This window comes from Metabacillus hrfriensis (genome assembly GCF_030127205.1).
Lineage (GTDB): Bacteria > Bacillota > Bacilli > Bacillales > Bacillaceae > Bacillus_P > Bacillus_P dongyingensis.
Map to the genome: position 1 here is coordinate 3,555,297 of NZ_CP126116.1, position 230,686 is coordinate 3,785,982.

The following is a 230,686-nucleotide window of genomic DNA, read 5'->3' on the forward strand; positions in this document are numbered from 1 at the left end:
GCAATTCAGTTACAGCTACAAGCATATGGTTTTCAAGCTCCGGGTATACTCTGCCTAAATCAAAACCGCCAATGATGCCCTTTTGAATAAGCTTTGCATTTATCTCTTTAATCGGTTTGTTTAATTTAATGACGAATTCGTTAAAAATAGCCCCTTCAAATGGAACCTCAATCCCATTTTGTGCAAATGCTTTTTTAGCGTAGTTTGCTTTTTGGATATTTTGAAAGGCCATTTCTTTTACGCCTTTTTTCCCGAGTGCCGTCATGGCAACTGAGGCTGCCAAAGCGTTTAACGCCTGATTTGAACATATATTAGAAGTCGCTTTATCACGTCTTATATGCTGCTCACGCGCCTGCAGGGTTAATACAAACCCGCGTCTGCCCTGTTCATCTGTCGTCTGTCCGACCAATCGTCCCGGTACTTTGCGGAGCAATTTCTGAGTTACAGCAAAGTAACCGCAGTGAGGACCGCCAAAAGCAGTCGGAATACCAAATGGCTGAGCATCGCCTGCCACTATGTCTGCCCCGAATTTCCCAGGAGGTGTTAAAGCTCCAAGAGCAAGCGGATTGGAAGATACGATAAACATGCTCTTACCTGTATGAGCAATTGGTTCAATCTCTTTAAGCGGCTCGACTTGCCCGAAGAAGTTTGGATATTGCACAACGACAGCCGCAACATCGTCTGACATTTCCGCCTTTAAAGCTTCAAGGTCAGTGACGCCATTTTTCACAGGGACTTCTACTACTTCAATGTACTGTCCTTTTGCATATGTTTTCAGCACATCTCTGCTTTCCGGGTGAACGGCTTTTGAAACGATGACTTTTTTCTTTTTTGTTTGACCTGCAGCAAGCATGGCTGCTTCAGCTAAAGAAGTTCCGCCGTCGTACATGGATGAGTTCGCCACGTCCATTCCAGTAAGCTCAGCGATCATTGTTTGAAATTCAAAGATGGCCTGAAGCTCGCCCTGAGAAATTTCCGGCTGATACGGAGTGTATGCTGTATAAAATTCTGAGCGTGAAATAACATGATCTACTATGATCGGCATGTAATGATCGTATACACCTGCACCAAGGAAAGAAGCATTGCTTCTTAAATCCTTGTTTTTAGAAGCTAGCTCACTCAGCTCCTTAACAAGTTCTGTTTCAGATTTTGCTTTCTTGATCTTATATTCCCCCTGAAAACGCACGCTCTCGGGAATGTCTGAGAAAAGCTCATCTATATGAGATACTCCGACAGTATCAAGCATTTCCTGCTGATCTTGTTCTGTCATCGGCAAATAACGATGTTTCATGGATGTGTTCCCCTTTCAAACTAGCTCATTTTTTTGGTCGTTTATAAAAAGGTGTTGAAACTGCAACTGCTTTTAAGCGTTTCTTGCGCACTTGCACAATCACTTCAGTGCCTGGTTCTGCAAATTCCTTTTTCAGCAGAGCCCAGCCGATATTTTTCTTTAATGTAGGAGATTGTGTGCCAGTCGTTACTTCGCCGATTTGTTCGTCTCCATGGTATACTTCATAACCATGTCGGGGTATTCCCTTGTCAATCATCTCAAGACCGACAAGCTTTCTTGCTGTTCCGTTTTCTTTTTGTTCTTTTAAAATATCTTTTCCGATGAAGTCTGCCTCTTTATTCGGTTTTACAGCAAAACCGATTCCCGCCTCAATCGGAGTAATTTCTTTGGTAAGTTCCTGACCATATAAAGGCAGATTTGCTTCAAAGCGCAATGTGTCGCGTGCGCCTAATCCGCACGGAAGAATTCCTTCATTTTTGCCTGCTTCTAAAATTGCTTTCCAAAGGGAAGACGCTTCTGAAGATGGGCAATAGATTTCAAAGCCGTCTTCGCCTGTATAGCCTGTTCTTGAGACAAGAGCTTTTACATCATCGATTACAACGTCATCTTTAAATTTAAAAAACTTGATTTCACTTAAATCTGTTTCTGTTAATTTTTGAAGGATAGATTCAGCTTGTGGCCCCTGAATGGCCAGTTGGGCAACATCTGATGAAATATTATGAAGCTTTGTGTCTCCGAATTTGTGCGAGATGAGCCACTCATAATCTTTTTCAATATTTGAAGCATTCACGACTAATAAAAAGTGAGTATCTGATTTTTTATAAATTAATAAATCGTCTACTGTTCCCCCATCTTCATAGCACATCGCCGTGTACTGGGCTCCGCCGTCTTTCAAAAGGGAAACATCATTCGTCATTGTCTTTTGAAGGAATGCAAGACTGTCTGTACCTGTTACTTCAATTTCACCCATATGCGAAACATCGAATAAGCCAGCTCTTTCCCGAACTGCCTCGTGTTCCTCTTTAATAGAAGAAAATTGAACGGGAAGATCCCAACCGCCAAAATCAATTGTCTTTGCACCAAGTTCTTTATAAACATCAAATAATGGTGTTCGCTTTAAATCTGCCATAATCAAATCGCCTCCCCAAAAAAGTATAAAAAAAGGACAGAGACCCCCCTTTAATGTAAAAAAGGAAGTCTCTGTCCCTGCACCTGAAAGTTTACCTTGCCAAAAATAAGCAAAGCTTTCCCCTTTGGTGGTTTGCTGCTTTCACAAACTCTCTCCAGAGTTGCGTCAAACAAGAGTTCTTTTGCCTGAGAGATTCACAGTTGTTTGCTCCTTCGGCGCTGCTTTTGCGGTTTCATTTAATAGAGCCGCCGGCAGTCTCTCCCCTTGCTCTCATTCGCTCATATTTTCTGTAAAACTGGTCATACTAAGAGATAATATTCTTTGACATTTTGACATTTTTGACAAAAGAAGCATGCTAACTGAAAAGTAAGTATGTTAGCAACTTTCTTACTTATTAACATCCTACCATTATGAACAGCATTCATCAATCTATTTTTACACAAATATTAAACATATATTTTAGTTTAATGTTCGTGTTTAAGCTGATTTATTTGTATTTTATCATAATATGCTACCAATTCACACCTTAAAATGAACGATTCACTATAACAATACCTTTGCTTGAAAGGGCTGTCATTTATGAATGTGAAAATCAACTTTGATTCCTCCTGGCAAGATACTTTTTTTAAAAAATTAGAAAATGATGGGCCTTGGGCAAGTTGGGAAAATTACAAACTCGCCTGTGAAGTACAAAAACATTTAATTGTTCCTTCGTTTGAAGGCTTGCAGGCTCCAAATCATCTGACAGACTTTACTCCCCTGCCGCACCAATTAGAGGTTGCAAGACAGGTAGTTGAGCATATGAACGGCAAAGCGATACTGGCAGATGAAGTGGGCCTTGGAAAAACGATTGAAGCCGGATTGATAATAAAAGAATACATGATCCGCGGCCTTGCCAAAAAGATCTTAATTCTCGTGCCGGCCTCTTTAGTTTCACAATGGGCAAGAGAACTGCATGAAAAATTTTATATACCTGCTGTTGAGCAGAAGAAAAGCTACGTTTGGGAAGCATGTGATGTGGTGGTTTCATCTATCGACACTGCAAAACGAAGCCCGCACAGGGAAATAGTCCTTGCCCAGCAATATGATTTAGTCATTATCGATGAGGCTCATAAACTTAAAAATAATAAAACAAAAAACTATGAATTTGTTCAGAGCCTGAAAAAGAAATACTGCCTTCTTCTGACAGCAACTCCGATCCAAAATCGTGTTGAAGAGATTTTCAATCTTGTCTCTCTTCTCAAACCCGGTCACCTTGGAAACGAAGCTTATTTTTCAGAAGTTTTCTCAGCTAAAAATCGGTCTCTTGAACATCATGAGCATCTGCAGGAGCTTGTCAACAAAGTAATGATCCGAAACCGCCGCGGCGATACTGGAATTGACTGGCCAAAACGCCATGTTGAAACGGTTCCGATTGAACTCTCTCCAACTGAACGAAATCTGTACACAGCTATATCAAGACTTAAATCATTCGGAACTGTTGCTGCAAGCATGTTTTCCATTATGACGCTCCAAAGAGAAGCATGCTCAAGCAGGGAAGCCGTTTATATGACACTAAAAAAAATGATCGATCGGCCTGCAGGTGAGGCCTCCCCTCTGCCTGAACCAATCATCAGGGAATTGATGCAGTGCATTGATGAGGTTGACGGAAACACGAAAGCACAAAAAGCAGTGGAGCTTATTAAAAGAATTGATGATAAAGTCATTATCTTTACTGAATATCGTGCCACTCAATTTTATCTGCAATGGTTTTTGCAGCAGCACGGTATTTCTTCTGTCCCTTTCAGGGGAGGATTTAAACGGGGGAAAAAAGATTGGATGAAAGATTTATTTAAAAACCGTGTTCAAGTACTGATTGCAACAGAAGCTGGGGGCGAAGGCATAAACCTGCAATTTTGCAATCACATCATCAATTATGACCTGCCATGGAACCCGATGCGGCTTGAACAAAGAATCGGCCGGATTCATCGCCTCGGCCAGGAAAAAGACGTTTATATTTACAATATGGCTACAAAAAATACGGTTGAAGAGCATATATTAAAATTGCTTTATGAAAAAATTAATCTATTCGAAAAAGTAATCGGTGAGCTTGATGAAATTTTAACCAGATTGGATATTTCAAATTTTGAAGATCATTTGCAGGATATTCTCTTTCAATCAAAAAGTGAAGGCGAAATGAAAATCAAAATGGAAAACTTAACATCCATCCTTCATTCTGCCGAGCTCGAACACACTGAAAAAAAAGCAGCGAATGGAAAATAAGGATAGGCAAGGAGGCTTCAGAGAAATGCTGCAGCAAGAGATCAGTCAATTTTTAGAAAGTTTTTTTACAGCAAATTCGTGTCAAATCACTGATAAACACCCAGGATATATGACTGTGCAGTTAACAATCGAAATGGATAAAGAGCTGATGAACCGTCCTTTTTACTGGACCTATCTTGAAAAAACCGGCGGTGTTCCAAATCCTATGCAGGTGACATTTCTTACAGATGCCAAACAGGCTCCTGAAGATTTAAAAGGAGAAATTATGCATTTCGGAGCACCAAGACTCCATCAGATTTACCAGACGAGCAAAAAACTTGGAAGTCACATCCGCCTTTATGAAAACTCTCCGAATAAAGGAAGCTCGCAATCACTGCACCCATGGCTCGGAGTAAATGTCATGGTATCTTATCAGAGCGACAAAAAGAAGGACCATTTATATTCAATCGGTCTCCATTTGATCAGCGGAGCAATCCTGGAAAATTTTCAGGATCATTTAGAAAAAATGACCTTAACACCGCGAATTCCTGATCTTTGCTTTACAACATCCCCAATGATTAAGGAACAAAGCGGGTTAAATCGCATTCAGAACTATATCCAATCTATTATTGAGAAGGATGACCACTCATGGGCAGACGATGCAAGACAGCGCTGGAACTCTGATATGATGCTGCTCAGTCATTTTTATGAAGATCTTGATGAGAAACCGGAATCCTACCAATTAGAAAAAGCAGCATTAAAAGAATTATATGATCCGCAAATAAATGTTTCGATTGTAAATGGCGGAATTTTTTATTTGTCGCAAAATGCGTTCTATTAATGTCGAAAAACTGCAAAAACTTATTTTCAAAAGAGAAAATAAGTTTTTGCAGTTTGTTATTTTTCGTAAAATTTTCTGTCGTATCATAAAATCAAAGTCCATCAAAATGCCTACAATAAAGGAAGTTACACCCAATTAATTCTAATATTTTCTAATAATTGAAATTTTTTTTTGCAATCGACACATTTCAGCACAAAAAGTAAAAACCATTTTTTATAATAGTAGTAAATAAGATATATATACCTTAAGGACTAAAGAAACAAATATTTGATTTTGCAGACTCTACTATTGCACATAATCAGACAAAGGCAAACTTGCTGAAAAGCAAGGACGCAAAGTCACAGATCTAAGGTTCGTAATTAACTATGATGGCTGGACTGCCTGAAATACAGAGACGTATTTTAGGAGGAGAAAAAATGGAGATGTTAATGAAGGAAGTAGAAAAGATGGATCAAGAATGGAAAGATTTAATACTGTCAGCTTTGCAAATGGGAATCAGCAAAGAAGAAATAAGAGAATTTTTGAAAACGCAAACACTTAAAAATTGACAAACAGAAATTGTACATATTTTTTTGTAAAAATCGTTCTATATATATAACACCTCCTTCGTTATATGCTATAATGACTCTGGGAAGGTGATCATATGATTGGTGAACGCATCCGTAAATACCGTAAAGAACGAGGACTTTCTCTATCAGAGCTTGCCGATCGCGCTGGTGTTGCTAAATCATATTTAAGTTCAATTGAACGGAATCTGCAGTCTAATCCTTCTGTTCAATTTCTTGAAAAAGTCTCATCCGTACTGGGAGTATCCATGAATACCCTAATATTAGACGAATCAATTTATGAGACAAAAAAAGATAATCTTGATAATGAATGGGCAAACCTTGTTAAAGAAGCGATGGATTCTGGTGTAACGAAGGATCAATTTCGTGAATTTCTTGAATTTAACCGGTGGAAAATGAACCAAGATAAATAGAAAGCTTGTGTACTTTTTTCGTTCTGTAATTTTATTTAGATTAAGATAACTAATCCATACATTAAGTAGGCGTTCTGGCATATTCCCAGAGCGTTTTAATTATGCGTATTTATTAAAATGCGGGGCTAATTTTGTTCCGTTCTTTGATAAATACTTTTCCGGTTTAGGACTCGGCAAATTCAACGCTCGATTTGCTTTTATTTTTGTTAGATCATTTGTGCAGATTGGACAAATCCATCGTTCTGCCGGACAGCTGCTGAATGACGGCTGATAACAGCGATTGCAAAGTTTTTTATACATAAAACTGTCCCCCGCTTTATATGAAAATTAAATGAATCCAATAAACATGCATCGCTAAAATAATCCCATAAGCAAAAGAAGCCGTATAAGCAATGAATTTTACTGCCAATGACGACGGCAAGCACCTGTAATAAATAAATAAATACAGGAAAATGGAAAAAGATAGTTTAAAGCCTGCAAATAGTAAGGGATGTATCTCATAAAACAACTTCATAAATGGATTAGCTTCAGCTATTAAATTGTAGTGAAGGCCAATAACAGTAAGCCCTGCATCTAATGCATTGACAACAGCCAAGAATATGAAAGCCTGTTTCAAGGGAGACATCCCCTTTATAATTTACTGAATAATATTCTTTATTAAGAACATTCCGGCAGTAATTGATTACTAAAAATCTATTACATCATTTACTTTCGAGAAGTATTTTTAAATAGATCATTTAAATTATATGCCGTTAAATGCAAATAATATATTATCAAATACCGTCATTTTTTCGTTTTAAAGAACATATTTCATGGATTATCTGCTATTTCCTCTCTTTTTCTTATTTTTTCATCACTTTATAAAGAACATTTTTTCATATCTCTCCTTTTTTCGTACAAATTAAAAAAAAGAAAGCCGCTCAGTAACGGCCTTACTCCGGTTAATCTCCCCCTCCCCCTCCTCCTCCGCCGTCACTGCCGCCTGAATCTCCTCCGCCTCCCCAGTCAAAAAAGCCAGAGTCCTCGTGATGACGATCATCCGAATCTGATCCTGCAAAAGGAAATATAGCGGAGGAATCAGAGCCTCTCCGTCTTTTTTTACTTCTATACCCGTCTGTAATAATTGCAGCAATAACTAAAATAAAAAAGAAAATAATCACGAATACCATTTTATTGCCCCCTTCAGATAATAAACTCTTTTTGAATACCTGCTCCTGTTTTGGTAAAAATAACTAAAAAGGAAGGTGATACGTTTGAAAAAATCGATTGTTTTATTGCTTCTTCTCTTTATATACGGATTTACTCCCTCAATGGTTTCAATTTCCAGTACTGTTTCTGCCTCACAGCACACAGATTGGAAAGACTTTGCTGTCAAAGAGACGAAAAAGCGTTATCCTTTGTCACAGGTTCTATTTGCACAGAAGATTTGGGATAATACCAAAAAGAATCAAACAGTAAAACAATATAAGGTTACTGTACGTGAAGGAATGAAAGACATTGGTGTTTTTGTAACGATCTCTTATGATGCCAAATCAGAAAAAGTGAAAAAAATACAAGTGCTAGAAGAGGCAGATTAGAGCATACAGGAACGATTTGACCGAACAGTAATAAATGACACGAACATCCTGATAAAAACCAGAAAAGGTACCCAAAGGGCACCTTTTTTGGTTAATCAAGCAGATTTTGTTTTAGCTTCTCTATATGATCCTGATTAATCCAGCAAACCATTCCAGCATAATTTTCAATCGTTCCGTACTTCGTCATACACTTCAAGTAAATATTCCCGTCTCACTTCTAATACAGGCTTTAATTGTTCAGACGACACACGGAACAAGCTAAAGTATCTAATAAAGCGCTCAATCTTTTTCATGCGCGGCCCAATAAACCCGTTTGATAAAAGAAATTGATCGGTTACATCATTAATAGATGCACCTGCCAGAAGCTGAATCAAAGCTAAAACAAAACCTGTTCTGTCTTTTGTGCTGCAAGAATTTCCTGAGTAAAGTCAAACCTTCCACGCATTTCCTTCACTCTATTTTCAGGATCACATAGTCCGTCTTCTAATGTTCATATTTGTATTGTAAGATTGAGCAAACATTTTTGTATCGCCTGCTAAACATTGAATTCAAAAAAAAAGTGCTGTACTGCAAGCACTTTACCTTTTCTTCCTCATGAAAAACATGACAGCAAATGGCAAAATTCCGAACCATCTGTTTGCCAAAGGGCTCCGTTCTGTTTTACGGATTGACTTTTTTGCTTTTCGTTCTTCCTTTGGTGTATCCATGTAACGAACTAATTGCTGAGTCATATATTTCACATAATCATTTGTAGACAAAACAAACACCTCATGTACACTTTTTTATTCAGTATAGCCAGTGTCTTGTCTTTCTAGTCTCTCAATAATTTCTTCAGTAATATCATTAATTGATTTTCCTGTCGTATTTATCATAAATGAACAATCCTCATAAGCTGTTTTGCGGGATAAAAATAATTCAGTAAGCTCATCTTTTGAAGCATGTAAAGCAAGCGGCCGATTTTCATCCTGCTTTAGCCGTTCAAAAATGACATCCAGATCAGTATGCAAAAAAACGACAGTTCCATTCTCCATCATATACTTTCGGTTTTCTGTGCGGACAGGAAGCCCGCCTCCAGTTGTAATAACAACATCCTTCAGAGGGAGCAACTGAATGTATTTTGTTTCCAGATCTCTGAATACTCCCTCTCCCTGTTCTTTAAAGATTGTCTTCACTTGTTTTCCAGTCTTTTCTGCAATGAATTCATCAATATCATAAACAGGTAATTTCAGTTTTTCAGCCAATGCTTTTCCGATTGTGGTTTTTCCAGTTCCCATAAAGCCTGTTAAAAAAATAGCTTTCACAAACACTCACTCCGCATTTTTTTCATAACTTTAACACAGATTTGCTCATAATGGGAGTTGATTTTCAACTATCCTTTAATACACAGTCCAATAAACAATTTCCTCTTGGATTAAACTGTATTTATATTTAGCTGAAGTAAAGTTCTTATTTTCTGTTTCACAGGATAGTTCTACATAAATATGTTCTGAATCATTTTTCGAGACATTATAAACAATTGTCCCGTTTTTTAATTTAATGAGCTGCTGTGCTGCATGATCTTCTTGAGTAATCTGATTTAAGGAGTGCTTAACCCCATACAGCATAAGATTTTCTAATAAAACGGTCTGGCTCCTTTCATGATAGAACTTTTTTTCTGTTAAATATAAAGCGGTATGATGAAAGATAACCATAAGGAAAAATAGAGCCAATATCGATACGGAAGGCAGAATATATCCATTTTCGTTTTTCATTTCATGACCTTCAGTTCATGAAAACTTCTGAGGCTGCTGCGGTATTCATTATCCGTCATGCTGGTAACTGTAAGGGATGCGCCGCCTGCAATTGGCTCAAATTTTATATTTTTGACATTTCTGAGACAGATGATATGGCCAGTTCCATCCACTTGTCTGCGAATAAGATAGCCGTATTTTTCATATTCAATGATTCTTCCTGATTTTGATGTGAAAGAAATTCTTTGAGGCTCAACACTCAAATTCGTTCCTTCCCGCATTTCAATAACTGTCTGCTGCAGAAAAACTTCCCATTCAAGAAGATTCAAATCATTTTTCTTGTCAGATATACCATAAATGTAAGGGATAAGGATGGCCGAAGAGGAAACAATAATTAGGACTATGCTTAAAGAGAACATCATATTAAGAAATGTAAATCCTTTATTCTCTAAAAGAATACATGCATTCCTCCTTCGCAGCCTCATGGCTTTCCCACTTGATGCAAGCTTGATCAATTTCTTCCTCCTTGCTCCATGTTATCTTAAACTCTTGATTTTTAATGAAAAGGTTAACGTTCTCTTTTTCAAGATTTTCAAAATTTGAGAATTCAATGTGCTCTTTCAGGAGAACTAAGGCTTCATGGTAAACCTTGCTTTCTTCCCGCTCTTTTTTTAAATAGACCGATGCAGGAAGCAATATAAGAGAAATCATCGACCAAATGCTGAAGGCCATAAGTGTTTCAGCCATAGTAAAGCCTTTACTGTCCTTCAATTTTCATTCTCCCCATTCCCATATAAAAGATCATCTTGTACTTCTTATTGTGAAAGGTCACACTCATCGATCCACTTGATAATATTCCGCCTTCACTATTAAACTGGACGCGGGCATCCATTGTTAAGGGAGACATTTGAATCCCCGAATCATACTTAACAGTAAATAACCTTTTCGCAGGTATACCTCCCTCTACACCGATGTATTGATTTTTGGCCGTGTCAAATAGAATCATCACACCTATTTTATTTGAGATGGCATACTGCTGAGCATACAGGACATCTCTTTCGAGCGCTTCAAAAAACAAGTCTGCTTTTTTTTGACTTTGAAAGGGCTGAATAAAAAGCATCGTTATCACCATCAGAACAGACATAATGCTCATCACCATAATCGTTTCTAACAATGTATAGCCTGATTCATTCTTCTGTCTTTTCAGCAACCTTGCCATCACCATCAATAATCAGCTCCGTTCCATTCGGGCAAACAGGGGATTCCTCAATATATTTCTCAGTCTTAAGATCCTCTATAGTGGGTACTGCTTTTTGTTCAATTTGATAGGCAGTTGACTGGGCCTGTACTGTATTTTTCAGCCCTTCGCATCCTTTTGCCTGAATATTCGAGTGATGCTTCGTAATGTTTGGAATGGTAATCAAAAGCAGGACAGAAATCACAAGCAATACAATCAGCATTTCTATTAAAGTAAAACCTTTCTCATTTTTAACCATGGCGGTCCCCTCTTTTTGACTGATTTTATAAAGCTTCCATCATATGATACATTGGCAAAATCATTGATAAATACATCATTAAGACCGTCATGCCGACTGCAAAATAAGCTGCGGGCTGTATCAGCACAATGCATTTCATTAATTTGTTTTCAAGCCGTTCTAGAACAAATTGACTGTAAGTATATAACTCCCTCGCTAAATGACCATTTGCTTGTCCATGACCGATTACCTGAGTCAGCTCCTTCTCATAAAATAAGTTTCGTGCAACTAAACCTTCAAAACGTTCTCCTTTCTTTAGATGATCAATAAACCAGGAAGCTTCATCCCTGTAGAATGGGAGCAAGTTTTGATTTTCAAAGACAGTCAGGCTTTCATATATAGATAATCCGCCTTTCAGTAAATTGCTTAACTGCAAAGAAAAGTAATAACTGTTAATGAGGATCACAAATTTCTTCCAGAGCGGAATTTTTATTGCAATTCTCATTTTTTCCTGCGGCAGAAGCTTTTTAAAATAGCTCATGTAAAAAATGCTGCCAAGAACAAAAAGCACGATGATAAAAATGAGGAATAACTTAGTGCCCTGAAAGATCATAAAAAGAATTTCAGTTAGTATACTTGGCTTAATATTCATTGAATAATAGATTTGCTGAAACTGCGGAGCAATAACTGACTGAGAGATATACAGAAGAATACCAATCGTGAAAAAGAGGAAAAGAGGATATTGCAGAACTTTTTTCATTTTTTCGTGCTGCACAAGCTTCCGGTTCAGCATTTCCCCCCCTTCTCTAAGAGCAATTTCAAGATCTCCATGCCTTTCTGCGAAGTACAAATAACTTATCACTTCATTATGGAAGCGCAGCTTTTCAAATGCTGTGCGGACAGGTACTCCTTTAGATAATTCCCTCAAGCAAAAGAAAACAGCTTGTTTCTTTTCCTCATTTAAATCAATTGAAGTGAACTTCATTGCTTCATTCAGCGTATATCCTTTCTCCAAAAGATCGCTGAGTCTGTTTAAGAACATTGCCTGATCTTTGATTAACCACTTTTTTTTAATCTTCATATTGATAAATCCATTTATGCATTGACTGATTGGATAAATAGCCTAAAGCAATTCCTTTTTTAATAACATCTTTTAAGGTTATATAGTCACAATCCACTTCCTCTCCCTGGGCTTCTTTTAAGGCAAGGGTCAGATTTTTTCCATAAAGCATCTCGAAAACTCCAAGACGTCTGGACTTTCTCATCTTTTTGCAGTGAGGAGAGCATTCATTTGAGCAATAAGGGCATTTCATTGCTACAAGCCTTTGTGCCACAATAGCTAAAAATGTTTGTTCAATTTCAGAAAGACTGACATCAAATTCAAGCATTCTGTAAATTGCTCCCTTTGCATCTCTTGTATGCATAGTTGATAACACCAAGTGTCCTGTCAGAGCTGCTCTTATGGCAATTTGCGCAGTTTCCCTGTCCCTGATTTCACCTACCATTATAATGTCCGGATCATGCCTTAGAATGGCTTTTAACCCCACTGCATAAGTAATTCCAGCCTTTTCATTTACCTGTACCTGCAGGACTTCAGAGCTTTTCGTTTCTACAGGATCTTCAAGGGTAATAATACTGCGGTTAAAATTTTTTTTCGCATAATGAATCAATGAATATAAGGTGGTCGTTTTTCCTGAGCCGGTCGGACCGGTAAATACCATCAGACCATGAGAGTGGTTGATAAAGGAGAGAAGCTTATTTGCTGACTGTGGAAACAGGGAGAGGTGCGCAAGTGACGGAATGACTTCGTTTGGAAGTATGCGGATAACAAGACTTTCTTCAAAGATTGTTGGCAGGGTAGACAAGCGAAGCTGAACATCAATTGTTTCATTTGAAAGGGCTAATGCCCCATTTTGCGGCCTCCTTCTTTCTCCGATATCCATTGATGCCAAAAATTTAAAATGTGCGATGATCCGTTCACATACTTCTTTTCTAATGGTTCGATTTTCCACGAGGTCATCATCTATACGATATTGAATGACCGCATCCCGTTCTCTCGGGACAAAATGGATATCTGATGCATTTAATGAACACGCTTCTTCCACAATTCTTTCACTTAGCAGTTCGATTGAATTCATGACATCCTCCTTTCTGATCAGTTATACACAGCGTACTTGAATTTCTTTCAAAACGCACATCCTTAAAATGAAGTTTTATCATCCATTTTAACTGCTTTTCCGCCTGAAAATTTCATTATCTTTTATAGGAAATAAATAATTACGGACCGAACTGCATAATTTTTCATCTTCTGTCAATAATGTATAGAGATTTTCATTGGGCTATAGCCAAGCGGTAAGGCAACGGACTTTGACTCCGTCATGCGCTGGTTCGAATCCAGCTAGCCCAGTTCATTAAATAGAAAAAACCTGCGAAACTTCGCAGGTTTTTTCTATGCTTCTCTTTTGGCGTAATAAATATATGGTTTACGCTTGGATTTGAGTAATGAAGGTTTTATATAATATACCCGGTAACCGCTGTTTAAGATTTCATGATCAATGTATTTCAATTTGTTCTTTTTAGCGAATTCCTTTGATGCTTTCTCAATGCTCATCTCACCGGAAATGTAATTTGGACTTGAATAATCTGTTGCAACGTTTCGATTGCCAATGCCCTCTAAAAAGAATTGAATTTCTGTCATTTTTGCTCCACCTTTTCGTTCTTTATAATGAATTATTTCTATTCACTATACAAATAAAATGGCGGAAAGAAAATTTCTAAAAATGGGTGATTTTCTCATATATATCACCTTTACTTAGTATTTCTGAAGATTACTCTATTTTTCATAGAATTAGGTTTCCTATAAAGAACAAATCGTTCTTAATAAATCATGAAACGGATTTATGAATTTCCTTTTTCTTTGCAAGTTTTGTAAGTGACTGGGGATTATAACCTACAACAAGCTTTTTTCCGTCTGTTATAATCGGTCTTCTTAAAAGCTTCGGTTCTTCAATGATTAATTTTATTACATCTGACAACGGAAGATCATCAATATTTAAATTTAAGTCTTTATACGTTTGGCTGCGGGTAGCTAAGATCTCATCCATGCCATCTGTTGTAAGCTGGAGAATTTTCTGAAGTTCTGTATAAGAAGGAGTTTCACGAAACAAATGCTTTTCACTGAAATCGATGTTATGTGCTTTTAACCAATGCTTCGTTTTTCTGCATGATGTACAGCTTGGATAACTATAAAAAATTAACTCATTCATTGTTCTTCATCTCCCATTTTTGTATAAGGTTTGTTTAAAAATAACTTTCAGATCCCAGCAATTCTTAATATTTAATTTTATTGTACAGCATTTGTTTAACTTTTGTACAGAAATAACCACTCTAAAAACAATCATTTTTTTATAAAAAGTTTACACTTTGTTACATAAATGGCACTTCTAGAATGTAAACGCTATTTACAATGGTATTGGACGTACATTATAATAAAAAAAGTGATGGACTTAGGGACTAAACAAAGGAGGGATTGACATATGGATCGCATGTTCCGAGTATTAGGCTTTTGGACTGGCATCTTTGCTGTCATGTTTTATTTGGGAGATATGAAAACGACTTCATTATTATTCTTCGGACAGACTGGATTTTTTGTGCTTTTATCTTATTTAAAATTATCTGAACGGATGTATATTTACATTTTTGGAGCATATTTAACTGTTTTCTTTGTTGGCTTTACATATTGGACGACGTTTATGATGGTGCCTGGACAGGGCGGGCATTAATAATTAAAAAAGGGTGAGCTGCCAGTGGCAGCTCACCCTTTTTTAATAGATATCTTTTCCATGAAGGTTTGTTCCCTTTTCATGTATATATACTTGAAAAGAAGAACTCATCCCATCAGGCATAATTAAACTTCGAATTGCTCTATTTTGTTTCGCCGCTTCCCCAAAGGGATTGAGTTCTCCATTTTCCTTTAGATAAGAAAGGATTCCTGCATTCACTAAAAAAAGATCCTGTCTCTCTCTCTTCAGCAAAGTCCAGCCTAACTCCTCTGCTTTTTTTTCCAGTGCATCGAAATGGATGTGCGCAGTCAGGTCCATTTCAAATGGGCGTTCCAGCGGAGTCATCATTTTATGCCGGAAGTACCCCCGCAGGCTTCCTTCAAATCTTGCAGGATGCTGCCATTCTTTATTAGAATATCCATAGTCAATTGTAACAATGACTGCCTGCTCAGCTAAAGCATTTATCTCATCTAAATATTCGAGCATCGCTAGTGGAATCTCAAAGCGCTGTCCTTCGCTGAGCTGGATATTCTGCCAATCTAAGTAATTTCTTATTTTATCATTTTTTAAGGGTTCAAGCTTTTCAACAAGTCCACTTTCTTGATTAACAGAAATATACACTTCAAACAATTGGTTATGTCTTTTTTCAATGACTTCCACAGGAAAGGCATCGAACAATTCATTTGAAAATAGAATGCCTCTGTATGGCTTTGGAAGCTCGTGTATGGACGAAACAGATGTATGGCGATGCAGCTTAATGCCGCTTAATTGAAGTTCTCTGTGAAATCCGCTTTTTTCAGCGGAATAGACATTCAGTATTTTAAATGTTTCAGGAGATAAATCCTGCCATTCATGGAGCATGGCTGATAAAAATCTTCCAGTTCCTCCACCCAATTCACAAAAGGCAGGCTCAGCAGCTCCGCTTTTAACCAGCCGTGAAAACAGTTTGGCAAATACTTTTGCAAAGACATCAGAAACATTGCTTGAAGTATAGAAGTCCCCATCTTTGCCGATTTTCCGTTCATGCTTTGAATAATACCCGATCTCCGGATGATAAAGGACAAGATTCATGTATTCTGAGTAGGTAATGGCTCTGCCTTGTTTATGTATATAATCAATAACATTAGAAACCATTTAAATATGGATTGCTTTCCATTTCAGTTTCTATTGTCGTTTCTTGTCCATGTCCAGGCAGAACAATTGTATCCTCCGGCAGAGTAAGCAGCTTTTGATGAATGCTTTTTATTAACTGCCCATGGTCACCCTGCGGCAAATCTGTTCTGCCAATGCTGCCTGCGAATAAAGCATCCCCTGAGACAACAAAGCCGCTTTCCTTAAAATAATAAGAAATGCTGCCTGGTGAATGTCCAGGCGTTTCGTATATTTGACACGAAAAAGAGCCAACCGTGAGCCTGTCTTCCTGGTCAATTAAGTGATCTGCATCACGTGCAGAAATGGACTGTGACATAAAAGCTATCGAACCGTTCATCGCCGGATTTGCAAGCCATTTCTTTTCTTTACGGTGAATGTATACAGGTATATTAAATTGATCGCGTACATCATCGACTGCGCCGATATGATCAAAGTGTGCATGTGTCAGCAGAATAGCGATTGGCTTTAATCCTCTTTTTCTAATATGATGAATTAACTTTCCGCCTTCACTGCCAGGATCAATGACAAGACATTCTTTTATAGAATTCGCAATTAGATAACAATTTGTTTGGAGAGGTCCTAAAGGCATCTGCTCCCATTTCATATGAACACCCCGATTGCATGTTTTTTCTTTCTATTCTACACTAAACTTATCATGAACTAAATGATATGGGAGTGAAAAGTGGGTTGAAGGTGTATTATGGAATCGAATGGCACTCAGACGCGGATGTTAATGACATCATTACCGATTATGAATACTGTGATAAAGATAACAGTATACTGATAACAGATTGTTTCAAGCAGGCAAGCCTCTTAAAAAATAACTTTATCTCCAAAAAGATCTTTGAGGACATGCACCAATTAATTCTTTTGCACCCCACAGAGTTATATGGCTCTTATACAGACTACGGAATCATTGCAGATTCAGGGAATCACTACCTATTCAAGGATATGGTTTGTCATTTTCACCTCAAGTCAACTGACTTCACGCAGATGAAGATGTGTATGCTGCAGCTTGAGGAACATTTAATCGCTGTCAGTGATAAAACATTTTATGCGGACAGAAACGACTCCGAGCTTGTTCGAAAAATTGCTGAATCATATGATGTAACGGCAGAAATCGACCTCGACAAAAAGAATGAAAACGTTTAAAATATTAAAAGGAATATTTTGTTTTTCATTCTCAGTTTACATTTCGACTTAAAAAAAGACTTACATACGTCAGGGGGCTTCAAAATGGGATTAGTTATTATATTCGCTCTAGTTACATTACTGTCTGTATACGGACTTTACCGCTCGTTTAAAGGCAAAAACGTACTTGGCATTGTCTTTGCCGGAGGTACTCTTGCAGTATTTGGATGGTTCACCGTTATGACAATCATCCATCATGGATTTCCTACTGCGCATTAATAAGAAAAGCTCAAGGGGCCTTGTTCAGCTCCGTAAGCGTATAAGAATCAGCCAGAAAGGTCCTGGTTTGACTTTTTTGGCTGATCATTTCTGACCTGGAGTTTGGCGCATTGCTTGAAATGATTGCTCCAAATCTTATACACCTATAACCTAAAATAGGAAAAAGCGGCGAGAGTCTGTCTGCGTAAGCAGAAATAGATTCAGCCGCTTTTTCTTTTTTTGAAATTAACTATTACCTTGAGTGAAGATTTACACTGTTCAATTTGCTTTCCATCGTTGAAGTTTTATCTCTGCGGTCATCGATGCGGATATTTGTGGCCACACGCTTAATCCCCTTCTCAAACGGTGATTCATGAATGGTTTTAATAACGTCAAGCAAGGTTGATAACTCACCCTCAATTATTGTATTCATTGGAGTCAGCTGAAATTTAATTTTGCCCTCGCGTTCATATTCTTTTAGAATTGATTGAACTGCGGCTACATATTCACTTACACTTGCTGTTTCGGTGCCTATCGGGATAATGGTTACGTCTGCAATTGCCATATATTCTTACCGCCTTTTAAGATGTTTTCACTTTACAATACCTTTAATTTTGTAGTCTTTCAAGTTAATCACATTTTCTAAATAGGATCCATATAAGGCAAGTTCCCCATTTGGAGACACTTTAATTTCGCTGTTATCAATATTTTCTAACACGGCTTCCGTTTTTTTGCTTTTAGGATCGACAGCTGTTAAATTGAATTTATTTTCCACAGTTCCAGGAACAAAGGTATAGAATAAACCGCTTCTGCTGGAATAATCAAATTCAGGTACAAGCCATTCCGAGTATAGTGGCAGCAGCTCCACATCAAAAGAATAAATAATATCCTCATAATTTCCATTATAAAAAGTATAAGAACCTATTGATTCTTCTTCATTCTCAACCTGAACAGCAAATGAATAATCTTTAAAATTCGCGTGAGAAATAATATGTTCTTCAATCAAAACTTTCTTCTTACTTACTAATGAATGCTTATATAAAGGAGCTGTTAATTGCGGTTCGGCTTCATTCCATTTTAGATACGTTACTTCCCCATCAGACAGCCACTGTATAAATGGAATTTCCACAGGATTTTTATCTAATGAAAAATCACTCATATTCAATATGAAGGTTTGAAACGTCCAGTTTTCATCAAAAGAGGTCAAAAATAATCGTTCCCCTGTCGGACTCCATGAAAATGTAAGCTCAGAAGAGGGAATTGTCCGTTTCGTTTTCACATTTCCCATTGGATCGATAATCGTAATTTCTGCTTCAAAGCTTGATGGACTGGCGTGAACAAGAATTAAATTTTTTTCAGGATTCAATTCGAGCTGCACGATAGAAGCTGATGATTCAAAAAGTATTTCTTTTTCACCTGTAAAGAGATTATATTTATAAGCCGTTGATTTTTCCGCATTTTCGCTCAAGTAAAGTATATGCTGGTTATCAAGCCAGCCTTCAACTGAAAAGAAATCCTCATCCGATAAAGGAATAAGGTTTTTTTCCTCAAGAAAATCAACAGAGATATACCGTTCTTCTATTCCTGGCTTTCTTAACTCTGCAAGTTCAGAAACACCATGAGGTTGATGAGATTGCTGCGAACAGCCAGTGATTAATATTGCCGTTATGATTGCTAATAGTGTTACTCTGAATCTCATCAACGAATGCTCCCCTCTACTGTCTCACAACTTGTATTACGTTTTATTCAATCAAATTGTTTCATCATTTTAAAGAATATAATGAAGCCCAGAAAATCCCTCTGCTCTTTTCATATATCTCATCAAATTGATTTAGCGGCAGCGGATTGACACCAATGCCAAGTTCTATGGTGAAACCGCATTTTTTCTTTTCATAAATAAACCAATCCCGGAAACCCGCATGACTGTCTAAATTCTTTATAGCTTTATATCCGCTGAGGCGGCTGTATTCAGTCACAATGGACAATGCTTCCTCCGGTTCACAGTTCATGTACCCCCAATAGATCTCCTCACCCTGGGTATGTACAGCCACTATGAGGTCAAATTTTCCAGCATCAGCAAGTTTAGCCATTGCAATAGATTCCGGTTCGGTAAGAGGAGCATCTCCAGGATAATCTCTCGAGGCAGGAAATTTAGGGATCTTTCTTTCCTTTTCTATTTCCCAGAATGCAGGATACTGATTATTCAGATCTACTCCATTAATATTGGCTTTCCATTGCTCAAAATCTAAACTGTTGTTATTAATAAACATAACAGATTGGTAATGGGAATGCTCTGGCGGCAGTCCATTAATCACCAGCTGGACCCCATCAGGATTAACCATTGGAACAAAAGATAAAGTCGTATTTTGATACAGATCCATCGCAGAATGCCCTTCAAATGTACCCCCATCTACTACTGCTTCCAGGTACTCATGAAGCCAGCACATTAATACGGATGTTGTAATCCATTCATTAGCATGAAATGATCCATTCATGTGAACCTTTTTTGTGCCGGTTCCAATCAGAAGTTCAAAAATAGGAAGACCGAGTACACTTTGTCCGATCGGCCGCTTCTCTATAAACGGAAAAGCTTCCGTTACTTTTTCCAGATCTTCAAGAAGAACATTGTAATCATATGCCCGTTTTTTTTGGATAAACTCGGATGTTTTTTGCAGACAGTCATTACTCTCATAAAAGTCTATTATATTCCTAACCGGGGCCTTATTGGAAGTGGACGATATGTGACATTTCAATTTTTCAGTATAAGGAATATTGAATGTTTCACCAGACTTTATGAACGTTGATTTCAAAAGGGGATTTGAATCATAAAGCAGCTGCTCATGAACGTTCAATATATTTGACAGTTCTTTTAGATTTGTGTTTTTTTCTGCTCTGACTTTCATCCTGATTCCTCCCTGATGTTTGGTTATTATTAGCATATGATTCAACTTCCCTATTCTTGTTAAACGCATTAAAACAGTCAGAAAGACTGACAAAAAAAGCTTTGGCCTAAAGGCCAAAGCTTTTGATCATTTATTTATTTGTTTCTTCCTGAGTTTCTTTCTCATCTTTTCCATTTTTCATTTCATCATAGAAACGCAATAAATCTCCATAGATGATTTTATCTGAGTAATTTAATTCCTGCTTCGCTTTTTCCATATACGGCTCACATGCTTTATTATCTTCAGCCGGTTCGCCGGTTGATTTATCGTAGCATGTTCCGCTCGTATATACGAATTTGTCTGTAATGAAGCTTCCATCACGCAGTACGGTAAAAGGCAATTTGTCTTTTGAGAATAAATCTTTGCCGAATTCAATTTCATCATTCGTCTCAATTCCTAATAAATGCATAAGTGTTGGACGAATGTCTATTTGACCTGAGACATCTGAAATTGTTTCAGGATTTTTATCTGTTACACCTGGAATATGAACAACAAACGGAACTCTCTGCAGCTGGATTTCATCAAAAGGCGTTACTTCTTTTCCTAAAAACTGACCCATTGCAGCATTATGGTTTTCTGAAATTCCATAGTGATCACCGTATAAAACAATGATAGAGTTTTCATATAACCCTTCATCTTTAAGCTTTTGAATGAAATTTTTCAAAGCTTCGTCCTGATAACGGACAGTCGGGAAGTAGTTATTCAATGTTTTGCTATTTGAATTAAATTCATCTACCATTTTGTCTTCTTCATTCAGTTCGAATGGGAAGTGATTTGTAAGTGTAATATGCTTGCTGTAAAATGGCTGCGGCAACTCTTTCATATGATCAACAGATTGTTCAAAGAATTCCTTGTCTTTAAGTCCCCAGCCGACAGAATTTTCTGCGTTTACTTCGTAATCATTCACATCAAAGAATCTGTCATATCCTAAAGCCTGATACATGATATCACGATTCCAGAAGCTTTTATTGTTTGCATGGAAGACAGCCGAGTAGTAGCCTTTATTTTTCAATAATTCCGGAGTAGCTACATATTCGTTATTGCTGTTTGTGAAAAAAACTGCACCGCGTCCAAGAGGGTAAAGGGAGTTATCCACGATAAACTCTGAATCCGATGTTTTCCCCTGGCCAGTCTGATGATAGAAATTATCAAAATTGTAGCTTTCTCCAATAAAGTCATTAAGGAATGGTGTAATCTCTTTTCCATTAATTTTTTCATTGATGACAAAGCTCTGTGTAGATTCTAATGAAACCATAATCACATTTCGGCCTTCAGCAATGCCGAACATTTCATCATTAGGCTCTTTTTTATTAGCTTTTACATAGTTTTCAATTTCAGTAAGACTGTTGCTGTCAGCGAGTGCACGCTGAGCAGACGTTTTCGACTGCAGAACCCCGTCGTAAATATGGAAGTTATAAACACTGATATTTTTAACAAGCATTTCTCTATCGAAAGATCGTGTTAATAGCTGCGGACGCTCTGTTTCAGCAAGTCCAAGGTTGAAGAAAAAGACACCAGCTACTAGTAGATAGAAAGCTGTTTTTTCTTTTCTTGTCACAGCTGCCTGAGTTTGGAATCTTGGACGCTTCATAAGCCAAAAAAGAATGACAATATCAACTAAAAGCAATAAATCAATTGGTTCAAACAGTGAAGAAATACTGCTTCCAAGATCCCCCATATTGCTGGTCTGAAATAATACAGGAATTGTTAAGAAATCATTAAAGAATCGGTAGAAAACAATATTGGCAATAAGGACAGCCGTAACAATGATGCTTGCCCCCAAAATGTACCTGTTTCGATTCTTCTCTTTCATAAACAGTCCAAAACCAAAAATGAACAGCAGAAAGCTTAATGGGTTTATGAAGAGGATAAATTCCTGTGTGAAGTTTTCAATTTTAATGTCAAAGCTAGTTTTGTAGACAATGTATGTTTTCACCCACAGTAACAATGTCGCAATTAGTAAAAATGAAATTTTAGAAAGTGATTTAATACGCATTTCATAACCTCCTCATACGTTAGAACCTGCGTAACGATTATATTCCATTTATTTATTTTCCATAAATTAGGCTGATATGAAACAACTAAATCATATCTTAATACTTCTTTAACAAAAAATCAATCGTTTTTAACATTGCCCTTACAATAGGATGATAGAATAATAATGTTCAGCTTATTCCTTTTACCCTATAGTTAGACGTATAAAACCTAAAAAAGTTTCAAATTTGCCGAAATAAAATTATTTAGAATATTCAGGAATAATAAAGGAGCCTTATCTCACAAAGATAAAGCTCCTTTATATTATGACTTATTATATTATTTATATGTGCATCACACTGTTGAAAGCTTTGTTTTCACAAGCCAAGCTCCGCCGATGACTCCTGCATCATTGCCTAAAGTAGCAATTGAAATGGAAGCTCCCTCTGCCACGCGGGGAAAAGCAAAACGCTTAAAATATTTTTCTGTACTTTTTCTTAAATGTTCGCCCGCTTTTGAAACACCTCCGCCAATGACAATCTTCTCCGGGTTTAAACCGTTGGATAAATTGGCAAGAGCAAGTCCCAGTTGTTTTGTAATATACTCAACAACCTCTGAAGCAACTAAATCGCCTTGTTCAGATGCTTCAAAAACATCTCTTGACGAAATAGTTCCATTTTCCTCATATAATTTTCTAAGAGTACTAGGTGAATCGCTCTCATTCAGCTTTTCTACAGCAAGCCTTACAATTCCGGTTGCAGAAGCAATTGTTTCAAGACATCCTTCTTTGCCGCAATTACAAGGGGCCCCTCCCTCTACTACAGAAGTTATATGGCCGATCTCACCGCCAGCTCCATTCACACCATGCACGACAATGCCATTTGAAATGATGCCTCCGCCTACTCCTGTACCTAAAGTTACACATATAACATCTTTCGCTCCGTCGCCGGCACCTTTCCACATTTCTCCGATAGCAGCAATATTTGCATCATTGTCGATCACCGCTTGTAAACCTGTTTCGATTTCAAGATGATGCTTTAGCGGGTAGTTCTTCCAGCCTAAGTTTACTGTTTCATAAACAAGGCCTGTTTCTAAATTCACAGGACCTGGGGCTCCCATGCCGATTCCGGCAAGTTTTGACTTCGTTTGTCCGAGTTCGGCAAGTTTAGCATCGATTGCTTTTGCAATATCTGTTGTTATCGTTTTCCCGCTTTTATCTGTCGGTATTTCCCATTTTTCGAGCATTTCGCCATAATGGCTGATAAACGCCATCTTAATTGTTGTGCCGCCTAAGTCAATTCCTACTAGCCATTTATCTGTCATTGTCTCTGTCATCCTTTGTTTATATTATTCTAAGAAACCGCTTGCACAATTCATTGAACGGTTTGCTTTAACTTTTTTTCCTCACGCGCTGGCCCTCTTGTCTTAAAAGCAGCACAGCCATCTGATAATCCTGAACTTCGATAAGATTTGAGTCAAACAGCTGTCTGACTTCCATTTCCATAAGTTCTAAATCAGCTGAACGATCTCCAATGTATATGATTGTTCCATACTTTTTTAAAAGCTGCTGAATATCATAGATTGTTTTCACTTTCCCACCTACTCATTTGAAACTTAATCTAACTACATTAAAGTATAAAGGAATGTCGTAGTGCGTCAAGAGAATTATCTGTAAAAAAGGAAATATCCGTAATGATAGAAAAAATTAGGAGGTTTATTAATGTGAAAAAGAGCAGTTTCCTGCCCTCCTGAAGTTTTTTAGTATACCTGTCCATTATAGAATCCATAAAAGTAGGCAAAAACCACAAACAGAATGGACAGTAAGGCTCCAATCAGCCTCAGTCCCCATTTGTGCTGTTTTGGCAGCTGAACAATCAGCGCAGCTAAAAAGCCCCCAAACAATCCTCCAAGATGACCTGCATTATCAATATTCGGCACAGCAAATCCAAAAAGAAGATTCAGCACAATTATGAAAATTAAATTTGAGCCAATCGTTCTGAAAAACAGCTTTGGATTACTAATTCCTAAATAAAGCAATGCACCGAAACATCCAAAGATGGCTCCTGAAGCTCCTGCAGATATGGAAGGACTCAGAGCAAAGCTTGCAAGCGTACCTGCTGCACCTGCAAATAAGTAAATGACTAAAAATTTAACAGAACCGTACATTTTCTCAACTGCGCTGCCAATATAAATTAATGCCAGCGTGTTCATCAAGAGATGAAGCATGCCAATGTGGAGAATAATTGGGGTAAAGAAACGCCACCATTCACCGCTAATAATAGAGGGGTTGTATTTAGCGCCAAACTGAATTAAGGTTTGTGTGTTTTGACTTCCGCCTGCTGCTTCTAAAAGCATAAACATAAAGATTTGGACCGCAGTAAACGTGTAGGTGAAAATTGGTTTTCCAAAATTGAAAATTTGTTTTTCTTCCTTTATTCTGCGATTTGAGTGTGAAATGGCTTCACTTTTTAAAATGGCAGTGTGAATTGTATCTGATGTTTTAACAGATAGGCTTACTCCAAGCAGCTTTTCAAGGTAAAAGAGGATCTCCTCTTCATTATCTTTATGAACGACAACTGATTTTAAAGTGGTTTGTCCCTCATGATAAGGTTTTTCAATTCGAAACTCCCAATGATCTACCGGAGGATAAGCAGAAATATACACATTTAATAATTGTATGGGATGCTTCCAGGACTGTTTGCGGATGCGGTCTATGTGCATCGCTATTCTTTCAATATCCTGCTGCAGCTGACTGCCCCAATCAAGGTCCTTTCTAATAAAGCGAACAATTTGAAACTCTTTATTGTTGTATGGACCAAGCAAGACTTCCTGCTCATCATCTGATAAACGGATCATCTGATAATCATGCTTCGTGACAACATCATGGATTAACTTCCAGAAAAGCTCATCCTGCTTAATTCCCATATTCTTCTCTCCGAACTTTTTATCAATAGTATATCAACTAAAATGGATGTTGTTAAAGAATTGTGCTTTTCAAATAAAAAAACACCTGTTTACCAAACAGGTGAGCGTTAACGAAAAGCACGAAACATAAATTTTTCCCTGATAAATGGAATTCTCATAGACAGCTGAATAAAAAAGTGGCGAATATTCGGCTGACTGAGCACAACGTTCATCAGACGGTAGCGATACTGGTAAAAAGCAAGCATTCCGAGCACCATAAGAAGTATAGAATTTAATTTTCGCATCTTCATCCCTCCTAGTGATACTTTTTGCCGGGATCCCTTTTTTTATCCGTATTTTCTTTCAGTATATAAGGACCGCTAACAAAGAAGCCGCAAGAATTGCTGAAAAATTAACTGCATCATTGTTTAATAATCCTTTTATTTTATTGCCCTGTTGCTGACAATGCGAGTATCGTTCTGTTTTTTTCCCGCAGGCAGGACATTGATATTGCACCTGAATAGAAGCCCCAAGCACCGTATCTATCAAATTGCCCATGAATCCAAGCAAAATGATAAGCAGTAAATCCACAGCTTGAATTGAAAGAACCAAATAAGCTGAAACTCCTATCAGGCATGCACCGGAGAGTGCTGATGCAGTTCCAAGAGTACTTACTGCTCCTGATGTTCCTTTCTTTACCTGCTTCAAAGTAAAAATCATTCTTGGCATTTTTTTGCTGAGCGTTCCTATTTCAGATGCCCATGTATCTGCGTTTGCTGCAGCGATAGAAACGCCGTAAACCGTGAAACTCCCGTCAAATGGCATAAAAGCATTTACTATGCTGATGAATGCAGAAACACCTCCATTTGCCAACACTTGGATGGCGTCTCTCTGATCCCCTTTTACAAGTAAATCGTCTACACTCTTTTTTTGATCACGCTTAAACTTGCTCCAAAAACTTGAGCTTCCAAAGAAAATCCCGAGTAAAATCAATCCAGGATAGCCGAAGCCTGCAAAAATAGAAATACCAATAAAGCATGCAGCAACAGCTCCGCTGAATGTTAAAGACTTCATCTTCAGTCCTGCAAATGAAATCAGGAGAATAAAGGATATGGCAAGAAAATGATCACTCACTTGTTATAATCACCTCATTTTCCGTCAAAATTTGATGGACAGGCACATCATGTGCTTCAGCAGGAATACATGAAACCAATTGAGCTTCAAAAGCCAGTGAAACCGTTAAACCGCTGTATTGTGTCAAGTACCTGTCATAATAACCCCCGCCATAGCCAATTCTATAGCCATTTTTGTCATAGCATATCCCAGGAACTAAAAGAAGATCGATTTCATCAGGGGAAACTGGGTCTGTTTTTGAAACAACAGGCTCTTTTAAGCCAAAATAAACAGTTTCAAGCTGCTCGATTGATTGAAACGTCCGAAATTCCATTTTCTTTTGCCCTGGATAGCATTTAGGAATTGCCACTCTCTTATTTTGCTTTAAGGCCTCTTGAATGATCAGGCTCGTGTCCACTTCTTTTCCATTTGAAATGGTAATGGCTATTGTCTTGCTCTGCTGCCAGAAGGATTGCTTAAAAAGTCTTTTATTTATACGTTCGCAATTCTTTTTGTATGTATCGAAGTCTAAAGATTCGAGCTTGCGTTTTACGTCATTTCTAAGTTCTGTTTTCAGCATGCCAATAACTCTCTCCTTGAACAATATTTGTATGTATAAAAAAAACAGCAAGGAAATAAATTCCTGCTGCTTACTTTGTTTCGCGGTGTAATGTAACCTTTTTCTCTCTAGAGCAATATTTTTTAAGCTCCATACGATCCGGGTTATTACGTTTATTCTTTTTAGAAATGTAATTACGTTCGCCGCACTCTGTGCAAGCTAATGTAAGATTAACGCGCATGTTGATTTCCCTCCAAACTAAAAAACTTATACTAAATCAGACTTAACTATAATAGCATTTTTAAAAAAGAAATTCCACATTATTTTATTTTTTTCTTCAATCTATGAAAAGAAGAGAGTTAAGAATCCCTTTTCGTATATTCTCTCCAGGCATTAACCGTCTCATCATTCATATCTGCGAGCGCTGAATGATCCTGAATCTGACAGTGGCCAATCATCCCGCCTAAGCTGCAGGACTTTCCCACATAGCTATTTTCCCATAAAATCGAATGGGTAATTTCCGATTTTTCATGGATAATAGCAGACTCTGAGAGAACCGTCTGCGGACCTACTATAGCGCCTTCATGAATAATCGTGTTCCTGCTTATATAGATCGGTCCTTTTAATGTCACATCATCATGAATGGTCACACCATCCTCCATCCAGATGCCTTTAGCTATCTCTTTGCCCTTAGAAGGAAGATTGACTTTATGATGGAGCATATCAAACTGAGCCTCGCGATATGTTGCTAGTGTCCCAATATCAGACCAATATCCCTCAGCTTCAAAAATACTGATTTTCTCATTATGCTTTAAGATTGCAGGAAACACATCTTTACTGAAGTCATAATGAGTGAAATCTTCGAGATAGGTAAATATCTTTGGGTCAAGAATATAAATCCCCGTATTAATAGAATGTTTAGTGAGGTCGCTCCAGTTTGGCTTTTCGAACATCTTATCCATTTTTTTATCTGCGGACAAAAGCACTCCATATTCGATTGGCAAATCCAGCGGTTTTGTAAAGATTGTCGCTGCTGCAAGCTGGTCCTCATGATGCTGTATTCCTGCACTCAAATCAAAATCAGTCAGAATATCTCCGCTTATAACAAGAAATGATTCCGTCAGCATTTGCTCTGCCAGTTTTACACTTCCTGCTGTACCGAGAGGCATTCCGTCTTCACTGTAAGTAATGGTGACACCCCATTTAGAACCGTCCCCAAAATGGGACCGGATAGAAGATGACAAATAATGCACAGTCATAATAATATCAGTGATTCCATGTCTTTTTAATAACTCAATGCTATATTCCATGACAGGCTTGTTTAATATAGGGACCATTGGTTTTGGACAATGATTTGTAAGAGGTCTAAGCCTGCAGCCTTCTCCGCCTGCGAGGATCACAGCTTTCACATTTTTCAGCTCCTTATCTTTTATGATAAAGCACTTCATACTCTTGAATAATTTTTTTCACGATATGTTCATAGGCAAATCGGCTCAAAATTTCTTTATATCCCTGTTGAGCCAGACGGTCTGCCCGCTCTTTATGTTGGAGTGCCTCTAGGATAGCTGATGCCAAAGCTTTTGAATTTCCCCGCTCAAATAGGAGGCCATTTTCATTGTGCTTGATAATCTCTTTTAACCCGCCGGTATTTGCAGCAATTGTCAGTTTTTTCGCTGCCATGCTCTCCAGTGCAACAATTCCAAATGGTTCATAATAGCTCGGAATGATATTCATCTCACAGTGCGTAAGGAGTATATGTATAAGGTCTTCATCTATAAAACCAAGGAATGTTACATTTTCATGAACGTTCAATTCTTTCGCTTTTTTCTCATATTCGTTGCGATGCGGTCCATCTCCTGCTATTACAATGCGGATTTTAGGAAAACGCTTCAAAATACCCGGTATGGCGGATAACAGCACATCAAAACCTTTTTCTGCGACAAGTCTTCCCATCGAGAAAAGATACGGCTGCCCAGTCAATGATAGATCATTGCGCTTTTGTGAATTTTTAACATACATATTATTTTTTAAAAGATTTATTCCATTAGGGATTACAGTTAGTTTTTCAGAAGGTATGTGAAATTGCTCCTTGACCTCTTTCAACATATAGTCACTGCACACAATCACCTGATCTGCAGCTTGCACCAGCAGGCATTCTTCCCTTTGTATATACTTCTGCAGAGGGGTCACGATCTCGCCGTTCCTTCCCAGTTCTGTCGCATGAATCGTTGCAATCAGCGGCACTTTAAACAGCTTTTGTATAGATCTTCCCGCCCCTGCTGTCAGCCAATCATGAACATGCACTAAATCATATTTGATGTGACTATTCTTTATTAGAAATTGAACAAATGCACTATTGTAATTTATTGCCCACTCAGAGAGCGACTGATGCTTTTGCTGAATAGACTGTATGCGGTATATATGCAGGTTGGGAACTGGATTCTCATATAATGGGAGTTCTTCATCAGAAGCTATTGTAAGAAGCGCAACTTCATAATTTTGTCCAGCAAGTGCATTTGTCAGCTTATCTACATGCCTTCCAAGCCCCCCGACTAGATTTGGGGGATATTCTGTAGACACCATCAGTATTCTTGGCCTGTCAGCAAACGCTTGTAACTCAGATGTGTTTCTTTTCAATGGAAGAAATGTAAATAAATCTGGTTCCGGGTTATAGGTTTCTAATTCTTCATCCGATCGTCCGCTCAGTTCGTAATAATTATTTAGGTGCTTTTTAATACGATAATGTCCATAATCAGCAGAAGTGCCGTTTCCAATCATGAATGTCCAGTCACTGCTTGCGGCAAGCATCCATTCCTTAATTAGGCACCATTTTTTCCTTGTATTCATTTCCCGGGAATTTACAGAAGGGTTGAATAACTGTTTCTCGATTAAATGAAAGTGCTGAAAGTATTCCGCTGTTTTTTCATTCAGCCATATATCACCGTACCCATTTCTTCCCCATGTAGAAAAAGCTAAGCCGTCGTGGCCGCTGACATTATTTTTGTTTCCCAGCCAATCAGAAGGGAGAACAAACGGGTTTTCCTTCTTTAACAGCTCAGAAAGAAAGGCAGGACCCTCAAACCACCAATGGCCGAATAACTCAAAATCAAATGGAAGCACAATAAGCTCTGTTGCAGGACGCAGCCTCTCCAAAAAATTATGTGCATCATTTCCAGCTTGTTCAAATGCCATTTCATCATTATAAATCTTTTTATCCTCTGTCTTTCCAGTTATACTCCAAAGTTTCAGTCCGGTATTGATTCTTGTCTTTTTAAGAAATGCAAACTCTTTAATATCTTCCCAATTCCTAGTCAACCCGACATCCCGGTAATATTCCCGATATACATGATGTGCAGGGTATCCCCTATGCTTATCCCATACAGCGTTAGCTTTTTCTCTGTTCCGTTTAAAAATTGTGAGGCCCTTATAGTTCAAAGCAGGGCCATTTATTTCAGGTGAATCGGCAAACGTGTATGTAATTCCTTGTTGAGTGAGAATCTGCACGGTCTGGTCATTTATCGCCATCTCCGGCAGCCAAAACCCTTTTGGAGCTGTTCCGAAATGGTGTTCAAACACTTTCATTCCTGTTTCCACTTGCATTTTCATGCCTTCATCCGTGCAATGAAAAGGGAGAATTGCATGTGTTGCACATGTAGTGATAGCCTCAATTTTTCTTTTTTTAAATAGATCAATATATCCTTTTAAAATATTGCCCTTAAATTCTTCAAAGGTTTGGATGATCTTATTGTAATGAGATAGATAAAAGTGTAATACTGATCGCTCCTCATTAGTTGCCCTGCTGAATTCTGATCTGATTAACAAAATCATTTTATCCAAGTGACAGCGGTATTTTTCCTGGGTCTTCTTATCGGTCAGCATTTCCATAAGAGTAGGGGAAAAAGAGATAGTGATGGACGGATTGTCCAAACCGTTTAAACTCCAAAGCATTGGAATATAGGATTCTGACAGAGCTTCAAAAAGCCAGAGCTGTTCATATTCTGTATTTGTATAGTCAGTTATGAAAGGCAAGTGGGCATGAAGAATGATCATGCTGTTTTTCACCATGTGCTGATACTCCTTCTATTTGTCATATACCGTATAAGCTGAGAATTGCTTTTCCCAGGATTCAGATTCCTCTTTATAGGCTGTCCAGTCAGCATCTCTGCCATCAGTATCCGTCATTTTCAATTCATTTGACTTCAGAACAGTCAGTTTAACATTTTCAGATGTTTGCAAAATTAATTCAGTATAGTAGCTGGCAGCTGCTCCTATGCCTTTAATAAAAAGATAAGTTTGTTCATCTGTGATATCAAAATCTTTATAGAAAAGAGTGCCATTCTTTTTTTGATAAAGTCTTAACGTTTTTTTTAGAGAAGAAAAAGGCTCCCTGCATAAAATGGAGAGGGCAATTTCAGTTTTAAACCCTACATTCCACTGTAAATACAAAACAGATGGATTTTTCATTATAAGAGTCATTGCATCTCCATGCAGATGGTTTATTTGATCCATTGAGGGCTGATTTATCAAGGGGCTTCATCCCTTTCATCGTTCATTGCTGTTATTATTATGACATAAGTATAATCTATGAGAAAATCGCTTAAATTAAGACATTTTTCGACAATTTACATATTATCCTTTAGAATGTTTCAAATCTATGATATAAAGAAAAAGGGAAAAAATATTAGAAGGTGAATAAATATGGAGATTATGATCATTGCCCTGTTTGTAGTCAGCATTCTTTTAATTGGCATCTCTTTCTTTCAGAGAGATCACTTAAAAGATATTGAACAGGAAGTTGAACACCTGTCGGTTTCTTCTATGCAAGAAATATACAAGCTGAAGAAAAAAGTCAGAGTGCTTGAAGAAGAAATTCTTCAAAATGATCTGGAGCTAACTGATAATGATTCGATTGACCCTCAGACGCTTCAGCGTATCATTTTGAAACATAATCAAGGCTTATCCACTGAAGCAATTGCAAGATCTGAATACTTAAGCGAAGAAGAGATCGGAACCATTCTTAGAAAGAATGAGAGGGTCTTAACATGAGCAAAAAAGGATTACAATCATTCGCAGCCGGAATGATTTTGTCTACTTCTGTTCTTGCAGCTACATATTTCATAAGTAACAGCAATGAAAAAACAGCTGCTCCTGTAAACAATGCAGTTTCCGAGAATGATATTAAAGAATTTTTAATAAAAAGCGGACAGACAGCGATCGATACAAAAGAGTATGACGAGCTTATTGCGTTTAAAGAAACAACGCTTATTGAAAAACAAAAGCAAGCCGAAGCCCCTATTGAAGAAAAGCCTCAAAATGAAAAGTACACGTTAAAAATTGTAGAAGGCATGAATACAGGTGATGTTTCTGACATCCTTGAACAAGAAGGCGTCATTGCCTCTGCAAAGGATTTTAACAAATTTGTCATTAATGGGAATTATCACACAAAGGTGCGCATGGGAACTTTTGAACTTACTAAAGGCATGAGCTTCAGCGAAATTGTCAATGTACTTGTTAAATAATAAAAAAAGCGCAGAAAATTAATACTGTCTTAAAACTTAGAAAAGAGCTTGTCACTCATGGGTGACAAGCTCTTTTCGTTTATGCATTTAAATCATATCTTCTGCCTTTAACTAGATATAATACACTTTCAGAAATATTGGTTGCATGATCTGCCGTACGCTCAATATATCTGCAGACAAACATTAATTGAGTAATCTGCTGCATAAGCTCTTTGCGCTCAGGCATGATTTCGAGAAGCTCTCTGATTGTTTGTCCATAATAATCATCTACTTGATCGTCCATATCAGCAACTCTCTTAGCTAATAGGACATCTTCATCGTTGTATGCCTTAACAGAAAGAGAAAGCATTTCTACAGCAAGCGCATGCATTTTTTTTATTGTTTCAATAGGTTTGAATAAAGGTTCATCACCGATTCGAATCGTTGATTTAGCAATATTAACAGCAAAGTCAGCCATTCTTTCGATATCATTAGAAATTTTAATGGCAACGATAATACGTCTTAAATCAATCGCAACAGGCTGCTGTTTTGCAATAAGAAGAATCGCCAAATCATTGATTTCCTCATCCAAATCATCAATGCGCTCATCGTTTTCAATGATTTCGAGCGCTGCTTCTACGTTTTTTGTTTCTAGGGCCTGGATAGCTTCTGTTAAAGCCTGCTCAGTGAGTTGTGCAATTTCATTTAATTTATCACGCAGTAATTTTAAATCGTATTCAAATTTCTCTCTAACCACCATGTTTAATTCCCTCCAAATTTCCGTCTGTTTTTTTATGAAATATGATTGCTTAACTATATGGGAATAAGTCGTGCAAGTTTTCATTTGCACGACTTATTCCTCTAAATATTATCCGAAACGTCCAGTAATATAGTCTTCTGTTCGTTTATCTGAAGGATTCGAGAATAAACGGTCTGTTTCTGAATACTCAACAACTTCACCATTTAAGAAGAACGCTGTCCGATCAGAAATACGTGCAGCCTGCTGCATATTGTGAGTAACGATCACGATGCTGTACTGTTTTTTCAATTCCTGAACCAGCTCTTCTACTTTTAATGTTGAAATTGGATCAAGAGCAGATGTAGGTTCATCCATTAAAATAACATCCGGCTCAATCGCAAGACAGCGGGCGATGCATAGACGCTGCTGCTGACCGCCTGATAAACCGAAAGCATTTTCTTTAAGGCGATCTTTTACTTCGTCCCAGATGGCAGCTCCTTTTAAACTCTTTTCAACGATTGCATCAAGAGTCTTTTTATCGCGGATCCCATGGATTCTTGGACCGTATGCAACATTGTCATAAATGGATTTTGGAAAAGGATTTGGTTTTTGGAACACCATGCCGACTCTTGTGCGCAGATCTTCCACTCCATAGCCTTTATCAAAGATATTTTTGCCCCGGTAAATGATTTTTCCAGATGTACGGACCGTAGGAATCAGCTCTACCATGCGATTTAACGTTTTAATGTAAGTAGACTTCCCGCAGCCAGACGGTCCTATAATCGCCGTAACTTCATTTTCATAGATATCCAGATCAATATTTTTTAATGCCTGATCGTTTCCGTACCAAAGGTTGAGATTATCTGTTTTGTAAACGATGCTTTTATCTTTTTTTGCATTCGTTTCAAATTCTTCGTTTTCCTCTCGCTCTTTCACAACATTTTTTGTCATTTCCATTTTGTGAAACCTCCTTCATCCATTTCAAAAAATCTTAGTAGCGTTTTTGGAACTTGTTGCGTATTAACACGGCAATTGAGTTCATAACGATCAAGAAAATAAACAATACGATAATTCCTGCAGCAGCAACATTCTGAAAGTCAGCCTGAGGCCTTGAAGCCCAGTTAAATATTTGAATTGGTATGGCTGTAAATGTGCTCATGAAACTTTCCGGAAGGTAATTTACAAATGCAAATGCCCCAACCACAAGCAGAGGTGCAGTTTCGCCAATTGCTCTTGAGAAAGCAAGAATACTCCCTGTTAATATACCTGGTATAGCAGCCGGCAAAACAACTTGACGGATGGTCTGCCACTTAGTAGCCCCCATTCCATAAGATGCTTCGCGCATCTCTTTTGGAACAGCACGGATGGCTTCTTGTGATGCAACAACAATAACTGGAAGAACAAGCAGAGCCATGGTGAATCCACCTGCGAGAATGCTTCTTCCGAGGTCAAAGAAACGCACAAAAACCGTTAGGCCCAATAATCCGAAAACAATGGAAGGCACACCAGCAAGGTTGGCAATGTTAATTTGAAGGAAATTTGTAAATTTATTTTTCTTTGCATACTCTTCCATATATAGTGCCGTCCCTACTCCCAATATTAATCCAGTTGGAATGACGACAGCCATCACCCATAACGACCCTGCTAATGCAGCTTTTATTCCAGATGCATTAGGTCTTCTAGAAGCAAAGTTTTGAAAGAATTCCGGAGTTAAATAACTAAATCCTTGAGTGAATATCCGATATAAAAGAATCGCCAGTACAATTAGAGCAAAGCTTGTCGCTAATAGGAAAATACCTTTATAGATACCATTAACGGCCAATCTGCTCCTCATTTTCTTTGCGACTGTATCTTTATTGATGTAGTTCATTTTAATATTCCTCCCTAAAGCGGCGAGAAATGAACTGCGCCAGTAAATTCATCAGCAATGTAAAGAGGAACAGCGTCATTCCGACAGCGTATATACTATAGTAGATAGTTGTGCCATAACCTGCATCCCCTGAACTTACTTGAACAATATAAGCAGTCATCGTCTGAATGGATTCTGTCGGATCAAATGTCAGCTTAGGTGTAGCTCCGCCTGCAAGAGTAACAATCATTGTTTCACCGATTGCTCTTGAAATAGCTAATACAAATGATGCGACAACACCTGATACAGCAGCTGGAAGAACAACTTTTATCGCTACCTCAAATTTAGTAGAACCCAGTGCTAAGGCACCTTCCCGCATTGATTTAGGGACAGAAGTCATTGCATCTTCAGAAAGAGATGCAATCATTGGAATAATCATGATTCCTACAACAATACCCGGACTAAGCGCATTGAAAAAACCTAAGTCTGGCATCATTGACTGCAGCAATGGCGTCACAAATGTAAGAGCGAAGAAGCCATACACAATCGTCGGAATACCAGCTAATACTTCTAATATCGGTTTAATAATTCTTCTTACTCGATCTGAAGCATATTCACTCAAATATATAGCAGAAGCTAATCCTATCGGTAAAGCCACTACCATAGCTATTACAGCTACAAGAAGGGTTCCTGAAATTAAAGCAATAATTCCATATGACGGATCGCTTGCAAAGAATGGGTACCAATCTTTTTGTGTAATAAAGTCAATAATCGGAACCTGGCTAAAAAAGGTAAATGTTTCAACGATCAGTGTAAAAACGATTCCTACCGTAGTAAGGATGGATATAATGGCTGTCAGCAGTAAAAAAGCAGGAACCATTTTCTCTGTATATCTTATCCAAGATTTTTTCTCTTTTTTTTCTCTGATCAGTTCACTGACAGAGCGGCTAGTTTCAGTTGCCATATTGTGAAAACCCCTTTCCAAAACATGGGAAGATGAGAAGCAGTTATGCTTCTCATCTATTAGATTTTGAAATTATTTTAAACCTTCGATTGTTTTAAGCTGTTCTGTATACTTTTCATCTGGAAGGCTTACATAGCCAACTTCCTCAGCTAATGCGCCAGCGTTTTCCAAGTAGAATTTAACAAACCCGGCAACTTGTGGCTTTTCTTTCATAGATGCGTTATTTACATAGATGTAAAGCGGGCGTGAAAGCGGGTTGTACTCGCCAGACTCAACTGATTCGTTTGTTGGTTCAACAGCTTTGCCTTCTTCGTTCACGATAGGAACTACTTTCAATGTATCTTTATTTTCTAGGTAGTAAGCATAACCAAAGTAACCCATTGCATTTTTATTGCTTTGTACACCTTTAACTAAAACATTGTCATCTTCAGAAAGAGTAGCTGCTTTGGCAACAGGCTCTTCGTTAAGAATTACTTCATCGAAGTAATCATATGTCCCAGAATCTGTACCAGGTGAGAATAATGTAATTTTTTCTTTAGGCCATTCAGGGTTAATGTCAGACCACATTTTTTCTTTGCCGTCTTCAACCCAGATCTTTTTCAAGTCTTCTACAGTTAATTCTTTAATGAAATCATTTTCTTTATTAACTACTACTGATAAACCGTCAAATGCAACTTGTAATTCTGTATATTCAATTCCAGCGTCTTTCGCTGCTTTAGCTTCTTCATCTTTAATCGGACGTGATGCTTGAGAAATATCTGTTTCACCAGCTACGAATTTTTCAAAGCCGCCGCCAGTTCCTGATACGCCGATTGGAGCTTTAACATCTTTATTTTCCATAGCGAATTCTTCAGATACTGCTTCACCGATAGGAGCAACAGTTGATGAGCCGTCAATTCCAACTTCACCTTCTAATTGAGCTGCTTCTTCAGAAGATCCAGTTTCTGAACCGTTGCCTTCTGAACTTTCACCATTTCCACAAGCTGCTGCGAATGCAAGCAATGATGAAATCATAATTGTCATGGCTAAAAATTTGAAGCTTTTCATATTTCTTAATTCCCCCTAAAAAGTGGTGTTTTTGTCCTACAAGTAATAGAATAACGCTAAAGTGTTAACATGGTTTTAATCGAATGTTAAGGTTTTGTAAATGCATGAATAATTGTGTCGCCTTTTGTAGAATGATTTATACATAATAAAAAGCACTCTATTAAGAGTGCTTTTATTATTTTCCTTTGAATGGCTATCTATTCATTTTCTTCTTCTTCAATCACCCTTGCATTCTCCGGCTGTCCTACACCTTCCTGAATGCCTTCTTTGCTTTGTTCGCTTTTCAGCTCATAGTATTTATCCATAACCCTTCTTCCGATCAGATTATTAATAGGATGTGAATTTTTGGCTGAATCATAAGCCCATGGCACTACTACAGCAAATGCAACCTCCGGATTATTGTGGGGGGCATATCCTACAAGTGTTAAGTTGTAGGTAGGAGACAGAAATTTGTCTTTATTGGGCCCATCATAAAAAGCCTGTGCCGTCCCTGTTTTTCCTGCAGGAAAATAATCTGCCCCTGAAAAATAACTGTAGGCTGTGCCATTTTTCTCCTGCGTTACACGCCTGAACCCTTCCTGTACCCTCTCAATGTACTCACTCTTCATATCAAGCCGGTTTAAAATTTCAGGGTTTATTGATTGAATGACAGAACCAAGATTATCTTTAGGCGACGGCTCCCTGATCTCTTTTACAAGCTGAGGTTTCATGCGGTATCCGCCATTTGCTATTGTTGAAACGTATTGTGCCATTTGCAGCGGCGTATACGTATCATATTGTCCAATGGACAAATCAAGCAATAATCCAGGCGTCAGGTCCTGGCCTTTAAAGCCGGTTGCTTCATTAGGAAGGTCTATACCCGTTTTTACCCCTAATCCGAACTGACTATAATAATTACGGAGCACCGAGAAAGCAGACGTATCAAGGGGCAATGATTTGTTTCTTCTGTATTCCCCGTTTGCCATTGCTATCGCAGTTTTAAACATATACACATTGGATGATCGCTGCAGAGCTTCAAGATCATCAATATTCCCCATAGTGCGATACGATTTTTTGGGAGGAGATCCTTTAATATATAAAGGTTCATCAAGCTGGACAGTTCCGGGTTTAATGGCACCGGACTCAAAGCCGGAAAGTACTGTAGCTCCTTTAACTGCAGATCCCATTGTATATGAGCTGGTCATTGCTCCTAATGCATAATCTTCAAGAACCGTTTTTCCGTTTTCATCTTTTTTAATTTGCTTTCCAGCCATTGACAGCATTTCGCCATTCCTGGGATCCATCATTACGACAAATGCGCGGTCAAGTAAAGCTGTACCTGATTTTTTCTTAGCAGCAAGCAGTTCTTCCTCAATAATCTTCTCAACCTCCTGCTGAAGCTGTACATCGATTGTCATGATCAGGTCCTTGCCGCTTTTTCCTTCAGATATAATCTCTGTTTCAAGAATATTGCCGGACTTATCAGTAATATTACGGGCTTTTGCTTTTTGTCCTTGAAGAATATCTTCATATTGATATTCTAAGTAGCTTTTCCCCACCCGGTCATTTCTGCTGTAATCACGGGATGTAAAATAATCCAAACGATCCTCTGGAATGCCTTCTTCTGAAGAGGAGATGCTCCCAATCAGCGTTCTTAAAGTTTTGTCAAAAACGTATTGGCGTTCCCAGTCCGTTGTAATATCCACTCCTGGTAAATCTTCCAGATGCTCGCTTATATAGGCAAATTCCTGTTCTGAAATATTGTCTTTTTTAATAATTTGCGGCGCTAATGCATACCCGCTGTCCATTTCTCTTTTTATCGAAAGTATTTTTAATTCATCGATCGATATCTCCTGTAAATCTTTTTCTGTTATCCGCTCGAGCTGAAGATCGTAGAGGTCATCATCGCTCATGGCTCCATCAAGCACTTTTTGTCTATCCGCTTTTGTAATTTTCTTTTCTGCTTCTTTTGGACGTGTTAAAATCCAATAATCTTTTTTATCTCTGAGAGTGATTTTTTCTAACTCTTGTTTTAGTAGCTCCTGATCTTCTTTAGAGTCCGTTCTGTCCTGGTCAAAAATCTTTGCAAGTCTTGCTGCAACTTCTAAACGTTCTTCTTGTGAAGTAGTATTTGACCTGGTGTATGTAATGGCATTAATAGGTTTATTATCGACAATTGTATTGTAGTTTCGGTCAAAGATTTTCCCTCTCGGAACTGAAGTGCTGATATTCACTTCCTCATTCCGTTCAACTTCCTTGCGGTAATCCTCTCCGTATACAATTTGAACAATTCCAAGCCTTAATATCATTCCTGAAAAAACTAAAAAAACTAGGAAAAACAAAATGTTAAGGCGAAGCGGAACTGTTCTTTTCTTTTTCTTTGACATATAGCACCGCCTTATTTTCATTAAAAAACACAATAGACACCATTTTAAGGTGTCTATTGTTATAGTTTATGAAAAAAACCGACGAATTTCTATCAAATTCGACACTTGTAACATGATTGTCATATGTGATGCTAACTGCTTTCTCCATCTACAAGATTCGGTTCGGGCATATTTTTTTGACCGTTATCATTTATGGGCTCATTAGATTCCAATAAAGTCACTTTTCGGATAAAGAAATAAATAAAGCTGTGTCCAGAGCCAATAACCGCAAGCAGAATGGGAATACTCTGCTTTTCATCAAAGAGAGTGACGGCAAGAATGAATAAAAGAATGGATGAGATTCTGCCCAAGTTTAAAAATATTTCTCTTACGACGATATATTCAATTCTCGCTTCAGCTGCATTCCACGACCGTCCAATCACATCGTAAGTCAGGGAGATATAAGGAACCAGCAGCATGGGATATGCAATCGCAATTGAAATAGCATACATAATCAGCTTTGGATATGTAAGGTCAAACAAAAGCAAAAAGATGGAAGCGTATAATAATATTCCCCCGATTAAAATAGATTTTTTTCTCATTTTCTTTGTAATCAGCCGTGTTGCCAAATAGTAAAAAACAAAGGCTACAGCAGAGTTAATCAGGCCATATTTACCAAGAGCAAACTCGCTTCCGGTAGTAATAAATACAAGGACGCCAATGACGAAAATGAATGTTCCTTCCCTAATACCCTGAAAAAAGTGGGCGTTTGTAATCATTCTCCAATTGACATTCCGTTTTCTTTCCTTCAATACTTCAAGCAGCAAATACCTGCCGTGTGCATGTCTTCTCTTTAAAAAAAGGCTTAATATAACGGCACAAAAAAATAATCCGAGTGAAATAGAAAAGATTGACTTATACCCAATATCACCTGCAAATCTTGAGATCACAAAACCTGCGACAATAGGACCGATCATTCCAGCAGAGGATGACATGATTCCTAAAAATCCGTTAAAAAAATCTCTTGTCTCAGGTTCTGTAATTTCAAATGTAAGCACATTAAAAGACAGCCAGTAAAACCCCGATCCAATCCCAAGCAGCCCTCCAAGCAAGATGATATTATCCGCTGCATCATTCCCTATTAAAAGGACCGATAAATAAAATACAGCTAAAAAAGCAACACCAAGCCTGAAAACTATTACACGATCAATTTTTTTTGCCCATCTTCCTGCAATAACAAACGTGACTGGCTGCATAATTGCAATGGACAAATTATAAATACCCAAATCCAGAAAACTGCCTGACTGTTTCCAAAGATATACATTGACAAAAGCGTTAGAAAGGGCGATTCCCAAAGAATATAATCCTCCAATAATCAGCAAAAGGATTAGTTCCTTATTGACTTCTACATCTCCAAATAATTTTTGCAACTTTGACATACTTTAAAACTCCCCTTTATTAGCTAACCATTAGTCTGTCTTTATGAGGTGGAGTTATGTATCCTAAATTTAACAGAAAAAAGCAGGAGATCTTAATAGATCCCCTGCTTTCATTTACGAAAAAAAATTACTTTGCTTCTTCGTAGCGTCTTGTTACTTCTTCCCAATTGACTACATTCCAGAATGAAGAAATGTAATCAGGTCGGCGGTTTTGGTAATTCAGGTAGTATGCATGCTCCCAAACGTCAAGTCCAAGAATAGGCGTTTTGCCTTCCATTAAAGGAGAATCCTGATTAGGAGTGCTTGTTACTTCTAATTCGCCGTTATTGACAACCAGCCAAGCCCAGCCAGATCCAAAGCGAGTTGCTCCTGCTTTTGCAAATTCTTCTTTGAATGTTTCAAAGCTTCCAAATTTGCTGTTGATTTTATCGGCAAGCTCACCAGACGGAGCTCCTCCTCCATTTGGGGAAAGAATTGTCCAGAAAAGGCTGTGGTTTGCATGTCCGCCGCCATTGTTGCGGACTGCCGTACGTGCTGCTTCAGGAACTGCATCCAAGTTTGATACCAGTTCTTCAACGCTTTTGCTGAGAAGATCATCCTGGCCTTCTAATGCTGCGTTTACGTTTGTGATATACGTGTTATGATGTTTCGTGTGATGAATGTTCATTGTTTCCTTATCAATATGAGGTTCTAATGCATCGTAAGCATAAGGCAATTGCGGTAGTTCGTAAGCCATTTAAATCTCCTCCTTAAATTGTATGTAAATGATGAAGCTTATTTTTTCATAAGCCTTTCACTTTAAGATTACCAAAATTGTCCGATTGTTTCAATTTAAAAGCATTAAATATGTTTTGTTTGCGTTTTATATCTTCTTTATAGAACCACGAATAAAAAATAACCAATCATAATCAGCTGAATGATTGTTTTTGCAAACACACCGGATATAAATCCGATCAGTGATCCAAGACCTATTTTAACTGATTCTTTCATATCCTTTTTATGAACAAGAAGCTCTGCAATAACTGCACCAATGAATGGTCCAATAATAATTCCTGCAACCGGAATAAGAAACGGACCTATCAATAAGCCTATTGTACTTCCCCAGATAGCAGCCTTGCTGCCGCCGACTCGTTTGATCCCCATTAAGTTTGACACATAGTCCGCCGCAAATAAAACCGCAACAAACACGCCTTCAATCAACCAGAATTGGTATCCGTATTCCTGAAAGCCAAAAAATGCACCATAGAGAAGAAATCCTCCAACTATAAAAATGACGCTGGGTATAATTGGATAGATCAATCCGGCAAATGCAATGATAAACATTAAAATAATCAGTGCCCAGTAAATAATCTCCACTGCCATCCACCACCATTCCATGATCTCTTATAAAACTGATGTAAAAAAAGCAAGAGCAAAAGCCCTTGCTTTCATTATAACTGAATCATTCTTTTTTAAACATTATTTACGATAGCCTAAAACTGCCTCTGCAATGTTTACAGAATGATCACCGATTCTTTCAAGATTGCTGATAATATCTACAAACACAATGCCTGCTTGACCAGTACAGCTTCCTTCATTAATGCGGAGTATGTGTTTTTTGCGGAGCATGCGCTCCATTTTATCAATTTGTTCTTCAGACTTCATAACCTTTGCTGCTAAAGATGTGTCTTTGTCATCTAATGCCGATATGGCATCTTTTATTGTTTGAATGGTTAATGCAAACATTTCCTCCAGATCTGCATATGCAGAATCTGTCAGTTTCACTTTATTTGTTAATTGATAATCAACAAGCTCAACGATATTTTCGAAATGATCACCCACGCGCTCAATATCTCTTACAGCATCCATTAATGCAGAGTGTTCTTCAGATTCATATGCTGACATTTCTGCTCTTGAAATGAGTACAAGATAATCTGTAATTTTGCGGTCAAGATTATTGATTGCATCCTCGATTTGATAAGCAGTATCTGAATGTTTTTGCTGTTGGGTTTTTAGATATTGATTTGCTTCTTCAAGTCCTAAAGCTGCGAACTGACCCATTCGCAGAATTTCCTCTTTAGCCTGTCCGAGTGCTATTGATGAAGATTGTTCAATAAAAAGAGGATCTAGATGCTTTGCTTTGTATTCCATCATTGGATCTTCTCCGGGAATCAGCTTTGTAACTATGTATACAAGCCCACCGATAAACGGCAGCTGGATTATAGTATTTGTAATATTGAAAGTTCCATGGGCAAATGCAATGGTCATTTCTGGATTCAATCCTAAATTCATTTTCAGCATTCCTATAAAAGTTGTAAAAGAAGGCAAGATCACTAAAAAGATTGCCGTACCTATTATGTTGAAAAGTACATGTGTTAACGCAGCCCGTCTTGCAGCTACTGTAGCACCAATTGAAGCAAGAACTGCAGTTATAGTTGTACCGATATTATCTCCAAACAGCACAGGCAGTGCAGCGTTAATATCAATCAGCCCCAAGCTATACAATTCCTGCAGAATTCCAATGGTTGCACTGGAACTTTGGACGATTACTGATAATACAGTTCCGATTACTACACCAAGAAGCGGATTATCGCTCATGCTTACTGTCAATTCTTGAAATGCTTCTAAATAACGCAAAGGCTTCATGCCGTCTCCCATAAGTTCCAATCCAAAGAAAAGAGCTCCAAAACCAAATATAATTTGACCAATATTGTGAATTTTTTTATTTTTAAAAAAGAAAAGTAATACAGCCCCTGTAAATAGGACAGGAAGCGCGTACTCAGAAATTTTAATACCGATAATAAATGCCGTGACTGTAGTACCAATGTTTGCTCCCATTATCACACCGATTGCCTGTCTTAAACTCATAAAGCCTGCACTGACGAGACCTATTGTAATAACAGTCGTTCCGCTGCTTGACTGAATGAGGATGGTAACAAATATACCTGCAAGAACACCCATAATTGGATTTGTTGTAAATTTATCTAGAACATCCCGAAGTTGGTCACCTGCTGATTTTTGCAGGCCGTCTCCCATGAATTTAATACCAAATAAGAAAATTCCCAGACCGCCAACAAATTCAAATATCATTTTCTGTATATCTAAATCCAACCTATTTCAACCCCCAGCATCTTTAATCGACAACATAATCCATTTCTAGAACCTCCCCAATTATTATCGAATTGTGGATTACATGTAAAGGTTTTTAGCCATATTTTCTTAAATATTTACAATTTCTTAATATTAATTTAGACACTGTACCTTTAGCCTTGTTTCTTTCTGCTGGGATGTATAAAATGAAAGCTGGATTATAATGAAGGAAGTGTAATAAATGAACATTTTTAAACAGTTTGCTAAAAGTTTATACTCTCCAAAGTCGATTTCCATGTTTAGATTTCAAGGAATAGGCAAAACCATTCTTTATGTGTTTTTACTAACCCTTCTTGCGACTCTCCCCATGGCGGTCTACATGTCTACCGGCATTTCAGGGCTGTTGAAAGGATTGGATTCTACCCTGCAGGAAGACCTTCCTGACTTTAAAATAGAGGAAGGCACCCTAATTGCAGAAACAGCAGAACCGCTTGAATTTAAAAAAGATGATTTATTTATTGTTTTCGATCCAACTGGGGCCTTTACAGCAAGCGAGATTGAAAATAAGCAAAACGGAATTGGCCTTCTAAAAAATGAATTTGTTTATGCAGTTGCGGGCCAAGCTCAAAGCTATGATTATTCCATGCTGAATACTATGACTTTAACAAAAGAAGACTTATCCCAGTACTCCTCTCAATTTGAAAATGTACTTCCAATTGTTTTGAGTGTTGTCATTGTCATGCTGTTCCTATTTACAGCAGCTTCTAAATTTATTGAAATTACTTTTTTAGCTATAGTCAGCATTCTTTTTAAAAATAGTTTGAAGCGAAACGTTAATTTTAAACAACTTTGGGTCATGTCGGCATATGCTGTTACTCTTGCCACTGTTTTCTTTTTTATCATGGAGTTTCTTCAAGTTTCCGTGCCGAGCGGAATTTTCGTTAACTGGTTTGTTAACCTGATCATGCTGTATCTTGCTTTAAAAGAAATTCCTGCAGCCAGAAAAAAATGAAACACTTAAAAAGCGAACCCCTTTATCAAAGGGGTTCGCTTTTTAACTCACTTTGTATTCTTTTGTGGTACTTGAAAGATTTCTGGATAAATCCGTTAATTTTTGCCCTATTTGATGAGTCCTGTTCATCTGAGCAATTTGCTCTTCTGAAGCTGCGAGCATCTGTTCAGCACTCGCAAGGGTTTCCTGAGAAACAGATGCAAAGCTTTCTGCCGATTTTTCCATTAAAGGAAGAGAACCGTTTAGATGCTGAATATGCTTTTTCATGCCGGACAGCCTGCTGTTCACGATATCAATCTCCATCATTAATTCATCAAATGATATTCTGGATTGGGCTGCCACATCAAGATGGGAATGAATGTTAGAGAGCATATGTTCAAATTCCTTTGATGCTTTTGAAGATATATTCTCCATTGATAAGATCGATTTAGTAATGTCTTCTGTCGCCTTTGATGACTGTTCAGCAAGTTTTTTAACTTCACCCGCGACCACGGCGAATCCATTTCCAGCTTCGCCAGCCCGAGCTGCTTCAATCGTTGCATTTAAAGCAAGAAGCTTAGTCTGTTCAGCAATGGTTTGAATAATAATTACTACATTTGCAATAGATAAAGAGTGCTCCTTTACCCCCCTGATTGTATTTGTCATCTTTTCAAATTCCTGTTCGAATGAATTCATTGTCTGAATCATATGAGATATATTTTTTTCACCGCGATATGCTGACTGGTTCATGTCAGCGGCGCTGCTGAATAAAAATTCCATATCCTGAAAAACAACCTTTAGCTCGTCTCTCATTTGGCCAAATGCATGAATGCTGTGATCTGAGCTTGATGCTGTCTGCACAGCTCCAGCTCTTACTATCTTTATCGCCTCAACAAGCTGACTATTATGTACGATCACATCATCAGTGGCTTCTCTGAGCTGCTCCCCCGTTACTGACAAATCCCCTGTAGTATTATTTATGTTTCCTACCATCTTCTGCATTTGCGTCATCATTTGGTTAAAGCTTTTCATAAGTGAATTTATTTCAGGAATCGATGTTTCTACATGGATATGTTTTGTTAAATCTCCCTCTCTTACTTCCCTGATCGTTTTTCTTAACATTGCTAAGGGTTTAGTCAAACTGCGAATCGCGAAAATAAGCACGGCAGTTGTAATAACTGCACTTAAAAGAACTGTCCAAGCAGTAAAAGCGGCAAGTTCTCTTGTTGTTTTCATATATGTTTGTGTAGGAACCGCTATTAAAAACTGTCCTTTTAATTCTTGAACTTGTTTAAATGACAATGTATAGTCTATTCCGTTTATCACTTTGTGAAAAATCCCATTATCTTTTTCCATAATGTCGCTGATCAGCTGATCAGAAAAAGCAACTTTTGAATTTTCACTAACTGAAAATGGGGCTGCCTCATTTTCTTTAACTAAAAAAAAGTCAGCACTCAGTCCATCCTGAATGAGCTCTGAAGATTGATTCGTCAGCACAACTTTGTTAAATCTCTCTAAAAATTCTTCATCTTCCCCAAGATAGGCAAACATTAAATTACCTGCAATTTCACCAGTTGTATTTACCTCCCGCTGCAGGCGGTCTTCAATAATATTCATAGTCGCAGCTTCTGATTTTACGTAAGATGTGTAGCCCACTGCCACAACAGAGGCAATCAATAAGGACAGGACAAGTATCAGCAGTCTCGTCTGCAGACTGATTTTAGAAAGAAGAGGTTCAGTAACTTTTAATTTTATAAATGATAATTTCAATTTGTTTCATCCTTCCCATAGATCTATGAAAATTATCCCAAATAAGTATTAAGCAAATGTAAAGCTGCCATTAATTTAATGAAAAAATACCTATATTATAGAAGGAACTGGGGACTTTTTACCTCTTCCCACTAAAAAAAGGACATATTTGAATGGGACAAGCATAAAAATAACTATCGTGAATTTACTGGGAGATGATTTTGTTGAAGCGTCTTATGATTTTCATTTTATTTATATTTCTGATCTATATCGTCTACTATGATATGAACAGCGGTACGATTGCCATAAACTCTCCTCTTGCGGCAATAGAAGCTCCTGCTGCAGAAACAAAATCCTCAGGTTCCAAGCCATACACCGAAAAAAAGATCAGTCAGGGAGAAACCGTTCTTACAATTGTCGAACAGCTTCATAAGCAATTTCCAGTCCCCATTGATCAAATCAGGAAAGATTTTGAAAAGCTTAATCCAAGTGTAAAAGCTGACACGATTCAAGTAGGAAAAACATATAAATTTCCACTTTATGAAAAAGAAGTTGCTTCATAATTCTTGTCAATATTAAGCATCCACTGTTACAATATGTGAGGGAAAGCACAATTTCTCGCATTGATCGATAAAAATGGTTAACATGATAATATAGAACCATGATTATTAATTTAAGGAGCGATTTACACGTGAGTGAAATCATACATCGTACCAAAACCCGTCCTGTTAAAGTTGGGAATTTAACAATTGGCGGAAACAATGAATTAGTCATCCAAAGTATGACAACAACGAAAACACACGATGTGGAAGCTACGGTCGCTGAAATCCTGCGATTAGAAGAAGCAGGCTGTCAAATTGTTCGTGTCGCCTGTCCGGATGAACGTGCAGCTGATGCTATAGCAGAAATAAAGAAACGCATTAACATTCCACTTGTTGTAGATATTCATTTTGATTATAAGCTTGCGCTTAAAGCAATTGAGGGCGGAGCAGATAAAATCAGAATCAACCCAGGCAACATCGGCAGACGCGAAAAAGTAGAAGCCGTTGTAAAAGCTGCAAAAGAAAAAGGTATTCCAATCCGCATTGGGGTTAATGCCGGTTCATTAGAAAAGCGTATTATTGAGAAATACGGTTATCCGACAGCAGACGGCATGGTTGAAAGTGCCCTTCATCATATTAAAATTCTTGAAGATTTGGATTTTCACGATATTATCGTATCGATGAAAGCATCTGATGTGAACCTTGCGATTGAAGCATATGAAAAAGCTGCAAAAGCTTTCGATTATCCGCTTCACTTAGGCATTACAGAGTCGGGCACCCTTTTTTCAGGCACTGTAAAGAGTGCTGCAGGCCTTGGCGCCATCCTAAGCAAAGGCATCGGAAATACTCTGCGCATCTCGCTTAGCGCTGATCCTGTTGAAGAGGTAAAAGTTGCAAGAGAGTTATTAAAATCCTTTGGACTGTCCTCGAACGCAGCAACACTTATTTCATGTCCTACCTGCGGACGGATTGAAATTGATTTAATCAGCATTGCAAATGAAGTTGAAGAGTATATTTCAACGATTAAGGCCCCAATCAAAGTTGCGGTTTTAGGCTGTGCGGTTAATGGACCTGGAGAAGCACGGGAAGCCGACATTGGAATTGCGGGTGCAAGGAAAGAAGGGCTACTTTTTATGAAAGGGCAAATTGTCCGAAAAGTGCCTGAAGAAACAATGGTTGAAGAATTGAAAAAAGAAATTGATAAAATCGCGGCAGAATATTATGCAAAACAGGAAGCTGAAAAAGCAGCTGCAGAAATTCAATAAAAAAGCTTGGCATTTTATGCCAAGCTTGTTTTATTATTTCCTTAAAAGAAGGGCAGAATAAATATTCCAAGAATTAATGCGACGATACCAATACCGATCGCCCATCCGCCTAACCCTTCTGCTCCTCTGCGGCGTGCAATAAATCCTACAATAATCCCTGCTGCTCCTAAAATAACAGGGAAAATAAATAATGAAATGACTGAGAGGACGATGGCCAAATAGCCCATTCTTCGTCCGTCATCAACTGTCCCGTCCTTTTCATCGCGACGATCATGGTCTGCATCTCTTCTCAATGTTGCAGGTGCTGCAATTTCAGCCGCTGTTTCTTCTTTGTAATCATCGCGCATATCTGGTCTGTTGTAGCCAACTTCATCTTCACGGAGGTCATATTCTTTAATATTTCCGTGATAATCATAATTTTTCTCATCTGCCATGCGTGATCCCTCCATTCATATAGTAAAGGAACATTTATAGTATGAGCCGCACATCCCTTGAGTATAACTGTCAAAGATTACTGTGATTGTAAGCACGGATTATGATACACTAACTAGTATAGTTCAGACAGCAAGGGAGAGAGTACATGATGCTGCAATTAGGGATTGATATCGATGGAACCGTCACTTCGCCTGAAACATTCGTTCCATATTTAAACAAATCATTCGGCATAAACATTACGCTTGATGATATGAAGGAATATGATTTAACTAAATTACTTAACATTTCTGAAGAGGACTTTTGGAAATGGATGGATGAGCAAGAACCGCTGATTTATCAAGAAGCACCTATGGCGCCAGATGCAAAATTAGTGCTGGATGAATGGAAGAAAACCCATAAACTTTTATTTATAAGTGCACGGAGAAGCCATTTGCAGGATGTGACATTTGACTGGTTTAAGCGCAATGAATTATTTTATCATCAGATTGAATTGATTGGCACTCATGATAAACTTGGCGCTGTCAGAAAAAACAATATTGATGTTTTTTTTGAGGACAAGCATGATAATGCCTGCATGATCAGCGAGGAATTTAACATACCCGTTATTTTATTTAATACCCCATATAATCAGGATCCTATCCCAAAAGGAGTTATCCGTGTGAAAAATTGGCTTGAAGCAAGGGATTGGGTCAATGCCTACCAGAAACGTACAGTACTCCGGTAATAGAATAAAAAAGCTTGCGAAACACGTTCGCAAGCTTTTTTTATACAGCTTAAACAATCTGTACATGGCACTCAGGACAAGTGCCATAAATCTCAAATTTATGTCCGCTGATTTCATATCCGCTTAAATTTTCTTTTAATTTTTCCATTGGGCACGAGGCAATTTCTTTCGTCTTGCCGCAATTCAGGCAAATAAAGTGATGATGATGATGTTTCGTCGAACATGTAAATCGAAAATGCTTTTCCCCTGAAAGCTCTGTTGTTTCGAGAATACCCATTTCAGCAAACAAAGAAAGATTGCGGTAAATGGTATCAAAGCTTAATCCCGGATAGTCAGCCTTCATTTTGTCCAAAACATCTCTTGCTGTTAAATATTTATTTGATTGAGCAAATAATTCGAGCATTTCCTCACGTTTACTTGTGTACTTATATCCTTTTTCCTTCATAAGGAGAAGAGCTTCTTGAACATTCATCTTACTGACCCCTTTTTATTTTGGTCCATAGTATCGACAGTATCAGGATGACGACTGAAAGCATAACGATCGTGCCTCCTGGTGCTAGATCTAATTGATAGGCCAGCACTAATCCAATAATAACAGAGATTTCTCCAAAGAGTACAGAAAAGAATATTGCCTGCTTAAACCCTTTGGCAATCCGGATACTTGCTGCAACCGGCAGCGTCATCAGAGAAGATACTAATAAAATGCCGACGATTCTCATGGAAGCAGCTATCACAAGTGCAACCGTTAAAATGAAAATAAAGTGAATCCACTTAGAATGAATGCCTGATGCCGCTGCATGTTCTTCATCAAAGGACAGCAAAAAAAGTTCCTTAAATAAGGCAAAAATAACTATCAGGACAAAAACTGAAATGGCAGCAATCACCCATAGATCTGTTCTCGTTACCGCACTGACACTTCCAAAAAGATAATTAAATAAATCCGTATTAAATCCATCAGCAAGAGAAATAAAAATAACGCTCAGCCCTACTCCTGCCGAAAGAATTATCGGTATTGCGAGCTCCTGAAAATGCTTATAGACAGCTCTCAGCTTTTCTATAAATAACGACCCTGCCACAGAAAATCCCATTCCTAAATAAATCGGATTCAGCCCCGACATGCCAAGTACTTTTTTCTCAAGCAGCAAGCTTGCTGCGATTCCTGCCAAAGTCACATGACTCAGGGCATCAGCTATTAAAGAAAGTCTTCTAACGACTACAAAAACTCCAAGAAGCGGAGCAATCAGGCCGATGAGAATTCCTGCCATGAATGCATTTTGTAAAAATTCATAATTAAGAATACTATTTATCATTTTACCTTCCCCCATGACCATGGTGATCGTGAGTTAATACATGAACAGAATGACCATAAAAGTCAGACATATCAGAGTTTTGCAGGCTTTCAAATTCCTGTGTATTTCCGTGGAAATGCAAATGTTTATTTAAACAGGCTACGTGTGTTACTTTATCTGTAATTGTCCCTACATCATGTGTGACAAGAATTAAAGTAATCCCCATTTCAGTGTTTAAATTTTTCAGCATTTCGTAGAAGCTCTGAACTGTTTGAGCATCAACTCCTACTGTCGGCTCATCAAGTATAAGCAATTTCGGATCACTTACAAGCGCCCTTGCAATAAATGTCCGCTGCTGCTGACCTCCTGATAGTTCACCGATATTTCGTTTTGCCAGCTGATCTAAGCCAACAGCCTTAATAGCAGCTTTTACTTTTTGATGATGCGCCGGTTTCAGCATTTTAAATAAACCCAATTTAGATGTCAGACCGCTTGCAACTACTTCGTACACAGATGCCGGAAAGCCTGTATTAAAGCTATTAGCTTTTTGTGAAACAAAGCCGATTTTATACCACTCTTTAAATTTGCGGATGTCTTCACCGAAAAGCAAAATTTCTCCCTCATCAGGTTTTAATAGACCGAGAAGACATTTCAGCAGTGTTGTCTTCCCTGATCCGTTTGGTCCGACTAATCCCAGAAAGTCGCCCTCTCTTACTTTAAAATGTATATCTTCAAGCACTTTAGTACGGTCATATGTGAATGATAAATGACGGATATCAATAATAGGCTGATTCATTCGTTTCACCTTCTAGTTTAAGAATCGTTCCGATTTAAATTCGTAAAAAAAGATCAGAAACCAATGTCTGATCTTTAACATAGAGATTATACAAGATTGTATAGAAAAGAGCAAGAAACATGTTTAAAGTCTAAAAAAGTTTAATGAATTGCTGACTTGAAATTTGTCCCTTTTGTTTCTTGTGTATTCATTATTGTAATAAATGCATTTGTATCGATTTCATGAACAATTGATTTTAGTTTTGTCACTTCGAGTCTTGTTACAACTACATAGATGACTTCCTTTTCGTCATCTGTATAGCCGCCTTTGCCTTTTAATTTTGTAGTTCCGCGACCAAGTCTTTGAAGGATAGCATCAGATACATCTTCGTAATAATCAGAAACAATGATCACTGCCTTTGTTTCGTCTAATCCCTGAATGACAGTATCAATCGTTTTAAAAGCAATATAGTAGGCCATCACCGAATACATAGCTTGCTCTGCTCCAAATACAAATGCTGCCCAGGCAAAGATGAAAATATTAATAAACATGACAAATTCCCCTACTGAAAACGGCAGTTTTTTTGTAAGCAATATGCCTAAAATTTCTGTTCCGTCCATTGATCCGCCGTTTCGTATGACCAGCCCTACACCCACACCAAGGATCAGCCCTCCAAAAACAGTAGCTAAAATCGGCTCTGCCGTGAACGCTTCAACATGGTGCAGCATGCTTTCTATGATTGCCAGAAAGACTATACCAAAAATCGATGATAACATAAATGTTTTTCCTATCTGTTTATAACCATAATACATAAACGGCAAATTTAAAATGACGACCAGTGTTCCAAAATTGATGAACGAAAGACTGTCAGGTGTGATGTGGTCGACAATCAGCGATATGCCGATTATCCCTCCATCAATAATCTGATTCGGAATAAGGAAGAGTTCAATTGAAACAGCTGCAAGCGCTGCACCGATAATAATCAAAATCAGTCTTGTTAATAATCGTCCTGTACTTTCTTTTTTATGCTGCTTTTTTGTCATTTGAATGATTCCCCTCTCATAAAGAAAAGCGCAGGCGCCTTGTTCAGCTCCGAATAGCTGAACCGTTCTGACCGAGGAGTTTAGGCGCAGGAGCTGAACATCAATGCGCGAAATTTTATACTATTTTATCATTTAAGATGATAAGGATCATACAGAAGTGTCTTGTGCTTCCCCTTGCCATTAAAGCTAAAAAATTTTATCCTATTCAATTACTAAAAAAATAGGCACTTTTCCTAAATCTTCACCATACATTGAATGGTGAAGGAGGTATGTACGTGATTTTATTTCAAAAGATCGTTAACCAGAAACTCAATTCATTGGATACAGATGGATTGCTTCAGCTTGCCAAACAGAACAGCCTTTCAATCAACAGAGCACAGGCTCAGGAAATCGTGAAAATCATCCGCGGCAAAAACATTAATATCTTTAATGATGCAGAGCGCATCAGCCTATTAAAAAAGGTGGCTGCGATTACTTCGCCTGCCACTGCACAGCAAGTGAACCAATTGTTTCAGCAGTTTATAGGCTAAAAAGCTGTCGATTACTCCGACAGCTTTCTTTTTTATGCCTGATTTCGGATTCGTTCCAGCAGATCAGAATTGAATTCTTTCCCCCGCAGCATTTCAATTTCAAAACGGTATGGCGGTTTTTTATCTTTCTTATCTTCACCTACATAAGGAGTTTCAAGAATTTTAGGCACATCTGCAAGCTGCGGATGATGAACGATTTCATTCAATGCCTTAAATCCGATATGGCCAAATCCGATATTCTCATGACGGTCCTTCCGGGCTCCAGAAATATTTTTGCTGTCATTAATATGAAGCACCTTCAATCGATCCAGGCCGATAATGGAATCAAATTGCTGCAGGACTCCATCAAAATCATTGATGATATCATATCCTGCATCATGTGTATGGCACGTATCAAAGCATACTGAAAGATGCTCATTATGAGTGACACCCTCAATGATCTGTGCGAGTTCTTCAAATGAACGGCCGCACTCAGAGCCTTTTCCGGCCATTGTCTCAAGAGCGATTTGAACATTTTCTTCTCTATCAAGAACTTCATTGAGACCTTCGATGATTTTTTTTATGCCTGCTTCTGATCCAGCTCCAACATGAGCACCTGGATGAAGCACAATTTGTTTTGCTCCAAGTGCGTGAGACCGGTCAATTTCAGATCGCAAAAATTGCACGCCTAGTTCAAATGTTGCCGGATTTGTTGTATTGCCGATATTGATGATATAAGGTGCATGAACAACTATATCAATTATCCCATTTTCCCTCATATGAGCCTGTCCGGCTTCAATATTCAGTTCCTCAATCTTTTTACGTCTAGTATTCTGAGGTGCTCCTGTATAGATCATGAACGTATTCGCACCGTAAGATACTGCTTCCTCACTTGCAGCAAGCAGCATTTTCTTTCCGCTCATTGATACATGTGATCCTATTTTCAGCATCTATTCTCCTCCTACTTGCGCTTTTGATTTAATCTTCTTTGACGTTTTTTAATTTCATCCATTTCTCTCGTCATTTTCTTTTTGTATCCAGGTTTTACACCTTTTGGCTTTTTAACCTTGCTTTTCGCCATTTGGTCAACGCCATCTGATGGCCTTACGCGTTTTTGTCTTCGTTTGCGGTCCTCAACTTTTTTCCACTCGCCGTCAACGAGATCCTGATTTTCAAATTCTATCCCTAATTTTTCGAGGGTTATTAACGCATCTTCATTTTCCGGCTCATAGATCGTCGCTGCAATACCTGAATAGTCTGCACGTCCCGTACGTCCAACACGGTGAATGTAAAAGTCGAGATCACTTGGAAGCTCAAAATTGATGACATGGCTTACTCCGTCAATATCAATGCCTCTTGAAGCCAAATCTGTCGCTACGACATACTGATAATCAAGATCATTGATTTGCTTCATCATTTTTTTGCGGTCTCTTGGTGATAAATCGCCGTGAATGCGTCCAACTTTGAGGCCTTTTGCAATCAGTCCGTCCGCTACCTCATCCGCTTTTTTCTTTGTGTTTGTAAAGACAATAGCTAAATAAGGATTGTAGTTTTTCAGCATTTCAAATAAAAGATTTGTTTTATTACGGTGGCGCAGCGGCACCAGCACGTGTTTAATTTTCTTGGCAGTTGCCTGCTTTGGTGCAACGTGAGTAAATTTAGGGTTTTCCATATATTTTTTCAGGAAAGGTTTTAATTTCTCGGGAATCGTTGCAGAAAAAACAAGAATTTGCAGTTTTTCAGGCATATTGCCGCCAATTTTATCAACATCTTCAATGAATCCCATATCAAGCATGAGATCCGCTTCATCAACAACTAATGCTTTTGCCTGATGAACGAAAAGAGCTTTTTCGGCAATTAAATCCTTAATTCTGCCCGGTGTTCCGATGACAAGCTGAGGCTGGCTTTTCAGTTTATCAATTGTCCGCTGCTTGTCTGTACCGCCAATAAAACATTTAGCAGAAATCGTTTCATTTTCCGGTGCAAATTTAAGAACATGCAGAGCATCCTGGTAGATTTGATTGGCTAGTTCTCTTGTAGGGGCAGTAATAACAACTTGTACGTTTTCATTTGAGGGATCAATCCTTTGAATAAGAGGCAATAAATAAGCATGCGTTTTTCCTGTGCCTGTCTGTGATTGTCCTATAGCTGTTTCCCCTTTTAAAAGTGAAGGGAATAAGCGAGCTTGTATTTCAGTCGGTTCATAAAAACCCAGCGCTTTGACAGCATCTATAATAAAAGGCTTAAATGGAAACTGATTGAACTTTGTTTGTTCCATGTTCATCATCTCCTTGATGAGTAAGTTAATAAAAGGCTTCATTTTAAGTTGTTGCTGTTTTCATTTATACACCTTATTAGAAAAGAGCACGGTTTCCTAATAAAGAATGTTCAAATTCATCTTTTTATGAAGAGCAGCAATTCTTGCGATAACAGCCAAAAAATAAGACACGGTTGTCCATCAAAACATTATATACGATTTGAGAGAAAAACTCCAATCGATTCCGCCTATTCTTAAAACCATGCAAACCTTTAAGCAGATTCTGCATATTGTGTAGGTAGTATACACGTTAGTTTAAAGGAGGATCATCATGTTTCAGCAAAGACCTATGCCTCCAATGCCTTCTAGAGGATTCCAGCCTCGAAGAATGCAAATGGGCGGTCAGCCGTTTTCAAACCAGCCTTTTGGAAATCAGCAAGCAAGGGGATTTGGACCAACTCGTTCTTTCCAGCCGTTTGGGCAGCAAATGGGACCTTTTTCATCACAGTTTGGACCGCCTGGATTTGGCGGTCAGCAATTTGGACAGCAGGCAATGGGAAGAGGCGGCGGCATCAAAGGCATTCTCTCAAGATTTTTGCCTGGAGGCGGCCAAGGTGCTGCAAATGCAGCTCAGGGTCTGCAGGGAATAACCAATCCCGCCAATTTATCAAGCATGCTTGGAAACGTACAGAAAGTTCTCGGCATGGCTCAGCAGGTCACCCCTATGGTTCAGCAATATGGCCCGCTTGTCAGAAATCTGCCTGCCATGATTAAAATTTACAGTGAATTAAAAGGCGGAGGGTCAAGCGTTGAAGAAAGCACAGGATCTGATGAATCAAATACCGCGTCCGACGTTTCCGCTTCAGCACAGTCTGATGCAGACACAGCTGTAATTGAATCACCTAAGAAGACAGTAAAAGAAGGAATGGAGAAAGCAGCTCCTGTAAAAGGCGTATCTGCTCCAAAGCTGTATATTTGACATTCTTCTTTGTATTCTACTGCAGTCTCCGCTATAATAATAAGAGATTACGAGAGCCAAAAGCCTTTTTCTTTGGCTTTTTTATATTCTCTCTCGAACTTCTCTCTAGGAGGACCCTTCAATGGAAGTTATTAAGATTGCACCGCGGGGATATTGCTATGGTGTCGTTGATGCCATGGTTATTGCAAAGAATGCCGCATTAGATAAAACTTTGCCAAGGCCTATCTATATATTAGGCATGATTGTTCACAATAAACACGTAACAGACGCTTTTGAAGAAGAAGGCATTATTACTTTGGATGGCAGCAACCGTATGGAAATATTGGAAAAAGTTGAAAACGGCACCGTTATTTTTACAGCTCACGGCGTTTCTCCAGAAGTGAGGAAGATCGCTTCTGAAAAAGGCCTTGTCACTCTTGATGCAACATGCCCTGATGTTACAAAGACCCATGATTTAATCCGGGAAAAGAAAGCTTTGGGCTATCATGTGATCTACATTGGGAAAAAGTCGCATCCAGAACCTGAAGGAGCTGTCGGTGTAGCACCTGATATTGTCCATTTAGTAGAAACAGAAGAAGATGTTGATGCTCTTACTTTCCAAAATGATAAAATTGTCGTCACAAACCAGACAACAATGAGTCAATGGGATGTATATGACATTATGGAGCGTGTGAAAGAAAAGTATCCTCATGTAGAATATCATCAGGAAATCTGCCTGGCTACTCAAGTAAGGCAGGAGGCTGTTGCAGAGCAGGCAAAAGATGCTGACCTGACAATTGTCGTTGGAGATCCGAAGAGCAACAATTCAAACCGTCTTGCACAGGTTTCTGAAGAAATTGCCGGAACAAAAGCATACAGAGTATCAGATATAAGCGAAATAAAACTAACATGGTTTGAAGGTGTTAAAAAAGTCGCGATTACTGCAGGAGCCTCAACTCCTACACCAATTACAAAAGAAGTCATTCAATTCCTTGAAAAGTACGATCCGGAAAATAGTCTGACATGGAACATTGAACATAATGTTCCTCTTCAAAAAATCCTGCCTAAAGTAAAAGCAGTCAAATAAAGAAAAACAAAACCGCTGGGGATCAACACCAGCGGTTTATTAATTAAACAAATGTAAATGGATCTGTATGAATCTCTGAAGGGAAAATACTTACTTCAAATTTCTTTTCCTCACACATAGAAAGAAGCAAATCTGTTACCCCTTTTTTCATGACTTTCTCTACATTGTGTCCTGGATCAATCAGATTTAAGCCCATCATCATGGCATCGTGGGCTACGTGATAATAAAGATCCCCGGTAACATAGACATCAGCCCCCTTACGCTTTGCCTGATGGATGTATTTATTTCCATCACCTCCGAGCACAGCAACTTTCCGTATCTTTGCATCCTTATTTCCTACCATTCTTACACAAGGAACATCGAGCGATTCTTTCACATGCCGGGCAAATTCAGACAATGTCATGTCATGCCCAAGTAAGCCTATGCGTCCCAATCCTAAAGCTTTGCCCTGCCCTTCAACTGGATAAATATCAAATGCAGGTTCCTCATATGGATGAGCTTTTAGCATAGCGGAAACAATCTTTCGCTGCTTACTTCCCGGAATGATCGTTTCAATTCTTTCTTCTTCCACAAACTCAATTTTTCCTGCTTGTCCTATATAAGGATCTGTTCCCTCAAGAGGCAGAAAGCTTCCTGTTCCATTTGATGAAAATGTGCAATGACTGTACATACCAATATGGCCTGCACCTGATTGTCCCAGAACAGCCCTTATTTCGTCCGCATGGTCTTTAGGTACATAGACGACCAGCTTCTTCATTTCCTCCAGATAGGTGTCAGCGAGAACCTCTGTGTCCGTTAATTGAAGTGCCTCTGCAAGTAAATCATTGACTCCACCGGCTGCAACATCTAAGTTGGTATGTGCCGCATATACAGCAATATTATGTTTAATGCATTTTTCAAGCAGTGCTCCGCCTGGCTGATCCGTTGCTAAATTTTTAAGAGGACGGAATATTGGCGGATGATGGGCGATAATTAAATTCGCATTTTTTTCTATTGCTTCATCCACTACTTCATCGAGAACATCGAGGGCGACTAATACACCGTGAACCGGTTTATTCAACGTTCCAATTTGCAGGCCGATCTTATCGCCTTCCATGGCATATTCTTTTTTCGAAAACGATTCAAACAGTTGGATGATTTCGTAGCCGTTAGGTATTTTACTCATTTTCTGGTAACCTCCTCAAGCATTGCAATCAAATCGTGAAGCTCTCTTTTCTTCCCTTCATTCCCGGGGCTCACTGCCGCACTTTCTATACTTGTTAATATCCTTTTGAAATGTTCGATCTCCTGGGTCCATTTTTTTATAAACGGTTTTGTTTTATCTTTCATCAAAAAAGGACCCACAAGTAAACCTTTTTGCAGTGAAGTATGCTGGTAAGGAGCTTTTGGCTCACCCTTTTCAGCAATAAGAACCTCATAAATCTTGCCGTCTTCCTCTAATATTTCTTCATTTACCAGTTCCCATCCATTTTCAAGCAGCCATCTTCTTACATGATGTGCATGAATATTAGGCTGGAGAATCAGACGCTTGACTCCTGCTAATTTTTCCTTTCCGGCTTCAAGTATCTTTTCAATTAATGCCCCGCCCATTCCTGCAATCGTTATGCACGTTGCTTCATTAGGATCAATGACATCGAGCCCGCTTCCTAACCGCACGGATATGACGTCCTCCAGTCCGCTTTTTTGGACTTGCTTCTTTGCAGACTGAAACGGTCCCTGGACTACTTCACCTGCAACAGCAGAAGCTGCCAGTCCGTTTAAGATCGCATAGCAGGGCAAGTAAGCATGATCTGAGCCGATGTCTGCCAGCACAGCGTTTTTAGGTATATAATCAGCTACTGTTTTCAGCCTTTTTGATAAATTAACATCATTCATTTTAAACCACCACATTCTTATGTACTTTTAATTAGATCTCTCTATATAATAAGAAAAGTCCTCCGCAGATGCAAAGGACTTTTCTTTTTCGTTCAAAAGGAACGGATCATTTTAACTCTTTTGTTTAAGAACTATTTGACTTTAGAAACCCATTCTGCCATTTCGTCCAGTTTTTCATCAGGAACTAAACCGGCAGGCATGTTTCCCCGGCCATTTTTAATCGTTTCTTTAATTCCGTCAACGCCGAGCCTGTCCCCAGCTCCTTTAAGAGCTGGACCAGCACCGCCTTCGTAATTCTCGCCATGACAAGAAATACAGCTTTGCTGGTAGATTTCCTCTGGTGAAGCGTTTGCAACTTCTTCCGATTTATCTTCCTCTTTACCTTCTCCAGCCATTTCTTTCATATCGCCGAGCCCTTTAATAGATAAGAAAAACATAAGGCCGATTCCGATTACGGCAACTAAAGCAAATGGAATAAGTGGATTGCGATTCATTATGTAACCTCCCTTATGTAAAAATCTTGAAATGCAGGTAAACGATAGATTTAAACAATCTCTATTTTACTTCAAAATTTGAGGAAGTAAAAGACTTATTGTATAAGTTGGACTATTTTTCAAAAATTAGTCAAAAAAACCTCATCAATAAAGATGAAGTTCCTTTTTTAATCGTCAGCAGCCAATCTGTCTTGCAATAACCATCCGCTGAACTTCACTAGTGCCTTCGCCGATTTCAAGCAATTTAGCATCACGCAAATATCGTTCAACATGATATTCTTTCATATAGCCATAGCCGCCGTGAATTTGAATGGCCTGATTTGTCACTTCTGTACACATCTCGGATGCAAACAGCTTGCAAAAAGAGGCTTCTTTCGTAAATGGCTTTCCCTGATCCTTTAACCAGGCGGCTTTATAAACCATTGTACGTGCCAAATCGATTTTCATTGCCATATCTGCAAGCTTGAATTGAATGGCCTGGAACTCACTTAGTGTTTTTCCGAATTGTTTTCTTTCTTTTGAGTAAGCTAATGCTTTTTCAAAAGCTGCCTGTGCTATTCCGACTGCCATAGCACCAATTCCTATTCTTCCTCCATCTAATGTCATGAGGAACTGCCTGAAGCCATTCCCCTTTTTACCAAGAAGATTCTCTGCTGGAACGACAACATCTTCTAATATCAATTCAGTTGTATTAGATGAATTAAGTCCCATCTTTTCATAATTATCTATTACTTTGAACCCCGGTGCATCAGTTGGGACAATAATGGCGCTTATCTCCTTTTTACCTTCTAAGCGATCCGTGATAGCCGTCAGAGCCAGAAATTTTGCGTAAGATGCATTCGTAATGTAACACTTGTTACCATTTATAGTAAACTGCCCATCCCTCTCAACAGCTTCTGTCAGTGTGCCCCCTGCATCCGACCCTGCATTTGGCTCAGTCAGACCAAAAGCGCCCATTGATTCTCCCGAGCAGATTTTTGAAAGATACTTTCTTTTTTGCTCTTCTGTACCAAACATATTAATCGGAGATCCGCCTAATGAAATGTGTGCTGAATATGTAATGCCGGTTGAACCGCATGCCTTGCTTAGTTCTTCCGTTACAATCGCGAAACTGATCGTATCTGCGCCGCTTCCGCCGTATTCTTCCGAAAATGGCAGACCAAGCATTCCCATTTCACCAAGCTGCTGAAAAATTTCTGCTGGAAATTGCTTTGTTTTATCTCTTTCATAAGCTCCTGGTTCAACTACTTCTTCTGCAAATTCTTTAATGGTTTTCTGAATCATGCGCTGTTCTTGTGATAGTTCAAAATTCATTTTATCCCTCCGTTTTGAATACGCTTACATATTAAATTATAAAGTGAAATGCTCTATTTTCACAACTTTTTAAATTTTTTATTTAATGAAAAAATATTTTTGTTCTACTTTGTTTTGTAAAAAACTTCCCCTTATTTTGAATACATTCTTATGTATTTGTCAGTAATTTCAAGGTTTTTTCTAAGAAAAAGAAAGGAATTATGCATAAAATTTTGAAGATAAAATGACGGAAATGGTGCAAAGTTAGGCGTAAAATTTTATGAGGGTGATTTGCAAATTAAATAACAATTAAGTAAAATAAATGAAAAGATGATGTAATATGAAATTTGTTGTTAACGCTGTCAAAAATAAATAAACAAAAAAAGCGAACTAAAAGTCCGCTTTCTATTCTAAGAAATCTTTTAATCGTTTGCTTCTGCTTGGGTGGCGCAGCTTACGAAGTGCCTTTGCTTCAATTTGACGGATACGTTCTCTAGTAACGCCAAATACTTTCCCTACTTCTTCAAGTGTTCTTGTACGGCCGTCATCCAGTCCGAAACGAAGACGCAGAACGTTTTCTTCACGGTCAGTCAATGTATCCAGTACATCTTCAAGCTGTTCTTTTAACAGCTCGTAAGCAGCATGTTCGGAAGGAGAAGTTGCATCTTGATCCTCAATAAAATCTCCAAGATGTGAATCATCTTCTTCACCAATTGGTGTTTCAAGAGATACCGGTTCTTGAGCAATTTTTAGAATTTCTCTTACTTTATCAGGAGTTAAATCCATATCTTCTGCAATTTCTTCCGGAGATGGTTCACGTCCTAAATCCTGAAGAAGCTGACGCTGAACACGAATTAATTTATTAATTGTCTCAACCATGTGGACCGGAATACGAATGGTTCTTGCCTGATCAGCTATGGCTCTTGTTATAGCCTGGCGAATCCACCAAGTAGCATAGGTACTGAATTTAAATCCTTTGCGGTAATCGAACTTCTCTACAGCTTTCATTAAGCCCATATTGCCTTCTTGGATAAGATCCAAAAACAGCATACCACGGCCGACATATCTTTTAGCGATACTTACAACAAGACGAAGGTTTGCTTCTGCGAGTCTTCTCTTCGCTTCTTCATCGCCTTCTTCAATGCGGTTTGCAAGCTTAATTTCCTCATCTGCGGTTAAAAGATCTACCCGGCCAATTTCTTTCAGATACATACGGACAGGATCATTAATCTTAACACCTGGAGGCACGCTTAAATCATTTAGATCAAATTCTTCTTCCTTCGCCAGCTGCTGTATATTAGGATCATCAGTCGATTCATTATCACCAACTAATTCAACGCCCTGCTCGCCAAGGTATTCATAATACTCATCCATTTGGTCTGATTCAATTTCGAAGCCAGACATGCGCTCAGCAATCTCTTCGTATGTTAAAACTCCACGTTTTTTTCCGATTTCAGTTAATTGGTCTTTTGCTTGTTCCAATGTCAATTCAGAATCATGGGTTTGTTTATCAGCCATTGGATCCCCTCCTTCCAAACTCTTGCAATTAATGATTTATGTGAATGTGCTAAATGATTTATGAAACCGATTAGCCTCAATGAATCTCTACGTGTTGCGCAGTCATTCGTCAGCCCTCATTTAAGATCGCGCTTAAGCCTTATGACTTCCATGGCGATATTGGCAGCTTTGACGAAATCCTTTTGGCGCTCTGCTTCATGCTTTTCAGCTTCTTTTTCTTTTATCATTAACCAATTTTGGTGATTCAACACCTGTTTAATATAATCTGACAGCTCCCGTTCAGATATTTCTTCATTTACCGAGAGCATAGCTATATCTGAAACAAACTGATGAAGCTGATTGTCAGGCAGTTTTCTAAGAAACGAGCTGACATTTGCTTCATTTCCATCTTCATAATAAGCATATAAGTACGTAATGATCGCTCTGTGCTCTTCTATATTGAATTGAAGTCCTATACGGTCAAGCACTTTTTGTGCAATGTCCCTATTGCGCAGCATATGCGCTATAAGAAGTCTTTCAGCATTATGAAATGCCGGCAGAAGCCTTCTTTGCGCAGGTTTCATCACATGCTGGACAGGAGCGCTCTGCTGCTCCTTTTTTCGCTCAGGCTTTTGGCCTGTTCTTTTATCCTGGATTTGACTCTTCAGAACATCCATCGATAATGAAAATTCTCCGGACAGCTGTTTTAAATACAGTTCGATTTCCACTGGATTTTCAAGGAGGCTGAGTTCTTTCAGTATGTCTTCTATATACTGCAGTCTTTGTCCTTCATCTTGAAGATTTTTTCCTTTGCGGAAAACCTGCATTTTAAAAGCCATTAACGTAATGCTTGCCCCTATTACATCTTTTTTGAACTTTTCTGCACCGAATGTACGGATGTAGTCATCAGGGTCAGTTCCATCAGGCAGCGCGGCAACTCTCATTTTGCAGCCGGCAGCAGCAAGTGTTTTAGAAGCTCTTAATGTTGCTTCAAGTCCTGCAGAATCAGAATCATAACAGATTATAACATCTCCGGCGTTTCTTTTGATGATTTTTGCCTGAGCTTCTGTCAGTGATGTTCCCATCGTTGCAATCGAATGCTGCACATCTGAACGTACAGCAGAAATAACATCTGCAAAACCTTCAAATAAGACAACTTGCTGATTTTTTCGTATATGTACTCTAGCTTGATGAAAATTATAAAGAACTTTGCTTTTGTTAAAAATAGGTGTTTCGGGACTATTAAGGAATTTAGGCTGTTCTTTTCCAAGCACCCTCCCTGAAAATGCAATGGTCCGGCCGGTATGATCCAGAATAGGAAACATAATCCGATTGCGAAAACGGTCCAGATATCCATCAGAGGAGTTTTTCTTAACAAGCAGCCCTGCTTTTTCCATCATCTCAGGATTGTAACCCCGTTTAGTCAAAAACTTGGCGACGAAATCCCAGGAATCAAGAGCATAGCCAATTTCAAACTGTTCAATTGTTTCTTTGGTAAACCCTCTTGCTGTTAAATAATCGAAGGCAGCTTGCCCTTCTTTTGTGTTTACTAGTAAATGATGATAAAACTTCTTCAGCAGTTCATGTGCTTCGATCATTTTTTCATCATCGCTGTTTGCATCTTTTGGCTGAACTGCGTTAAGCTGATCCGGAAGATCAATATGCAGTTTATCAGCGAGTGCCGAAGCTGCTTCAACAAATGAATAGCCTTCAATTTGCATCAAGAATGAAAAGACGTTCCCGCCGGAGCCACATCCAAAGCAATGGTAGATCTGCTTATCATGTGAAACGGAGAACGATGGTGATTTTTCGCCATGAAATGGGCAAAGCCCAAAATGATTTCTTCCCTGCTTCTTTAATTGAACATATTCACTGACAACATCAACGATGTCTGCCGATTGCTGAATTTTATCGATTATTTCATCGGGAATTCGATTTCCCATACCAACAACTCCGTGATACAAATATTCGCGATTTAACCACTAATTCCTGCATCTTTCGACAAAATCTTTTCCAGTGTGAAAATAAAACTGTCTCTGTCTGATTGGGTAAACTTTTTGGGGCCTTTTGTATGCTTTCCGCCTCGGCGTTCTTTCGCAGAAAGATACCTGAACTCAAGCGCCATCTCAATATTTTCTTCTGTATACTGTTTACCCCGAGGTGTCATGACTATAACCCCTTTTTTCAGAAGCAGACCTGCAAGACCAATATCCTGCGTCACAACCAGATCATGACGATAAGAATGATTAACGATGTATAAATCAGCAGATTCTTTGCCGGTGTCCACATAAACCCAATCATATCCGTATGTATTTGATGTTTTATGGTTATAAGACGCAACAAACAGGACGTTGATTTGATAATGGGCAGCTAGATCAGCAATTTCCTGTTTAACAGGACAGGCATCTGCATCGACAATTATCTGCATCTTTTTTTCGTCATCTTTCACTATTCTACATCACTCCGATAGATTCCTTCTTAACCTTTTAGAAAAGATCGTGAGGAAAACAAGACTGAATTTGTCGAATTATTTTTCACTTCTTCACTTGACAGATCACAATAAATAGTTTATTCGTTCTTAGTCAAGTCTAAACCTAAAATAAGTAATTTTATCACAATTTTTTATTATAATACAAAGTCTTTCATTTTTCCATTCTTTTTCATGAACTTAATTTGTTAATTTCAGGACATATATAAAACTCAGAGCTTTTGTTTCTCTGAGTTCATTATTAGTGCACTGATCTTCAGTTATATCCATTCATGATATTTTGGATCATGTTTGCCGTTTCCTCAACTGCTTTATTAGATACATCAATTACCTGACAGCCAATTTTATCAATAACCTTTTCAAAGTATTCAAGCTCCACTTTGATTCTGTCGATATTAGCATAAATAGCTTTATCATTAAGTCCAAGTGAAATTAATCTTTCTTTTCTAATGTCATTTAATTTATCAGGGCTGATTTTAAGTCCGATGCATTTTTTTGGAGAAACTTTAAATAGTTCCTCTGGAGGTTCGACTTCAGGAACAATCGGCACATTCGCAACCTTAAAGCGCTTATGAGCCAAATACTGAGACAGCGGTGTTTTAGATGTTCTGGATACTCCCACAAGAATAATGTCTGCTTTCATGATGCCTCGCGGATCACGGCCGTCATCATATTTTACAGCAAACTCAATGGCCTCTACCTTTTTGAAGTAATCTTCATCAAGTTTACGGACTCTTCCCGGTTCATATTTTGCATTAATCCCATAAGCAGATTCCATTTTGTCTATTAATGGGCCGATGATATCATAGTAGACAACACCTTGTGAATTTGCTTCTTCAATCAGTCCCTGCCTGAGCTCAGGAACGACAAGTGTAAAGCACACAATTGCCTGCTCCAATTTGGCCAGTGCCACCACTTCTTTAATTGTGCCTAAATCTTCAACGTAAGGAATTCGTTTAATTTTTGTGTCAGCTGCATAGCCGTTAAATTGGCTGATAGCTGCTTTTATAACCAGTTCAGCAGTTTCGCCTACAGAATCTGATACAACATAGACATAACGATTATTCATACCATTCCCCTCCCCCAGTTAGATGATTTCATTCTCAGCTAGTCCGACCAATATCTTCGTCATATTTGTTTTTGTAATTCTGCCCGTTACTTCAAATCCTTTTTCCGTCTCTTTAATGACTGGAATGGCATCTATTTGCTTGTTTATTAAAAACTTCGCGACATCCATGATGTAATCCTCGCGCCTGCACATTGTAATGTTCGGCATTCTTGTCATAATAATATTCACAGGTATGGATGCAAGTTCCTGCTTTCCGATGCTTGCTCTGAGCAAATCTTTTCTGGACAATACTCCAACGAGAATAGACCCCTGATCCACTACAAATAAAGTTCCGACATCCTCCAGGAACATCGTAACGATTGCATCATAAACCGATACATTTTCATTTACTACGACAGGGATTGATTGAAAATCTTTAACCTGCAGTTTTTTCAGTTTATCTGACAGAAGTCCGGCTCCTGTTTTGCCTGTATAAAAATACCCAACTCTCGGCCTCGCTTCAAGATACCCCGCCATAGTCAGTATAGCGAGATCAGGCCGAAGAGTCGCTCTTGTTAAATTCAGCTGATCGGCAATATGTTCACCAGTAATCGGTCCATTGTCTTTTACAATTTGCAGAATGTGTTCCTGTCTTTTATTAAGTTCGATTGTACTCACCGCCTTAAGGTTCCAATACATGTATCCGCGTTCTAATTCCCGATGGTTAAATAGGTTATACTATATAAAAATATTATATACTATTTGGACGGATTGAAAAGAACCTTTGGAAAAAGAAATGCGGAACCGACCGTTTAGACCCGACAGACAGATAAGGATCCGACAGAAAAGGCGCTTTTTGCCTTTACTGGCGGAGCCGTTCTGGCCGAGGGGCTGGGAGGTGAAGCTGGACAACAAGAAATGCGGAACCGACCGTTTAGACCCGGCAGACAGATAAGGATCCGACAGAAAAGGCGCTTTTTGCCTTTACTGGCGGAGCCGTTCTGGCCGAGGGGCTGGGAGGTGAAGCTGGACAACAAGAAATGCGGATCCGACCGTTTAGACCCGGCAGACAGATAAGGATCCGACAGAAAAGGCGCTTTTTGCCTTTACTGGCGGAGCCGTTCTGGCCGAGGGGCTGGAGGTGAAGCTGGACAACAAGAAATGCGGAACCGACCGCTAAGACGCAAGAGAATGCCTATCATTTTTACTTATTAAAATTCAATCTTTATAAAATGAAGCAGACGATTGCCCTCTTTCAGGCAACCGTCTGACTTTATCACTTTACAATGACAGCATCCATATTAGCAAAGGATTCAATCAATACAGCAAGCTTTTTCATTTGTGCAAGACGATTATTTTTCAAAGCATCGTCTTCAGCCATAACCATTGTTTCGTTAAAATATGATTCGATAAATGGCTGCAATGTACGGAGGGATGCAAATGCAGAATTGTACTCACCGAAGGCTGAATGTGTTTCATACTCCTCTTTCACCTGCAAATATTGATCATATAGCTCCTGCTCCTCTTTATTTTTAAAGAGCTCTGGATTAACAGCTTCTCCGATTGCTTTTTTCGAGATATTTTGAACTCTCGCAAAAGCTTCCATAATACCCTTAAAGCTTTCATCTTTAGCTGCATTTTCTAAAACTGCTGCTTTGTTCATGATGGCTGTCAGTTCCATTTGGCCTGCGCCAAGCACTGCATCAATAATATCATATCTGATTTTCTTCTCATCAAGAACATGCTTTACTCTCATTTTGAAAAATGCGAGGAGTTCATTTTTTACTTTATTTTGATCAATTTCTTTAAAAGGCGCAAGAGCAATGTCAAATAATTCTTCTAAAGAAATAGTCCACTTTTTCGCTAAAAGGATTTGAACAATACCGCTTGCCTGGCGTCTAAGGGCGTAGGGATCCTGTGAACCAGTCGGAATGACGCCGATAGAGAAGAAACCTGCAATCGTATCAAGTTTATCTGCTAATGCCACGATCGCACCTGCAGTTGTTGCAGGTGCTGAATCTTCAGCATGCCGCGGCATGTAATGCTCATTCACAGCCGCAGCAACTTCTTCTGCTTCACCAAATGCCTTGGCGTACTTTTCACCAATTATCCCCTGCAATTCAGGAAATTCATAAACCATGTGAGTAACAAGGTCAAATTTGCAAATCTCAGCTGCCCGCAAGACATGTATTTTTTCTTCGGAGGAAACATTAAATCGCTCAGCTAGAGTTTTTGACAGGGCAGTCATTCTTCTGACTTTATCTCCAGTAGATCCAAGCTCTTCATGGAAAACAATTTTATCAAGTTTTTTCACATTATCCGAAATCACAAGCTTTTGGTCTTCATTGTAAAAGAATGCTGCGTCTGACAAACGTGCGCGCAAGACTTTTTCATTTCCTCTTGCCACATTTTCAATATGATTGTGGTCACCATTTCTTACTGTTACAAAATAAGGAAGCAATTGTCCTTCCGCATTTTTTACAGGAAAATAACGCTGATGTTCTTTCATCGTTGTCACAAGCACTTCTTCCGGAAGAGACAGGTATTCTTCTTCAAATTTTCCAAATAAAGCAGTAGGATACTCAACCAGATTTGTCACTTCTTCTAATAAATCTTTGTCGATTGGAATGTTCCACTTATTTTCTTCTTCAATATGATGCAGCTGAGTTAGAATAGCTTCTTTTCTTTTTACAGGAGAAGCAATGACAAACTGTGAAAGAAGAGCCTTTTCATACTCAGATGGATGATCAATGATTTGATCTGAGCCTAAAAAACGGTGTCCTCTTGTTTCTTTTCCTGTTTGCACGCCAGTAATGTTAAAAGGAATCACTTCCTGGCCGTACAGAGCGATCATCCATTTTATCGGTCTTGCAAATCTCAGGTCCTGAGATCCCCAGCGCATATTTTTAGGAAACGTAAGGCCGGTAATGATCTCTTTTATATCTGCTAAGAGCTCATTCGTTTCTTTTCCTTTTATGAACTTATGGACATGAGCATATTCAATGCCGCCAATTTCTTTAAAGAAAATATCTTCAACACTTGCTCCCTGTCCTCTAGAAAATCCGACAGCAGCTTTTGACCAGTTTCCGTCTCCATCAAGCGCAATTTTCTTGGCAGGTCCCTTAGCTTCTTCCTCGATATCATCCTGTTTAGCAGCAACACCCTCGATTTGCACCGCAAGTCTTCTTGGTGTTGAAAAAACATTCACTTCACCAAAAGTGATATTTTTCTCTTTCAGCCAGTTCGTTACTTTTAGAGAAAGCTGATTCATTGCATCCGTTACAAATCTTGCAGGCAATTCCTCAAGTCCGAGTTCAAGCAGCAAATCATGTTTACTCATCTGTTTTAGCCTCCTCTTTTTTCAGCATTGGAAATCCTAGTTTTTCTCTTTCCTCATAAAACGTTTTTGCCACTTTTCTTGCTAAGTTTCTTACACGTCCAATGTATCCCGTTCTCTCTGTTACAGAAATGGCTCCTCTTGCATCAAGGAGGTTGAATGTATGGGAGCATTTCAAAACATAGTCATAAGCGGGATGTACGAGTCCTTCGTCCATTTGCCGATGCGCTTCTTTTTCATAGATCGAAAATAGATTAAACAGCATGTCAGCGTCTGACGTTTCAAATGTATATTTTGAATGCTCATATTCAGGCATCAAGAAAATATCGCGAACGGTAAATCCATCTGTCCATTCTAAGTCAAATACATTTTCTTTATCCTGGATATAGGAAGCAAGGCGTTCAATGCCATATGTGATCTCAACAGATACGGGTTTGCACTCAATTCCGCCCACTTGCTGGAAATAGGTAAACTGAGTAATTTCCATTCCATCAAGCCAGACCTCCCAGCCAAGTCCAGCACAGCCAAGTGAAGGGTTCTCCCAGTTATCTTCAACGAAACGGATATCATGTTTCAGCGGATCAATTCCCAAAGCTTTTAATGAATCCAAATACAATTCCTGAATATTGTCAGGAGACGGCTTTATGATGACCTGGAATTGATGATGCTGATAAAGGCGGTTTGGGTTTTCCCCGTAGCGGCCATCAGCAGGACGGCGGGATGGCTCTACATAAGCCACTCTCCACGGTTCAGGACCTATCGCCTTCAGGAACGTGTATGGACTCATCGTCCCTGCTCCTTTTTCAGTATCATAGGCCTGCATTAAAATACAGCCGTGATCTGACCAATGCTTTTGCAATGTTACTATCATGTCTTGAATATTCAAACCAAGCACCTCCAAATATCTTAAATAAAACAAAAAACTCCCGTCTCTACGCTGTCTGATAGCAGCATAGGGACGAGAGTTAACCCGCGGTTCCACCCTAATTGCCAATGCATATTATGCATCAGCCTCTTTCCGGTAAAGTCGCTCAAGAAACGCCTTTCTTTGCCGGTTATCCCTTAGCTCGCACTATCCTAAGGTCGCTTTTCATAACGTCATGCAAATACTCTTTTTCCTTCACAGCAACATATTAATTTACAAGCATCATAATAGAAACAGAAGATAAAGTCAATATGTATAAATTAAGTCAGTTTCCCTTTTAATGATTCCAACTGATCTAAAAATTTTTTTGACTTTAGAAATATTCCTGAGTATTCACTGTAATAGGAATCAATCACCAATTTAAGTTCAGCTTTTGTTTCCGGCTTTACAGTTACTTTCCCCAGTCTTTCTAAATCAAAATAATAAAATAAACGCAATAATTTAGCGGTAGCCTGGGAAATCGGCAGTCTGTACGGATCGACCTCGAAGCATCTGTGACAGATAAAACCGTTTTCTCTTATTGAGAAATGAAAGGTTCCATCCTTGCTGCTGCAGTTTACGCATGAATCAAGCTGCGGATATAACCCAAGAACATTCACGATTTTCATCTCAAAAATATAAAGCAGGACATCAGGATCAACGCCTTCGTTCAGGAGCTGAAGGGTCTGATTGAACAATTCAAAAAGAAAGGGATTAGGCTCATTTTGCTCTGTGCTTTTATCAAGCAATTCTGCTGCATATGAAGCATATGCCGTCAGAAAGATATCTTCCCTAATCCCCCTCATAGAAGAAATGGTCTCGCCCTGCTGCAGCCCTCCTAGTCCGGAAGACTTCTGAAATAAGAAATACCCGTATGTGAATAACTGAGTGGAAGAGGTTAACCGGCTATTAGGCTTTTTTGCCCCTCTGGCCATTACCCCCACCTTCCCAAGTTCACGGGTATAGATTGTCACAATTTTATTTGTTTCACCGTAATCATTTGTTCTAATGACAATGCCTTCACACTTTTGAAGCAATCTTTCTCACCATCCAGAAGGATTTGGTCAGATCACGAAATTGGAAAGTCAGCTTCCGCCAGCTCATGATCTTGTGAATCGGGTCCGTCACCAGTATCTTTTTCCAGTTCCTTAAAAAGAAGATAGGTATCAATATTACCTGTTTGAATAAAGACTTTCCAGGTAAAATCCAACATGTAAACCCCCACCTTTCTGTCGTTAAGACAAGCAAGCTATAATCCAATTTCTATATCGTTATCTTGACCTGAGATCCTTCGTTTCATGTTAAACAAATTTTGTTAAAAAGCTTAATATTCATCTTCTCTAAATCCGAAATCGCGAAGCTGGGTCATCTTATTGCGCCAATCCTTTTGAACTTTTACCCACAGCTCGAGAAAGACTTTAGTGCCAAGCAGCGCCTCAATGTCGACACGGGCTCTCTGTCCCACTTCTTTCAGCATTTTCCCCTGCTTGCCGATGACAATACCTTTTTGTGAATCACGTTCAACAATTACCGTTGCGCTGACATAAATAGACTGGTTATTGTCCCGTCTCTCAATAGCATCAATAACAACGGCAACTGAATGAGGAATTTCTTCCCGGGTTAAATGCAGCACCTTCTCGCGGATCAATTCAGAAATAATAAATCTCTCAGGATGATCTGTTACTTGATCTGCAGGATAGTATTGAGGACCTGCAGGCAAATAGGATTCAATCTGTTCAAGCAGCGTATCAACATTGTTCCCCTGCAGCGCAGAGATTGGAATGATTTCTTTAAATGGATAATAAGCTCGATATTGATCAATTAATGGAAGCAATTGATCAGGATGGATCTGATCGATTTTATTGATGATCAAAAATACAGGTGTTTTTGTGTGCTGCAGTTTTTCAATAATAAATTCATCACCGCGGCCGTATCCTTCTTCAGCATTAATCATGAACAAAACAACATCTACTTCTTTTAACGTGTTTTGCGCTACTTTCATCATGAAGTCACCGAGCTTGTGCTTTGGTTTGTGTATTCCTGGTGTATCTATGAAAACAATTTGAGATTCATTTGTTGTGTATACGCCTTGTATTTTATTGCGTGTAGTCTGAGGTTTGTCACTCATAATCGCAATCTTTTGGCCAATCACCCGATTAAGGAACGTTGATTTCCCTACATTTGGTCTTCCAATGATGGAAACAAAGCCGGATTTGTATTCAGGTTCATTTCTATTCATGAAGATCCTCCGCTGAAAATGCCCCGGGCAATAAATCTGCCACTGTCCATTCTTTTACATCACCATTCAGATTTGTCAGGATGACCTTCATGTCCTTTGGACAAAGTTCAGAAATCACCTGTCTGCAGGCTCCGCACGGTGAAACAGGACCTTCTGTATCAGCAACAATTGCGATGGCTGCAAACTCTTTGTCGCCTTCTGAAACAGCTTTAAACAACGCTGTCCGTTCAGCACAATTTGTCATGCCGTATGAGGCGTTTTCAATGTTGCAGCCTCTGTATACTTTTCCGTCTTTCGTTAATAGAGCAGCCCCAACTTGGAATTTGGAATAAGGAACATATGCCATTTCGCGTGCTGCTTTTGCTTCTTTGATGAGTTGTTCAGAGTTCAAAGCTCTACTCCCTTTCTGTTTTGGCGACACCATGTATTTCTATTTTACCTAAAATGAGGTGAAATTTCACGCAGATGCCGCAAATGTAATTTAATTGTAAGAATTTTCTCATAACTTATAAAATTTTAGGGATAAAGATGATTAACCCTATAATAACTGCTAGCACTGCATAAATCAAAACTGCACCTGCTGCAGCATCTTTAGCTGCTTTTGCAAGCGGATGATATTCTGCCGTGACAAGGTCCACAAGCCGTTCTACGGCCGTGTTCATCAGCTCAAGCGACAGCATTCCCCCTATTAAAAAAAGGATGATAAGCCATTCAGTGAGCGTGATATGATAAAAGAAAGCTGCAGCGGCAACAAGAATACAAATGACGGTATGTATTTGAAAATTACGTTCAGATCTAAATGTGCTCTTTATCCCATCCCACGCATAGGAAAAGCTTCTAATGAAACGTTCCCGCTCAGATCTCCCTTTTGAGCCCATATGCATCCAGGATTTCTTTTTGTTTTCCAAACATTTTTTTCTCATCTTCCTCTGTCATATGATCATAGCCAAGCAAATGAAGCAGACCGTGAACAGCCAGGAAGCCAAGCTCTCTTGTAAAGGAATGACCATATTCCTCAGCCTGTTCAGATGCACGGGGGACAGATATAATAATATCTCCTAAAACTGGAGGCATGTCCACCCCTACAATTGAAACTTCACCTTCCCCCTGTTCTTCCATGGCGAAAGAAATGACATCTGTAACCTGATCTTTGCTGCGATAAACCCGATTGATTTCTTTAATTTTTTCATTATCGACAAATGTAACAGACAGCTCAGCGTCCTGTGCAACGCGTTCAGCTTCAGCTGCGTGCTGAAGCAGTGTTTCAACCATTTCAAGCTGTTCTTCTGTCAGCAATTCTGTTTCATCAATCATATCAATAATCATTCTAGTCATGCTTGTTTCACCTTCTGTTTTGAAATTTCCGGATATTCGATTCTGGAATGAAAAATACCTTTTAATGTTTCACTGAATGATTTTGCAATAATATCCAGCTCTCTGAGCGTTAAATCACATTCGTTTAGCTGATGATCCTGAAGTCTGTCTGTAATAATACCGCGAATAAGCTTTTCAATTTTATCAGGAGTTGGACTCGACATGGATCTCACTGCAGCTTCAACACTGTCAGCTATTGAGATAATCGCAATCTCTTTGGTCTGTGGTTTAGGTCCCGGGTAACGAAACTCTTCTTCATAAATATCAGGATGATTTTGTTTTGCCTTATGATAGAAAAACTTCAATAACGTTGTTCCGTGATGCTGTTCGGCTATATCAACAAACTCCTTTGGCATTTTATGCCTGCGGAGTAGCTCTGCACCATCTGACACATGAGAAATAATGACATTCTTGCTTAACTGCGGTGACAATTTATCATGCGGATTTTCAATATTCATCTGATTTTCGATAAAATACTGAGGCCGTTTTGTTTTTCCAATATCATGGTAATACGCTCCCACACGAGCAAGAAGGCCATTCGCACCAATTGCTTCACAAGCTGCCTCAGACAAGTTGGCAACCATGACACTATGATGATATGTGCCCGGTGTTTCAGTTAATATTTTGCGGAGAAGCGGATGATTTGGATTCGATAATTCAATTAATTTCATAGTAGACAGTATTCCAAACCCCGTTTCAAAAAACGGCATAAATCCGATAGTCAAAACAGAAGAAACAAGTCCAGACGCAAGGGCCATGATAAAGTATGAACCGAGCTCAATGTTTGAATAGCTTCCATTTTGCATTAATAGGATAGAAGTGATGATAAGGATATTAATCAAGGCTACAAATAATCCAGTCTGAAGAATTCTGGAACGGACATTTTGCTCATTCAGAAATAAGACTCCCGCTATACTTCCAAACAGGAAATACACGCCGATGGTAAAATTGAAGGTACCCGTAACGCCTTCATTAAAGATAATACTGCCGCAGACGGCAAAAATTATACTCGTTAAAATGGCAAGCCTCTCGTGAAGAAGAAGCTTAATAAGCATAGCGCCCATTGCAACCGGAACCAGATATCCTACATTCGAATAATCAATTTCCTGAAAGAAACTGATGATTTTAATGAGCAGGATCGTAATGCTGAAAATTAAAACGTAAAGAATAAGAGAGTGATTCTTTCTCTCTGAAGGCTTATCAGGTGCTTCAAAATAATAAATGAGCGTCGCAATAATTAAAAGAATAATCAGCATTAGTCCTGCAAACGGCTTTAGTGCCAGCTGATTATCGAGAAGCCCGACTAGATCAAGCTTGCGGTAGATGTCTCTGCTGATGTAACCGCCTTCTTCAACGAGAATCTGGCCTTGTTTAATCTGCACTTCTTTCACATCATCATATGCCTGCTGCTTTTTTTCTTCCGTTGCATCAAGATCAAATACATAGTTTGCAATCACCGCATATCTTCCAAGCTGAACAGCTGCATTTGATAAGTCAGCCCTCAGTGTAGAAGACTTAAGATCCTCTTCGACAAGATCCTTTGCTTCATCCTGTTTCTGAAGGGGAATTTCATCGCTCATTACGCGATTAACGGCCGTAATGATTGAATCTTTTGCAATAGCCAATTCATTGTCTGAAGAGTCCAGCAGCGCTCTGAAGGCATCATCAGGAATTTTTTCTCTAATATCGGAAGTAAGCTTGTCCTTTAAACGTTTAAGTTTTTCATCTGCAGAAATAGAATAGGCTTCTTCACCCTCTGTGACATTTTCATTCTGAAGTTTTATTTCATCTGCTGCCTCTTTATTCGTTTCTTTTACAAAATCAAAAATGGATGTTATGACTTCTACTCTATTTACGACATAGTCTTTTCTTAAAACATATTCATCTTCAACTGCGTCATAGGCTTCCTGGCGCTTGTTGTCCGTTTCATAGGTATCATCTGCCTGTGTAGGGGCAATGATCGTCTGATCGGAATAAGTGAACAGTTCTACATCAATCGTTTCCGGCTTTACATTGCTGTAAAGCGAGACAAAAATAACAGCGGCAAGCATGACATACATCGATATATGTATAAATTTATAATTCTTTACTTTTTCGATTAACTGACTAAATTTAGGCTTTTGCTTCGTTTTCATAACCTCACCCCCTGCTCCCCTCTGCAATCATGAAAAAAGTGACCCGAAATCGGGCTGTCGGGTCACTTCGTCTGATCATATGCTTCGATGATTTTCGCAACCAGCGGGTGGCGAACAACATCTGATTGCTGCAGTTCGTTAAAAGCAATGCCGCTGACAGAACTTAATGTTTCTTTTGCGGCAGCAAGTCCTGATTTAACGCCTTTTGGCAAGTCAACCTGAGTAATGTCTCCTGTAATGACCATTTTTGAACCAAACCCAAGCCTCGTCAAAAACATTTTCATTTGCGCAGGTGTCGTATTCTGTGCCTCATCTAAAATAACAAAAGCATCATCAAGCGTTCTGCCTCTCATGTAGGCTAGAGGAGCAATTTCTATTGTTCCTCTTTCAATTAATCTTTGCGTGTGCTCCATTCCAAGCACATCATGCAAAGCATCGTAAAGAGGACGCAAATACGGATCAACTTTTTCTTTAAGATCCCCTGGAAGGAATCCAAGGCTTTCTCCTGCTTCTACCGCAGGTCTGGTTAAAATAATTTTTTTAACGCTGTTATTCTTTAAGGCACTCACTGCCATGACAACGGCTAAATATGTTTTTCCTGTACCTGCAGGGCCAATTCCAAAGACGAGATCTTTATTCCTGATAGAAGAGATATAATGTCTTTGTCCAAGAGTTTTAACTCTGATTGATTTCCCGCGGGCGTCTTTGCTGATCTCATCTACATATAATGCTTCAAATTCATCAAGTTTTAAGCGTTTTGCCATTTCAATTCCGTATAAAACGTCCCGTTCACTGATCGTGATTCCTTTGCGGATCAGGACTAACAGCGACTTCAATACATCAGTAACAGTCTGAACACTGTCAGGGTCCCCGGATACGTAAACTGCTTCGCCTCTCGTTACAATGGAGACGTTCAGTTCATCTTCCATACGCTTTAAATGTGCATCATTATTTCCAAACAGAGCAACCGCTTCATTTGGGTTTTCTACTTGCTGATTTATCGTAACTAGTTCTTCTGGCATTATTTAATCTCCCTGAACAATTGGTGTAGTTTTTACGATATTTTCTATAACTTGGTAGAGCACTGTTAGTTTTACTTTACCATTCTCGTTCGTCTGGTGCAAAACTTTTTGACCCTTTATTTCCGCTTCTTCTCCCAATTCATTCAATAATTCTTTTTTGCCGAGTTCAAGGGCAGCTGTCCGTGCTTCCTCACTTGTGTAACTGCGTTTAACAACTTCTTTTTCGCGGTAGATTTTTTTACCGTATCCAATCGGCAAGTTCCAATTCAGAAATTTAACAGATCTTATGTCTTTCTCCACTTCAAATTCTTTAAACATGTCCTGCTTAAATCCCCAAACCTGAAGCTCCCATGACCCAAGTTCTAAGTAATACTTGCGTTTGTCATCTCCAGAAAAAACATTAAATGTAGTATGAATAGGCACTGCCACTTCAGAGCGGTACCATGTCTCTCCCAGTATCTCTGCTTTCGCTGCCACTTTCTGCTTATTATTATCATTGCCTATTATTCCCGAAACAAGCAGCTGCCCTTTCTTCACATGCTCATTAATAGATACCGCAGGCTGTCCTTTTTCAACGTACATTTTAGTTATAACCGCTTTTTTTCTTGCAACGATATTCTGTGGACTTGAATACGTGATTTTTTCCGGTTCATTTTTCTCGACAACCTCAAAATGATAATTTGTGCCCTTCAGTTCAACTCCAACCCATGTAAGCTCTTTGATATTGTTTGTCAGGTTTTTTTGTATGGAATCAGGATCAAGAGTAAAGAACTGCAGTTTCCCAACCTTCACACCCATTGCATCAAGCTCTTTTTTTATAAGATGTTCAGTGCTGGGCTTTGCTCCTTTTATATCAATTCCCCAGATCATGTTGGATAAAAGAAGAATAACGGTAAAAAATAGTGCGAATCCAATGACAAAACCACTGTTTTTCAAGGCTTTCTGAATAAGAAAAGGCAAGCCGGACACTTTCTTCAATGAACATTTGCATTCATTTTTGCGCGCCGCAGCCCGAATGGCATGTACATCTTTCAGACGAATAAAAAAAGAGACCGCCCCCTCTTCTCTTCTTACATTCCATACAGGTACGTCCTTCCTGATGCAGTCGTTAATAAATCTTTCAGTGCCTCTGCCTGTGATTGTCACTTTAATGACGCCGTAAAAGAAATGGGTCCATTGGTTTTTCATTGTTATCCTCCTATATTCAAGATTGTTCTAAATAATTAACTTGGTCGATTTTTCCCTGCAGAAGGATTTCTTCCGGCAAAATCGTTTTTATAACAAAAGCTTCACCCTTAATCTGAAGCTGTCCCTGCTTGAGTAAAAGCCGAAGTTCATTATCTGTAAAAGTGAGCAGCCCTCTATGATTTTCAATATAAATATGTATTTGGCCGATCATCGTGATGCGGGGAAGATCCATCATGACATCCTGGGGTATTTCTACTGTTCGTGAGATCCATTTCGCTACATGCTGTCGCCATCTTTTCGCCATAAAAAAGAACCCCCTCTCATCTCATATGTATGAGTTGAAAGGGGGTTCTAACACTTCTTTTTTAAACTCGGCGTTTGGCAGAGGCGTGCGGCTTTTTAGACCTTGGTGAACCGAGAATTTCGCTCCAAATAATTCCTTGCACAACGTTATCCTTATTTATGACAGGGTTTGCTTTCGTGCGCTCATTCTGACTGTTTTTCGAGTCAGTCTGAATTTCCGCTTGAATTTCATCTGCCGCTGAGCCAATTTCATTTCCAAGTTCGCTCATTTCACTTTTTACTGAGTGATATCTTGTTTCTATTGTATCAATCGCTTCTTTCATTCGTTCTTTAGCTTCCGGCTTAGTTTCGGTCTGTTCAATTGACGGTACAGGGACAGATGCGGCAGTTGCTGGGTTTTCCTTTTGCCTTCGCTGTTGTTTTCCCTTCTTTTTTTTGCCGAATAAGGATGATAAAACAAAGATAAGGCCTGCAATAACTAATGGATTGCTAAGAATAAATTCAACTAAGTCCATTCGTCAGCACCTCCTTTATCGAGCTTTCCCTATTTATTATCATGATCCGGCTGATCTTTTGATAACTTTCCGATTGAATCTCTCATATCTGTATCTGCATTGATGTTTTCAAAATTCATATAGTCCATGACGCCAATTTTCCCATTTCGCAAAGCTTCAGCCATTGCAAGCGGGACTGTCGCTTCCGCTTCCACTACTTTCGCTCTCATTTCCTGTGTTTTTGCATTCATTTCCTGCTCTAGGGCTACTGCCATAGCACGGCGTTCTTCAGCTTTTGCCTGGGCAATTTTCTTATCAGCCTCAGCTTGATCTGTTTGAAGGATAGCTCCGATATTTTTGCCGATATCAACATCTGCAATATCAATCGAAAGAATTTCAAAAGCAGTTCCGGAATCTAAGCCTTTATTCAACACTGTCTGAGAAATCATATCAGGATTTTCAAGGACTTTTTTATGATTGCTTGAAGAACCGATTGTACTTACAATGCCTTCACCTACACGGGCAATAATCGTTTCTTCGCCGGCTCCCCCGACTAACCGCTCAATATTTGCACGGACCGTAATACGTGCTTTGGCCTTTACTTCAATTCCATCCATTGCTACACCGGCGATAAACGGCGTTTCAATAACCTTAGGATTTACACTCATCTGAACGGCTTCTAATACATCACGCCCTGCAAGGTCAATCGCTGCGCAGCGCTCAAAAGAAAGCTCAATATTCGCACGCTCTGCGGCAATTAAGGCATTAACTACCCGGTCTACATTACCGCCCGCTAAATAATGACTCTCAAGCTGATTAATCGTCACACCAAGTCCAGCTTTATGAGCTTTAATTAACGGATTGATAATTCGATTTGGGCTTACACGGCGAAGCCTCATTCCAATAAGAGTAAAGATGCTGATTCGAACTCCCGCAGCAAGTGCTGAAATCCACAGAGTAATCGGTACAAAAGTAAATAAAACACCTATTAATATAACTCCAATAACAATTAACCCTAACGTTAAAAGCAATGACGGATCCATTATACTCCTCCTTGTATTAAAGGATTTCTCTCACGACAACACGTGACCCTTCAACTTTAACAATCTTAATCTTTTGATCTTTTGCTATATACATTCCTTCTGTAACAACATCGATTCGTTCATCATCTATGAGGGCTGTTCCTGATGGTCTCATGGATGTGAGAGCTATACCAGTTTTCCCGATCAGCTCCAAACGATTCCGATTTGAAACATACCCGCTTTCAGTATTTGTAGAATCACGCAAGATTAGTTTCTTAAATATATTCATACGTTTTCCAAACACCTTTACAAATATGATGGCTGCCGTTACGGCAACGAGTAATGCCACAACTAATGAAAATGCCATATATGCAATATCATCAGTTGCTATAAAAAAGCTCAATAGGATGGCTCCAAATCCAATAAAGCCTATAATGCCGCCGGGAACAAAAAACTCAGCGGCCACAAGAATTAAGCCAACGATAAACAAAATTACGGTTTCGAGTCCGGCAAGCCCTGCTATATAATGCCCGTAAAAGAAAAGAAAGAGGGATGATAAGCCCATAAAGCCCGGAAGACCAAAACCAGGACTGTATAATTCAACGATAAGTCCAAGACTTCCAATTGAAAGCAGGATTGGTATCACAATTGGATTGGTCACAAATCTTGCAACTTTCTCAGCAAAGCTAACCTCCATTCCAATCACTTCGGCAGAACCTAAGTGTAGTGCATTTAACAAACTGTCCAGGTTTTCAGAAATGCCTTCTGCATAATTTACCTCTACCGCCTGCTCTGCGGTCAGAGTCAATAGATCACCCTTGCCTGCTCCATACTCAGGAAGGTCCACATCAGGATCAGCCATAGCAAGTGCGTATTTTGAATCTCTGTTATTTTGTTCTGCTGATTCTTTCATTTCAGCCAGCCAGAGGGATTCTGCTTTCTTATCAGCCGTATTGCCTTCTAAATCAATAATAGCAGCAGAGCCCATCTTAGCTCCCGGAACCATGTAAATTTGATCAGCATTCAAAGCGATGTAAGCTCCGGCAGACAATGCCCTTTTATCAATAAAAGCGGTTACAGGAATATCTGATGCTCTAATTGTGTCCGCAATTTCAAGTGCAGCATCAACCGCTCCGCCCGGAGTATTTATATCGAGAATAATGTGGTCGGCATTTTCTGCTCTTGCTTCCTTAAAAGATCTTTTAATAAATTGTGATAAGCCTTTTTCAACGGTTTCTTCAATTGGTATGACCGCAACTTTTTCAGAAGCATTATCTGCAGCGGGCATATACGAACTGCCAAACAGGGAAAGAAACAAAACAAATCCAAATAATATATGAAACAAACGGTTATGATTGCTTATCAATTGAATCGAAAGCCCCCTTTCAATCGTAAGGTGTATTTGTAATACGTTTCATCTTAAGTATAGGTTTCGTTTTTATGAAAAATTCTCATTAGAAATGTGGAACCGACTATTCAGAGCCTGGCCGAGGGGCAAGGAGGTGGAACTGGACAATACAGAAAGCGGAAGCGCCCGTTTAGCTCCGACAGTCAGAAGAGGCTCAGTGGAAAGTCCGGGTTTGACTTTTCAGGCTGAGACGTTCTAGCCGAGGAATTGGGCGGTGGAGCTGGACAATGGGAAAAGCGGAAGCGCCCCGTTTAGCTGCTTTTCTTATTTATCCACTTTTTTTGCATTTGGCTTAAATGATCTTTTTTCAGCTAAATTTGATACGATCTGTTTTTTTCATTTAAACCATAAAAAACACCTTGTTCAAATGAACAAGGTGCTTTCCGTCTTTTTATGATAGCTGTCCAGCTACAGTTTTATTGACAAGCGCGCCATCTGCCTTACCTTTTACCTTAGGCATGATCGCAGCCATAACTTTACCCATGTCTGCTTTAGAAGTTGCATTTACTTCTGCAATTGTTTCTTTCACAATAGCTTGAAGCTCTTCTTCCGAAAGCTGTTTTGGCATGTATACAGTTAAAATATCAAGTTCAGCCTGTGTCTTTTCAACTAAATCTAAGCGATCAGCTTTACTGAATTCCTGGAGGGAGTCTTTACGTTGCTTTAATTCGCGAGAAAACACAGTCAGTTCCTCTTCAGCAGACAACTCCTGTTTACCCAGCTTGATGCCTTCATTTTGTAATGAGGCTTTCACCATGCGGATAACAGCCAGTTTGTCCTTCTCTTTGTTCTTCATCGCTTGTTTCATATCTTGATTCAAACGCTCAAGAAGACTCATAAATCCACCCTCTTTAGAATTTGCGTTTTCTAGCAGCTTCAGACTTTTTCTTACGTTTTACGCTAGGTTTTTCATAGAATTCGCGCTTTCTTGCTTCTTGTATAGTACCGCTTTTTGATACTGTACGTTTGAAGCGACGAAGAGCGTCCTCAAGCGACTCGTTTTTACGAACGACCGTTTTTGACATTCTTATTCCCTCCCTCCGAATACAACCAATCGACATCATCTGTTTAATAAACATGTTTAAAGAAAACATGTACTTTGCAATTATAATATAACGTTTCGCCGAGGTCAACTTATATAAAAAAAAGTTCTTAACTTCGTGCATTCCCCCCCTAAATTTCAGTCATGCAGCAGGGCGCTTGTCCATATATTTTTTAATAAGAGGTGATTTGATGGGGGCTGCAGGCTTTTTCTTGCTTTACTTAATTGTTTTTTTAGCAGGTATGCATTTGCTGAAAAAAGGTCTGTCCATTCTATCCGGACATGCAATGAGAAACTGGATATATACTTGTATTAATCATCCTGTCAAAGCTTTTATAGCTGGAATCATATTCACGGGCATTCTGCAAAGCAGTTCAGCTGTGATGGTAATTGTTATAGGCCTTGTTTCAGCTGGAGTCATCTCGTTTAAACAGACGATTGGAATTATTCTTGGAACAAATATCGGCTCTACTTTCACTACACAATTAATCGCTTTGGATATTGGATCTTTGATTCTTCCCCTTTTCATTATAGGATTTCTATGTCTTTTAATGGGAGCTGTCTTTAAAAAAGAAGCGCTGATGCGAATTTGTGCTGTTTTTATGGGGCTAGGCGCACTTTTTTCAGCAATGGCAGGGTTTGGCCGGCTTGCTTATCCGCTATCCGAGCTGAATCTAGTTAAAGAGTTATTGCTGTACACAAATGAACACTCTTTTGCAGGAGTTCTAAGCGGGACGGTTTTAACAGCAATTATTCATTCAAGTGCAGCCACTGTGGGCATTATTATGAGTTTTTTAAATGCCGATATTCTTACGCTCAGTGCAGGCATTGCTTATGTTCTTGGAGCTAATATCGGCACTTGTATTACAGGCATGATGGCAGCAGCCGGAGCCAATCAAGAAGCAAAGCTGACCGCCTATGCACATGTATGGGTAAATGTAATCGGTGTAGCCGCATTTTATCCTTTCATTTCACATTGCAGTGCGGCTGTTCAAACTTTATCTTCACAGCCTGATATGCAGCTGGCACACTTCAGTCTGATTTTTAATGTCATCAGTTCACTTGCATTGCTGCCTTTTGCAAATGCATTCGGCAGTTTCGTTGTTTCATTTTCAACTTTTTTTAGAGAGAAATAAATAAAGACTGCCGAAAAAAATTCAGCAGTCTTTTATAGTCAGGAATTAATAATCAGAGTTTGAAACTTCACCTTTAACAATTGAAATTCCAGCACTAGCACCGATGCGAGTTGCGCCAGCTTCCACCATTGCGAGCGCTCCTGCGCGGTCACGAACGCCGCCTGAAGCTTTCACTCCAACATCAGGTCCAACTGTTTTGCGCATAAGAGCGATATCCTCGACAGTTGCTCCGCCAGTTGAAAAACCAGTTGAAGTTTTAACAAAATCCGCTCCGGCTTTAACTGATAATTCGCAGGCTCTTACTTTTTCTTCATCTGTTAAAAGACATGATTCAATAATTACTTTAGTAAGCGCTTTTCCTTTAGCTGCTTCTACAACAGCACGGATATCGCGCTCAACAAGCTCATCATTTTTATCTTTTAATGCGCCGATGTTGATTACCATATCAACTTCTGTAGCACCTTTTGCAATTGCATCTTTTGTTTCAAATGCTTTTGTTTCAACTGTAGTCGCTCCGAGAGGGAAACCGATTACAGTACAAACTTTTACGTCTGTTCCTTTTAGCAGAGCAGCCGCTGTTTCAATCCAAGTTGGATTTACACAGACAGATGCGAATTTATATTCCTTTGCTTCTGCGCATAATGTTTCAATTTGAGCCTTTGTTGTTTCTGGCTTTAACGCTGTATGGTCAATCATACTGCCAATATTTACTGACATATGTAGTACCCCTTTTCCATTTAATTAGTCGTCTGACCTCTTACATCTTAACATTTCCCCCAAAAAAATACGAGTACAAACTTAATTTACACCAGTAAAATAATTCTAAACCTGTTTTAAAAGAAAAGTGCATTCCCTCTGTTTAAACATAAAAATAAAAAACCCGGTCTTTATCGACCAGGTTAAGAGATATTTCGCATACTTTCAGCTGCCGGTTCATCTTCCATGACACGTACAAACTGTCCTTCCGAGTACGGATAGCCAGCTTTAGTCATTTTCACCTTCACAATTTTCCCGACCATTTCTTCTGTTGCAGGGAAAACAACTTTCAAATAATTATCCGTATATCCGACATAAAGACCGCTTTCAGGATCTTCTTTATATAGTTCCTCAGGGATAACCTCAAGAACTTCGTCTTCATAAACAGATGCGTATTCTTTGGCAAGCTGATCGGATAGGGCAATCAGCTGATGAACACGTTCATTTTTAATTTCCTCATCCACTTGGTCATCCATTCTTGCAGCAGGTGTGCCTGTCCGTTTGGAGTAAGGGAAAACATGAAGCTCTGAGAATTTGTGTTCTTTAATAAAGTTATATGTTTCCATGAATTCTTCATCCGTTTCACCAGGGAAACCAACGATAACGTCAGAAGTTACAGCAAGCCCTGGCAAAGCTTGTTTCAGGCGTGCTAAACGCTCAGCAAAGAATTCCATTGTGTATTTACGTCGCATTCTTTTCAATACAGTATTTGAAGCTGATTGAATCGGGATATGCAAATGGCGGACAATCTTATCTGACTGATCAAGCACTTCAATGACTTCGTCTGTAATTTGACTTGCCTCAATGGACGAGATTCTGATGCGCTTTAAACCATGAACCTGAGTGTCCAGATCACGAAGCAGCATAGCGAAGTTGTAATCCTTCATGTCTTCGCCGTATCCTCCTGTATGAATTCCTGTTAATACAATTTCTTTGTAGCCTGCATCAACAAGCTGCTGAGCCTGTTTAATGACTTCTTTGGGGTCACGGGAGCGCATTAAGCCGCGTGCCCACGGAATGATGCAGAACGTGCAGAAGTTGTTGCAGCCTTCCTGGATCTTCAATGATGCACGAGTACGGTCTGTAAATGCCGGTACATCAAGTTCTTCATAAACTCTGGCCTTCATAATATTGCTGACGCCATTGATGGGCTGTCTTTCGTTCTTAAATTGCTCAATATAGTCAAGCATTTTAACACGGTCAGACGTACCTACTACTATATCAACACCCGGAATCGCCATAATTTCAGCAGGAGACGTTTGAGCGTAACAGCCTGTTACACAAATAACCCCGTCCGGATTTTTTCTAATTGCACGGCGAATGACCTGACGGCTTTTTTTATCGCCTGTATTCGTTACTGTACATGTATTTATGACATAAACATCAGCTTTACTTTCATATTCAGAACGATCATAGCCTGCGTCCTTGAATAACTGCCAGATAGCTTCTGTTTCATAATGGTTTACTTTACAGCCAAGTGTATGAAATGCTACGGTTGGCATGGTAATCACCTCGATAATTCAAAATAATAAGAAACGGCAGATAAAACATATAGCGGAGCCGTTTCCGTCCGTAAGATTCTCGGCCCGAGTCCGCAGGCTTTAAAACCTGCATTTGTCAGCTGTTCTATTTCTTCTTCCGTTAATCCGCCTTCTGGTCCGAATACTACCAGAATGGATTGACCTGGATTACTTTCATTTAATGCTTTCGCAAGATTGGAAAGTTCCCCGCTTTTAGCTGATTCTTCATATGCCACGATTTTCAGATCATATGAAGCAGAACGATGAATAAGTTCCTTCCAGCTGCATGGCTCAAAGACGTCCGGGATTAAGTTGCGGTAGGATTGTTCAGAAGCCTCTTTCACAATCTTTCTCCAGCGCTCCACTTTTTTAACTGCTTTCTTTGCATCAAGCTTTACAACGGAACGAGCAGCATTAAAAGGGATAAACGAAGCAGCACCAAGTTCTGTGCCCTTTTGAAGTATCCATTCCAGCTTATCCCCTTTAGGCAGCCCGCTCGCAATCGTGACTGATACTGGAAGTTCATGATCAGCAGTCTGCCATTCAATAATCCTGCATACTGCTGCATCATCATTTACTTCTTCTATTTCACAAAGCGCTGCCTGTCCATCTGAAGTACAGCAAATCAGTTTGCTGCCGGGCTTCATACGCATAACACGGGAGATGTGATGAACATCGTCTCCCGTGATTGTCATTCTGGATGTTAAATTTTCTTTTTCCTCACTTATAAAATAACGCTGCACAGATGAGCACCTCTTATTTCTTTCTTGCGATAAAGGCCACCCAGTCTTCCATAACAACTGTTTCTTCAATCTCAAATCCAGCCTCGATTAAACCGTTTTTAACCTCTGCCTTTTTATTGAGAATGATTCCAGATGTGATGAATAAACCGCCTTGTTTCAGAATCTGATTTGCATCGTGGACAAATCGCAGAATGACTTCAGCCAAAATATTAGCAACGACTACGTCTACAGGACCTTGAATTCCGTTCAGCAAATTATTTTGAGATACTGTGACTGCCTGGTGCACTTTATTTAATTTTGTATTTAAACGTGCGCTTTCTACAGCAACAGGATCTAAATCCAGTGCCTGAACCTGCTTTGCTCCAAGCATTGCAGAGGCAATGCTTAATACTCCTGATCCTGTGCCGACATCTACTACTAAATCGTGTTCTTTTACAGAGCGTTCTAGCGCCTGAATACAAAGAACAGTTGTAGGATGAGTCCCTGTGCCAAAAGCCATACCCGGATCAAGCTCAATAATCAGTTCATCAGAATGGACAGGTGTATAAGTTTCCCATGTCGGAACGATCGTAAATCGCTCCGAAATCTTTACGGGATGATAATACTTCTTCCACGCAGTCGCCCACTCTTCATCATTAACTTCACTGATTGAGATATCATTCTTCCCTATATCGATATCATGAATAAGCAGGTTATTTACAGCTTCTTTAATCTCTTCAACTGTTTCACCAAGGAAACTGTTTACCGGCAGGTATGCTTTAATAATAACACCTTCATCAGGATAATCATCAGAATTGAGGTGGTAGATTTCTCCATACACACTTTCGCGCTCTTTTAATAGATCCATTTGATCTTCAATGACGACACCGCTTGCTCCGGCCTCATGCAAAATATTCGAAATTGGTTCTACCGCTTCTTGTGTTGTATGAATACTTAATTCGGACCATTTCATTCTACCAGCTCCACTTCTGTTTATTCACCCTTGAATGCACGCTTCACTTTATCAAAAAAGCTTTCTTCGTGCTCATCTGGTCTTCCCCCGCTCATTTCAGCAAAATCGCGAAGGAGCTCTTTTTGTTTTTCTGTAATATTTGTAGGCGTTAATACACGAACGATAATGTGCTGATCACCCTGTCCGTAGCCTCTCACATTGGCGACACCTTTTCCCTTCATGCGGAATTTAGTGCCCGTTTGCGTTCCGGCCGGAACCTTCAGCTTCACTTTACCGTGCAGAGTAGGCACTTCAATTTCATCACCTAAAGCTGCCTGCGCAAATGTAAGCGGCATTTCACAATAGATATCGTCCCCGTCTCTCTCAAAGAACTCATGAGATCTCACTTGGAATACAACATATAAATCACCGCTTGGCCCTCCGTTAAATCCGGGTTCACCTTGTCCGGAAACTCTTAGCTGCTGGCCATCATCGACTCCTGCTGGAATTTTAACAGAAATCTTTTTACGCTTTTGAACTTTGCCGGCTCCTCCGCACGTTGAACATTTATGTTTAATCATTTTGCCCGTTCCGCTGCAATGATGACAAACGCGGCGGTTAACAATTCTGCCGAATGGCGTGTTTTGTTCAACATTCAGCTGTCCGGATCCGTTACAATGTTTACATGTTTCAGGCTTAGTTCCAGGCTTTGCTCCAGAGCCGTCACATGTATCACATGTTTCCTCACGCGGAATTTCAATTGTTGTATCCTTGCCGAATACTGCATCTTCAAAAGACAAAGTCATCGTATATTGAAGGTCTGCACCTTGTCTTGGCGCATTTGGATCTCGTCTTCTGCCGCCTCCAAAGATCGAACTGAAAATATCGTCAAAACCGAATCCTCCGCCAAAATCAGATCCCCCAAATCCCTGATTTGGATCAGTATGTCCAAATTGATCATACTGTGCACGCTTCTGATCATCGGTCAGGACCTCGTAAGCCTCTGAAATTTCTTTAAATTTATCGGTTGCATCCGCATCCTTGTTGATATCAGGATGATATTGTTTAGAAAGCTTGCGGTACGCTTTTTTCATTTCATCCTTTGTTGCGCTCTTACTTACTCCAAGCACTTCATAGTAATCACGCTTGCTCATAATTTCTCACTCCCGAATTCTCACATAAAGTAAATTGTATCACTCGATTTAGGCTGATTGCAACATATTGTTTAAGTATAGAAGGTGTTTCCATACCCGTAATCTATTCAATCTTTTCTGATAGATCATTTCTTTACTCATGAAAAAAAGTCAAAGTCAAGACAAGCCTGACTTTGACTTTCCTTTTGCGGGATGAAGTCACTCATTTCCGCTCAGTATTATTTTTTATCGTCGTTTACTTCTTCATATTCAGCATCAACTACATTGTCATCTTGTTTAGCGCCTGCTGCACCTTCAGCACCTTGTTGCTGTTTTGCAGCTTCTTCATACAATTTCATAGATAATTGCTGAACGATTTCTTGAAGCTCATCTTTTTTCGTTCTGATTTCTTCAAGCTCATTTTTCTCAATAGCAGCTTTTAATGCATCTTTCGCTTCGTTCGCTTTTGCAACGTCACCTTCGTCTACTTTACCTTCAAGATCTTTAAGAGTCTTTTCAGTTGTGAACACTAGCTGATCTGCTTCATTGCGAAGTTCAACTTCTTCTTTGCGCGCTTTATCTGCATCTGCATTTTCTTCTGCTTCTTTTACCATGCGTTCGATTTCTTCATCACTTAAACCTGTTGAAGATTTAATTGTGATTGTTTGTTCTTTGTTTGTGCCTAAATCTTTTGCACGAACATTTACGATACCGTTTTTATCAATATCGAATGATACCTCAATTTGCGGAACTCCACGCGGAGCCGGAGGAATATCCGTTAATTGGAAACGGCCTAATGTTTTATTATCTGCAGACATTGGACGCTCACCTTGAAGAACATGGATGTCTACAGCTGTTTGGCTGTCAGCAGCCGTTGAGAACACTTGTGATTTGCTTGTTGGAATCGTTGTGTTGCGCTCAATTAACTTCGTGAACACGCCGCCCATTGTTTCAATTCCAAGTGAAAGTGGTGTTACGTCAAGTAAAACAACGTCTTTGACGTCACCTGTGATAACGCCGCCTTGAATTGCTGCTCCAAGTGCTACAACTTCGTCCGGGTTAACACCTTTTGATGGCTCTTGGCCAAGCTCTTTTTTGATTGTTTCTACAACAGCAGGGATACGAGTAGATCCGCCAACAAGGATTACTTTATCAATTTCATTTTTAGAAAGACCTGCATCTTTAAGTGCCTGGTGAACAGGACCCATTGTTCTTTCAACTAAATTAGATGAAAGCTCTTCAAATTTAGCACGTGACAATGTCACTTCCAAGTGAAGAGGTCCAGCTTCTCCAGCTGTAATGAACGGCAATGAAATCTGTGTTGAAGATACACCAGAAAGATCTTTCTTAGCTTTTTCAGCAGCATCTTTCAAGCGCTGAAGAGCCATTTTGTCTTTTGAAAGGTCGATGCCGTTATCTTTTTTGAATTCTGAAACAAGATAATCAATGATTACTTGGTCAAAATCATCTCCGCCAAGACGGTTGTCTCCAGCAGTTGAACGAACTTCGAATACTCCGTCTCCAAGTTCTAAAACGGATACGTCAAATGTGCCGCCGCCTAAATCGTAAACAAGAATTGTTTGATCTTGATCTGTTTTATCTAAACCGTAAGCAAGTGCAGCTGCAGTTGGTTCGTTGATAATACGCTCAACTTCAAGTCCTGCAATTTTACCTGCATCTTTAGTTGCCTGACGCTCAGCATCATTGAAGTATGCTGGAACTGTGATAACAGCTTTTGTAACAGGCTCGCCTAAATAGTCTTCTGCATATGCTTTTAAGTGCTGAAGGATGATTGCAGAGATTTGCTGAGGAGTATTCTCCTTGCCTTCTACCTCTACTTTATAGTCCGTTCCCATATGTCGCTTGATGGACATAATTGTGTTTGGATTTGTAATAGCCTGGCGTTTTGCAACTTCACCAACCTGGCGCTCGCCATTTTTAAATGCTACTACAGAAGGAGTTGTGCGGTTGCCTTCTGCATTTGGGATAACCTTAGGTTCTCCGCCTTCTAATACTGCAACACATGAGTTTGTTGTACCTAAATCAATGCCGATAATTTTCCCCATCGTAGAAACCTCCTAATATGTAAGTTATTGATTTACTTTAACCATAGCTGGTCTGATAATGCGGTCTTTTAATTTGTAGCCTTTTTGGAATTCTTCAATGACAACATTGGATTCATATTGATCATCTTCTACCTGCATGACTGCCTGATGAAGATGCGGGTCAAACGGCTGGCCTTCTGCTTGAATGGCTTCAATTCCTTCATTTTGCAGAGCCTGCACCAGCTGGCGATAAACCATATCCATCCCCTGTAATAAGGATTGTGTTTTTTCGTCATCCGTATCTATTTTTAACGCTCTTTCAAAATTATCAAGAGCTGGCAGTATTTCGGTAATCAGATTTTGAGAACGATATTTTTGAGCAGCCTCAAGATCAAGCCTTGCTCTTCTTCTGAAGTTATCTAGATCTGCCTGTACGCGGTACATGCGATTTTCAGTTTCACTAAGCTTTGCTTCAAGCTCTTCAATCTTAGCTTTGGCTGCAGATAACTCATCAGATTCCTGCGCTTGTTCAGCTTGTGTTTCAGAATCCATTGATTCGCCTTCTTGGTTTACCAATGTTTCTTCTTGTTCAGAAGCTGTTCCATTTTCTTTTAAGGTTTCTTTTGCGTCGTTAGTCAATTTCTTTCACCTCCCTTAAAGTGCAAAGCCATGGAAAGGGAGCGGAAAGCAATTTTCCGCTCTCTTACAATATGGACAATGTTTTTATGAGTGATACAGATTAGTTAAGGCTTTGGACATATCTTTTGTGACTCTCTGGAGCAGACTGATAACACGGGAGTACTCCATTCTTGTCGGACCAAGAACCGCAATCCGCCCTATTTGTTTATTATCAACTGAATAGGTTGCAGTGATCAGACTGCAATTTTCCATGGCAATGTTCTGATTTTCTTTGCCAATCTTAATTGTAATCCCTGAATCATAGGCCTGCAGAATATTATATAATTCCTGCTCTTCTTCAATCATTGTCAAAAGCGTTCTGACACGTGAGATATCATTGAATTCCGGCTGGCTTAACATATTTGTTTTCCCGCCGAAATATATTTTTTCATTTGCGTTCATCGTAAATGTTCCGGATAGAACTTTCATGATGGAATCATAGTTTTGAATATGGTTCCTAAGCAAGTTTACAATTTCTTTGTATATTTTGTCATGCAATTCGACAATCGGAACATTAAATAATCGCTCATTTAATATGTTAACCATTTTTTCAATATCCTGCGGATCAATTGTACCTGGAAAAGAAATAGTTCTATTTTCAACATGGCCCGTATTTGTCACAATAATTGCAACAGCTGTATCTTCACTGATTGGAACGATCTGAATTCGTTTCAGCCGATTTTCGTTTACTTTAGGACCAAGAATAATGGACGTATAATTCGTTAAATCCGAAAGAATCTGAGCGGACTTCTGCACTACTTTTTCAAGTTCAAATATACGTTCTGTAAAGACAGATTTAATTGTAACAACATCCATATTCGTCAGTTTCTGCGGAGCAAGCAAGTGATCCACATAATAGCGGTATCCTTTCTCCGAAGGAACTCTGCCTGATGAACTGTGAGTCTTTTCAATGAAGCCCATTTCTTCAAGATCTGCCATTTCATTTCGGATTGTTGCAGAACTGAATGTGATCGATTCCTTCTTAGACAATGTTCTTGACCCTACCGGCTGAGCAGATTGAATAAAATCATCAACAATGACCTGAAGGATTAAAAGCTGACGATCTGTTAACATTATCATCACCTCTGTTAGCACTCTGTATGCGCGAGTGCTAAATCTATAATAAAAAGTATCAAATCAAACGATAATTGTCAATTATTTAGATTAAATTCCCCTATAGTTTATGTTTAATCAACTAAAGAAAGTCAAACAAAAAGACACACGCAAAAACGCCGTCTTTTCTATTTACCCTATTCAGAAGGTACAACACCTAAAAATGCCTGAAAAACTTCATTTCCAAGCAATTTCCCTTTATGTGTAAGGGAAATTGAATCTTGATGATCATTTAATAGGCCTTTTTCTGTTTGTTCCTTGATCTGCAAACCAAACACTTTTGATAAAGGCATGCCAAACTTATCGTCAAATTTCTTTTTGCTCACTCCAGCAGATTTACGCAAGCCAAGAAAAAGTTCTTCCTCCATCTTTTCAGCTTCAGTTACTTGATGCTCATTCTGATAAGGAAAACCTGTATCTTCAATCAGCTGCATATATTTTTTTAAAGGACCTGCATTTGCACGCCGGATATTGCCTGTGTAACTGTGCGCTCCCGCTCCGATTCCGTAGTACTCATCATTATTCCAATAAGTAAGATTATGTCTGCTTTCATAACCGGGAAGCGCAAAATTGCTGATTTCATATTGATGGAAACCGTGCTGCTCCATAACTTCCATTAGATATTCATACATGATGGCTTCTTCTTCCTGAGGAGGAAGAGTCAGTCTTCCTTTAGACATTAAATTATAAAAGACCGTTTTGGGCTCAACAATAAGAGAATACGAAGAATAATGCTGGACATCCAGACCAAATCCGATCTTAAGCGAATCTTTGAAGTCGCTGATTGTCTGCCCCGGCAACCCGTACATCAGGTCAATGCTTATATTGTCAAAGCCTGCTTTTTTTGCAAGCTCAATACTTTTCATAACATCAGCCGAACGGTGTGTGCGGCCAATTTTTTCAAGCAGCCCATCGTTAAATGTCTGCACGCCGAAGCTCAGGCGGTTTACTCCAAGGTCTCTCATCACTTTAAGCTTTTCATATGAAAGGTCGCCCGGATTAGCTTCTACTGCAAATTCATGTAAAGAAGGGAGTGGCTTAAATTCTTCATTTATAGCTTTCAGGAGCTTTTCCATTTGTTTTTCGTTTAAAGCAGTAGGCGTTCCTCCCCCAATAAAAATCGTTTCAAGGGATTCCGCCGGGTATTTTAAAAGAGTGTTTCTCATTTCCATTTGCATGCTGTCAAGGTACTCATCAACAGGCTGATTTTTCAAAAAGACCTTGTTAAAGTCGCAATAATGACAGATTTGTTCACAAAAAGGAATGTGAAGATATGCAGCTTTGACCATTTTTCTCACCTTCTAATAAAGAAGCCGCAGTGCGTTGACTGCGGCAAATGTTTTTTCTTACGTTATCATAGTTTAAGTTTGAATGTAAACGATCCTGAATTAATTGTCATCCATTTTCAGAACAGCCATGAAGGCTTCCTGAGGAACTTCTACAGAACCAACTGTTTTCATTCGTTTCTTTCCTTCTTTTTGTTTCTCAAGAAGTTTGCGTTTACGGGAAATATCTCCTCCGTAGCATTTGGCAAGAACGTTTTTGCGCATAGCTTTGATCGTAGATCGAGCAACAACTTTTTGGCCGATTGCAGCCTGAATAGGAACCTCAAATTGCTGGCGGGGAATCAATTCTTTTAACTTCTCTACAATGATTTTACCGCGGTCATAGGCTGAATCTCTGTGAACAATAAATGACAAGGCATCAATTTTCTCATTGTTGAGCAGGATATCCATTTTCACAAGCTGGGATGTTTTATATCCAATCAGCTCATAATCAAATGATGCATACCCTTTTGTGTTTGATTTTAATTGGTCAAAGAAATCATATACAATTTCAGATAATGGAAGTTCATAAACGATGCTTACTCTGTTTTCATCCAAATATTGCATGTCGATAAAGTTGCCTCGTTTATTTTGGCAAAGCTCCATCACTGCACCTACATAATCGTTTGGTACCATAACCGTGGCTTTCACGTATGGCTCTTCAATCCGGTCAATCTTTTGCGGATCAGGAAGATTTGATGGATTATCAATGCGGACTTCGCTTCCATCTGTCAAAAAGACATTGTAAATAACACTTGGGGCCGTTGTAATTAAATCGATTTTAAATTCACGTTCAATCCGTTCCTGGATAATTTCCATGTGCAGGAGACCAAGGAATCCGCAGCGGAAGCCAAAACCAAGAGCCTGAGACGTTTCCGGTTCATATTGAAGCGCAGAATCATTCAGCTCCAATCTTTCTAATGCCTCGCGAAGATCGTTGTATCTTGCAGTATCAATTGGATATAGACCGCAATACACCATTGGGTTTAATTTACGGTAGCCTGGAAGCGCCTCTGTTGCACCATTTTTCGCATCCGTAATCGTGTCCCCGACTCTTGTATCGCCGACATTTTTAATGGCAGCTGTTAAAAATCCAACATCACCTACATTTAATTCATCAAGCAAAAGAGCTTTAGGTGTAAAAACACCCACCTCTGTTACTTCAAATTCCTTGCCGGTTGCCATCATCTTGATTTTCTGTCCGACTTTAACTGAGCCCTCTACCACTCGAATATATGCTACTACACCGCGGTATGCGTCATATAAGGAGTCGAAGATAAGCGCTTTAAGCGGCGCATCAGGATCACCTTGAGGAGCAGGCACCTTTTCAACAACCTGTTCCAAAATTTCTTCAATTCCGATGCCAGCTTTAGCAGAAGCGAGAACAGCTTCTGAAGCATCAAGACCGATTACATCTTCAATTTCCTGGCGAACACGTTCAGGATCAGCACTTGGAAGGTCGATTTTGTTGATAATTGGCAGTATTTCCAGATCATTATCAAGAGCCAAATAAACATTCGCAAGGGTTTGCGCCTCAATTCCCTGAGCAGCATCAACTACCAATACAGCCCCTTCACATGCAGCCAGACTGCGGGAAACCTCGTATGTAAAATCGACATGTCCCGGTGTATCAATCAAATGGAAAATATATTCTTCTCCATCTTTTGCTTTATATCTTAATTGAACGGCATTTAATTTAATTGTTATTCCGCGTTCTCTCTCAAGATCCATTGAGTCAAGAAGCTGATTTTTCATTTCCCTTTGAGTCAACGCGGACGTTTTTTCAAGGATCCGATCCGCAAGCGTTGATTTGCCGTGGTCAATATGGGCAATAATCGAGAAATTTCGTATTTTGGATTGTCTATTTAATTTATCTTCTTTATTCTTCATAATCGTTCTATCACTCCTACTAAACTGGCCAATGCACTAAATTTAATTATATCAATAGGGGAAGTAACATTCAACAGGGAAAAGCGGAACCGCCCGTTTAGCTCAGGCATGACAGATAAGGATCCGACAGAAAAGGCGCTTTTTGCCTTTACTGGCGGAGCCGTTCTGGCCGAGCGAGTTGGGCGGTGGAGCTGGACAATGAGAAAAACGGAACCGACTGTTCAGACTCGGGCAGACAGATAAGAATTCACCCGAAAAATCCTAGTTTGACTATCCTGAGGAAATTTGTTCTGGCATGAGGGGCCAGGAGTTATTTAACCGAAGCAGGTTTATCCGCTAAACAAATATGGGAAGCCCTAAAACGGACTTCCCTTAAGTATATTCAATGGATCCATTATTGAAACAGGCTTTCAACCAAACCCGCTAAAAATGTGATAAAGCCAGTTATGACTGCATTTGCAAGAGCAGCAAATTTTTTGCCCAGCTGGGAAAAGAAATTGAATGCTTCCATTTCTTCAAGTTTTTCCTGTTTTTCTTCGAGATTATGGCTGACGCCTAATACGGAAGCTTCCAATTCTCCTGATGAATCATTTTTCACTTCAAAAGCGCTGCTCAAATTCGGGTCTTCATACCCCTTCATTTTTACAAGACCTTGATTGGCCTGCTGCATTCCAAACAGAACACCAAGCAGCAATATTGAGCTTAGGACAAAGCACTTTAGCATGAATTTCATCATCATACTTCCCTCTAATCTATTTACCTTATTTTTTTTCAGCAGCTGAATCTGCATTCGCTTTTTCAGCCTGCCAGTAATATTCGCTGAAAATATCCGCTACTGCGTCTGCTGTTCGATTCAATTCATCAAGGTTATTATCAATTCCGCCGAATTCAATTAACATGGCGTTTTGAGTCAGGTCCTGATTATACAGGCTGTTTGATCCTGGTGAATCCTTAAGAAAAACTCCTCTGCTGAGTCCTGGGTATTTCGCTTCTATTCTATTATGAAGCTCTGATGCCAGCTGTTTGTTTTTGTCATGCAGCGGATTCTTTCCTCCGATGACAAATGCCACCTTGGCATATTTTTTCCCGTTAATATCAGCTGTTGTAACTTTATACCGCTGAGAATCACGGTGGATATCGATTACATACTCCAGCTCTTTATTCCCTGCCATCGCCGTTTCGACCGTCGGCCTGGACATAGAGTAGGCTTTTGTAAAAGACCAGCCTTTTTCATTCAGCTTCTTCATGAAATTGGTTTTATCAACGTTTGTTCCTATTCCCTGATCTTCAAGCGATTTTCCGAGCCTGTCTCCAACGAGAGTTACATTTGCTTCAGAATGATAAGCACTGTTTGCATTTTTCACATCTTTTAACATAGGCAAATAGGATTCTGTTGTATGTGTATGGTAAATATAAACAACTTTGCGTTCGCCTGTTGTCGCTATTGGCGGTGTTTTGGACTGATCGGGCTGATCGTCTGCCCCTTTTAAGTCAGCGATTGATGCTTCCCGCTCCTCTAACAGCACCTCTGTCGGCGGCGGTGATTCAATAGGCATCGTTGTATAATCCGTACCTTCTCCTGCAACTACGATTTCGCTGTCAAACAGGGTGAATCCGGGGAGTTCCCTTCCAAGGAGACTCCGCGGATCCTCTGGATTAATGCTTGTAGCCGCTTTAAAAAATAACGAAGAAAAACTTGGAGGTTTAGCCTCTTTAGGCAAATCCTGAACAAAATAGCGATTTTCAAAACCAAGCAGATGAATAAAAGAATCACCTGTAATATTATTTGTTAATTCATTAATTGATTTAGATGTGATCCTATATTCAGGTTTTAGGGAAGTAAGCGCGCCTGAAAGCAAAAATACGAGCATAAACCCGATAAAGCTGAGTGCAAATCCTTTTTTCAAGCTTGTCCCATTCAGAGTCACTATTATTCCGCGATTATTCCGAGAATGCTTCATCTTCTTTCCTCCTTCAAAGCTTGCCTGCTTAACTATATGCAGGAGCCGGAGAAAGTAGACTATATTTTAATGGGTATATGACCTCGCGTTGCTGCTGTCCACCTGCTGATGAAGTGCCTCATTCAGTCCATTTGCAACTACAGTTGCCATGTCTTCAATAAATGTATCCACTTCTTTTGGAGTCACCATTAAATTATGTCCAAGCGGAGATAGAACTTCATGAATCAGTCTTCTTTTTTCTTCATCTTCAAGAGTTCCAATAATCCCAAGGAACTGCTGTCTATGTTCATCAGAAGGAAGATCTTCATCAGAAAGCACCCTCTTTTCTCCAAATGACATCCCGGCGGGAGTGAGCGACTTAGAAGGGCGGTCTCCTTCCTTCATCTCTCTTCCGAAGTGCTTTAAGATAAAGTCAATCGTATCACTTGTGATTGATACCGCATCTACAACCGTCGGAATACCAAGCGCAATAACAGGTATGCCCAAAGTGTCCATGCTCAACTCTTTCCGTTTGTTTCCAACGCCAGATCCGGGATGAATGCCGGTGTCTGAAATTTGAATAGTTGTATTTACACGCTCTATCGATCTTGCAGCCAGCGCATCAATGGCAATGACAAAATCCGGTTTGCTTTTTTCAATAATGCCGGTAATAATATCACTTGTTTCAATCCCGGTAATTCCCATTACTCCAGGTGAAATAGCGCTTACCGGCCTGAAGCCTTCCTGCACATTTTCAGGCTGAAGCTGAAATAAATGACGTGTAACAAGAAGGTTTTCGACAACACGGGGACCAAGCGAATCTGGTGTTACATTCCAGTTGCCGAGTCCCACAACTAAACAGCTTGCATCCTTTGGAATCTTCAGACCATCCATAAAACTGCTGAATTCTTTTGCAAATATGTCGACAACCTGATTTTGCAATGCTGTATCTTTTTGGCGAATCCCCTGCACTTCAAGTGTCAAGTAATTTCCCGGCTTCTTTCCCGTAAGCTCTGCACCCTTTTCTGTAATTTGAAGAGATGTTATTTTAACTCCATTATCGTCCCGCTCTTTGACAATAACGCCTTCAATCTCGGGTGATTTCTTTTCGGGCTCAGATGTTTTAGATTCAGATGCCATATCACGTGCTTCAATGGCCAAATCTGTTCTGACTGAATACATACTCAAATCTAAAGGTTCTTTCACTATCATAACCTCCTGGCTGCATAGTCTTTCTTATTCTGTATTTTTGCCTTAATTTGCAGGTTTCATTCTTGACAGATATAAGCCGTGATAATTTCCTTTACAATTATATTGCAATCTATATGTCCGTTTGATAAAATATCACTTGTTCTTATTATTGATGAAAATGTCGAGTATAATAGATCTCGAATGCTTTTTAGGAGGTGAAACGAATGCCAAACATCAAATCTGCAATCAAACGCACAAAAACTAACGCTGAGCGCAATGCACACAATGTTACAATCAAATCTGCAATGCGTACTGCTATTAAAAGAGTAGAAGCTCTAGTTGTTAACAATGATGCTGACAATGCAAAAGCTGCACTAGCTGTAGCTTCTAAAAGAATTGACAAAGCTGCTCAAAGTGGTCTAATCCACAAAAACGCTGCTGCTCGTTACAAATCTCGTTTAACGAAATCTGTAAACGGTCTTTCAGCATAATAAAAAAATCCTCTTCCCGAGAAGAGGATTTTTTTTATGGACTTTATTTGAATAAGCGGAGTAAAAATAATTCAACAGCAAGTCTTTTGTCCATTTTTCCGGTTTTCATTTCATAGTCTGCCTCACCAAGCTGATTCATGATCGATGTCAGTTCTGAGGTTTGAAAAAGCTGCGCCTGCTGCATGGCTAGTTTCACACGGAATGGGTGCACCTTGAGGTTTCCCGCAATTTGCTGCTGTCCATATCCCAGAACAGACAGTTCTTTCACTTGAAGAATCAGTCTGAATTGATTAATCAGCAAAGATAATATTTTTATCGGTTCCTCGTTTGCTTTCAGCAAATCATAAAAAATCTGCATGGCACGAGTTCTGTCTTTGCGGATAACCTTCTCAATCAATTCAAAAATATTCTGCTCAAGTGTTCTTGAAACAAGTGCAGAAACAATGTCCTCCCTTATTATTCCGCCTTCACCCGTATATGTACTCAACTTTTTCATTTCTTGTGAGATGGCCATTAAGTTTCCGGCTGTCAGCATATAAAGCTGATCTCTTGCTGAATTTTCAAGTGCAATGGCATTTGCATCTGCCAGTTCATTCATCCATTTCTTTGTTTCATGCTCAGAAAATCCATTCATCTCTACAGCTTCTGTCATTTTTTTGACAGCTTTTGTAATTTTTTTTCGTTCATCAAGCTTTTCAAATGGGGCCACAATAACCAAAATGGTATATGGAGCAGGACTTTTTAAATATTCCTCTAATTTATCAATGCGGTGTTCTATTTTTTCTTTCTTCTTTTCACTCGTTAAAAATTGAGGATTCTTAAGAATAACCACTCTTTTTTCACCTAGAAAAGGAAGTGTTTCTGCATCCTCAATGGCGGACTCCAATGGGACCTCTGACAGGTCATACTGCGCAAGATTAAAATCAATCTCTGAAGGATCCAGTGCAGCTTCAATAATAAGCTGAACGGTTTCCTGAATAAGGTAAGATTCCTTTCCAAGAAGCAGGTATGCCGGCTTCAGCTGTTTATTTTTTATATCTTTCCAGACGTTTGATATCATTTTATCACCCAGTTTCAATCATTCTTTTCTAATCGTATCGGTACCCTGCCTGTTTAGCAAGTGCGGATTATATAAATGGGCAAAATGAATAGGGAACAGGCTCAGCCGGTTCCCATATATATAAACGCCACCGCATATGCCCCAGGATACATGTGCAGGTAAGCGATCAATATGTTGTATATATTTTTCTCACTCTGATCGGTTAATATATGTGTAAAGTGTTGTCAAAACCTGATTGGAAAATGATAGATTTTTTAAATGATTTGGCTTATACTATAAGGCATATAGGAGGGGTAAATTGTGAATGAATTTGAAAAGAATGTTCAAAGCAAACGCAACGATGCAGTAGACTCAGGAGTAGGATTTGTCGTTTCTTTTGGCTTTTTTGCCACTATTTTCGTATTAGCGACAGTTATTAAGTTAATCGGTTCATGACAACCCTTACATAGAGACTGCAGAGCAGTCTCTTTTTCATTGTCTAGCTCTAGCACCTGACTTCTCTTTCAGAACGGATCTGCCTCACATAGCTGCCGTTTTTTTATTGCAAAAATCATTTATCTGATACGCTATCGTATGGAGGCTGAACGGAAAACGTTCCACTATCTCCATTAAATTTAAAAGTAATCGAACCATGATCCTTCGTTTGAAGAATTTCCATCCCGTATTTCTGAAGCAGCCCGATCACTTCATTATGAGGATGATTATACCGGTTGTTCTCCCCTGCTGAAATCAAAGCAATCCTAGGCTGAAGCTGCTTTAAAAACAAATCTGAAGTAGACCCCTTGCTTCCATGATGTCCAATCTTTAATACATCGGTTTTTAATCCTTTATATTTTTCTAAAATACGCTTTTCTCCTTCGTGCTCAAGATCACCCGTAAACAGCCACTTTAAGCCCCCAATCTTAGCAAATATAACGAGTGAATCGTTATTTTCACTCTCTGACAAATTGATTGGAGATAAGATGTTCAATTTGAAAAATGAGTCAGATACAGCGTCCCCGCTTTTCAATACGGATACCTCCGTTCCTGTACTTTTCGCTTTATCAATGATTTTCTGCTCAAAATCTCCTCTTAAAAAACCTAATGGCACAATCAACTCTATGACACGAATTTCATCAAGAAGTTTGGTAACCTCTCCCGCATGATCTGCATCTCCATGAGTCAAAATCAATTTATCAAGTGTTCTTTTGCCTTTTGATTTCAGGAAAGGAATAAGGGTATCTTCAGAAATCGAATATGGATTGCTTTTTTCTTTCCATTTTTCCTGATTAAATGAGAGGATTCCGCCCGTATCAATTAAATATGTCCCCTGATTATGCGGTGCTGAGAGATAAATGGAATCACCCTGACCGACATCAAGCATCACGATCTCGCCTGTCCTTACGAAATACTCCGATTCGTGCTGATAAAAAAGGAGAAGAACAATGAATAAAACGAATAGCCGCATTTCTTTCAATCGATTTGACTTCTCGTAAACGATAAAAGCCAGGCATAGGAAAACGATGAAAAGAAAAAGAAACGGAAAAGATGGCTTGCCAAACAGAAGCATGAAGGAAGGCAAGCTGTTGATAAACAGAACTATGTTATTGCTTATTTTCAGCAAAAAATCCGTTACGGCGATGAGGAATGAGCCTAATGGAGAAAAAATATGCATCCCAAACACTGAGGCCAGTGATAAAGGGAGAATGACGACAGAGTAAAACGGCACAAATAGAATATTCATTGGCAGGCTTAAAAGGGAAATTTGATAAAAACTGTACAAAATAATTGGAAGGGATGCGAACAGGGCTACTGAAGAAACTGCCAGCAGCTGATAAAAGCGGATTGTGATTTTTGATAAAGTCTTTGCTGACAGGATAAGAGCAATACTTACAGAAAAGGACAATTGAAATCCAACATTAAATAAATAATATGGATCAGCAGCTAGCAGAACAAGAAACGCAACAGAAATAACATCAATCGTGGAAAGCTGCAGCCTCATTTGTTTTGATGCAAGATAAAGCATGCTCATCCCTGCAGCCCTGAGAACAGAGGGCGCTCCTCCAGCGATTATGCAGTAAACCGGCAGCGACAGGATTAAAAGAAGTTTCGTTTTTTCATGCGTCATTCCTGTTCTGATCAAGATATAGTAGAGCCCGGAAACTAAAATTCCGACATGGAGACCGGAGATTGCAAGCAAATGGACGATGCCCAGCTCCTGATATGCCTTGTTTATATCCTCGGAAATTTGAGAACGTTCCCCGTACAAAAGAGCTTGTACAATCCCTTTGGATTCCTCCGGAAAAACATCAGAAATAAATTGAATTCCATCTTGTCTGTATTCTTTCAATTTTTCTAATAATGTTTTTTCTGGATTCCTGCATAGATGAATAGAATCGGCAGTCAGCACCCAATGGATTCGATTGTATTTTAGATAATCTGAATAATCAAAAGCATTCGGGTTCGTTGCATGTTTAGGGGGCTTTAATTCCCCCTTAAATGTACAGGATGTACTGATTTCCAATAGCTTGAACCTGTTTTTCTCTTCCTCTGATCTGAAATAGTATACGGCAATTATCCTTTCTTTGTTTACATTTATAACCCCTTTCAATTGATTCCCGTCTATTTCCGGAAATTCAGCGAATTTGCCTTGAACGGTAATTCTGCCCTCAGCGAATCCTGAAACATTGCCTTTTTCTACTGCGGAAAAATGAAGAATGAAGAGAGTGAAAATGGCCATACAGCCAATCAGCAAAGTCATTTTTTTGCGTAAAAGAAGATGTGCATAAAAGAGAAGAATAATGAAGAGGGAAATCGGGTGGAATGGAAATTTTGCAGCAGCAACGGCTAAACCGGCTGCTGCCGCAAAATAGATGAGCTTTCCTTGATAGCTTATTTTAGTCATGCCGAAATTATACGTTGCTTTTGAACAGCTTTTTTGCTTTTTCTAAAAGCGTATTCCGGTCAGCGTCATCATTTAATTTTCCAAGCAATTCATCAATAAATTTTCTCTGTTCAGAAGCTAAAGGGTCCGAATTCGCCTCAACCTGCTCTACATGAACACCTGCATGTTCAAACAGCTCGGCTGCATACGGGTGATTTTTGTAGCTTTCAGCAAAATAGACCTTTTTGATGCCGCTTTGAATAAGGGCTTTGCAGCATTGCAGACAAGGAAAATGTGTCACATATATTTCTGCTCCTTCGGTCGGCACGCCAAATTTAGCACATTGCAGTAAAGCATTCATTTCTGCATGAATGGTTCTCACACAGTGATTATCGATGACATAGCATCCCTCATCAATGCAATGGACACCTCCTGCAATCGAACCGTTATATCCTCCGGCAATAATGCGCTTGTCCCTGACGATTGTTGCTCCTACTGCAAGGCGTGTACATGTGCTTCTTAGGGCAAGCAGATGACTTTGCGCCATAAAATACTGATTCCAGGAAATTCTGTTCATGTTATCCCCCATTTATAGTAGTAGCTATTGCTCTTCCTTTAGTGTATCGATAGAAGGAAAAGCCCGTCAATTCATTTTACAGTAATACTGTCTTTTAATTTTTCGAATGATTTTTCTCCTATTCCTGTAACGTTCTTGAGATCCTCAATCGTTTTAAATCCCCCCGCTTCTTCCCGGTAAGAAAGAATGGCTTCCGCCTTTGCCGGGCCAATTCCTGTAAGCGTTTGGAGCTCTTCTGCTGTTGCTTTATTAAGATTGACCTTCTGTTCTCCCGCGTCAACTCCAGCTGCTGCAGGCAGCAGAACGTTATCTTCTGCTGTCTCTCCGCGTTTTGGGATATAGACAACCATTCCGTCTTCAAGCATCGCTGCAAGATTGATTTGGACGGCATCCGCAGCTTTCGTTAAGCCGCCAGCTTTTTCAATAACATGATGAAACCTTTCTCCATTCTTCATTTCATATACACCAGGCTTTTGAACTTCCCCTTTTACATCAACAATGACTGTCTGCTCTTCATTGGCAGCATCTGAATCAGGCTCGTCTTCTAAAACCTGTTCTCCGGTTAATAAAGAAGCTTCATCTTCGTCCATTTGAGAGCTTTGTTCGGCAGGAATTGAGTTTTGCTGCGTTTGATACAGAAACAGCGCTGCAGCAATTCCTATTAAACCAAGCAAGTATTTATATTTTTTTAGAATTTCCATTCATTACTCCTTCATGTGATTCATATTTGTTCAACTTATTTCATAAAGTGTAGGAGAAAGTATGTTAAAGGAGGGGATGAAACATTGAACGCAGGCTTTATTGGAACAGGGAATATGGGGAAAATATTAATTGAAGCGTTTATTGAATCGAATGCACTTAAGCCCTCAGCCATTCATATTACGAATCGTACGTTTGAGAAAGCTGCAAACCTGAAAAAACAGTATCCAAGAATTAACTTATATTTAACACCTGAAGAAATCGCTCGGCAATCTGAGCTTATTTTTATATGCGTAAAGCCGCTTGACATTCACCCCCTTTTAGTTAAATTATCACCCTACTTACGAAAAGATCAGTGCATTATCTCGATAACCAGTCCCATTAATGTTGAGCAGCTTCAGTCTATTGTTAATTGTCAGGTCGCCCGTGCCATACCAAGCATTACAAACCGGGCTCTATCAGGTGTTTCTTTACTTACTTATGGAAACTGCAGTCCATCTATGCGGAGGTCAATCGAAGAATTATTTCAGGCCATTTCAAACCCTTTTACAATTGAAGATCACATAACAAGAGTTTCATCCGATATTGTCAGCTGCGGTCCGGCCTTTTTCAGCTATCTTCTCCAAAGATTTATTGATGCGGCAGTCAGAGAAACGGAAATTACAAAACATCAGGCTGTCCAATTAACGAGTGAAATGGTAATAGGGCTTGGAAAGCTTTTAGAGAGCGAACTGTATACACTTCCAACATTACAGGAGAAGGTATGTGTAAAAGGAGGAGTAACAGGCGAAGGCATCAGTGTAATGGAAGCAGAGATTGGTGAGGTGTTTGAACACTTATTTCAGAGAACCCACAGGAAATACAATGAAGACTTAAGAGAGGTAAAAGAACAATTCGAAAGGTATGAGTGATACCTAAGGAATTCTCCATTCAAATTATATTTTCCTTCCTGCCATTAAAAAACCATCGGAAAAATCTTAACGTGTTGACTTGTATAATAATATTATTTTATTCAGCACAAATCGCAGATAATACAAGAGTAAATTCACAATACAATTCACAAAAAAGAGCTTGGATATTTTACCAAGCTCTTTTTCATTTCTTGCTATCTTTTTTTTATTTAAGTAACTTTATTTCCCTTTAATATCTTCGTCACTTTTGTATTCTAAAAGATCTCCTGGCTGACATTCTAAAGCCTTACAAACTGCCTCTAAAGTTGATAACCGAATCGCTTTTGCCTTTCCATTTTTCAATATAGAAAGATTCGCCATCGTTATTCCAACCCTCTCCGATAGTTCTGTAACGCTCATTTTCCTTTTAGCCAGCATCACATCAATATTGATTATAATTGCCATGTCATTCACCTCAGACCGTTAAATCATTTTCTGATTTTATATCTATAGCATTTTTTAATAGGCTTTGAAGAACAGCAGCAAAGACTGCAATCACCATTGAAGCAAAAATAACGACCAATCCGATTAATATGATACCTGGGGCGTCGTCTATCTCCGCCATGAGATAAAAGAGCGGCATGCCTGCCACATACAAGATACTGATTGTGATTGCACAGTATTTTATATTTTTTAAAGCTCCTACAGATAATTCCGAGAAAGCTTTGTTCTTGTCAATATAGCTTAAAAGTTTAAAAGCTTGAAATAGAGCAAAGTAAAAAGGTATCGCCGTTACATACAAATAGATTAAAACGAGATATTTCATATAAGCAATATTTGGAAAAAATTCTTCAGCAAACTTCGCTATCTCAGGCACCACAAAGATGCACAAAGCAAGAATCGGAACTCCAATAAGAATAACAGCTATCTTTAAAAAGAGTGTTGACACTCGTTTCATAAAAAGCACCTCACTTATTTATTGTCTATTTGACACTAACACATATTTTATCGTTTTACAATAAAACATTATTTATTTTCATTATATTTTTATTGCTATAAATACACTTTTAATTTTAGACAATAATAAAAAGTTTTCCTCATTCCACAGAAATGCTCAATAACATAAACCTATCCAATTTAAAACTTGTTCAAAATTAAATTCACATAAACTCCAATATTTGTTACTATACGATAAATCTTGTACAAATTCATGTGTGAAAATATGCATATTTTATGAAAGAATACTTTTAACTCAACAAAAAACGCACGGTGAATTTCAATGCGAAATTCCGTGCGTTTTCCTTTGTTATTTAATGTTTGCACCTCTGAAGGTAAACCCCTAAAGAAATCCGATGGTTTTTATTTCTTTGCAGCAACAAAAAAGATTCTCTCAGATTGTTGTTCAGGAGGCTGATTTTTAAAATCTGCACTGACCTCAAGCAAAGTAAATCCAGCTTGAACAAGCATTTCTTCATATTGCTTAACAGAATAAGTTCTTTGAGTATGATATTCATCGAATCGTTCATACATTGAGCCCCTTCTTACAAAAAAGGACAAATCATGTTCAATGCTGTCCGGCGCATCTCCAATAAAGCTGTTCCATATATAGCTGACTTCATCGTTATTATCAGCAAATGTTGCTTCATTAAATATTTCATGTATTTTGTATAATGAATGCACATCAAAAACAAGAATCCCGTCTGGAGCAAGCTGATCAAATACAGCATGCAATGCAGCATGAACATCTTCTTCCGACTGAAGGTAATTAAGAGAATCACAGCATATGAAGATGCCGTCAAATAATTGTCCAAGTTCACCCGGGAATCTCATATCATGCTGAAAATAAGGAATGCTCAATCCCAATTCAGCCGTTTTCTGAAAGGCAATCGACAGCATTTCTTCACTGATATCCATACCTGTAACATGGTAACCTTTTTGTTTCAGCCTGATGGAAATTTCTCCAGTTCCGCAGCCTAAATCAAGCACATTGGTGCCGCCATTTCCGAACTTGGACATCCTTTCATGAAGAAATTCTGTCCAACGCGTATAAGGAGCCTCTTTCATCAGTTCATCATAAATCTCGGCAAACCCTTTATAAATCATTGTGAAAGGACACTCTCCAGATTTTCAGAAGGTGCATCTCCCCAAAGCTTTTCAAGCTTGTAATAGTTGCGCTCGTCTTTATGGAAGACGTGTGCAACTACATCACCCATGTCAATCAGCACCCATCGTGCTTCATCAAACCCTTCCAGACGTTTCACTTCAATGCCGTTTTTTCCCGCCTGATCCTTCATCTCTCGTGCAATTGCCTGCACTTGTTTGTCTGAATTTCCGTGACAAATTAAGAAGTAATCAGCAATTAATGAGATTCCTTCCATTTTCAGAGCTACGATATCTTCTCCTCTTTTGTCATCTGCTGCTTTTGCTACAATTTCCAACGTTTCTTTACCAGTCAATATAATGTTCCTCCTTTTTCTTCAAAAACCAAAAAATTATAAGATTGCAGAGTCTGCGGATAGATTGGCTGATTTTTTTTCAGCAAAAATAAAATCGTATTTTTCATCGACACTATCAGCGCTTTGTTTAAATCGTTCTTTGCAAGTTCTCTTACTTCATCTGCACCGGGAAAGATTCTGCCCGGTTCAATATAATCTGCTACGTATATAACTTTATCAAGCAATGTCATATTTTCTCTTCCTGATGTATGATACCTGATTGCATCCAGAATTTCTTTATCCTTAATTCCTGCTTCTTTTTCTGCAAGATAAGCACCAACAGGAGCATGCCAAAGTTCCGGACTGTGAATCAACAATTCCTTAGTCATATTCTGCTCGATAATGATTTGTTTCATCTCATCTTTACTGCGAAACTTTGCATAGTCATGAAAAATGGCAGCTGTCTCGGCTTTTTTCACATCCGCTCCATATAGCCTTGCGAGTACAATTGCCGTTTCCATTACCCCGATTGTATGCTCATATCTGTGATCTGTTAAATGTTCCTTCACTAGTGCTAATGCTTTTTCACGTTCCATATAAGTGATTCTCCTCAATATAGCCTCTCACTTCATCCGGCAGTAAATAATCTGTCGTATGTCCGTGTCTTATCCGCTCTCTAAGCATAGTAGAAGATACTTCAAAGATTGGCGCATCGACTTCAATGACTGGATATTCTGTATCTGATTCAAAGCCTGCACGTTTAACGCCAACAAATTGAACAAGTTCAATCAGCTGATCAATTTTATGCCATTTGGGCAGAAACTCTATCATGTCTGCTCCAATAATAAAATAAAACGAGCAGTCTGGATATTGGTTTTTCAGCAATATAATTGTATCGTATGTGTACGACGGGCCATTTCTCTCAAATTCAATGCTCTGCACCTTAAATCCTGGCCGCTTTTCTGTACACAACTGAAGCATGTGCAGCCTATGTATGCTGTCAGTTGTGACTTCACTGTCCTTGTGGGGCGGATTTTGGTTTGGCATAAACCAAATTTCATGAAGATGAAGAGAATGCAATACTTCACTTGCCATTAATAAGTGCCCAAAATGGGGAGGATCAAATGTACCTCCAAATATTCCGATTTTCCTCATCATCTCCACCTCTCTATTTATCTAGGCAGCTTAAGTTGTTTATTTTCTTTTGATTCTTTATATAAAACAATTGTATTGCCGATCACTTGAACAAGCTCAGCTTTTGCCCCTTTTGACAGCGCTTCTGCTACTGAATCGCGATCCTCTTCACAGTTCTGAAGAATACTGACCTTAATCAATTCTCTGACTTCAAGCACATCGGCGATCTGCTGGATCATATTTTCATTAACCCCGCCCTTGCCCACTTGGAAAATCGGGTTTAAATGATGTGCTTCTGCACGTAAAAAACGTTTCTGTTTACCAGTTAACATGTAAATCCTCCTAATTGTTCGTAAACTAATTCACTCATTCTTGCTGTATCCGGCTTTTCACCGGTCCATATTTCAAATGAAAGAGCCGCCTGATGAACAAACATCCCGACTCCATTCAATGTTTTTGCTCCGGCCTCTTCTGCTTCCTTTAAAAGGGCTGTCTTTACAGGATTATAGACGATGTCACTCACAATAGAACCTTTTTTAAGGTTTGTCACCTCAAACGGCTTCTGCGAAGTATTCGGGTGCATCCCGATCGAAGTTGTCTGAATGATGACATCAAAGTTTGAAAGTCTTTTCTCTGACTCGCTGAGCGAAAGAACACTTCCGGCACTTCCAGCAGGACACTCCTCCATAAGCTGCTCTGCTTTTGTAAGGGTTCTGTTGGCAAGATCAATGTTCCCGCAGCCTTCAGCAGCCAGAGTGAAGTAAATCGCTCTTGCCGCTCCGCCTGCGCCAATAATTAAATACCTCTGCTCGTGCAGAGGTTTGTTCATAAGAGGTTTTAAAGACTGTAAATATCCCTGACCATCTGTATTATACCCAACTAAACAGCCATCTTTATTCAGAACGGTATTAACCGCTCCGAGGAGTTCAGCACTCTTATCAAGCTTATCTAAAAATGGGATAATGGATACCTTATGCGGAATTGTCACATTAAAACCTGCTATTCCTAAAGCCTTCATTCCTGCTATCGCAGCCTGTAAATCATCTTTCTCAACATGAAAAGCATGATAGGAAGCTTTTATCTTTTTTTGCAAAAAAGCATCATTGTGTATAAGCGGTGACATGGAATGCCCGACAGGACATCCAATCAGTCCATATACTCTATTCATAAAGTCACACCCAATCAGATTAATGATGGTCTTAATGTAACATTTACACCTTTAGGGGCATACGCCGTTACTTTCTTGTTCCCTTCGTTTACCGTCACCCAGCCAAGTCCGGAGAAAACAATATCTGTTTTATCTTCCTTGATTGTAAATTCATGTGCAGTAAGTTCAGGGAATTCTTCCAGCTGCTCCATTCTTGGAGGCGTAAGCATATCGCCTGCGTGCCTTTTGTACAGATCATCTGCATTTTCCTGTTTCGTCCGATGTATATTCAGTTCGGAAGGGACATAGCATGTCAAAGAAGTTCTTCCGCCGCTTAAATAATCCAGGCGTGCAAGTCCGCCGAAGAATAAAGTCTGCATCTCATTTAATTGAAAAACCTTTGGCTTGACTTCCTTCTTGGGAGACAAAAGCTTGAGGTCGTTTTTATCCACGAAATGAGCCATTTGATGATGATTAATGATTCCAGGTGTATCATATAATGATGACCCGTCATCAAGCGGAATCTCAATTAAATCGAGAGTAGTACCTGGGAAGTGAGAGGTCGTAATAACGTCTTTTTCTCCCGATACCTCTTTAATAATCCGGTTAATAAAAGTAGATTTTCCAACATTCGTACAGCCCACTACATATACATCCTGACCTTCGCGGTATTGCTCAATCGCATCGGTTACTTCCGGAATGCCCTGTCCTCTCGCAGAACTGATCAGAAAAACATCAACAGGATTTAATCCAAATTCCTTCGCTTCACGCTTCATCCAGCTGATTAATTTTTGCTTCTTAACGGATTTTGGCAAGATATCCGCTTTATTTCCAACAAGCAAAATTGGATTTCCTCCAACGAAACGCTGAAGACCATTCAGCCAGCTTCCGTTGAAATCAAAAATATCCACGATTTTCACGACAAGAGCATTTGTATCTCCTATACCGTGCAGAATCTTCAGGAAATCTTCATCAGTTAATGAAACATCTTGTATTTCATTGTAATTTTTCAGACGAAAGCATCTTTGGCAAATAATAACTTCCTTTTGCAGGGCACTCTCAGGCGCATATCCAAGCTCGTCTTGATTTCCCGTTTGAATCTTTACACCGCAGCCAATGCAAACAAATTGTTCTTCTATCACTAGTTTAATCCTCCCATTGAATTAAGCCTTTTCTTTTAAGAGCAGCTAAAATTCTGCGTTCAATTTTACGGTTAAACCTTGTTACAAGACCATCCGTAGAAGCAACTGGCACAACTAAAATGGTATGAAAACCATTGCGGTTTCCTCCGAGAACGTCTGTTAAAAGCTGGTCACCAATGACAACCACATCTTTTTTTTCCAAATTCATATTCTTCACAGCTCGTCTGAATGCTTTGCCCATAGGCTTTCTCGCTTTATATATAAATGGAATGTTTAGCGGGTCTGAAAATGATTTCACCCGTTTTTCTACATTATTAGAGACAATGGTTACAGCGATTCCATGATCTTTCACATCTTTAAACCATTCAATCAGCTTTGGTGTAGCGCTAGGACGGTCCCACTCCACAAGGGTATTATCCAAGTCTGTAATAATCCCTTTCACTCCGCGCTCTTTTAGAGCAGTTGGCGATATTTCAAAGATATTTTTTACATATTCACCGGGCAGGAATAGTTTTAACATTATATAAACACCTCATCGAACATTTTTTGGCCAAATTACATCATATCTGATTTTACACGTTCTTTCAAAAGAAACTTGACATCCGAGGAAATCAATTGGTAGTATTCAATAAATTTTTCGACAAAATTTGTAAAAAATCAACACCTGTGGATAAGATTATGCACATTATACACTCATATAAAATCCTCTACTTAAGAAATTATAAACAAGATATTAACAGCTTATCCACCATCTTCTGTGGATAAGAGAACGATTGTTCTATTTTTTAATTCGTGTTAGATTTAATTTACTAGCAGAAAATAACATATTAGTATATGCATGGTGTTGATATATAGAACCCTTACCTTATCCATAATTGGAGGTGCAAGCCGGAAATTCGGCGAAAAGTGATGCGTAAACTATCTGATGAACTATTGATTGAATCGTATTTTAAAGCAACAGAGATGAATTTAAGCGAAGATTTTATTGAATTGATTAAAATTGAAATTAAACGCCGCTCTCTGACTCACGTTTTAAAAGCGTCCAGCTAGCTTTTAAAGCGTGAAGTCCCCTCTTTTCATTTTTTCACAGCCAATACCTCTCCTGCTTTTACTTCCTTCTTCAGTGCAACTGAATCTGCAAAATCAGTTTTGTGTTTTTCAAACAGCAGAACAACTGTAGATCCAAAAGAAAAATAAGCCAGTTCTTCTCCTTTTTGCACCTTTTCATTAGCATGAGTTAATTGAATCGTATTTATAAACATCGCACCTACTTTTACAACCGCAAGATGATTATGATCTTCTTCTTTAATTTCTGTTATAGTCCGGAAATTCTTTGACAGTGGTGATTTTCCGTACATTAAACCCCAGCTGTTAACGGGATAAGATTTATTCCCCAGCTCATACTGTTTAACAACCGTTCCCGAAGCCGGACTATGTATGCGGTGATAATGGCTCGGACTCAAATACAGAACAATAAACGAACCATTTATATATTTTTCTGCTAAAGCAGGATCTTCAAGCATATCATGAATAGAATAAGGCTGATCTTTGACAATAATGGCATCATGTGAAGAAATAGTGCCAAATTGTTCAATGACGGCATCAACAGGACTTATGATATGATTTTGGTTATTATCAAATGTTCTTGCATTTTCTTTTAATTCCCGAATAAAAAAATCATGCAGAGACGGATAGGCATCCATCTGCTTTTTAGCTTCATTTACGTTGACTTGATAAATCTTTGCATAAGACGGAATAATAAAACGGCTGCGGGATGATTCAGCAAATTTCATGATAAACTTTGAAACCGGGAGAGAGTTTGTTAATTCAATTAGATATTGGTACAGTTTTCTTTTCAATTTAGTCCTCCAAAAAAAATTACTTTACTACATTGATTTTGATGCATAGAATAAAAGTAGGATTTATTGGTCATTTATGCAATTATAAGGAAGTGCAATTATGTTTTTTATAAGTTATGTAGACGCAACAGTAAAAAAAATAAAAGCAAATACTGCTAATCTGCTTACCCTCGTAAATCTCGGACTTGGCGGTTTTGCGATTCTGTATACAATAAATGATGTCTTAAACTTAAGTCTATTGCTTATTTTTCTCGCAGCACTTGCAGACCGGTTTGATGGGATGGTTGCCAGAAAGTTTAATATTGAATCCGAACTTGGTAAGCAATTGGATTCAATGAGTGATATTATATCATTTGGTGTAGCCCCCGCACTACTTCTTTATAAAGGAATTCTTTTTGAGTTGGGTGCACCAGGCGCATTTTTTATCGTCTTATACATTGGATGCGGCGCTTTCAGACTGGCAAGGTTTAACATATCAGACAACTGCGGCTTCTTCAATGGGCTTCCAATTACAGCAGCAGGGTGTATACTGACGTTAAGCTATCTATGGAAGGATTTCATGCCGGCTTCCAATTACATCTTTTTGCTTATGATTTTATCATTTTGTATGATTGCTTCATTCAAAGTCAAAAAAATGTAGAAACACCTCATTCGATGAGGTGTTTTTTTTGGCTATTTGCAGTAGTTATTGTAGTAATAGCCTCCTCCAAGGACAAGGAGGAGAATCAGCAGAACCACAATAAAGGCATACCAGTAGCCAAAACCGGTGTATGGTGCATAAGGATATGGGTACGGATATAAAGCTGGCGGTCCATAAAAGGGTGAACACGAGCGCATTAGAATGACCTCCTTTATCTGACTTTACTGATAAAATATGTGACATGCATCTGCTTTGTATAGGCAGCTGCCATCCATTACAGCGTTTTCACCTGGTTTTCAAAAAAATTGTGCCTATTTTGTGAAAAAAGGGTTTACAATATCTTCTATCGTGGATATAATTACCAATGTAATCAAATTTATGAAAAGGGAGGTCGAATCCAATGTTGATCAGTCAATTAGAAATGAACCAATTAAATATCTCTCTATTCGACCGAACTGGTGCATAATCCTAATTTAGTATTGTCCTTACCGCCACAGGTTGAGTAGTATCTGCCTGTGGCGTTTTTATGCTTATTTTCATATAAACGTATCACGCCACAGGTATGTCCTGTGGCGTTTTACATTTTAAGGAAAATATTTAAAGGAGGTGATAGGTATGACCATCCACTTATTATTTGTTACTTTAACAATTAAACGAAAGCATAAATCAATTGATCAAGTGCAGCATGAAGAACAAGTTTACAAGTCATATGAAGCAATGATGAACAAATGCTTTCAAATGTACAACGGCAACTAATCTATATTTTCACCACAACCATAAATAGAAAGGAGAGAGTTAAAATGATGATTCAAATGGTTTTAAGAATGCACCTCAATGTGGAGAAGGATACTGCATAGGCGTACCATCCATACATCCGCTGCATCCATCATTTCATTTATTATCAAAAAAAAGCGAAGAAACCTCACAGGTTCTTCGCTTTTTTATCCTTTGCTTTTTTGCTGGTTTTTCTTTTCTTTTTCTGCCCGGTAAAATTCATGAAACATCTTCATTAAGGCCCTTTTCTCGATTCTTGAAACATAACTCCTTGAGATCCCAAGCTCCTTCGCAATTTCCCGCTGTGTTTTTTCCTTCTGAAGATCTAGCCCGAACCTTCCGACAATTACTTCTTTCTCCCGTTCATCCAGAATATCAATGAATTCTTTCACTTTTTCAAGCTCCATATTCAGCTGAATGGTATCAATGACATCCTCTGATTCTGACTTTAAGACATCTATCAGGCTTATCTCGTTTCCTTCTTTATCCTGTCCGATAGGATCATGCAGGGAAACATCTTTCTTTGTTTTCTTAAGTGCTCTCAGGTGCATGAGGATTTCATTTTCAATACACCTTGCAGCATAGGTGGCAAGTTTTGTTCCTTTTCCTTCTGAGTAGCTTTCAATGGCTTTTATCAGGCCGATTGTCCCGATAGAAATAAGATCCTCTGAGTCCTCGCCGGTGTTTTCAAATTTCTTGACAATATGTGCTACAAGCCGCAGATTATGTTCAATCAGCATGTTGCGGGCATGTTCATCCCCAGTCGCCATAAGCCTGAGATACTTCTTTTCATCATTTGCTGACAAAGGCTGAGGGAAGGCATTGTTTTTGACATATGATACTAGAAAGACTAATTCCTTTAATAAGTATCCTAAAGCTGCTAAAACCCCTGACATTGACCCACCTCCACGTACAGAATGTAGGCTTTAGCCTATAAAACATTTGTATGTAAAGCGGGGCATGTTTGTGTCTGTACTAAGAAAGATTGTACGGAATTATCCTGTATTTATTTAGAATTAAAGCGCATACATTGTGACACTTTTGAGAACCCTATTGATTCTTCCATTTATTTGATCAATAATGGATTTTAGTGATTTGGAGGTGCTTTTTTGAAAAAGTATTTGTCTCTTGCCGCTTTTCTTGTGATTTTACTATTAATGAGCTGCGGAAACCGCTCAGAAAGATATACGATTGTGGCCTTTGGCGACAGCAATACACGCGGCGCCAACTGGACCATCCGCAATTATCAGGATACAGATAAATGGGTAAATTTAATGAAATCCACTTTGCCTGTGAATAACGGGCAGGCTTTGATCCATAATGCCGGGGTTGGCGGTGAAACCACTGAGGATGCAAGGAAACGCTTTAAGCGTGATGTGCTGAAAATGGATCCGGATTTGGTTTTCATCATGTTTGGAACAAATGATGCAGTCATTTTGCCGAATGGGAAACCAAAAGTAGACCGTGCACGTTTTAAAGAAAATCTTCTCTATTACGTGCGAGAAGTAAGGCATGCCGGCGGCACCCCCGTCCTTATGACCTGTTTGCCGATTGTAGAAGGAAACGGCAATGACAAACTATACTACACCCGCTATCCGAAGAAGCTTTATGCTCATACTGATGGAGCCAGGAACTGGCATAACTCATACAACGATATTACCCGCGAAGTCGCATATAAAAATGATGTCACTCTGATAGATAACTGGACAAATATGGTGAAGTTTGCCGGCGGAGATTCGGATGAAGCTTTATTAAATTCAGGTATCATCGATCCATCAGGCAATCATATGACGCCACAGGGAGCAGAACTGATTTATTTATCCATCCTTGAAAGCAAAGTGCTCAATTCTAAATAAAAGAACCCATTCTCAGACTGGAATGGGTTCTTTTTTATATGAAATTACAGGCAGAAAGCCTGCATGTTCCTTCTTTAAGCATCTTCCTGCTCATCTAAACGCTTCTTATATGTGATGGAACGTTTAAAACAGAAAAAGGCTGCTGCCAAGAAGACTGAAGTCGTCCCCATCATCACATATTCTTTTATTGCGCTGGGTTCTTGGCCCTGTGCGGGAATCAGCATGCCTATATATAAAAAGACACTGACTGCAAGCAGCACAAATGCGTATCTCTTGTAATCAGTCATTAGGTGCTGAACATGTTTTTTATTCATTTTCCTTTTCACCTGCCATAAATGTGTCTCTAATAAAACGATAACATATAACAGCGGTGATTTATGCATGTAAATTCCGGCAAAAGAGGAATTTACTTTAAAGCATTTTTTAAGTCTTCAATTAAATCCTCTGAATCTTCTATACCTACAGAAATTCTTAGTAAACCATCTGTTATGCCAAGCTCCATGCGGCGTTCTGCAGGAATCGAAGCATGCGTCATTTTAGCAGGCATGGAAATTAAGCTCTCAACAGCACCTAAGCTTTCAGCCAATGTAAAATACTTAACTTTTGACAAGACTTCTTCTGCTTTCTTTTCGCTTCCTACATCAAATGAAACCATTCCGCCGAAGCCTGATGCCTGTTTTTTGGCAATTTCATGGTTTGGATGATCAGCAAGACCTGGATAAAACACCTTGTTAACAGCTGGATGATGATCAAGAAACTGGACGATTGCAGCAGTATTTCTTTCATGTGCCTCCATGCGCAGCGCAAGAGTCTTAATGCCGCGAATGAGCAGCCATGAATCTTGAGGCCCCAGAACTCCTCCAGTGGAGTTTTGGACAAAGTGAAGCTGTTCAGCCAGCTCCTCAGAGTTAACGACAACAAGCCCTCCTACAACGTCACTGTGGCCGCCGATGTATTTTGTTGCACTATGAAGGACAATATCTGCTCCCATTAAAAGAGGAGTCTGCCAATACGGTGTGCTGAATGTATTATCTACAATCGTAAGCAGCCCATGTTTTTTAGCAAGAGAGGCTGCGGCTTCTACATCAGTAATTTTAAGCAGCGGATTTGTAGGTGTTTCGATAAATAGCGCTCTTGTATTTTCTTTAACCGCCCCTTCAATGTTTGATAGATCGCTTGTATCAACAAATGTAGAATCAATGCCAAGACGGTTTAACACTTTAGTCATAACGCGGTATGTTCCGCCGTAAACGTCATCTGTTAAAATAACATGATCTCCGCTGTTAAAAAGCATCATAACTCCTGTTATCGCAGCCATACCTGAACCAAAAGCAAAGCCGGCGTGTCCTTCTTCAAGATCCTTAATCAGCTCTTCCAATGCGTGTCTTGTTGGATTACCGGTACGTGAGTACTCAAATCCTTTATGATTGCCGACTCCATCCTGTTTGTATGTGCTGACTTGATAGATTGGCGTTGATACGGCTCCTGTATGAGGATCTCCGACAATACCACCATGAATCATCTTTGTTTTGCGTTTCATCCTATATTCCTCCTTCATAAATTTTTTTGCTTAAGTAACGTTCACTGCTGTCAGCGAAAATGGTTACAATGTTTGTTCCCGGTTTAGCTTTTTCTGCCTCTATCAGTGCTGCGTGAAGGGCTGCTCCTGATGAGCTCCCGACTAAAAGACCTTCTTTTATAGCAAGCTCCTTTACACGGTTAAACGCATCTATATCTAAAACGGTATGAATGCTATTAAAATATGACTCGTCCATATAACCAGGCAGAAATTCCATGCCGATTCCTTCTGTTTTATGCGGGCCGGGTTCACCGCCACTTAAGATGGAGCCTTCTGGCTCAACGATGGCAGTCCTGATATTTTCGTTCTTTTCTTTTAAATATTGGGCTGTGCCCATGAAGGTACCGCCTGTGCCCGCACCGGCCACAAAAATATCAATGCGGCCGCCCAGCTGCTCCCAAAGCTCGGGACCGAGCGTTTTGTAATAAGTAAGGGGATTCACAGGATTGGCAAATTGCTGCGGACAATAAGAACCAGGGATCTCTTCAAGAAGTTCTTGTGCTTTTTTAATAGCTCCCTTAATTCCTTCACCGGTTGGAGTATTGACCACCTTTGCTCCAAGTGCCCGCATAATATCCTGCTTTTCCATGCTGAATTTCTCAGGAACGCACACGACCACATTGACTTTGCGGTGAATCGCAGCAAGGGCAAGACCGATTCCGGTATTGCCTGCTGTAGGCTCGATAATGGTTCCGCCCTCTCTTATTTTGCCGGTTTTAATCGCTTCATCTATCAATTCAACTCCAAGACGGTCTTTAATGCTGCCGCCAGGGTTAAAAAACTCAAGTTTTGCAAAAAGGCGCACTCCTGCAGGCAGTTCAAATTGTGTAATCTCCATCAGCGGTGTATGCCCAATAAGTTCTTCAATGCCCTTTACAACTTTCATTTTATTCACTCCCAAGAATTAAAAAGAGGGATCACCCCGTCTATTAGCTTTTTAAAGCACTCACAATACTTAAAACCAGCTGTGCAGAGTTCTTTGCAGCTGTATCTAGATACTGCTCAAATGAAACATCCGATTCTTTGCCGGCAATATCGGATAATGATCTAATAATGACAAAAGGTACACCAAATTGATGCGATACTTGAGCAATAGCTGCTGCTTCCATTTCTACTGCATAAAGGCTGTCAAATTTAGTGCGGATATATGCCACTTTTTCCGGATCATTCATAAATGAGTCACCCGTTGCAATCAGTCCTTTTACAACTTGAATGCCTGTTTGCCCTTCTGCCTGTTGGGCTGCAATTTCAACCAGCCTTGGATCCGGCAAAAAGGCTGGCGGCATTCCCGGCACCTGCCCGTATTCGTAATTGAATGCTGTAACATCAACATCATGGTGTCTCACTTCAGAAGAAATGACTACATCCCCTACATTCAATGATTGATGAAAACCTCCTGCTGATCCTGTATTGATTACATAATCAGGCTTATATCGGTCAAGTAAAAGGGTTGTGCTCACTGCCGCGTTTACCTTTCCGATCCCTGATTTTAATAAAATCACATCAATTCCTTTGTATGTTCCTGTTGTAAATTCACTGCCTGCAATTGTTTCTGAAGAAGGATTTTCAAGCTGTTCTCTTAATATAGATACTTCCTCTTCCATTGCTCCGATAATTGCTGCTTTCATCATTTAGTCAAATCCTTTCCAAAAGGCGAATTATTGTTTCACTGCTTCCATTAACCAGACAAATTCATTCATTTGTGTAAAGGTAACTTCAAAAGAGTTGCTTTCAAAAATACGGCGCATGACAGAATGTGTTGGGTAATATTCTGTTTCAAGGTCCTTTGCCAAGTTTAAGAAATGCTGCTTTTTCGATTTTTCGATCATGGCTTGATGCGCCTTCTGATCGGTAAAAACAGTGTCAGCAAAAACTATTTTACCACCTTTTCCAAGAAGACTGCCATAGATTCGGACAGCTTTCTCCTTTTCTTCATCTGTTAGATGATGAAAAGCATATGTGCTCACAATCGTTTCAATCTGTTTCTCAGGAACCGGAAATGTCAAAAAATCTCCGTCGCTGATTTGCACTGCGCTGCCAAGCTTTTCTGCAGCCTTTTCACGCATTGTTTTCGATGGTTCAATTCCATATACTATTTTCCCTGTATTCAAAAGCTCATTCGTTAAATTACCAGTACCTACACCAAATTCAAGAACCGTTTTTCCAGATAGCTGTGTGACAGCTTTAAGAATTTGATCATAGCCTGCAAAAACTTCTTTATATTCTTCATCATGTCCACCGACAGTTGAATCATACGAATGTGCCCAATCCTCAAATAACTCTACAAATTCTCTGCCCATTTATGCCACACTCCATTATATGCTGTAAATTTAATAATTCCTATCTGTATACTATGAATTAAAAATTGAACTGTTCTTAATTTACCATAATCCCTTTCATTAAGGCAATGAAAAGACTTTCCATCGGTTATTTTGGTAAAATAATAGGGCATGAGAATGGAGGATTGCCTAATGTTTAAATTGGAGTTTATAAAAGATAAAGTAGAATTTTTTGAGGCAGAGAAAATTACAGATTTAGAAAGAAAGATCAATGAGCAAATTGAGGTTAATAAAGCTATTTTGCTTGAGCTTCATTCTGTTGCGCATCAAATGCATGTGACAGAGGAAGGCAGAAGGTTCTATAGTGCTGCTGTGCATTTTAAAGCTAAATAAATGGGACAAGTGCAAGCGACTGTATTGCTCAGGCAGGGAAGATAATGATCCCGCAGAAAAGTCCGGGATTGTCTTTTTTGCCCGAATTGATCTGGCTGGGGAGCTGGGCTATGGAGCTAAACATTAAAACGCAAAAAAAGGTGATATCCGTATAAACCGGGTATCACCTTTTTACATTACCTTGTTTCTGTTTGCTTTAATTTTTCCACTTTAACTGGCTTCCAGCCCTCATTTTCCACCCAGGTAATTTCTACTTTGTAGTTCTGTGTTTTATCCTTGGATGAAATAGTTCCTTTGGCATCATTAGGACTTCCGTTATTGCCGATAAACCAGATTGTCATATCTGATTCACTTAAGCCGGTAGCATAGCTCATCGCTTTAATCATTTCAGCCCAGTCCTGTGAATTCTTGTCATACTGAGCAGTATGAGTTCCAGATTGTGAAGTGCCTACTGGTTTCCAGCCCGGATTTTCTATAATCTGATCAACATTGGAGTTTGGATCTCCTTCTGTGACCACTTCTTCCCCGGCTTCTGATTCTTCAGGCTGTTCTTCAGCATTCTCTTCTTCTTTTGCGGCATCCTCTTCTTCGCTGCCGTCTTGATCTGCTTCAGCGTCTTCTTTCGCTGTTTGTTCTTTATCTTTTTCTTCTTTATTTTTTTCGTTTTCGATTTGATTTGAACCCGTTTCTTCTTCCGTATCTTTTGACGCCTGTTCACTGTCATCTCCGCCAAGCATCAGCTGCGATCCAATAACAAGAATAAGGATGACGACGATGCCAATTAAAATGTTCAGGACAACATTTGCTTTTCGGCGCTTATCACGATTTTCAAAACGTGATCCTTTACTTAGTTTGCTCAAGTGCATTACACTCCTTTATCCCTTTACATTCTGTTTTATTCTATCATTAGAATGAATTTCTATCTAGTAGCAGCATTTTCTAGCCGGGCCAATTCATTTGCCATGTCATAAAAAATACTATTTGCTGAAGATTGGGCACTATGTGTATCAAGTTCTACTACAACCATGGCATATTTAGGCTGATGTGAAGGGAAAAATCCTGCGAACCATTTATGTACTGTACCCTTTCCTGTTTCTGCAGTCCCGGATTTACCTGATACCTCAAATGGCAAGCTTTGAAACCTTCTGCCGGTCCCTTCTTGATCAGTTACGACTAATCGAAGCAGGTGCTGAAGCTTTGCAGCTGTATAAGGTGAAATATTGTCGCTTTCCGGTTCTTTATCCGGAAACTTAAACATGGTAGTGCCATTTTTATATAAGATACTATCTGCAATTTTTACCTGTTTTTTTTCGCCGCCTCGTGCAATTGCAGCCATCATGTTAGCCACTGACAGCGGTGTGACCCGGACATTTTTTTGTCCGATTGCTGTTTGAGCAATTGCCCGTTCTGCAGTTTTGTCCGTCTTATCTCCCCATAAATGCGGATTTTTCTCTTCAGGAAATTGCTTAAAATCTTCATAATGATAAACCGGGCCGCTCCAGCCTGCTTTTTCGGTTAATCCCAGTTTTCCGGCATATTCATCTATTGTATCTGGGTCTTTTTCCATTAACTCGTTAGCTATTGATGTAAATGTATTGTTGCAGCTTTGAGCAAAACTTCTTTCTAAATTTAAATTGCCTTTATCGTTTTCTTCATCAGGTTCACCGTACATATTCAGACTGCAGTCATATATTCTGTTCTTATCAATTCCGTTTTCAATCCCAGCTGCAGCAATGACTGTTTTAAACACTGAACCGGGTGCAATTGGAGTGAGCATCAGATTCGCATAGGTTTCATGCTCAGATCGGTTCATTTCAGGTTTGCTGACCATGGCAAGTACTTCGCTTGTCTCTGCATCCAGCAGCACGATTCCCCCTTTTTTCACGTTATACCGGTTCATAACATGATTCGCCATATCCTGCATAGAACTGTCTATCGTTGTTTTAACACTTACAGGATAAAAGGGATTAGCATCAGCAATATATTTAACATTAATGCCAAACAGCGGATTTCCGTCTCCGTCAACGTGGTACATTAGTTTCGTTTCGGCGTCTGGAAGCAGAAATTCATCAAATGCTTTTTCGAGTCCTGTAATCCCAATCTGAGTTTTCGAAGATAAATTTTTCTTTTCGGGATATTTTTCTCTAAGCACTTCAGCATTTTCCCCAGTTATACCGATATAATGATCTGCTGCCTGCCCTTTCTTTTTTGTTTGCTGATAAATGGCAAATACACCTGGGATCTCCAAATCATTGATTTCTTTTATGGCGGATTCATTCAGCTCGAACCCTTCTTTTGATCCTAAGAGCAGCGGCTTATCCGCTTCTTCTAATAATCTCTCCACTTTGAAACCTGGAACATTGACAATTGCTGATAGTTTACTGATTGGCCAGTCAATCTTATTCAGAAACGGAAACAATACAAGCTTGGCCTCCTGTTCGTGTCCAAGAGGGCTTCCATTTCTATCTGCAAAACGACCTCGTCCATCATCAATCATGACTTCCTGTGTCCGCTGACCGACGCTTTCCTCAATCAAATTTATGTTTCTGTCTGTAAAAGATTCTGTGTGAATCATCTGGATATCTGCAAGTCTCAAAATTAAAGCAAGCATAGATAAAAAAATGCAAATCGCAATTATTTTCATTCTTTTTCTTGTTTTCATAGAAAAACACCTCGTCTGTAATTAGTGTCGACGAGGTGTTTTTTTATTAAACCTATATTATTTAACGTTTGTAATTTTCACATGCATTTCTCCGCCAGGAGTCTGCACATTGACTTCATCTCCAACTTGACGGCCCATCAGGCTCTTTGCAATCGGAGAATCATTTGAGATTTTTCCTTCAAATGGATCTGCTTCAGCGCTTCCTACGATTGTATATGTTTCTTCATCGCCATTTGGAAGTTCAACAAATGAAATGGTTTTTCCAAGTGTTACAACATTTGTATCGGCATCTTCTACAATGATCTTCGCATTGCGGATCATGTTCTCAAGCGTAGTCACTCGTCCTTCAACAAAAGCCTGCTCTTCTTTCGCTGAATCATATTCGGAGTTTTCTGAAAGATCCCCAAAGCTGCGGGCAATCTTGATTCTTTCAACTACTTCTTTACGCTTAACGGATTTTAAATATTCCAATTCCTGCTCAAGCTTTTCTTTACCTTCAGTTGTCATAGGAAATACTTTTTCTTGTGCCATGATCTCACTCCTTCTAGTATAACTGTCCCCCAAAAAAATTAGGTATGTAAAAAATGCACTGTGATAATGGGGAGGGCAAAACTTTATGCCCTCACACTGCAATATGCATATGCTGAACTTTTCAGGTGATCTTGTGAGGAATAGCCTTTAATGTAGCTTAAAAGCAAGCCTGCGGCTTGCTTTCCTCATAGAGCATACAATGCTCAAGTTTACTTTAAATGAGAATTTTTACTCAGTCAATGATGAACCCTGAGAAACTTTAACAGCCTATACATAATATGGTCACAGTAATCTTTATCTATGCTATGTTATTACAAAATTGCATTTAGTTCAAGAATTGTTTGAATTTTTGTAACCATAAGGTCAATCGCTACGTGATTTTGACCGCCTTCTGGTATGATGATATCCGCATAACGCTTAGTAGGCTCAATGAACTGATTGTGCATCGGCCTTACAACCGAAACATACTGCTCAATCACTGAATCAATTGTTCTTCCGCGTTCTTTAATATCACGGAGCATTCTTCTGATAATGCGGATGTCTGCATCTGTATCTACATAAAGCTTCATATCCATCAAGTTGCGGAGTCTCTCGTCTTCTAGGACCAAGATGCCTTCAAGAATAATCACATCTTTAGGTTCTACTAAGATAACATCCTCTGAACGAGTATGAAGCTTATAATCATATACAGGCTTCTCAATAGCTTCGTAATTCAGAAGCTGTTTAATGTGCTCAATTAAAAGCGTGTTATCAAAAGCAAGCGGATGATCATAATTTGTATTCAGTCTCTCTTCGTAGGGTAAGTGACTTTGATCCTTATAATAGAAATCCTGTTCAAGCATCAGAATGGAATGTCCTTTGAAATGCTCGTAAATGGATTTTGTAACGCTTGTTTTACCTGAGCCGGAGCCGCCGGCAACTCCGATTACTATGGGCTTTTCCCCCATAATCACTTCCCCTTTCGCATCATGTTATTTGGGAAGACTTTTTGATCCGCTTTAAACTTTACAATTTGCAGTGGATGACGGGCAGCATCGAGCTCATTGCCCTCTTCGTCCCATAGTTTATCAATGGTTTGCGTAAAGTTCGAAATTTCAGGACCAAAGAATTCGACTTCATCCCCTGGTTTGAAGAAATTGCGCTGCTGAAGGGTAACCATACCTGTTTCCTCGTTGTAATCAAGGACAAGTCCTGCAAAGTCAAAAGTCGTTTTCTTTCCATGAATTCCAAACATTTGCTCCTCAGTACCTGGAACACCTTCAAAGAATGCTGGCGCAGTGTCACGATTGGCACATTTATCAAGCTCTTCAAGCCACTCTTTTTGAATGACGAAGTTCTCAGGATCCGCACAGTATGCGTCAATGACCTTGCGATACACACTGACAACTGTTGCTACGTAGTGAATGGATTTCATGCGCCCTTCAATTTTCAGGCTGTCGATGCCAAGCTCAATCATTTTTGGAATGGATTGAATTAAATTTAAATCTTTCGGGCTCATCGCAAATGCCGCATCATCCGCGCCAAACAAAGCTTCTTCACCGTTATCAGCAAGTTTATAAAGATCATAATCCCAGCGGCATGACTGACAGCAGCCTCCGCGGTTTGAATCCCTTGCAGTCATATGGTTGCTGAGTACACAGCGTCCGGAATAGGCAATGCACATTGCACCATGGATGAACGTTTCAATTTCGATATCCACTTTTTCTTTCATTTCTTTAATTTCTTCAGCGCTCGTTTCGCGGGCAAGCACCACGCGCTCGAGACCTTCCTCTTTCCAGAACTGAACAGCTTTCCAGTTTGAAAGAGATTGCTGGGTGCTTAGGTGAACCTCAAGCTTTGGCGCTACTTTGCGGCATGTCTCAATAATCATCGGATCGGCTACAATGATGCCTGCTACTCCTGCATCCTGCAGACCCATTAAATATTCTTCAAGACCGTCCATGTTTTCATTATGTGCAAAAATGTTTGTCGTTACATAAATTCTTGCGCCATACTTGTTTGCAAATTGAACACCTTCAGCCATTTCTTCTTGTGAAAAGTTGTCTGCATTTGAGCGCAGGCCAAATTCTTTTCCGCCGATAAAAACAGCGTCAGCCCCGTAATGAACGGCAATTTTAAGCTTTTCTAAATTTCCGGCTGGGGCCAGCAATTCAGGTTTTTTCGTAATGACGCGTTTGCCGTCAATAATTTGTGAGATGTTATCTTTAACAGTTACCATCCTATTTCCTCCTTCATTTCTTATTTTTCAGTAAACTGTTTCCTTAAAGAAAAACCCTGTATCTAAAGGCCGGTTCTCAGGCTGAATTTTTTCTATGTCCGCAAGCAGCTGATCTTTTACATCTTCATACTGTTCACGGTCCTCAATACATAAATCAATAGCTTGGCGGTATTTTTTTGTAACCTCAATCAAATACTCAGATGTCTGCAGGACACCATCGATTTTAAACGAGTCAATTCCGCCATCAATCATATCTGAAAGCTCATCAATAATGCACATATCGTTTGGACTCATGATGTGGGTGCCGTTTGCATCTTCATAAATCGGGTACTTATTGCTGCGCTCTTTATCATGGAGGAACATCGTTTTTTCATCTTGGATGCTCTCAATTTTCATAGCTTTTCCTTGGTATTCATAGTAGTTTCCGATCAGGGAGCGTTTTGATTGGAACATGCATGTCATGCCATGAACCTGCACTTCAATCTCCACTTCTGCATTTTCTTTTGTTTCAATAATCGATTCCATGCTTAATTCCCGTGCTAAAACAGCGCGTTTAGCGCCTTTTCTGCCCCAGTAATTGCACGTATACCAGTTGGTTGCTGTCGTTTCTGTATTCCAATGAAGCTTCATTTCAGGAGCTGCTTCTCTTGCAGTCATTAAAACAGCCGGATCACCAAAGACGACCGCATCGACTTTAATCTCGCTTAAGAACCGAAGGTAATCATACAATTCTTCAATTTTCTCATTATGAAAAATAGCATTCATTGCAGCATATACTTTAATGTTTTTTGTATGAGCAAGAGCTGTAGCTTCTTTCATTTGATCTCGGTTAAATTCTCCTGCAAGACGGAGGCCGTAACGCTGTTCTCCAATAACTACCGCAGTAGCTCCTGCTTCAGCAAGAGGGAGAATATCTTCAACTTTTGTCGGTGTAACAATTAATTCTGGTTTATTCATCTTTTTCACCTCGTTTTATACTTACAGCCATTCCATCACCAACCGGGAAAATCGCTGTGTGATAGGCTTTGTTTGACATCAGCCATTCATTGTATGTCCTTATTTTTCTTAAAAGCGCGCGCAGTCTCCGATGAAAGGACATATCTTCTTCTTCAGATGCAACTAATCCTTTGAATAAAACGTTGTCTGTAATTATGCAGCCGTTATCTGAAAGCATTGGTTCGTACATTTCAAAGAACCGCATATACTGACCCTTTGCTGCATCAATAAAAATCACGTCATAAGGACCTTTTTCTTCTATTTGTTCTTTAAGCTCCAATGCATCTCCCTGCAGAACCGTAATTCGGTCTGCTAACGCATTTGCTTCAATATTTATGGCTGCCTGCTTAAATCGCTCTGCATTTCTTTCAGCCGTTACGATTTCTGTTTCAGGGAGCGCTTTGCACATCCGTATCGCAGAATAGCCGATTGCGGTGCCGATTTCTAAAATCTTTTTTGGCTGTTTCAGCACAAGCAGACTAATGAGAACTTCTATTCCTGTCTTTTCCATAATGGGAACGGCGTGTTCAAGCGCGTATTGCTCCATCTGTCTGACTGCTTCGTCTTGATCAGGAAGAAGGCTCTCTATATATGATAAAATCGTGTCATTTTCCATTGTCTTCTCCTTCAAACGGTGCGTATTCACCGTTAAAGTGTGTCTTAAGTCATGAAAATAAGAGTTCTTTCGGAGAACTCTTGTCATTATTTGTTATTTTGTTTATCTTTCTCTACACAACTCGATATATTTTACCACAACAGAAAAGGGAATGCGAATATTTTCACGTTCCCCTCTGTTCTTTATTTATTGGTAATATGCTCTGCTTTAGCTTTGTTGTGCTCTTCAAGTGTTTTTGTGAAAATGACTTCACCTTTTTTTGTTGCCAGGAAATAAAGAAAATCTGTTTTTTCAGGCTCCAATGCCGCTTTCATGGATTGATCTCCGGGATTTGCAATTGGTCCGGGAGGCAGTCCTTTCACCTTATACGTATTATATGGTGATTTCACTTCAAGATCTTTATAATACACTCTGTCCTTATGCTCCCCAAGTGCATACAGCACAGTAGGATCTGTCTGAAGGGGCATTTCCTTTTCAATCCGGTTGTAAAATACACTTGATATTTTATTCCGGTCAACTGATTGTGTAGCTTCTTCTTCAATCAGAGATGCCATTGTAAGAAATTGATGGACCGATAATTTCTTCTCTTCAAGCTGAGGAAGATAAGGGAATACAACAGTATGCGTCTTTTTAATCATCTCTTCTAAAATAAAATCAAGGGAAGGCTTTTTTTCATAAAAAGGATATGTCGCAGGATAAAAATAGCCTTCAAGAGGATATTTAATATGCTGTCCATATATATCTTTCGTTATGGTTTCCGGATATTTCTTTTGCATCATAGCTATGAACTCTTTATTATTCATCCTGCTGAGAACTTCTTTTTCGGTAAACCCTGAATGTTTGGCTATCGATTTAGCAATGTCCCTTATTTGGATTCCCTCGGGAACTGAAATTTGGAATACAACATCCGTAATCACTTTACCGGATTTAAGACTTGCCACAATATCTTCGATTTCCATTGAGGGTGTTAATTTGTAGTTTCCCGCCTGAAAACCTGACTCATTTTTAAATTTCACATAATATTTAAATACTCTTTTATCCTTAATGATTTTCTTTTCTTCTAAAATTGCTGCAATTGTGGAAACGGATGATCCTATTGGAATGTTTACATTAATTGCATTTTTGTCCTTTTCATCTACAGGCTGCAGCGCAGACTTTATATATAAATAGCCGCCACCGATTAATCCTGTCATTAAAATGACTATAACAACAAAAATCACAAGGACGATTTTTCGGATGACTTTAGCTTCCTGCTGTTTTTCAAGGAGTTTATTTTGGATGGAATGTTTGTTCGAATCAGCTTCTGACATTATAAAATGTGTCCCCCTTTCATCAAAATGATTATACTACATAATCATTGTTTTTTCGCCAAATTCCAGCATATTTTTAAGGAAAGGTCACTTTAAGAAAGAAAATTCACATTATCGATCTATGTTTGGCAATCCTACCATAGAACTATTATCTCCGGATGATTGACATTTTCTTATTCAGGCAAAAAAAAAACCGTCATAAGACGGTTTCTTACTTTTCTTCCTCTTCGTTATCAAGGAATGTATTCAGCATCTCTTCTACAAGATCCCACTCTTCTTCTGTTTCAATCGGTGCTAATTCTCCGTCTATCCCGTCTGCTGTCGGTTCGAAGCTTGATGCATGAATTTCAATTTCCTCTTCATCATCCTGCTCGCCAAGAGGGTAGTAAAGCACATATGATTTTCCAAATTCTTCAGATGCAAATGTGAAAAGAATTTCACAAAGCTGTTCATTTCCATTTTCGTCTACTACTGTAATTTGTTTTTCTCCGTGTTCCATTGCAGTCACCTCATCTATAGTTTGCTGTCAGTTTAATTCAGGCTATCCAGGTATCCTTGCAAAATCATCACTGCAGCCATTTTATCAATTACTTTTTTTCTTTTCTTTCTGCTGACATCTGCTGAAATCAATACTCGTTCAGCCGCCATGGTAGACAATCTTTCATCCCATAGTATAACCGGAATCCCAAATTTTTTCTCAAGCTTTAAAGCAAATGACTGGCTTGCTTCACCTCTTGGTCCAACCGTTCCATTCATGTTCTTTGGGAATCCGAGAACGATTTTTTCTGCTTGATGCTCATTCACAATCTGCGTGAGACGCTCCAGCCCGAAGTTACCGCCGGCTTCATCAATTTTAATCGTCTCAAGCCCCTGTGCTGTCCAGCCAAATTCATCGCTGACAGCAACTCCAAGGGTTTTGGAGCCAAAATCCAAACCAATAATTCGCATATTAATCCTCTCTATGATGGTGTAAGTACGATTTTACCAATTCCTCAATGAGTTCATCCCGTTCAAGCTTGCGGATTAAATTTCTTGCATCGCGATGACGGGGGATATATGCAGGATCTCCAGAGAGCAGGTATCCAACGATTTGGTTAATCGGATTATAGCCTTTTTCTTTCAAAGCATCGTATACAGTGAACAGAACTTCATTCACATTTGTTTCCACTGCTTCCTCAGAAAAGTTAAACTTCATCGTTTTATCAAAGGAACTCATCACTCGCACCTCTTTCCCAGATTCACCTGTGGAATCTGCTTGTCCATTCATACTACCATTCTACACTAACTATTGAAATTATAAAACGAATTTCACTTTCTGGTGAAATCTTTAGAGAAATTCCGCCAGAAAGCAACAAATTCATTGATCCTTATATTAGATAGTTTTAACCCATTCTAATGCATACTTCAAAGCTTCTTCAAGTTTTTCAGGATCCTTGCCGCCAGCCTGTGCCATATCAGGACGGCCGCCTCCGCTTCCTCCGCATCTTACAGCTACCTCTTTAATTAATTTCCCTGAGTGATAACCCTTTTCGACTAAATCGCTTGTAATTCCTGCTGCAAGACTTACTTTTTCGTCATGAGCTGCTCCAAGAATGACAATGGCTGATCCTAATTTTTGCTTTAATTCATCGACCATTGTTCTCAGACTATTCATGTCTTTTGCATTTACTTTGCTTGAAAGAAGGGTTACACCATCAATTTGTACAGCGCTGCCCAATAAGCTTCCAGCTTCTACATTACCCAATTTAGCTGTTAATGATTCATTTTCCCTTTGAAGAGAGCGAACATCACTGAGTAGCGCTTCTACACGGCTTGCTGCATCTTTAGGATTTGATTTCAGTTTTGATGAAACCTCAGATAGAATGGATAGCTGGTCTTTTATCAGCTGATAAGCGCCTTGTCCGGTAACTGCTTCAATTCTGCGTGTGCCTGCACCGATTCCTGTTTCAGCTACAATCTTAAACAGGCCGATTGAAGCGGTATTGTCAACATGGCAGCCTCCGCACAGTTCAAGGCTGTAATCTCCTACTTGAACAACTCTGACAATATCTCCGTATTTTTCGCCGAAAAGAGCCATAGCTCCCATTTCCTTCGCTTCAGCAATTGGTTTAAGCTCGATATTGACTCCGATGCTCTTCCAGATTTGCTCGTTTACAATTTGCTCAATCTGTTCAAGCTCTTCTGGCTGCACTTGACCAAAATGTGAAAAGTCGAATCGGAGTCTTTCAGATGTTACAAGTGACCCTGCCTGATTGACATGTCCACCAAGAACATCTTTAAGAGCCTGATGCAAGAGATGTGTCGCAGTATGGTTTTTAATGACCGCACTTCTAGTTGTTTCATTAACAGCTGCAGTTACTTCATCATTTGTTTTCACTGTGCCGCTGATCACAACTGCCGTGTGAAGGTTTTGTCCATTTGGAGCCTTTTGTACATGCTTTACTTGCAATTTCACTGCATCATTTTCAATTGTGCCTTCATCCGCAATTTGACCGCCGCTCTCAGCATAAAAAGGAGTTTCATTTAAAATAAGCTGCACTTCATCTCCAGCAATTGCATTGTCTGTCAGCTCCCCGTCTTTCAGAAGAACAGACACTGAAGCTTTCGCTGTAAGGTGAGTGTATCCGACGAACGTGCTGCCGGCTTTAATTTCGCCAAGTACTCCGCCCTGCACCTGCATAGAATCAACATCCTGCCTAGCAGCACGTGCACGCTCCCGCTGGCCCTCCATCTCTTTTTTGAAGCCTTCATGGTCGATTTCCATTTGCTCTTCCTGTGCATACTCTTCTGTAAGTTCAACAGGGAATCCGTATGTATCATAAAGACGGAAAACGTCCGTTCCAGGAATGATGCTGCTTCCTTTGGCTTTTTGCATGTTTACAACTTCAGCCAAAATGGACAATCCGTCATTTAAGGTTTCGTGGAAGCGCTCTTCTTCATTTTTTATGACTTTTTGAATAAACTCTGTTTTTGCTTTTACTTCAGGGTAGAAGTCAACCATAATTTCCCCTACAACCGGTACAAGCTCATACATAAACGGGCGGTTGATATTGAGTTTCTTTGCATATCTTACTGCTCTGCGCAATAGACGGCGCAACACGTATCCGCGTCCTTCGTTTGATGGAAGGGCACCATCTCCAACAGCAAATGTAACCGTGCGAATATGATCAGCTACAACCTTGAAGGCTTCATCTTTTTCATGATCAGTGCCGTATTTCTCGCCTGAAATCGTTTCAGTTGATTCGATGATCGGCATAAACAAATCTGTATCGAAGTTGGTCGGAACATCCTGAATGACAGATACCATCCGCTCAAGTCCCATTCCTGTATCAATGTTTTTCTTTGGCAGCGGGGTGTATGTACCGTCTGAATTATGATTGAACTCTGAGAATACGAGGTTCCATACTTCCAGGTATCGCTCATTTTCTCCGCCTGGGTATAACTCAGGGTCTTTAGGGTCGTTTCCATAAACTTCGCCGCGGTCATAGAAAATTTCTGTATTCGGTCCGCTTGGTCCCTCGCCGATATCCCAGAAGTTTCCTTCCAGACGGATAATCCGCTCTTCAGGCACACCAATTTTATCTTTCCAGATTAAGAAAGCTTCATCATCTTCCGGATGAATGGTAACGGACAGTTTTTCTGGATCAAAGCCAATCCACTCTTTACTCGTTAAGAATTCCCATGCCCAATCGATTGCTTCTACTTTAAAATAATCACCGATTGAAAAGTTTCCAAGCATCTCAAAAAATGTATGATGACGGGCTGTTTTGCCGACATTTTCAATATCATTTGTCCGGATTGATTTTTGTGCATTGCAAATTCTTGGATTTGCCGGGATGACACGGCCATCGAAATATTTTTTCAATGTCGCAACGCCGCTGTTGATCCAAAGCAGGGACGGATCTTCATGAGGAACCAGAGAAGCACTTGGTTCCACTGCATGGCCTTTTTCCTTGAAGAAATCTAAAAACATTTGACGAACTTGTGCTGAAGTTAGGTTTTTCATCTTTTTTCCTCCTTTATTGCGGCTGTTTACAAAAAGATAGCTGTATCTTGCATACACCTTTCTTAAAAAAGCCTTTTAACAAAATAAAAAACTCCCGTCCCTGTGAAAATCATTGAGATTTTCACAGGGACGAGAGATTGCTCGCGGTACCACCCTGATTATGGACTTAATGTCCATCAGCTTCATTCAACCGTAACGGGGTTAAGACGGCAGGGTTTTCCTGCACTCTGGAATAGCCTTCTGTTTCCCTTCATCCCGGAATTCCTCTCAGCCTTGGAAATTCCTCTCTTTTCAGATGGTCTGAAACGTACTCGTTCCTTCATCGATTTTATAAAATATATGCAGTGTATACGCAGAATTATAGTTCATAGGATATGACGATGTCAATGCTGTCTTCTCAATTGTACGAGATGCATCAAAGTCACTTTTAAAACAGCTAATACAGGAACTGCTAAAATCATCCCGATAATCCCTGCAATTTCTCCTCCTGCCAGAAGGGCCAGCATAATGACAATGGGATGCATGTGAAGACTTCTTCCAACGATTAAAGGACCAAGGATATTCCCCTCGATAAATTGCAGGGAAAAGATAATAATGATCACAATCAGGACAGTATCAAGAGACATGGATGCTGCAATAATGACAGCCGGAACGGCTCCAATAATCGGTCCGAAGTATGGAATGACATTCGTTACTCCAATTAAAATGCCAATGACTAAAGGATATTTAATATCGAAAAACCAAAGTGATATAAATGCCAGAAAACCAATTATGAAACAAACAAGAAGCTGCCCTCTTATGTAACTTCCCAATGACTGATCGACATCCCGGACAAAAATGACTGCCTCAGGTCTCCATCGCTTGGGAGTTAAATACCATGCTGCTTTTTTAATTTGCTCATAATCCTTCAGCATATAGAATACCAGAAAAGGAATGAGAGCGATAATTAATACGTAATCGAAAACCCTTCCTATGCTATTTAAGATTCTGTCAATCCAATAGGAAAACCAGGCTTCTATATTTTGAAAAGCAGATTCAATTCTAGCGTGAACCTCTTCAGGAAACCGGTCAGTCTGATTATGGATCGTGGACAGCCAACCCTGATATTTTTTCTCAAATACCGGAAAGCTTTCAGAAAGATCCTTAAGCTGTTGAATCATGACTGGAATCCCCTTGTAAAAGCCATATCCGATCCCGCCAAAGAAAAGAGTGTAAATAATTAAGATCGAGAGTGTGCGCGGAACTCCGGTGGAATGCAGTTTCTCAATAACCGGGTGCAGCAAATAGGTAATAAACCCGGCGATCAAAAATGGAAGAAGGATAGCTTTGATGATAATAAAAAAAGGATCCCAAAGGACACGGAGCTTCAAAAATAGATAAACAGATAACAAACATAAAAGAAAAATACCGATTCGCATCAGCCATTTAAAATAGCGTTCCTTCAAAATGCATCACTCCTCATCTTTAGTTTGGGGAGGAGAGGGCGAAATATGCATTGAAATTTTAATATCGAAATCGCCTAGTTCTGCTCCTGAGGAAGATAAGAAACCGGCGGAAAAGTCCAGGTTTGACTTTTTCGGCGTTGGTTCGTGCGGCAAGATGAAAAATAAAAGACCTATTCAAAAAATTCCTTAATGTAGGGGATGGAGAATTTACTAGTTATGTTGATATTCAATCATGCACTTTTTTCATGGATGAAGACGATTTTTTTGCTGCATTCACCTGCCTTGTACGTTCTTTTTCCAGGACAATGCGAATTGATAAGGGCCGCTAAACGCCTATTTTATTTTTAACAATGAAAAATCCCCTGCTTTATTCACAGCAGGGGACAGGGCATTAAAACCTTTTCATCATTCGTTTTCGCATTTTTTTCATGGAACGTTTGGACATCGGAATGCGTCCAATCAGATCTGAAAGCATTGAGGACATTTTGCGGTTCATCGCTGGTTCCCCCTTCATTATGTCTACATGCTGATTGTCCGATCATCATCTGTAAAAAGATCATCTAGAGAACTTAAAGAACCGTCCTCTTCCACTTGATGGGTAAAGATTTGGCCCTTGGATATGGACAGCTCAATAAAGCAGCCCCAGCAATAATACTGATTCACGCCAATCTTCCCAATATCCTTACTTTTACAATTCGGGCATTTTAACAATGCGGTGCACCTCGCTAATGAATAAAATCCATGACGATTGCATCTTTGCTAATGGTTAAAGACCCAGGAGGATCAAGCTTTCGTTTTCCCTCCATCATATCTGCAAAGAATCCGTCCGTCAGTTCATATGCTACAATGGTGCCCACTTGTTCAGAAAAGTATACATCAGCAAGGAGCCCAAGCTTCTCGCCTTCTGTAGAATAGACCGCTTTGTACTGGATCCTCCGGTGTGATTGCAGGAAATAAGCCTCTCTAAATTCAGACATCGATTTCAGGCTGCTTCTGCCGTTAACCATAATCCCGTCCTTGCCAATTGTACAAATCGTCTCTGCCGGAACGATGCGCCCTTTTCTGAATATCCCTTTTTCATTTATTAACAGCCCTATAAAAGAGCCATTTGCATCAAAACAAGCATCAGATACAAACCCAGCAATTGATCCGTCTTCAACATCAACTACCGGCATTCCTCTGAGCTCTGTAAATGTCCGCAGGAGAAACTCCCCCTTTCCGAACATTCTTAGATTTTGTTGTCTTCCATAAAGTCATACGGGGTAATGCCTTCCATTCCGATCATGGCATCAGCAAGATCAAAAGGAAGCTCCTCTGTAAGCTCTTCAATCATATGCTGTTTTTCTGAAAGCTTCATTTTTAAAGAGGTCTGCCGGCTTAAATGATCTCTGTTTTCAATACCTCGCAAAAGGGCATCTTGTTCCCCGCAAAGGATTAAAAACTGCTTGCTTCTTGTAATGGCCGTATAAATTAAGTTTCTTCTAAGCATTCTGTAATAGCTTTTGACGACAGGCACAACAACAATCGGAAATTCGCTGCCCTGAGATTTGTGGATCGAGCAGCAAAAAGCATGCGTAAATTGATTGAAATCTGATTTTGTATATGTGACCTCATTGCCATCAAAAGAGATGACAATCATATCTTCTTTTTCAGTGTTTTCCTTTGCATAAAAAATGGACACAATCTCGCCAATATCGCCATTATAAACATTGCTCTCAGGCTGATTAACGAGCTGAAGAACTTTGTCACCCGATCTGTATACAGTCTCGCCGAACTTCATTTCTCTTTTGTTTTCAGCTTTAGGATTAAACAGCTGCTGCAGCATAATATTAAGCTGATCTATGCCAGCAGGCCCGCGGTACATGGGAGCAAGCACCTGAACATCTCGGGCTGTATATCCTTTTTTGATGGCGTTTGATATGACTTTCTCAACCACTTCTTTTACCTGTGCACCGCTGCACCGAATAAAGGATCTGTCTTTTGTAGGTGCAGCCAGATTATCAGGCAGCCTTCCTTTTTTAATATCATGTGCAAGCTCTATTATGGATGAACCCTCTGCCTGTCTATAAATATCCGTCAGTCTTACGACGGGAACTGCCTCAGACTCAAGCAAATCACGCAGTACTTGACCAGGTCCTACAGAGGGCAGCTGATCTTCATCTCCAACCATTATGACCTGAATATGTTCAGGCAGAGCTTTAAACAGCTGATTTGCAATCCAAGTGTCCACCATCGACATTTCATCAACAATCAGCAGTTTTGCACCGATCGGGTTATCCTCACCGTGATCAAATCCTTCTGCACCGTTCCACTTTAACAGCCGGTGAATCGTTACAGCCGGCAGGCCTGTTGCTTCTGTCATTCTTTTTGCTGCCCGTCCTGTCGGAGCAACTAATGAGATTGGAAAAGGCTCTTCTTTTTTATAGTCTTTTTGCTCAAGCGAACAGCCATGCAGATCTGCGTAAAGCTCAACAATCCCTTTTATAACGGTCGTCTTGCCTGTACCAGGTCCTCCCGTAAGCAGAAGCATAGGAGACATCAGAGCCGTTTGGATGGCTTCTTTTTGAGTCGGGGCGTACTGCACTTTCATTCTCTCTTCCAGTTTCCCGAGTGAAAGCAAAAACTCTGATTCAGGAAAAATGCTCTCATATTCTGTCTGCAAAAGGACACGCTGGATACTTTTCACAAGTCCCTGTTCAGCAAAAAACAGAGACGGCAGATAAGCTCTGTCTTCTTCAATAATAATTCCTTTATCTTCTGCAAGTTTGATCACTTGCTCTGAGATATCTGTTTCAATGATTCCTGAACTCTTCGATGAATTCAGCAATTCCATTGATTTTATAATTAACTGCTCCAGTGAAACATATGTATGGCCTTCTTGCAGGCAAAGATGTTCAATTGTATAAAAGCAAGCCGCTTTAATCCTCTCAGGATGGTTTCCGCCGAGGCCCATTTGTCCTCCAAGCTCATCAGCGCGCACGAAGCCAATTCCCTCGATATCTTTAACTAGCTGAAAAGGATTTTCCTGGATCACTTGGATCGTTCTTTCCTGATAGGCCTGGTAAATTTTCATAGAAAGCTGAGGGCCGAAGCCAAGCTGATTTAAACTAATCATGGCCTGCTCTAGACCCTGATGCTCCTTCAGCTGATCAAGCAGCTGTTTTGCTTTGTCTTTGCCGAGCTTCGGCACTTTATCAAGCACAGAAGGATCTTCCATCATTTTCGAAATTGCGCCTTCTCCAAGTACATCCACTATCGCTTCAGCTGTTTTCCTGCCTATCCCTTTAAACAGGTCGCTTGAAAGGTATTGTATTACACCGTCGCGCGTTTTGGGAATTTCTTTCCGGTAATGCTCAGCCTGAAATTGCTGGCCAAATTTGGGATGCTGTGTCAGCATCCCAAAGAATGTATATGTTTCATCTTCATGCAGAAGAGGAAAATAGCCTGTCACGGTTATTTCTTTTTGATCATAATTTTCGCTCGTTTCAAGAACCTCCGTCTTTAAGACGGTATAATGGTTTTGGTCATTCTGATAAATAACCGTGATGATCTTTCCTTTTAAAAACCGTTCCTGCTCTTGAAACAGGTCCGCCTTTTGCTGCACAAGATCTCCTCCCCTTTATTGCCTGATTCTTACAGCGTTTGCATCAGCTGCTTCAAATTAGCCGCCATATCATGGTCCGGCTGAATGCTCAAAGCTTGATCCAGCATGTCCATCGCTTTTTTTGCATCCTCTTTAAATGCGTAGCCTACACCTAAATTATAGTATGCGTCCGCATGATTTGGGTCCTGCTCCACTACAATTTGAAATTGGCGAATGGCTTCATTCAGCGATTCCTGCTGAGCTAAACATAATCCATATTGAAAGCGCGCTTCCGTGTCCTCTTCATTTAATTCTACAGCTCTTTGCAGATATGGAAGGGCAGGCAGCGGCTGTTCCATTTGAACATAGCTCATTCCAAGCATGAAAAAGACATCTGAATGATCCATCCCTTTTTGAACCGCTTTTAAAAACATTTTTTGGGCTGATTGAAATTGCTCGCTATTGTAATACACATTTCCTGCTCCGTAGTAGGCAGTTGTCGTGTTTGCATCAAGTTCCAGCGATTTTTCAAAAAACGTAATGGCTTTTTCAAATTCTCCTACTGCTGCCAATAAATTTCCGAAATTCACATAGCAAACAGCATCCTTTGGATTTTCTTCAATAGCCTCTGAAAAATATCCTGCCGCTTTTTCAAAATCGCCTTTTTGCATGGCTTCTATTCCTAATGTACTTTTATCACTCATAATTAGTAACACTCCCGGTAACAAATATTTAAAGAAAAAACCTCAACCGACGTTGAGGTTTTAACAAAGGCTGCATCTTTAACCAACATACCAGATTTTATCGTTCTTTTTAAATACTTCATCGATAGTTCCGCCGCCAAGACATTCGTCATCTTTGTAGAAAACAACAGCCTGTCCAGGTGTAATGGCGCGGATCGGTTTGTCAAAAATCACTTGGGCAGTCGTTTCATCCACCATTTTCACTGTGATTGCATGATCTTCCTGACGATATCTGAATTTTGCCGTACAGACAACTTCTCCTTCAGGGAGTTTGTCCGAAACCCAGCTGATGTTTGTAGCTGTAATCGAATCCGAATAGAGCAGATCATTGTCAAAGCCCTGATCCACGTATAACACATTCTTTTCAAGGTCCTTCCCTACCACAAACCAAGGATCGCCGCTGCCGCCAATGCCCAGTCCATGACGCTGTCCGATGGTGTAATACATCAGGCCGTCGTGCTTGCCTTTTACTTCTCCTGATAGAGTCTGCATTAAACCAGGCTGTGCAGGAAGATAGCCGCTTAAAAATTCCTTGAAATTCCGTTCTCCGATAAAGCATATGCCTGTACTGTCTTTTTTCGCTGCGGTCGCAAGATTTGCTTCTTTTGCAATCTCGCGTACTTTTGACTTCGGAATATTTCCGATTGGGAACATGACTTTTGATAATTGTTCTTGGGTCAGCTGATTTAGGAAATACGTTTGATCTTTATTTTCATCAGCGCCTCTGAGCATTTTGTATTCTCCGTCACGGTACTCAACTTGTGCATAGTGCCCTGTAGCCAGGTAATCTGCGCCAAGAGATATTGCATGCTCTAAAAATGCTTTAAATTTAATTTCTTTATTGCACATTACATCAGGATTCGGGGTTCTCCCTGCTTTATATTCATCTAAAAAATAAGTGAACACTTTGTCCCAATATTGTTTTTCAAAGTTTACTGCATAATAGGGGATTCCGATTTGATTGCAGACCTGAATCACATCATCATAGTCTTCAGTAGCTGTACAGACTCCGTTCTCATCCGTATCATCCCAGTTTTTCATAAAGATGCCGATCACATCATAGCCCTGCTGTTTTAAAAGTAGTGCCGCAACAGAGGAATCTACCCCTCCTGACATTCCAACAACAACGCGTGTGTCTTTAGGTGCTTTTTGCATCTTTTCCACCTCCAGTGTCCATCTATCTAAGCTGTTAAACGTTTTACAATTCGTGCGGTTTCCAAAGCCGTTTTCTCAACTTGATCCATCGTATTTCCAAGACCAAAACTAAAGCGAATGGAAGCTTTTGTCCGTTCAGCACCCTTTCCGTACATGGCAGTCAGAACATGTGAAGGCTCAATTGACCCTGCCGTGCATGCTGATCCGCTCGATACAGCAATCCCTGCTATATCCATGTTCACAAGCATTGACTCCACATTTGTACCAGGAAAATAAAGATTCAAAACATGCGGAAGGCTGCTTTCCATTTCTCCATTAATTTCAAAGGAAACATCTTCAGTCTTTAAAATATCAATTATTTTATCTTTAAACCCTTTGTAAAGTACAGTTTTTTGCTCTCTGGTTTCAAGTGCAAGCTGGACTGCGGATTTCAGCCCGGCAATGCCGGGTACATTTTCCGTTCCTGCACGCCGTTTCAGCTCTTGTTCTCCGCCGTGTGAATGCTGTTTAAGCGAGATTCCTTCTTTAACATATAGAAAACCGGTTCCTTTTGGTCCATTAATCTTGTGGCCAGAAGCAGAGAGCATATCTATATAGCTCTCTTTAACATTCAAATCGAGTATTCCGAATGCCTGTACAGCATCTGTATGGAAGAGAGCCTGATGATCCTTCAGAGCCTTGCCGATCTCCTCAATCGGCTGAATCGAACCAGTTTCATTGTTCCCGTACATGATTGTGACCAATATTGTTTCAGACGTTAATTCTCTTTTCAGATCTTTAATTGAAACAGCTCCATTTTGATCAACCGGCAAATAGGTGACCTGAAATCCCTGTTTCTCCAGATGCTTGCATGTATTTAAAACAGCATGATGCTCAATCTGCGTCGTAATGATATGCCTGCCTTTATGCTGATTTGCATGTGCAGAGCCGATTATGGCTAAATTATCAGCCTCAGTTCCTCCGCTCGTAAAAATAATTTCCTTCGGTTTTGCATGAAGACTCCTGGAAATAACCGCTCTCGCCTCATCCAGCAGTCTTCTGCTTTCTCTACCGAACGAATGAATACTTGAGGGATTTCCGAATACATCCTGCATGTGAGGAAGCATTTGGTTAATCACTTCCGGATGCATGGGGGATGTAGCGGCATGGTCCAAATAAATTCGCTCCATTTTACACCCTCCTTTTTAAATATAAAACATATAAGATTCCTGCTCGCCATCTGTGTAGTTCGCTAAATCTTCAAGAGTTGTATTATCCAGTACATCTTTCACTGCATCGCGTATGCGAATCCATAAATGGCGCTTAGCAGGCTCTTCATCTTCAAGTACTTCTACAGGGCTGATCGGTCCTTCAAGAACTCTGATAATATCACCTGCAGTAATGGCATCAGGTTCATTTCCGAGAACATATCCCCCGTATGCTCCGCGAATACTCTTGACTAAACCGGCATTACGGAGCGGTGCAATTAATTGCTCTAAATAGTGTTCAGATAAATCATGCGTCTGAGCGATGCTTTTTAAGGAGGTTGGCCCTTCCCCGTGTTTCTTTGCAAGCTCTATCATAATTGTAAGACCATAACGGCCTTTAGTTGAAATTTTCATATTTACACCCCTATAATTCTAGCTAACTTGGTGAACATGCGGTTCTTTTCTGACTGTCTTTTCAAGCATTGCATTCGTTGTCTTCTGACATTGAGGAAGGGTAAATCCAATGATGTACCCAATAGATAGTGTGCAGACGATTGTTCCGATAAAGACCGGACCGCCGAGGATCCAGCCGAAAAAAAGAACAATCAATTCAATGGCTCCGCGTATCCTTGACACCTTTATGCCGGTCTTTTCAACCAAAGCTAGCATTAAAGTATCCCGGGGACCAGCACCACATCCTGCAGAAATATACAAGCCAATTCCATATCCCATCACAATAATTCCAAGCAAAAGCATCAGTGCTTTTCCGGCATAGCCGGATGGGGTCTGTATAAAAGGCAAAAGCAAGTATAAATCTATAAACAAACCTACAGTCAGCATATTGACAAACGCACCTGCCTGAGGCAGCTTTTTTGTGAAAATTGATGACAAAAGAAGAATAGTTCCTCCTACAATAATTGCCCAAGATCCAATCGTTAAACCAAACTGGTAATATAAACCTATATGAAGCACATCCCACGGAGATGTGCCAAGTTCTGCTTTTATTGTAAGGACGATGCCTAAAGACATGATGAGCAGGCCTATGAAATAAATGCTCCACCTAATACCTAGCTCTTGATTCTTTTTACTGCGGAAAGCGCCCATCTTTCTTCACTCCGCCTTTCATCGTTTAAAAATCTGAAACAATTATTGTTTCGCTGTTAATAATTGCTATTTCATAAATGAACCTATGCCATTATAGCATATTATCCTGCATCAGAGCATTCAAATTGACTTATCGTTTTACTATAAGGTATATATCAATTCTTATGACTAAGCGGGAAAGTCATGATAAGCTTAGTTAAAATAAGATTAGTGCTTTGCCCTAAGGAGGGAGAACATGAAACCTCTGGCATTTCGAATGAGACCAGAAAATATTGATGAAATCATCGGGCAGGAACATTTAGTCGGCAAAGGAAAAATGATTGAGCGGATGGTAAAAGCAAAACATTTGAGCTCCATGATTTTGTACGGCCCTCCCGGAATAGGAAAAACATCCATCGCAACAGCGATTGCAGGAAGCACAAAAACAGCTTTCCGAAAGCTTAATGCGGTTGTGAATAATAAAAAAGATATGGAGATTGTTGCAGAAGAAGCGAAAATGTCCGGCAAGATCATTTTAATTCTTGATGAAGTCCATCGTCTGGATAAAGCAAAACAGGATTTTCTTCTTCCTTATTTGGAGGATGGAAAAATCATTTTAATAGGAGCAACAACAAGCAACCCCTATCATGCCATCAATCCTGCAATCAGAAGCAGATGCCAGATTTTTGAATTAAAGCCGCTTGAAGCTGATGATATAAAAACAGCACTTGAAAGAGCTTTAAAGGATGAAAAGAAAGGACTTGGCAAATACCGGACCGTAATTTCCAAGGAAGCTCTCATGCACTTTGCTTCAAGCTGTGCAGGTGACGTCCGGTCTGCTCTGAATGCTCTGGAGCTTGCGGTCATCTCAACAGATCCGGGTGAAAATGGCGAAATACACGTAACACTTGATACAGCAGAAGAATGTCTGCAAAAAAAGAGCTTTGTCCATGACAAAGACGGCGATGCCCACTATGACGTCCTTTCTGCGTTTCAAAAATCAATACGAGGTTCTGACGTGAATGCAGCTCTTCATTATCTTGGCAGATTGATAGAAGCTGGAGATCTAATAAGCATCAACCGCAGGCTGTTAGTTATCGCATATGAAGACATAGGTCTTGCAAGTCCTCAGGCTGGAGCAAGAACATTGGCCGCCATTGAAGCGACCGAAAGACTAGGATTGCCGGAAGCGCGAATCCCGCTTGCAAATGCAGTTATTGAGCTTTGTTTATCACCAAAATCCAATAGCGCATACAAAGCACTGGATGCTGCGATAGCAGATATTCGTTCCGGGAAAAGCGGTGAAATTCCTGCACACCTGAAAGATGCACATTACAAGGGAGCAGAAAAGCTCGGGAGAGGCATTGACTATCAATATCCCCATGACTTCGAGAATGGCTGGGTAAAGCAGCAATATTTGCCGAATTCACTAAAAAAGAAAAAGTACTATGACCCTAAACAAACAGGGAAATTCGAACTTTCCCTTTCACAAATTTATGAAAAGCTGATGAAGCAGCAATAACGAAAAGCGGAATCACCCGTTTAGCTCCGACAGACAGATAAGGCTCAGACTGGAAAGTCCGGTTTTGACTTTTCAGGCTGAGACGTTCTGGCCGAGGAGCTGGGTGATGGAGCTGGACAATGTGTTAAGAAGAAATACCTGTTCAACCCGGCAGACAGAGGAAAATTCCAGCAAAAAGTCCGGGTTCAACTTTATGCTGGAATTTGTTCAGGCAAAGTGACTAGAATTGTTGAGCTGACAATAAGAAAAGCGGCATGATGTGAAATCATGCCGCTTTTTTATTATTCAGTCGTTTACACGTGTAATTTTAATATCTTTTAAAAGCTCCATAATAACATGTCCGCCCATAATCAAACCTGCTACAGAAGGTACCCACGCATTAGATGATGGCGGCATTTTCGCTTTGCGGATCTGCGCAGCATCATTGCCTACCTTCATACGTACATCTTCGCGGATGACAATCGGGCTTTCATCAGAGAAAACAACCTGAATGCCTTTTCTGATTCCTTCTTTGCGAAGACGGGTCCTGACCACTTTGGCAATCGGATCTGTATGTGTTTTGGAAATATCCGCAATTTGAAATCTTGTCGGATCTGTCTTATTCGCTGCACCCATGCTTGAAATAATCGGAATGCCTCTATTTAAGCATTCTTTCATAAGATGGATTTTATATGAGATCGTATCAGATGCATCAATAACATAATCAAGGCCGTAGCTGAAAAATTCCTCATATGTTTCTTCCGTGTAAAACATTTTCAGTGCAATGACATCGCAATCCGGGTTAATCTCTTTAATGCGGTCTCTCATCAAATCAGCTTTTGGCTTGCCTACAGTTGATACGAGTGCATGAATTTGGCGGTTTACATTTGTGATATCCACATCATCTTTATCTACAAGCAAAATTCGTCCTACACCTGAACGAGCAAGTGCTTCCGCAGAGAAAGAACCTACTCCGCCAATTCCAAGGACTGCAACTGTGCTGTTTTTCAAAATTTCAATGCCTTCTTTGCCTATCGCAAGTTCATTGCGGGAAAATTGATTCAGCAAAACTCTCAACTCCATTTAGTTAATTCATGTCTGTATTTTACCTGAAAATGAATATATCATACTTTTCATGAAAAACAAGTGCTGCTCCCTATTTAATCAGAATTTCCTTCATATAAAAACCTGCATAAGCAGAAAGCTTATGCAGGCTGAATTCTCGTTCGTCAAGTAGTCCCAATTGTGCCGTCGCTGCTATCTTGGTTTTGAACCCGCTCACAGCAGGTGGGTGTCCTGTTTCATGTATGACAAGTCCTCTGATCGTATGATGAGGCATTTACATAACGATGAAAACGTGAACTCCCGGATCAAGTAATGTTGGATCAAAACTAAGTGTACGACGTACACATCAGGACTTCTTTTTATCTTGTAAAAAGATTACCACAACAAGGTGCAGTTTTCAAGTAAATCACACTGGGTATTATTCACTCTTTTTCAGGTTTAATGCAAGATGAAGATCCGTTAATTGTGCTGTGCTGACCTCACTTGGAGCATGTGTCAGAAGGTCGCTTGCACTCGCCGTTTTAGGGAATGCAATCGTATCCCGCAAGTTCGTTCTGCCTGCCAAAAGCATGACTACACGGTCAAGTCCAAGAGCAATTCCGCCATGTGGAGGGGTGCCGTATTCGAAAGCTTCTAACAGGAAGCCAAACTGTTCCACCGCTTCTTCCTCAGAGAAACCAAGCAGCTTAAACATTTTATGCTGTATCTCTTTTTCGAAAATACGAATGGATCCCCCGCCAAGCTCGTATCCATTTAAAACAAGGTCATAGGCCTGAGCTTTCATTCCGCCTGGGTTTGTTTCAAACAGCTCAAGATCCTCGCGTGCAGGCATTGTAAATGGATGATGCGCTGCAAAGTAGCGTCCCGCTTCTTCGTCATATTCAACTAGAGGCCAGTCAACTACCCAAAGGAAATTGAATTTGCTTTCGTCAATTAACCCTAATTCTTTTCCAAGTTTTAGACGTAAAGCACCAAGTGCATCCGCCACTACTTGCTTTTTGTCTGCAACAAACAGTAATAAGTCGCCTGGTTCTGCTTCAGTCACTGTTTTTAAGCTTGACTGTTCTTCAGAAGGGAAAAACTTAGAAATAGGGCCTTTTAGCTCCTGCTCCTCTACTTTCAGCCAAGCAAGACCTTTTGCACCATATTGAGAAACAAACTCGGTTAATGCATCAATATCTTTTCTTGAATAAGAAGCAGCTGCTCCTTTAACGTTAATCACTTTTACTTCTCCGCCGTTTTGCACAGCACCGCTGAACACTTTAAAGCCGCTGTCTTTCACGAGTTCGGAAACATTGATGAGCTCTAGTCCGAATCGTGTATCAGGCTTATCAGAACCATAGCGGCTCATTGCTTCGTCAAAGGTCATGCGTGGAAGAGGAAGAGTTAAATCCACACCTTTTGTTTCTTTCATAATGCGCGTCATCATTTCTTCCATTAATGACATGATCTCATCTTGGCTCATAAATGACATTTCAATATCCACCTGGGTAAATTCAGGCTGACGATCAGCACGCAGATCCTCGTCTCTAAAGCAGCGTGCAATTTGGTAATAACGGTCAAAACCCGATACCATAAGCAGCTGTTTGAAAATTTGCGGAGATTGAGGAAGCGCATAGAATTCACCTTCATGCACACGGCTCGGCACCAAATAGTCACGTGCTCCCTCCGGAGTGCTTTTCGTTAAAATAGGTGTTTCTACATCTAAAAATCCTTTTTCATCAAGGAAATTGCGGATGGATTTTGAAACATTGTGCCGCATTTTGAATGTTTCAAGCAAAGCGGGTCTTCTTAAGTCTAAATAACGGTATTTTAAACGCACATCTTCTGAAACTTCTTCAGATCGATCTTCAATCAGGAAAGGCGGATTCTTGGCAGCATTGATAATTGTTACATTTTCTGCCTTCACTTCGATTTTCCCAGTCGCAAGAATAGGGTTTACTGTTCCTTCTGTACGTCCGACTACTGTGCCTTCAATATCCAATACATATTCGCTGCGGATTTTTTCTGCAATTTTGAGCGCATCCTCAGAAACCTCAGGATTGATCACAACTTGAACAATTCCTGTTCTGTCTCTTAGATCGATGAAAATGAGCCCGCCAAGATCGCGGCGTTTTTGCACCCACCCTTTTAATACTACTTTTTCTCCAATTGCTGCTTCTGTGACTTCACCGCAATAATATGTTCGTCCAAACATGTTTGTCTCTCTCCTTTTGACTATCCTTTTATATAGGCTGTAAGTTCATCTAATGCCACTTCTACTTGGCTGCCTGTTTCCATGTTTTTTACAGATATGATGTTCTTTTCAATCTCATCGTCACCCAATACAGCAACAAATTTAGCCTTAAAGCGATCCGCTGCCTTAAATTGAGCTTTCATTTTTTTGTCCTCATAATCTTTTTCTGCAGTCAATCCTGCTTTTCTGAGTTCATATACGAGTGATACAGAGCGGTCTTTCGCTTTATCCCCAAGCGCTACGACGAAGCAATCGATCGATTGTTCAATTGGAAGCTCCACGTTTTCTGCATCGAGGGCAGCAAGAAATCGTTCGATGCTGAGACCAAATCCGATCCCTGGTGTTTCAGGGCCGCCAACGTCTTCCACAAGGCCGTTGTATCTTCCGCCGCCGCAAAGTGTTGTGATCGCTCCAAATCCTTCTGCGTCGCTCATGATCTCAAATGCCGTGTGATTGTAGTAATCTAATCCTCGTACTAGATTAGGATCTACAGTAAACTCAATATTCAAATCCGTTAAGTATTGCTGAACTTTATTGAAATAAGCTTTTGACTCGTCGTTTAGGTAATCCATGATCGAAGGGGCTGTTCCCATAAGCTCATGATTCCGGTCTACTTTGCAATCCAGGATTCGAAGCGGATTTTGCTGTAATCGTTTCTGGCAATCCGAACAAAATTCACCGATTCTTGGTTCAAAATGAGCAATTAATGCTTCCCTGTGAGCTTTCCTGCTGTCTGCATCGCCAAGACTATTGATAATCAGCTTCAGCTTCTTCAATCCAACAGCGCTATAAAGTTCCATTGCAAGAGATATGACTTCTGCATCGATTGCAGGACTGTTGCTTCCAAGCGCCTCAACCCCAAACTGAACGAATTGGCGGAAGCGTCCCGTCTGCGGACGCTCATAACGGAACATTGGTCCGATATAGTAAAGCTTTGTCGGCTGTGCCGGCTGAGCGTACAATTTCTTTTCAACAAATGCACGAACCGTTGAAGCCGTTCCTTCAGGGCGAAGGGTCAAGCTTCTTCCTTTGCGGTCCTGGAAGGTATACATTTCTTTTTGAACGATATCTGTTGATTCACCTACTCCTCTTTGAAAAAGCTCAGTGTGTTCAAAGATTGGTGTGCGGATTTCTTTATATTGATATAATCTGCAGATTTCACGTGCTGTGTTTTCAATATATTGCCAGCGTTCAACATCTCCAGGAAGGATATCCTGTGTGCCTCTCGGAATTTGAAATGACATATTTTACTCCTCCAATTTACATTAACCATCATAATTTTTGAAAATAAAAAAACTCCCGTCCCTACATAAAAATGTAGGGACGAGAGTTAGATCCCGTGGTGCCACCCTAGTTGAAGCAAAAAATGCTCCCACTCAGACAGTTAACGCCTGTCACGTCCTCCTCCTATTAAATACAGCCAGTATCGTTCAGAGGGAAACCTAAGGAGTGTTCTCTTCATCAAGTCATCATGCGAAAAGCTTTCAGCCACGGCTTTTCCTCTCTTATCATGTGTCATCTTGACTACTCTTCTCCATCAATGGTTCAAAATTATGTAGTTCTTGCTAAGATTTATATACTATCATACGAATGATTCAGGCTTTGTGTCAAGAGCGATTTAATTGTTTTTTTAATTTCTTCACTTCTCTCAAACTTAAACCATATTCACTTGCAAGCTCAAACAAATTAGAATTCTGTTCTTTTTCCGCAAATTCATGAAAATTAACTCCAAATACATCATTATTGTTATAATGAGTTGTCTCGCCTTTATCACTGTGCCTCATCGTCATTGCTCCTTTTTAGCTGTCTATCCTTTAGCATTTCCTTTTTCCTGAAAAAATATATCAAATGTCACAAGGGATAGCCGATATAAAAAGCGAATGTACTATAAGTTATCTATGAAAAAGGAGGATCGGTCATTGTTTCGAAAATTACTCTTTTCCATCATTTGCACACTGCTTATAATAAGCCAGCTTCAAATGATGCCAAAGCCTGCATCAGCTGAAACAAAAAAAGCAGTTATCGCAGCGGACGGATTAAACATCAGAAGCGGCCCTGGATTAAGCTATTCCGTCATCGCCAGTGTAAAAAAAGGGGCTGTATACAGCATCACAGACCAGAAAAATGATTGGTATCAAATTCAATTATCTGGTAATAACAAGGGCTGGGTAGCCTCATGGCTAGTAACCCTTCAGCAATCTTCCGAAGCCCCCAAAACAAGCTCAGGCAGCACTTCGGACAAGGTCAAATCAACTGCTGAAGACTTGAGAATACGCAGCGGTCCTGGAACAAGCTTTCAGGTAACAGGCACATTTGACAAGGGACAAACGGCATCATTTGTCCAGCAAAACTCAAATTGGGTTGAGATCTCTTATAAAGGAAAAAGGGGCTGGGTTTCCAGTCAGTTTGTTATTTTTCTAAAGAAGGAACAATCCAAAGCACCTGCTTCATCCGGTGCAACGAGCGGCAAGGTTATTGCCACTTCACTGAATGTGCGCAACAAGCCTTCAACATCAGCCGACACCATTGGAAGCTTGAAAAAGAATGCTTCTGTTTCAATCACAAAGACACAGGATAAATGGCACGAAATTCAATTTAAAGGCCAAAAGGGCTGGGTACATAGTGATTTTATTTCCACTGGTTCCGTTCAATCGCCTGTGGGAAGCACCAAAAAAGGAAAAGTAACAGCAAGCTCACTTAACGTCCGCAGCGTCGGCAGCTTAAACGGCTCTGTAGTCGGTTCCATCTTAAAAAATGCAGAAGTCATGATTCTTGAATCTAAAAACAGCTGGCATCATATTCAATACTCTGGAAATAAAAAAGGCTGGGTTTCCAGTTCCTTTATTTCAATTGTTAACGGGCAAGGAAATACTGGCAATGAAAAACCAAGTCAATCTAAAGTCAGTATTTTGCAAGATGGCACTAATATTCGAAAAGGTCCAGCTACAAATCAAAGTATTCTGAGACGTGCTAATGCAGGTGAGCAATTTTCTGTTATCAGCAAAGAAGGAGATTGGTTTAAAATCCAGCTCTCCGGCAATACCTCCGGATATGTGGCAGGATGGGTGGTATCACAATCAGGTGAAGGAAGTTCTGTTACAAGGCCTGGCGGAGATGTTACCTCATACTTAAAAAATAAAACCGTTGTTTTAGATCCTGGCCATGGCGGACGTGATGGCGGAGCAATCGGCACCCGAGGAACCCTTGAGAAGAACTTGACGATGTCTACTGCCAAACTCGTCTTTGATAAACTGAAAGCTTCTGGGGCAGACGTGCATTTGACGCGCAGCTCTGACAGCTACATCAGCTTAAGCTCACGGGTAAGCACATCCCACTACAGAAATGCAGATGCTTTTATAAGTTTCCATTTTGACAGCATTGATAATAGGAGCGTCAATGGAATGACGACTTATTATTACAGCGGATCTAAAGATAAGCCGCTGGCATCACCTGTACATTCTGAATTAATGAGACAAACAAAGTTAAAAGACCGCGGAACGAAATTTGGAGATTATCATGTTATCCGTGAAAATAATCAGCCTGCCATTCTCCTGGAACTGGGGTATGTCAGCAACAGCACCGAAGAAATGACTGTCCGTTCAAGCACTTATCAGGAAAGAGTTGCACAAGGGGTTTACTATGGACTGGCACAGTATTTTAAATAAGTATGCGAAAACACTCGGGCTCTGGCCTGAGTGTTTTTTTAATGCGGGTTTGGTTGTGATCTTATACGGTAAGGATGTTGACGCACTTTTTTCTGGATGGAGATGTTTTTCTGTTCCATACACTCGCTTTGACGCACTTTCTTCTGGATGGAGATGTTTTTTCTGTTTCATATACCCGCTTTGACGCACTTTTTTCTGGATGGAGATGTTTTTTCTGTTTCATATACCCGCTTTGACGCACTTTTTTCTGGATGGAGATGTTTTTTCTGTTTCATATACCCGCTTTGACGCACTTTTTTCTGGATGGAGGCGTTTTTTCTGCTCCATACACTCGCTTTGACGCACTTTTTTCTGGATGGAGATGTTTTTTCTGTTTCATACACTCGCTTTGACCCACTTTATCCGGGCATAGCGATTAAATAATATCAACTTAACAAGCAGAACACCCCAATACCTATCGATATGGTCTTTAAGTAATTAATTTATAATGCCGCTTTTTCACACCCACATTTTTCCACAAAACAATTATTTTATATTTTCCCAAACAAAAAGAAAAACCGCCAGGCACAGTGCCCGGCGGTCTTCTTAATTCGCTTGTGATTCGAGAATCAGGGTAACAGGACCGACATTTGTGAACGATACATCCATCATTGCGCCAAACTCACCTGTTTGTACTGTAATTCCTTTTTCACGAAGCTTTGCATTGAAGTAATCATATAAAGGCTGTGCTTGATCAGGTTTAGCAGCTGCCATAAAATTTGGTCTTCTTCCTTTTCTGCAATCTCCGTAGAGAGTAAACTGCGAAATAGATAAGACTTGTCCCCCCACATCCATCAGGGAAAGGTTCATTTTTTGCTCTTCGTCTTCAAAAACTCTCAGATTGGCAATTTTATCTGCAAGATAATCAGCATCCTGTTCAGAATCCTCATGGGTGACCCCCACTAAAAGCATGAATCCTTCAGAAATTTTGCCGACAGTTTCGTTATTTACTTTTACTTCTGCATGTCTGGCACGCTGTACAACTATTTTCAAGACAGAAAAACCCTTTCTAATTCATGATTCTTCTTACAGAATAAATATCAGAAATTTGCTTAATCCGCTCCACTACTTTGTGAAGATGACTTATGTTGGAAATGGCAATCGCCATGTTTATCGTAGCTACTTTGTTCCGGTCAGATTTGCCTGCAACAGATGAAATGTTTGTCTTTGTTTCGTTGACAGCCTGAAGGACTTCGTTAAGGAGCCCTCTGCGGTCATAGCCGAGAATCTCGATTTCAACGTTGTACTCTTTGCGGCCATCAAGCTGTGTTTCCCATTCAACAGGTATAAGACGGGCCTGTGCCTCGTCCGTATGCACATTAGGGCAATCGTCCCGATGAACAGAAACCCCGCGTCCTTTTGTGATAAAACCGACAATTTCATCACCTGGTACAGGATTGCAGCATTTTGATAAACGAATCAGCAGATTGTCAATTCCTTTAACACGGACCCCGCTGTCACGTTTTTTTGATGAATAAGGACGCACCTCAGAAATCACTTCTGAAATATCTTTCTCTTGTTCCATATCACGTTTTTTGCGCCATTTTTCAGTTAACCGATTTGCAACCTGGGCTGCTGTGATGCCGTTATAACCTACAGCAGCATACATGTCCTCATCGTTTGAGAAATTGAATTTTTCAGAGACACGCTTTAAATTATCGCTCGTTAAGACCTCTTTTAATTCAAAGTCGAGATTTTTAATTTCTTTCTCAACCATTTCTTTGCCTTTGTCAACATTTTCCTCACGGCGCTGCTTTTTGAAGAATTGGCGGATTTTATTTTTCGCCTGAGACGTTTGGGCAAGCTTTAGCCAATCCTGACTAGGTCCATAGGAATGTTTGGAAGTCATGATTTCAATGATGTCGCCTGTTTTTAATTTATAGTCCAGGGTGACGATTTTGCCGTTTACTTTTGCACCGATCGTCTTGTTGCCGATCTCTGAATGGATGCGGTATGCAAAGTCAATCGGAACAGAGCCTGAAGGCATTTCAATCACATCGCCTTTAGGAGTGAAAATAAATACCATATCTGAAAATAGGTCGATTTTTAATGATTCCATAAACTCTTCTGCATTGGTTGTATCATTCTGGAACTCCAGAATTTCCCGGAACCATGTTAATTTTTGTTCAAGAGTTGATTGCTCTTCGGCCTCTTTGCCTTCTTTGTATGCCCAGTGAGCAGCAATCCCATATTCTGCAATCGTGTGCATATCATTTGTGCGGATCTGAACTTCCAGCGGATCGCCTTTTGGGCCGATTACTGTTGTATGCAGGGATTGATACATATTAGGTTTTGGCATGGCTATATAATCTTTGAATCTTCCCGGCATCGGCTTCCAGCATGTGTGAATAATGCCGAGAACGGCATAGCAGTCTTTAATGCTGTTTACGATAATCCGAACGGCCAATAAATCATAGATTTCATTAAACTGCTTGTTCTGAAGTGCCATTTTCCGGTAGATGCTGTAAATATGTTTTGGGCGGCCTGAGAAATCGGCTTTTATATTTACTTCATGAACACGGTTTTTCACTTCATCAATGACTTCTTCTAAATAAAGCTCGCGTTCTGCACGCTTTTTTTTCATTAAATTTACAATGCGGTAATACTGCTGCGGATTCAAATAGCGCAGAGCTGTGTCTTCAAGCTCCCACTTTATCTTTGAAATCCCCAACCGGTGTGCAAGCGGCGCAAAAATTTCAAGGGTTTCATTAGAGATTCTCCGCTGCTTTTCTTGCGGCAAGTGCTTAAGTGTGCGCATATTGTGAAGACGGTCAGCAAGTTTAATTAATATCACACGAATGTCCTGTGCCATTGCGACAAACATTTTACGATGATTTTCAGCCTGTTGTTCTTCGTGAGATTTATATTTAATTTTTCCTAGCTTTGTAACTCCGTCCACTAGCATGGCGACTTCATCATTAAATGTTTGTTTCAAGTCATCAAGTGTCACGTCCGTATCTTCTACGACGTCATGTAAAAATCCACCCGCGATAGTCGACGGATCCATGTCCAAATCAACTAAAATCCCTGCGACCTGTATAGGATGAATAATATATGGTTCACCCGATTTTCGGTATTGTTCACGATGCGCCTCTTCTGCAAAATCATAGGCTTTCTGAATGAAAAGCAAGTCTTCATCCGTTAAATATTGTTTTGCCTTCTCTATGACCTGCTCAGCAGTCAGTACTTGTTCATTAGCCATGGAATCACCTTTACAATGAAAACTTTATTGTACCTATTATCATTAAAAACACAGAAGATGTAAAGAGATATACAGTCTTTTCTATGTCCAATTAATGGCTGGTACCTGCCTTAATATAGAAAAAGCACCCATTCCCGAGTGCTTTTCGCTATGTGATTAAAACTTCATCAGTGTCAAAATATCGTAATCATCCAATTTGCTGCGGCCGTCAAGGTAGCTTAATTCGATTAAGAAAGCGATGCCGGCTACAACTCCGCCAAGCTCTTCTACCAATTTGATTGATGCTTCAATCGTTCCGCCTGTAGCAAGCAAATCATCTGTGATTAACACGCGCTGACCTGGTTTGATGGCATCTTTATGCATTGTTAGCACATCTTTGCCATACTCAAGTCCATACTCTACGCGTACAACCTCGCGAGGAAGCTTGCCTTCTTTGCGGACTGGCGCAAAGCCTACTCCAAGTGAATAAGCTACAGGACAGCCGATGATAAATCCGCGGGCTTCCGGTCCTACAATTATATCAACGTTTTGTTTACGTGCATATTCAACAATTTGATCTGTTGCATAGCGGTAAGCTTCACCGTTGTCCATTAGTGTTGTAATATCTTTAAACTGAATACCCGGCTTCGGATAATCTGGAACCACTGTTACATATTTCTTTAAATCCATATTAAGTTTGTCCTCCTCATGCATTGACAAGCGTTGACGATATTTTCATTCTTTCATCAAACCATATTTTTAAATCCTGGTATGACGAATATAGTAGCGTATTTTCAAGCTCTAATTGCTGAAGCTTAGAAGCATACGCAGTAGATTCGGCTAGATCTCTTTTTGGCGGATGATGATTGACAGAAATAATGCCATTCTCTATTGTAGCAAATTCCAGGTCAAAAAACACCTGTGACATGAAATCTATTGTTTCTTTTGACCAGCCTTTATGCCGGGCAAGCGCTTCTGCATGTTTTTTTAAGTCAAATGACCCTTTTTGTTTCAAAAATCCATAATACCATTTGAAGTGTTCCCTCGTTGGTATTGTGGCAAAAAAATGTTCCGTATGCTGATGAAAAATTGCATAGATCCGGTCCGGGCGCGCTCCTGCAAAAAGGGCATTCAGATGTTCTATAGAAGATGGCGTGTCAATGAATGTGACATATTTATCTTTTAAATCCAAGTCGCCCGAAGCATGGCCGCTTTCCAAAAATAGAATATTGAGATCCGAGCCTTCAAGCATAGAGAGCGTTTCTTTTTGGAAAACGATATGGACATTTTTTTCATCATTTATTTTTTCAATCGCTTTTTGAAGATTGCGGGTTCCTCTTGCATCAAACAGCTGCCACTCATTGACAGCGAGATCCTGGATCATGAATTGCGGCTTCCGGAAGTTATTCCATTCATTAATAGATAATTCACCAACCATTGACACTTTTGCAAGAGGGGCCATATGATCATGAAGATGCCCAAATCCGAATCCGATACAGTCGAGCTGCTGATGATTTTGTTCAACCGCCAGTTTCAAATGTGTTTGATCTGACCCTATCTTCCTCATTGACCCTAATTGAACGGAGTCAAGCAGGAAGAGAGGCTTCGGGTTGCTCATGCCAAACGGAGCGAGCAGCCCAATTTCTTCGATGGAGTCCGTAGTGATTTCAGCAAGAGTACATTCCGCATCAATCGTTTTGATGGGTATGAAATCTTTGTCAGTCAGCCTCTCAGCCGCAAGGGCATTCAATCGCTGTCTCAATTGGTCAACATCATCAATATCAAGTGTCATTCCAGCTGCCATTGGATGTCCTCCGAAATGCGGCAGAATGTCCCGGCATGTTGACAAATTAGCAAATAAATCAAAACCCGCAATGCTTCTTGCAGATCCTTTAGCCATTTTCTTGCCGTGGTCAATGCTTAAGATAATCGTAGGTCTATAATATTTCTCTACCATTCTCGAAGCTACAATTCCGACAACGCCGGGGTTCCAATCTTCTTTTGCTAGAACAAGAACCGGATTTTCTTCAATCGGATACATGGATTCTACTTGTTCGATTGCCTCTTCCGTAATTTGCGAGACGATTTTCTGTCTTTCTTTATTGAGCAAGTCAATGTCTTTTGCAAGACTTTGTGCCTCATCATCATCTTCTGACATAAGGAGATGAACGGCCGGATCAGCAGATTCCAGCCTCCCTACGGCATTGATCCGCGGACCGATGGCAAATCCAATCGTCTCTTCATTTACATCTTTTCCATCAGCTCCTGCTGCTTTAAGCAGCGCTTTTAACCCTTTTCGTTCTGTACGTTTTAATTGCTGAATGCCAAGGCGTGCAATCAGCCGATTCTCGCCGTGAAGCGGAACAAGGTCCGCGATGGTTCCTATTGCGGCAATTTCAAGCAAATGCTCTGGTGCTTTGCCAAGCAGTGCATGGGCAAGCTTAAAAGCTACGCCCACACCGGCTAACTCTTTGAAAGGATATTGGCAATCAGGCTGCTTTGGATGGATAATCGCATAAGCATCAGGAAGAACCGGTCCTGGTTCATGATGATCGGTTATGATCAGATCAACGCCCAGCTCTTTTGCAAGAGCTGCTTCATTCACAGCCGAGATCCCTGTATCAACCGTAATGATTAAAGAAAAACCTTCATCATGAGCATGGCGGAAAGCCATCTCATTTGGACCATATCCTTCAGTAAAACGATTAGGTATATAAAAATCAGCATTAGCTCCGAGTGAGGTAAGCGTTTCGAGCAAAACAGTCGTAGAGCTCACTCCATCTGCATCATAATCTCCAAAAATCAAAATCTTTTCTTGATTAGTAATCGCATCGTTAATACGCTTAACAGTTTTGTCCATTCCAAGGAGCATGAATGGATCCAAAAAACCATGCTTTTCAATATTCAGGAATTGGTCGGCCTGCTCAGCAGTTTCAATTCCGCGATTTATTAACAGGGAAGCTACCAGAGGCGTAACTTTCATCGTATTTATCAATTCATCAGCCTTATCCGGATGGTGGTTAGAAACATCCCATCTAGTCTTCGCTTTCAGCAAAAAAATCACCCCTTAACCTCACTATTATACTAGAGTGGGTAAGGGGTGACAAACTGGAAATTATAATTCGTCTGATGTCTGGCCGATTTGCTTAGCTCCGTGCGCACTGCTTGTTGTTTCATGAACAAGCGGATCTTTTTTAAGCGCTTCGTTTTCATTTATAAGCTCTGCCTTTTCCTTTTCCAGAACTTTCACTTTGCGCTGAAGAGCGTAAATTCTTGTCAGTCCTGCAGAAGCAATCATAAGCCCTCCAAGCAGAACGGAACCCAGAACAATCAGAATAAGCGGCCATTTTGCTTGACCGAATAAATAGTCAACTTCAACAGGATCCACATTTATGACAGCAAAAACCGCAACAATAAGTGCAAAAAGAATCGCAAAAATAAAACTCCATTGTCTCTTCATTTTCTTTCCCCCTTCTGAAAATCTCTCTTCTTTATACCCTTTTCTTAAATTCATTCAAACAATTACGAGTAAAGGGATGTTCTTTGGCCTAATAATATCTTATCCAGATACAGTTAAAATTAAAAAACCGCGGTTGCTCGCGGTTTCTCTTTTTAAATGACTGGTTCGTCATTTTCCTGAACTTTTTTTATCGTGCTTTTTTTCTTAATCTCTTTCCATTTCCAGATCATCCATAGCTGTGCTGCTATAAATAATGAGGAGTAAGTGCCGGAAATTAATCCGATAAGCAGGGCTATTGAGAAATTCCGAATCGATTCGCTTCCTAATATCAACAAAGCAATAACACAGAATACGACTGTCAATACCGTATTTACTGATCGTGTGAATGTCTGCTGCAAGCTTCTGTTTACAATACTTTTTAGATCATCATACGTTTTGACTTTTGTCTTTTTATATAGCTCCCGAATCCTGTCAAAGGTTACGATCGTGTCATTAATAGAATAGCCCACGATAGTCAGAACCGCTGCTATGAACGTAACATCCACTTCCAGGCGGGTAATACTGAAAACGGCGATAATGAAAAATGCGTCATAGAGCAGGGCAATAACAGAAGCGATTGCCATTTTATATTCAAATCGCAAGGAAACATAGATGATGATCCCAAGTGAAGCGATTAAAACACCATACATCGCATTTCTCGCCAACTCTTTCCCAACTGTAGGCGAAACCGTGCTGACACTTGGTTCCTTTCCATATTTTTCATTGAAATACTCTTTTACTTCAGCGATCTCATCTTTATCAAGTACTCCGATAAATCTGGCTACCGCGGTTTGATTTTGGTTGCCGGATAAAACGATATCCTTCGCCTCAAGGTCAAGATTCGCAAGCTCATCTTCAACTTCTTCAGCTGTTAAGGTCTTTTCCGCTCCAATCTCTATCCGGGTTCCGCTTGAAAAATCAATCCCAAGATTCAATCTGAACACAAGAATGAGAATCACTCCGGCAGCAAGCAATATTCCTGATGCGGCAAAGAATTTTTTCCGGTGCTTAACAAAGTCTACCTTATCAAACTTTGTAGGAGCATCAACATCTTCTGTTGATTTGCTCAAATCTATAATGTCTTTCTTATTCACTCCAAAATACCCTGGCTTTTTATCAAGCCACTTGCTTTCCACCAATAATCCAAGCAGGATTCTGCTTAAGAAAACAGATGTTAAAAAGCTCACAAGTATACTTAATACAAGACTCGTTGCAAATCCTTTGACCGCACTGGTCCCGAAGAAAAACAGAACTCCGCCTGCAAGCATCGTTGTGATATTCGCATCGAAAATAGTGGCAAAGGAACGGCGGTTTCCAGCTCTGTACGCTGATCTTATGGACTTGCCAAGCTTGATTTCCTCTTTAATTCTCTCGTATGTAATGATATTGGCATCAACTGCCATCCCGACTCCCAAAATCAGGGCTGCTATACCCGGGAGTGTTAAAACAGCATTCATCCAATCAAAAACTTGAAGGACAAGATAAAGGTATGCACTTATAGTTACGATTGCAATGATCCCCGGCAATCGATAGAAGTAGAGCATAAATAAGAAAATAAAGCTGATCCCGATAACTCCCGCTAGAACCGTTTTCTGCAGCGCTTCTTCACCAAACTGCGCTCCTACTGAAGTAGAATAGGTTTCATCGAGTTTAACAGGAAGTGATCCAGCATTTAGAAGATTGGCAAGATCTTTAGCTTCTTCAACTGTGAACTGGCCTGTAATCGTCACATCGGTTGTATTAAAAACTTCTCCGACGTTTGGATTTGATAAAAATTTCGGTGATTCTTTTGTGACTTCTTCTTTATATGAGTCGCCTTCTTCGTAATCGAGCCAAATAACAAGCTGATTTTCAGGCTGCATCGCCACGATTTTCTCTGTTACGTTTTTAAACTTCGCGGCATCCTTAAGTTTAACTGCCACGATCGGTTCTTGTGTATCTGGATCAAAGGTCTGTTTTGATGCGCCTTCCACAAGATCCGAGCCATTCATCATGACTTTATCATTTACATCCCGAAATGTGAGCTCTGCCTGAGTGGAGAGAATTTCCCTTGCCTGGCTTTGGTCCTTTACTCCTGCAAGCTGAACTCTGATTCTGTTTTCTCCTTCGATTTGGATGTTAGGTTCACTGACACCAAGCACATTCGCTCTCTTTTGAAGAGCATTCACTGTACTTACCAGTGCATTGCGGTCGATCTTATCGCCTTTATTTGCAGGCTCTACATCATATAGGATTTCAAAGCCGCCCTGAAGATCAAGTCCAAGCAAGATATTATCTGCAGCTTTGTTTCCAAAAACTCCAATCAAACTGCCTACGCAAAGGACGAGTAAGAAAAAACCGATAATGCGTCCTTTTTTCACCATGTTGTTTCCTCCTTAGAAAAAAACCATTCAATATGTATTAACTTTCATTGATGCCGAGTTTTTTGCCTTCTTCACTTTCAAACCAGCTGCCCGCCTTATAAGATTCAATCGTTGCGAATGTCATGAATTCATTTGGTTTGATGGCCATAATATCAGCTACCATTTCATACACCATGAGCTCATTTTTTTTCTTCCATTTTTTATTTCTTAGGAAATTCCAAAGCTCTGCTTCTGTGACCTCGCCATAATCGAGGATTTTAAATTCCTCTGCTTTGCTGACTAGCGCCGGCTTTACGTGATGGCGATATTTTTCAATTTCGTCTTTTTCCATCATGACACGCTCCTTCACCTGATCATTTGCGGGATAATTTATCTTGAATAAGCCTTTGCTTGAACATACTTGTCATGCTTGGCCAATCATAGCGCATATAGTAATTGTATATGATTACAAGCTATTTGAGAAGGCAGGGAAAGCCAATGTCCAAGCAAACATTTTTACAGGGAACATTAATATTGATAGCTGCCGGTCTGATTACCAGGGTTCTGGGGTTTATAAACCGAATTGTTGTGGCGCGCTTTATAGGGGAAGAAGGCGTTGGATTATACATGATGGCGATGCCCACGCTTGTCCTAATTATTACGATTACCCAGTTCGGGCTGCCTGTTGCGATATCAAAATTAGTTGCAGAAGCTGAAGCCGAAGGAAATCAGCGGAAAATCAAAAAAATCCTGATCGTCTCTCTTGCGATTACAGGGTCACTTAGTCTTTTATTCACTCCGGCCATCATTCTTCTTGCTCCCTACTTGTCAAACTCATTGCTGACAGACCCAAGAACGCTGTATCCGCTGCTTGCGATTACTCCAGTCGTTCCCATTATTGCGATTTCATCTGTTCTCAGGGGTTATTTTCAAGGAAAGCAAAACATGAGGCCAGCTGCGTTATCACAGGTGCTTGAACAAATTGTCCGGATATCTTTAATTGCTGTTTTTACAAAAACGTTCCTTCCGTACGGGATTGAATATGCTGCAGCAGGGGCCATGGCGTCAGCCGTCATCGGAGAACTGATTTCTCTGCTTTACTTATTCTCGATGTTTAAGATGAAAAAGAAATTCAAAATCAGAAGAAAGTTCTTCAAATCATTGCAGGACGGTAAGGATACGTTTCAAAACTTAATGAGCATTGCACTCCCAACAACAGGAAGCCGCATGATCGGTTCCATTGCCTGGTTTTTTGAACCGATTGTTGTTGCACAAAGCTTGGCCATTGCAGGATTTACAGCAGCCATGGCAACAAAACAGTACGGTGAATTGACAGGGTACGCCCTTCCGCTCCTTATGCTGCCGTCATTTATTACATACTCCTTATCTACCGCACTTGTCCCGGCAATCAGCGAAGCCATGGCTCAAAAAAAGCTGCACCTTGTTCAGCACAGACTTCAGCAGGCATTCAGACTATCTTTAGTGACAGGCGGTTTCGCCGTCGTTATTTTATATATCTATGCTAATCCAATGATGACGGTCATGTACGGAAGCAGCCACGCTGCGATCTTTGTTCAGGTCATGGCTCCCTTTTTCATCTTTTACTATTTCCAGGGTCCTCTTCAGGCAGTTCTGCAGGCGCTTAACCTGGCAAAAGCGGCAATGATCAACAGTTTTGTCGGTTCAGCCATTAAAACAGCCTTGATTTTCCTATTAGCAACCCGCCCATCACTCGGTATTATGGGAGCTGCCCTTGCCATTGTAGCAGGAATCATGCTTGTCACGCTGCTTCATTTAGCAACAGTCCTGAAGGTGGTCTCCCTGACCATTCGGATTGGAGAATATGCCAAGTGCTTTTTGACCATGATTCTCTCAGGAATAGCGGGTTATTATTTCTATCACATGCTCTCACTAAGCATGGGTATTAATTTAATCATTTCTGTCACCTTTACTTTCACGATTTATTGCATCCTTCTGATCGCATTACGCTTAGTTCTTAAGGAAGAATTGCAAAGAATTCCATATGTAGGAAACACACTTTCTAAGCTGGTACCGCGGCGTTAATATTTATTTTTCATCTGTCAGGTCGATAAAAAAAGCCCCCTTATTATGTGTACACAAGGAAATATTCTTTAAATCGATGTAGCCAAGATCTCTAAGCTGCTGCCTTAGCCACAAGTTAGTCTTGCCGATCCTGAATAAATTTTCTTCTTGAATCAATCCGTCAATAATCAATGGCAGCTGCAGTTCCTGATGTTCATGTTCATGTTCTTTTTTTATAACAGATAGCTTTCCTGATGGTTCAAGGATGGCAAAATCCACTTCGCTGATATCGTTAATATCCTTCTCCCTGAGCTGGATGAGGAGATCATCAAAATTATAGCGCTGCGTTTTCATGGCATGTTCATTGATTTTGCCTCTATCTATGATGATTGTCGGCTTTCCGTCCAGCAGTTTTCTTACTTTCTGATTTTTTAGCGACAGATAGGCAAGGCCAATCTGGATGCCAAGCAGCAGAAACATGGGAATGACGGTATGTATCAATGGATCCTCCGTATTTTCGATGGCCATAACTCCCATTTCTGCGATCATTAAAAAGACAACAAGATCCAGAATGCTTAATTCGCCAATTTCCCGTTTTCCCATCAGTCTGAAGATAATAACGATCATTACATATAAAAAAATCGTCCGTGCCATTATGATTATAGCCTCTTCCACCAAATTGCCCCCTTTGCTTACACAGTTACGTTTATTTTGAGCGGATAAATCATTTTCATGTAAAGCAAATTGATTCTATTTTCATTTGATGTGAATAGGATGGTAATAAGACGAGCAAAAACAAGCTGACTGGACTAAGGGGGAGATTGCAATCGAAACGCGAAGATGGAGTAAAGCCATTCTTTACGGATTATCCAGTATTTTAATGGCAGCACTTGCAACAAGCTTACTTTTTTCATTGCTGCTTAAATTTACGGCTTTGACGGAAGATTCTATTAAATGGTTTATACTGGGACTCTCATTTTTAGCCGTTTTCATTGGCGGATTTATTGCCGGAGGAAAAGGAAAAGAGCGCGGATGGCTGATCGGAGGCACAACCGCAATCCTCTATACATTAATTATTTTTTTATTTCAATTTTTAGGCTACGGGAAAACATTTACAATGGAGCAGACCATGTATCATGGGGGCTTCCTTGCGATAGCTATGCTGGGCGGGGTAATGGGAGTAAACTTGTCCGGCTCGTCTAAATAGACATCTTGATGCGTTCGTTCTATAAACGGAAACTAAAAAGAAGCGCATTAAATAGCGCTTCTTTTTGGTTATGCCCTATGTATTTAGGCCTTTTCCATTGTGATGCCTTTTTGCTCAACAACGTCGCGAACAGCGCGGCGGTCAAATGTCAGGCGCGAGCCATCACCAGCTTTGATGATTACTTTTTCTTCATCGATTGAATCAACGATGCCATGCATACCGCCAATCGTTACGACTTTGTCGCCTTTTGACAGACTCTCCTGCATTTCACGCACTTTCTTCTGCTGTTTCTGCTGAGGACGGATCAATAAAAAGTAAAAGATCGCAAACATTAAGATTAACGGTCCAACCGTAGTCAATAATTCCATTTTTTTCACCCCTTTCAAATCTTAAAAGTTTTTAGCATTCGGCTTGTTAAAACCATATTGTTCAAAGAATTCATCTCTGAAATCGCCTAATCGGTCTTCACGGATTGCCTGTCTTACTTGCTCCATTAATTTTAACAGAAAATGAAGGTTATGGTAAGAAGTTAATCGAATGCCGAATGTCTCGTCACACTTCATTAAATGACGGATATAAGCGCGGCTGTAATTGCGGCAAGTGTAGCAGTCGCAATTTTCATCAATCGGACCGAAGTCACGGGCATATTTAGCATTTTTCACTACTAAACGGCCGCTGCTTGTCATTAATGTGCCATTTCTCGCAATTCTCGTTGGGAGGACGCAGTCAAACATATCAATTCCTCTAACCGCCCCGTCAATCAATGAATCAGGAGAGCCAACACCCATCAGGTACCGGGGTTTATCGGCCGGAAGCAAAGGCGTTGTCGATTCAAGCACACGGTTCATTATGTCTTTTGGTTCTCCAACGGAAAGGCCCCCGACAGCATAGCCCGGGAAATCGAGTGAAACTAAATCTCTTGCACTTTGCTTTCTTAATTCCTCATATTCTCCGCCCTGTACAATCCCGAATAATCCCTGATCGTGCGGACGCTCATGCGCATTCAAGCAGCGCTCTGCCCATCTGCTTGTCCGCTCTACAGATTTTTTCATGTAGTCATATTCAGCCGGGAACGGAGGGCATTCATCAAATGCCATCATAATATCAGAACCGAGCGCATTTTGAATTTGCATCGCCTTTTCCGGCGAAAGAAACAGTTTGTCGCCGTTCAGATGATTTCTGAAATGAACGCCTTCTTCTTCTATTTTCCGGAATTCACTTAAACTGAAGACCTGGAAGCCGCCGGAATCCGTTAAAATGGCACGGTCCCAGTTCATAAATTTATGAAGACCGCCAGCTTCCTTTACAATTTCATGGCCAGGGCGCAGCCATAAATGATACGTATTGCTCAAGATGATTCCAGCACCCATCTGCACTAGCTCTTCCGGCGACATTGTCTTTACAGTAGCAAGTGTTCCAACCGGCATAAATACTGGCGTTTCAAACGACCCGTGAGGGGTATGAACAATGCCGAGTCTTGCACCGGTTTGTTTACAAGTTTTAATCAATTCATAACGTATTGGTGATGATGACACCTTTTTTCCTCCTTCAAGGCTGTTTTTTCTTTAGATGATAAGCATGGCATCGCCAAAGCTGAAAAATCGGTATTTTTCCTTGACTGCCGTTTCATAGGCATTCATTACATGCTCTCTTGTTGCTAACGCACTTACAAGCATAATCAAAGATGATTTTGGCAAGTGGAAGTTTGTAACCATACCGTCAATAGCACGGAATTCATAGCCGGGATAGATAAAAATATTTGTCCATCCGCTGTCTTCAATGAATTTTCCTTCATTTTTCGAAGCTATTGTCTCAAGAGTGCGTGTTGAAGTTGTCCCAACCGAGATAATCCGTCCGCCTTCAGAGCGCACTTGATTTAGCAGCTGAGCTGTTCCTGCACTCATTTGATAAAATTCAGCATGCATTTCATGTTCTTCTACTACTTCAGCGTTTACAGGCCGGAATGTTCCCAAACCAACGTGAAGAGTGATAAACGCAATATGAACCCCTTTATCTTTCAATTGATCTAAGATCTGCTCCGTAAAATGAAGTCCTGCCGTTGGGGCTGCAGCTGATCCTCTCTCTCTTGAGAAAACTGTCTGGTACCGCTCCTGGTCATCCAGCTGTTCTTTGATATACGGAGGCAGCGGCATTTTACCCAAAGCATCTAAAGCCTCATAAAAAATCCCATCATATTTGAACTCAAGCAATCTCCCGCCGTGTTCAGACTCGCCAGTGCATACTGCATGCAGAACGCCGTCTCCAAATACTAGTTCCGTGCCAATTTTCACACGTTTTGCCGGCTTCGCCAGAACTTCCCAGACATCTCCTTGCTCTTGCTTCAGCAAAAGCAGTTCAATTTTTGCCCCCGTATCTTTTTTCTCCCCAATTAAACGGGCAGGCAGCACGCGGGTATTATTAAGAACAAGACAGTCTCCCTTATGGAAATAATCAATGATTGTTCTGAATTGTTCATGGTGAATCGAACCTGTTTCTTTATCAAGGACCATGAGTTTAGAAGCATCGCGTTCAATAAGCGGCACTTGTGCAATTAGTTCCTCAGGCAAGTTAAAATCAAATAAATCTACTTTCATTGTTTTTCACCTTTTCTATTATTTGAACCGTCCGAAAACATTAAACAAGATTGTCAGTAAGATACTGATCACAATTGATGTAACAATCGGAAAATAAAAAGTCGTATTTCCTTTTTTGAATACAAAATCTCCAGGCAGCCTTCCAATGAGCTGCATAAATAATCCTGCGAAAAAAAGAACGGCACCTATCATCATCAGGATTTTAGGAAATTGGGTCATTTTTCAGGGGCCTCCATTTGAAAGTGATGGTAAACTGCTTCCGTTACCATTCTACCCCTTGGAGTGCGTTGTATAAAACCGATTTGTAAAAGATATGGTTCATATACGTCTTCAATTGTATGGGATTCTTCTCCAATTGTAGCTGAAATCGTATCAATTCCAACTGGTCCGCCCTTATATTTCTCAATTATTCCCATTAAAAACTTATGATCAATATGATCGAGGCCCAGTCTGTCGACCTGAAGTTTTTCCAGTGCATCCTTAGCAAGCTTTCCCGATACAGTTGACTCTCCAAGCACCTGGGCAAAGTCCCTCACCCGTCTTAGTAATCTGTTGGCAATTCGCGGAGTCCCCCTCGATCTTCTTGCAAGCTCGAGCGAAGCTTCTTTTTCCATGCCAATTCCTAAAATATCTCCGGTCCGTTCAACAATAAGAGACAGCTGCTGTTCATTATAATATTCAAGTCTGCTGAGAACTCCAAACCGATCTCTCAGCGGAGCCGTGAGCAAGCCGACACGAGTTGTGGCTCCAATAAGTGTAAACGGGGGCAAATCCAGACGGACAGACCTGGCTGATGGGCCCTTTCCAATCACAATATCAAGACAAAAATCTTCCATTGCAGGATACAGCACTTCTTCAATAGAGCGCTGAAGACGATGTATCTCATCAATAAATAACACATCACCAGGCTCAAGCGCTGTTAAAATCGCAGCGAGGTCACCCGGCCTTTCAATAGCTGGTCCAGATGTTGTGCGGATATTTACGCCCATTTCGTTTGCAATAATTGTTGCAAGCGTTGTTTTCCCAAGGCCCGGAGGACCATATAAAAGGACGTGATCCAGTGTTTCGCTTCTAAGTTTTGCCGCTTCAATAAAGACTTTCAGGTTTTCTTTTACTTTATCCTGGCCGATATATTGAGATAAAGTCTGAGGTCTTAAGCTTAGCTCGATTGCACCTTCATCTAAGTCCGCTTCATTTGATACAAGACGTTCATCCATGTCTTTTCACCTTACTTTAATAGCTTTTGCAAAGCTTTTTTCACATACTGATCTGTCGATAAATCTTCTTCCATCAGGGATGGGACGACCTTATTTATTTCTCGTTCAGCATAGCCGAGCACCTTCAGAGCTTCAAGCGCTTCGTTCAGCGCTTTTGAGGCTGTTTCTTTTTGTTCGTGCTCTTCATGGGTAAACAAGTCCGGAGCAAGCTCCCCTGCTATATCGGCAAGTTTCCCTTTTAAATCAAGAATTATCTGTCTGGCAGTCTTCTTTCCTACACCGGGAAACTTAATAAGGAACTTCTCGTCCTCATTTTCAATCGCACCGACTACTTGCGAAGGGTTTCCTGAAGCAAGTATGGCGAGAGCTCCTTTTGGCCCGATTCCTGTAACGTTCAGGAGCTTCATAAATAAAGCTTTTTCTTCTCTTGTATGAAAACCATATAAGGCGAGGATATCTTCTCTGACATGCTGATATGTAAAAATCGTCACTTCTGAAGAGCGATTGCGCTGATAGCTGAATGGATTTGGAGTGTGCACCTGATAACCGATTCCACAATGGTCAATGACAATATATTCTGGGGTAACAAAATCAATATAGCCTTTAATAAATTCAATCAAAACGATATTCACCTCTTTATAACTGTATCTCATTGTATCATAATTTTTTCTTTTGCCTGTAGTAATAATCATTAAAAAACAGAAAAAGCCAGCGCTTTTGCACTAGCTTTCTTTATTTCACATCTGCGGGTGAAGAATATGCTTTATATGACTGAATGACCTCTAAGTATTGATCTTTTGATTGTATGCGGATTCCATGCCTTAATTCATCATGCTTTCGTGTTTCAAGTTTTCTGACATCAATCTGAAAGAATGACTGAATAATTTCCGAAGCATCGTCCGGCCTTCCATTAAAAATAGAAAAGACACCTTCCGATGATATGCCGAAATACCCGTTTGCTTTTAGTAAAGGGGAGATATCATCCATTTCTTTTTGAAAAATAATCTGATTATCGTCCTGATCAATTAATTGCCAACCTTCATATTTTGCCCAGAAATCTTCCATTGCCAAGATGGTTTCTGTTTTCACTTCTTCACTGATTTCCCCATCCAAATAGATTCGTTCGAGCACCACTGTAACGGTCAGCGGACCGCTTACCTCATAGACTTCATTTTTCTTTTCCGCCGCATTCTCCGATGCACTGGATTCATCCTTATGGAAAGAAGGAATGATGAAAAACAATGTGACTATGACGCAGGCAAAGGCACCAATCAGTAAACGATGAGACGACATCATCACATACACCCCATATCATGAGCTATTTACCATATAGGTAATTATTCGTCATTTCTAGTTTGACCAAAAATAGAAATTTTAACCTTTGATGATTTTTTTCTTTTGATTATGCAGTAATTGGGAAAAACATAAAAAGGGGCATCTTTACAGATAACCCCCTTCATTATTTATCTGGCCTGTTGAAATGGTTCTCTCATCACATTGCCCATATCATCGAAAAGGTCTCTGATATCGGTATCAATTGTTTTTTTCGGCTGTCCGTTCTCAATATTGTCATTAATTGTTCTCACGCGAGAAAAGGTTCCTTCATCTGTGACAACCTGAACTTCTTTACCCTTTGCAGCTGGACGCACAGCATTTAAAACAGCATCTTTAACATTTTTGTCGTTTTTATCATCTGTGTCAATCGCCACAAGCACCTGATCTCCATTTACAACAGTGCGGACATCATCCACTTCTTTGACATCTGAAGCTTTTTCAGAAACATTTTTAGCAATGGCTTCTTCTTTATCGCTGTAATAATTTACTTGCTTCACTTGGCCATGGTAGTTCTCATCTGTTCTGCTGAAACGGTTATCTTTTTCAAGCGTGCCGTCTTCATTAGATAGCGGGGCTGTTGGATTATCCATTCTTCCATTATGAAAAGCATCATCGCGATTATTTACTTTTGTGAAGTAATTATCATTCATGTCGCCTTCCATCATTTCTGTCAATGGTCCATCGTTATCCACGTTATCCACATCATTATTATCGTTTCGGTGCTCATCTGAATAATAACCGATCGGTCTTGTGGAATCATCATATCTTGTGTCAAGTGCGCCTTCATTATTGTTGCACCCTGCAAGTCCAGTTGCAGCTATAGCAATTGCAGCAATTGCAGTAACTTTATGCCTCAATATTAAAACCCCCCTGATTTTTCTATCGCGAGCAAATCCCGCTCTTGTATAGGTTGCTCGTTCAAAGAAGCATTAATCTGTTAGTTAACGGTAAGTTCTTAAAATAATGGAGGAGGTTTTGTATTTGAGCTGACTCGTTTTAATCGTTCATTTAATTCCTTCTATATCGGGGCAAAATAAATCAGGGATTTTAAAGTCCACTTTTTAACAGCTGGCCAAAGAGGATTTTGGCGCATCCCTTGCATCAATGGGTAAATTATTATTCCTTTTTTAAACTAAGGCTATGTTAAATCTTAATGTTGTTTTACCCCAAAAGAAAACCGCCCTTTGAAAAGGCGGTTAATTAAACTATCGTTTCCCGTTAGCGGCAATGAATCCCGAAGCATTGTTTCCTAATTTTTCTCTAATGTAACAAGTGAATAAACTGCTCCACCACCACCTGCACCTGACATAGCACTCTGAGAGACAACCTTCCATCCCTCTTGCAAAAGTTGATTTAAATCACTTAAGTTATTCTTCTTATCGGTTAGATAATAAACTACGATTGCCTTTTGCATGATACACCTCCTCCAGAACATATTACATCATCATAAAATTTCATAATTTTACCGATTAGTCCATCAATAAGAAGCCGTTCGTCGAAGTTTACTGTTTGTTTCATTTACAGTAAACAGACAAGAGGCGACCAACATATTTTTCTTATTCGACGTTGTGTTCTCATATTCCTTGCTGTCTAAGCAGCGAAACCAAGCCAAGTAATTTTGAAGATACTTGGTTGCTACGCCGTTGAAGCGGTCAATCCAGCGTTTGAGTCGGCTATGGTAGCTGTTCACGTTCTGAATGTGGTAAACGCCTTTCACGCGCTGTTTCCCGTCGGACTTGAATCGGTAATGGTCTAAACCTTTTGAATTGGCATAGAAACTGAATGCCCGCCATGAAACGGTACAAAGCACGTTTGAATCGGATAACTGACCGCCAATCGCTTCATCCAATTTCGTTGTCCGAATACGCCCACGACCAAGAACGCCAGAGAAAGTCATTTTCTGACGGTCGCGAGCAACTAATACGCATATTTGGTCGTTGCTGATACCACGAAATTCAGCTTTGCCGCCGCGTTTACGGGATTTGCGTTCAGAAATGTTTCTTTTGCCTTTCTCAGAGTACAAGAAATAGGTCTCGTCCATTTCGACGATGCCTTGGAACGCTTCGGTTGGGATTTGCTTCAGAGCGGAAAGAATTTTATGCCGCCAGTAAAACAAGGTTACATATGTCACTTCTTCACCCAATTTCTCGGCACATTTTCTCAGCGAAAAACCTTCAATCATGCATTCGATGAATCGAACCCAAAGATGAGGTCTTCTGGTGCGTTGAAGCGGCGTGTTTGTGAGGTCGTTAAAAGTTTGACGGCAGAATTTACAGCGGTAACGCTGCCGTTTCACCTCTCCAGCACGCGTCTTAATAACGTATTTTCCAAATCGTACAACAGAATGACTTTCGGAAGTGGACAAGACAAGACCACCTATATGCTTTTGTTCTTGGATTTCATCAATTGCACGAATAGGAGCCGACAGGGGTTTCATTCGAGACTGTAAGAAATATACAAGTTCCTGTTTACCACCTTCATCTAATGCGTCAGCGAGCTTCTTTATTTCCTTTAACTAGACGTTAAATCATCTCCGAATCACATCATTATATCTTCTATTGCGCACTTAATTGTTCAGAATATTCAATTATCAATATCAGGAAATAACATAGCCTAAACTAAAAAAAGAGACGAACTATATGTCTCGTCTCTTACATCTATATTAATCGTCGTCGTCTTCATCATCAAATCTCGGCATCCCAAATTGGCTGTCCTGACCATATTGACCAGGCATTCCTCCGAACTGGCCGCCCTGGCCAGACTGTTCAGGCATTCCCCCAAACTGGCCTCCCTGACCAGACTGTCCAGGCATTCCTCCAAATTGGCCTCCCTGATCAAACTGATCAGGCATTCCTCCAAATTGGCCGCCCTGATCAAACTGACCAGGCATTCCTCCAAATTGGCCGCCCTGATCAAACTGACCAGGCATTCCTCCAAATTGGCCTCCCTGACCAAACTGACCAGGCATTCCTCCAAATTGGCCTCCCTGATCAAACTGACCAGGCATTCCTCCAAATTGGCCTCCCTGACCAAACTGACCAGGCATTCCTCCAAATTGGCCTCCCTGACCAAACTGACCAGGCATTCCTCCAAATTGGCCTCCCTGACCAAACTGACCAGGCATTCCTCCAAATTGGCCGCCCTGACCAAACTGACCAGGCATTCCTCCATAGCCTTGGTGTCCGCCGAGTCCTTTGGCTGGACCTCCGCATCCGCAATCTTCTTTATCCATAGCCGGGCTGATTGCCGGCGGCTGATTATTCATTCCCTGATCCCATGCACCAGCTACACCATGCGGCATGTTTGGGCCTCCGCTAAATGCTCCCTGCACTTGCGGCGGAAAGCCATAACCCGGCATCGGAGGAAAGCCGTAACCCGGCATCGGCGGAGACACTGGGTAACAGCCCGGCGGATATCCTCCTGGGCCTCCAAACCCTGGACCCCAAAATCCTGGGCTGCCAAATCCTGGACCGCCATATCCTGGACCGCCATATCCTTGCTGCCCATATGGCATATGCATTTGCTGTTGAGGCATATATGCTCCCATTACGTCGTCGTCGTCATCGTCATCGTCATAATCAAAAGGCATTTGCTGATTAGGCTGCTGCGGCATTCCTCCAAATGGAGCCTGCTGATACGGCATGCCATATGGCTGCATTTGCGGGCCTCCGAATCCTGGACCCCCAAATCCCGGGCCTCCGAACCCTGGTCCGAATCCAGCACCTGGCATGACTGGTGAAACAGGGTAACAATCATCTCCGACAGGACCGAGACCGAAACCTTCAGGTGCCTGATCCTGCGCTCCGGCTACAGCACCCTGGTTCTGATAAGGAGCCCCGCCCTGGCCACCTGGAAAACCTTGTGGTCCGGGACCGCCTTCATAAGCCCCCATCACCCCTTGCTGCGGCATGCTCGGCTTGTTTTCCATATCCTTTGTAGCCTCCTCTTTCTTAGCAGGTGAAACTGATTTTGGCTTTTCAGCCGGTTTTTGAGCTGGCTTTTCAGCCGGCTTCATCATCTCCGGCAGAACATTAGATGGCTTTGGCGGAAGCTGCGGCTGTGGAGCCTGAGGCATCATCGCCATATTCAGCATATAGTAGTTATTAATATCAAGTTCTGGATATGCTGGCTGTTTAATGTCAGGCACAGGCGGAACATATGGCACCGATGGCTTTTCTTTCGGCACTTCCTTCGGTTTGGTATCTGTTACATCCATCACTTGTTTAGGTTTTTCTTTTGCAAAAGGATGCTCAGATTTCGGCATTTCCTTTTTCCCTGAAAAGCTAACCTTTGTTTCATTTTTAACAGGAACTCCGCTGCTTGGAACTTTTATTTTCATACCAGGCATGATTAAGTCAGGGTTGCTTAGCTGAGAGTTCATTTTTTTCAATTCTTCAAAATCTACCCCATATTTTTTGGCAATTTTCCAAAGCGTATCGCCTTTTTGAACAATGTGGATTTTCAACCTTTCCCCCTCCTATGCTTGAAACTTTATCGCATATGATCAGCAGGCAATTATGCCATTCTTCTTCATCACAACTTATGCTTTAGAAGACAAATATATGTTTCACGCACAATAAAAAAACTGACAAACTTAAGATGAAGGCAGCTTGAGACTGCACTTATTACATCTTATTTTGTCAGTTCAAATTTATACGTGTGCAAGCATGCGCTCTAAAGCGAGGACAGCATGCTCTGTTGTTTTTGGGTCAACTTTTATTTGATTGATAATCTTTCCTTCTTCAAGTCCTTCGAGTGACCATAATAAATGCGGGAGATCAATTCTGTTCATCGTTAAACATGGACACATAAATGGATTTAGCGATACAATTTCTTTGTCCGGATGCTGGTCAATGATCCGTTTTACAAGGTTCATTTCTGTTCCGATGGCCCATTTGCTTCCTGCAGGAGCGGATTCAATCGTATCGATAATATATTTCGTAGATCCTGCCAGATCACTTGCAGCTACAACTTCTCTGCTGCATTCCGGATGGACGATGATTTTCATATCAGGCTTGGCATCGCGTAAATCATCTATATTTTTCACTGTGAATTTTTCATGAACAGAACAATGGCCTTTCCATAAGATCACAATTACATCCTCTGGATTTCCATCATATTCAATCTCGTTTGTCATTGGATTCCAAATCGCCATTTTATCAAGCGGAACACCTAAGTTAAAAGCCGTATTTCTGCCTAAATGCTGATCAGGCAAAAATAAGATTCGCTGTTTCTGTTCAAAGGACCAGCGCAGCATTTTCTCTGCATTTGAGGAAGTGACGGTTGCACCCCCATTTTTCCCGACAAATGCTTTAATGGCCGCTGTAGAATTTACATAAGTCAAAGGCAGAATTGTATCTCCATACATTGCCTGAAGCTTTGTCCAAGCCCGTTCAGTCTGCTCGATATCCGCCATATCAGCCATTGAGCACCCTGCTCTCATATCCGGCAGCAGCACATTTTGACCTTCACTCGTGAGCATGTCTGCAGTTTCGGCCATAAAATGCACTCCGCAAAAAACAATGTATTCTGCCTCGTTATTTTCAGCAGCTGCCTGTGCAAGCTGCAGGGAATCCCCAGTTATATCAGCAAACTGAATAACCTCATCTTTTTGATAATGATGGCCTGGTATCAGCAAACGGCGGCCGAGCTTTTCTTTAATCCGTATTACCCTTTCAATCATTTCCTCTTCTGAAAGTTCTTTATAATGAGGCGGCATTTTTTCATTTGTTTCAAATTGAAGCATATCCAATACGTTCATTGTAATTTCCTCCTTATTCTGCATTCATGCTGAGATCAAGAGATTTGGCGGAATGAGTAAGCATTCCAAGTGAAATAAAGTCCACTCCGGTGTCACCGTATTCAGCCAGATTTTGAAGGGTAATTCCTCCCGAAGCTTCTGTAATAATTGACGGCGGTGTAAGACTTGCAAAAGCTTTAACTTCTTCAGGGGTCCTGTTATCAAACATGATGATGTCCGCCTTTGCTTCTATTGCCTCCAGCAGCTGCTCTTCAGATTCAATTTCAACTTCAACTTTAATCATGTGCCCTGCATGAGCCCTGACCTTTTTTACAGCTTCAAAAATAGAACCGGTGCTTGCAATATGGTTATCTTTAAGCATGATTCCATCATACAAGCCAAATCTGTGATTATATCCGCCGCCGCACCGGACGGCATATTTTTCGATCATTCTCAAACCAGGTGTCGTTTTCCTTGTATCACAAATCTTTGTATGAGCAGAATTCAGGCCTTTTACTGCCTGATTTGTCAATGTAGCTATTCCGCTCATTCTCTGAAGCAAGTTTAAAATGACTCTTTCTCCAGTAAGCAGGGAAGCGATTGGACCTTCAATAACAGCTGCATGTTCGCCTTTATTTATCTGTTCGCCATCACGTTTCAGCAATTTAACTGCTACGCTTTGATCCAAAATTTCATATCCGGTTTTGATTACATCGGCACCCGCAAAAATTCCATTTTCCTTAGCTGTAATAGTGGCTTTTCCCCGCTGAGCTTTTGTAAAAATATACGAGCTCGTAGCGTCATGATCACCAATATCTTCAATAAAGAAAGCATCTAATTGTTTTTTCAGTTTAAGTAAATTCAATTTCCATCACCTCTGAATCATTCTTTAATTCTGTATCATATTTAGAAAGTAGAATTTGTTTTTTTAGCCATAATCGGTCATCTTTATAGGGATGATCTGTTCTAAAGTGACCTCCCCTGCTTTCTGTTCTCTGCAGGGCGGAAGTCACTATAAGCCAGCCGGCTGTCAGCATATTCATTTTTTCATATTCATTATTTGTGAAGTTATTCACATTGATATCCCAAAAAGAGATTGGCCATAAGAATTTTTCAAACCAGCATTTCGCAATTAAAAGTCCTTCTTCAGAACGCTCAATGGCAGCATGGTTTGTCATCATCCATTTTATTTCCTCTTTGGAAGGTAACATAACATCCCTTTTCCTGCTGGTCCTGATTTTCACTTTTTCAGTTTTTTCAATTGCATTTTGAGAAAAATTCAAGATATGCACACCTAAACGGCTGCCAAACACAAGGCCTTCAAGAAGCGAATTGCTCGCCAGCCTGTTTGCACCGTGAACTCCTGTACAAGCAGCCTCTCCTACAGCATATAACTGGCTGACCGAGGTTTTTCCATCTACATCAGTTTTTATGCCGCCCATTAGAAAATGCATTCCCGGGGCTACAGGGATTAAGCCTTCATCTATACTGACACCATATTTTTTGCACATAGCTGAAATCGTTGGAAAGCGGCTTTCAAAGGCTGTAATGGACGAGATGTTAAGGAAAATGCGATGTCCTTTTTTTATCTGTGAAAAAATAGTTCTTGCCACGATATCTCTTGGAGCAAGATCTCCAAATGCATGAACACCTTCCATGAACCGGATTCCATTCTCATTTTGAAGAAAGGCTCCCTCTCCTCTTACTGCTTCAGATATAAGCCCTACACATTGACCATTAATCAGTAGCATCGTCGGATGAAATTGAGTAAATTCCATATCGGTGAGGACAGCACCTGCCCGAAATGCCATTGCAAGTCCGTCACCTGTTATAACGCTTGAATTGGAAGTATGTTTGTAGAGGCTGCCGCAGCCGCCGGTAGCGAGAATGGTATGTCCGGCAAAATGCTGCTGAATGTCGCCTTTTGCATTCCGAGTAAATACCCCCCTGCAAACTCCCCTGCTGATGATAAGATCAAGCGCCATTTCATCTTCTATAATTTCTATGTTTTTACCAAGCTGTGATAATAAAAAATGTACAACTGCTTTTCCTGTGGCATCTCCGCCTGCATGGAGGATTCTGCTGAATCTGTGTGCACCCTCCTGGCCAAGCAATAATTTCCCGTTTGAATCCTTGTCAAATTGAAATCCATCATTTATAAGGGTGAGGACTTCCTTCGTCCCTTGTCTAACAAGCAGTTCAGCAGCAAGAGGATCATTATGATGGGATCCCGCCGTCATTGTATCTTCGAAATGACCCTGCCAGCTGTCATATTTATCCACAGCTGCTGCGATTCCTCCTTGGGCCAGCATAGAATTGCTCTCGTATTTAGTTGATTTTGTCAGAATGGTTACTTTTTTAGAAGATTGAAGCTGAAAGGCTGCAGACAGCGCTGCAATTCCGCTTCCAATAATTAATACATCCGTTTGAGGCACAAAATAACCCCCTATTCTTTACAAGTGTCTTGACACTTATATTTACATAAAACTAAAATAATGACAAGAGATTTTTTTACCCAGAGAGGAGACCTGAATTTTGATCTATTTAGATTATGCAGCTACAGCACCTATAAGCGATGAAGCACTTCTTGTATTCGCCGAGGCTTCAAGAAAAGCGTTCGCAAACAGCAATAGCCTGCATGATGAAGGGGATGCCGCCAGAACGATCTTAGAAGCTTGCCGCAGGAAGATTGCATTGCTGATTGGCGGTACTGCTTCAGGGATTTGCTTTACAAGTGGAGGCAGTGAATCCAATGTGCTTGCCATTGAAACACTCCTTAAAAATGCAGGAAAACATAAAAATCATATTATTGCCTCTGCACTAGAGCATTCTTCTATCTATAATTATTTAAAAACCCTTGAGCAAACAGGATTTGAGGTAACATTTTTATTGCCGGACAAACATGGTAAACTACATGTAGAAGAAATAAGAGATGCCGTCAGAGATAAAACCGCGCTTGTTTCCATTCAACACGCAAATTCTGAAATAGGCTGCATTCAAAATTTAGAGAAAATCGGTCATTTTTTACATGATAAGCCGGTTTATTTTCACAGCGACTGTGTTCAGTCGTTTGGAAAGATCCCCATCAAAGCGGATGAATGGAAAGCGGATGCCATTTCACTTTCCAGCCATAAGGTGTATGGACCAAAAGGTGTCGGCTGTCTCTATTTGAATCCGCGCGAACATTTTAATCCTGTTATACCCGGAGGCACACATGAAAACGGCTATAGAGCAGGAACGGTGAATGTGCCGGGAATTGCCGCATTTACATCTGCCGCCGCAGCAGCATGTTCTGTCATGAACACTGAATTCAATAGACTTGAATCATTGAAAAAAAGTTTTTTTGCAATGCTCACCCACTACAGTGAACATGTTCACATTATTAATAAAGATTTAGATGATCAGCTTCCGACCATTATCGGCCTTATTATTAGGGGAATTGAGGGGCAATATATGCTGCTGGAGAGTAATCGCAGAGGTGTAGCCATTTCCACAGGTACAGCCTGTCAAATTGGCATGCAGATTCCCTCAAAGGCACTGACTGCTGTTGGGCTGACTAATGATGAAGCCCTGCAGTACATCCGCATTTCAACCGGAAAACATACAAAAGCAGAAGATCTTGATAAAATGGCTGGCATCATTGGAAAAGCAATCAGCGAGAAATATAGGGACATGACGGAGGGTCATTATGAACGAAGGTAAAATTCCTGGAACGAAAAGAAGAGAATTAATCCTGAATTGGCTGAAAGAAATGAACGCGCCTATGAAAGGGAGCGAAATGGCAAAAAAAACAAATGTCAGCAGGCAAGTGATTGTTCAGGATATTTCTTTGTTAAAAGCACAAAACGAACCGATCCTTGCAACAAGCCAGGGCTATGTGTATATGAAACAGGAAAATGATGAACTGCCTGCATTTAAGCGCATCATCGCCAGCAGCCATAACCCGGAAGCAACGGCTGAAGAACTGAATATCATTGTCGATTACGGGGTAACCGTCAAAGATGTCATTATTGAACATCCTGTCTACGGGGAATTGACAGCATCCATCATGGTGAGCAATCGCAAGGAAGTGCGGGATTTTATCGAAAAAATTGAGGAAACAAAGGCAGCCTATTTATCACAGCTTACAGAAGGTTTGCACTTGCATACATTAGTAGCGGACCGTGAGGAAAAATTAGCAGAAGTGTGTACTGCTTTAAAAGCAGCAGGATATCTTGTTAGTGAAGAAGATTAAAAAGATTAAAACCGGCTCGCATTTGCGAGCCGGTTATTTTTCAGATCAAATATGCGCTGTACGTTCCGAGAGTCCGAACACCGCAGCCCAAAGCTTCAAGCTCTGCCATTGCCCCGGGAATAAGGACATCATCCATTTTCATATCAATGTCAATGATGAAAAAGTAGTTTCCAAGACCCGTTTTCATTGGTCTTGATTCAATTTTTGATAAATTCAGTTTTCTCCACGAAAAAGCAGATAGAACCTGGTGAAGAGCCCCAGACCGATCTGAAGGCAGTGTAATCATCAGAGTTGTCCTGTCAGTTATCTTATTTGTTTTGGTCTTGATATATGTATGCTGGTTCGGATGCAGCACCGCAAACCGTGTATGATTATGGGTATAATCATGAATATTTTTGCGGACAATTTTGAGATTATATTCTTGTGCTGCTAATTCATTTGCAACAGCCGCCATATTTTCCTCTGGATGCTCCTGGATGTATTTTGCAGCTGCACCTGTAGATGTCGCGTACTCGTACTTTGCTTTAGGCAGATGATGATGAAGAAATTTATGACATTGTGCAATCGCATGGGAATGAGAGTAGACCCTCTCTGCATCTCCCCACGAGTCTTCCCTGGATGGATGAACCATCAAGTGCTGCTGAATAGGCGCCACAATTTCCCCAATGATGGAAAGCGGCTGTTCATGAACGAGGTAATCAATGGTTAAGTTAACAGATCCCTCTAACGCATTTTCGAGCGGGACAACAGCTACGTCAATTTTTCCCTCAGCTACTGCATCCATGCACTGCGGGATGTTCAGAAATGGAACATGCTCAGCATGATCTTCGAAAAACTTTGTAACAGCAAGATGTGTAAATGTTGCTGCTGGACCTAAATAACCAATTTTATATGTCATAAGAAATCCTCTCCCCTAAGCTCCAGATCCTAATATCTCTACTTTCTCTACAAATTCAAGTCGTTTCAGCTTGGCCATGACGCTGTTAATATCTTCTTTCATTCCATTAGTATTTAATGAAAGCGTTACATTTGCCCGACCCTGCAGCGGAATCGTCTGATGAATGGTCAGTACATTGCAGCCAGCTGTTGCAACAACAGCAAGCAGCTGTGATAATGTGCCTGATCTGTCTTCAAGGTGAAAAAAGAGCGTGATAATGCGTTCGTTTACCATTGTGTGAAATGGAAAAACGGCATCACGGTATTTATAATAAGCGCTTCTGCTCATATCTACCCGCTGAACAGCATCAGCAACAGAATCTGCTTTTTTCCGTTCAATCAGTTTTTTAACCTCAAGCGTTTTTCTCATTGCCTCAGGCAGAACGTCTTCCCTCACTAAAAAAAAGGTTTCTTCCTTCATGACCTTCTCCTTTTCTCCATCTGCCTGTGAAAAAAGAAGAGCGGATTAAGGCTCTTCTTCTTTTGGCTACTCAACAAATTCAAATTCGAATTCAAGCAATCGTACAATATCGCCGTCTTTTGCTCCTCTTTGACGAAGCGCTTCGTCGACACCCATTCCGCGCAGCTGTCTTGAGAAGCGTCTGATTGACTCTTCGCGCAGGAAGTTTGTCATCTTAAAGAGATACTCCACTTTCTCTCCTGATACGACAAATGTTCCGTCACTGTCACGGGTAATTTCAAATTCTGCTGCTTCTTTATCGAATTTATAAAGAACACGGTGATCGGAAAGATCCTCTTCCTCATAAAGCGGGAATTCAGGTGTCTTTTCAATTGTGTTCATGATTTCAAATAAAAGTTCGCGAACGCCCTCACGGGTAATAGCAGAGACAGGGAAAATTGGAAGATCATCTTCAAGCTTTTCTTTAAAAGCTGCAAGGTTTTCTTCTGATTCCGGCATGTCCATTTTATTTGCAACAATGATTTGCGGTCTTTCTGTGAGACGGAGATTGTATTCTTTAAGCTCAGCATTGATAGTCAGATAATCTTCATAAGGATCACGGCCCTCGCCGCTTGACATATCAATCACATGAACGATGACGCGTGTTCTTTCAATATGGCGCAGGAATTGATGACCAAGACCCACTCCTTCATGTGCACCTTCAATTAATCCAGGCAGATCCGCCATAACGAAGCTGCGGCCATCTCCGGTTTCAACAACACCAAGGTTCGGTACAAGCGTTGTAAAATGGTATTCGGCAATTTTCGGTTTTGCCGAGCTTACTACAGACAGCAGCGTTGATTTTCCAACACTGGGGAATCCGACTAAGCCAACATCTGCAAGAAGCTTAAGCTCCATGATAATGTTTCGTTCCTGTCCCGGTTCTCCATTCTCAGAAAGCTCAGGAGCAGGGTTTGAAGGTGTTGCAAAACGGCTGTTTCCGCGTCCTCCGCGTCCGCCTTTTGCAATAACAGCCTGCTGTCCATGCTCAGTCAGGTCAGCAATAACCGTTCTTGTTTCTTCTTCCATAACCACTGTGCCCGGCGGAACTTTAACAACCATCGGCGTTGCATTTCTGCCATGCTGATTTTTCGACATGCCGTGCTGTCCGCGGTCTGCTTTGAAATGACGCTGATAGCGGAAATCCATTAATGTGCGCAGGCCTTCTTCAACTTCAAAAATAACGTCAGCGCCTTTACCGCCATCGCCTCCTGCAGGACCGCCCTTTGGTACATATTTCTCGCGGCGGAACGCAACAAGCCCGTTTCCTCCGTCGCCGCCTTTTACATATATTTTCACCTGATCTATAAACATGGTAATCCTCCGCTCCAAGCCAATTATGCGACACCGACCGCAACGGTCAGTTCATCCGGGAAAAGTTCATAATGCATTACTGACACTTGATTTTTTTCATTTGATTTTAACCAATTTAATAACAAAGCTTTCTCTGTTATTATGCCATTAAAATCAAAAAAGAATCGAACTTGTCCCTGATTGGCTTCTGTTTCTATTGTGATGCTCAAATGATTCTCTGTACACCTGTCAACGGAATCATCAAGAATCTGAAAGAACTGCTTACACCACTCGGTAACCTTCAGATCGTATTCCGACAAGTCACTAATGGCCCCAAGGACTTCATACTCCAGAGAATAGTGATGCCTTTTCCAGTTGAACGTCATTAAGAGGCTTGCAAATGACAGCATTTTTAAATTGCAAAGCTTCGATTCGCTTTGTGTTTCGATGACGATTTCTTCAATAATCTGCTGTACGCGATCGTGTCTATTTAATGATAAGTTTCCTTTGATTAATTGCAGTTTATTCATCCAATCGTGACGTGAATGACTTAACACATCGACAATATTCCACTCTTCATTTGTTTTTTTCATGTCGGCACTCCTACTCCCTTTTCTCTATTCTTTTCTCTAGGAGCTTCAAGACTTGGAAACTGAATGTCGTACTAAATTATAACAAACTATCCGGGGGAAAATAAGTGCAATTTGAAAAAAGCAAGAGGAAATCAATGATATGGGGAGGTTTTCCTGATAATAATGACTGTTTTCACTAGGGTTGCCGCTTTGCGTATGTGAATCAGTCCGCATTATTTCGTTATCATCCCCGCTTAAAAAAAGGGGGCTAAAAACAGCGTTCTAAAATAAAGAAAAACTCTAACCAGAGGCTAGAGTTTTCCTAAAAGAAATTATGCTTCTTGTGCTACAGGATATACGCTAACTTTTTTACGGTCACGTCCGAAACGCTCGAAACGTACAACTCCGTCCACTTTCGCGAAAAGAGTGTCGTCACCGCCGCGGCCAACGTTTTCACCTGGGTAAATTTTCGTTCCGCGTTGACGGAAAAGGATAGAACCACCGCTTACGAATTCGCCATCCGCACTTTTAGCACCAAGGCGCTTTGAGATTGAATCACGACCGTTCTTGGTAGAACCTACTCCTTTTTTAGAAGCGAAGAACTGAAGATCTAAACTTAAAAACATTCTAGTCCACCTCCTGCTGATTGTTATTTATCGTTATTTTTATGAAATGTCCATAGTTCAATTCAATTGACTGCAGCGATATGAGCATGCCTTCAAGCAGCAGCTGAGCCTGTTCGCCCGCTTTATGCCCGGGTTCATGAGGCAGCTGAAACGAAAGAAATCCTCCGTCTCCTCCCTGCTCGATAATCGGCGTTATTCCTGTTAACTTATGTATCGCATTAACAGCGCCAAATGTGACAGCAGATGCTCCGGCACAGACAATATCCTTTCCATGTACATCGAAATCGGCATGTCCAGATAATGTAAAGGATTCAATTAAACCGCTGCTGTTGCGGTTAATGACTGCTTTTATCATCTTAAAAGGCCTTAAGCGTTGATTGCGTCAATAACAAGTTTCGTGTATGGTTGACGATGACCTTGTTTTTTGCGGTAGTTTTTCTTAGCTTTGTATTTGAATACAGTGATCTTTTTAGCGCGGCCTTGTTTTTCAACTTTCGCTGTAACAGTCGCACCATCAACGATCGGGCTACCAACTTTCACGTCATCTCCGCCAATGAATAAAACTCTGTCAAAAGTAACAGTGTCGCCTTGTTCACCAGCAAGCTTTTCAACGTAGATCGCTTGACCAGCTTCTACTTTGATTTGTTTTCCACCAGTTTCAATAATTGCGTACATTCCTATGCACCTCCTAATTAGACTCAGACTCGCCAGCAAACAGGTGATCCGGAGCAATCCGAAAAACTTTATACCTGCATCTGTGCGGTTGTAGCACGGGTGCTACAATCAATAACATAACAATACTATCAAAATAGGGTTATGAATGTCAATTATATTTTATCTTTATTTTTTATTAGGCGTTGAATCATTTCACGGTCTCCAAGCTGCACAATTTGATATTGATCGCTCCATTCTGTCTTCTCTGTCAAAAAGATCTCAAAGTGCAGGGCCTTTTCTAACCGTTTAAGATGCTCATCATTTTTGCCTCTGAATGCTACTGCAGCATCAGAAGGAAGTTCTATTAAAGCAGCCTCTTGCTCCATGTACTGCAGTTCCCATAACTCCCGTTCAATTTTAAAAGCGATTGTTTCAGGCGACAGCACGTGTCCTGTCCCGCTGCAGAACGGACAATGACACGTGATAAGCGATGCCAAATCGGGACGCACGCGTTTTCGGGTCATTTGAAAAATGTTCATTTGGGAAAAACCGAGCATTCTAGTTTGAACTCTGTCACTCTTTGATTCCCTGAGCATTTCATGCAAGATGGCCTGCCTGTCCTCCTGCCGGGGCATATCAATGAAATCAATGATAATCATTCCGCTCAAATTGCGCAGTCTGATCTGTCTTGCTGCTTCTCTAGCCGCTTCTAAATTCGTCTTTATCACCGTATCCTGCAGGGAGGACTTCCCAGAAAATTTTCCTGTATTCACATCAATAGCTGTTAATGCTTCTGTCTGATCAATAACCAAGTAGGCGCCATTTTTCAGCCAGACAATCCGTTTCAGCGCTTTTTCTATTTCCTGTTCAATTTTGTACGCATCAAAAACAGGCTGTTTTGATTGATGAAAAAGCACTTCCAGGGTCTCATACCGGCTTTTCAAATCCCGCGCAAGATCGCTGTCATCACAAACGATCTGATGAAGCGTATCAGGATTGATTTCCCGTATTATCCGGTCAAAGAAAGGCGTGCCTTCTGTTAAAAGAGCAGGAGCCTTCGTATTTGCATGAAGCAAAGCCGCATATTTTTTCTTCAAATAACAAAATTCTTTATGCAGGGTTTCTTCTGTCTGTCCGCTTGCAGCAGTCCTGAAAACAAGTCCTTCATTTTCTTCGCAAAAATGAGATCCAATGAATTGGAGCCGCTCCCTTTCAGATGGATCCTCTATTTTTTTGGAAACAGCGGTATAGCCGGAAGTCGGCATATATACGAGATATTGTCCGCCAAATTCAAGGTTTGCTGTCAGTTTTGGCCCCTTATGTTCAGTTGGTTCTTTTGCAACCTGAACCAAAATCTGCTGTCCTTCTCTAAGCTTGGCTGACTTTAATTCAGGAGGGAGATCATTTACTGAAAGATATCCGTTCTTTTCCTCCCCGATATCGATGAAAGCAGCCTGCATTCCCTGAAGAACATTCAAAACACGGCCCGCATAAATGCTGCCGGCCGTTTCATTTATATGATGGATGTGAATTTCTTGAACAAGATTTCCTTCAAGCAGCACGCAGCGATTTTGACTGCCTTTTGCATTTAAAACTAACGTACGCAATGATCATCCTCTTTTCTATAGATGTGCTTTCTCATATTTACTCATTTTATCAGACCCCCGTCAATAATCATAATTCAGCTCGCCGACAGTCGACTGTGTTCGCTTATCAGCAAAAAAGGCATGAAGAAGCTCATTTTCATCCAGCTCAAACAGCTTTTTTCCATTTCGTTCAACAATAATGGGGTGCTTGCACCCTCTTCTGAATTTCAGCAGCGTTTGATAGATGGACTCTCCTTCATCTACAATAATCGGTTTTAAGGTCCCTGGATCCTGCTGGTTTCCATAATACCTCTCGAGCAAAAACCTCATGCTCACAAAACTGCGGTGTTTATATTCCATATATATGGAATAAATAAGGAACCCCCCGATTACCCACACATTAAGCTGCTGCGGGTAAAAAACAAGAAAAATGAGCAGATACAGACCTAAGCACATAGCAGAAACCAAAAGCATTGTCTGGTGTGCATCCTGATAAGACCGTTTCATGGACACAAGCAAAAACAGCAATTTCCCTCCGTCCAGCGGCCAGATAGGCAACAGATTGAACAAGAGAATCATGACATTATAAAAGGTGAAGAGCTGATACGTCTCATAACTAAATAATCCTGAAGCCTGTAAAAGATAAGCTGCTCCCTGAAGAGGAATATGCTGCAGGGGACCGGCAGCAATCGTCAGCAGCTCTTCCTTCAATGGTCTATTGCCGTGCTCCTCCACTTCAGCCACACCCCCAAAAGGCAGGAGAACAATGGATTTCAGGCGCCAGTTGAAATGTCTGGCTGTCATGGCATGGCCCAGTTCATGAATGAGAATAATCGACAGCAGGATCAGCAGTGACTGAAAATGAGCCGTCATAATCGAAATCCCCATGATTAACCACAGAATAGGGTGAATATGAATGTGCAGTAAAACAGATAAATATTTAGTCAAAGGATATCACCTGAATTGGGTCGATAAATTGATCACCCTTTTTAATAGCGAAATAATACGTCCCTTTTTGATCTTCTGCCGCTTTGATTTTGCCGATTTCTTTTCCGCTTTCTACAAAATCATAAAGTGACACCTTCACTTCTTCAAGGTTGCCGTACCAGCTCTCAGTTGAATCATCGTGCTGTACAACCACCGTCAAGCCAGATCCCTCTTTCTTCCCAATCTCAACCACAATTCCTTCATTCATTGCTTCAACAAGATTGCTGCTCGTCTCAACCATTACACCCTGGCCATTATCTTTAAACGTCTCAAGAACTTTTCCTGAAGCCGGAGCCGTAAATTCGGTATCTTCAGGCTTAGGAGCCTGATCGGAAGTTTTTATCAGGGCCAGCGGGTCTCCAAACTGATCTCCGTACCACTTTGAAATCATCGCAAACTGAAAATCCTCTTCAAATGTGCTAGTGACCACACTCTGAACCTTTTCAAAAGGCGGCGAATCATTCTTAAAAACAATCGCGGCCGCGAGAACTAAACATGCTCCAATCAGCAGTTTAAACATAAACACATCCGGTTTAAATAATGGATGGGAGCCGCCTCCTTCTCCCCCCGGATCATATGTGTGATAAGCGGAGCCTCCATATTTTTCTTCATCATCTGTGAATGACAGATTGGGCAGCTGTTTTTGAGGTTCCATCCTCTCAGCTCCTAAACTGCGGTCCCGTTTTCTTTTTGCCATTCTCCTGCGCAAATCATCCGCTCGATTCCCCATTGCCACACCCATCCCCTCGGATCACATTTACTCAATTTTATGCCTTGTCCTCAAGGAATATGACAAGCCTAAAAGAACAGGATCATTGTGTTTAAATGAGCAGCAGAAAAATCTCAAAACAAAAAAACAGCCTCTGAATATTCAAAGGCTGCTTTAATACTTATACTCTAACGCCGAAAAAGCGTTTAATTTTTGTAATAACACCTGGATTAGCATCTTCTAATGATTGCAGAGGAATCGATTCGCCAAGGATGCGGCGGGCAATGTTCCGGTATGCAATGGATGCGCGGTTGTTTGAATCCATGGCGATCGGCTCACCGTTATTTGAAGCTTTAATGACATCGTCATCATCTGCTACAATTCCGATTAAATCAATTGATAGGTGCGTAACAATTTCATCCACATCCAGCATATCCCCATTTTTCACTAAATGATTGCGGATTCGATTGATAACTAGCTTCGGAGGCTCAATGGCCTCTTCTTTTTCAAGCAGGCCGATAATGCGGTCTGCATCGCGTACGGCTGATATTTCAGGAGTCGTCACGACGATGGCCTTGTCAGCTCCTGCAATAGCGTTTTTAAAGCCTTGCTCGATGCCGGCAGGACAATCAATTACAATATAGTCATAGTCCTGTTTCAGCTCCTCCACCAGCTTTTTCATCTGCTCAGGATTAACAGCTGATTTATCGCTCGTCTGCGCAGCAGGGAGCAAATAAAGCCTGTCTTCAAAACGTTTATCTTTTACAAGCGCCTGATGAATTTTACATCGGCCATCAACAACATCCACCAAATCGTAAATGATGCGGTTTTCAAGCCCCATTACAACATCGAGGTTGCGCAGGCCGATGTCTGTATCAATGAGACATACCCGTTTTCCTAAAATCGCTAAAGATGTTCCTAAATTAGCAGAAGTTGTTGTCTTTCCAACTCCGCCTTTGCCAGAGGTAATAACGATAGCCTCACCCACGGTCAAATTCCCCCTTCAAACCTTGTCAAGTTAGGTCGTAAATGAGTCAACTGCTGAAGTCGATCAATGATGATAGATTCATTTTCATCTATGTAAGCACATTCCATCTCGTGCTTTTCTGTCTGAATATAATCAGGGGCACGGTTTACGATGTCACAAATTCTGATTTGCGACGGCTTCATCACCGATGCGGCGATGACAGCAGATTTGTTCCCGTTATATCCAGCATGCGCAATGCCTCTAAGCGTCCCCATAATAAAGATGTTTCCGCGGGCAATAACAGTGCCTCCCGGGTTAACATCTCCGATCAGGAGCAAATCGCCTTCAACTTTAAGAACCTGTCCGGAGCGAATCATTTTAGCAACAGAGACCACTTCTGCTTCTTTTTTCATTTGCAGGGCATGATCCTTTGTAACAACATTGCTTTCAAATGTTTCAACAACCAGATTTCGTTTTTTTTGTATAACAGCTTCAATTTGATCCTGCTGTTTTTTATGAAGCAGACGGTTACCCGCTTTGACGTTAACGGTGATATATGGCCCATCTTCATGAATGTATTGCTTTAAGGACAACATTTGCTCAAGTTCATTCAGCAGCTCTTCAAAAGAACATGAATCATCGAGATGCAGCGTTAATCCATCTTTTGTACCTTTTATTGTGACAAATTGCTGTTTCTGAGCCTTCATGACGTTCACCTCAACGACTATACTATTTCGACAGATAGATGCAATCTCCCTCTTTTTTTATAAGAGAATTTTGATAGAAAACCGGCTGATGATCCAACATGTCTGCCGCAACGATAGTAGTCTGCCAGAATGTGATTCATCAATAAACGCTAATCATCCAGATAATCCATTTTTACTTTCGATATAAAGCGGCTCATTGGGTAAATCAGGACGATTGCCCCGACAGAATTAGCAGCAAGTGTAGGCAAAAGTCTCAAATTAGTAAAATCATAGAATGACAGATTGGAGTAGCCGATCAGCATTTGAATGCCATACGAGTAGAATTCCAAAAGTGTAACAGCAAGCAACGACAAGAAAAGCACAACGAGCATATTTCCCTGCAGTGCTTTTAAAGCTTTTGAAATTAAATAAGCGAACAATGGATAGGCAAATAAATAAATGCCAAGTATTTCTGTGTATACAATGTCATGCAGCAGTCCAAAAACCATGCCGTAAATCAGCCCTGATTTTTGACTGTAATATGCCGTAATATAAACAATCGCGAGCATGACAAAGCGCGGGATGATGACTTGGTTGTCATTTGTGAATGGAAGCTCAATCAAAACAACAAAGGTGCTTTCGGAAATGAAAATAAATAAGATTAAAAGAGGAAGGAGAATACGATTCATTATTCTTCCTCCTCCTCTGGATCCATATTATCGATATCAATCGTTTCTTTCACGCGTTCTGTTACAAAAACACGGTCAATATTATAAAGATCAGCTTCAGGTTTGATATAGGCCATTTGTGAAAGTCCGTAGGAATCCGGCTCTACCTCCATTACTTCACCAATAACAAGACCTTCAGGGAATATTCCGCTGCTCCCTGACGTGACTACCTTCTGCCCTTTTTCGATTTTAACATCCGATTCAATTTTTTTGAGCAGCAGCGCTTTTTTCTTCTCATCATATCCTTCGATCAATCCGAAAATATTTGGCTGCCCGTCCTTGCCCTGTATTTCAGCTGCAATCCGGTTTTTGCGGTCCGGAGAGCTTAATAGCTGAACAGTTGAATTGAATTTTGATGTATTTTTTATTTTTCCGATTAATCCTTTATCCGTGATTACGGCCATATCCTTCTGAATGCCGTGCTGTGATCCCTTATCAATGGTAATCAGGTCAAACCAGCGGCCCGGATCTGGATTTCGTGCAATCAAAGTGGCAACGATTGGATTGTATTCTCTAAGTGATTCTTCGGCACCGATTTCAGCCCGAAGCTTTTCGTTATCTCGTTTCAGCTCCTGAAGCTCGGTCTCGATTTTCATATGCTCGTCAATTTTGCTTTTAAGCAATTTATTTTCTTCATATGTATTTTTCAAATCGCCGACATTCTCAAAGAAGCCCGCTACATATTGTGCGGGCTTATGAAATACAGTTTGGAATAATCCTGTTGAATCTTTAACAAATTGTTCTGGCCATGTTAGCTGTCTGTCTTCTTTTAAAGAATACCCAATCAATGCCACTAAAAAGATGATACTAACCAGCAACAATATAAGACGTTTATTCAAGAAAAACTGTGGCATGTGACTTTTACACCCTCTTAATGTTTATTTCACAATTAGCGGCTGTCTCTTGCTTTTGTTTTGAACAAATGAATATGCTCAAGAGCTTTCCCTGTACCGATTGCAACACAATCAAGCGGGTTTTCTGCAATTAAAACAGGCATGTTTGTTTCTTCGCTGATCACTTTATCAATGTTGCGAAGCAAAGCTCCGCCCCCAGTAAGAACGATGCCGCGGTCCATAATATCAGCCGCAAGCTCAGGCGGTGTTTTTTCAAGTGTGTTTTTAACAGAATCAACAATCGAGTTGACCGTATCGCGCAAAGCTTCTGCAATTTCCTTAGCCGTAATTTCAATTGTCTTTGGAAGGCCTGTGAGTAAATCACGGCCGCGAATGTCCATATTATCGACACCTTCAGCTGATCCTGCAGAACCAATTTCCATTTTAATAGATTCTGAAGTACGGTCGCCAATCATTAAGTTATATGTTTTGCGGATATAGTTGACAATGGCATCGTCCATTTCGTCACCGGCAACGCGGATGGATTGAGACGTAACAATTCCTCCAAGAGAAATAATGGCCACTTCTGTCGTACCTCCGCCAATATCAACTACCATGCTTCCAGTTGGTTCCCAGACAGGAAGATTCGCACCGATTGCAGCTGCAAACGGCTCTTCAATCGTATAAGCATCGCGTGCGCCTGCTTGTCTTGTCGCATCAATGACTGCACGCTCTTCTACTGCTGTAATGCCGGAAGGAACACAGACCATAACATATGGCTTACTGGAGAAAACACCTTTACCTTTTGTTGCTTGTTTTATGTAATACTTCATCATTGATGCAGTTGTTTCATAATCGGCAATTACGCCATCTTTCATCGGGCGGAGCGCTACAACATTTCCAGGTGTGCGTCCAATCATATTTTTTGCGTCATTTCCTACGGCTACGATAGACTTAGTGTCTGTCTGCATCGCTACAACCGAAGGCTCGCGAACCACAATTCCTTTTCCTTTAACGAAAACAAGGGTATTTGCTGTACCCAAATCTATACCAAGGTCTCTTGTCCCAATTCCAAACATCAGATGTATCTCCCTTTCTAAAAACCGAATTACTTTCTACTATTTATTTTCAAATGTCATATGAGAACTAAAAAAACTCATAAACATTATTATAGCGTAATTACGCAAAAATAAAAGTGTTACAAATATCCTTTTTCTTTTAAACTCACATATTTTTGCTCACCGATAATAAGATGGTCCAAAAGCTCTATCCCCAACATTTTACCACACTCTGTTAATCTTTTTGTAACTTCAATGTCTTCACGGCTTGGAGTCGGGTCTCCCGAGGGGTGATTATGGATGCAAATAATTGAAGCGGCCGATCGTTTCAAAGCTTCTTTGTACACTTCGCGGGGATGGACAATTGAGGCATTGAGGCTGCCGATAAAAACAGTTTGTTTATGAAGCACTTGGTTTTTCGTATTTAAATAGAGGCAAACGAAATGCTCCTGTGATAAAAAGCGCATTTCTTCCATTACATAATTCGCACCGTCTTGAGGAGACTTGATGACATATCTGTCTTCGTATGTGAGGCGGTTAATTCTTCTGCCCAGCTCAAGTGAAGCGAGGATCTGCACGGCCTTCGCTTCCCCGATTCCAGAGATGCTTGTCAGTTCCGCAGCAGATGCTTCTTTAAGAAACCTTAATCCTTCAAAATGATTGAGCAGCCTGTTTGAAAGCTGGAGAACAGATTCCTTTTTTGAACCTGTTCTAAGCAATATAGCAAGCAGCTCGTGATTTGCAAGACTTCCAGGACCGTCATGAATTAATCTTTCACGCGGCCTGTCTTCTTCAGGGAAATCATGGATTTTTAAGACTTCCAATCGCCGTCTCCTCCTATTTGTCCTCTCTGCTTCTGCTCTTTTATTTAAGTGAAAACCCTGCCTTCTTCAGCTCTCTGATTGTACGAGCAACAGGCAATCCGACAACAGAAAAGTAGTCGCCTTTTATTTCTTTTACAAATAACGAACCGAGCTCTTGAATTCCATATGATCCTGCTTTATCCATCGGCTCCTCAGTATCAATGTAATCTTCAATTTCTTCTTCTGAAATTGGCCAGAAAGTTACATCTGTCTGTTCATAAAACACAATTTTCTCTTCTTGAAATAAAATGGCAACCCCCGTTAAGACCTGGTGGGTATTGCCTGATAATTTAGCAAGCATCTGCTTTGCTTCTTCTGTATTGGCCGGCTTGCCTAAAATTTCATCCTTATAGACAACAACTGTGTCTGCTCCAAGCACAAACGATTCAGTGAAACGCTCCGCTACTGCTGCAGCTTTTTGCTCTGCAAGCGACATCACAATATCAGGAGGCGCGAGCAATGGATCCACAACTTCTTCTACATCACTGATTACAACTTCAAAAGGCACATGTACATTCTCAAGCAGTTCTTTTCTGCGCGGAGAACCTGATGCCAAAATAAGGTGCTGCTGCATCCTTCAACATCCTTTCACTCGGTTTAAAAGGGAGATACATTCGTATCGTAGCAAACCCTGCAGGGATACACAAATAGGAATAATCAAATTTTCGGGTTTAGGCGTTACTAAAAAACAAAAAAAATTGCCCTCATGAGGACAACCTTCATTTTAATGAAACTAAGAGATCCATAAGCTTTTGCTGTGCTTCCCACCCTGTCTTTTCACTAACATCTTCTTTAAGAAGCATGGATATATCTGTTAGATCCTTTTTGACGGCAACAAGATTCTCATCTTTCAGTTTTAATTTGTTCAGTTCTGTCAGGATAGCATCAGATTTCGTGTCAACATCATTTGCCTTGCCTGTGACTGCTGATGAAGATAATGTGACCAACGATTTAAAATGATTGATAAGGGCACTTGCGTCTTCATTCGTTTTCATTGAAAATACATCACTTTTCCCGCTCCACGGCTCGATGGCGCTTGATTGGTAAACATTGCTCAAACCATCTGTTTCCTGTTTTGCGTTTCCGACTCCCCCATATACAAAGTATGAGCCGTCTTCCTCAACTGTTATAGCGGGAAACCCATTGCTTTTCATGTCAGCCGCTGTTGTTTCTGCACCTTCTTTAGATGAAAATTTTCCAATTTGCGCGAAGTACAGCTGAATGTCTGCTGAAGAACTGCCAGAACCTGCACCTGCTTCTTTTGAATCGGCTTGAGCAGCCGCTTGGTCTGTCTCAGCGCCTGCACCGGCCTGCTGCAGTGCTGCCGGCAAATCCTCATTTGAAATAAAATTCAATGCAACAAATCCGAAGCTCACACCAAGCACAATCGCCAGTATGATGGTAACCGCATATTGCTTAAATGGATAAGAGCTTAATGGATTCTTTATGCCAGTGCCGAAGTAAGGTGAGCCCTTCCCTTTAGATGCTGTCTTTTTAGGAGCGACTACTTTTGGATCATCCTGAAACACTTCACCGTCATCCTCAGGCAAAACCCAGGAAAAATCATCCTCTTTCTTGGCATCGGAAGCCGCTACTTCTTTTTCAGCCATTACTTTCTCATCCCAGCTTAGAACAGGAAAATCCAAAGAGACCCCTTCTTGGTCTTTTTCGTCCGACTTCTTTTTCTGCTGTTTCACACTTTTCAGGTTGCGTTCTTCTCCATTGATCTTGATCTTAATAGCATTTGCCTGCTGCTTGTCCAATTTAACACCCCCCATCTGAAACGATTCTCATATCTGAATTCCATGCTAGCATACGAAAATAAAAAAAGAACAAGACATTTGTCGTCTTGTTCAGAAAGGTTTTCGTCAAATAATCACCCTATTCGTCATCCTCAGTTACAAGCGACGGAGTAAGTGGGATATTTATTGCTTGGCTGCGGAGCAGCCACCTTAGGGGTTTCCTCGTATAGATCCTGCAAACCATCTGCATAAAAAGCTGAAACCTGCATTCTGACTTGGAAAAAAGCAGAAAGCGTGTCAAACAGCAGGATAAAGAATGTGACATTTGCCGAAAGTGGAGATGCTTTGCTGCCGCCTGCTGCTTCCGTTGAAACTGCTGCAGAAACCAGCCGGAAGCATCAAAAACGGACAGACACAAGAAGCAGCTGAGCTGCTCCACCATAGGGACAGGGACCATTCGCTGTAATTCTACAGAATTTACACCAGGCATGCTTTCTGTCGAAGTCTTGCCGCTTGTTAATAGTGAAAACTGTATTAGCTGCATTTTTCTTGAAGAAACCAGTGTCTGTTGATTACTAAAAATAGACGCCTGCATACAGGCAACAAGTTGAAGGACAGCTGCAATCAAAAGGATAATTGGGATTCTTTGTTCCCCAGAATCACTTTCACGCACTCCATCGACTCAGACTTTTTCTGTTTTTTCTCCTTCAGTTATATATAGTGTCCTCTTATTTAATTATCCTTCAAGTCTTCTTACACCGAAAGTTCATCCAAAATAAGGGATAGAGTCTTAAAATCCTGAATGACACCGTTCGAATAAGCCCATTCCAGCAGAAAACGCTCCTGCAAAAACTGGGGTATAAAAGGACTTGCCTAATTCATTTGAACTACCGGATAACCTCATCCTTAATTGTGAAATTATTGTTTTTACTTAACAAAAATGAACATATATCCATTACTTTACTTCCAAGCCTAATAACCGATTATTTTGAAATACCACTGAAGCAGCTCTTGCCCGTAAAAATAAGCTGCGATGGTTCCAACCATAATTGACGGACCAAAAGGAATCGGCTGCTTACGCTTCACTTTACCCGTCATAATCGCAAGTACTCCAATGATGGAACCAACAACACAAGATAAAAAGAAGGATAGCAGAACGAGCTTCCAGCCGATTGCAAGACCAAGTACTGCAAACAGTTTAATATCTCCTCCGCCCATACCCTTCCCTTTACTCAATATGGCGATTCCATAAAGCAAAATGAAACCGGCAACAGCGCCAATCAGCGGATTCCACCATGGTGTCAGCGGAATGAAGATCCTCTCTATAACAAACAACCCGGCAAAAAACAAAAGAACTTTATCTGGAATAATCATATATTTCATATCCGAAACGAAAATTATCATGAACAGAGAGATCAGAGTTAATGCAATAACCAATTCTTTTGACCATCCCGCCAGCAGAGGTGATATCGCAAAAAGAATTGCCGTCTTCAGCTCCACAAACGGATAAAGCGGAGATATCCGCATCCTGCACTTCCGGCATTTTCCGCCCTGTAAAAGATAAGAAATAACAGGAATAAGCTCACCTGCTGTTAAAGTATGATGACACCCCGGACAAGCTGAACGGGGCGCAGCAATGGATTCTTTATTTGGTACACGGATACCGACTACGTTGAAGAAGGACCCTAGTAGGAGACCGTAGAAGAATAAAAAAATATTAGCCATTTTTATTATTCCGAAATTATCCATATACAGAAATTGTATTAGGTGGATTATCTATATCATCAAGGTTACTAATAGCTTCTAATGTACTGTTTGTAAATGTAATTGTTCCGTCATTTACATTTGCATTACCTGATAAAGTCATTGAATTTAAATTTGCTTTTACAGAAAAATCCACTATGAAATTTACGTTTTCCAAATTACCTCCCAGGTCACCATCTTCTAAGATTCCATCAGCTCGAACTTCATCAGTAGAAGAATATAGTCTTGCAACATTTAATATATTTGCAGCTTCAGCTTTACCTGCATCTTCGCACGAATTTTGTATTACATTCCCAATACCAGGCACAGCATTAGCAGCGATAATCCCCAAAATAACAACAACCTCAATAAGCTCGATCAGGGTTAATCCTCGTTCGTTCTTTAACACCTTTTTAAACATATCTTTCTCTCCTTCAACTAGTAAATTAGCAATATATCACTTTATATAGAACGTAGTCATTATAGCATGTAAAACTGGGTTAAATTGTTAATTTTTTGTTGAGATTTAATTATTATTGTTGAATATACCTGACAATGGTACTAGATGAAAGTCACTACTCCTCCTACAATTCCTGCAAGAAAACAATTATTAGCGGTTCGATCAGAGATTTCAATCTATCTGCTGCCTGTTCGGCTTCGCCTTCACAAAAATCGGCCATTTTAGAATACATTTCATTAAGTAAACCCTATCCTTCTCCTATTGCGCTCATACGGGTCACAAGAGGCGGAAAAAACCAATGATCTTTCATTGATTCTGTTAACGAGTTTCCTTTTCCAGCGCGTTTCGTGATTCATTCTCTTGAAATCACTTCATTTTCCAAGATATTTTCAACAATGGAGATAGCCTGCTATATCTGAACTGAACTTGAAAACAAAGAACTAAAAGTTATGTGTGCGAGGCGGACAGCGGTATGCTTGCAGCAAATAATAATGAATTCAGAACAGAACCAAAAGTGATTGATGCCTTTCTATATTCAAACCAAACTCTAGAAATGTATGGTATAGGTATAGGATTCAATATTAAAATTAAAGGTGGAGTATACGGATCAAATGTTATTTTAAATGCGACAAAAGGAGACACCCGGGATACCCTAAGGGTTTGTTTGTGTGTGGATTGGCTGGTTATGGGAGAGTGTGAATACATACTTGACCCGGCAACTAAAATCATATTTGAAGTTTGTACTTCTCCAAAAATCAAAATGATTTTGCACTAAATTCACGCCTTAGAAACAATTGATCAAAAAATCGAATAAAACCAAAAACCAGCACCCATTAAGGATGCTGGTTTTCTATTTCACATACTCCGCCACACGGTTCCGTCCTGCCTGTTTGGCTCCAATATACATGGCACGGTCAGCATGTCTGATGAGGTCAAGCGGTCCCTCTGCATCATAAGGAGCAGTTGCGTATCCTATGCTTGCAGTAATCGAGATGGAATGTCGCTTGCCGAAGGTCTGAATGTCCTGGTCAATCATGAATGGCCGGTTTGCAATGGTTTTTCGAATTCCTTCAGCGAAGGCAAAGCATGCCATCTTGTCCACGTTCGGCAGGAGAATGACAAACTCTTCTCCCCCATACCTCGCAACAGTGCCCCGTTCTCCGATAAACCTTACAAGCCGGTCTGCGAGTGCGATCAGGATTTCATTTCCGGCCTGATGACCATACGTATCATTCACTTTTTTGAAGTGATCAATGTCGAGCAGAATGAGAGATAAATGGTTCAGCTGAGTGCTGCCAAGTTTAAAATACTCCGATTCAAGCAGCTTCTCCATGTACCGATAGTTAAAGAGACCTGTGAGCGCACAGCGTTCACTTTGTTTTTTCGTTTCCTCATAGCTTCTTGCATTGTCAATCGCAACACCGAGATAGGCAGTTAATAAATCAACAATCATCAGCTGTGAATAGTCGTAGGACCGTTTTTTGTTAGAGGCAAGAACGACAATGCCTACGACCTTTTGGTTTCTGACAATGGGGACGCCAATCAAGCTTTCAATAGTTTCAGGCAGCAGCGTTTTCTCAAGCTTTGCCCAATGTTCCCTTTTTTTGTAGAGGACGCTTTTCTTTTTTGCATACACTAATCCGCTGATTCCATGATGGACAGAGATCGTTTCTTTCGTACCAGTTACTATCTGTCCATTTTCAAGCTTTCTGATAACTTTGAGCTCGTAATCATTCACGACATCAATGATGTAAGCATAATCCGCATTGATCATGGATGTCAGTTTATCAATATAGACATCCATGACTTCTTTTACTTCCAGTCTTTCTGTAAGCTGATGCCCGATCTCACTTGCTTGCTGCAGATATGAATTCAATCGCTGGCTATTGGACAGCAGGAGCAGGATAAAGGAGATTCCAACGAATGGTATTCCCACATAGAACAGAGCTTCTAAGCCTAAATCTTCATATAATATGTACAGCATTATTCCCACCGGCAGGAACATGAGCGTCGTGAAAATCTCCCATAAAAAATCCTTTGAAAAGAATTTTTCTTTGTTTTTATAGAAAAAACCTCTGATCACATGCTGAAGAAAAAAGTGATTTGTCAGGCAAATTGTGAACGCATATATGATAACTTTAGTTAAGAACTCAAGAGTGAATTCTGTTTGTCCATGTGTTCCGCCAATGGCATAGTAGACAGCAGCCCCTGCAACAGAGACGATTAGAAACATCAATGAATTTGTAGGATAGCGGTGGATTTCTCTTAAACCTACGCGAAGCTTGATAAGAAGAACTGTAAGGGAAATCTGCATTAGTATCATTTCAACTAATGGCCCGAAAAGCAGGAAGACGGAAATTGAAACACCCTGAGCGAAAAAAACAGGAGTTTCGTTCACGATAATAGGAAAGATGGAAACAATACACATTAATAACAGGAATGTTGCAATAGCCAGTTCATTACCCGCTATCATCGGCGGCCAAAAATAATAAGCTGCACATAAAGCTGCCGGAAATAGAATGGCCCACGACACCCATAATACAATCTTAAGATTTTTTTCCATGTACTGTCCCCCTCTCTCTATCTTTAAATTTATTATTTTTATATTTTAACAAAAATTCAGATATCTGTCATTTGTTATTAGGACTATCAACCTAATCTTTCGATAAGAAATTTCGACAAAAAGGCCTAACTTCTGAGATAAAGTAAAGAGAACCGGTCACTAGGAAAACATCTTTTAATTCGCCTGCTTCCATCATTTTTAGAAAAGCAGCTTTCCAATCATCTTCAAAATCCTTTTTTCCATGTCTGCATGCCTGAAAAAGCTCTTCTGCCGAAGCAGCTCTTGGAAAATCAAAAGTCGTAAAATGCATACTATCTGCAATAGATGAGAGGATATCAATCATCGGAGTGTATTCCTTATCTTTTAAAGCCGAAAAGAGAATATGAATCTTTTTGCCGTGATAATGGCGCTTCATCGCAGCAGTAAGACTCTCTACGCCCTCTTTATTATGAGCCCCGTCCACAATGACCGCTGGGTACTCTGATAGCTGTTCAAATCTGCCGTTCCAGCTGGTCTGCAAAAGTCCTTTAATCACATGCTGCTCATCAATATGAAATAATTCCTTCGAACGCAAATAATCAAGTGCCATTACTGCAAGAGCCGCATTCTGAACTTGATGCTCTCCGCGCATTGATATTTCAAGGTTCTTATAATAGCTGAAAGGAGTCTTCATTTCGAACCTTTCTCCTCTTGGAAGGGGCTGATGATTCAAAACCGGAAAAGTATCATGGTAAACGGCAGCGTTCATGTCTTTTGCCTTTTGGTTTATTACATTTAATGCCCGTTCATCTGTAACAGATGTCAGCATAGGAATGCCCTCCTTGATGATTCCTGCTTTTTCACCGGCGATTTCTTCTATTGTATTGCCAAGAATATTCATGTGATCAAAACCGATGCTTGTAATCATTGTTAAGATCGGCTCAGCAATATTGGTTGAATCATATGTGCCGCCAAGACCGGTTTCCAGCAGCAAAATATCTGTTTTTTCATGTCTCCCAAAATAATAGAAAGCCATGGCTGTGATTACTTCAAATTCAGTCGGTCCGCCAAGCTCAGTGTCTTCAAGTTCATCTGCAAGCGGCCTGATCATATTAACTAAAAACAGCATTTCTTCATCAGATATAGGTTTGCCGTTCATGCTGATTCTCTCGTTGAATGTTTCCAGGAACGGAGAGGTGAATGTACCTGTCGTGTACCCTGCTTCTTGAAGAACATTGCGCATATATGCAATGGTTGACCCTTTGCCATTTGTGCCTGCAACATGAATGGCGCGAATTTGTATATGGGGATTATTTAATTTTTCCATCATCCAGGTCATCCGCTTCAATCCGGGTTTAATGCCGAATCTTAGACGCGAATGAATCCAGTCTACCGCTTCCTCATAAGTTTGAAACATATCATATACCCCTTTTCTCTCTATTTACATGAAAACTCGGGTGTGATTCTGCCAATCACAACCCGAGCCTATTAAAAAGCTTACCCTTTTAATTCACTGATTCTAGAAAGAACAGCTTCTCTTTTCTCTACATAATCGCTTTCTTTCGCACGTTCTTCCTCAATAACTTTTTCAGGTGCTTTTTTCACAAAGCCTTCGTTGCTCAGTTTCTTTTGAACACGTTCGACTTCTTTATTCAATTTATCAAGCTCTTTTTGAAGACGTGAGATTTCTTCATCAATATTGATTAAGCCTTCAAGCGGGAAAATAAGCTCAGCTCCCGTTACGACAGAAGTCATCGCTTTTTCGCCTGATTCTGCATCCGTGCTGATTGAAAGGCTGCTTGTGTTGCAGAAACGCTCAATGTATGCACGGTTATCGTCAAGCTGTTGCCCAACATCCGCATTTTTCGCTTTAATCAGCATTGGAATCTGCTTGCTCATCGGTGTATTTACCTCAGCTCGGACATTTCTTACTGAACGGATTACTTCAACTAGCAATTTCATATCTGCAGCAGCTTTTTCGTCCGTTAATGAAGCATTCACTTCAGGCCATTTTGCAATTGTAATGGATTCCCCGTTGTGAGGAAGATTCTGCCATATTTCCTCTGTAATGAAAGGCATGAATGGGTGAAGAAGTCTCATTGTGTTATCAAGCACATATGCAAGAATGGAACGAGTTGTTTTCTTTGCTTCTTCATTGTCCCCATATAGAGGAAGCTTCGCCATTTCGATATACCAGTCACAGAAATCATCCCAGATGAAGTTATAAAGAAGGCGGCCTACTTCACCGAATTCATATTTATCAGCAAGCTTGGTCACATGCTCAATTGTTTCGTTTAATCGAGTAAGTATCCATTTGTCAGCTACTGATTTTTCTCCGCTGATATCGATCTCTTCATATTTCAGGCCAGCCATGTTCATTAAAGCAAAACGTGAAGCATTCCAGATCTTATTTGCAAAGTTCCAAGTCGCTTCTACCTTTTCATAGCTGAATCGCAAGTCCTGGCCTGGAGAGCTTCCTGTAGACAGGAAGTAACGCAATGAATCTGCGCCATATTTCTCGATTACTTCCATTGGATCGACGCCGTTTCCAAGAGATTTACTCATTTTGCGGCCTTGCTCATCGCGGACTAGCCCGTGAATCAGCACATCTTTAAATGGACGCTGACCTGTAAATTCAAGACCCTGGAAAATCATGCGCGAAACCCAGAAGAAGATAATATCATATCCTGTTACAAGCACATCTGTCGGATAGAAGCGCTGATAATCGATCGATTCTGTATCAGGCCAGCCCATTGTCGAGAACGGCCATAGCGCGGAACTGAACCACGTATCAAGAACATCTGTATCCTGCTCCCAGTTTTCAATATCTGCAGGCGGTGAGTGATCAACATGAACCTCACCTGTTTCTTTGTTATACCACGCCGGAATTCTGTGTCCCCACCAAAGCTGTCTTGAAATACACCAGTCACGGATATTTTCCATCCAGCGCATATACGTATTTTCAAATCGGTTTGGCACAAAGTTTACTTTCTCTTCCTTGCCTTGAAGCTCGATTGCTGCATCAGCAAGCGGCTGCATTTTAACAAACCATTGTGTTGAAAGATATGGTTCAACAACTGCACCGCTTCGTTCACTGTGCCCTACAGAATGAAGATGCTCTTCAATTTTGAATAAAACATCCATATCTTGAAGGTCTTTTACGATTTGCTTGCGGCAGTCAAAACGGTCAAGACCATTGTATTTCCCTGCGTTAGCATTCATTGTTCCGTCTTCATTCATAACAAGAACACGTTCCAAGCCGTGGCGGTTTCCGATTTCAAAATCGTTCGGATCATGTGCAGGCGTAATTTTAACTGCCCCTGATCCAAATTCCATATCCACATAGTCGTCGCCGACAATCGGTATCTCACGGCCAACGATTGGCAGAACAACTGTCTTTCCGATCAAATGCTTGTAGCGGTCATCTTCCGGATGAACGGCAACCGCTGTATCGCCAAGCATTGTTTCAGGACGGGTTGTAGCGATTTCAATATGCCCTGAACCATCAGAAAGAGGATAGCGCATATGGTAAAAAGCGCCTTGTACATCTTTGTAGATAACTTCAATGTCCGATAAAGCAGTTTTCGTTTGCGGATCCCAGTTGATAATATATTCACCGCGGTAAATAAGTCCCTTTTTATATAGAGATACAAATACTTCATTTACCGCTTTTGATAAACCTTCATCTAAAGTAAACCGCTCTCTGGAGTAATCAAGTCCAAGCCCAAGCTTAGACCATTGAGTACGAATATGTGATGCATACTCTTCTTTCCACTTCCATGTTTCTTCAACGAATTTTTCCCGTCCAAGATCATAGCGTGATTTGCCTTCCTCGCGCAGCTTGCCTTCTACTTTTGCCTGAGTGGCGATTCCTGCATGGTCCATGCCCGGAAGCCATAGCACGTCATAGCCCTGCATTCTTTTCATGCGGGTTACAATGTCTTGAAGCGTTGTATCCCACGCGTGCCCAAGATGAAGCTTGCCTGTAACGTTAGGCGGCGGAATAACGATAGTATAAGGCTGTTTTTCCTGGTCATTTGTCGCTTCAAAGTATTTGCCCTTCAGCCAGAACTCATAGCGGTTACGCTCGATACCCTGCGGATCATATTTTGTAGAGAGTGTTTGTTCATTGTTCTCCATTTTTCTTCCTCCTTAAAAAAATACCGGTATGAAACAATAAAAAAACTCCTTTCATCCAATAAAAGGACGAAAGGAGTTGATTTCGCGGTGCCACCTTTTTTCATAGGCAAAAATAAGCCTATGCTCTCAAATGGGATAACGGCGTTCATGCCGATTCTCTCTACTTCTAGTTCAAGAGAATTACTCAAGGGCGACCTTCAAGCGAGCTTGTTTAAGAAATCTTTCAGCAAATGATTTCTCTCTCTAAAAACAGCTTTCGGCTTTACTCTTCCCTGTCAATGTATGTTCTTTTATTCAATAAAAGCATATATGTATTATTGTATACAATCTTATCATTTTACGTCAATCATCTTCTCCATTTTTCATGCCCTTTATTCACACGAATCACAAATTTGGGTAAATGCACATATCTTGTTAGCATGAATCATCAGGTTAGGAGAATTTGTATGCGAAGAAAAGTTAATTACTACAATATGTCACCATGGGTAAAGCAATTCAAAGTAATCGCAGGCCAGTTCATCGTTCCGATTACGATTTTCCAGACGATACGGACCTTGATCTTCCCAACTCCAGTAGATCTTGTTCTTTTATCACTGTTGATATTGCTTGGAGTAGCTCTTCACATGGAGTGGATTTAAAAACCCAATCAGAGAGATGATTGGGTTTTTTTTATGATGATTGCTCTGCCGCTATTTTTTTATTCTCTTCAATTTGCGTCACTTTCATAACAAAATATTCAATGTTTTTAAAAGTCCAGTAGGATTTGGTGAGATCCTGATTCCGTTTGAGCTGAGGGACACTCCGGCTTGACTGGTTCATATGCTTTTTCAAATTTCTGTAGATAATATCCGGGTATGATAGGTAGCAAGTGAATAAAAGCATTTCTTCTTCCCGGAACGGAAAATGCTGCTGATACGTATAGAGCCAATCCACACAATCATCATCTGCAAATGGATACGTATGGAATGTACGATGATAAAAGAGAAGCAAATCGTCAATGGGTGATGAGTATCTGGATTGTTCAAAATTTGTTAAAAATCCAGTTCCCTGTTCATCGTATAAAAAGTGATGAATGGATGCTCTCCCATGAATAATAACCTGGCGGGCATCTTCTTTTTCCTTCATCATTTCGTACCATTCATCAAGTTTCTTCCGCGCAAAATCAGTCGCTCTTGCTGTTTCAAAATAATAAGTAACCGCCTGCAGTTCAAAAGGGGACAAGTACCATTTTTTTTCGCATTCTTCCACATATTTTTCGTAAGCGGCTTTGTTTTCATCCCACTGCCTGGATAATGTATCATAATGAACTTTAAGTGCATCCTGATTCAATTTTTCCGCGGCGGCTGTTTTCTGATGGAGCACAGCAAGTTCCCTGAACATGTTTTTATGACGCTCATCTCTCTCCTCTTCAGGTTCATTGTGAAGCCATGGCATGATGTAATACCAGTACTCTCCATCTGAGGTGAAAAATTGGCGGTGTTTATTTCTGAAAATTGGCACATAGCCGGAAAATCCTTTTTGATGAGCCGTATGAAGTGTTTCAATAAAATGGCCATTTCGGTTTGCTGTGACTCTTTTTAATGCATATGATGCTCCAGAGCTTGCATAGATTTTGGTCAGCTTGTCACTGATTGACTCCGCGTACTCGCAAGTTAAATCATATTGGCTGATTACAGGCACTAGCTTATCCATAATTTCTCTCACCACTCTATAACTCACCTTCCTTTATGAAGGAATAAGTGAACGATTTTAACCTGTTTTCTTTCTGAGAAGAATATTGATTCTTACAAAAAAAACAGCTGAGGAATACTCCTCCTCAAGCTGTTCTGTCCATCTTAATGCGTGTTTGCATAAACCGGAATATATAAAGTCTGCCCTTCATGCACATCAGCAGTTGAGCTGAATTGGTTCACCCTGTGCAGCTGCTGGACCGTGATATTATAACGGTCGCATATGCTGTCAATTGTATCCCCCTGCTGAACGATGCAGATTTTAAGTTTTGAAAACTCCTCTTCATCCTCACGTCCAAAAAGCTTTGTTAAATAAAGAGAGTTTTCCGTCTCCTTCGGCTGCTCCTGTTTTTTCGCTTCTTCTTTTCGGCTTTTTGGACTTTGTTTAGGCGGTGCTGAGTAAGATTCGACCTCTGCTTCTGCAGGCCTTCCTGCACTATAATGAATTTCAGGCTGTGTGATTTCTTCTTCTATTGCCTGCTTTCTGACTTCTACATCAAAAGACTGTGTGACTTCTTCTTCTATTGCCTGCTTTCTGACTTCTACATCAAAAGACTGTGTGACTTCTTCTTCTATTGCCTGCTTTCTGACTCCTACATCAAAAGGCTGATAAAACTCTTCTTTTTCAGGAGTGTCGCTGTTCTCTGCAAGGACTGCATCAAAGCTTTCTGAATATGCTTCCTGAGTCTCCTCTTCATGGAGCAAAGCCTGAGAAGAACGGTAAAGCGGCTCAAGCTCTTCTTTAGTTGAGTGATTATATGTTTGCTCTTCCTCTTTCTCTTCCTGAACTTCTTCAAATGAATCCTGACTTGAAATTCCGCTTATTTCTAAATCTGCAACAAGCTTAAGATTTCTGCTTTCAGATAGATCATAGTCAAATGATTCAATCGTCACATATACTTCTTCTAAATCTCCAATTCTATTTCTGGGGATCGTAATATCCACTGGGAACCGGTGAACAAGCTGTGATATGCCATCCTCCTCCCGGGTTTCAACACTGTTTACAAACCGGAGATTGGCATATTCAAATTCCTCTTCGTTATAATCCTCATCTATTTTGTACTCACCCGTTAACTGCAGTGCACCCCGAATGGAGATGTACTGGTCAAATTCCTGGATGGTGATGTCTGGATCTAATGAGATGGATAACAGCTCACCTACTTCCTGTCCCTTTTGAAACCAAACGGATTCTTCAACAGAAAACCGTAATGATGATTGTTGATCCTGTGACAACTTGAACTCCTCCTTTCAATGGCCTAACCTAATAAGCTATGACATTAAAGGTTTATGTTCAAGATTCAAAGATTATGAGTGATTTTTAGAATATGACTTATTTCTATAATGAGATATAGAATCTAAAAATCAGTGTTTTAACTGACCGCTGACCGGGAAAATAGTCTGTAACATAAAAAAGGAGTGATCTGTAATGTCAAAAGATCAAGGTTTAAGCGATAAAGTAAAAGGCAAGGTAAACCAGGCCAAAGGTGAAGTGAAGGACCAGGTCGGCAATGCAACAGACAATCCGAACATACAGCGGGAAGGCAAAAAAGATAAGCTGAAAGGCAGCATTCAAGAAGCTGCAGGAAAAGCGAAGGAAGATTCACACCGTTATTAATGTACATAAAGAGTGCCGGGCCAAAGCCGGTTCTCTTTTTTATTTCATGAAATAACTGCTATACTAAAGGAAAAAACACAGGAGATTCTATGAAACCCTTATTTTTTATTATCATTGGTTTGATCTTTTTACTTCAAATTCCTTTATGGTTCAATATAGTCGATGACTGGCTGATGGCTGCAGTCGGCTTAATCGGTCTCGCCATTATTTTTTCAAGTAAGTGGTTAAGCCGGAAATCCGGTTATAAAGAGAAATAAAAACTACCGCCTATATTTTCTTAAACGGCTTCACCTGTGAGGTGGACACAGTAATTTGGCAATTATTTATGAAAAATGGCTTGGAGTTTATCTCCAAGCCATTTATCTTTTTATCGTCTTTTCGGTAAAGCACCGCGCAGACACAGCAATCCATAAAACTTCCGATTATCCATTATTCCATAAGATTTTCTTATATGAAATGACATTAAAAATGCACACTTCTTTTCAACTATGAAATGAAGTGTGCATGATATTTTTATTTGCACCTCTATGCAGTCACTTTGTCTTCTTCAGAGGTTTCACTTTCTTACTTTAATTTAGAAAAGGCTTTTTCTGCTGCATCAATCGTCTTATTCAAATCTTCATCTGTATGGGCTGTAGATAAGAATAGACCTTCAAATTGAGACGGCGGAAGGAATACACCTTCATTTGCCATTTCACGGTAGAATTTCGAGAAAAAGTCTAAATTAGATGTTTTGGCAGTCTCAAAATTTGTTACTTTTTCATTCGTAAAGAAGAAACCGATCATTGAGCCGGCTCTGTTGAATGTGATTGGAATATCATGCTTTTTCGCTGCAGCCGTTAAGCCTTCTTCGAGAATATCTGCTTTGCGGCCAAATTCTTTATATGAATCTGGTGTCAGCTGTTTTAAAGTTGCATATCCTGCAGTCATAGCAAGCGGATTTCCGGATAATGTACCTGCCTGATAAATTGGTCCGCTTGGTGCTATCTGCTTCATAATGTCTGCACGTCCGCCATACGCTCCAACAGGCAATCCTCCGCCAATGACTTTTCCAAGACATGTAATATCAGGAGTTACACCGAAGTATCCTTGTGCACAGCCATAATCCACACGGAATCCCGTCATCACTTCATCAAAAATAAGCAAAGAGCCGTATTGAGTTGTAATTGCTCTCAGGTTTTCCAAGAATCCTGACAGCGGCGGCACGACTCCCATATTTCCTGCTACAGGTTCGACAATCACACCTGCAATATCGTCTCCGAATTGTTCAAATGCGTATTTGACGCTTTCCAAATCATTGTAAGGAACCGTGATCGTGTTTTTCGCAATCCCCTCCGGCACCCCTGGACTATCCGGCAGACCGAGTGTTGCAACACCTGACCCTGCTTTGATTAATAAAGAATCACCATGTCCGTGGTAGCAGCCTTCAAATTTGAGAATTTTGTTTCGGCCGGTAAAACCGCGTGCAAGGCGCAATGCACTCATTGTTGCTTCTGTTCCTGAGCTTACCATCCGAATCACTTCAATTGAAGGGACGCGCTCGATCACAAGCTTTGCCAGTTCATTTTCGATTAATGTAGGAGCACCGAAGCTTGTGCCGGATTCAGTCACCTTTTTTATCGATTCAACCACTTCATCATTTGTATGACCTAAAATAAGCGGTCCCCATGATAAAACATAATCAATATATTCGTTTCCATCGATATCATATATCTTGGAGCCTTTACCGCGTTCCATGAAGATAGGATCCATCGCAACCGATTTAAATGCGCGCACCGGGCTGTTTACACCGCCTGGCATCAAACCTTGCGCTTCTTTAAATGCCTGCTTTGATTTTTCATAATTGCGCATAAGAATTCTCCCTTACGATTAGTGTTGTTCCTTAAGCCAGCGGGCAGCATCTTTTGCATGATAAGTCAAAATCATATCAACGCCCGCGCGTTTCATGCTGATCATCATTTCCATCACGATCGCTTTTTCATCAACCCAGCCATTTTGGGCAGCCGCTTTGATCATGGCATATTCTCCGCTTACGTTATAAGCAACAATTGGAACATTGAAGTTGTTTTTCACATCACGGATAATATCAAGATACGATAAAGCAGGCTTCACAATTAAAAAGTCTGCGCCTTCCATTAAATCGGATTCTGCTTCTCTGAGAGCTTCCATGCGGTTAGCCGGATCCATTTGGTACGTCTTGCGATCGCCAAATTGCGGTGTGCTGTGGGCAGCATCACGGAATGGGCCGTAAAAGGCACTTGAATATTTGATTCCATATGACATAACCGGCACATCTTCAAATCCTGCTTCGTCTAATCCGTGGCGGATTGCTGCTACAAATCCATCCATCATGTTAGATGGTGCGATAATGTCAGCCCCTGCTTTTGCCTGGCTTACAGCTGTACGCGCAAGCAGATCAAGTGTAGGATCATTTAATACTTTGCCTTCTTTGACAATGCCGCAATGCCCGTGGTCAGTGAACTGACATAAACAAGTATCAGCGATGACAACTAAATCGGGGAAGTTTTCTTTAATTTGAGTAATCGCTCTCTGAACAATCCCCTGATCATGATAGGCTTGTGAACCGACCTCGTCTTTTTCATCAGGAACACCAAACACGATAACCGATTTAATGCCCAGATCAGATACTTCCTGCATTTCTGCATCCAAATAATCAAGTGAAATCTGTTCAACGCCAGGCATTGATTTTACTTCATTTCTCTTCTTTTCTCCTTCTATTACAAAGATTGGATAGATGAAGTCTTCTGCATGCAGGTGAGTTTCACGGACAATTGATCTCATGCTGCTGGTGGTGCGGAGTCTGCGGTGTCTTGTAAATTGAAGATCCATAGTTATTCATTTCCTTTCAGATTGAATATGAGTTCTCATTCTATTTATCATGGCATCGATTGTGTATGTATTACAAACAATCCCATTAAATCCATAATTGGACAGGGTCTGATGCGTGATTGGTCCGATGCTTACCAAAGTAACCCCATATAGCAGCGAATCCAGATCCCTGTTTTTCATTACTTTCATAAAAGCATCTACGGTTGATGAGCTTGTAAATGTAATATAATCGAGCTCATTTTGCTTCAGTAAACGCTCGATTGTTTGTCCATCTTTTACATTATGTATTGTTTCATACAGAGCGGCATCTGTCACGGAGAAGCCCTTCTGAGTAAGCTTCTTGATTAATATTTCACGGGCCAGATTTCCCCTGAACAGGAAAATATGCTGTTCTGTACCAGTCTTAGCTGCAATTTCCTCGGCTAATTGCTCTGCCACATATTCTTTTGGAATGATGGTGACCGGGAAGCCTCTGTCTTCTATTAATTTCTTTGTTTTTCTGCCGACTGCGGCAAAGGTGCAATCTGAAAATTTGCTTATATGTATTTTATGTTCTGTCAGAAAGTCAAAAAAGTAAGCAACACCATTTGTGCTTGTAAAAACAAGACAGTCCTTCGGTCTTATGCGGTCAATGATCTCACGGATTTGCTTTTCATTCTTTGCCTTTTCAAAACGGATAAGCGGAGTTACAATGGGAACTCCGCCGGCGTTTTTAATTTTCTCGGCAAAAGTGGTCGCCTGTGTATGCTCTCTCGTAATTAAAATTTTCTTTCCGGAGAGGTCAGGAGCCATTATAGATCGAGCTCCTCTTTCACTCGGTCAATCAGGGCTTTTGCCCCCTGCTGAATCAGGCGGTCTGATACTTCTTTGCCGATAACCTCTGGATCTTTTCCAACGATTCTTTCTTTATAAATCTCTTTTCCGTCAGGTGAGGCAATTAAAGCAGTAAGAGAGATTTCGTTATCAAAAGCAACTGTAGCATAGCCTGCAATCGGAACCTGACATCCGCCTTCCATGACGTGGAGGAATGTTCTCTCTGCCAAAACAGCGAGCTTGGTTGCTTCATCCGTAAAATGAGACAAGAGTTCAAGCAGCTCGTGATCATCTTCTCTGCATTCAATTGAAAGTGCACCTTGTCCAACTGCTGGTACACAATCATTGGCATCTAAGAATTCTGTTACAACATCCTGACTCCATCCCATTCTGGCCAAACCAGCTGCAGCTAAAATGATCGCGTCATATTCTTCATGCTGAAGCTTTGCAAGACGTGTATCAATATTTCCCCGAATCCACTTAATCTCAAGGTCCGGTCTCATCGCAAGCAGCTGGGCGCTTCTTCTTAAACTGCTCGTACCAACAATTGCGCCGGCAGGAAGCTCTGAAAGTTTTACATGGTTTTTTGAAATGAACGCATCTCTCGGATCCTCACGGAAAGGAATGCAGCCGATTGTCAGCCCGTCTGGCAGTACAGCGGGCATGTCTTTCATGCTATGTACAGCCATATCAATTTCCCTGTCAAACATGGCTTGCTCAATTTCTTTAACAAAAAGACCTTTTCCGCCAACCTTTGACAGTGTCACATCTAATATCTGATCGCCTTTTGTCACAATTTCACGCACTTCAAAATCAAAAGGCAGCCCTAAGTTTTTTAACTGATCGATCACCCAGTTCGTTTGAGTTAAAGCCAATTTACTGCGTCTAGAACCTACAATTATTTTGCGCATAATGAGTACCTCCAACTTTCAGCCTGATGTATGGTGCATTTATTATGAATCCCATATATGAAACCGGGATAAACTTCCAAATAAAAAGAAATTAATCAATAAAATTAAAAAGGATGCTGCATTCAAGTAAGCAACCTGTTTACCCTGCCACTCTTTGACAATGCGGCTGTATAAATAAAAGCTGTAAACGAGAAGCATCATAAAGGATCCAAGCACTTTTGCATCGTACCAGTGAAAATTTGGAAGTTTTAAATACGCCCAAATAACCCCTAAAATTAAGCTTAATAACAGCATCGGTACTCCAATGACATTTAATACATATGACATATGATCAAGCTTTGTTAAATCATCGATTCTAAGTAACTGCTTTCCCCACTTCTTCTTTTTCAGCAGGTTGAATTGAATCAAGTAAAGCAGCGAAAAAACGAAAGACAGCGTGAATGCGCCATATGAAAGGATCGCCATCGTAATGTGAATAAACAGCAGTTCAGAGATCAACTGACCCGAAACAGCCGCAGATTCATACTGTGAAGGAGCAAATGTATGTATAGAGAGCATAATAAACCCTAAAACATTTGTAAAAAAGATAATAAAATCTACTCTCAAAAAACGGTTCAATACAACTGAAAGTGTAACAAGCACCCACGAGTAAAAGTATAAGCCTTCAGAAATATTTAAAATTGGAAATCTTCCGGTTGTAAACATTTGATAAAACAAAAAAATTGTTTGCAGCAGCCAAACAATAGAAAGCAACCAGAAGGCAGTCTTGTTTGCCTTCCGGTTGTTATGAATAAAATCTATGAAAAAAAAGAGAACGCTAAACGCATATATTATAATGATTAATTCATTGATTCTTGTTAAACTCATCTCTGGCATAAATCAAATTCCTCTCACTTACGATTGAAGTGAAGCTTTTCCTTGCTCAATCGGTGCTCTTGAGCTGCTTAAAGAAATTGAGTTTTCTTTTCGTTTTTGCTCTTCTACCGCTTCTTCAATATCAAAGATTTTCATGAAGAGATCAAGCGTGTGATCTGCATCAGGATCTGCAGACAATTCTTTCACCTTCAAAATCGGATCACGGAGCATTTGATTGATGATGCTTTTCGTATGTTTGTTTAAAAGTTTTAATTCACGTTCAGTCAGGTTTGGCATTTTCCGTTCAAGGCTTTGCATTGTTTCTGCCTGTATACCAAGAGCTTTTTGTCGAAGAGCGGAAATAACCGGTACAACGCCAAGTGTGCTGAGCCACTGTTTAAAGGCAACAATTTCACCTTCAACCATAATTCCAATCTCTTCAGCTGCTTTTTGTCTTTCTTGAAGATTGGCATCCACAATTCCCTGCAGATCATCAATATCATATAAGAAGACACTTTCAAGCTCATCCAGTCCCGGATCAAGATCACGGGGCACCGCAATGTCAACCATGAACAATGGTTTCCCTTTTCTCATCTTCTCAACTCCGGCCATCATGTCTTTTGTCACAACAAAATCTTTTGAGCCTGTGGAGCTGATTAAAATATCTGCTTCTACTAGAGCACATTGCAATTCACTCATGCTTTTCGCACTGCCACTGAATTTCATCGCCAGATTCTCCGCTTTTTCAAGTGTACGGTTCATGACTGTCACTTTGCGCACACCGCTTCCGTGAAGATTCTGCACAGCGAGCTCTCCCATTTTGCCTGCACCGAGAATAAGAACATGCTTATTAGATAAATCACCAAAGATTTTCTTTGCAAGCTCAACTGCAGCATAGCTGACTGAAACAGCATTTGCACCGATATCTGTTTCTGAATGTGCCTTTTTGGCAAGAGTAATGGCTTGTTTAAATAGGTGCTGAAAAACCGTTCCTATTGTGTCTTCCGTTTGACCAAGCAAGAAGCTTGACCGGACTTGTCCAAGTATCTGGGTTTCACCAAGAACCATAGAATCGAGTCCGCACGAAACGTTGAATAAATGATCGATTGCTCCATCATTTTCATACATAGTTAAAAAGGGTGAAAAAGAATCTTTGTCGATTCCAAACCACTCTGATAAAAATGCTTTAATATAATAACGGCCAGTATGAAGCTGGTCCACAATGGTATAAATTTCTGTCCGATTACAAGTCGAAACAATGATATTCTCTAAGATGCTCTTTTTGTCTTTCAGAGCTTTCATCGCATCTCCGAGCTCATTCGGATTAAACGTTAGTTTTTCGCGAATTTCGACAGGGGCAGTTTTATAATTTAAGCCAACAACTAAAATATGCATGATCCTATACACCCCACATACAAGAATACTATTACCATTATACCATGACATGCATTTTTCTCTTTTTTTAAATGTGAACAGTTCTTGAAAGCTTGTTCGTCTATGGTATGATACTATTTAAAAGCAAAAGCTGTTACATATTCGTCCACCTTGAACAATACCAAAAAAAGTGCTTACAATCAAGGAAATCGTTCTATTTAGAGGTGAAAATCAATGAAAAAATCGACAAATTTCTCTGCTCTCGCACTGCTTGCTATCGGATTTTACTACTTTCTGCAAACCTTTCAAATCGAGCTGTTTGAAAATCAGCAGTCCTGGCAAACATTGCTCATCCTGTTTGGACTGGTGTTTCTGATTGGCGGTCACTTCGATCAAGATGACAGCGCCATCCTGCCCGGCATACTCTTACTGGGACTCGGGATTCATTTTCATAGCATTGAACGTTTTCCAAATTGGCCCGAGCACGCGCCTGCCATTACCTTAATAATCGGACTCGGCATGCTGCTGCGGGCAGTAAAAACCAAATCAGGCTATTTTCAAGGATTCATTTTACTCCTGCTTGCCGTTTTTCTCCACTCATTTGACTCGATTATAAACGGGCTCGGCTGGGTTGAACAAGGGATGCAGGTCATCCAGAAATTTTGGCCTGTTCTGCTAATTCTTGGAGGTTTTTACTTATTATTTATTAAAAGAAAGTAAATTATGTAAGACCAGGAATTTAAATGATGAACTTCCAGCCGCAGCTTGCGGCTGGTTTTCTTTTCCCTATAAAAAGAACCAGCCGCGAGGCCGGTTCAATCTTATTTCTTTAAATTTGTATAATGCTCAATTGCAGACCACGCTTCTACTTTACCCTGTCCAGTTTCTGAAGAGAAGCAAATCAGCGGATCGTTCGGATCCTTATCAAGTGTTTCTCTTACAACTTTCATATGCTTTTGCCATTTGCCTTTAGGAATTTTATCGGCTTTTGTGGCAACTACAATTGTCGGGATATCATGGTGCTTGAGAAACTCGTACATCATGACATCATCTTTTGAAGGCGCATGGCGAAGGTCTACAAGTAAAACAGCCGCACAAAGCTGTCTGCGCTTTGTGAAATACGTTTCAATCATTTTCCCCCATGCATCCCGCTCCGATTTAGAAACTTTTGCATAGCCATAGCCCGGCACATCGACAAAATGAAGCACTTCATTAATAATATAGAAATTTAAGGTTTGGGTTTTGCCTGGCTTGGATGATGTCCGCGCCAGGTTTTTCCGGTTCAGCAATTTGTTGATAAACGACGATTTTCCTACGTTTGATCGTCCGGCAAGAGCAATTTCCGGCAAATCCAGATCTGGATATTGCTCGGGTTTTACTGCACTAATGACAATCTCAGAACTTGTTACTTTCATTCATTCTCTCCTACTAACGCATGCTGCAGCACTTCATCCAAATGTGATACAGGCACAAATGTTAAATCATTGCGGACACTTTCAGGGATATCTTCAATATCTTTTTCATTGTCTTTTGGCATAATGATTTTTGTTAATCCTGCCCGGTGCGCACTCAGCGTTTTTTCTTTTAATCCGCCGATTGGCAGAACTCTTCCTCTTAATGTGATTTCTCCGGTCATGCCGACTTCTTTTCTTACCGGCCTACCTGTCAGCGCTGAAATCAGCGCTGTGGCCATGGTAATTCCTGCTGAAGGACCATCTTTTGGCACGGCGCCCTCTGGAACATGAATATGAATGTCATGTTTTTCATGGAAATTCTCATCAATATTCAGCTCTTTTGCCCGTGAACGGATAAAGCTGAACGCTGCCTGAGCAGATTCTTTCATGACATCGCCAAGTTTTCCGGTTAAAATCAGTTTGCCTTTTCCAGGTGATAAAGAAACTTCAATTGAGAGAGTGTCCCCGCCTACTGTGGTATAGGCCAGGCCGGTTGCAACTCCGATTTGATCCTCTAGTTCAGCCTGACCGTAACGGAACTTGTTCTTTCCTAAATAATCAGCAAGATTTTTATCTGTAATAATAATTTTCTTGCGTTCTTCTGAAACAATTTGTTTGGCTGCTTTTCGGCAGATCGCTGCAAGCTGTCTCTCAAGACTTCTGACACCTGCTTCGCGGGTATGATAGCGAACAATATTTTGTAAGGCTGACTCGCGGATTTGCAGGTGCGATTTTTTCAAACCATGATCTTTCAGCTGTTTAGGCAGCAGATGATCCTTGGCAATATGGATTTTTTCAATTTCGGTGTAGCCTGCAATCGTGATGATCTCCATTCGGTCACGCAGTGGTCCAGGAATTGTTGACAAGTTATTGGCGGTAGCAATAAACATGACTTTAGATAAATCATAGGTCTCTTCAATATAATGATCACTGAATGTATGATTTTGTTCAGGGTCAAGCACCTCGAGCAAGGCAGAAGAAGGATCTCCTCTGAAATCATTAGACATTTTATCTATTTCATCCAGTAAAAAAACCGGGTTAATGGTTCCTGCTTTTTTCATGCCCTGAATAATGCGTCCAGGCATTGCACCGACATAAGTTCGGCGGTGACCGCGGATTTCAGATTCATCTCTTACTCCTCCAAGCGAGATTCGCACGAAGTTCCTGTCTAAAGATTTAGCAACCGAACGGGCAAGAGATGTTTTCCCTACTCCTGGAGGTCCTGATAAGCATAAAATCGGTCCTTTCAGTGAGTTTGTCAGTTTTTGAACAGCCAGGTATTCAAGCACACGGTCTTTTACTTTTTCAAGCCCGTAGTGATCTTCGTCCAAAATCGTTTCAGCACGTTTTAAATCAAGACGGTCAACAGTTGCATTAGACCACGGCAATGAGATAAGCCATTCCAGATAATTTCGTACGACAGAACTCTCAGCTGAGGTTGATGGTACTTTTTCAAAGCGTTCCAGTTCTTTCAAAGCAGTAAGTTTGATATGATCCGGCATGCCGGCATTCTCAATCTTTTCGCTCAGAACATCCACTTCACCCGTTTTGCCTTCTTTATCGCCAAGTTCTTTTTGAATGGCCTTCATTTGTTCGCGGAGATAGTATTCCTTCTGCGTTCTCTCCATTGACCGTTTCACACGCTGTCCGATTTTCTTTTCAAGCTGAAGGACTTCTTTTTCATTGTGAATGATTTCAATGACACGGTTTAACCGCTCTTTAATATCAAGAGTTTCAAGCACTTCCTGTTTTTCTTTCAATTTAAGCGGCAGGTGGGAAGCGATTATGTCTGCCATTCTGCCGGGCTCATCAATATCTGTAACGGTTGAAAGCGTTTCGCCTGAAATTTTCTTTGAAAGTTTTATGTATTGATCAAAGTGATCGAGCAGCGTTCTCATGAGCGCTTCATCTTCAGCGTCTTTTTCTGTGCTCTCTTCTAAGGAGGCTGCACCTACTGAAAAGTAGTCACCTTCATCTACATATTTTGTAATTTTCCCCCGCTGCATGCCTTCTACAAGGACACGGATTGTTCCATTAGGCAGCTTCAGCATTTGTTTAATTTTCGTTAATGTTCCCACTGAAAAGATATCGTCTTCGGTTGGTTCATCAATTGAAATATCACGTTGAGTTGTTAAAAAGATTATATGATCATCCATCATCGCTTTCTCTAGCGCCTGTACGGATTTTTCGCGTCCTACATCAAGGTGAAGTACCATTGTCGGGTACACTAACAATCCTCTAAGAGGTAGGAGGGGGACGATTTTATCTTCTTTTTTCGCCAACTTTCATACACCTCCATGACTATAGTATCAATCATTATAATATAATGAGTTCATTCTTGTACAATTCTAGCTCATCGTCAAAATTGTGTCTATTTGTAAATCATATAGTGTTACCTTATGTAGTATACCCTTTCCTCGTTCAGAAGACTAAAGAAATTACTTCCGTGTATCAAAAAAGCGTAATCATCCGTTCAGGAGCAGGAAGACAAATAAGAATCCGGCAGAAAAATCCGTGTTTATGAGCAAAAATTTTATACTTCCTTTATCACTTAAAAAACCTCGAGACTACCCGAGGTCTTGTTTTATTAACGATGTAATCGGCGCAGGCACTTCGGTTGGAGGATTAAGCAGAGCTGCATCGAACACTTCCTGCAAATTCGTAACCGGGATGATATGTATGCCTTCAACCGTTTTTAGTATCGACTGCATATTCTCAGCCGGAATAATAACTGTTTTCGCACCTGCAAGCTTAGCTGCTTTTATCTTCGGCACAACCCCGCCAATCGGTTTTACGCTGCCATGAATGCTGATCTCTCCCGTCATGGCTACAGTATGATCAACCGGAATTTTGTGAATAGCCGAAAAAATGCCTGTTGCCATCGCAATTCCCGCTGATGGCCCATCTACAGGTATGCCTCCTGGGAAGTTTACATGGATATCATAATCATCTGCTTTAATGCCCATTGACCGCAAGACAGTTATGACATTTTCAATTGAACCTTTAGCCATGCTTTTTCTTCTGACCGATTTGCCTCTGTCTCCGATGCTTTCTTCTTCTACAATTCCTGTGATATTAATGTTTCCTTTATCTTTGGCATGAATGACCGTCACTTCAATTTCAAGCAGGGAACCTGAATTCGGCCCGTGAACAGCAAGTCCATTAACGAGACCTATTTTTGCATCCGCATAGATCTTTTTATCATATCTCGGTGTAAGCTGGCTTGAACTTACCACCCATTCAATATCCTGCATCGTGATTTCTGATCGGTCTTCCGTCATTGCCATGCCTGCTGCGATCTGCATCATGTTAACAACCTCGCGTCCGTTTCTTACATATGAAGTTAAAGTTGCTATGCTCGGCTCGCTTACTTTCATATTAACTTTGACTGCTGCTTTTCTTGCTACAACCGCAAGCTCAGCCTGCTCCAAATCTCTGAAGAAGACTTCCAGACACCGTGAGCGGATTGCTGGGGGAATTTCGTTTGGCGTTCTGGTCGTTGCCCCGATTAAACGAAAATCTGCAGGCAGTCCATTTTGAAAAATATCATGAATGTGGTTTGGAATCTGAGTATTCTCTTCACTATAATAGGCACTTTCTAAAAAGACTTTACGGTCCTCTAAAACTTTCAGCAGCTTGTTCATCTGTATCGGATGCAGTTCTCCTATTTCATCTATGAAAAGTACGCCTCCGTGCGCATTTGTTACAGCCCCCTGCTTGGGCTGGGGAATACCGGCCTGGCCCATCGCGCCTGCCCCCTGATAAATAGGATCATGTACAGAACCAATCAGAGGATCGGCAATGCCTCTTTCATCGAACCGTGCTGTTGTTGCATCTAATTCGATAAAAACCGCTGCAGGTTTAAATGGTGACTTCATATTTCTTTTCGCTTCCTCAAGCACAAGTCTTGCAGCCGCAGTCTTGCCCACTCCTGGAGGACCATATATGATTACATGCTGAGGATTGGGCCCGCATAAAGCTGCTTTAAGCGCCTTGATTCCGTCTTCCTGGCCTACAATATCTGAAAAGCTTTTAGGGCGAACTCTTTCTGCCAGAGGCTCAGATAATTTAATCGATCTCATCTTTTTTAATTGCTCCATCTCTTTCCGTGATTCGCGGTCGATTGATACCTTTTGTGTACGCTGATTTTTTAATAAGTTCCAAAAGTACAAGCCAATAATGACCCCGAAAAACAGTTGCACAAATAATGCAATTCCAGTCCAGCTCATAGTGGTCCCTCCTACTGCGATGTCATGTTTATAAGCTAGTATCTCCGAGGGTGTTGCGGAATAAACGTGAATAAATTAACTATAATTTAGATATTGATGTATAAAAACACGTAATCTTTCAAATGAAAAATATACAAAAAAACCTTGCGGGATAATCCCGCAAGGCTTTCAATATTAAGCAGAAGTTTTCGTATCTTCTTCAATAACCGTGCCATCAGTCAGTATTAACTTAGGCGGTACTTTATCTGTGACTGTTTCCGGAGTAATGATGCATTTTGTAATATCATCACGTGATGGAAGCTCAAACATAACTTCAAGCATGAGTCCTTCAATAATAGAACGAAGTCCGCGTGCACCTGTTTTGCGCTCAATTGCTTTTTTAGAAATTTCCATCAGCGCATTTTCTTCAAACTCAAGTTCTACGCCATCTAAATCAAGCATTTTTTGATACTGCTTAACAAGAGCATTCTTAGGTTTTGTCAGAATTTCAATCAGTGCTTCTTCATCTAATGGCTGAAGGCTTGCGATAATCGGCAGACGGCCAATGAATTCCGGAATAAGTCCGAAACGCAGAAGATCTTCAGGAAGTACTTTTGAAAGAAGCATTTTTTGGTCAAGTTCATCATCTTTTTTGTCAGAGCCGAAGCCGATAACCTTTTGGCCTAAGCGGCGCTTAACAATTTGTTCGATGCCGTCAAAGGCACCGCCGCAAATAAATAAGATGTTTGTAGTATCAATTTGAATGAATTCTTGATGCGGGTGTTTCCGTCCGCCCTGCGGTGGAACACTTGCAACCGTACCTTCAAGAATTTTAAGAAGTGCCTGCTGCACACCTTCACCTGAAACATCACGTGTAATCGACGGATTTTCAGACTTGCGGGCAACTTTATCAATTTCATCGATGTATATAATGCCTTTTTCAGCTTTTTCTACATCATAATCAGCAGCTTGGATTAATTTTAAAAGAATGTTTTCAACATCTTCCCCAACATATCCGGCTTCCGTTAAAGATGTAGCATCAGCAATAGCAAAAGGAACATTCAAAATGCGTGCTAATGTTTGAGCAAGGAGCGTTTTTCCGCTTCCTGTCGGCCCGATCATCGCGATGTTACTCTTAGATAACTCTACTTCATCAATCTTGCTGTTGGAATTAATGCGTTTGTAGTGGTTATAAACAGCTACAGCAAGGCTCTTTTTGGCTTGTTCCTGCCCAATGACATATTCGTCTAATATTTCGCGAATTTCTTTCGGCTTAGGAACATCTTTAAATTCAACTTCTTCTTCTGTTCCCAGTTCTTCTTCAACGATCTCTGTGCATAATTCAATGCACTCGTCACATATATAGACACCTGGTCCAGCAACTAATTTACGAACCTGGTCTTGAGTTTTACCGCAAAACGAACATTTCAGCTGACCTTTTTCGTCATTAAATTTAAACATGTTTTCACCCCTTATATCTTTGTATCATCAAAGTACCCATACATCTTCATCTATAGGAGAAGCTGCTCTGGATGGATTATCTTTCTTATTCCTAAGTATAAAGGTAATGGGAATGAATATCACGCAACTTACCTTATCCGCTGGTCCGAAGCGGTTAAAGCCTGAAAAATTGGTATGTATTGCATTGTACCATAAGTATGTAGAGTACAGGAAATAAAACCACTCTGCCTGTGCAGATTAGAGTGTTTGTATATATAATTCGCTCTTTGGCTTTAAAATCCTTGCTCCCGCAAAAAAATGAATCTTTTTCTTAACCTTATATGTATGTAGCATCCGGTAATTATATAGTACCCAATGCGATTAAAAATAAATCTATTTTGCAAAACAAGGCACGAATCATTTCGCGCCTTGTTTCTTTCCTATTTATTATGCAGCTTCTTTGCTGTTTTCAACAAGGAAGTCGATTGCTTTGCGCACTTTAAGATCTTCTTTTAATCCTTCTAAAGATCCAAGAGCTTGCTTGATGTTTTCAACAGGCATGTTGTACATTTCAGCCATTTTAGCAATCTCAGCATCTACTTCTTCATCAGTAACTTCGATGTTTTCTGCTTTAGCAATTGCTTCAAGAGTCAAATTGTACTTCACGCGTTTAGAAGCATCTTCTTTCATTTGCTCTTTTAATGCATCTTCATCTTGACCAGAGAATTGGAAGTATAACTCAAGATTCATGCCTTGTGCTTGAAGACGCTGTTCAAATTCCTGCATCATGCGGCTAACTTCGTTTTCGATTAATACTTGAGGAATATCAACTTCTGCATTGTCAGAAGCTTTGTCTACAAGTGAGTCACGAAGTGTGTTTTCCGCTTCAGCTTTTCTAGTTTCTTCCAGGCGAGTTCTTGTTTTAGCTTTTAAAGCTTCAAGACTTTCCACTTCTTCATCTACGTCTTTAGCAAATTCATCATCTAAAGCAGGAAGTTCTTTTGCTTTGATTTCATGAAGCTTCACTTTGAAAGTTGCCGGCTTTCCAGCAAGGTTTTCAGCATGGTACTCTTCAGGGAATGTTACTTCAACGTCTTTTTCTCCGCCAGCCTCTAGGCCTACAAGCTGATCTTCAAAGCCAGGGATGAAAGAGCCAGAACCGATTTCAAGTGTATAGTTTTCAGCTGTTCCGCCTTCGAATGCTTCGCCGTCGACGAATCCTTCGAAATCGATTACAACTGTATCGCCATTTTCAACAGCGCCTTCTTCTTTAACAACCAGTTCAGCATGACGCTCCTGCAATGTTTTAATTTCAGCATCCACATCTTCTTCAGATACTTCTGCATTCAATTTTTCTACTTCAAGGCCTTTGTATTCGCCTAATTTCACTTCTGGTTTTACAACAACTTTAGCAGTGAAAATTAAGTTTTTGCCTTTTTCGATTTGTTCAACATCGATTTCAGGACGGTCGATTGGATCGATGCCAGCTTCTTCAACTGCTTGAGGATATACTTCAGGAAGAAGGATATCTAAAGCATCTTGATAAAGTGACTCTACGCCAAAACGCTGTTCGAACATTCCGCGTGGTACTTTACCTTTGCGGAATCCTGGAATATTTACTTGCTTTGATACTTTTTTGAATGCTTCATCAAGGGCATTGCTGAACGTTTCCGCATCAACTTCTACTGTCAGAACGCCTTGATTACCCTCTAACTTTTCCCATTTTGCAGACATATGTTTCCCTCCAAAAAATCTATTGAAATAGTGACATAATCTAGGTTAGGTTTGGCAAAGTATGCCTTGTCCATTTTAAACAAGTGCTTCCTTTGTTATACCCTTATGTAGATGATTTACTAAATCGGCCAGTGTAGTGTATGATGTCTGCACGCATAAGGGTACATTCCTTTATGTACGGCGGATCATCATTTTACAACCATTTTATTATAACATAGAAAAAATTCCTTTCAACATTTACGTTAGATTTGCAAATAAGAAATTTCTTCTATTTCATAAATTTTTCTTGATGCTTCAATCAGCCTATTTTCTTTTACTTCATATAAATAGCTGACCTCTTCTGCAGGTGCGGCAATGCCGTGCATTTCATAGCCGGCATAATGAAGAGCAGCTGCCCACAGCCTCGCTTCGGCAGGTTCAGGCAAAAATGGAAATAACACATACAAATGGCGGATCCATACTTCTTTTACTGCTTCAAACAGCGCAGGATTCTCCTGACCAAGAATATCATCCAGCACATTCAGTACTTTCTTGGTAAACGGAAGCTCTGATAAGTCTTCAAGCTCTGCAGGAATCAGCGACATCGTTTTGCCGAACTTAACAATTTTCACTTCTTTTGCCACCTCATTCTCCATAAGCAAATGGAGAATCATTGATTGAACAACAGGATGGCTGCCTGCATTCTTTAAGATGGATTGAAGCTGCTGCATGTGTCTTGATACATTGCGGTCTTTTAAGGATTGAACATAGGCAACCTGCTGATTAATCGTATCAAGCAAATTCCTCGGTTCTGTATAGCTTTCATCTTCCTCGTCATCATCAATCGGAAAATCATCGTCCTCCGTCATCTTCCTGCTGAAATCAAGAAGCTTGTAAAAATGCTCGGCCTGATCATGCGGCAGCTGATTTTCCTGAAGCACAGCCTCTATGGTCTGCTGCACTTCGCTGTATTGTCTGAGCTGAATAAGGACCGTCAAATAAACCTGCAGCACGGTAAAATAGTCTCCGATATCTTCGTGGAGCATTTTCCGGCAAACGGACTTTGCTTCTTCAAGCTCTCCAAGCTCCATCAGGCATAATGCGATTCCGAGATGAATCTCAGCCCTTTCTTCTCCAAGCTCCAGTACTTCATAAAAGAGGGAGAGTGCTTCTTTAAACTGTTTATTTTTCAGGGCTTCCAATCCTTTATCAACTAACCGCTCGCTTAAGTTAGGAAAGGGAATAACTTTTCTCTGTTTTTTTCCATCCATCATTATAGGATCATCTCCGGCTTGCTATTTGCCTACAAGTGTACCAATGGACGGTTTAGAAAACAAGAAAAGAAGAGCCCGGATTTACGGCATCCAGACTCTTCTTGATTTTTCATAATCCGCAATATGTTCTTCATACATGAAAGTAAGGGAAATTTCATCATGTCCGTTCAGCAGCATATCTTTCCAGTATGGATCGACCGTGAACGTATAAAGAACTGTTTCTCCTTCGCGAATTTCTTGTTTTTCAAGGTCAATCGTGCACTCAAATTGAGGATTTGAGCTCTTCTCAATTAACTGCTGATGAAAATGTTCTTCTATTCTAATAGGAAGCAATCCATTTTTCAGGCAATTTTGATGAAAAATATCTGCAAAAGAAGGGGCAATGATGACTTTGAATCCATAATCCCCAAGTGCCCAAGGAGCATGCTCTCTGGATGATCCGCAGCCGAAATTCTCTCCTGCAACTAAGATGCTTGCACCTGCTGCTTCAGGCTTATTCAGTTCGAATTCAGGATTTTCTGTGCCGTCATTTAAATATCTCCAGTCAAAAAAAGCAAATCTCCCATATCCGGTCCGTTCAATCCTTTTTAAGAACTGCTTCGGAATAATTTGATCTGTATCGACATTCGACCTGTTTAAAACAGCAAGTTTACCTTTGTGCACTTGAAATGCTTCCACTTGCAATCCCTCCTGTTAGTTCTCTGACATCTACAAATCTGCCGTAAATCGCTGCCGCTGCAGCCATGGCCGGACTGACAAGATGCGTTCTTGCCCCTTTTCCCTGTCTGCCCTCAAAATTTCGATTTGACGTTGAAGCACAGCGTTTCCCTTCAGGCACAATATCATCATTCATGCTCAAACACATGCTGCAGCCTGATTCACGCCATTCAAATCCTGCGTTAATAAAAATATGATGAAGGCCTTCTTCTTCTGCCTGAAGCTTCACTTTTTGAGAACCGGGAACGACGATCGCTCTTACAGATGGATTTACCTGTCTATCCTTAATAACATCTGCAGCCTGGCGCAGATCTGTTATTCTGGAATTTGTGCAGGATCCGATAAACACATAATCTATTTCAATATCCTGTACCCTGGTATCTGGTTCAAGACCCATATAGAAATAAGCTCTCTCCGCTTCCTGTTTCTCTTCCACCTTATTGAACATGCTTGTGTTCGGCACTTTTTGATCAACAGCTACAGCCATGCCCGGATTCGTCCCCCAGGTAACCATTGGAGATATATCGGCAGCTTCAATGGCGATTTTATCGTCATATTCTGCCCCTGGATCACTTTTCAGGTTTTGCCAATAGGCAATTGCCTCCTTCAAGTCTTCTCCCTTTGGTGCAAATTCCCTGCCTTCAATATATGCAAAAGTTGTTTCATCAGGAGCAATGAGTCCAGCACGAGCTCCTGCTTCAATTGACATATTGCAGACCGTCATCCGTTCGTCCATCGACATCTTTTCAATCGCTTCACCTGTAAATTCAATGACATATCCAGTTCCAAAACGCACCCCGAATGAACCAATTATATATAAAATAACATCTTTTGCTGTTACCCCTTTTTTCAAGGAGCCGTTTATATGGATGTTTAATGTTTTCGGTTTTTGCTGCCACAGTGTTTGTGTTGCCAGCACATGTTCTACTTCACTAGTTCCAATTCCAAATGCCAGTGCCCCAAAGGCACCATGTGTAGATGTATGACTATCTCCGCAAACAATTGTTTTACCAGGCAGCGTAAGTCCAAGCTCAGGTCCGATTACATGCACAATTCCCTGATCTGTACTGCTAAGGTCAGCAAGCCTGATTCCAAATTCACGGCAATTGGCCTCAAGTGCGCTTACCTGAAGTTTTGCAACTTCATCTTTAATCTCAAATCGGTTAACCGTTGGAATATTATGATCCATGGTAGCGAACGTATTTGCAGGCCTTCTTACCTTTCTTCCGTTCTGCCTTAAACCTTCAAACGCCTGCGGGGAGGTGACCTCATGAATCAGATGCAGATCTATATACAGAAGATCTGGCTGATCGTCTTTCCGATAGACAACATGATCATCCCATATTTTTTCTACTATTGTTCTGGCTTTCAAATGAATACCCCCTTTAAAGTTTAAAAGATTGGCGCTTTTCATATAGATGAAAAGCGCCGTAAAAGTTATGCATAAGCTTCCATAATGTTTAAAATGGCATGATCATCCGCAAGTGCTTCTTTAATTTCTTCAATAAGCTTGGTAGTAGAAAGCGGTGTTTCTCCTTTTCTTGTTAAATCCGCCGTTCTTTTGCCGGAATCCAGTACATGTTTGACAGCATTTTCGATCGCTTCCGCCTCTTCTTCCATTTGGAAGGAGTGTCTCAGCATCATAGCTGCTGACAAAATCATGGCGACAGGATTTGCTTTGTCTTCACCCGCAATATCAGGTGCCGAGCCATGAACGGGCTCATAAAGATGGAGTCCAGTTGCACTCAAGCTAGCTGATGGCAGCATTCCAAGGGATCCGGTTAGCATGGAAGCCTCGTCGCTTAAAATATCGCCAAACATATTTTCCGTTACAATCACATCAAATTGTTTTGGATTATGAATAAGCGCCATCGCTGCATGATCGACTAGCATATGCTGAAGCTCTACATCAGGGAATTTCATTGCAACTTCTTCAGCAACTTCCCTCCACATTCGGCTTGATTCTAAAACATTCGCTTTATCAACAGAAGTCACTTTCTTTTTCCTTCCCTGCGCTAGCTGAAAGGCTCTTTCAATGATGCGTTCCATTTCATCCCGCTTATAAAACAGAGTATCCACTACCGTGTGCTCCCCGTTTTTCACATACCGTTCGCTTGGTTTTCCAAAATAAAGACCGCCTGTTAATTCTCTGACAATCATGAAGTCGACGCCTTCCACATACTCCCGTTTAAGAGGAGAGGAATCGAGCAGGCTCTCAACTGTTTCAACAGGCCGGAGATTAGCGTACAAATCAAGCTCCTTCCGAAGAGCAAGCAGCCCTTTTTCAGGTCTTAAATGAGACGGATTCTTATCCCATTTCGGCCCTCCTACTGAACCAAGCAGAACTGCGTCAGATTCTCTGCACATTTGCAGCGTTTCCTGCGGAAGCGGAGAATTCATTTCATCGATCGCCGCTCCTCCAATTAATCCATATTGAAAATGAAAACGATGATAGTAATGTTCTTCAATCGCTTTTAAAATTTCCACTGCACCATCCATAACTTCTTTTCCAATACCGTCGCCCGGCAATAATGCAATTTTCTTCTCCATTTATCTCTGCCTCCTTCATGATTTTATTAAACAGTAGCTTTTAGACTTTCCCGGGCCTGAGCCTTTAAAATAAGAATTCGATTTACAGCGTTCAAATAGGCTTTCGCAGAGGCTTCAAGAACATCTTGCGCCATTCCCCTGCCGCTTGATTCAACGCCTCCGACCATGACTTTTACAAAGACTTGAGCAAAAGCATCCCGGCCGCTGCTGTTTGATTGAATCCGATAGTCCTGAAGTTTAATAGAAAAACCTGTGCACCTTTCAAGAGTATTGTAGATGGCTTCTACACTGCCTCCGCCAGTAGCTGCTTCCTGTACAAGCTGCTGCTCCTGGTTTTTCAAAGTAACTGTAGCAGTAGGGACCTGGGTTGTTCCGTACTGGACCTGAAGGGATACTAGTTCAAACATATCCTCGCTTCTTTCAACTTTTTCCTCTATTACAAGTGCGGCAATATCTTCGTCTGTGAATTCTTTCTTCTTCTCAGACAGTGTTTTGAACGTTTTAAAGATTTTATGTGATTCTTCTTCCGTTACATTGAAGCCAAGCTCGATCAGCTTGCTTTTAAATGCGTGACGTCCTGAATGCTTTCCAAGAACCATTGAATTAGTGCCGACTCCTACAAGCTCCGGAGAAATAATTTCGTATGTCGTTTTTTCCTTCAGTACACCATCCTGGTGAATACCTGATTCATGGGCAAAGGCGTTTTTTCCGACAACAGCTTTATTCGGCGGAATCATCATTCCTGTCAGCTTGCTTACTAAATCGCTTGTTTTCTTGATCTCATCCAGCTTCATATTGGTTTTTGCACCAAAGTAATCTGAACGAATATGGAGGGCAACGCCGATTTCCTCAAGTGATGCATTCCCTGCACGTTCACCTATTCCATTAATCGTACCTTCAATTTGCCCTGCTCCATTTTCAATGGCTGCCAAGGAATTCGCAACAGCCATTCCAAGATCATCATGGCAATGTGCTGATAAGATGACGTTCTCAATGCCCTTGACATTTGATTTCAAATACTGAAAAATCTCTCCGTATTCTTTTGGGTTAATGTAGCCCACCGTATCCGGAATATTAATCACATTTGCACCAGCTGCAATCACTTCTTCAACGATTTTCGCCAAAAATGGAAGCTCGCTTCTGCATGCATCTTCTGCAGACCATTGAATAAGCGGAAAGAACTTCGATGCATATTTAACGGATTCAACTGCTGTTTTAATTACCTGCTCCGGAGACTGCTTTAATTTATATTGCATATGAATGGGCGATGTCGCAAGGAATACATGAAGCCTCGGGTGTGCACCATCCTTCAATGCATCCCATGCTGCATCGATATCCGTTTTCAATGATCTTGCAAGTCCTGTAACAGAACAATTTTTAATGCTTCTTGCAATCTCCTGTACAGCTGAAAAATCTCCTTTTGAGGAAGCCGGAAACCCGGCCTCCATAATATCAACACCAAGACGTTCAAGCTGAAAAGCAATCTGCAGTTTTTCTTTTGCATTTAAATTGACTCCTGCTGATTGTTCGCCATCTCTTAGCGTTGTATCAAATAAGTTAATTTTTCGCACTTGCGACCACTTCTTTCCGTTTTGGCTTAACAAATGGCATCATTTCACGAAGCTTTCTCCCCACTACCTCAATTTGATGTTCATTTTCACGATTGTTGATTGCGTTGAACTGAGGACGATTGACTTGGTTTTCAATGATCCAGTCTTTTGCAAATTTACCGGATTGAATATCATGCAAGACTTCCTTCATTGATTCTTTTACTCTTTCATCTACAACTCTTGGTCCAGATACGAAGTCTCCCCATTGTGCTGTATCTGAAATTGAATATCTCATTCCCGCCATTCCATCTTCATACATAAGGTCAACAATCAGCTTCAGCTCGTGCAGACACTCAAAGTATGCAAGCTCTGGCTGGTATCCCGCTTCTACTAATGTTTCAAATCCAGCTTTTACAAGAGATGTTAATCCTCCGCATAAAACTGCCTGCTCTCCGAAAAGGTCTGTTTCCGTCTCTTCTTTAAAGGTAGTTTCAAGCACTCCTGCTCGAGCTCCTCCGATTGCTTTTGCATAGGCTAATGCAAGATCCTTTGCCTCGCCTGTTACATCCTGATGGACTGCGAATAATGCAGGAACACCGGCACCGTCCTCAAACGTTCTTCTGACAAGATGTCCCGGACCTTTAGGAGCAACTAAAAATACGTCTACAAATTCAGGGGGAACAATCTGATTAAAGTGAACGTTAAATCCGTGTGCAAATACTAATGCATTTCCTGGCTGCAGCTGGTCTTTGATTTCTGCTTCATATACTTTTTGCTGCTGTTCGTCAGGCAAGAGCACCATCACTACATCTGCTTGAGCTGCTGCTTCTTTAACCGTTGTAACCTCTACTCCCTCTGAAGCAGCCTTGTTAAATGAATTTCCTTTGCGAACGCCGACTACTACATCAATTCCGCTGTCTTTCAAGTTCAGTGCATGAGCATGCCCCTGTGAGCCGTAACCGATCACTGCAACCTTTTTACCTGCTAATACTTCCTCTTTAACATCACCGTTATAATATACTTTTACCATGTCCATTCTCTCCTTTTAATGTCAATTAGTTAGACGATTGAATATGTTTTAGCGCTATTTGCAGAACGCTGTGTTCCTCTAGTGAAAGCAGTTGTGCCGGTTCTGGCAATTTCTTTGATGCCATAAGGCCTTAATAGATCAATGATTGCTTCAATTTTTTCTGCTTCGCCAGTAACCTGAACAACTACACTGTCACGGCTTACATCAATAACTGTTGCCCTGAAAGGCTCAATCACACCCTGAACTTCCATTCTTGTCGCTGGAGGTGCGATTACTTTTATGAGGGCGAGCTCTCTGGCGACAATCGATTGATTTGTTATATCCTGCACTTTTAAAACATCAATCTGTTTATTCAGCTGTTTTGTAATCTGTTCAACTTCCTTTTCGTCTTCAACGTGAATGACAAAGGTCATTCTTGAGATTCCTTCAATTTCTGCATGCCCGACTGTGATGCTTTCAATATTGTAATGTCTTTTTGTAAATAAACCGGTAATCCTGTTAAGGACCCCTGAGCGATTGTTGACTGTAAGCGTAAGAATTCGCTTCACGGTTTAACACCCACCATTTCATGTAATCCTTTTCCTGGAGCAATCATCGGGTATACATTTTCCATCTGGCTTACATTTACGTTAAACAGAACAGGTTCATTCGATAAAAGAGCCTGTTTGAAAGCCGGAAAATCTTCTTCAGTCTGAATTTTCAGTCCCTTCATTCCGTATGCTTCCGCTAATTTCACGAAATCAGGCTGCGATTGAAAAACAGATTGCGAATATCTTTCTTCATAGAAGATTTCCTGCCACTGTCTGACCATTCCAAGCACTCCGTTGTTCAGTAAAATCACTTTAACCGGCAAATTAAGTTCGTGGATAACAGATAGTTCCTGAAGTGTCATTTGGAAACCGCCGTCTCCAAGGATTGCGATAACATTAGCATCCTTTTCAGCAAGCTGGGCTCCAATAGCTGCCGGCAATCCGAATCCCATTGTGCCGAGCCCCCCGGATGTAACCCAGCGATTCGGCTGCTGCAGGCGGTAGTACTGCGCTGCCCACATTTGATGCTGACCGACATCTGTAGTAATAATCGCCTCACCATTTGTCCATTCATGAATGAGTTCAATCATATGCTGAGGTTTAAGCTCTTCATCTGATTTTTTGTACCATAATGGCAAGGACTTTTTATTATTCTGTAAGGCTGTATACCATTCATCATGCTGGCTTCGTTTGCCGTTTTGATGAATGAGATTTTCAAGAACAAGCTTTGCATCGCCAACAACTGGAATTTTGGTTTCAACCACTTTGCCGATTTCAGCAGGATCGATATCAATATGGGCAATCGTTGCATTTTTGGCAAAATGATTTAAGTTCCCTGTTACCCTGTCATCAAACCGTGCACCGACACTGATTAATAAATCACATTCATATAACGCCATGTTTGCGGTATATGTACCGTGCATTCCGGCCATTCCGAGAAAGAGAGGATGATCTGCAGGAAAACTTCCCAGACCAAGCAGTGTGTTTGCGACTGGTATGTGCTGCTGTTCGGCGTATTCTTTCAGCAGCTCGCTTCCTTTAGCATGAAGCACTCCTGCTCCGGCTAAAATGACCGGCTTTTTAGCACTGCTGACCGCTTCGACAAGCTTTCTGATTTGAAGATAATTCGGTTCCGTTTTTGGCTGGTATCCCGGAAGATGAACGGGAGTGTCGTAGTTGAAAATCCCTTCCGCTACTGCGATATCCTTTGGAACATCGATGAGTACCGGACCGGGTCTTCCTGTTGTTGCGATATGAAAAGCTTCCTTGATGATGCGCGGGAAATCATTTACATCCCGGACTTGATAATTATGCTTAGTAATCGGCATTGTGATACCAATTACATCCGCTTCCTGGAAAGCATCTGTTCCAATGACGGAAGATGCAACCTGACCTGTAAATACAACCAGCGGCAGGGAATCAATCATAGCATCCGTAAGTCCAGTAATCAGGTTCGTTGCGCCTGGCCCTGAGGTTGCAATGACGACTCCAGGTTTGCCTGAAACTCTCGCATAGCCCTCAGCTGCATGAATTCCGCCTTGCTCATGCCTTGTTAAAATGTGATACATGCCAGAGTTATAGAGTTTGTCATAGATTGGAAGAACAGCCCCTCCCGGATAACCAAAAATCATCTCTACTTTCTCCCGTTTTAAAGCTTCAATCATCATCATGGCCCCGGACATCGTTTTCGTACACTTGGCAGAATTTGCATCCAATTGTACCTTCATACTCATTGATTATTGCCTCCTTTTTTCCCGCTATCACCTAAAGCCTTATTTTTTCATCTGATTATTTCAAAATAAAAAACCTCCCCGCCCCAATATTGCCCACGTGTAATGTGAGTCAAAGGGGCGAGAAGGTTTGAAAACACTTTTCGCGGTACCACCCTTGTTCATGGTCTGCATTAGACCACCTTATGAAAGCTCATGGCTTTCTTTTAATAACGAGTGCTGTGTAAAAGACACCCGGCTGATTCTACTAAACTTCAAATCAGCACTCAGAGGCGAGTTCACTTAAAAAG

At 40.3% G+C, this 230,686-nt stretch carries 239 protein-coding genes, 1 tRNA gene, 1 other RNA gene, 1 pseudogene, 2 riboswitches and 4 other annotated features (2 of these 248 only partly in view); of the genes and pseudogenes, 38 read left to right on the forward strand and 204 right to left on the reverse strand.

From position 1 onward, the window contains the following. Both gcvPA and gcvT read right to left on the reverse strand, forming a co-directional pair. Nucleotides 1-1,291, reverse strand: partial view of an aminomethyl-transferring glycine dehydrogenase subunit GcvPA gene (gcvPA, locus tag QLQ22_RS17620; RefSeq protein WP_284015277.1) — the 5' portion only. Its footprint begins 56 nt before the window's first position; only the first 1,291 of its 1,347 coding nucleotides appear in the window; it begins with the start codon at nucleotides 1,289-1,291; its stop codon lies off the left edge, out of view. A gap of 25 nt (nucleotides 1,292-1,316) precedes the next feature. Continuing rightward, nucleotides 1,317-2,420 carry a glycine cleavage system aminomethyltransferase GcvT gene (gcvT, locus tag QLQ22_RS17625; RefSeq protein WP_284015278.1) on the reverse strand — a complete coding sequence of 368 codons (1,104 nt, stop codon included), beginning with the start codon at nucleotides 2,418-2,420 and terminating at the stop codon, nucleotides 1,317-1,319. A gap of 163 nt (nucleotides 2,421-2,583) precedes the next feature. Continuing rightward, nucleotides 2,584-2,694: riboswitch (glycine riboswitch) on the reverse strand. A gap of 305 nt (nucleotides 2,695-2,999) precedes the next feature. On the opposite strand from gcvT, the gene QLQ22_RS17630 reads away from it, so the two are divergent. The 4 genes from QLQ22_RS17630 to QLQ22_RS17645 all read left to right on the forward strand — a co-directional run bounded on the left by QLQ22_RS17630 (nucleotide 3,000) and on the right by QLQ22_RS17645 (nucleotide 6,481). Then, nucleotides 3,000-4,682, forward strand: a complete 1,683-nt coding sequence (locus QLQ22_RS17630) for a DEAD/DEAH box helicase (RefSeq protein WP_223436654.1) — start codon at nucleotides 3,000-3,002, stop codon at nucleotides 4,680-4,682. A gap of 25 nt (nucleotides 4,683-4,707) precedes the next feature. Further along, nucleotides 4,708-5,502, forward strand: a complete 795-nt coding sequence (locus tag QLQ22_RS17635) for a YqhG family protein (RefSeq protein WP_223436655.1) — start codon at nucleotides 4,708-4,710, stop codon at nucleotides 5,500-5,502. 297 nt (nucleotides 5,503-5,799) lie between these two features. Continuing rightward, nucleotides 5,800-5,887, forward strand: a riboswitch (cyclic di-GMP riboswitch). A gap of 31 nt (nucleotides 5,888-5,918) precedes the next feature. Further along, complete coding sequence (locus QLQ22_RS17640; RefSeq protein ID WP_223436657.1) at nucleotides 5,919-6,050, forward strand: anti-repressor SinI family protein; 132 nt, start codon at nucleotides 5,919-5,921, stop codon at nucleotides 6,048-6,050. A gap of 95 nt (nucleotides 6,051-6,145) precedes the next feature. Further along, nucleotides 6,146-6,481 (forward strand): helix-turn-helix domain-containing protein, encoded by a 336-nt coding sequence (locus tag QLQ22_RS17645; RefSeq protein WP_223436659.1) that lies wholly within the window; start codon nucleotides 6,146-6,148, stop codon nucleotides 6,479-6,481. A 99-nt stretch (nucleotides 6,482-6,580) separates the two neighbouring features. Here the strand turns inward: QLQ22_RS17645 and QLQ22_RS17650 are convergent, their stop codons facing one another. The 3 genes from QLQ22_RS17650 to QLQ22_RS17660 form a co-directional block, all read right to left on the reverse strand. Next, nucleotides 6,581-6,781 carry a hypothetical protein gene (locus QLQ22_RS17650; RefSeq protein WP_223436660.1) on the reverse strand — a complete coding sequence of 67 codons (201 nt, stop codon included), beginning with the start codon at nucleotides 6,779-6,781 and terminating at the stop codon, nucleotides 6,581-6,583. A 16-nt stretch (nucleotides 6,782-6,797) separates the two neighbouring features. Next, nucleotides 6,798-7,097 (reverse strand): DUF5658 family protein, encoded by a 300-nt coding sequence (locus QLQ22_RS17655; protein WP_252207182.1) that lies wholly within the window; start codon nucleotides 7,095-7,097, stop codon nucleotides 6,798-6,800. Nucleotides 7,098-7,422: 325 nt separating this feature from the next. Next, nucleotides 7,423-7,650 carry a hypothetical protein gene (locus QLQ22_RS17660; RefSeq protein WP_252207183.1) on the reverse strand — a complete coding sequence of 76 codons (228 nt, stop codon included), beginning with the start codon at nucleotides 7,648-7,650 and terminating at the stop codon, nucleotides 7,423-7,425. 141 nt (nucleotides 7,651-7,791) lie between these two features. Here QLQ22_RS17660 and QLQ22_RS17665 point away from each other — a divergent pair, with 141 nt between their 5' ends. Continuing rightward, entirely contained in the window at nucleotides 7,792-8,058 is a 267-nt protein-coding gene (locus tag QLQ22_RS17665) for a DUF3889 domain-containing protein (RefSeq protein WP_420828874.1), read from the forward strand. Between the two features lie 164 nt (nucleotides 8,059-8,222). Here the strand turns inward: QLQ22_RS17665 and QLQ22_RS17670 are convergent. From QLQ22_RS17670 to comGA, 10 genes and pseudogenes are all read right to left on the reverse strand, one after another. Beyond that, nucleotides 8,223-8,447, reverse strand: a pseudogene (locus QLQ22_RS17670) (tyrosine-protein phosphatase); the annotation flags it as partial. Nucleotides 8,448-8,636: 189 nt separating this feature from the next. Continuing rightward, nucleotides 8,637-8,816: a YqzE family protein gene (locus QLQ22_RS17675; protein ID WP_223436668.1), complete on the reverse strand. Its 180-nt coding sequence runs from the start codon at nucleotides 8,814-8,816 to the stop codon at nucleotides 8,637-8,639. A gap of 24 nt (nucleotides 8,817-8,840) precedes the next feature. Then, the gene (locus QLQ22_RS17680) at nucleotides 8,841-9,359 is read right to left on the reverse strand and encodes a shikimate kinase (protein WP_284015279.1); all 519 of its coding nucleotides are present in this window, start codon (nucleotides 9,357-9,359) and stop codon (nucleotides 8,841-8,843) included. A gap of 75 nt (nucleotides 9,360-9,434) precedes the next feature. Continuing rightward, nucleotides 9,435-9,809, reverse strand: a complete 375-nt coding sequence (gene comGG, locus QLQ22_RS17685) for a competence type IV pilus minor pilin ComGG (RefSeq protein ID WP_223436671.1) — start codon at nucleotides 9,807-9,809, stop codon at nucleotides 9,435-9,437. Continuing rightward, entirely contained in the window at nucleotides 9,806-10,303 is a 498-nt protein-coding gene (gene comGF / locus QLQ22_RS17690) for a competence type IV pilus minor pilin ComGF (RefSeq protein WP_284015280.1), read from the reverse strand. Before comGF ends, comGG begins: the two co-directional genes overlap by 4 nt. After that, entirely contained in the window at nucleotides 10,230-10,559 is a 330-nt protein-coding gene (gene comGE / locus QLQ22_RS17695; RefSeq protein WP_223436674.1) for a competence type IV pilus minor pilin ComGE, read from the reverse strand. The genes comGF and comGE overlap by 74 nt, the downstream gene beginning before the upstream one ends. Next, nucleotides 10,546-10,998: a competence type IV pilus minor pilin ComGD gene (comGD, locus tag QLQ22_RS17700; RefSeq protein WP_223436676.1), complete on the reverse strand. Its 453-nt coding sequence runs from the start codon at nucleotides 10,996-10,998 to the stop codon at nucleotides 10,546-10,548. Before comGD ends, comGE begins: the two co-directional genes overlap by 14 nt. Continuing rightward, entirely contained in the window at nucleotides 10,976-11,284 is a 309-nt protein-coding gene (gene comGC / locus QLQ22_RS17705) for a competence type IV pilus major pilin ComGC (protein WP_223436678.1), read from the reverse strand. Before comGC ends, comGD begins: the two co-directional genes overlap by 23 nt. Nucleotides 11,285-11,309: 25 nt before the next feature. Beyond that, complete coding sequence (gene comGB / locus QLQ22_RS17710; RefSeq protein ID WP_252207187.1) at nucleotides 11,310-12,344, reverse strand: competence type IV pilus assembly protein ComGB; 1,035 nt, start codon at nucleotides 12,342-12,344, stop codon at nucleotides 11,310-11,312. Next, complete coding sequence (comGA, locus tag QLQ22_RS17715) at nucleotides 12,334-13,401, reverse strand: competence type IV pilus ATPase ComGA (protein ID WP_223436682.1); 1,068 nt, start codon at nucleotides 13,399-13,401, stop codon at nucleotides 12,334-12,336. The genes comGB and comGA overlap by 11 nt, the downstream gene beginning before the upstream one ends. A gap of 197 nt (nucleotides 13,402-13,598) precedes the next feature. Between comGA and QLQ22_RS17720 the strand changes: the two genes are divergently transcribed. After that, a tRNA-Gln gene (locus tag QLQ22_RS17720) sits at nucleotides 13,599-13,670 on the forward strand. A 42-nt stretch (nucleotides 13,671-13,712) separates the two neighbouring features. Here QLQ22_RS17720 and QLQ22_RS17725 read toward each other — a convergent pair. Next, nucleotides 13,713-13,961 (reverse strand): hypothetical protein, encoded by a 249-nt coding sequence (locus QLQ22_RS17725; protein ID WP_223436684.1) that lies wholly within the window; start codon nucleotides 13,959-13,961, stop codon nucleotides 13,713-13,715. A gap of 187 nt (nucleotides 13,962-14,148) precedes the next feature. Then, nucleotides 14,149-14,529, reverse strand: a complete 381-nt coding sequence (locus QLQ22_RS17730; RefSeq protein WP_223436686.1) for a Spx/MgsR family RNA polymerase-binding regulatory protein — start codon at nucleotides 14,527-14,529, stop codon at nucleotides 14,149-14,151. 270 nt (nucleotides 14,530-14,799) lie between these two features. Between QLQ22_RS17730 and QLQ22_RS17735 the strand changes: the two genes are divergently transcribed. Next, nucleotides 14,800-15,045, forward strand: coding sequence for a DUF2626 domain-containing protein (locus QLQ22_RS17735; protein ID WP_070876617.1), 246 nt, complete (start codon nucleotides 14,800-14,802; stop codon nucleotides 15,043-15,045). Between the two features lie 42 nt (nucleotides 15,046-15,087). Here the strand turns inward: QLQ22_RS17735 and QLQ22_RS17740 are convergent, their stop codons facing one another. Both QLQ22_RS17740 and QLQ22_RS17745 read right to left on the reverse strand, forming a co-directional pair. Continuing rightward, nucleotides 15,088-16,179 carry a class I SAM-dependent methyltransferase gene (locus tag QLQ22_RS17740; RefSeq protein WP_284015281.1) on the reverse strand — a complete coding sequence of 364 codons (1,092 nt, stop codon included), beginning with the start codon at nucleotides 16,177-16,179 and terminating at the stop codon, nucleotides 15,088-15,090. Next, nucleotides 16,169-16,801, reverse strand: coding sequence for an MBL fold metallo-hydrolase (locus QLQ22_RS17745; protein ID WP_223436689.1), 633 nt, complete (start codon nucleotides 16,799-16,801; stop codon nucleotides 16,169-16,171). Before QLQ22_RS17745 ends, QLQ22_RS17740 begins: the two co-directional genes overlap by 11 nt. 83 nt (nucleotides 16,802-16,884) lie before the next feature. On the opposite strand from QLQ22_RS17745, the gene QLQ22_RS17750 reads away from it, so the two are divergent. Together QLQ22_RS17750 and QLQ22_RS17755 are read left to right on the forward strand one after the other, a co-directional pair. Beyond that, nucleotides 16,885-17,349 (forward strand): hypothetical protein, encoded by a 465-nt coding sequence (locus QLQ22_RS17750; protein WP_223436691.1) that lies wholly within the window; start codon nucleotides 16,885-16,887, stop codon nucleotides 17,347-17,349. Nucleotides 17,350-17,433: 84 nt separating this feature from the next. Continuing rightward, entirely contained in the window at nucleotides 17,434-17,607 is a 174-nt protein-coding gene (locus QLQ22_RS17755) for a DUF2759 domain-containing protein (protein WP_223436693.1), read from the forward strand. A gap of 232 nt (nucleotides 17,608-17,839) precedes the next feature. Here the strand turns inward: QLQ22_RS17755 and QLQ22_RS17760 are convergent, their stop codons facing one another. The 14 genes from QLQ22_RS17760 to QLQ22_RS17825 all read right to left on the reverse strand — a co-directional run bounded on the left by QLQ22_RS17760 (nucleotide 17,840) and on the right by QLQ22_RS17825 (nucleotide 31,605). Then, the gene (locus tag QLQ22_RS17760) at nucleotides 17,840-18,151 is read right to left on the reverse strand and encodes an MTH1187 family thiamine-binding protein (protein ID WP_223436695.1); all 312 of its coding nucleotides are present in this window, start codon (nucleotides 18,149-18,151) and stop codon (nucleotides 17,840-17,842) included. Nucleotides 18,152-18,178: 27 nt separating this feature from the next. After that, on the reverse strand, nucleotides 18,179-19,285 hold the full coding sequence (locus QLQ22_RS17765) for a YqgU-like beta propeller domain-containing protein (RefSeq protein ID WP_338037047.1): 1,107 nt from the start codon (nucleotides 19,283-19,285) through the stop codon (nucleotides 18,179-18,181). Nucleotides 19,286-19,349: 64 nt separating this feature from the next. Continuing rightward, nucleotides 19,350-20,489: a M14 family metallopeptidase gene (locus QLQ22_RS17770; protein ID WP_223436699.1), complete on the reverse strand. Its 1,140-nt coding sequence runs from the start codon at nucleotides 20,487-20,489 to the stop codon at nucleotides 19,350-19,352. Nucleotides 20,490-20,619: 130 nt separating this feature from the next. Next, on the reverse strand, nucleotides 20,620-22,524 hold the full coding sequence (locus QLQ22_RS17775) for an LTA synthase family protein (RefSeq protein ID WP_223436701.1): 1,905 nt from the start codon (nucleotides 22,522-22,524) through the stop codon (nucleotides 20,620-20,622). 332 nt (nucleotides 22,525-22,856) lie between these two features. Next, nucleotides 22,857-23,825, reverse strand: a complete 969-nt coding sequence (locus QLQ22_RS17780; protein ID WP_223436703.1) for an ROK family glucokinase — start codon at nucleotides 23,823-23,825, stop codon at nucleotides 22,857-22,859. A gap of 67 nt (nucleotides 23,826-23,892) precedes the next feature. Then, entirely contained in the window at nucleotides 23,893-24,093 is a 201-nt protein-coding gene (locus tag QLQ22_RS17785) for a YqgQ family protein (RefSeq protein WP_223436705.1), read from the reverse strand. A gap of 167 nt (nucleotides 24,094-24,260) precedes the next feature. Then, the gene (locus tag QLQ22_RS17790) at nucleotides 24,261-25,427 is read right to left on the reverse strand and encodes a rhomboid family intramembrane serine protease (protein WP_223436706.1); all 1,167 of its coding nucleotides are present in this window, start codon (nucleotides 25,425-25,427) and stop codon (nucleotides 24,261-24,263) included. Nucleotides 25,428-25,534: 107 nt separating this feature from the next. Next, the gene (locus tag QLQ22_RS17795; RefSeq protein WP_223436708.1) at nucleotides 25,535-25,711 is read right to left on the reverse strand and encodes a hypothetical protein; all 177 of its coding nucleotides are present in this window, start codon (nucleotides 25,709-25,711) and stop codon (nucleotides 25,535-25,537) included. Between the two features lie 58 nt (nucleotides 25,712-25,769). After that, nucleotides 25,770-26,540, reverse strand: coding sequence for a DUF92 domain-containing protein (locus QLQ22_RS17800; protein WP_223436710.1), 771 nt, complete (start codon nucleotides 26,538-26,540; stop codon nucleotides 25,770-25,772). Further along, the gene (locus QLQ22_RS17805; RefSeq protein ID WP_223436712.1) at nucleotides 26,533-27,099 is read right to left on the reverse strand and encodes a 5-formyltetrahydrofolate cyclo-ligase; all 567 of its coding nucleotides are present in this window, start codon (nucleotides 27,097-27,099) and stop codon (nucleotides 26,533-26,535) included. Before QLQ22_RS17805 ends, QLQ22_RS17800 begins: the two co-directional genes overlap by 8 nt. A gap of 70 nt (nucleotides 27,100-27,169) precedes the next feature. Then, nucleotides 27,170-27,319: a 50S ribosomal protein L33 gene (gene rpmG / locus QLQ22_RS17810; RefSeq protein WP_070875478.1), complete on the reverse strand. Its 150-nt coding sequence runs from the start codon at nucleotides 27,317-27,319 to the stop codon at nucleotides 27,170-27,172. Nucleotides 27,320-27,437: 118 nt separating this feature from the next. Next, nucleotides 27,438-28,487, reverse strand: coding sequence for a nucleotidyltransferase family protein (locus tag QLQ22_RS17815; protein WP_223436714.1), 1,050 nt, complete (start codon nucleotides 28,485-28,487; stop codon nucleotides 27,438-27,440). Between the two features lie 13 nt (nucleotides 28,488-28,500). Then, nucleotides 28,501-31,143, reverse strand: a complete 2,643-nt coding sequence (locus QLQ22_RS17820) for a 1,4-alpha-glucan branching protein domain-containing protein (protein ID WP_223436715.1) — start codon at nucleotides 31,141-31,143, stop codon at nucleotides 28,501-28,503. 15 nt (nucleotides 31,144-31,158) lie between these two features. Beyond that, on the reverse strand, nucleotides 31,159-31,605 hold the full coding sequence (locus tag QLQ22_RS17825; RefSeq protein WP_223436717.1) for a DUF4912 domain-containing protein: 447 nt from the start codon (nucleotides 31,603-31,605) through the stop codon (nucleotides 31,159-31,161). Nucleotides 31,606-31,776: 171 nt separating this feature from the next. On the opposite strand from QLQ22_RS17825, the gene QLQ22_RS17830 reads away from it, so the two are divergent. Beyond that, nucleotides 31,777-32,124: a hypothetical protein gene (locus tag QLQ22_RS17830; RefSeq protein WP_223436718.1), complete on the forward strand. Its 348-nt coding sequence runs from the start codon at nucleotides 31,777-31,779 to the stop codon at nucleotides 32,122-32,124. Further along, on the forward strand, nucleotides 32,121-32,597 hold the full coding sequence (locus tag QLQ22_RS17835; RefSeq protein ID WP_223436720.1) for an MltG/YceG/YrrL family protein: 477 nt from the start codon (nucleotides 32,121-32,123) through the stop codon (nucleotides 32,595-32,597). The genes QLQ22_RS17830 and QLQ22_RS17835 overlap by 4 nt, the downstream gene beginning before the upstream one ends. 79 nt (nucleotides 32,598-32,676) lie before the next feature. Here the strand turns inward: QLQ22_RS17835 and phoU are convergent, their stop codons facing one another. From phoU to QLQ22_RS17885, 10 genes are all read right to left on the reverse strand, one after another. Next, entirely contained in the window at nucleotides 32,677-33,336 is a 660-nt protein-coding gene (gene phoU, locus QLQ22_RS17840) for a phosphate signaling complex protein PhoU (RefSeq protein WP_223436722.1), read from the reverse strand. A 108-nt stretch (nucleotides 33,337-33,444) separates the two neighbouring features. Further along, nucleotides 33,445-34,272, reverse strand: coding sequence for a phosphate ABC transporter ATP-binding protein PstB (gene pstB / locus QLQ22_RS17845; RefSeq protein WP_275976717.1), 828 nt, complete (start codon nucleotides 34,270-34,272; stop codon nucleotides 33,445-33,447). 34 nt (nucleotides 34,273-34,306) lie between these two features. Continuing rightward, the gene (pstA, locus tag QLQ22_RS17850) at nucleotides 34,307-35,185 is read right to left on the reverse strand and encodes a phosphate ABC transporter permease PstA (RefSeq protein ID WP_223436724.1); all 879 of its coding nucleotides are present in this window, start codon (nucleotides 35,183-35,185) and stop codon (nucleotides 34,307-34,309) included. A 1-nt stretch (nucleotide 35,186) separates the two neighbouring features. After that, on the reverse strand, nucleotides 35,187-36,128 hold the full coding sequence (pstC, locus tag QLQ22_RS17855; RefSeq protein ID WP_223436726.1) for a phosphate ABC transporter permease subunit PstC: 942 nt from the start codon (nucleotides 36,126-36,128) through the stop codon (nucleotides 35,187-35,189). A gap of 72 nt (nucleotides 36,129-36,200) precedes the next feature. After that, entirely contained in the window at nucleotides 36,201-37,175 is a 975-nt protein-coding gene (locus QLQ22_RS17860; protein WP_223436727.1) for a PstS family phosphate ABC transporter substrate-binding protein, read from the reverse strand. A 197-nt stretch (nucleotides 37,176-37,372) separates the two neighbouring features. Then, the gene (locus tag QLQ22_RS17865) at nucleotides 37,373-39,541 is read right to left on the reverse strand and encodes a peptidoglycan D,D-transpeptidase FtsI family protein (RefSeq protein WP_223436729.1); all 2,169 of its coding nucleotides are present in this window, start codon (nucleotides 39,539-39,541) and stop codon (nucleotides 37,373-37,375) included. 131 nt (nucleotides 39,542-39,672) lie between these two features. Beyond that, the gene (locus QLQ22_RS17870; protein WP_223436731.1) at nucleotides 39,673-40,959 is read right to left on the reverse strand and encodes an MFS transporter; all 1,287 of its coding nucleotides are present in this window, start codon (nucleotides 40,957-40,959) and stop codon (nucleotides 39,673-39,675) included. Nucleotides 40,960-41,086: 127 nt separating this feature from the next. Then, on the reverse strand, nucleotides 41,087-41,695 hold the full coding sequence (gene sodA, locus QLQ22_RS17875) for a superoxide dismutase SodA (protein ID WP_223436732.1): 609 nt from the start codon (nucleotides 41,693-41,695) through the stop codon (nucleotides 41,087-41,089). 137 nt (nucleotides 41,696-41,832) lie between these two features. Further along, nucleotides 41,833-42,321, reverse strand: a complete 489-nt coding sequence (locus tag QLQ22_RS17880; protein WP_420828875.1) for a DUF456 domain-containing protein — start codon at nucleotides 42,319-42,321, stop codon at nucleotides 41,833-41,835. A 96-nt stretch (nucleotides 42,322-42,417) separates the two neighbouring features. Then, nucleotides 42,418-44,028 (reverse strand): Na/Pi cotransporter family protein, encoded by a 1,611-nt coding sequence (locus QLQ22_RS17885; RefSeq protein ID WP_420828876.1) that lies wholly within the window; start codon nucleotides 44,026-44,028, stop codon nucleotides 42,418-42,420. Between the two features lie 241 nt (nucleotides 44,029-44,269). On the opposite strand from QLQ22_RS17885, the gene QLQ22_RS17890 reads away from it, so the two are divergent. After that, entirely contained in the window at nucleotides 44,270-45,040 is a 771-nt protein-coding gene (locus tag QLQ22_RS17890; protein ID WP_223436736.1) for a DUF1189 domain-containing protein, read from the forward strand. Between the two features lie 42 nt (nucleotides 45,041-45,082). On the opposite strand, the gene QLQ22_RS17895 is transcribed toward QLQ22_RS17890, so the two are convergent. Further along, nucleotides 45,083-46,789 (reverse strand): methyl-accepting chemotaxis protein, encoded by a 1,707-nt coding sequence (locus QLQ22_RS17895; protein WP_284015282.1) that lies wholly within the window; start codon nucleotides 46,787-46,789, stop codon nucleotides 45,083-45,085. Nucleotides 46,790-46,992: 203 nt separating this feature from the next. Between QLQ22_RS17895 and QLQ22_RS17900 the strand changes: the two genes are divergently transcribed. Further along, on the forward strand, nucleotides 46,993-47,331 hold the full coding sequence (locus QLQ22_RS17900) for a hypothetical protein (RefSeq protein ID WP_223436739.1): 339 nt from the start codon (nucleotides 46,993-46,995) through the stop codon (nucleotides 47,329-47,331). A 98-nt stretch (nucleotides 47,332-47,429) separates the two neighbouring features. After that, nucleotides 47,430-48,575 (forward strand): flavodoxin-dependent (E)-4-hydroxy-3-methylbut-2-enyl-diphosphate synthase, encoded by a 1,146-nt coding sequence (gene ispG, locus QLQ22_RS17905; protein WP_223436741.1) that lies wholly within the window; start codon nucleotides 47,430-47,432, stop codon nucleotides 48,573-48,575. 41 nt (nucleotides 48,576-48,616) lie between these two features. Here ispG and QLQ22_RS17910 read toward each other — a convergent pair whose 3' ends face one another. Beyond that, nucleotides 48,617-49,009: a DUF308 domain-containing protein gene (locus QLQ22_RS17910; RefSeq protein ID WP_223436742.1), complete on the reverse strand. Its 393-nt coding sequence runs from the start codon at nucleotides 49,007-49,009 to the stop codon at nucleotides 48,617-48,619. 149 nt (nucleotides 49,010-49,158) lie between these two features. Between QLQ22_RS17910 and QLQ22_RS17915 the strand changes: the two genes are divergently transcribed. Further along, complete coding sequence (locus tag QLQ22_RS17915; RefSeq protein ID WP_223443554.1) at nucleotides 49,159-49,734, forward strand: hypothetical protein; 576 nt, start codon at nucleotides 49,159-49,161, stop codon at nucleotides 49,732-49,734. 49 nt (nucleotides 49,735-49,783) lie between these two features. Here the strand turns inward: QLQ22_RS17915 and zur are convergent, their stop codons facing one another. The 4 genes from zur to QLQ22_RS17935 all read right to left on the reverse strand — a co-directional run bounded on the left by zur (nucleotide 49,784) and on the right by QLQ22_RS17935 (nucleotide 52,841). Next, entirely contained in the window at nucleotides 49,784-50,206 is a 423-nt protein-coding gene (zur, locus tag QLQ22_RS17920) for a zinc uptake transcriptional repressor Zur (protein WP_223436744.1), read from the reverse strand. A gap of 1 nt (nucleotide 50,207) precedes the next feature. Continuing rightward, nucleotides 50,208-51,044 carry a metal ABC transporter permease gene (locus QLQ22_RS17925; RefSeq protein WP_223436746.1) on the reverse strand — a complete coding sequence of 279 codons (837 nt, stop codon included), beginning with the start codon at nucleotides 51,042-51,044 and terminating at the stop codon, nucleotides 50,208-50,210. Between the two features lies 1 nt (nucleotide 51,045). Next, a complete protein-coding gene (locus tag QLQ22_RS17930; protein WP_223436748.1) occupies nucleotides 51,046-51,819 on the reverse strand; it encodes a metal ABC transporter ATP-binding protein in 774 nt (257 codons plus the stop codon). A gap of 140 nt (nucleotides 51,820-51,959) precedes the next feature. Beyond that, on the reverse strand, nucleotides 51,960-52,841 hold the full coding sequence (locus tag QLQ22_RS17935) for a YitT family protein (RefSeq protein ID WP_252207193.1): 882 nt from the start codon (nucleotides 52,839-52,841) through the stop codon (nucleotides 51,960-51,962). A gap of 269 nt (nucleotides 52,842-53,110) precedes the next feature. Between QLQ22_RS17935 and QLQ22_RS17940 the strand changes: the two genes are divergently transcribed. Beyond that, complete coding sequence (locus tag QLQ22_RS17940) at nucleotides 53,111-53,371, forward strand: DUF2624 domain-containing protein (protein WP_423246209.1); 261 nt, start codon at nucleotides 53,111-53,113, stop codon at nucleotides 53,369-53,371. A 32-nt stretch (nucleotides 53,372-53,403) separates the two neighbouring features. Here the strand turns inward: QLQ22_RS17940 and QLQ22_RS17945 are convergent, their stop codons facing one another. Both QLQ22_RS17945 and QLQ22_RS17950 read right to left on the reverse strand, forming a co-directional pair. Continuing rightward, nucleotides 53,404-54,300, reverse strand: a complete 897-nt coding sequence (locus tag QLQ22_RS17945) for a deoxyribonuclease IV (RefSeq protein WP_284015283.1) — start codon at nucleotides 54,298-54,300, stop codon at nucleotides 53,404-53,406. An 11-nt stretch (nucleotides 54,301-54,311) separates the two neighbouring features. Further along, nucleotides 54,312-55,628: a DEAD/DEAH box helicase gene (locus QLQ22_RS17950; protein WP_223436755.1), complete on the reverse strand. Its 1,317-nt coding sequence runs from the start codon at nucleotides 55,626-55,628 to the stop codon at nucleotides 54,312-54,314. A 310-nt stretch (nucleotides 55,629-55,938) separates the two neighbouring features. On the opposite strand from QLQ22_RS17950, the gene vrrA reads away from it, so the two are divergent. Together vrrA and QLQ22_RS17960 are read left to right on the forward strand one after the other, a co-directional pair. Further along, nucleotides 55,939-56,586: a VrrA/YqfQ family protein gene (vrrA, locus tag QLQ22_RS17955; RefSeq protein WP_423246210.1), complete on the forward strand. Its 648-nt coding sequence runs from the start codon at nucleotides 55,939-55,941 to the stop codon at nucleotides 56,584-56,586. Between the two features lie 121 nt (nucleotides 56,587-56,707). Continuing rightward, complete coding sequence (locus QLQ22_RS17960) at nucleotides 56,708-57,652, forward strand: 4-hydroxy-3-methylbut-2-enyl diphosphate reductase (protein WP_223436760.1); 945 nt, start codon at nucleotides 56,708-56,710, stop codon at nucleotides 57,650-57,652. Between the two features lie 43 nt (nucleotides 57,653-57,695). On the opposite strand, the gene QLQ22_RS17965 is transcribed toward QLQ22_RS17960, so the two are convergent. From QLQ22_RS17965 to rpsU, 26 genes are all read right to left on the reverse strand, one after another. After that, on the reverse strand, nucleotides 57,696-58,817 hold the full coding sequence (locus QLQ22_RS17965; protein WP_252207196.1) for a Nif3-like dinuclear metal center hexameric protein: 1,122 nt from the start codon (nucleotides 58,815-58,817) through the stop codon (nucleotides 57,696-57,698). Further along, a complete protein-coding gene (locus QLQ22_RS17970; protein WP_223436763.1) occupies nucleotides 58,814-59,527 on the reverse strand; it encodes a tRNA (adenine(22)-N(1))-methyltransferase in 714 nt (237 codons plus the stop codon). Before QLQ22_RS17970 ends, QLQ22_RS17965 begins: the two co-directional genes overlap by 4 nt. Nucleotides 59,528-59,658: 131 nt before the next feature. Then, nucleotides 59,659-60,021 carry a cytochrome c550 gene (gene cccA, locus QLQ22_RS17975; RefSeq protein WP_223436765.1) on the reverse strand — a complete coding sequence of 121 codons (363 nt, stop codon included), beginning with the start codon at nucleotides 60,019-60,021 and terminating at the stop codon, nucleotides 59,659-59,661. Nucleotides 60,022-60,195: 174 nt separating this feature from the next. Continuing rightward, nucleotides 60,196-61,335: an acyl-CoA dehydrogenase family protein gene (locus QLQ22_RS17980; RefSeq protein WP_284015284.1), complete on the reverse strand. Its 1,140-nt coding sequence runs from the start codon at nucleotides 61,333-61,335 to the stop codon at nucleotides 60,196-60,198. A gap of 384 nt (nucleotides 61,336-61,719) precedes the next feature. After that, nucleotides 61,720-62,832, reverse strand: coding sequence for an RNA polymerase sigma factor RpoD (gene rpoD / locus QLQ22_RS17985; protein WP_070875446.1), 1,113 nt, complete (start codon nucleotides 62,830-62,832; stop codon nucleotides 61,720-61,722). 116 nt (nucleotides 62,833-62,948) lie between these two features. Further along, nucleotides 62,949-64,754 carry a DNA primase gene (gene dnaG, locus QLQ22_RS17990; RefSeq protein ID WP_252207198.1) on the reverse strand — a complete coding sequence of 602 codons (1,806 nt, stop codon included), beginning with the start codon at nucleotides 64,752-64,754 and terminating at the stop codon, nucleotides 62,949-62,951. A gap of 32 nt (nucleotides 64,755-64,786) precedes the next feature. Next, a complete protein-coding gene (locus QLQ22_RS17995) occupies nucleotides 64,787-65,239 on the reverse strand; it encodes a YaiI/YqxD family protein (RefSeq protein WP_223443558.1) in 453 nt (150 codons plus the stop codon). A 316-nt stretch (nucleotides 65,240-65,555) separates the two neighbouring features. Further along, a complete protein-coding gene (locus QLQ22_RS18000) occupies nucleotides 65,556-66,368 on the reverse strand; it encodes a pyruvate, water dikinase regulatory protein (RefSeq protein WP_223436771.1) in 813 nt (270 codons plus the stop codon). Nucleotides 66,369-66,386: 18 nt separating this feature from the next. Next, nucleotides 66,387-67,025, reverse strand: a complete 639-nt coding sequence (ccpN, locus tag QLQ22_RS18005; protein ID WP_223436773.1) for a transcriptional regulator CcpN — start codon at nucleotides 67,023-67,025, stop codon at nucleotides 66,387-66,389. Nucleotides 67,026-67,623: 598 nt separating this feature from the next. Further along, the gene (gene glyS / locus QLQ22_RS18010) at nucleotides 67,624-69,687 is read right to left on the reverse strand and encodes a glycine--tRNA ligase subunit beta (RefSeq protein WP_284015285.1); all 2,064 of its coding nucleotides are present in this window, start codon (nucleotides 69,685-69,687) and stop codon (nucleotides 67,624-67,626) included. Next, on the reverse strand, nucleotides 69,680-70,570 hold the full coding sequence (gene glyQ / locus QLQ22_RS18015) for a glycine--tRNA ligase subunit alpha (RefSeq protein ID WP_223436776.1): 891 nt from the start codon (nucleotides 70,568-70,570) through the stop codon (nucleotides 69,680-69,682). Before glyQ ends, glyS begins: the two co-directional genes overlap by 8 nt. A 299-nt stretch (nucleotides 70,571-70,869) precedes the next feature. Further along, complete coding sequence (gene recO, locus QLQ22_RS18020; protein WP_284015286.1) at nucleotides 70,870-71,625, reverse strand: DNA repair protein RecO; 756 nt, start codon at nucleotides 71,623-71,625, stop codon at nucleotides 70,870-70,872. Between the two features lie 32 nt (nucleotides 71,626-71,657). After that, on the reverse strand, nucleotides 71,658-71,801 hold the full coding sequence (locus tag QLQ22_RS18025; protein WP_070875439.1) for a YqzL family protein: 144 nt from the start codon (nucleotides 71,799-71,801) through the stop codon (nucleotides 71,658-71,660). A gap of 111 nt (nucleotides 71,802-71,912) precedes the next feature. Beyond that, complete coding sequence (gene era / locus QLQ22_RS18030; protein ID WP_223436780.1) at nucleotides 71,913-72,827, reverse strand: GTPase Era; 915 nt, start codon at nucleotides 72,825-72,827, stop codon at nucleotides 71,913-71,915. After that, nucleotides 72,820-73,218 (reverse strand): cytidine deaminase, encoded by a 399-nt coding sequence (locus QLQ22_RS18035; protein WP_223436782.1) that lies wholly within the window; start codon nucleotides 73,216-73,218, stop codon nucleotides 72,820-72,822. Before QLQ22_RS18035 ends, era begins: the two co-directional genes overlap by 8 nt. A gap of 115 nt (nucleotides 73,219-73,333) precedes the next feature. Then, nucleotides 73,334-73,711, reverse strand: a complete 378-nt coding sequence (locus QLQ22_RS18040; protein ID WP_420828877.1) for a diacylglycerol kinase family protein — start codon at nucleotides 73,709-73,711, stop codon at nucleotides 73,334-73,336. Then, nucleotides 73,683-74,099: an rRNA maturation RNase YbeY gene (gene ybeY / locus QLQ22_RS18045; protein WP_421180526.1), complete on the reverse strand. Its 417-nt coding sequence runs from the start codon at nucleotides 74,097-74,099 to the stop codon at nucleotides 73,683-73,685. Before ybeY ends, QLQ22_RS18040 begins: the two co-directional genes overlap by 29 nt. Before the next feature lie 59 nt (nucleotides 74,100-74,158). Next, nucleotides 74,159-76,336, reverse strand: coding sequence for an HD family phosphohydrolase (locus QLQ22_RS18050; protein WP_223436784.1), 2,178 nt, complete (start codon nucleotides 76,334-76,336; stop codon nucleotides 74,159-74,161). Nucleotides 76,337-76,398: 62 nt separating this feature from the next. Further along, on the reverse strand, nucleotides 76,399-77,358 hold the full coding sequence (locus QLQ22_RS18055) for a PhoH family protein (RefSeq protein ID WP_223436786.1): 960 nt from the start codon (nucleotides 77,356-77,358) through the stop codon (nucleotides 76,399-76,401). A gap of 3 nt (nucleotides 77,359-77,361) precedes the next feature. Next, the gene (yqfD, locus tag QLQ22_RS18060; protein WP_284015288.1) at nucleotides 77,362-78,546 is read right to left on the reverse strand and encodes a sporulation protein YqfD; all 1,185 of its coding nucleotides are present in this window, start codon (nucleotides 78,544-78,546) and stop codon (nucleotides 77,362-77,364) included. Between the two features lie 16 nt (nucleotides 78,547-78,562). Beyond that, a complete protein-coding gene (gene yqfC, locus QLQ22_RS18065) occupies nucleotides 78,563-78,850 on the reverse strand; it encodes a sporulation protein YqfC (RefSeq protein ID WP_223436791.1) in 288 nt (95 codons plus the stop codon). A gap of 61 nt (nucleotides 78,851-78,911) precedes the next feature. Further along, a complete protein-coding gene (locus QLQ22_RS18070; protein ID WP_223436792.1) occupies nucleotides 78,912-79,364 on the reverse strand; it encodes a hypothetical protein in 453 nt (150 codons plus the stop codon). A gap of 29 nt (nucleotides 79,365-79,393) precedes the next feature. Then, on the reverse strand, nucleotides 79,394-80,386 hold the full coding sequence (gene floA / locus QLQ22_RS18075) for a flotillin-like protein FloA (RefSeq protein ID WP_223436794.1): 993 nt from the start codon (nucleotides 80,384-80,386) through the stop codon (nucleotides 79,394-79,396). A 16-nt stretch (nucleotides 80,387-80,402) separates the two neighbouring features. Further along, nucleotides 80,403-81,701 (reverse strand): NfeD family protein, encoded by a 1,299-nt coding sequence (locus QLQ22_RS18080; RefSeq protein WP_423246267.1) that lies wholly within the window; start codon nucleotides 81,699-81,701, stop codon nucleotides 80,403-80,405. Between the two features lie 463 nt (nucleotides 81,702-82,164). After that, nucleotides 82,165-82,611: a GatB/YqeY domain-containing protein gene (locus QLQ22_RS18085; RefSeq protein WP_070875428.1), complete on the reverse strand. Its 447-nt coding sequence runs from the start codon at nucleotides 82,609-82,611 to the stop codon at nucleotides 82,165-82,167. 13 nt (nucleotides 82,612-82,624) lie between these two features. Continuing rightward, complete coding sequence (gene rpsU, locus QLQ22_RS18090) at nucleotides 82,625-82,798, reverse strand: 30S ribosomal protein S21 (protein ID WP_015595024.1); 174 nt, start codon at nucleotides 82,796-82,798, stop codon at nucleotides 82,625-82,627. Between the two features lie 208 nt (nucleotides 82,799-83,006). On the opposite strand from rpsU, the gene QLQ22_RS18095 reads away from it, so the two are divergent. Next, the gene (locus QLQ22_RS18095; protein ID WP_284015289.1) at nucleotides 83,007-83,951 is read left to right on the forward strand and encodes a Na/Pi symporter; all 945 of its coding nucleotides are present in this window, start codon (nucleotides 83,007-83,009) and stop codon (nucleotides 83,949-83,951) included. A 45-nt stretch (nucleotides 83,952-83,996) separates the two neighbouring features. On the opposite strand, the gene deoC is transcribed toward QLQ22_RS18095, so the two are convergent. The 13 genes from deoC to gpr form a co-directional block, all read right to left on the reverse strand. Next, complete coding sequence (gene deoC / locus QLQ22_RS18100) at nucleotides 83,997-84,668, reverse strand: deoxyribose-phosphate aldolase (protein WP_223436800.1); 672 nt, start codon at nucleotides 84,666-84,668, stop codon at nucleotides 83,997-83,999. A 182-nt stretch (nucleotides 84,669-84,850) separates the two neighbouring features. Next, nucleotides 84,851-86,209 (reverse strand): tRNA (N(6)-L-threonylcarbamoyladenosine(37)-C(2))-methylthiotransferase MtaB, encoded by a 1,359-nt coding sequence (gene mtaB, locus QLQ22_RS18105; protein WP_223436802.1) that lies wholly within the window; start codon nucleotides 86,207-86,209, stop codon nucleotides 84,851-84,853. A gap of 5 nt (nucleotides 86,210-86,214) precedes the next feature. After that, nucleotides 86,215-86,970 (reverse strand): 16S rRNA (uracil(1498)-N(3))-methyltransferase, encoded by a 756-nt coding sequence (locus tag QLQ22_RS18110; RefSeq protein WP_223436804.1) that lies wholly within the window; start codon nucleotides 86,968-86,970, stop codon nucleotides 86,215-86,217. Between the two features lie 13 nt (nucleotides 86,971-86,983). Then, nucleotides 86,984-87,922 (reverse strand): 50S ribosomal protein L11 methyltransferase, encoded by a 939-nt coding sequence (gene prmA / locus QLQ22_RS18115; RefSeq protein ID WP_284015290.1) that lies wholly within the window; start codon nucleotides 87,920-87,922, stop codon nucleotides 86,984-86,986. 20 nt (nucleotides 87,923-87,942) lie between these two features. Then, nucleotides 87,943-89,055 (reverse strand): molecular chaperone DnaJ, encoded by a 1,113-nt coding sequence (gene dnaJ / locus QLQ22_RS18120; RefSeq protein WP_223436807.1) that lies wholly within the window; start codon nucleotides 89,053-89,055, stop codon nucleotides 87,943-87,945. A gap of 218 nt (nucleotides 89,056-89,273) precedes the next feature. Further along, complete coding sequence (dnaK, locus tag QLQ22_RS18125; protein WP_284015291.1) at nucleotides 89,274-91,100, reverse strand: molecular chaperone DnaK; 1,827 nt, start codon at nucleotides 91,098-91,100, stop codon at nucleotides 89,274-89,276. Between the two features lie 24 nt (nucleotides 91,101-91,124). After that, a complete protein-coding gene (grpE, locus tag QLQ22_RS18130) occupies nucleotides 91,125-91,718 on the reverse strand; it encodes a nucleotide exchange factor GrpE (RefSeq protein ID WP_223436810.1) in 594 nt (197 codons plus the stop codon). An 84-nt stretch (nucleotides 91,719-91,802) separates the two neighbouring features. Beyond that, nucleotides 91,803-92,831 carry a heat-inducible transcriptional repressor HrcA gene (hrcA, locus tag QLQ22_RS18135; RefSeq protein ID WP_223436812.1) on the reverse strand — a complete coding sequence of 343 codons (1,029 nt, stop codon included), beginning with the start codon at nucleotides 92,829-92,831 and terminating at the stop codon, nucleotides 91,803-91,805. A 176-nt stretch (nucleotides 92,832-93,007) separates the two neighbouring features. Next, on the reverse strand, nucleotides 93,008-94,159 hold the full coding sequence (gene hemW / locus QLQ22_RS18140) for a radical SAM family heme chaperone HemW (protein ID WP_223436814.1): 1,152 nt from the start codon (nucleotides 94,157-94,159) through the stop codon (nucleotides 93,008-93,010). Between the two features lie 99 nt (nucleotides 94,160-94,258). Next, nucleotides 94,259-96,085, reverse strand: coding sequence for a translation elongation factor 4 (lepA, locus tag QLQ22_RS18145; RefSeq protein WP_223436815.1), 1,827 nt, complete (start codon nucleotides 96,083-96,085; stop codon nucleotides 94,259-94,261). A 394-nt stretch (nucleotides 96,086-96,479) separates the two neighbouring features. Continuing rightward, entirely contained in the window at nucleotides 96,480-96,821 is a 342-nt protein-coding gene (locus QLQ22_RS18150) for a YqxA family protein (protein ID WP_223436817.1), read from the reverse strand. Nucleotides 96,822-96,846: 25 nt separating this feature from the next. Then, entirely contained in the window at nucleotides 96,847-98,046 is a 1,200-nt protein-coding gene (spoIIP, locus tag QLQ22_RS18155; RefSeq protein WP_223436819.1) for a stage II sporulation protein P, read from the reverse strand. Nucleotides 98,047-98,112: 66 nt separating this feature from the next. Further along, nucleotides 98,113-99,231 carry a GPR endopeptidase gene (gene gpr, locus QLQ22_RS18160; RefSeq protein ID WP_223436820.1) on the reverse strand — a complete coding sequence of 373 codons (1,119 nt, stop codon included), beginning with the start codon at nucleotides 99,229-99,231 and terminating at the stop codon, nucleotides 98,113-98,115. A gap of 209 nt (nucleotides 99,232-99,440) precedes the next feature. Here gpr and rpsT point away from each other — a divergent pair, with 209 nt between their 5' ends. After that, nucleotides 99,441-99,707, forward strand: a complete 267-nt coding sequence (gene rpsT / locus QLQ22_RS18165; protein ID WP_070874389.1) for a 30S ribosomal protein S20 — start codon at nucleotides 99,441-99,443, stop codon at nucleotides 99,705-99,707. A gap of 43 nt (nucleotides 99,708-99,750) precedes the next feature. On the opposite strand, the gene holA is transcribed toward rpsT, so the two are convergent. Then, on the reverse strand, nucleotides 99,751-100,767 hold the full coding sequence (gene holA, locus QLQ22_RS18170; RefSeq protein WP_252207212.1) for a DNA polymerase III subunit delta: 1,017 nt from the start codon (nucleotides 100,765-100,767) through the stop codon (nucleotides 99,751-99,753). Between the two features lie 300 nt (nucleotides 100,768-101,067). Here holA and QLQ22_RS18175 point away from each other — a divergent pair, with 300 nt between their 5' ends. Further along, nucleotides 101,068-101,202, forward strand: a complete 135-nt coding sequence (locus QLQ22_RS18175) for a YqzM family protein (protein ID WP_223436824.1) — start codon at nucleotides 101,068-101,070, stop codon at nucleotides 101,200-101,202. A 115-nt stretch (nucleotides 101,203-101,317) separates the two neighbouring features. Here QLQ22_RS18175 and QLQ22_RS18180 read toward each other — a convergent pair whose 3' ends face one another. From QLQ22_RS18180 to QLQ22_RS18190, 3 genes are all read right to left on the reverse strand, one after another. Further along, nucleotides 101,318-103,651 carry a DNA internalization-related competence protein ComEC/Rec2 gene (locus QLQ22_RS18180; RefSeq protein WP_284015292.1) on the reverse strand — a complete coding sequence of 778 codons (2,334 nt, stop codon included), beginning with the start codon at nucleotides 103,649-103,651 and terminating at the stop codon, nucleotides 101,318-101,320. A gap of 7 nt (nucleotides 103,652-103,658) precedes the next feature. Further along, complete coding sequence (locus QLQ22_RS18185) at nucleotides 103,659-104,207, reverse strand: ComE operon protein 2 (protein ID WP_223436827.1); 549 nt, start codon at nucleotides 104,205-104,207, stop codon at nucleotides 103,659-103,661. Between the two features lie 71 nt (nucleotides 104,208-104,278). Beyond that, nucleotides 104,279-104,908: a helix-hairpin-helix domain-containing protein gene (locus tag QLQ22_RS18190; protein ID WP_284015293.1), complete on the reverse strand. Its 630-nt coding sequence runs from the start codon at nucleotides 104,906-104,908 to the stop codon at nucleotides 104,279-104,281. Nucleotides 104,909-104,992: 84 nt separating this feature from the next. Here QLQ22_RS18190 and comER point away from each other — a divergent pair, with 84 nt between their 5' ends. After that, nucleotides 104,993-105,817: a late competence protein ComER gene (gene comER, locus QLQ22_RS18195; RefSeq protein ID WP_223436830.1), complete on the forward strand. Its 825-nt coding sequence runs from the start codon at nucleotides 104,993-104,995 to the stop codon at nucleotides 105,815-105,817. A gap of 219 nt (nucleotides 105,818-106,036) precedes the next feature. Here the strand turns inward: comER and QLQ22_RS18200 are convergent, their stop codons facing one another. From QLQ22_RS18200 to QLQ22_RS18245, 10 genes are all read right to left on the reverse strand, one after another. Then, nucleotides 106,037-106,261 (reverse strand): helix-turn-helix domain-containing protein, encoded by a 225-nt coding sequence (locus QLQ22_RS18200; RefSeq protein WP_223436832.1) that lies wholly within the window; start codon nucleotides 106,259-106,261, stop codon nucleotides 106,037-106,039. 10 nt (nucleotides 106,262-106,271) lie between these two features. Then, on the reverse strand, nucleotides 106,272-106,754 hold the full coding sequence (locus tag QLQ22_RS18205; RefSeq protein ID WP_284015294.1) for a DUF2975 domain-containing protein: 483 nt from the start codon (nucleotides 106,752-106,754) through the stop codon (nucleotides 106,272-106,274). A 401-nt stretch (nucleotides 106,755-107,155) separates the two neighbouring features. Continuing rightward, the gene (locus tag QLQ22_RS18210) at nucleotides 107,156-107,899 is read right to left on the reverse strand and encodes a class I SAM-dependent DNA methyltransferase (RefSeq protein ID WP_223436836.1); all 744 of its coding nucleotides are present in this window, start codon (nucleotides 107,897-107,899) and stop codon (nucleotides 107,156-107,158) included. Further along, the gene (gene rsfS, locus QLQ22_RS18215; protein WP_223436837.1) at nucleotides 107,896-108,252 is read right to left on the reverse strand and encodes a ribosome silencing factor; all 357 of its coding nucleotides are present in this window, start codon (nucleotides 108,250-108,252) and stop codon (nucleotides 107,896-107,898) included. Before rsfS ends, QLQ22_RS18210 begins: the two co-directional genes overlap by 4 nt. Next, nucleotides 108,249-108,827, reverse strand: coding sequence for a bis(5'-nucleosyl)-tetraphosphatase (symmetrical) YqeK (yqeK, locus tag QLQ22_RS18220; RefSeq protein ID WP_223436839.1), 579 nt, complete (start codon nucleotides 108,825-108,827; stop codon nucleotides 108,249-108,251). Before yqeK ends, rsfS begins: the two co-directional genes overlap by 4 nt. Next, complete coding sequence (locus QLQ22_RS18225) at nucleotides 108,817-109,386, reverse strand: nicotinate-nucleotide adenylyltransferase (RefSeq protein WP_223436841.1); 570 nt, start codon at nucleotides 109,384-109,386, stop codon at nucleotides 108,817-108,819. Before QLQ22_RS18225 ends, yqeK begins: the two co-directional genes overlap by 11 nt. Nucleotides 109,387-109,403: 17 nt before the next feature. Beyond that, nucleotides 109,404-109,697 (reverse strand): ribosome assembly RNA-binding protein YhbY, encoded by a 294-nt coding sequence (gene yhbY, locus QLQ22_RS18230; RefSeq protein ID WP_223436843.1) that lies wholly within the window; start codon nucleotides 109,695-109,697, stop codon nucleotides 109,404-109,406. Next, on the reverse strand, nucleotides 109,691-110,533 hold the full coding sequence (gene aroE / locus QLQ22_RS18235; protein WP_284015295.1) for a shikimate dehydrogenase: 843 nt from the start codon (nucleotides 110,531-110,533) through the stop codon (nucleotides 109,691-109,693). The genes yhbY and aroE overlap by 7 nt, the downstream gene beginning before the upstream one ends. A gap of 14 nt (nucleotides 110,534-110,547) precedes the next feature. Continuing rightward, nucleotides 110,548-111,651: a ribosome biogenesis GTPase YqeH gene (yqeH, locus tag QLQ22_RS18240; RefSeq protein WP_423246268.1), complete on the reverse strand. Its 1,104-nt coding sequence runs from the start codon at nucleotides 111,649-111,651 to the stop codon at nucleotides 110,548-110,550. A gap of 7 nt (nucleotides 111,652-111,658) precedes the next feature. Beyond that, on the reverse strand, nucleotides 111,659-112,177 hold the full coding sequence (locus tag QLQ22_RS18245) for a YqeG family HAD IIIA-type phosphatase (protein WP_223443571.1): 519 nt from the start codon (nucleotides 112,175-112,177) through the stop codon (nucleotides 111,659-111,661). A gap of 386 nt (nucleotides 112,178-112,563) precedes the next feature. On the opposite strand from QLQ22_RS18245, the gene sda reads away from it, so the two are divergent. Continuing rightward, the gene (gene sda, locus QLQ22_RS18250) at nucleotides 112,564-112,704 is read left to right on the forward strand and encodes a sporulation histidine kinase inhibitor Sda (RefSeq protein ID WP_223436849.1); all 141 of its coding nucleotides are present in this window, start codon (nucleotides 112,564-112,566) and stop codon (nucleotides 112,702-112,704) included. 26 nt (nucleotides 112,705-112,730) lie between these two features. Here the strand turns inward: sda and QLQ22_RS18255 are convergent, their stop codons facing one another. Continuing rightward, entirely contained in the window at nucleotides 112,731-113,513 is a 783-nt protein-coding gene (locus tag QLQ22_RS18255) for a phosphatidylserine decarboxylase (RefSeq protein ID WP_223436850.1), read from the reverse strand. A gap of 100 nt (nucleotides 113,514-113,613) precedes the next feature. Between QLQ22_RS18255 and pssA the strand changes: the two genes are divergently transcribed. After that, nucleotides 113,614-114,153, forward strand: coding sequence for a CDP-diacylglycerol--serine O-phosphatidyltransferase (gene pssA / locus QLQ22_RS18260; RefSeq protein ID WP_223436852.1), 540 nt, complete (start codon nucleotides 113,614-113,616; stop codon nucleotides 114,151-114,153). Between the two features lie 32 nt (nucleotides 114,154-114,185). Here pssA and QLQ22_RS18265 read toward each other — a convergent pair whose 3' ends face one another. After that, on the reverse strand, nucleotides 114,186-114,350 hold the full coding sequence (locus tag QLQ22_RS18265) for a hypothetical protein (protein ID WP_223436854.1): 165 nt from the start codon (nucleotides 114,348-114,350) through the stop codon (nucleotides 114,186-114,188). A gap of 418 nt (nucleotides 114,351-114,768) precedes the next feature. On the opposite strand from QLQ22_RS18265, the gene QLQ22_RS18270 reads away from it, so the two are divergent. Further along, the gene (locus QLQ22_RS18270) at nucleotides 114,769-114,909 is read left to right on the forward strand and encodes a YrzI family small protein (RefSeq protein ID WP_284015296.1); all 141 of its coding nucleotides are present in this window, start codon (nucleotides 114,769-114,771) and stop codon (nucleotides 114,907-114,909) included. A gap of 185 nt (nucleotides 114,910-115,094) precedes the next feature. On the opposite strand, the gene sigK is transcribed toward QLQ22_RS18270, so the two are convergent. Next, nucleotides 115,095-115,823, reverse strand: a complete 729-nt coding sequence (sigK, locus tag QLQ22_RS18275; protein WP_070874405.1) for an RNA polymerase sporulation sigma factor SigK — start codon at nucleotides 115,821-115,823, stop codon at nucleotides 115,095-115,097. A 213-nt stretch (nucleotides 115,824-116,036) separates the two neighbouring features. Here sigK and QLQ22_RS18280 point away from each other — a divergent pair, with 213 nt between their 5' ends. Continuing rightward, nucleotides 116,037-116,783 (forward strand): SGNH/GDSL hydrolase family protein, encoded by a 747-nt coding sequence (locus QLQ22_RS18280; protein ID WP_223436858.1) that lies wholly within the window; start codon nucleotides 116,037-116,039, stop codon nucleotides 116,781-116,783. 74 nt (nucleotides 116,784-116,857) lie between these two features. Here the strand turns inward: QLQ22_RS18280 and QLQ22_RS18285 are convergent, their stop codons facing one another. From QLQ22_RS18285 to QLQ22_RS18305, 5 genes are all read right to left on the reverse strand, one after another. Beyond that, nucleotides 116,858-117,097: a YrhC family protein gene (locus QLQ22_RS18285; RefSeq protein ID WP_223436860.1), complete on the reverse strand. Its 240-nt coding sequence runs from the start codon at nucleotides 117,095-117,097 to the stop codon at nucleotides 116,858-116,860. Nucleotides 117,098-117,189: 92 nt separating this feature from the next. Beyond that, the gene (locus QLQ22_RS18290; protein WP_223436861.1) at nucleotides 117,190-118,323 is read right to left on the reverse strand and encodes a bifunctional cystathionine gamma-lyase/homocysteine desulfhydrase; all 1,134 of its coding nucleotides are present in this window, start codon (nucleotides 118,321-118,323) and stop codon (nucleotides 117,190-117,192) included. 1 nt (nucleotide 118,324) lies between these two features. Further along, entirely contained in the window at nucleotides 118,325-119,248 is a 924-nt protein-coding gene (locus QLQ22_RS18295; RefSeq protein WP_284015297.1) for a PLP-dependent cysteine synthase family protein, read from the reverse strand. A gap of 43 nt (nucleotides 119,249-119,291) precedes the next feature. Further along, nucleotides 119,292-119,990 carry a 5'-methylthioadenosine/S-adenosylhomocysteine nucleosidase gene (gene mtnN / locus QLQ22_RS18300; RefSeq protein ID WP_223443574.1) on the reverse strand — a complete coding sequence of 233 codons (699 nt, stop codon included), beginning with the start codon at nucleotides 119,988-119,990 and terminating at the stop codon, nucleotides 119,292-119,294. Nucleotides 119,991-120,020: 30 nt separating this feature from the next. Continuing rightward, nucleotides 120,021-120,662, reverse strand: a complete 642-nt coding sequence (locus tag QLQ22_RS18305; RefSeq protein ID WP_284015298.1) for a class I SAM-dependent methyltransferase — start codon at nucleotides 120,660-120,662, stop codon at nucleotides 120,021-120,023. 171 nt (nucleotides 120,663-120,833) lie between these two features. Between QLQ22_RS18305 and QLQ22_RS18310 the strand changes: the two genes are divergently transcribed. Then, nucleotides 120,834-121,034 (forward strand): DUF2536 family protein, encoded by a 201-nt coding sequence (locus QLQ22_RS18310; RefSeq protein WP_223436869.1) that lies wholly within the window; start codon nucleotides 120,834-120,836, stop codon nucleotides 121,032-121,034. A 176-nt stretch (nucleotides 121,035-121,210) separates the two neighbouring features. Here the strand turns inward: QLQ22_RS18310 and QLQ22_RS18315 are convergent, their stop codons facing one another. From QLQ22_RS18315 to QLQ22_RS18415, 21 genes are all read right to left on the reverse strand, one after another. After that, nucleotides 121,211-121,900, reverse strand: a complete 690-nt coding sequence (locus QLQ22_RS18315) for a YrrS family protein (protein ID WP_223436871.1) — start codon at nucleotides 121,898-121,900, stop codon at nucleotides 121,211-121,213. 53 nt (nucleotides 121,901-121,953) lie between these two features. Further along, nucleotides 121,954-123,696, reverse strand: a complete 1,743-nt coding sequence (locus QLQ22_RS18320) for a peptidoglycan D,D-transpeptidase FtsI family protein (protein WP_284015299.1) — start codon at nucleotides 123,694-123,696, stop codon at nucleotides 121,954-121,956. A gap of 57 nt (nucleotides 123,697-123,753) precedes the next feature. Next, the gene (greA, locus tag QLQ22_RS18325; protein ID WP_070879795.1) at nucleotides 123,754-124,227 is read right to left on the reverse strand and encodes a transcription elongation factor GreA; all 474 of its coding nucleotides are present in this window, start codon (nucleotides 124,225-124,227) and stop codon (nucleotides 123,754-123,756) included. 311 nt (nucleotides 124,228-124,538) lie between these two features. Further along, nucleotides 124,539-125,174 carry a uridine kinase gene (gene udk, locus QLQ22_RS18330; RefSeq protein ID WP_223436875.1) on the reverse strand — a complete coding sequence of 212 codons (636 nt, stop codon included), beginning with the start codon at nucleotides 125,172-125,174 and terminating at the stop codon, nucleotides 124,539-124,541. A gap of 2 nt (nucleotides 125,175-125,176) precedes the next feature. Beyond that, nucleotides 125,177-126,445, reverse strand: coding sequence for a peptidase U32 family protein (locus QLQ22_RS18335; protein WP_284015300.1), 1,269 nt, complete (start codon nucleotides 126,443-126,445; stop codon nucleotides 125,177-125,179). Between the two features lie 27 nt (nucleotides 126,446-126,472). After that, nucleotides 126,473-127,402 (reverse strand): peptidase U32 family protein, encoded by a 930-nt coding sequence (locus QLQ22_RS18340; RefSeq protein WP_284015301.1) that lies wholly within the window; start codon nucleotides 127,400-127,402, stop codon nucleotides 126,473-126,475. Continuing rightward, complete coding sequence (locus QLQ22_RS18345; protein WP_284015302.1) at nucleotides 127,395-128,057, reverse strand: O-methyltransferase; 663 nt, start codon at nucleotides 128,055-128,057, stop codon at nucleotides 127,395-127,397. The genes QLQ22_RS18340 and QLQ22_RS18345 overlap by 8 nt, the downstream gene beginning before the upstream one ends. Before the next feature lie 182 nt (nucleotides 128,058-128,239). Then, nucleotides 128,240-129,367: an endolytic transglycosylase MltG gene (gene mltG / locus QLQ22_RS18350; RefSeq protein WP_284015303.1), complete on the reverse strand. Its 1,128-nt coding sequence runs from the start codon at nucleotides 129,365-129,367 to the stop codon at nucleotides 128,240-128,242. Between the two features lie 211 nt (nucleotides 129,368-129,578). Next, nucleotides 129,579-129,866 (reverse strand): DUF1292 domain-containing protein, encoded by a 288-nt coding sequence (locus QLQ22_RS18355; protein WP_223436885.1) that lies wholly within the window; start codon nucleotides 129,864-129,866, stop codon nucleotides 129,579-129,581. Nucleotides 129,867-129,898: 32 nt separating this feature from the next. After that, nucleotides 129,899-130,315 carry a Holliday junction resolvase RuvX gene (ruvX, locus tag QLQ22_RS18360; RefSeq protein WP_252207218.1) on the reverse strand — a complete coding sequence of 139 codons (417 nt, stop codon included), beginning with the start codon at nucleotides 130,313-130,315 and terminating at the stop codon, nucleotides 129,899-129,901. Nucleotide 130,316: 1 nt separating this feature from the next. Then, nucleotides 130,317-130,583 (reverse strand): IreB family regulatory phosphoprotein, encoded by a 267-nt coding sequence (locus tag QLQ22_RS18365; RefSeq protein ID WP_029279472.1) that lies wholly within the window; start codon nucleotides 130,581-130,583, stop codon nucleotides 130,317-130,319. Between the two features lie 156 nt (nucleotides 130,584-130,739). Continuing rightward, on the reverse strand, nucleotides 130,740-133,373 hold the full coding sequence (gene alaS / locus QLQ22_RS18370; RefSeq protein ID WP_284015304.1) for an alanine--tRNA ligase: 2,634 nt from the start codon (nucleotides 133,371-133,373) through the stop codon (nucleotides 130,740-130,742). Between the two features lie 383 nt (nucleotides 133,374-133,756). Beyond that, nucleotides 133,757-134,818 carry an AI-2E family transporter gene (locus QLQ22_RS18375; protein WP_284015305.1) on the reverse strand — a complete coding sequence of 354 codons (1,062 nt, stop codon included), beginning with the start codon at nucleotides 134,816-134,818 and terminating at the stop codon, nucleotides 133,757-133,759. Between the two features lie 519 nt (nucleotides 134,819-135,337). Beyond that, a complete protein-coding gene (locus QLQ22_RS18380; protein ID WP_070879785.1) occupies nucleotides 135,338-135,529 on the reverse strand; it encodes a hypothetical protein in 192 nt (63 codons plus the stop codon). A gap of 14 nt (nucleotides 135,530-135,543) precedes the next feature. Beyond that, nucleotides 135,544-136,044: a PRC-barrel domain-containing protein gene (locus tag QLQ22_RS18385; RefSeq protein WP_284015306.1), complete on the reverse strand. Its 501-nt coding sequence runs from the start codon at nucleotides 136,042-136,044 to the stop codon at nucleotides 135,544-135,546. 2 nt (nucleotides 136,045-136,046) lie between these two features. Beyond that, a complete protein-coding gene (gene recD2 / locus QLQ22_RS18390; protein ID WP_223436895.1) occupies nucleotides 136,047-138,422 on the reverse strand; it encodes an SF1B family DNA helicase RecD2 in 2,376 nt (791 codons plus the stop codon). A 29-nt stretch (nucleotides 138,423-138,451) separates the two neighbouring features. Beyond that, nucleotides 138,452-139,105 carry a tetratricopeptide repeat protein gene (locus QLQ22_RS18395; RefSeq protein ID WP_252207220.1) on the reverse strand — a complete coding sequence of 218 codons (654 nt, stop codon included), beginning with the start codon at nucleotides 139,103-139,105 and terminating at the stop codon, nucleotides 138,452-138,454. Between the two features lie 78 nt (nucleotides 139,106-139,183). Then, entirely contained in the window at nucleotides 139,184-140,299 is a 1,116-nt protein-coding gene (mnmA, locus tag QLQ22_RS18400; RefSeq protein WP_252207221.1) for a tRNA 2-thiouridine(34) synthase MnmA, read from the reverse strand. Between the two features lie 26 nt (nucleotides 140,300-140,325). Further along, nucleotides 140,326-141,468, reverse strand: coding sequence for a cysteine desulfurase family protein (locus QLQ22_RS18405; RefSeq protein WP_284015307.1), 1,143 nt, complete (start codon nucleotides 141,466-141,468; stop codon nucleotides 140,326-140,328). A 15-nt stretch (nucleotides 141,469-141,483) separates the two neighbouring features. Then, nucleotides 141,484-141,900 (reverse strand): cysteine metabolism transcriptional regulator CymR, encoded by a 417-nt coding sequence (gene cymR / locus QLQ22_RS18410; RefSeq protein ID WP_223436903.1) that lies wholly within the window; start codon nucleotides 141,898-141,900, stop codon nucleotides 141,484-141,486. An 18-nt stretch (nucleotides 141,901-141,918) separates the two neighbouring features. Beyond that, nucleotides 141,919-142,590, reverse strand: coding sequence for a YczE/YyaS/YitT family protein (locus tag QLQ22_RS18415; protein ID WP_223436905.1), 672 nt, complete (start codon nucleotides 142,588-142,590; stop codon nucleotides 141,919-141,921). A gap of 235 nt (nucleotides 142,591-142,825) precedes the next feature. Here QLQ22_RS18415 and QLQ22_RS18420 point away from each other — a divergent pair, with 235 nt between their 5' ends. After that, entirely contained in the window at nucleotides 142,826-144,091 is a 1,266-nt protein-coding gene (locus QLQ22_RS18420; RefSeq protein WP_284015308.1) for a replication-associated recombination protein A, read from the forward strand. A 285-nt stretch (nucleotides 144,092-144,376) separates the two neighbouring features. Here QLQ22_RS18420 and QLQ22_RS18425 read toward each other — a convergent pair whose 3' ends face one another. From QLQ22_RS18425 to QLQ22_RS18445, 5 genes are all read right to left on the reverse strand, one after another. Then, complete coding sequence (locus tag QLQ22_RS18425) at nucleotides 144,377-145,138, reverse strand: tRNA threonylcarbamoyladenosine dehydratase (protein WP_223436909.1); 762 nt, start codon at nucleotides 145,136-145,138, stop codon at nucleotides 144,377-144,379. A gap of 164 nt (nucleotides 145,139-145,302) precedes the next feature. Further along, nucleotides 145,303-145,491: non-coding RNA, 6S RNA (gene ssrS / locus QLQ22_RS18430), on the reverse strand. Nucleotides 145,492-145,553: 62 nt separating this feature from the next. After that, entirely contained in the window at nucleotides 145,554-147,332 is a 1,779-nt protein-coding gene (aspS, locus tag QLQ22_RS18435) for an aspartate--tRNA ligase (protein ID WP_284015309.1), read from the reverse strand. A gap of 20 nt (nucleotides 147,333-147,352) precedes the next feature. Beyond that, nucleotides 147,353-148,615: a histidine--tRNA ligase gene (hisS, locus tag QLQ22_RS18440; protein ID WP_223436913.1), complete on the reverse strand. Its 1,263-nt coding sequence runs from the start codon at nucleotides 148,613-148,615 to the stop codon at nucleotides 147,353-147,355. A gap of 72 nt (nucleotides 148,616-148,687) precedes the next feature. Then, nucleotides 148,688-148,921, reverse strand: a binding site (T-box leader). 57 nt (nucleotides 148,922-148,978) lie between these two features. After that, complete coding sequence (locus tag QLQ22_RS18445) at nucleotides 148,979-149,155, reverse strand: hypothetical protein (RefSeq protein ID WP_223436915.1); 177 nt, start codon at nucleotides 149,153-149,155, stop codon at nucleotides 148,979-148,981. A gap of 135 nt (nucleotides 149,156-149,290) precedes the next feature. On the opposite strand from QLQ22_RS18445, the gene QLQ22_RS18450 reads away from it, so the two are divergent. After that, nucleotides 149,291-151,036 (forward strand): N-acetylmuramoyl-L-alanine amidase family protein, encoded by a 1,746-nt coding sequence (locus tag QLQ22_RS18450; protein WP_284015310.1) that lies wholly within the window; start codon nucleotides 149,291-149,293, stop codon nucleotides 151,034-151,036. 585 nt (nucleotides 151,037-151,621) lie between these two features. Here the strand turns inward: QLQ22_RS18450 and dtd are convergent. The 7 genes from dtd to QLQ22_RS18485 form a co-directional block, all read right to left on the reverse strand. Beyond that, on the reverse strand, nucleotides 151,622-152,068 hold the full coding sequence (gene dtd, locus QLQ22_RS18455; RefSeq protein WP_223436921.1) for a D-aminoacyl-tRNA deacylase: 447 nt from the start codon (nucleotides 152,066-152,068) through the stop codon (nucleotides 151,622-151,624). 16 nt (nucleotides 152,069-152,084) lie between these two features. Beyond that, the gene (locus QLQ22_RS18460) at nucleotides 152,085-154,277 is read right to left on the reverse strand and encodes a RelA/SpoT family protein (RefSeq protein WP_223436923.1); all 2,193 of its coding nucleotides are present in this window, start codon (nucleotides 154,275-154,277) and stop codon (nucleotides 152,085-152,087) included. A 156-nt stretch (nucleotides 154,278-154,433) separates the two neighbouring features. Further along, nucleotides 154,434-154,946 (reverse strand): adenine phosphoribosyltransferase, encoded by a 513-nt coding sequence (locus QLQ22_RS18465; protein WP_223436925.1) that lies wholly within the window; start codon nucleotides 154,944-154,946, stop codon nucleotides 154,434-154,436. A gap of 16 nt (nucleotides 154,947-154,962) precedes the next feature. Beyond that, complete coding sequence (recJ, locus tag QLQ22_RS18470; RefSeq protein WP_223436927.1) at nucleotides 154,963-157,311, reverse strand: single-stranded-DNA-specific exonuclease RecJ; 2,349 nt, start codon at nucleotides 157,309-157,311, stop codon at nucleotides 154,963-154,965. 60 nt (nucleotides 157,312-157,371) lie between these two features. After that, complete coding sequence (locus QLQ22_RS18475; RefSeq protein WP_252207225.1) at nucleotides 157,372-157,716, reverse strand: LapA family protein; 345 nt, start codon at nucleotides 157,714-157,716, stop codon at nucleotides 157,372-157,374. A gap of 152 nt (nucleotides 157,717-157,868) precedes the next feature. After that, complete coding sequence (gene secDF / locus QLQ22_RS18480) at nucleotides 157,869-160,115, reverse strand: protein translocase subunit SecDF (RefSeq protein ID WP_284016895.1); 2,247 nt, start codon at nucleotides 160,113-160,115, stop codon at nucleotides 157,869-157,871. A 40-nt stretch (nucleotides 160,116-160,155) separates the two neighbouring features. Continuing rightward, the gene (locus tag QLQ22_RS18485; RefSeq protein WP_223436930.1) at nucleotides 160,156-160,449 is read right to left on the reverse strand and encodes a post-transcriptional regulator; all 294 of its coding nucleotides are present in this window, start codon (nucleotides 160,447-160,449) and stop codon (nucleotides 160,156-160,158) included. A 146-nt stretch (nucleotides 160,450-160,595) separates the two neighbouring features. Between QLQ22_RS18485 and spoVB the strand changes: the two genes are divergently transcribed. After that, nucleotides 160,596-162,161 carry a stage V sporulation protein B gene (gene spoVB, locus QLQ22_RS18490; protein WP_284015311.1) on the forward strand — a complete coding sequence of 522 codons (1,566 nt, stop codon included), beginning with the start codon at nucleotides 160,596-160,598 and terminating at the stop codon, nucleotides 162,159-162,161. Between the two features lie 3 nt (nucleotides 162,162-162,164). On the opposite strand, the gene QLQ22_RS18495 is transcribed toward spoVB, so the two are convergent. After that, nucleotides 162,165-162,815 (reverse strand): DUF421 domain-containing protein, encoded by a 651-nt coding sequence (locus tag QLQ22_RS18495; protein ID WP_284015312.1) that lies wholly within the window; start codon nucleotides 162,813-162,815, stop codon nucleotides 162,165-162,167. A 151-nt stretch (nucleotides 162,816-162,966) separates the two neighbouring features. Here QLQ22_RS18495 and QLQ22_RS18500 point away from each other — a divergent pair, with 151 nt between their 5' ends. Then, nucleotides 162,967-163,347 (forward strand): TIGR04086 family membrane protein, encoded by a 381-nt coding sequence (locus QLQ22_RS18500; RefSeq protein WP_223443580.1) that lies wholly within the window; start codon nucleotides 162,967-162,969, stop codon nucleotides 163,345-163,347. Between the two features lie 83 nt (nucleotides 163,348-163,430). Here QLQ22_RS18500 and yajC read toward each other — a convergent pair whose 3' ends face one another. The 14 genes from yajC to nadB all read right to left on the reverse strand — a co-directional run bounded on the left by yajC (nucleotide 163,431) and on the right by nadB (nucleotide 176,668). Continuing rightward, nucleotides 163,431-163,715, reverse strand: a complete 285-nt coding sequence (yajC, locus tag QLQ22_RS18505; RefSeq protein WP_223436937.1) for a preprotein translocase subunit YajC — start codon at nucleotides 163,713-163,715, stop codon at nucleotides 163,431-163,433. Nucleotides 163,716-163,736: 21 nt separating this feature from the next. Then, nucleotides 163,737-164,882: a tRNA guanosine(34) transglycosylase Tgt gene (tgt, locus tag QLQ22_RS18510; protein ID WP_223436939.1), complete on the reverse strand. Its 1,146-nt coding sequence runs from the start codon at nucleotides 164,880-164,882 to the stop codon at nucleotides 163,737-163,739. 30 nt (nucleotides 164,883-164,912) lie between these two features. Further along, on the reverse strand, nucleotides 164,913-165,941 hold the full coding sequence (gene queA, locus QLQ22_RS18515) for a tRNA preQ1(34) S-adenosylmethionine ribosyltransferase-isomerase QueA (RefSeq protein WP_223436941.1): 1,029 nt from the start codon (nucleotides 165,939-165,941) through the stop codon (nucleotides 164,913-164,915). An 18-nt stretch (nucleotides 165,942-165,959) separates the two neighbouring features. Beyond that, nucleotides 165,960-166,160 carry a DUF2905 domain-containing protein gene (locus QLQ22_RS18520; RefSeq protein ID WP_223436943.1) on the reverse strand — a complete coding sequence of 67 codons (201 nt, stop codon included), beginning with the start codon at nucleotides 166,158-166,160 and terminating at the stop codon, nucleotides 165,960-165,962. Beyond that, nucleotides 166,157-167,158 carry a Holliday junction branch migration DNA helicase RuvB gene (gene ruvB, locus QLQ22_RS18525; RefSeq protein WP_284015313.1) on the reverse strand — a complete coding sequence of 334 codons (1,002 nt, stop codon included), beginning with the start codon at nucleotides 167,156-167,158 and terminating at the stop codon, nucleotides 166,157-166,159. The genes QLQ22_RS18520 and ruvB overlap by 4 nt, the downstream gene beginning before the upstream one ends. Nucleotides 167,159-167,169: 11 nt before the next feature. Next, complete coding sequence (gene ruvA, locus QLQ22_RS18530; RefSeq protein WP_284015314.1) at nucleotides 167,170-167,778, reverse strand: Holliday junction branch migration protein RuvA; 609 nt, start codon at nucleotides 167,776-167,778, stop codon at nucleotides 167,170-167,172. 112 nt (nucleotides 167,779-167,890) lie between these two features. Further along, nucleotides 167,891-168,454, reverse strand: coding sequence for an intercompartmental signaling factor BofC (locus QLQ22_RS18535; RefSeq protein ID WP_284015315.1), 564 nt, complete (start codon nucleotides 168,452-168,454; stop codon nucleotides 167,891-167,893). A gap of 167 nt (nucleotides 168,455-168,621) precedes the next feature. After that, nucleotides 168,622-169,350, reverse strand: a complete 729-nt coding sequence (locus QLQ22_RS18540; RefSeq protein ID WP_223436950.1) for a YhcN/YlaJ family sporulation lipoprotein — start codon at nucleotides 169,348-169,350, stop codon at nucleotides 168,622-168,624. Between the two features lie 392 nt (nucleotides 169,351-169,742). Continuing rightward, nucleotides 169,743-169,907 (reverse strand): hypothetical protein, encoded by a 165-nt coding sequence (locus QLQ22_RS18545; RefSeq protein WP_223436951.1) that lies wholly within the window; start codon nucleotides 169,905-169,907, stop codon nucleotides 169,743-169,745. A 63-nt stretch (nucleotides 169,908-169,970) separates the two neighbouring features. Continuing rightward, nucleotides 169,971-170,999: an IS1595 family transposase gene (locus tag QLQ22_RS18550; RefSeq protein WP_423246269.1), complete on the reverse strand. Its 1,029-nt coding sequence runs from the start codon at nucleotides 170,997-170,999 to the stop codon at nucleotides 169,971-169,973. 156 nt (nucleotides 171,000-171,155) lie between these two features. After that, complete coding sequence (safA, locus tag QLQ22_RS25060) at nucleotides 171,156-172,958, reverse strand: SafA/ExsA family spore coat assembly protein (RefSeq protein ID WP_349654961.1); 1,803 nt, start codon at nucleotides 172,956-172,958, stop codon at nucleotides 171,156-171,158. Nucleotides 172,959-173,144: 186 nt separating this feature from the next. Beyond that, the gene (nadA, locus tag QLQ22_RS18560; protein ID WP_223436953.1) at nucleotides 173,145-174,254 is read right to left on the reverse strand and encodes a quinolinate synthase NadA; all 1,110 of its coding nucleotides are present in this window, start codon (nucleotides 174,252-174,254) and stop codon (nucleotides 173,145-173,147) included. Between the two features lie 13 nt (nucleotides 174,255-174,267). Next, nucleotides 174,268-175,098, reverse strand: coding sequence for a carboxylating nicotinate-nucleotide diphosphorylase (gene nadC / locus QLQ22_RS18565; RefSeq protein ID WP_223436954.1), 831 nt, complete (start codon nucleotides 175,096-175,098; stop codon nucleotides 174,268-174,270). Continuing rightward, nucleotides 175,085-176,668: an L-aspartate oxidase gene (nadB, locus tag QLQ22_RS18570; protein ID WP_223436956.1), complete on the reverse strand. Its 1,584-nt coding sequence runs from the start codon at nucleotides 176,666-176,668 to the stop codon at nucleotides 175,085-175,087. Before nadB ends, nadC begins: the two co-directional genes overlap by 14 nt. A gap of 100 nt (nucleotides 176,669-176,768) precedes the next feature. Here nadB and QLQ22_RS18575 point away from each other — a divergent pair, with 100 nt between their 5' ends. Further along, nucleotides 176,769-177,935 carry an IscS subfamily cysteine desulfurase gene (locus QLQ22_RS18575; RefSeq protein ID WP_284015317.1) on the forward strand — a complete coding sequence of 389 codons (1,167 nt, stop codon included), beginning with the start codon at nucleotides 176,769-176,771 and terminating at the stop codon, nucleotides 177,933-177,935. Then, a complete protein-coding gene (locus tag QLQ22_RS18580; protein WP_284015318.1) occupies nucleotides 177,922-178,467 on the forward strand; it encodes a transcription repressor NadR in 546 nt (181 codons plus the stop codon). The genes QLQ22_RS18575 and QLQ22_RS18580 overlap by 14 nt, the downstream gene beginning before the upstream one ends. Before the next feature lie 40 nt (nucleotides 178,468-178,507). Here the strand turns inward: QLQ22_RS18580 and pheA are convergent, their stop codons facing one another. The 20 genes from pheA to QLQ22_RS18680 form a co-directional block, all read right to left on the reverse strand. Beyond that, complete coding sequence (pheA, locus tag QLQ22_RS18585) at nucleotides 178,508-179,365, reverse strand: prephenate dehydratase (RefSeq protein WP_223436961.1); 858 nt, start codon at nucleotides 179,363-179,365, stop codon at nucleotides 178,508-178,510. A gap of 15 nt (nucleotides 179,366-179,380) precedes the next feature. Next, nucleotides 179,381-179,824, reverse strand: a complete 444-nt coding sequence (locus tag QLQ22_RS18590) for an ACT domain-containing protein (protein WP_223436963.1) — start codon at nucleotides 179,822-179,824, stop codon at nucleotides 179,381-179,383. 66 nt (nucleotides 179,825-179,890) lie between these two features. After that, on the reverse strand, nucleotides 179,891-181,177 hold the full coding sequence (obgE, locus tag QLQ22_RS18595; protein ID WP_223436964.1) for a GTPase ObgE: 1,287 nt from the start codon (nucleotides 181,175-181,177) through the stop codon (nucleotides 179,891-179,893). A 23-nt stretch (nucleotides 181,178-181,200) separates the two neighbouring features. Then, a complete protein-coding gene (locus QLQ22_RS18600; protein WP_284015319.1) occupies nucleotides 181,201-181,749 on the reverse strand; it encodes a sporulation initiation phosphotransferase B in 549 nt (182 codons plus the stop codon). A 311-nt stretch (nucleotides 181,750-182,060) separates the two neighbouring features. Continuing rightward, nucleotides 182,061-182,354, reverse strand: a complete 294-nt coding sequence (gene rpmA, locus QLQ22_RS18605; protein ID WP_070879464.1) for a 50S ribosomal protein L27 — start codon at nucleotides 182,352-182,354, stop codon at nucleotides 182,061-182,063. Between the two features lies 1 nt (nucleotide 182,355). Continuing rightward, nucleotides 182,356-182,709, reverse strand: a complete 354-nt coding sequence (locus tag QLQ22_RS18610; protein WP_284015320.1) for a ribosomal-processing cysteine protease Prp — start codon at nucleotides 182,707-182,709, stop codon at nucleotides 182,356-182,358. 11 nt (nucleotides 182,710-182,720) lie between these two features. Continuing rightward, a complete protein-coding gene (gene rplU / locus QLQ22_RS18615; protein ID WP_070879462.1) occupies nucleotides 182,721-183,029 on the reverse strand; it encodes a 50S ribosomal protein L21 in 309 nt (102 codons plus the stop codon). A 15-nt stretch (nucleotides 183,030-183,044) separates the two neighbouring features. Next, nucleotides 183,045-183,129: a sequence feature (ribosomal protein L21 leader region), on the reverse strand. Nucleotides 183,130-183,181: 52 nt separating this feature from the next. Further along, a complete protein-coding gene (locus tag QLQ22_RS18620) occupies nucleotides 183,182-184,615 on the reverse strand; it encodes an Rne/Rng family ribonuclease (RefSeq protein ID WP_284015321.1) in 1,434 nt (477 codons plus the stop codon). Between the two features lie 60 nt (nucleotides 184,616-184,675). Further along, nucleotides 184,676-185,542: a M50 family metallopeptidase gene (locus QLQ22_RS18625; RefSeq protein WP_223436973.1), complete on the reverse strand. Its 867-nt coding sequence runs from the start codon at nucleotides 185,540-185,542 to the stop codon at nucleotides 184,676-184,678. Continuing rightward, the gene (locus QLQ22_RS18630; RefSeq protein ID WP_223436974.1) at nucleotides 185,535-186,311 is read right to left on the reverse strand and encodes a M23 family metallopeptidase; all 777 of its coding nucleotides are present in this window, start codon (nucleotides 186,309-186,311) and stop codon (nucleotides 185,535-185,537) included. Before QLQ22_RS18630 ends, QLQ22_RS18625 begins: the two co-directional genes overlap by 8 nt. Nucleotides 186,312-186,471: 160 nt before the next feature. Continuing rightward, entirely contained in the window at nucleotides 186,472-187,278 is an 807-nt protein-coding gene (gene minD, locus QLQ22_RS18635; protein ID WP_223436976.1) for a septum site-determining protein MinD, read from the reverse strand. Nucleotides 187,279-187,280: 2 nt separating this feature from the next. Beyond that, nucleotides 187,281-187,964, reverse strand: a complete 684-nt coding sequence (gene minC / locus QLQ22_RS18640; protein ID WP_223436978.1) for a septum site-determining protein MinC — start codon at nucleotides 187,962-187,964, stop codon at nucleotides 187,281-187,283. Nucleotides 187,965-188,113: 149 nt separating this feature from the next. After that, on the reverse strand, nucleotides 188,114-188,632 hold the full coding sequence (gene mreD / locus QLQ22_RS18645) for a rod shape-determining protein MreD (RefSeq protein WP_223436980.1): 519 nt from the start codon (nucleotides 188,630-188,632) through the stop codon (nucleotides 188,114-188,116). Then, nucleotides 188,632-189,525: a rod shape-determining protein MreC gene (mreC, locus tag QLQ22_RS18650; protein ID WP_223436982.1), complete on the reverse strand. Its 894-nt coding sequence runs from the start codon at nucleotides 189,523-189,525 to the stop codon at nucleotides 188,632-188,634. Before mreC ends, mreD begins: the two co-directional genes overlap by 1 nt. Nucleotides 189,526-189,560: 35 nt before the next feature. Then, complete coding sequence (locus QLQ22_RS18655) at nucleotides 189,561-190,583, reverse strand: rod shape-determining protein (protein ID WP_223436984.1); 1,023 nt, start codon at nucleotides 190,581-190,583, stop codon at nucleotides 189,561-189,563. Nucleotides 190,584-190,702: 119 nt separating this feature from the next. Continuing rightward, nucleotides 190,703-191,386: a RadC family protein gene (gene radC / locus QLQ22_RS18660; RefSeq protein ID WP_223436986.1), complete on the reverse strand. Its 684-nt coding sequence runs from the start codon at nucleotides 191,384-191,386 to the stop codon at nucleotides 190,703-190,705. A 40-nt stretch (nucleotides 191,387-191,426) separates the two neighbouring features. Next, the gene (locus QLQ22_RS18665) at nucleotides 191,427-191,999 is read right to left on the reverse strand and encodes a Maf family protein (protein WP_223436988.1); all 573 of its coding nucleotides are present in this window, start codon (nucleotides 191,997-191,999) and stop codon (nucleotides 191,427-191,429) included. A 145-nt stretch (nucleotides 192,000-192,144) separates the two neighbouring features. Further along, nucleotides 192,145-193,188 carry a hypothetical protein gene (locus QLQ22_RS18670; protein WP_284015322.1) on the reverse strand — a complete coding sequence of 348 codons (1,044 nt, stop codon included), beginning with the start codon at nucleotides 193,186-193,188 and terminating at the stop codon, nucleotides 192,145-192,147. A 951-nt stretch (nucleotides 193,189-194,139) separates the two neighbouring features. Continuing rightward, a complete protein-coding gene (locus QLQ22_RS18675; RefSeq protein WP_223436992.1) occupies nucleotides 194,140-194,892 on the reverse strand; it encodes a prepilin peptidase in 753 nt (250 codons plus the stop codon). Nucleotides 194,893-194,908: 16 nt separating this feature from the next. Next, on the reverse strand, nucleotides 194,909-195,331 hold the full coding sequence (locus tag QLQ22_RS18680; RefSeq protein ID WP_223436994.1) for a type IV pilin protein: 423 nt from the start codon (nucleotides 195,329-195,331) through the stop codon (nucleotides 194,909-194,911). Nucleotides 195,332-195,842: 511 nt separating this feature from the next. Between QLQ22_RS18680 and QLQ22_RS18685 the strand changes: the two genes are divergently transcribed. Continuing rightward, entirely contained in the window at nucleotides 195,843-196,145 is a 303-nt protein-coding gene (locus QLQ22_RS18685) for a hypothetical protein (RefSeq protein WP_284015323.1), read from the forward strand. Between the two features lie 75 nt (nucleotides 196,146-196,220). Here QLQ22_RS18685 and QLQ22_RS18690 read toward each other — a convergent pair whose 3' ends face one another. The 3 genes from QLQ22_RS18690 to QLQ22_RS18700 form a co-directional block, all read right to left on the reverse strand. Beyond that, nucleotides 196,221-197,933 carry a sensor domain-containing diguanylate cyclase gene (locus tag QLQ22_RS18690; RefSeq protein WP_284015324.1) on the reverse strand — a complete coding sequence of 571 codons (1,713 nt, stop codon included), beginning with the start codon at nucleotides 197,931-197,933 and terminating at the stop codon, nucleotides 196,221-196,223. A 91-nt stretch (nucleotides 197,934-198,024) separates the two neighbouring features. Next, nucleotides 198,025-199,329 (reverse strand): bifunctional folylpolyglutamate synthase/dihydrofolate synthase, encoded by a 1,305-nt coding sequence (locus QLQ22_RS18695; protein ID WP_284015325.1) that lies wholly within the window; start codon nucleotides 199,327-199,329, stop codon nucleotides 198,025-198,027. An 80-nt stretch (nucleotides 199,330-199,409) separates the two neighbouring features. Further along, nucleotides 199,410-202,052 carry a valine--tRNA ligase gene (locus QLQ22_RS18700; RefSeq protein WP_284015326.1) on the reverse strand — a complete coding sequence of 881 codons (2,643 nt, stop codon included), beginning with the start codon at nucleotides 202,050-202,052 and terminating at the stop codon, nucleotides 199,410-199,412. Between the two features lie 59 nt (nucleotides 202,053-202,111). Then, nucleotides 202,112-202,340 (reverse strand) — a binding site (T-box leader). A 158-nt stretch (nucleotides 202,341-202,498) separates the two neighbouring features. Between QLQ22_RS18700 and QLQ22_RS18705 the strand changes: the two genes are divergently transcribed. After that, nucleotides 202,499-202,690: a hypothetical protein gene (locus QLQ22_RS18705; protein ID WP_223437005.1), complete on the forward strand. Its 192-nt coding sequence runs from the start codon at nucleotides 202,499-202,501 to the stop codon at nucleotides 202,688-202,690. Between the two features lie 31 nt (nucleotides 202,691-202,721). On the opposite strand, the gene ysxE is transcribed toward QLQ22_RS18705, so the two are convergent. Both ysxE and spoVID read right to left on the reverse strand, forming a co-directional pair. Continuing rightward, a complete protein-coding gene (gene ysxE / locus QLQ22_RS18710) occupies nucleotides 202,722-203,744 on the reverse strand; it encodes a spore coat protein YsxE (RefSeq protein ID WP_223437007.1) in 1,023 nt (340 codons plus the stop codon). 143 nt (nucleotides 203,745-203,887) lie between these two features. Beyond that, nucleotides 203,888-205,015: a stage VI sporulation protein D gene (spoVID, locus tag QLQ22_RS18715; RefSeq protein ID WP_284015327.1), complete on the reverse strand. Its 1,128-nt coding sequence runs from the start codon at nucleotides 205,013-205,015 to the stop codon at nucleotides 203,888-203,890. A gap of 193 nt (nucleotides 205,016-205,208) precedes the next feature. Here spoVID and QLQ22_RS18720 point away from each other — a divergent pair, with 193 nt between their 5' ends. Together QLQ22_RS18720 and QLQ22_RS18725 are read left to right on the forward strand one after the other, a co-directional pair. Further along, nucleotides 205,209-205,397 (forward strand): CsbD family protein, encoded by a 189-nt coding sequence (locus tag QLQ22_RS18720; RefSeq protein WP_284015328.1) that lies wholly within the window; start codon nucleotides 205,209-205,211, stop codon nucleotides 205,395-205,397. An 89-nt stretch (nucleotides 205,398-205,486) separates the two neighbouring features. Next, a complete protein-coding gene (locus QLQ22_RS18725) occupies nucleotides 205,487-205,654 on the forward strand; it encodes a hypothetical protein (protein WP_223437012.1) in 168 nt (55 codons plus the stop codon). Between the two features lie 307 nt (nucleotides 205,655-205,961). On the opposite strand, the gene hemL is transcribed toward QLQ22_RS18725, so the two are convergent. Genes hemL through hemA form a run of 6 tightly spaced genes read right to left on the reverse strand, consistent with a single transcriptional unit; the run spans nucleotide 205,962 to nucleotide 212,221 of the window. Then, on the reverse strand, nucleotides 205,962-207,248 hold the full coding sequence (gene hemL, locus QLQ22_RS18730) for a glutamate-1-semialdehyde 2,1-aminomutase (RefSeq protein ID WP_223437016.1): 1,287 nt from the start codon (nucleotides 207,246-207,248) through the stop codon (nucleotides 205,962-205,964). Nucleotides 207,249-207,266: 18 nt separating this feature from the next. Continuing rightward, a complete protein-coding gene (gene hemB, locus QLQ22_RS18735; RefSeq protein ID WP_223437018.1) occupies nucleotides 207,267-208,247 on the reverse strand; it encodes a porphobilinogen synthase in 981 nt (326 codons plus the stop codon). A 6-nt stretch (nucleotides 208,248-208,253) separates the two neighbouring features. Beyond that, nucleotides 208,254-209,039 carry a uroporphyrinogen-III synthase gene (locus QLQ22_RS18740; protein WP_223437019.1) on the reverse strand — a complete coding sequence of 262 codons (786 nt, stop codon included), beginning with the start codon at nucleotides 209,037-209,039 and terminating at the stop codon, nucleotides 208,254-208,256. Then, nucleotides 209,039-209,971 carry a hydroxymethylbilane synthase gene (gene hemC / locus QLQ22_RS18745; protein WP_284015329.1) on the reverse strand — a complete coding sequence of 311 codons (933 nt, stop codon included), beginning with the start codon at nucleotides 209,969-209,971 and terminating at the stop codon, nucleotides 209,039-209,041. Before hemC ends, QLQ22_RS18740 begins: the two co-directional genes overlap by 1 nt. Before the next feature lie 42 nt (nucleotides 209,972-210,013). After that, the gene (locus QLQ22_RS18750; RefSeq protein ID WP_223437024.1) at nucleotides 210,014-210,847 is read right to left on the reverse strand and encodes a cytochrome C assembly family protein; all 834 of its coding nucleotides are present in this window, start codon (nucleotides 210,845-210,847) and stop codon (nucleotides 210,014-210,016) included. An 18-nt stretch (nucleotides 210,848-210,865) separates the two neighbouring features. Then, nucleotides 210,866-212,221 (reverse strand): glutamyl-tRNA reductase, encoded by a 1,356-nt coding sequence (gene hemA, locus QLQ22_RS18755; protein WP_223437026.1) that lies wholly within the window; start codon nucleotides 212,219-212,221, stop codon nucleotides 210,866-210,868. 213 nt (nucleotides 212,222-212,434) lie between these two features. Between hemA and QLQ22_RS18760 the strand changes: the two genes are divergently transcribed. After that, the gene (locus tag QLQ22_RS18760; RefSeq protein ID WP_223437028.1) at nucleotides 212,435-212,920 is read left to right on the forward strand and encodes a LiaF transmembrane domain-containing protein; all 486 of its coding nucleotides are present in this window, start codon (nucleotides 212,435-212,437) and stop codon (nucleotides 212,918-212,920) included. Nucleotides 212,921-213,021: 101 nt separating this feature from the next. Here QLQ22_RS18760 and yihA read toward each other — a convergent pair whose 3' ends face one another. The 13 genes from yihA to ilvB form a co-directional block, all read right to left on the reverse strand. Next, entirely contained in the window at nucleotides 213,022-213,615 is a 594-nt protein-coding gene (gene yihA, locus QLQ22_RS18765; protein WP_223437030.1) for a ribosome biogenesis GTP-binding protein YihA/YsxC, read from the reverse strand. Beyond that, entirely contained in the window at nucleotides 213,612-215,936 is a 2,325-nt protein-coding gene (gene lon, locus QLQ22_RS18770; RefSeq protein WP_252207235.1) for an endopeptidase La, read from the reverse strand. The genes yihA and lon overlap by 4 nt, the downstream gene beginning before the upstream one ends. A gap of 285 nt (nucleotides 215,937-216,221) precedes the next feature. Then, nucleotides 216,222-217,883 (reverse strand): ATP-dependent protease LonB, encoded by a 1,662-nt coding sequence (gene lonB / locus QLQ22_RS18775; protein WP_223437034.1) that lies wholly within the window; start codon nucleotides 217,881-217,883, stop codon nucleotides 216,222-216,224. Nucleotides 217,884-218,057: 174 nt separating this feature from the next. Continuing rightward, complete coding sequence (clpX, locus tag QLQ22_RS18780; protein ID WP_223437036.1) at nucleotides 218,058-219,323, reverse strand: ATP-dependent protease ATP-binding subunit ClpX; 1,266 nt, start codon at nucleotides 219,321-219,323, stop codon at nucleotides 218,058-218,060. A 426-nt stretch (nucleotides 219,324-219,749) separates the two neighbouring features. After that, nucleotides 219,750-221,036 carry a trigger factor gene (tig, locus tag QLQ22_RS18785; RefSeq protein ID WP_223437038.1) on the reverse strand — a complete coding sequence of 429 codons (1,287 nt, stop codon included), beginning with the start codon at nucleotides 221,034-221,036 and terminating at the stop codon, nucleotides 219,750-219,752. Between the two features lie 242 nt (nucleotides 221,037-221,278). Then, nucleotides 221,279-222,289 carry a tetratricopeptide repeat protein gene (locus tag QLQ22_RS18790; RefSeq protein WP_223437040.1) on the reverse strand — a complete coding sequence of 337 codons (1,011 nt, stop codon included), beginning with the start codon at nucleotides 222,287-222,289 and terminating at the stop codon, nucleotides 221,279-221,281. Nucleotides 222,290-222,370: 81 nt separating this feature from the next. After that, nucleotides 222,371-222,967: a 3-isopropylmalate dehydratase small subunit gene (gene leuD, locus QLQ22_RS18795; RefSeq protein ID WP_223437042.1), complete on the reverse strand. Its 597-nt coding sequence runs from the start codon at nucleotides 222,965-222,967 to the stop codon at nucleotides 222,371-222,373. Further along, nucleotides 222,939-224,378 (reverse strand): 3-isopropylmalate dehydratase large subunit, encoded by a 1,440-nt coding sequence (gene leuC, locus QLQ22_RS18800; protein ID WP_223437044.1) that lies wholly within the window; start codon nucleotides 224,376-224,378, stop codon nucleotides 222,939-222,941. The genes leuD and leuC overlap by 29 nt, the downstream gene beginning before the upstream one ends. A 65-nt stretch (nucleotides 224,379-224,443) precedes the next feature. After that, entirely contained in the window at nucleotides 224,444-225,556 is a 1,113-nt protein-coding gene (gene leuB, locus QLQ22_RS18805) for a 3-isopropylmalate dehydrogenase (RefSeq protein ID WP_223437046.1), read from the reverse strand. Between the two features lie 26 nt (nucleotides 225,557-225,582). Further along, nucleotides 225,583-227,127, reverse strand: a complete 1,545-nt coding sequence (locus tag QLQ22_RS18810) for a 2-isopropylmalate synthase (protein WP_223437048.1) — start codon at nucleotides 227,125-227,127, stop codon at nucleotides 225,583-225,585. Further along, nucleotides 227,114-228,136, reverse strand: a complete 1,023-nt coding sequence (gene ilvC / locus QLQ22_RS18815) for a ketol-acid reductoisomerase (protein ID WP_284015330.1) — start codon at nucleotides 228,134-228,136, stop codon at nucleotides 227,114-227,116. The genes QLQ22_RS18810 and ilvC overlap by 14 nt, the downstream gene beginning before the upstream one ends. 29 nt (nucleotides 228,137-228,165) lie before the next feature. Then, nucleotides 228,166-228,684: an acetolactate synthase small subunit gene (gene ilvN / locus QLQ22_RS18820; RefSeq protein ID WP_223437052.1), complete on the reverse strand. Its 519-nt coding sequence runs from the start codon at nucleotides 228,682-228,684 to the stop codon at nucleotides 228,166-228,168. After that, nucleotides 228,681-230,399: an acetolactate synthase large subunit gene (gene ilvB / locus QLQ22_RS18825; RefSeq protein WP_223437054.1), complete on the reverse strand. Its 1,719-nt coding sequence runs from the start codon at nucleotides 230,397-230,399 to the stop codon at nucleotides 228,681-228,683. The genes ilvN and ilvB overlap by 4 nt, the downstream gene beginning before the upstream one ends. Nucleotides 230,400-230,509: 110 nt before the next feature. After that, nucleotides 230,510-230,686: a binding site (T-box leader), on the reverse strand; it runs 78 nt beyond the window's last position.

Bases quoted from the DNA above. Each gene is read 5' to 3' on its own strand.
- gcvT (WP_284015278.1), bottom strand. From the start codon at position 2,420: ATGGCAGATTTAAAGCGAACACCATTATTTGATGTTTATAAAGAACTT.
- QLQ22_RS17630 (WP_223436654.1), top strand. From the start codon at position 3,000: ATGAATGTGAAAATCAACTTTGATTCCTCCTGGCAAGATACTTTTTTT.
- QLQ22_RS17635 (WP_223436655.1), top strand. From the start codon at position 4,708: ATGCTGCAGCAAGAGATCAGTCAATTTTTAGAAAGTTTTTTTACAGCA.
- QLQ22_RS17640 (WP_223436657.1), top strand. From the start codon at position 5,919: ATGGAGATGTTAATGAAGGAAGTAGAAAAGATGGATCAAGAATGGAAA.
- QLQ22_RS17645 (WP_223436659.1), top strand. From the start codon at position 6,146: ATGATTGGTGAACGCATCCGTAAATACCGTAAAGAACGAGGACTTTCT.
- QLQ22_RS17650 (WP_223436660.1), bottom strand. From the start codon at position 6,781: ATGTATAAAAAACTTTGCAATCGCTGTTATCAGCCGTCATTCAGCAGC.
- QLQ22_RS17660 (WP_252207183.1), bottom strand. From the start codon at position 7,650: ATGGTATTCGTGATTATTTTCTTTTTTATTTTAGTTATTGCTGCAATT.
- QLQ22_RS17665 (WP_420828874.1), top strand. From the start codon at position 7,792: ATGGTTTCAATTTCCAGTACTGTTTCTGCCTCACAGCACACAGATTGG.
- comGG (WP_223436671.1), bottom strand. From the start codon at position 9,809: ATGAAAAACGAAAATGGATATATTCTGCCTTCCGTATCGATATTGGCT.
- comGC (WP_223436678.1), bottom strand. From the start codon at position 11,284: ATGGTTAAAAATGAGAAAGGTTTTACTTTAATAGAAATGCTGATTGTA.
- comGB (WP_252207187.1), bottom strand. From the start codon at position 12,344: ATGAAGATTAAAAAAAAGTGGTTAATCAAAGATCAGGCAATGTTCTTA.
- comGA (WP_223436682.1), bottom strand. From the start codon at position 13,401: ATGAATTCAATCGAACTGCTAAGTGAAAGAATTGTGGAAGAAGCGTGT.
- QLQ22_RS17725 (WP_223436684.1), bottom strand. From the start codon at position 13,961: ATGACAGAAATTCAATTCTTTTTAGAGGGCATTGGCAATCGAAACGTT.
- QLQ22_RS17730 (WP_223436686.1), bottom strand. From the start codon at position 14,529: ATGAATGAGTTAATTTTTTATAGTTATCCAAGCTGTACATCATGCAGA.
- QLQ22_RS17735 (WP_070876617.1), top strand. From the start codon at position 14,800: ATGGATCGCATGTTCCGAGTATTAGGCTTTTGGACTGGCATCTTTGCT.
- QLQ22_RS17740 (WP_284015281.1), bottom strand. From the start codon at position 16,179: ATGGTTTCTAATGTTATTGATTATATACATAAACAAGGCAGAGCCATT.
- QLQ22_RS17745 (WP_223436689.1), bottom strand. From the start codon at position 16,801: ATGAAATGGGAGCAGATGCCTTTAGGACCTCTCCAAACAAATTGTTAT.
- QLQ22_RS17755 (WP_223436693.1), top strand. From the start codon at position 17,434: ATGGGATTAGTTATTATATTCGCTCTAGTTACATTACTGTCTGTATAC.
- QLQ22_RS17760 (WP_223436695.1), bottom strand. From the start codon at position 18,151: ATGGCAATTGCAGACGTAACCATTATCCCGATAGGCACCGAAACAGCA.
- QLQ22_RS17765 (WP_338037047.1), bottom strand. From the start codon at position 19,285: ATGAGATTCAGAGTAACACTATTAGCAATCATAACGGCAATATTAATC.
- QLQ22_RS17770 (WP_223436699.1), bottom strand. From the start codon at position 20,489: ATGAAAGTCAGAGCAGAAAAAAACACAAATCTAAAAGAACTGTCAAAT.
- QLQ22_RS17775 (WP_223436701.1), bottom strand. From the start codon at position 22,524: ATGCGTATTAAATCACTTTCTAAAATTTCATTTTTACTAATTGCGACA.
- QLQ22_RS17780 (WP_223436703.1), bottom strand. From the start codon at position 23,825: ATGACAGATAAATGGCTAGTAGGAATTGACTTAGGCGGCACAACAATT.
- QLQ22_RS17790 (WP_223436706.1), bottom strand. From the start codon at position 25,427: ATGGGAATTAAGCAGGATGAGCTTTTCTGGAAGTTAATCCATGATGTT.
- QLQ22_RS17795 (WP_223436708.1), bottom strand. From the start codon at position 25,711: ATGCGAAAATTAAATTCTATACTTCTTATGGTGCTCGGAATGCTTGCT.
- QLQ22_RS17805 (WP_223436712.1), bottom strand. From the start codon at position 27,099: ATGCTGAAAACAGAACTTAGAAATGACGTAAAACGCAAGCTCGAATCT.
- rpmG (WP_070875478.1), bottom strand. From the start codon at position 27,319: ATGCGCGTTAATCTTACATTAGCTTGCACAGAGTGCGGCGAACGTAAT.
- QLQ22_RS17820 (WP_223436715.1), bottom strand. From the start codon at position 31,143: ATGGTGAAAAACAGCATGATCATTCTTCATGCCCACTTGCCTTTCATA.
- QLQ22_RS17830 (WP_223436718.1), top strand. From the start codon at position 31,777: ATGGAGATTATGATCATTGCCCTGTTTGTAGTCAGCATTCTTTTAATT.
- QLQ22_RS17835 (WP_223436720.1), top strand. From the start codon at position 32,121: ATGAGCAAAAAAGGATTACAATCATTCGCAGCCGGAATGATTTTGTCT.
- phoU (WP_223436722.1), bottom strand. From the start codon at position 33,336: ATGGTGGTTAGAGAGAAATTTGAATACGATTTAAAATTACTGCGTGAT.
- pstB (WP_275976717.1), bottom strand. From the start codon at position 34,272: ATGGAAATGACAAAAAATGTTGTGAAAGAGCGAGAGGAAAACGAAGAA.
- pstA (WP_223436724.1), bottom strand. From the start codon at position 35,185: ATGAACTACATCAATAAAGATACAGTCGCAAAGAAAATGAGGAGCAGA.
- pstC (WP_223436726.1), bottom strand. From the start codon at position 36,128: ATGGCAACTGAAACTAGCCGCTCTGTCAGTGAACTGATCAGAGAAAAA.
- QLQ22_RS17860 (WP_223436727.1), bottom strand. From the start codon at position 37,175: ATGAAAAGCTTCAAATTTTTAGCCATGACAATTATGATTTCATCATTG.
- QLQ22_RS17865 (WP_223436729.1), bottom strand. From the start codon at position 39,541: ATGTCAAAGAAAAAGAAAAGAACAGTTCCGCTTCGCCTTAACATTTTG.
- QLQ22_RS17870 (WP_223436731.1), bottom strand. From the start codon at position 40,959: ATGTCAAAGTTGCAAAAATTATTTGGAGATGTAGAAGTCAATAAGGAA.
- sodA (WP_223436732.1), bottom strand. From the start codon at position 41,695: ATGGCTTACGAACTACCGCAATTGCCTTATGCTTACGATGCATTAGAA.
- QLQ22_RS17880 (WP_420828875.1), bottom strand. From the start codon at position 42,321: ATGGCAGTGGAGATTATTTACTGGGCACTGATTATTTTAATGTTTATC.
- QLQ22_RS17885 (WP_420828876.1), bottom strand. From the start codon at position 44,028: ATGATATTTGAATTTGTTGGCGGTCTGGGAATTTTCTTATTTGGTATT.
- QLQ22_RS17890 (WP_223436736.1), top strand. From the start codon at position 44,270: ATGAACATTTTTAAACAGTTTGCTAAAAGTTTATACTCTCCAAAGTCG.
- ispG (WP_223436741.1), top strand. From the start codon at position 47,430: ATGATTATTAATTTAAGGAGCGATTTACACGTGAGTGAAATCATACAT.
- QLQ22_RS17910 (WP_223436742.1), bottom strand. From the start codon at position 49,009: ATGGCAGATGAGAAAAATTATGATTATCACGGAAATATTAAAGAATAT.
- QLQ22_RS17915 (WP_223443554.1), top strand. From the start codon at position 49,159: ATGCTGCAATTAGGGATTGATATCGATGGAACCGTCACTTCGCCTGAA.
- zur (WP_223436744.1), bottom strand. From the start codon at position 50,206: ATGAATGTTCAAGAAGCTCTTCTCCTTATGAAGGAAAAAGGATATAAG.
- QLQ22_RS17925 (WP_223436746.1), bottom strand. From the start codon at position 51,044: ATGATAAATAGTATTCTTAATTATGAATTTTTACAAAATGCATTCATG.
- QLQ22_RS17930 (WP_223436748.1), bottom strand. From the start codon at position 51,819: ATGAATCAGCCTATTATTGATATCCGTCATTTATCATTCACATATGAC.
- QLQ22_RS17935 (WP_252207193.1), bottom strand. From the start codon at position 52,841: ATGACAAAAAAGCAGCATAAAAAAGAAAGTACAGGACGATTATTAACA.
- QLQ22_RS17940 (WP_423246209.1), top strand. From the start codon at position 53,111: ATGTACGTGATTTTATTTCAAAAGATCGTTAACCAGAAACTCAATTCA.
- QLQ22_RS17945 (WP_284015283.1), bottom strand. From the start codon at position 54,300: ATGCTGAAAATAGGATCACATGTATCAATGAGCGGAAAGAAAATGCTG.
- QLQ22_RS17950 (WP_223436755.1), bottom strand. From the start codon at position 55,628: ATGGAACAAACAAAGTTCAATCAGTTTCCATTTAAGCCTTTTATTATA.
- vrrA (WP_423246210.1), top strand. From the start codon at position 55,939: ATGTTTCAGCAAAGACCTATGCCTCCAATGCCTTCTAGAGGATTCCAG.
- QLQ22_RS17960 (WP_223436760.1), top strand. From the start codon at position 56,708: ATGGAAGTTATTAAGATTGCACCGCGGGGATATTGCTATGGTGTCGTT.
- QLQ22_RS17965 (WP_252207196.1), bottom strand. From the start codon at position 58,817: ATGAGTAAAATACCTAACGGCTACGAAATCATCCAACTGTTTGAATCG.
- QLQ22_RS17970 (WP_223436763.1), bottom strand. From the start codon at position 59,527: ATGAATGATGTTAATTTATCAAAAAGGCTGAAAACAGTAGCTGATTAT.
- cccA (WP_223436765.1), bottom strand. From the start codon at position 60,021: ATGAATCGCAATCCACTTATTCCATTTGCTTTAGTTGCCGTAATCGGA.
- QLQ22_RS17980 (WP_284015284.1), bottom strand. From the start codon at position 61,335: ATGAATTTTGAACTATCACAAGAACAGCGCATGATTCAGAAAACCATT.
- rpoD (WP_070875446.1), bottom strand. From the start codon at position 62,832: ATGGCTGATAAACAAACCCATGATTCTGAATTGACATTGGAACAAGCA.
- dnaG (WP_252207198.1), bottom strand. From the start codon at position 64,754: ATGGGAAATCGAATTCCCGATGAAATAATCGATAAAATTCAGCAATCG.
- QLQ22_RS17995 (WP_223443558.1), bottom strand. From the start codon at position 65,239: ATGCAGATAATTGTCGATGCAGATGCCTGTCCTGTTAAACAGGAAATT.
- QLQ22_RS18000 (WP_223436771.1), bottom strand. From the start codon at position 66,368: ATGAATAATCGTTATGTCTATGTTGTATCAGATTCTGTAGGCGAAACT.
- glyS (WP_284015285.1), bottom strand. From the start codon at position 69,687: ATGAGTAAACATGATTTGCTGCTTGAACTCGGACTTGAGGAATTGCCT.
- QLQ22_RS18025 (WP_070875439.1), bottom strand. From the start codon at position 71,801: ATGTTGGATTTTACCTGGAAAGTCTTTATTCAAACAGGTAATATTGAT.
- era (WP_223436780.1), bottom strand. From the start codon at position 72,827: ATGAATAGAAATGAACCTGAATACAAATCCGGCTTTGTTTCCATCATT.
- QLQ22_RS18040 (WP_420828877.1), bottom strand. From the start codon at position 73,711: ATGCATATGGGCTCAAAAGGGAGATCTGAGCGGGAACGTTTCATTAGA.
- ybeY (WP_421180526.1), bottom strand. From the start codon at position 74,099: ATGGTTGAAACACTGCTTCAGCACGCAGCTGAAGCTGAACGCGTTGCA.
- QLQ22_RS18050 (WP_223436784.1), bottom strand. From the start codon at position 76,336: ATGAAAACGAAGCAAAAGCCTAAATTTAGTCAGTTAATCGAAAAAGTA.
- QLQ22_RS18055 (WP_223436786.1), bottom strand. From the start codon at position 77,358: ATGCCAGAAGAACTAGTTACGATAAATCAGCAAGTAGAAAACCCAAAT.
- yqfD (WP_284015288.1), bottom strand. From the start codon at position 78,546: ATGAAAAACCAATGGACCCATTTCTTTTACGGCGTCATTAAAGTGACA.
- yqfC (WP_223436791.1), bottom strand. From the start codon at position 78,850: ATGGCGAAAAGATGGCGACAGCATGTAGCGAAATGGATCTCACGAACA.
- QLQ22_RS18070 (WP_223436792.1), bottom strand. From the start codon at position 79,364: ATGGACTTAGTTGAATTTATTCTTAGCAATCCATTAGTTATTGCAGGC.
- floA (WP_223436794.1), bottom strand. From the start codon at position 80,386: ATGGATCCGTCATTGCTTTTAACGTTAGGGTTAATTGTTATTGGAGTT.
- QLQ22_RS18085 (WP_070875428.1), bottom strand. From the start codon at position 82,611: ATGAGTCTTCTTGAGCGTTTGAATCAAGATATGAAACAAGCGATGAAG.
- rpsU (WP_015595024.1), bottom strand. From the start codon at position 82,798: ATGTCAAAAACGGTCGTTCGTAAAAACGAGTCGCTTGAGGACGCTCTT.
- QLQ22_RS18095 (WP_284015289.1), top strand. From the start codon at position 83,007: ATGGGGGCTGCAGGCTTTTTCTTGCTTTACTTAATTGTTTTTTTAGCA.
- deoC (WP_223436800.1), bottom strand. From the start codon at position 84,668: ATGTCAGTAAATATTGGCAGTATGATTGACCATACAGCGTTAAAGCCA.
- mtaB (WP_223436802.1), bottom strand. From the start codon at position 86,209: ATGCCAACCGTAGCATTTCATACACTTGGCTGTAAAGTAAACCATTAT.
- prmA (WP_284015290.1), bottom strand. From the start codon at position 87,922: ATGAAATGGTCCGAATTAAGTATTCATACAACACAAGAAGCGGTAGAA.
- dnaJ (WP_223436807.1), bottom strand. From the start codon at position 89,055: ATGAGCAAGCGTGATTACTATGAAGTGCTTGGAGTAAGTAAGAGCGCA.
- dnaK (WP_284015291.1), bottom strand. From the start codon at position 91,100: ATGGGGAAAATTATCGGCATTGATTTAGGTACAACAAACTCATGTGTT.
- hrcA (WP_223436812.1), bottom strand. From the start codon at position 92,831: ATGTTAACAGATCGTCAGCTTTTAATCCTTCAGGTCATTGTTGATGAT.
- hemW (WP_223436814.1), bottom strand. From the start codon at position 94,159: ATGGTCAAAGCTGCATATCTTCACATTCCTTTTTGTGAACAAATCTGT.
- lepA (WP_223436815.1), bottom strand. From the start codon at position 96,085: ATGAAGAATAAAGAAGATAAATTAAATAGACAATCCAAAATACGAAAT.
- QLQ22_RS18150 (WP_223436817.1), bottom strand. From the start codon at position 96,821: ATGATGAAATTCATGCTAAAGTGCTTTGTCCTAAGCTCAATATTGCTG.
- spoIIP (WP_223436819.1), bottom strand. From the start codon at position 98,046: ATGAAGCATTCTCGGAATAATCGCGGAATAATAGTGACTCTGAATGGG.
- rpsT (WP_070874389.1), top strand. From the start codon at position 99,441: ATGCCAAACATCAAATCTGCAATCAAACGCACAAAAACTAACGCTGAG.
- holA (WP_252207212.1), bottom strand. From the start codon at position 100,767: ATGATATCAAACGTCTGGAAAGATATAAAAAATAAACAGCTGAAGCCG.
- QLQ22_RS18180 (WP_284015292.1), bottom strand. From the start codon at position 103,651: ATGACTAAAATAAGCTATCAAGGAAAGCTCATCTATTTTGCGGCAGCA.
- QLQ22_RS18185 (WP_223436827.1), bottom strand. From the start codon at position 104,207: ATGAACAGAATTTCCTGGAATCAGTATTTTATGGCGCAAAGTCATCTG.
- QLQ22_RS18190 (WP_284015293.1), bottom strand. From the start codon at position 104,908: ATGGAAATTCTAAAAAAATATAAATACTTGCTTGGTTTAATAGGAATT.
- QLQ22_RS18200 (WP_223436832.1), bottom strand. From the start codon at position 106,261: ATGGCAATTATAATCAATATTGATGTGATGCTGGCTAAAAGGAAAATG.
- QLQ22_RS18205 (WP_284015294.1), bottom strand. From the start codon at position 106,754: ATGAAACGAGTGTCAACACTCTTTTTAAAGATAGCTGTTATTCTTATT.
- QLQ22_RS18210 (WP_223436836.1), bottom strand. From the start codon at position 107,899: ATGATTTATAAAGGGTTTGCCGAGATTTATGATGAACTGATGAAAGAG.
- yqeK (WP_223436839.1), bottom strand. From the start codon at position 108,827: ATGGAACGTGAAAAAGCATTAGCACTAGTGAAGGAACATTTAACAGAT.
- QLQ22_RS18225 (WP_223436841.1), bottom strand. From the start codon at position 109,386: ATGAGGAAAATCGGAATATTTGGAGGTACATTTGATCCTCCCCATTTT.
- yhbY (WP_223436843.1), bottom strand. From the start codon at position 109,697: ATGTTAACTGGTAAACAGAAACGTTTTTTACGTGCAGAAGCACATCAT.
- aroE (WP_284015295.1), bottom strand. From the start codon at position 110,533: ATGAATAGAGTATATGGACTGATTGGATGTCCTGTCGGGCATTCCATG.
- sda (WP_223436849.1), top strand. From the start codon at position 112,564: ATGCGTAAACTATCTGATGAACTATTGATTGAATCGTATTTTAAAGCA.
- pssA (WP_223436852.1), top strand. From the start codon at position 113,614: ATGTTTTTTATAAGTTATGTAGACGCAACAGTAAAAAAAATAAAAGCA.
- QLQ22_RS18265 (WP_223436854.1), bottom strand. From the start codon at position 114,350: ATGCGCTCGTGTTCACCCTTTTATGGACCGCCAGCTTTATATCCGTAC.
- QLQ22_RS18270 (WP_284015296.1), top strand. From the start codon at position 114,769: ATGACCATCCACTTATTATTTGTTACTTTAACAATTAAACGAAAGCAT.
- sigK (WP_070874405.1), bottom strand. From the start codon at position 115,823: ATGTCAGGGGTTTTAGCAGCTTTAGGATACTTATTAAAGGAATTAGTC.
- QLQ22_RS18285 (WP_223436860.1), bottom strand. From the start codon at position 117,097: ATGAATAAAAAACATGTTCAGCACCTAATGACTGATTACAAGAGATAC.
- QLQ22_RS18290 (WP_223436861.1), bottom strand. From the start codon at position 118,323: ATGAAACGCAAAACAAAGATGATTCATGGTGGTATTGTCGGAGATCCT.
- QLQ22_RS18295 (WP_284015297.1), bottom strand. From the start codon at position 119,248: ATGAAAGTTGTAAAGGGCATTGAAGAACTTATTGGGCATACACCGCTG.
- mtnN (WP_223443574.1), bottom strand. From the start codon at position 119,990: ATGAAAGCAGCAATTATCGGAGCAATGGAAGAGGAAGTATCTATATTA.
- QLQ22_RS18305 (WP_284015298.1), bottom strand. From the start codon at position 120,662: ATGGGCAGAGAATTTGTAGAGTTATTTGAGGATTGGGCACATTCGTAT.
- QLQ22_RS18310 (WP_223436869.1), top strand. From the start codon at position 120,834: ATGTTTAAATTGGAGTTTATAAAAGATAAAGTAGAATTTTTTGAGGCA.
- QLQ22_RS18315 (WP_223436871.1), bottom strand. From the start codon at position 121,900: ATGCACTTGAGCAAACTAAGTAAAGGATCACGTTTTGAAAATCGTGAT.
- QLQ22_RS18320 (WP_284015299.1), bottom strand. From the start codon at position 123,696: ATGAAAACAAGAAAAAGAATGAAAATAATTGCGATTTGCATTTTTTTA.
- greA (WP_070879795.1), bottom strand. From the start codon at position 124,227: ATGGCACAAGAAAAAGTATTTCCTATGACAACTGAAGGTAAAGAAAAG.
- udk (WP_223436875.1), bottom strand. From the start codon at position 125,174: ATGGGGGAAAAGCCCATAGTAATCGGAGTTGCCGGCGGCTCCGGCTCA.
- QLQ22_RS18335 (WP_284015300.1), bottom strand. From the start codon at position 126,445: ATGGTAACTGTTAAAGATAACATCTCACAAATTATTGACGGCAAACGC.
- QLQ22_RS18340 (WP_284015301.1), bottom strand. From the start codon at position 127,402: ATGAATAAACCAGAATTAATTGTTACACCGACAAAAGTTGAAGATATT.
- QLQ22_RS18345 (WP_284015302.1), bottom strand. From the start codon at position 128,057: ATGGAAAATGACACGATTTTATCATATATAGAGAGCCTTCTTCCTGAT.
- mltG (WP_284015303.1), bottom strand. From the start codon at position 129,367: ATGTCAGAAGCTGATTCGAACAAACATTCCATCCAAAATAAACTCCTT.
- QLQ22_RS18355 (WP_223436885.1), bottom strand. From the start codon at position 129,866: ATGGAACACGGAGAAAAACAAATTACAGTAGTAGACGAAAATGGAAAT.
- ruvX (WP_252207218.1), bottom strand. From the start codon at position 130,315: ATGCGAATTATTGGTTTGGATTTTGGCTCCAAAACCCTTGGAGTTGCT.
- QLQ22_RS18365 (WP_029279472.1), bottom strand. From the start codon at position 130,583: ATGAGTTCCTTTGATAAAACGATGAAGTTTAACTTTTCTGAGGAAGCA.
- alaS (WP_284015304.1), bottom strand. From the start codon at position 133,373: ATGAAAAACCTAACTTCAGCACAAGTTCGTCAAATGTTTTTAGATTTC.
- QLQ22_RS18385 (WP_284015306.1), bottom strand. From the start codon at position 136,044: ATGTTCGGAAAGGGGGAGTTTCTCCTGCGGACATTTACAGAGCTCAGA.
- QLQ22_RS18395 (WP_252207220.1), bottom strand. From the start codon at position 139,105: ATGAGTGATAAAAGTACATTAGGAATAGAAGCCATGCAAAAAGGCGAT.
- mnmA (WP_252207221.1), bottom strand. From the start codon at position 140,299: ATGCAAAAAGCACCTAAAGACACACGCGTTGTTGTTGGAATGTCAGGA.
- QLQ22_RS18405 (WP_284015307.1), bottom strand. From the start codon at position 141,468: ATGGAGCGAATTTATTTGGACCATGCCGCTACATCCCCCATGCATCCG.
- cymR (WP_223436903.1), bottom strand. From the start codon at position 141,900: ATGAAAATTTCAACTAAAGGCCGTTATGGTCTTACAATTATGATAGAG.
- QLQ22_RS18415 (WP_223436905.1), bottom strand. From the start codon at position 142,590: ATGGGCGCTTTCCGCAGTAAAAAGAATCAAGAGCTAGGTATTAGGTGG.
- QLQ22_RS18420 (WP_284015308.1), top strand. From the start codon at position 142,826: ATGAAACCTCTGGCATTTCGAATGAGACCAGAAAATATTGATGAAATC.
- aspS (WP_284015309.1), bottom strand. From the start codon at position 147,332: ATGTTTGGACGAACATATTATTGCGGTGAAGTCACAGAAGCAGCAATT.
- hisS (WP_223436913.1), bottom strand. From the start codon at position 148,615: ATGTCATTTCAAATTCCGAGAGGCACACAGGATATCCTTCCTGGAGAT.
- QLQ22_RS18445 (WP_223436915.1), bottom strand. From the start codon at position 149,155: ATGAGGCACAGTGATAAAGGCGAGACAACTCATTATAACAATAATGAT.
- QLQ22_RS18460 (WP_223436923.1), bottom strand. From the start codon at position 154,277: ATGGCTAATGAACAAGTACTGACTGCTGAGCAGGTCATAGAGAAGGCA.
- QLQ22_RS18465 (WP_223436925.1), bottom strand. From the start codon at position 154,946: ATGGATTTAAAGAAATATGTAACAGTGGTTCCAGATTATCCGAAGCCG.
- QLQ22_RS18475 (WP_252207225.1), bottom strand. From the start codon at position 157,716: ATGAAGAGACAATGGAGTTTTATTTTTGCGATTCTTTTTGCACTTATT.
- QLQ22_RS18485 (WP_223436930.1), bottom strand. From the start codon at position 160,449: ATGGAAAAAGACGAAATTGAAAAATATCGCCATCACGTAAAGCCGGCG.
- spoVB (WP_284015311.1), top strand. From the start codon at position 160,596: ATGTCCAAGCAAACATTTTTACAGGGAACATTAATATTGATAGCTGCC.
- yajC (WP_223436937.1), bottom strand. From the start codon at position 163,715: ATGGAATTATTGACTACGGTTGGACCGTTAATCTTAATGTTTGCGATC.
- queA (WP_223436941.1), bottom strand. From the start codon at position 165,941: ATGAAAGTAGATTTATTTGATTTTAACTTGCCTGAGGAACTAATTGCA.
- QLQ22_RS18520 (WP_223436943.1), bottom strand. From the start codon at position 166,160: ATGACCCAATTTCCTAAAATCCTGATGATGATAGGTGCCGTTCTTTTT.
- ruvB (WP_284015313.1), bottom strand. From the start codon at position 167,158: ATGGATGAACGTCTTGTATCAAATGAAGCGGACTTAGATGAAGGTGCA.
- QLQ22_RS18535 (WP_284015315.1), bottom strand. From the start codon at position 168,454: ATGATGTCGTCTCATCGTTTACTGATTGGTGCCTTTGCCTGCGTCATA.
- QLQ22_RS18545 (WP_223436951.1), bottom strand. From the start codon at position 169,907: ATGCAAAAGGCAATCGTAGTTTATTATCTAACCGATAAGAAGAATAAC.
- nadA (WP_223436953.1), bottom strand. From the start codon at position 174,254: ATGAACGTATTGGATATGCTTCAATTTGAAACAAATGAAAAAATGCCG.
- QLQ22_RS18580 (WP_284015318.1), top strand. From the start codon at position 177,922: ATGAACGAAGGTAAAATTCCTGGAACGAAAAGAAGAGAATTAATCCTG.
- pheA (WP_223436961.1), bottom strand. From the start codon at position 179,365: ATGACATATAAAATTGGTTATTTAGGTCCAGCAGCAACATTTACACAT.
- QLQ22_RS18590 (WP_223436963.1), bottom strand. From the start codon at position 179,824: ATGAAGGAAGAAACCTTTTTTTTAGTGAGGGAAGACGTTCTGCCTGAG.
- obgE (WP_223436964.1), bottom strand. From the start codon at position 181,177: ATGTTTATAGATCAGGTGAAAATATATGTAAAAGGCGGCGACGGAGGA.
- QLQ22_RS18600 (WP_284015319.1), bottom strand. From the start codon at position 181,749: ATGAAAAAAACAAATGAAGAGTGGAATATTGTCGATGTGTTAAGTCAT.
- rpmA (WP_070879464.1), bottom strand. From the start codon at position 182,354: ATGTTTTTAAGTTTAGATCTTCAGTTCTTCGCTTCTAAAAAAGGAGTA.
- QLQ22_RS18610 (WP_284015320.1), bottom strand. From the start codon at position 182,709: ATGATAAAAGCAGTCATTAACCGCAACAGCAGCGGTTTAATTGAATCC.
- rplU (WP_070879462.1), bottom strand. From the start codon at position 183,029: ATGTACGCAATTATTGAAACTGGTGGAAAACAAATCAAAGTAGAAGCT.
- QLQ22_RS18630 (WP_223436974.1), bottom strand. From the start codon at position 186,311: ATGGGGAATCGAGCGGATGATTTGCGCAGGAGAATGGCAAAAAGAAAA.
- minC (WP_223436978.1), bottom strand. From the start codon at position 187,964: ATGAAGGCTCAGAAACAGCAATTTGTCACAATAAAAGGTACAAAAGAT.
- mreD (WP_223436980.1), bottom strand. From the start codon at position 188,632: ATGAATCGTATTCTCCTTCCTCTTTTAATCTTATTTATTTTCATTTCC.
- mreC (WP_223436982.1), bottom strand. From the start codon at position 189,525: ATGCCACAGTTTTTCTTGAATAAACGTCTTATATTGTTGCTGGTTAGT.
- QLQ22_RS18655 (WP_223436984.1), bottom strand. From the start codon at position 190,583: ATGTTTGGAATTGGGACAAGAGACCTTGGTATAGATTTGGGTACAGCA.
- QLQ22_RS18665 (WP_223436988.1), bottom strand. From the start codon at position 191,999: ATGCAGCAGCACCTTATTTTGGCATCAGGTTCTCCGCGCAGAAAAGAA.
- QLQ22_RS18675 (WP_223436992.1), bottom strand. From the start codon at position 194,892: ATGGCTAATATTTTTTTATTCTTCTACGGTCTCCTACTAGGGTCCTTC.
- QLQ22_RS18680 (WP_223436994.1), bottom strand. From the start codon at position 195,331: ATGTTTAAAAAGGTGTTAAAGAACGAACGAGGATTAACCCTGATCGAG.
- QLQ22_RS18685 (WP_284015323.1), top strand. From the start codon at position 195,843: ATGCTTGCAGCAAATAATAATGAATTCAGAACAGAACCAAAAGTGATT.
- QLQ22_RS18690 (WP_284015324.1), bottom strand. From the start codon at position 197,933: ATGGAAAAAAATCTTAAGATTGTATTATGGGTGTCGTGGGCCATTCTA.
- QLQ22_RS18695 (WP_284015325.1), bottom strand. From the start codon at position 199,329: ATGTTTCAAACTTATGAGGAAGCGGTAGACTGGATTCATTCGCGTCTA.
- QLQ22_RS18700 (WP_284015326.1), bottom strand. From the start codon at position 202,052: ATGGAGAACAATGAACAAACACTCTCTACAAAATATGATCCGCAGGGT.
- QLQ22_RS18705 (WP_223437005.1), top strand. From the start codon at position 202,499: ATGCGAAGAAAAGTTAATTACTACAATATGTCACCATGGGTAAAGCAA.
- ysxE (WP_223437007.1), bottom strand. From the start codon at position 203,744: ATGGATAAGCTAGTGCCTGTAATCAGCCAATATGATTTAACTTGCGAG.
- QLQ22_RS18720 (WP_284015328.1), top strand. From the start codon at position 205,209: ATGTCAAAAGATCAAGGTTTAAGCGATAAAGTAAAAGGCAAGGTAAAC.
- QLQ22_RS18725 (WP_223437012.1), top strand. From the start codon at position 205,487: ATGAAACCCTTATTTTTTATTATCATTGGTTTGATCTTTTTACTTCAA.
- hemL (WP_223437016.1), bottom strand. From the start codon at position 207,248: ATGCGCAATTATGAAAAATCAAAGCAGGCATTTAAAGAAGCGCAAGGT.
- hemB (WP_223437018.1), bottom strand. From the start codon at position 208,247: ATGGATCTTCAATTTACAAGACACCGCAGACTCCGCACCACCAGCAGC.
- QLQ22_RS18740 (WP_223437019.1), bottom strand. From the start codon at position 209,039: ATGGCTCCTGACCTCTCCGGAAAGAAAATTTTAATTACGAGAGAGCAT.
- hemC (WP_284015329.1), bottom strand. From the start codon at position 209,971: ATGCGCAAAATAATTGTAGGTTCTAGACGCAGTAAATTGGCTTTAACT.
- QLQ22_RS18750 (WP_223437024.1), bottom strand. From the start codon at position 210,847: ATGCCAGAGATGAGTTTAACAAGAATCAATGAATTAATCATTATAATA.
- hemA (WP_223437026.1), bottom strand. From the start codon at position 212,221: ATGCATATTTTAGTTGTTGGCTTAAATTATAAAACTGCCCCTGTCGAA.
- QLQ22_RS18760 (WP_223437028.1), top strand. From the start codon at position 212,435: ATGAAAAAATCGACAAATTTCTCTGCTCTCGCACTGCTTGCTATCGGA.
- yihA (WP_223437030.1), bottom strand. From the start codon at position 213,615: ATGAAAGTAACAAGTTCTGAGATTGTCATTAGTGCAGTAAAACCCGAG.
- lonB (WP_223437034.1), bottom strand. From the start codon at position 217,883: ATGAGCTGGACTGGAATTGCATTATTTGTGCAACTGTTTTTCGGGGTC.
- clpX (WP_223437036.1), bottom strand. From the start codon at position 219,323: ATGTTTAAATTTAATGACGAAAAAGGTCAGCTGAAATGTTCGTTTTGC.
- tig (WP_223437038.1), bottom strand. From the start codon at position 221,036: ATGTCTGCAAAATGGGAAAAGTTAGAGGGTAATCAAGGCGTTCTGACA.
- QLQ22_RS18790 (WP_223437040.1), bottom strand. From the start codon at position 222,289: ATGATGGATGGAAAAAAACAGAGAAAAGTTATTCCCTTTCCTAACTTA.
- leuB (WP_223437046.1), bottom strand. From the start codon at position 225,556: ATGGAGAAGAAAATTGCATTATTGCCGGGCGACGGTATTGGAAAAGAA.
- ilvC (WP_284015330.1), bottom strand. From the start codon at position 228,136: ATGGTAAAAGTATATTATAACGGTGATGTTAAAGAGGAAGTATTAGCA.
- ilvB (WP_223437054.1), bottom strand. From the start codon at position 230,399: ATGAGTATGAAGGTACAATTGGATGCAAATTCTGCCAAGTGTACGAAA.